204 protein-coding genes, 2 tRNA genes and 1 pseudogene (1 of these 207 only partly in view) are annotated in these 227919 nt (G+C 69.3%); 125 read left to right on the top strand and 82 right to left on the bottom strand.

The window, feature by feature from the left end; translation table 11 throughout:
- The first annotated feature begins 185 nt into the window (after positions 1–185).
- The 7 genes from QQX04_RS10165 (at position 186) to QQX04_RS10195 (ending at position 6936) form a co-directional block, all read left to right on the top strand.
- Positions 186–1304 carry a branched-chain amino acid aminotransferase gene (locus QQX04_RS10165; RefSeq protein ID WP_301128811.1) on the top strand — a complete coding sequence of 373 codons (1119 nt, stop codon included), beginning with the start codon at positions 186–188 and terminating at the stop codon, positions 1302–1304.
- Between the two features lie 262 nt (positions 1305–1566).
- Positions 1567–2016, top strand: a complete 450-nt coding sequence (locus tag QQX04_RS10170; protein WP_301128813.1) for an OsmC family protein — start codon at positions 1567–1569, stop codon at positions 2014–2016.
- Positions 2017–2196: 180 nt separating this feature from the next.
- Positions 2197–2502, top strand: coding sequence for an SHOCT domain-containing protein (locus QQX04_RS10175; protein ID WP_301128815.1), 306 nt, complete (start codon positions 2197–2199; stop codon positions 2500–2502).
- Positions 2503–2631: 129 nt separating this feature from the next.
- The gene (locus QQX04_RS10180; RefSeq protein WP_301128817.1) at positions 2632–3342 is read left to right on the top strand and encodes a response regulator; all 711 of its coding nucleotides are present in this window, start codon (positions 2632–2634) and stop codon (positions 3340–3342) included.
- Positions 3339–4490 (top strand): HAMP domain-containing sensor histidine kinase, encoded by a 1152-nt coding sequence (locus QQX04_RS10185; RefSeq protein WP_301128819.1) that lies wholly within the window; start codon positions 3339–3341, stop codon positions 4488–4490. The genes QQX04_RS10180 and QQX04_RS10185 overlap by 4 nt, the downstream gene beginning before the upstream one ends.
- Before the next feature lie 118 nt (positions 4491–4608).
- Positions 4609–5052 carry a YbhB/YbcL family Raf kinase inhibitor-like protein gene (locus tag QQX04_RS10190; protein WP_301128821.1) on the top strand — a complete coding sequence of 148 codons (444 nt, stop codon included), beginning with the start codon at positions 4609–4611 and terminating at the stop codon, positions 5050–5052.
- A gap of 72 nt (positions 5053–5124) precedes the next feature.
- Complete coding sequence (locus tag QQX04_RS10195; RefSeq protein WP_301128822.1) at positions 5125–6936, top strand: AMP-dependent synthetase/ligase; 1812 nt, start codon at positions 5125–5127, stop codon at positions 6934–6936.
- Between the two features lie 108 nt (positions 6937–7044).
- On the opposite strand, the gene QQX04_RS10200 is transcribed toward QQX04_RS10195, so the two are convergent.
- Positions 7045–7677: a TetR/AcrR family transcriptional regulator gene (locus QQX04_RS10200; RefSeq protein ID WP_301128823.1), complete on the bottom strand. Its 633-nt coding sequence runs from the start codon at positions 7675–7677 to the stop codon at positions 7045–7047.
- On the opposite strand from QQX04_RS10200, the gene QQX04_RS10205 reads away from it, so the two are divergent.
- From QQX04_RS10205 to QQX04_RS10230, 6 genes are all read left to right on the top strand, one after another.
- A complete protein-coding gene (locus tag QQX04_RS10205; RefSeq protein ID WP_301128830.1) occupies positions 7676–9193 on the top strand; it encodes a DHA2 family efflux MFS transporter permease subunit in 1518 nt (505 codons plus the stop codon). The genes QQX04_RS10200 and QQX04_RS10205 overlap by 2 nt on opposite strands.
- A 148-nt stretch (positions 9194–9341) precedes the next feature.
- Positions 9342–10316 carry an ATP-binding cassette domain-containing protein gene (locus QQX04_RS10210; RefSeq protein WP_301128832.1) on the top strand — a complete coding sequence of 325 codons (975 nt, stop codon included), beginning with the start codon at positions 9342–9344 and terminating at the stop codon, positions 10314–10316.
- Positions 10313–11191 carry an ABC transporter permease gene (locus tag QQX04_RS10215; RefSeq protein WP_301128834.1) on the top strand — a complete coding sequence of 293 codons (879 nt, stop codon included), beginning with the start codon at positions 10313–10315 and terminating at the stop codon, positions 11189–11191. The genes QQX04_RS10210 and QQX04_RS10215 overlap by 4 nt, the downstream gene beginning before the upstream one ends.
- Positions 11191–12159: an alpha/beta fold hydrolase gene (locus QQX04_RS10220; protein ID WP_301128836.1), complete on the top strand. Its 969-nt coding sequence runs from the start codon at positions 11191–11193 to the stop codon at positions 12157–12159. Before QQX04_RS10215 ends, QQX04_RS10220 begins: the two co-directional genes overlap by 1 nt.
- 41 nt (positions 12160–12200) lie before the next feature.
- Positions 12201–12695 carry a hypothetical protein gene (locus QQX04_RS10225; RefSeq protein ID WP_301128838.1) on the top strand — a complete coding sequence of 165 codons (495 nt, stop codon included), beginning with the start codon at positions 12201–12203 and terminating at the stop codon, positions 12693–12695.
- 85 nt (positions 12696–12780) lie between these two features.
- Entirely contained in the window at positions 12781–13641 is an 861-nt protein-coding gene (locus QQX04_RS10230; RefSeq protein WP_301128839.1) for an alpha/beta fold hydrolase, read from the top strand.
- On the opposite strand, the gene QQX04_RS10235 is transcribed toward QQX04_RS10230, so the two are convergent.
- Together QQX04_RS10235 and QQX04_RS10240 are read right to left on the bottom strand one after the other, a co-directional pair.
- Positions 13575–14861, bottom strand: a complete 1287-nt coding sequence (locus QQX04_RS10235; protein ID WP_301128841.1) for an MFS transporter — start codon at positions 14859–14861, stop codon at positions 13575–13577. The two genes, QQX04_RS10230 and QQX04_RS10235, sit on opposite strands and share 67 nt — an antisense overlap.
- Entirely contained in the window at positions 14858–15235 is a 378-nt protein-coding gene (locus QQX04_RS10240; protein WP_301128842.1) for an ArsR/SmtB family transcription factor, read from the bottom strand. Before QQX04_RS10240 ends, QQX04_RS10235 begins: the two co-directional genes overlap by 4 nt.
- 123 nt (positions 15236–15358) lie before the next feature.
- On the opposite strand from QQX04_RS10240, the gene QQX04_RS10245 reads away from it, so the two are divergent.
- The gene (locus tag QQX04_RS10245) at positions 15359–15760 is read left to right on the top strand and encodes a hypothetical protein (protein ID WP_301128844.1); all 402 of its coding nucleotides are present in this window, start codon (positions 15359–15361) and stop codon (positions 15758–15760) included.
- Positions 15761–15871: 111 nt separating this feature from the next.
- Positions 15872–16591: a M50 family metallopeptidase gene (locus QQX04_RS10250; protein ID WP_301128846.1), complete on the top strand. Its 720-nt coding sequence runs from the start codon at positions 15872–15874 to the stop codon at positions 16589–16591.
- On the opposite strand, the gene QQX04_RS10255 is transcribed toward QQX04_RS10250, so the two are convergent.
- Positions 16588–17001 carry a very short patch repair endonuclease gene (locus QQX04_RS10255; protein WP_301128848.1) on the bottom strand — a complete coding sequence of 138 codons (414 nt, stop codon included), beginning with the start codon at positions 16999–17001 and terminating at the stop codon, positions 16588–16590. The genes QQX04_RS10250 and QQX04_RS10255 overlap by 4 nt on opposite strands.
- Before the next feature lie 207 nt (positions 17002–17208).
- Between QQX04_RS10255 and QQX04_RS10260 the strand changes: the two genes are divergently transcribed.
- The 3 genes from QQX04_RS10260 to QQX04_RS10270 all read left to right on the top strand — a co-directional run bounded on the left by QQX04_RS10260 (position 17209) and on the right by QQX04_RS10270 (position 23327).
- Positions 17209–19437: a DUF262 domain-containing protein gene (locus tag QQX04_RS10260; protein ID WP_301128850.1), complete on the top strand. Its 2229-nt coding sequence runs from the start codon at positions 17209–17211 to the stop codon at positions 19435–19437.
- Between the two features lie 108 nt (positions 19438–19545).
- A complete protein-coding gene (locus tag QQX04_RS10265) occupies positions 19546–22245 on the top strand; it encodes a Z1 domain-containing protein (RefSeq protein ID WP_301128852.1) in 2700 nt (899 codons plus the stop codon).
- 2 nt (positions 22246–22247) lie between these two features.
- Positions 22248–23327, top strand: coding sequence for a PD-(D/E)XK motif protein (locus tag QQX04_RS10270; RefSeq protein ID WP_301128854.1), 1080 nt, complete (start codon positions 22248–22250; stop codon positions 23325–23327).
- Positions 23328–23332: 5 nt separating this feature from the next.
- On the opposite strand, the gene QQX04_RS10275 is transcribed toward QQX04_RS10270, so the two are convergent.
- Positions 23333–24730: a DNA cytosine methyltransferase gene (locus QQX04_RS10275; RefSeq protein WP_301128856.1), complete on the bottom strand. Its 1398-nt coding sequence runs from the start codon at positions 24728–24730 to the stop codon at positions 23333–23335.
- A gap of 189 nt (positions 24731–24919) precedes the next feature.
- Between QQX04_RS10275 and QQX04_RS10280 the strand changes: the two genes are divergently transcribed.
- Positions 24920–25567 (top strand): NADPH-dependent F420 reductase, encoded by a 648-nt coding sequence (locus QQX04_RS10280; protein ID WP_301128857.1) that lies wholly within the window; start codon positions 24920–24922, stop codon positions 25565–25567.
- Between the two features lie 235 nt (positions 25568–25802).
- Positions 25803–26246: a MarR family winged helix-turn-helix transcriptional regulator gene (locus QQX04_RS10285; RefSeq protein ID WP_301128875.1), complete on the top strand. Its 444-nt coding sequence runs from the start codon at positions 25803–25805 to the stop codon at positions 26244–26246.
- Positions 26247–26716: 470 nt separating this feature from the next.
- On the opposite strand, the gene QQX04_RS10290 is transcribed toward QQX04_RS10285, so the two are convergent.
- Complete coding sequence (locus QQX04_RS10290; protein WP_301128876.1) at positions 26717–27811, bottom strand: threonine ammonia-lyase; 1095 nt, start codon at positions 27809–27811, stop codon at positions 26717–26719.
- Between the two features lie 85 nt (positions 27812–27896).
- Between QQX04_RS10290 and QQX04_RS10295 the strand changes: the two genes are divergently transcribed.
- Complete coding sequence (locus QQX04_RS10295) at positions 27897–28862, top strand: LysR family transcriptional regulator (RefSeq protein ID WP_301128878.1); 966 nt, start codon at positions 27897–27899, stop codon at positions 28860–28862.
- A 1-nt stretch (position 28863) separates the two neighbouring features.
- Here the strand turns inward: QQX04_RS10295 and QQX04_RS10300 are convergent, their stop codons facing one another.
- Entirely contained in the window at positions 28864–29235 is a 372-nt protein-coding gene (locus QQX04_RS10300) for a hypothetical protein (RefSeq protein ID WP_301128880.1), read from the bottom strand.
- 146 nt (positions 29236–29381) lie between these two features.
- On the opposite strand from QQX04_RS10300, the gene QQX04_RS10305 reads away from it, so the two are divergent.
- Positions 29382–29987, top strand: a complete 606-nt coding sequence (locus QQX04_RS10305) for a hypothetical protein (protein WP_301128882.1) — start codon at positions 29382–29384, stop codon at positions 29985–29987.
- 129 nt (positions 29988–30116) lie between these two features.
- Complete coding sequence (locus QQX04_RS10310) at positions 30117–31232, top strand: branched-chain amino acid aminotransferase (RefSeq protein ID WP_301128884.1); 1116 nt, start codon at positions 30117–30119, stop codon at positions 31230–31232.
- Positions 31233–31286: 54 nt separating this feature from the next.
- On the opposite strand, the gene mltG is transcribed toward QQX04_RS10310, so the two are convergent.
- Entirely contained in the window at positions 31287–32282 is a 996-nt protein-coding gene (gene mltG, locus QQX04_RS10315; RefSeq protein ID WP_301128885.1) for an endolytic transglycosylase MltG, read from the bottom strand.
- Complete coding sequence (locus QQX04_RS10320) at positions 32279–32845, bottom strand: sigma-70 family RNA polymerase sigma factor (protein ID WP_301128887.1); 567 nt, start codon at positions 32843–32845, stop codon at positions 32279–32281. Before QQX04_RS10320 ends, mltG begins: the two co-directional genes overlap by 4 nt.
- Before the next feature lie 172 nt (positions 32846–33017).
- Between QQX04_RS10320 and QQX04_RS10325 the strand changes: the two genes are divergently transcribed.
- Positions 33018–33551, top strand: a complete 534-nt coding sequence (locus tag QQX04_RS10325; RefSeq protein ID WP_301128888.1) for a M48 family metallopeptidase — start codon at positions 33018–33020, stop codon at positions 33549–33551.
- A gap of 152 nt (positions 33552–33703) precedes the next feature.
- Here the strand turns inward: QQX04_RS10325 and QQX04_RS10330 are convergent, their stop codons facing one another.
- The 3 genes from QQX04_RS10330 to QQX04_RS10340 form a co-directional block, all read right to left on the bottom strand.
- Positions 33704–34966, bottom strand: coding sequence for a GNAT family N-acetyltransferase (locus QQX04_RS10330; RefSeq protein WP_301128890.1), 1263 nt, complete (start codon positions 34964–34966; stop codon positions 33704–33706).
- Between the two features lie 114 nt (positions 34967–35080).
- Positions 35081–36340 carry a GNAT family N-acetyltransferase gene (locus QQX04_RS10335; protein ID WP_301128892.1) on the bottom strand — a complete coding sequence of 420 codons (1260 nt, stop codon included), beginning with the start codon at positions 36338–36340 and terminating at the stop codon, positions 35081–35083.
- A 60-nt stretch (positions 36341–36400) separates the two neighbouring features.
- Positions 36401–36877 carry a CoA-binding protein gene (locus QQX04_RS10340; RefSeq protein ID WP_301128894.1) on the bottom strand — a complete coding sequence of 159 codons (477 nt, stop codon included), beginning with the start codon at positions 36875–36877 and terminating at the stop codon, positions 36401–36403.
- Positions 36878–37047: 170 nt separating this feature from the next.
- Between QQX04_RS10340 and QQX04_RS10345 the strand changes: the two genes are divergently transcribed.
- A complete protein-coding gene (locus QQX04_RS10345) occupies positions 37048–37548 on the top strand; it encodes a Dps family protein (protein WP_301128896.1) in 501 nt (166 codons plus the stop codon).
- Between the two features lie 301 nt (positions 37549–37849).
- Here the strand turns inward: QQX04_RS10345 and epsC are convergent, their stop codons facing one another.
- Both epsC and cysK read right to left on the bottom strand, forming a co-directional pair.
- Positions 37850–38485, bottom strand: a complete 636-nt coding sequence (epsC, locus tag QQX04_RS10350; RefSeq protein WP_301128898.1) for a serine O-acetyltransferase EpsC — start codon at positions 38483–38485, stop codon at positions 37850–37852.
- A 40-nt stretch (positions 38486–38525) separates the two neighbouring features.
- Complete coding sequence (gene cysK, locus QQX04_RS10355) at positions 38526–39461, bottom strand: cysteine synthase A (protein WP_301128900.1); 936 nt, start codon at positions 39459–39461, stop codon at positions 38526–38528.
- Between the two features lie 379 nt (positions 39462–39840).
- Between cysK and QQX04_RS10360 the strand changes: the two genes are divergently transcribed.
- The 3 genes from QQX04_RS10360 (at position 39841) to QQX04_RS10370 (ending at position 41964) form a co-directional block, all read left to right on the top strand.
- Entirely contained in the window at positions 39841–40335 is a 495-nt protein-coding gene (locus QQX04_RS10360; RefSeq protein ID WP_301128902.1) for an SRPBCC family protein, read from the top strand.
- Between the two features lie 201 nt (positions 40336–40536).
- Complete coding sequence (locus QQX04_RS10365; protein ID WP_301128904.1) at positions 40537–40956, top strand: DUF1761 domain-containing protein; 420 nt, start codon at positions 40537–40539, stop codon at positions 40954–40956.
- 57 nt (positions 40957–41013) lie between these two features.
- The gene (locus QQX04_RS10370; RefSeq protein ID WP_301128906.1) at positions 41014–41964 is read left to right on the top strand and encodes an aldo/keto reductase; all 951 of its coding nucleotides are present in this window, start codon (positions 41014–41016) and stop codon (positions 41962–41964) included.
- Positions 41965–42028: 64 nt separating this feature from the next.
- Here the strand turns inward: QQX04_RS10370 and QQX04_RS10375 are convergent.
- Positions 42029–42099 (bottom strand) — tRNA-Gly (locus QQX04_RS10375).
- Between the two features lie 96 nt (positions 42100–42195).
- On the opposite strand from QQX04_RS10375, the gene QQX04_RS10380 reads away from it, so the two are divergent.
- Positions 42196–42269, top strand: a tRNA-Pro gene (locus QQX04_RS10380).
- Between the two features lie 238 nt (positions 42270–42507).
- Here the strand turns inward: QQX04_RS10380 and QQX04_RS10385 are convergent.
- The gene (locus QQX04_RS10385) at positions 42508–42930 is read right to left on the bottom strand and encodes an SRPBCC family protein (RefSeq protein ID WP_301128907.1); all 423 of its coding nucleotides are present in this window, start codon (positions 42928–42930) and stop codon (positions 42508–42510) included.
- 9 nt (positions 42931–42939) lie between these two features.
- Positions 42940–43518: a TetR/AcrR family transcriptional regulator gene (locus QQX04_RS10390; protein ID WP_301128909.1), complete on the bottom strand. Its 579-nt coding sequence runs from the start codon at positions 43516–43518 to the stop codon at positions 42940–42942.
- A 54-nt stretch (positions 43519–43572) separates the two neighbouring features.
- Between QQX04_RS10390 and QQX04_RS10395 the strand changes: the two genes are divergently transcribed.
- Positions 43573–45198 (top strand): MFS transporter, encoded by a 1626-nt coding sequence (locus QQX04_RS10395; protein ID WP_301128916.1) that lies wholly within the window; start codon positions 43573–43575, stop codon positions 45196–45198.
- A gap of 27 nt (positions 45199–45225) precedes the next feature.
- Here the strand turns inward: QQX04_RS10395 and QQX04_RS10400 are convergent, their stop codons facing one another.
- Together QQX04_RS10400 and QQX04_RS10405 are read right to left on the bottom strand one after the other, a co-directional pair.
- Entirely contained in the window at positions 45226–46158 is a 933-nt protein-coding gene (locus QQX04_RS10400) for an aldo/keto reductase (RefSeq protein WP_301128918.1), read from the bottom strand.
- 73 nt (positions 46159–46231) lie between these two features.
- Positions 46232–47644: an SLC13 family permease gene (locus QQX04_RS10405; protein ID WP_301128919.1), complete on the bottom strand. Its 1413-nt coding sequence runs from the start codon at positions 47642–47644 to the stop codon at positions 46232–46234.
- A gap of 131 nt (positions 47645–47775) precedes the next feature.
- Here QQX04_RS10405 and QQX04_RS10410 point away from each other — a divergent pair, with 131 nt between their 5' ends.
- Together QQX04_RS10410 and QQX04_RS10415 are read left to right on the top strand one after the other, a co-directional pair.
- Complete coding sequence (locus QQX04_RS10410; RefSeq protein ID WP_301128921.1) at positions 47776–48615, top strand: alpha/beta fold hydrolase; 840 nt, start codon at positions 47776–47778, stop codon at positions 48613–48615.
- Complete coding sequence (locus QQX04_RS10415; protein WP_301128923.1) at positions 48596–49183, top strand: TetR/AcrR family transcriptional regulator; 588 nt, start codon at positions 48596–48598, stop codon at positions 49181–49183. Before QQX04_RS10410 ends, QQX04_RS10415 begins: the two co-directional genes overlap by 20 nt.
- Positions 49184–49218: 35 nt before the next feature.
- Here the strand turns inward: QQX04_RS10415 and QQX04_RS10420 are convergent, their stop codons facing one another.
- Both QQX04_RS10420 and QQX04_RS10425 read right to left on the bottom strand, forming a co-directional pair.
- Positions 49219–50820: a xylulokinase gene (locus QQX04_RS10420; protein WP_301128925.1), complete on the bottom strand. Its 1602-nt coding sequence runs from the start codon at positions 50818–50820 to the stop codon at positions 49219–49221.
- A gap of 162 nt (positions 50821–50982) precedes the next feature.
- Positions 50983–51372, bottom strand: a complete 390-nt coding sequence (locus QQX04_RS10425) for a DUF1304 domain-containing protein (protein ID WP_301128927.1) — start codon at positions 51370–51372, stop codon at positions 50983–50985.
- Between the two features lie 266 nt (positions 51373–51638).
- On the opposite strand from QQX04_RS10425, the gene QQX04_RS10430 reads away from it, so the two are divergent.
- From QQX04_RS10430 to tig, 3 genes are all read left to right on the top strand, one after another.
- On the top strand, positions 51639–54413 hold the full coding sequence (locus QQX04_RS10430) for a discoidin domain-containing protein (protein WP_301128929.1): 2775 nt from the start codon (positions 51639–51641) through the stop codon (positions 54411–54413).
- 79 nt (positions 54414–54492) lie between these two features.
- Positions 54493–55086, top strand: coding sequence for a cation efflux transmembrane domain-containing protein (locus QQX04_RS10435; RefSeq protein ID WP_301128931.1), 594 nt, complete (start codon positions 54493–54495; stop codon positions 55084–55086).
- Between the two features lie 137 nt (positions 55087–55223).
- Entirely contained in the window at positions 55224–56594 is a 1371-nt protein-coding gene (gene tig, locus QQX04_RS10440) for a trigger factor (protein ID WP_301128933.1), read from the top strand.
- A gap of 120 nt (positions 56595–56714) precedes the next feature.
- On the opposite strand, the gene QQX04_RS10445 is transcribed toward tig, so the two are convergent.
- Positions 56715–57056 carry a hypothetical protein gene (locus QQX04_RS10445; protein WP_301128935.1) on the bottom strand — a complete coding sequence of 114 codons (342 nt, stop codon included), beginning with the start codon at positions 57054–57056 and terminating at the stop codon, positions 56715–56717.
- A 189-nt stretch (positions 57057–57245) separates the two neighbouring features.
- A complete protein-coding gene (locus QQX04_RS10450) occupies positions 57246–57860 on the bottom strand; it encodes a DUF4190 domain-containing protein (protein WP_301128936.1) in 615 nt (204 codons plus the stop codon).
- Positions 57861–58159: 299 nt separating this feature from the next.
- Between QQX04_RS10450 and QQX04_RS10455 the strand changes: the two genes are divergently transcribed.
- The 3 genes from QQX04_RS10455 to clpX all read left to right on the top strand — a co-directional run bounded on the left by QQX04_RS10455 (position 58160) and on the right by clpX (position 60912).
- Complete coding sequence (locus QQX04_RS10455; RefSeq protein ID WP_301128938.1) at positions 58160–58774, top strand: ATP-dependent Clp protease proteolytic subunit; 615 nt, start codon at positions 58160–58162, stop codon at positions 58772–58774.
- Positions 58771–59490, top strand: coding sequence for an ATP-dependent Clp protease proteolytic subunit (locus tag QQX04_RS10460; RefSeq protein ID WP_436968479.1), 720 nt, complete (start codon positions 58771–58773; stop codon positions 59488–59490). The genes QQX04_RS10455 and QQX04_RS10460 overlap by 4 nt, the downstream gene beginning before the upstream one ends.
- A 159-nt stretch (positions 59491–59649) precedes the next feature.
- Positions 59650–60912 (top strand): ATP-dependent Clp protease ATP-binding subunit ClpX, encoded by a 1263-nt coding sequence (clpX, locus tag QQX04_RS10465; RefSeq protein WP_301128940.1) that lies wholly within the window; start codon positions 59650–59652, stop codon positions 60910–60912.
- 226 nt (positions 60913–61138) lie between these two features.
- Here clpX and QQX04_RS10470 read toward each other — a convergent pair whose 3' ends face one another.
- Positions 61139–61279, bottom strand: a complete 141-nt coding sequence (locus QQX04_RS10470) for a hypothetical protein (RefSeq protein WP_301128942.1) — start codon at positions 61277–61279, stop codon at positions 61139–61141.
- 226 nt (positions 61280–61505) lie between these two features.
- Between QQX04_RS10470 and QQX04_RS10475 the strand changes: the two genes are divergently transcribed.
- Positions 61506–62090 (top strand): endonuclease domain-containing protein, encoded by a 585-nt coding sequence (locus tag QQX04_RS10475; protein ID WP_301128944.1) that lies wholly within the window; start codon positions 61506–61508, stop codon positions 62088–62090.
- A gap of 97 nt (positions 62091–62187) precedes the next feature.
- Here the strand turns inward: QQX04_RS10475 and valS are convergent, their stop codons facing one another.
- Positions 62188–64935 carry a valine--tRNA ligase gene (gene valS / locus QQX04_RS10480; protein ID WP_301128946.1) on the bottom strand — a complete coding sequence of 916 codons (2748 nt, stop codon included), beginning with the start codon at positions 64933–64935 and terminating at the stop codon, positions 62188–62190.
- A 163-nt stretch (positions 64936–65098) separates the two neighbouring features.
- On the opposite strand from valS, the gene QQX04_RS10485 reads away from it, so the two are divergent.
- From QQX04_RS10485 to QQX04_RS10500, 4 genes are all read left to right on the top strand, one after another.
- Positions 65099–65515 (top strand): carboxymuconolactone decarboxylase family protein, encoded by a 417-nt coding sequence (locus tag QQX04_RS10485; protein WP_301128948.1) that lies wholly within the window; start codon positions 65099–65101, stop codon positions 65513–65515.
- Between the two features lie 110 nt (positions 65516–65625).
- Positions 65626–66021: a phage holin family protein gene (locus tag QQX04_RS10490; RefSeq protein WP_301128949.1), complete on the top strand. Its 396-nt coding sequence runs from the start codon at positions 65626–65628 to the stop codon at positions 66019–66021.
- Positions 66022–66187: 166 nt separating this feature from the next.
- Complete coding sequence (locus tag QQX04_RS10495; RefSeq protein ID WP_301128950.1) at positions 66188–67735, top strand: NAD(P)/FAD-dependent oxidoreductase; 1548 nt, start codon at positions 66188–66190, stop codon at positions 67733–67735.
- Between the two features lie 12 nt (positions 67736–67747).
- A complete protein-coding gene (locus QQX04_RS10500; RefSeq protein ID WP_301128952.1) occupies positions 67748–67891 on the top strand; it encodes a hypothetical protein in 144 nt (47 codons plus the stop codon).
- Between the two features lie 169 nt (positions 67892–68060).
- Here QQX04_RS10500 and QQX04_RS10505 read toward each other — a convergent pair whose 3' ends face one another.
- The gene (locus tag QQX04_RS10505) at positions 68061–68885 is read right to left on the bottom strand and encodes a DeoR/GlpR family DNA-binding transcription regulator (protein ID WP_301128954.1); all 825 of its coding nucleotides are present in this window, start codon (positions 68883–68885) and stop codon (positions 68061–68063) included.
- Between the two features lie 204 nt (positions 68886–69089).
- Between QQX04_RS10505 and QQX04_RS10510 the strand changes: the two genes are divergently transcribed.
- The 6 genes from QQX04_RS10510 (at position 69090) to QQX04_RS10535 (ending at position 75587) form a co-directional block, all read left to right on the top strand.
- The gene (locus tag QQX04_RS10510; protein WP_301128955.1) at positions 69090–70388 is read left to right on the top strand and encodes an ABC transporter substrate-binding protein; all 1299 of its coding nucleotides are present in this window, start codon (positions 69090–69092) and stop codon (positions 70386–70388) included.
- 84 nt (positions 70389–70472) lie between these two features.
- Positions 70473–71423: a carbohydrate ABC transporter permease gene (locus tag QQX04_RS10515; protein WP_301128957.1), complete on the top strand. Its 951-nt coding sequence runs from the start codon at positions 70473–70475 to the stop codon at positions 71421–71423.
- Between the two features lies 1 nt (position 71424).
- Positions 71425–72318: a carbohydrate ABC transporter permease gene (locus QQX04_RS10520; RefSeq protein WP_301128959.1), complete on the top strand. Its 894-nt coding sequence runs from the start codon at positions 71425–71427 to the stop codon at positions 72316–72318.
- Positions 72319–72361: 43 nt separating this feature from the next.
- Positions 72362–73222, top strand: a complete 861-nt coding sequence (locus tag QQX04_RS10525; RefSeq protein WP_301128961.1) for a ketose-bisphosphate aldolase — start codon at positions 72362–72364, stop codon at positions 73220–73222.
- 20 nt (positions 73223–73242) lie between these two features.
- Positions 73243–74571 carry an ADP-dependent glucokinase/phosphofructokinase gene (locus tag QQX04_RS10530; RefSeq protein ID WP_301128963.1) on the top strand — a complete coding sequence of 443 codons (1329 nt, stop codon included), beginning with the start codon at positions 73243–73245 and terminating at the stop codon, positions 74569–74571.
- Positions 74568–75587 carry a class I mannose-6-phosphate isomerase gene (locus tag QQX04_RS10535; protein WP_301128965.1) on the top strand — a complete coding sequence of 340 codons (1020 nt, stop codon included), beginning with the start codon at positions 74568–74570 and terminating at the stop codon, positions 75585–75587. The genes QQX04_RS10530 and QQX04_RS10535 overlap by 4 nt, the downstream gene beginning before the upstream one ends.
- Here QQX04_RS10535 and QQX04_RS10540 read toward each other — a convergent pair.
- Positions 75584–77224 (bottom strand): cation:proton antiporter domain-containing protein, encoded by a 1641-nt coding sequence (locus QQX04_RS10540; RefSeq protein WP_301128967.1) that lies wholly within the window; start codon positions 77222–77224, stop codon positions 75584–75586. The two genes, QQX04_RS10535 and QQX04_RS10540, sit on opposite strands and share 4 nt — an antisense overlap.
- A gap of 85 nt (positions 77225–77309) precedes the next feature.
- The gene (locus QQX04_RS10545) at positions 77310–78566 is read right to left on the bottom strand and encodes an alpha-amylase family protein (RefSeq protein ID WP_301128969.1); all 1257 of its coding nucleotides are present in this window, start codon (positions 78564–78566) and stop codon (positions 77310–77312) included.
- A gap of 70 nt (positions 78567–78636) precedes the next feature.
- On the opposite strand from QQX04_RS10545, the gene QQX04_RS10550 reads away from it, so the two are divergent.
- Complete coding sequence (locus QQX04_RS10550) at positions 78637–79248, top strand: TetR/AcrR family transcriptional regulator (RefSeq protein WP_301128970.1); 612 nt, start codon at positions 78637–78639, stop codon at positions 79246–79248.
- A gap of 28 nt (positions 79249–79276) precedes the next feature.
- Here QQX04_RS10550 and QQX04_RS10555 read toward each other — a convergent pair whose 3' ends face one another.
- Together QQX04_RS10555 and QQX04_RS10560 are read right to left on the bottom strand one after the other, a co-directional pair.
- Positions 79277–81016 carry an alpha/beta hydrolase gene (locus QQX04_RS10555; protein WP_301128972.1) on the bottom strand — a complete coding sequence of 580 codons (1740 nt, stop codon included), beginning with the start codon at positions 81014–81016 and terminating at the stop codon, positions 79277–79279.
- A 105-nt stretch (positions 81017–81121) separates the two neighbouring features.
- The gene (locus tag QQX04_RS10560) at positions 81122–82393 is read right to left on the bottom strand and encodes an arginine deiminase (protein WP_301128974.1); all 1272 of its coding nucleotides are present in this window, start codon (positions 82391–82393) and stop codon (positions 81122–81124) included.
- A 63-nt stretch (positions 82394–82456) separates the two neighbouring features.
- Here QQX04_RS10560 and QQX04_RS10565 point away from each other — a divergent pair, with 63 nt between their 5' ends.
- A complete protein-coding gene (locus QQX04_RS10565; RefSeq protein ID WP_301128976.1) occupies positions 82457–83584 on the top strand; it encodes a LacI family DNA-binding transcriptional regulator in 1128 nt (375 codons plus the stop codon).
- A gap of 129 nt (positions 83585–83713) precedes the next feature.
- Here the strand turns inward: QQX04_RS10565 and QQX04_RS10570 are convergent, their stop codons facing one another.
- Positions 83714–83890 (bottom strand): DUF8730 family Cys-rich protein, encoded by a 177-nt coding sequence (locus tag QQX04_RS10570; RefSeq protein ID WP_301128978.1) that lies wholly within the window; start codon positions 83888–83890, stop codon positions 83714–83716.
- Positions 83891–84182: 292 nt separating this feature from the next.
- Here QQX04_RS10570 and QQX04_RS10575 point away from each other — a divergent pair, with 292 nt between their 5' ends.
- The 3 genes from QQX04_RS10575 to glpK all read left to right on the top strand — a co-directional run bounded on the left by QQX04_RS10575 (position 84183) and on the right by glpK (position 87947).
- Positions 84183–84491, top strand: coding sequence for a hypothetical protein (locus QQX04_RS10575; protein WP_301128979.1), 309 nt, complete (start codon positions 84183–84185; stop codon positions 84489–84491).
- 99 nt (positions 84492–84590) lie between these two features.
- Positions 84591–86327 (top strand): glycerol-3-phosphate dehydrogenase/oxidase, encoded by a 1737-nt coding sequence (locus QQX04_RS10580; protein WP_301128981.1) that lies wholly within the window; start codon positions 84591–84593, stop codon positions 86325–86327.
- Positions 86328–86435: 108 nt separating this feature from the next.
- Positions 86436–87947 carry a glycerol kinase GlpK gene (glpK, locus tag QQX04_RS10585; protein WP_301129296.1) on the top strand — a complete coding sequence of 504 codons (1512 nt, stop codon included), beginning with the start codon at positions 86436–86438 and terminating at the stop codon, positions 87945–87947.
- A gap of 56 nt (positions 87948–88003) precedes the next feature.
- On the opposite strand, the gene QQX04_RS10590 is transcribed toward glpK, so the two are convergent.
- Positions 88004–88234 carry a TM2 domain-containing protein gene (locus tag QQX04_RS10590; RefSeq protein ID WP_301128983.1) on the bottom strand — a complete coding sequence of 77 codons (231 nt, stop codon included), beginning with the start codon at positions 88232–88234 and terminating at the stop codon, positions 88004–88006.
- Between the two features lie 125 nt (positions 88235–88359).
- The gene (locus QQX04_RS10595) at positions 88360–89787 is read right to left on the bottom strand and encodes an MFS transporter (protein ID WP_301128985.1); all 1428 of its coding nucleotides are present in this window, start codon (positions 89785–89787) and stop codon (positions 88360–88362) included.
- 102 nt (positions 89788–89889) lie between these two features.
- Here QQX04_RS10595 and QQX04_RS10600 point away from each other — a divergent pair, with 102 nt between their 5' ends.
- Complete coding sequence (locus QQX04_RS10600; RefSeq protein ID WP_301128987.1) at positions 89890–91686, top strand: CLIPPER-2 domain-containing protein; 1797 nt, start codon at positions 89890–89892, stop codon at positions 91684–91686.
- Positions 91687–91747: 61 nt separating this feature from the next.
- Here the strand turns inward: QQX04_RS10600 and QQX04_RS10605 are convergent, their stop codons facing one another.
- The 3 genes from QQX04_RS10605 to QQX04_RS10615 all read right to left on the bottom strand — a co-directional run bounded on the left by QQX04_RS10605 (position 91748) and on the right by QQX04_RS10615 (position 93494).
- Positions 91748–91987, bottom strand: a complete 240-nt coding sequence (locus tag QQX04_RS10605) for a thioredoxin family protein (RefSeq protein WP_301128989.1) — start codon at positions 91985–91987, stop codon at positions 91748–91750.
- Positions 91988–92061: 74 nt separating this feature from the next.
- Positions 92062–93117 carry a permease gene (locus tag QQX04_RS10610; protein WP_301128991.1) on the bottom strand — a complete coding sequence of 352 codons (1056 nt, stop codon included), beginning with the start codon at positions 93115–93117 and terminating at the stop codon, positions 92062–92064.
- The gene (locus tag QQX04_RS10615) at positions 93114–93494 is read right to left on the bottom strand and encodes an ArsR/SmtB family transcription factor (protein WP_301128993.1); all 381 of its coding nucleotides are present in this window, start codon (positions 93492–93494) and stop codon (positions 93114–93116) included. Before QQX04_RS10615 ends, QQX04_RS10610 begins: the two co-directional genes overlap by 4 nt.
- Before the next feature lie 257 nt (positions 93495–93751).
- Between QQX04_RS10615 and QQX04_RS10620 the strand changes: the two genes are divergently transcribed.
- The 3 genes from QQX04_RS10620 to QQX04_RS10630 all read left to right on the top strand — a co-directional run bounded on the left by QQX04_RS10620 (position 93752) and on the right by QQX04_RS10630 (position 99651).
- Entirely contained in the window at positions 93752–95767 is a 2016-nt protein-coding gene (locus tag QQX04_RS10620) for an ATP-dependent helicase (RefSeq protein ID WP_301128994.1), read from the top strand.
- 127 nt (positions 95768–95894) lie between these two features.
- Entirely contained in the window at positions 95895–96830 is a 936-nt protein-coding gene (locus tag QQX04_RS10625) for a 5'-nucleotidase (RefSeq protein WP_301128996.1), read from the top strand.
- A gap of 253 nt (positions 96831–97083) precedes the next feature.
- Positions 97084–99651 (top strand): LPXTG cell wall anchor domain-containing protein, encoded by a 2568-nt coding sequence (locus QQX04_RS10630; RefSeq protein WP_301128998.1) that lies wholly within the window; start codon positions 97084–97086, stop codon positions 99649–99651.
- On the opposite strand, the gene QQX04_RS10635 is transcribed toward QQX04_RS10630, so the two are convergent.
- The gene (locus tag QQX04_RS10635; protein ID WP_301129000.1) at positions 99630–99857 is read right to left on the bottom strand and encodes a hypothetical protein; all 228 of its coding nucleotides are present in this window, start codon (positions 99855–99857) and stop codon (positions 99630–99632) included. The two genes, QQX04_RS10630 and QQX04_RS10635, sit on opposite strands and share 22 nt — an antisense overlap.
- Before the next feature lie 169 nt (positions 99858–100026).
- Here QQX04_RS10635 and QQX04_RS10640 point away from each other — a divergent pair, with 169 nt between their 5' ends.
- Positions 100027–101310: a DUF2254 domain-containing protein gene (locus tag QQX04_RS10640; protein ID WP_301129002.1), complete on the top strand. Its 1284-nt coding sequence runs from the start codon at positions 100027–100029 to the stop codon at positions 101308–101310.
- A gap of 75 nt (positions 101311–101385) precedes the next feature.
- A complete protein-coding gene (locus QQX04_RS10645; RefSeq protein ID WP_301129004.1) occupies positions 101386–102912 on the top strand; it encodes a GGDEF domain-containing protein in 1527 nt (508 codons plus the stop codon).
- Here QQX04_RS10645 and QQX04_RS10650 read toward each other — a convergent pair.
- The 4 genes from QQX04_RS10650 to QQX04_RS10665 form a co-directional block, all read right to left on the bottom strand.
- Entirely contained in the window at positions 102870–103130 is a 261-nt protein-coding gene (locus tag QQX04_RS10650; RefSeq protein WP_301129006.1) for a hypothetical protein, read from the bottom strand. The genes QQX04_RS10645 and QQX04_RS10650 overlap by 43 nt on opposite strands.
- Positions 103131–103166: 36 nt before the next feature.
- A complete protein-coding gene (locus tag QQX04_RS10655) occupies positions 103167–103415 on the bottom strand; it encodes a hypothetical protein (protein ID WP_301129008.1) in 249 nt (82 codons plus the stop codon).
- 156 nt (positions 103416–103571) lie between these two features.
- Positions 103572–105680 (bottom strand): alpha/beta fold hydrolase, encoded by a 2109-nt coding sequence (locus tag QQX04_RS10660; RefSeq protein WP_301129010.1) that lies wholly within the window; start codon positions 105678–105680, stop codon positions 103572–103574.
- A gap of 75 nt (positions 105681–105755) precedes the next feature.
- On the bottom strand, positions 105756–106367 hold the full coding sequence (locus QQX04_RS10665; protein ID WP_301129011.1) for a TetR/AcrR family transcriptional regulator: 612 nt from the start codon (positions 106365–106367) through the stop codon (positions 105756–105758).
- A gap of 240 nt (positions 106368–106607) precedes the next feature.
- Between QQX04_RS10665 and QQX04_RS10670 the strand changes: the two genes are divergently transcribed.
- Entirely contained in the window at positions 106608–107195 is a 588-nt protein-coding gene (locus tag QQX04_RS10670) for a hypothetical protein (protein ID WP_301129012.1), read from the top strand.
- Positions 107196–107232: 37 nt separating this feature from the next.
- Here the strand turns inward: QQX04_RS10670 and QQX04_RS10675 are convergent, their stop codons facing one another.
- A complete protein-coding gene (locus QQX04_RS10675) occupies positions 107233–107715 on the bottom strand; it encodes a hypothetical protein (RefSeq protein ID WP_301129014.1) in 483 nt (160 codons plus the stop codon).
- 251 nt (positions 107716–107966) lie between these two features.
- On the opposite strand from QQX04_RS10675, the gene QQX04_RS10680 reads away from it, so the two are divergent.
- Positions 107967–109148, top strand: coding sequence for a DUF2510 domain-containing protein (locus QQX04_RS10680; RefSeq protein ID WP_301129016.1), 1182 nt, complete (start codon positions 107967–107969; stop codon positions 109146–109148).
- Between the two features lie 37 nt (positions 109149–109185).
- Here the strand turns inward: QQX04_RS10680 and QQX04_RS10685 are convergent, their stop codons facing one another.
- Positions 109186–110817 carry an Ig-like domain-containing domain gene (locus QQX04_RS10685; RefSeq protein WP_301129017.1) on the bottom strand — a complete coding sequence of 544 codons (1632 nt, stop codon included), beginning with the start codon at positions 110815–110817 and terminating at the stop codon, positions 109186–109188.
- A gap of 253 nt (positions 110818–111070) precedes the next feature.
- Between QQX04_RS10685 and QQX04_RS10690 the strand changes: the two genes are divergently transcribed.
- Entirely contained in the window at positions 111071–113011 is a 1941-nt protein-coding gene (locus QQX04_RS10690; RefSeq protein ID WP_301129019.1) for a glycoside hydrolase family 6 protein, read from the top strand.
- Here the strand turns inward: QQX04_RS10690 and QQX04_RS10695 are convergent.
- Together QQX04_RS10695 and QQX04_RS10700 are read right to left on the bottom strand one after the other, a co-directional pair.
- On the bottom strand, positions 113008–113862 hold the full coding sequence (locus QQX04_RS10695) for a Sir2 family NAD-dependent protein deacetylase (protein WP_301129021.1): 855 nt from the start codon (positions 113860–113862) through the stop codon (positions 113008–113010). The two genes, QQX04_RS10690 and QQX04_RS10695, sit on opposite strands and share 4 nt — an antisense overlap.
- Positions 113863–113935: 73 nt before the next feature.
- Positions 113936–114139 carry a hypothetical protein gene (locus QQX04_RS10700; protein WP_301129027.1) on the bottom strand — a complete coding sequence of 68 codons (204 nt, stop codon included), beginning with the start codon at positions 114137–114139 and terminating at the stop codon, positions 113936–113938.
- Between the two features lie 498 nt (positions 114140–114637).
- On the opposite strand from QQX04_RS10700, the gene QQX04_RS10705 reads away from it, so the two are divergent.
- Positions 114638–116422, top strand: a complete 1785-nt coding sequence (locus QQX04_RS10705) for a restriction endonuclease subunit S domain-containing protein (RefSeq protein WP_301129029.1) — start codon at positions 114638–114640, stop codon at positions 116420–116422.
- 3 nt (positions 116423–116425) lie between these two features.
- Here QQX04_RS10705 and QQX04_RS10710 read toward each other — a convergent pair whose 3' ends face one another.
- The 3 genes from QQX04_RS10710 to QQX04_RS10720 are packed head-to-tail and all read right to left on the bottom strand — an operon-like array spanning position 116426 to position 120447.
- Entirely contained in the window at positions 116426–117166 is a 741-nt protein-coding gene (locus QQX04_RS10710) for a protein NO VEIN domain-containing protein (RefSeq protein ID WP_301129031.1), read from the bottom strand.
- The gene (locus QQX04_RS10715) at positions 117147–119045 is read right to left on the bottom strand and encodes a DEAD/DEAH box helicase (protein ID WP_301129033.1); all 1899 of its coding nucleotides are present in this window, start codon (positions 119043–119045) and stop codon (positions 117147–117149) included. Before QQX04_RS10715 ends, QQX04_RS10710 begins: the two co-directional genes overlap by 20 nt.
- Entirely contained in the window at positions 119038–120447 is a 1410-nt protein-coding gene (locus QQX04_RS10720; protein ID WP_301129035.1) for a hypothetical protein, read from the bottom strand. Before QQX04_RS10720 ends, QQX04_RS10715 begins: the two co-directional genes overlap by 8 nt.
- 249 nt (positions 120448–120696) lie before the next feature.
- Here QQX04_RS10720 and QQX04_RS10725 point away from each other — a divergent pair, with 249 nt between their 5' ends.
- Complete coding sequence (locus QQX04_RS10725; RefSeq protein WP_301129037.1) at positions 120697–123915, top strand: P-loop NTPase; 3219 nt, start codon at positions 120697–120699, stop codon at positions 123913–123915.
- Positions 123912–124697 carry a hypothetical protein gene (locus QQX04_RS10730; RefSeq protein WP_301129039.1) on the top strand — a complete coding sequence of 262 codons (786 nt, stop codon included), beginning with the start codon at positions 123912–123914 and terminating at the stop codon, positions 124695–124697. Before QQX04_RS10725 ends, QQX04_RS10730 begins: the two co-directional genes overlap by 4 nt.
- A gap of 214 nt (positions 124698–124911) precedes the next feature.
- Here the strand turns inward: QQX04_RS10730 and QQX04_RS10735 are convergent, their stop codons facing one another.
- The 3 genes from QQX04_RS10735 to QQX04_RS10745 all read right to left on the bottom strand — a co-directional run bounded on the left by QQX04_RS10735 (position 124912) and on the right by QQX04_RS10745 (position 129014).
- Positions 124912–126177, bottom strand: a complete 1266-nt coding sequence (locus tag QQX04_RS10735; RefSeq protein WP_301129040.1) for a hypothetical protein — start codon at positions 126175–126177, stop codon at positions 124912–124914.
- 672 nt (positions 126178–126849) lie between these two features.
- On the bottom strand, positions 126850–127455 hold the full coding sequence (locus QQX04_RS10740) for a hypothetical protein (protein ID WP_301129042.1): 606 nt from the start codon (positions 127453–127455) through the stop codon (positions 126850–126852).
- A 203-nt stretch (positions 127456–127658) separates the two neighbouring features.
- Positions 127659–129014: an APC family permease gene (locus QQX04_RS10745; protein ID WP_301129044.1), complete on the bottom strand. Its 1356-nt coding sequence runs from the start codon at positions 129012–129014 to the stop codon at positions 127659–127661.
- Positions 129015–129186: 172 nt separating this feature from the next.
- Between QQX04_RS10745 and QQX04_RS10750 the strand changes: the two genes are divergently transcribed.
- The 3 genes from QQX04_RS10750 (at position 129187) to QQX04_RS10760 (ending at position 131766) form a co-directional block, all read left to right on the top strand.
- A complete protein-coding gene (locus QQX04_RS10750) occupies positions 129187–129858 on the top strand; it encodes a hypothetical protein (RefSeq protein WP_301129046.1) in 672 nt (223 codons plus the stop codon).
- Between the two features lie 163 nt (positions 129859–130021).
- Positions 130022–131029: a hypothetical protein gene (locus tag QQX04_RS10755; protein WP_301129048.1), complete on the top strand. Its 1008-nt coding sequence runs from the start codon at positions 130022–130024 to the stop codon at positions 131027–131029.
- A 38-nt stretch (positions 131030–131067) separates the two neighbouring features.
- Positions 131068–131766, top strand: a complete 699-nt coding sequence (locus tag QQX04_RS10760; protein WP_301129050.1) for a hypothetical protein — start codon at positions 131068–131070, stop codon at positions 131764–131766.
- A 6-nt stretch (positions 131767–131772) separates the two neighbouring features.
- On the opposite strand, the gene QQX04_RS10765 is transcribed toward QQX04_RS10760, so the two are convergent.
- The 3 genes from QQX04_RS10765 to QQX04_RS10775 form a co-directional block, all read right to left on the bottom strand.
- Positions 131773–132378 carry a hypothetical protein gene (locus QQX04_RS10765; RefSeq protein ID WP_301129052.1) on the bottom strand — a complete coding sequence of 202 codons (606 nt, stop codon included), beginning with the start codon at positions 132376–132378 and terminating at the stop codon, positions 131773–131775.
- A gap of 278 nt (positions 132379–132656) precedes the next feature.
- Complete coding sequence (locus QQX04_RS10770; protein WP_301129054.1) at positions 132657–133277, bottom strand: DUF6318 family protein; 621 nt, start codon at positions 133275–133277, stop codon at positions 132657–132659.
- 67 nt (positions 133278–133344) lie between these two features.
- Complete coding sequence (locus QQX04_RS10775) at positions 133345–134064, bottom strand: hypothetical protein (RefSeq protein ID WP_301129055.1); 720 nt, start codon at positions 134062–134064, stop codon at positions 133345–133347.
- A gap of 312 nt (positions 134065–134376) precedes the next feature.
- Here QQX04_RS10775 and QQX04_RS10780 point away from each other — a divergent pair, with 312 nt between their 5' ends.
- The 11 genes from QQX04_RS10780 to QQX04_RS10830 all read left to right on the top strand — a co-directional run bounded on the left by QQX04_RS10780 (position 134377) and on the right by QQX04_RS10830 (position 143327).
- Entirely contained in the window at positions 134377–134595 is a 219-nt protein-coding gene (locus tag QQX04_RS10780) for a HypC/HybG/HupF family hydrogenase formation chaperone (RefSeq protein WP_301129057.1), read from the top strand.
- A gap of 189 nt (positions 134596–134784) precedes the next feature.
- Complete coding sequence (locus tag QQX04_RS10785; protein WP_301129059.1) at positions 134785–135558, top strand: hypothetical protein; 774 nt, start codon at positions 134785–134787, stop codon at positions 135556–135558.
- Positions 135559–135698: 140 nt separating this feature from the next.
- The gene (locus QQX04_RS10790; protein WP_301129061.1) at positions 135699–136412 is read left to right on the top strand and encodes a hypothetical protein; all 714 of its coding nucleotides are present in this window, start codon (positions 135699–135701) and stop codon (positions 136410–136412) included.
- A 90-nt stretch (positions 136413–136502) separates the two neighbouring features.
- Positions 136503–137687: a 4Fe-4S dicluster domain-containing protein gene (locus QQX04_RS10795; protein ID WP_301129063.1), complete on the top strand. Its 1185-nt coding sequence runs from the start codon at positions 136503–136505 to the stop codon at positions 137685–137687.
- A 9-nt stretch (positions 137688–137696) separates the two neighbouring features.
- Positions 137697–138557: an FAD/NAD(P)-binding protein gene (locus tag QQX04_RS10800; RefSeq protein ID WP_301129065.1), complete on the top strand. Its 861-nt coding sequence runs from the start codon at positions 137697–137699 to the stop codon at positions 138555–138557.
- Positions 138558–138559: 2 nt separating this feature from the next.
- Positions 138560–139471: an NADH-quinone oxidoreductase subunit B family protein gene (locus tag QQX04_RS10805; RefSeq protein WP_301129067.1), complete on the top strand. Its 912-nt coding sequence runs from the start codon at positions 138560–138562 to the stop codon at positions 139469–139471.
- Positions 139468–140811 (top strand): Ni/Fe hydrogenase subunit alpha, encoded by a 1344-nt coding sequence (locus QQX04_RS10810; RefSeq protein WP_301129068.1) that lies wholly within the window; start codon positions 139468–139470, stop codon positions 140809–140811. Before QQX04_RS10805 ends, QQX04_RS10810 begins: the two co-directional genes overlap by 4 nt.
- On the top strand, positions 140808–141326 hold the full coding sequence (locus QQX04_RS10815) for a hydrogenase maturation protease (protein WP_301129070.1): 519 nt from the start codon (positions 140808–140810) through the stop codon (positions 141324–141326). The genes QQX04_RS10810 and QQX04_RS10815 overlap by 4 nt, the downstream gene beginning before the upstream one ends.
- The gene (locus QQX04_RS10820; RefSeq protein ID WP_301129071.1) at positions 141317–141592 is read left to right on the top strand and encodes a HypC/HybG/HupF family hydrogenase formation chaperone; all 276 of its coding nucleotides are present in this window, start codon (positions 141317–141319) and stop codon (positions 141590–141592) included. Before QQX04_RS10815 ends, QQX04_RS10820 begins: the two co-directional genes overlap by 10 nt.
- Positions 141589–142530 carry a DMT family transporter gene (locus QQX04_RS10825; RefSeq protein WP_301129073.1) on the top strand — a complete coding sequence of 314 codons (942 nt, stop codon included), beginning with the start codon at positions 141589–141591 and terminating at the stop codon, positions 142528–142530. The genes QQX04_RS10820 and QQX04_RS10825 overlap by 4 nt, the downstream gene beginning before the upstream one ends.
- Entirely contained in the window at positions 142527–143327 is an 801-nt protein-coding gene (locus QQX04_RS10830) for a DUF6390 family protein (protein WP_301129075.1), read from the top strand. Before QQX04_RS10825 ends, QQX04_RS10830 begins: the two co-directional genes overlap by 4 nt.
- A gap of 14 nt (positions 143328–143341) precedes the next feature.
- On the opposite strand, the gene QQX04_RS10835 is transcribed toward QQX04_RS10830, so the two are convergent.
- The gene (locus QQX04_RS10835) at positions 143342–146329 is read right to left on the bottom strand and encodes an AAA family ATPase (protein WP_301129077.1); all 2988 of its coding nucleotides are present in this window, start codon (positions 146327–146329) and stop codon (positions 143342–143344) included.
- Positions 146326–147510, bottom strand: coding sequence for an exonuclease SbcCD subunit D (locus QQX04_RS10840; protein ID WP_301129079.1), 1185 nt, complete (start codon positions 147508–147510; stop codon positions 146326–146328). Before QQX04_RS10840 ends, QQX04_RS10835 begins: the two co-directional genes overlap by 4 nt.
- 149 nt (positions 147511–147659) lie before the next feature.
- On the opposite strand from QQX04_RS10840, the gene QQX04_RS10845 reads away from it, so the two are divergent.
- The 3 genes from QQX04_RS10845 to QQX04_RS10855 all read left to right on the top strand — a co-directional run bounded on the left by QQX04_RS10845 (position 147660) and on the right by QQX04_RS10855 (position 150384).
- Entirely contained in the window at positions 147660–148259 is a 600-nt protein-coding gene (locus QQX04_RS10845) for a hypothetical protein (RefSeq protein ID WP_301129081.1), read from the top strand.
- 66 nt (positions 148260–148325) lie between these two features.
- Positions 148326–148961 (top strand): DUF6226 family protein, encoded by a 636-nt coding sequence (locus QQX04_RS10850; RefSeq protein ID WP_301129082.1) that lies wholly within the window; start codon positions 148326–148328, stop codon positions 148959–148961.
- A 208-nt stretch (positions 148962–149169) separates the two neighbouring features.
- Positions 149170–150384, top strand: a complete 1215-nt coding sequence (locus QQX04_RS10855) for a cobalamin-independent methionine synthase II family protein (protein ID WP_301129084.1) — start codon at positions 149170–149172, stop codon at positions 150382–150384.
- 261 nt (positions 150385–150645) lie between these two features.
- Here the strand turns inward: QQX04_RS10855 and QQX04_RS10860 are convergent, their stop codons facing one another.
- Positions 150646–156813 carry a Kelch repeat-containing protein gene (locus QQX04_RS10860; protein WP_301129085.1) on the bottom strand — a complete coding sequence of 2056 codons (6168 nt, stop codon included), beginning with the start codon at positions 156811–156813 and terminating at the stop codon, positions 150646–150648.
- A gap of 464 nt (positions 156814–157277) precedes the next feature.
- On the bottom strand, positions 157278–158609 hold the full coding sequence (locus tag QQX04_RS10865; RefSeq protein ID WP_301129086.1) for an MFS transporter: 1332 nt from the start codon (positions 158607–158609) through the stop codon (positions 157278–157280).
- A 309-nt stretch (positions 158610–158918) separates the two neighbouring features.
- Here QQX04_RS10865 and QQX04_RS10870 point away from each other — a divergent pair, with 309 nt between their 5' ends.
- Positions 158919–159155, top strand: coding sequence for a hypothetical protein (locus QQX04_RS10870; RefSeq protein WP_301129088.1), 237 nt, complete (start codon positions 158919–158921; stop codon positions 159153–159155).
- A 66-nt stretch (positions 159156–159221) separates the two neighbouring features.
- Positions 159222–159731: an aminoacyl-tRNA deacylase gene (locus QQX04_RS10875; RefSeq protein ID WP_301129089.1), complete on the top strand. Its 510-nt coding sequence runs from the start codon at positions 159222–159224 to the stop codon at positions 159729–159731.
- A 42-nt stretch (positions 159732–159773) separates the two neighbouring features.
- On the opposite strand, the gene QQX04_RS10880 is transcribed toward QQX04_RS10875, so the two are convergent.
- The 6 genes from QQX04_RS10880 to QQX04_RS10905 all read right to left on the bottom strand — a co-directional run bounded on the left by QQX04_RS10880 (position 159774) and on the right by QQX04_RS10905 (position 164884).
- Positions 159774–160376 carry a dienelactone hydrolase family protein gene (locus QQX04_RS10880; RefSeq protein ID WP_301129091.1) on the bottom strand — a complete coding sequence of 201 codons (603 nt, stop codon included), beginning with the start codon at positions 160374–160376 and terminating at the stop codon, positions 159774–159776.
- Positions 160377–160603: 227 nt separating this feature from the next.
- Positions 160604–161371, bottom strand: coding sequence for an anti-sigma factor (locus QQX04_RS10885; RefSeq protein ID WP_301129093.1), 768 nt, complete (start codon positions 161369–161371; stop codon positions 160604–160606).
- Positions 161368–162027 carry a sigma-70 family RNA polymerase sigma factor gene (locus QQX04_RS10890; RefSeq protein ID WP_301129095.1) on the bottom strand — a complete coding sequence of 220 codons (660 nt, stop codon included), beginning with the start codon at positions 162025–162027 and terminating at the stop codon, positions 161368–161370. Before QQX04_RS10890 ends, QQX04_RS10885 begins: the two co-directional genes overlap by 4 nt.
- A gap of 26 nt (positions 162028–162053) precedes the next feature.
- Entirely contained in the window at positions 162054–162329 is a 276-nt protein-coding gene (locus QQX04_RS10895) for a hypothetical protein (RefSeq protein ID WP_301129097.1), read from the bottom strand.
- Positions 162330–162425: 96 nt separating this feature from the next.
- Positions 162426–164108 carry a cytochrome c biogenesis protein CcdA gene (locus QQX04_RS10900; RefSeq protein ID WP_301129099.1) on the bottom strand — a complete coding sequence of 561 codons (1683 nt, stop codon included), beginning with the start codon at positions 164106–164108 and terminating at the stop codon, positions 162426–162428.
- Positions 164105–164884 carry a DUF1353 domain-containing protein gene (locus tag QQX04_RS10905; protein WP_301129101.1) on the bottom strand — a complete coding sequence of 260 codons (780 nt, stop codon included), beginning with the start codon at positions 164882–164884 and terminating at the stop codon, positions 164105–164107. The genes QQX04_RS10900 and QQX04_RS10905 overlap by 4 nt, the downstream gene beginning before the upstream one ends.
- 225 nt (positions 164885–165109) lie before the next feature.
- Between QQX04_RS10905 and QQX04_RS10910 the strand changes: the two genes are divergently transcribed.
- From QQX04_RS10910 to QQX04_RS10920, 3 genes are all read left to right on the top strand, one after another.
- Positions 165110–165937 (top strand): patatin-like phospholipase family protein, encoded by an 828-nt coding sequence (locus tag QQX04_RS10910; RefSeq protein ID WP_301129102.1) that lies wholly within the window; start codon positions 165110–165112, stop codon positions 165935–165937.
- Positions 165934–167484 (top strand): 1-acyl-sn-glycerol-3-phosphate acyltransferase, encoded by a 1551-nt coding sequence (locus QQX04_RS10915; RefSeq protein WP_301129104.1) that lies wholly within the window; start codon positions 165934–165936, stop codon positions 167482–167484. The genes QQX04_RS10910 and QQX04_RS10915 overlap by 4 nt, the downstream gene beginning before the upstream one ends.
- A gap of 205 nt (positions 167485–167689) precedes the next feature.
- A complete protein-coding gene (locus QQX04_RS10920) occupies positions 167690–168286 on the top strand; it encodes a helix-turn-helix domain-containing protein (RefSeq protein WP_301129106.1) in 597 nt (198 codons plus the stop codon).
- A 45-nt stretch (positions 168287–168331) separates the two neighbouring features.
- On the opposite strand, the gene QQX04_RS10925 is transcribed toward QQX04_RS10920, so the two are convergent.
- The 4 genes from QQX04_RS10925 to QQX04_RS10940 all read right to left on the bottom strand — a co-directional run bounded on the left by QQX04_RS10925 (position 168332) and on the right by QQX04_RS10940 (position 174458).
- On the bottom strand, positions 168332–168739 hold the full coding sequence (locus QQX04_RS10925; RefSeq protein ID WP_301129107.1) for a VOC family protein: 408 nt from the start codon (positions 168737–168739) through the stop codon (positions 168332–168334).
- A 113-nt stretch (positions 168740–168852) separates the two neighbouring features.
- Positions 168853–170493 (bottom strand): DUF885 domain-containing protein, encoded by a 1641-nt coding sequence (locus tag QQX04_RS10930; RefSeq protein ID WP_301129108.1) that lies wholly within the window; start codon positions 170491–170493, stop codon positions 168853–168855.
- Between the two features lie 75 nt (positions 170494–170568).
- Positions 170569–172434 (bottom strand): MFS transporter, encoded by a 1866-nt coding sequence (locus tag QQX04_RS10935; RefSeq protein ID WP_301129110.1) that lies wholly within the window; start codon positions 172432–172434, stop codon positions 170569–170571.
- A gap of 284 nt (positions 172435–172718) precedes the next feature.
- Positions 172719–174458: an MFS transporter gene (locus QQX04_RS10940; protein ID WP_301129112.1), complete on the bottom strand. Its 1740-nt coding sequence runs from the start codon at positions 174456–174458 to the stop codon at positions 172719–172721.
- A 536-nt stretch (positions 174459–174994) separates the two neighbouring features.
- Here QQX04_RS10940 and ileS point away from each other — a divergent pair.
- From ileS to QQX04_RS10970, 6 genes are all read left to right on the top strand, one after another.
- Positions 174995–178162 carry an isoleucine--tRNA ligase gene (gene ileS / locus QQX04_RS10945; protein ID WP_301129114.1) on the top strand — a complete coding sequence of 1056 codons (3168 nt, stop codon included), beginning with the start codon at positions 174995–174997 and terminating at the stop codon, positions 178160–178162.
- Positions 178163–178169: 7 nt separating this feature from the next.
- Positions 178170–179072: a pyridoxal-phosphate dependent enzyme gene (locus QQX04_RS10950; protein ID WP_301129116.1), complete on the top strand. Its 903-nt coding sequence runs from the start codon at positions 178170–178172 to the stop codon at positions 179070–179072.
- A gap of 143 nt (positions 179073–179215) precedes the next feature.
- Positions 179216–180805 carry an MFS transporter gene (locus QQX04_RS10955; RefSeq protein WP_301129118.1) on the top strand — a complete coding sequence of 530 codons (1590 nt, stop codon included), beginning with the start codon at positions 179216–179218 and terminating at the stop codon, positions 180803–180805.
- Positions 180806–180814: 9 nt separating this feature from the next.
- Complete coding sequence (locus QQX04_RS10960) at positions 180815–182062, top strand: sensor histidine kinase (RefSeq protein WP_301129119.1); 1248 nt, start codon at positions 180815–180817, stop codon at positions 182060–182062.
- Positions 182059–182685, top strand: coding sequence for a response regulator (locus tag QQX04_RS10965; protein ID WP_301129121.1), 627 nt, complete (start codon positions 182059–182061; stop codon positions 182683–182685). The genes QQX04_RS10960 and QQX04_RS10965 overlap by 4 nt, the downstream gene beginning before the upstream one ends.
- A 63-nt stretch (positions 182686–182748) precedes the next feature.
- Complete coding sequence (locus QQX04_RS10970; protein ID WP_301129123.1) at positions 182749–183573, top strand: sulfurtransferase; 825 nt, start codon at positions 182749–182751, stop codon at positions 183571–183573.
- A 22-nt stretch (positions 183574–183595) separates the two neighbouring features.
- Here the strand turns inward: QQX04_RS10970 and QQX04_RS10975 are convergent, their stop codons facing one another.
- Positions 183596–184495 (bottom strand): aminotransferase class IV, encoded by a 900-nt coding sequence (locus QQX04_RS10975; RefSeq protein ID WP_301129125.1) that lies wholly within the window; start codon positions 184493–184495, stop codon positions 183596–183598.
- A 142-nt stretch (positions 184496–184637) separates the two neighbouring features.
- On the opposite strand from QQX04_RS10975, the gene QQX04_RS10980 reads away from it, so the two are divergent.
- A complete protein-coding gene (locus QQX04_RS10980; protein ID WP_301129126.1) occupies positions 184638–185207 on the top strand; it encodes a hypothetical protein in 570 nt (189 codons plus the stop codon).
- Between the two features lie 62 nt (positions 185208–185269).
- On the opposite strand, the gene QQX04_RS10985 is transcribed toward QQX04_RS10980, so the two are convergent.
- The 3 genes and pseudogenes from QQX04_RS10985 to QQX04_RS10995 form a co-directional block, all read right to left on the bottom strand.
- Entirely contained in the window at positions 185270–186028 is a 759-nt protein-coding gene (locus QQX04_RS10985) for a hypothetical protein (RefSeq protein WP_301129309.1), read from the bottom strand.
- Between the two features lie 66 nt (positions 186029–186094).
- Positions 186095–186265 (bottom strand): annotated as a pseudogene (locus QQX04_RS10990) (DUF2510 domain-containing protein); the annotation flags it as partial.
- Positions 186204–186776 (bottom strand): DUF2510 domain-containing protein, encoded by a 573-nt coding sequence (locus tag QQX04_RS10995; protein WP_301129128.1) that lies wholly within the window; start codon positions 186774–186776, stop codon positions 186204–186206. The pseudogene QQX04_RS10990 and the gene QQX04_RS10995, both read right to left, overlap by 62 nt.
- Positions 186777–186911: 135 nt before the next feature.
- Between QQX04_RS10995 and QQX04_RS11000 the strand changes: the two genes are divergently transcribed.
- From QQX04_RS11000 to QQX04_RS11010, 3 genes are read left to right on the top strand one after another with little or no spacing between them, the layout of a single operon-like run.
- On the top strand, positions 186912–188309 hold the full coding sequence (locus tag QQX04_RS11000) for a bifunctional folylpolyglutamate synthase/dihydrofolate synthase (protein WP_301129129.1): 1398 nt from the start codon (positions 186912–186914) through the stop codon (positions 188307–188309).
- Positions 188306–188752, top strand: a complete 447-nt coding sequence (locus QQX04_RS11005; RefSeq protein ID WP_301129131.1) for a DUF4233 domain-containing protein — start codon at positions 188306–188308, stop codon at positions 188750–188752. The genes QQX04_RS11000 and QQX04_RS11005 overlap by 4 nt, the downstream gene beginning before the upstream one ends.
- Complete coding sequence (locus QQX04_RS11010; RefSeq protein WP_301129133.1) at positions 188749–189228, top strand: hypothetical protein; 480 nt, start codon at positions 188749–188751, stop codon at positions 189226–189228. The genes QQX04_RS11005 and QQX04_RS11010 overlap by 4 nt, the downstream gene beginning before the upstream one ends.
- Positions 189229–189292: 64 nt before the next feature.
- On the opposite strand, the gene QQX04_RS11015 is transcribed toward QQX04_RS11010, so the two are convergent.
- Positions 189293–189799 carry an adenine phosphoribosyltransferase gene (locus QQX04_RS11015; protein ID WP_301129135.1) on the bottom strand — a complete coding sequence of 169 codons (507 nt, stop codon included), beginning with the start codon at positions 189797–189799 and terminating at the stop codon, positions 189293–189295.
- Between the two features lie 56 nt (positions 189800–189855).
- Here QQX04_RS11015 and ndk point away from each other — a divergent pair, with 56 nt between their 5' ends.
- Entirely contained in the window at positions 189856–190272 is a 417-nt protein-coding gene (ndk, locus tag QQX04_RS11020; protein WP_301129137.1) for a nucleoside-diphosphate kinase, read from the top strand.
- Between the two features lie 29 nt (positions 190273–190301).
- Here the strand turns inward: ndk and QQX04_RS11025 are convergent, their stop codons facing one another.
- From QQX04_RS11025 to QQX04_RS11050, 6 genes are all read right to left on the bottom strand, one after another.
- Positions 190302–190904, bottom strand: coding sequence for a flavin reductase family protein (locus QQX04_RS11025; RefSeq protein ID WP_301129139.1), 603 nt, complete (start codon positions 190902–190904; stop codon positions 190302–190304).
- Positions 190905–190915: 11 nt separating this feature from the next.
- A complete protein-coding gene (locus tag QQX04_RS11030) occupies positions 190916–192034 on the bottom strand; it encodes an acyl-CoA dehydrogenase family protein (protein WP_301129141.1) in 1119 nt (372 codons plus the stop codon).
- Between the two features lie 27 nt (positions 192035–192061).
- Positions 192062–193858 (bottom strand): adenine deaminase C-terminal domain-containing protein, encoded by a 1797-nt coding sequence (locus tag QQX04_RS11035; protein ID WP_301129146.1) that lies wholly within the window; start codon positions 193856–193858, stop codon positions 192062–192064.
- Positions 193855–194964, bottom strand: coding sequence for an adenosine deaminase (gene add, locus QQX04_RS11040; RefSeq protein ID WP_301129148.1), 1110 nt, complete (start codon positions 194962–194964; stop codon positions 193855–193857). The genes QQX04_RS11035 and add overlap by 4 nt, the downstream gene beginning before the upstream one ends.
- A gap of 154 nt (positions 194965–195118) precedes the next feature.
- Positions 195119–195850, bottom strand: a complete 732-nt coding sequence (locus tag QQX04_RS11045) for a GntR family transcriptional regulator (RefSeq protein WP_301129149.1) — start codon at positions 195848–195850, stop codon at positions 195119–195121.
- Positions 195851–195877: 27 nt separating this feature from the next.
- Positions 195878–196369, bottom strand: coding sequence for a PCC domain-containing protein (locus QQX04_RS11050; protein WP_301129151.1), 492 nt, complete (start codon positions 196367–196369; stop codon positions 195878–195880).
- Between the two features lie 235 nt (positions 196370–196604).
- Here QQX04_RS11050 and QQX04_RS11055 point away from each other — a divergent pair, with 235 nt between their 5' ends.
- From QQX04_RS11055 to QQX04_RS11075, 5 genes are read left to right on the top strand one after another with little or no spacing between them, the layout of a single operon-like run.
- Complete coding sequence (locus QQX04_RS11055; protein WP_301129153.1) at positions 196605–197807, top strand: metal-dependent hydrolase family protein; 1203 nt, start codon at positions 196605–196607, stop codon at positions 197805–197807.
- Between the two features lie 31 nt (positions 197808–197838).
- Positions 197839–199455, top strand: a complete 1617-nt coding sequence (locus QQX04_RS11060; RefSeq protein ID WP_301129155.1) for an ABC transporter substrate-binding protein — start codon at positions 197839–197841, stop codon at positions 199453–199455.
- 16 nt (positions 199456–199471) lie between these two features.
- Positions 199472–200506 carry an ABC transporter permease gene (locus tag QQX04_RS11065; RefSeq protein WP_301129157.1) on the top strand — a complete coding sequence of 345 codons (1035 nt, stop codon included), beginning with the start codon at positions 199472–199474 and terminating at the stop codon, positions 200504–200506.
- On the top strand, positions 200503–201300 hold the full coding sequence (locus QQX04_RS11070) for an ABC transporter permease (protein ID WP_301129159.1): 798 nt from the start codon (positions 200503–200505) through the stop codon (positions 201298–201300). The genes QQX04_RS11065 and QQX04_RS11070 overlap by 4 nt, the downstream gene beginning before the upstream one ends.
- Positions 201297–202925, top strand: a complete 1629-nt coding sequence (locus QQX04_RS11075; RefSeq protein WP_301129161.1) for a dipeptide ABC transporter ATP-binding protein — start codon at positions 201297–201299, stop codon at positions 202923–202925. The genes QQX04_RS11070 and QQX04_RS11075 overlap by 4 nt, the downstream gene beginning before the upstream one ends.
- A gap of 37 nt (positions 202926–202962) precedes the next feature.
- Here the strand turns inward: QQX04_RS11075 and QQX04_RS11080 are convergent, their stop codons facing one another.
- Entirely contained in the window at positions 202963–205080 is a 2118-nt protein-coding gene (locus QQX04_RS11080) for an acyltransferase family protein (RefSeq protein WP_301129162.1), read from the bottom strand.
- A 132-nt stretch (positions 205081–205212) separates the two neighbouring features.
- Here QQX04_RS11080 and smc point away from each other — a divergent pair, with 132 nt between their 5' ends.
- Positions 205213–208824 (top strand): chromosome segregation protein SMC, encoded by a 3612-nt coding sequence (gene smc, locus QQX04_RS11085; RefSeq protein WP_301129164.1) that lies wholly within the window; start codon positions 205213–205215, stop codon positions 208822–208824.
- Between the two features lie 4 nt (positions 208825–208828).
- Here smc and QQX04_RS11090 read toward each other — a convergent pair whose 3' ends face one another.
- Positions 208829–210217: a hypothetical protein gene (locus QQX04_RS11090; protein ID WP_301129165.1), complete on the bottom strand. Its 1389-nt coding sequence runs from the start codon at positions 210215–210217 to the stop codon at positions 208829–208831.
- 142 nt (positions 210218–210359) lie between these two features.
- On the opposite strand from QQX04_RS11090, the gene QQX04_RS11095 reads away from it, so the two are divergent.
- The 11 genes from QQX04_RS11095 (at position 210360) to QQX04_RS11145 (ending at position 222692) form a co-directional block, all read left to right on the top strand.
- A complete protein-coding gene (locus tag QQX04_RS11095) occupies positions 210360–210776 on the top strand; it encodes a hypothetical protein (RefSeq protein WP_301129167.1) in 417 nt (138 codons plus the stop codon).
- A 36-nt stretch (positions 210777–210812) separates the two neighbouring features.
- Positions 210813–211913, top strand: a complete 1101-nt coding sequence (ftsY, locus tag QQX04_RS11100; protein ID WP_301129168.1) for a signal recognition particle-docking protein FtsY — start codon at positions 210813–210815, stop codon at positions 211911–211913.
- Between the two features lie 235 nt (positions 211914–212148).
- Complete coding sequence (locus tag QQX04_RS11105) at positions 212149–213402, top strand: ammonium transporter (protein ID WP_301129170.1); 1254 nt, start codon at positions 212149–212151, stop codon at positions 213400–213402.
- A 3-nt stretch (positions 213403–213405) separates the two neighbouring features.
- Entirely contained in the window at positions 213406–213744 is a 339-nt protein-coding gene (locus tag QQX04_RS11110) for a P-II family nitrogen regulator (protein WP_042215355.1), read from the top strand.
- 16 nt (positions 213745–213760) lie between these two features.
- Complete coding sequence (locus QQX04_RS11115; protein WP_301129172.1) at positions 213761–215554, top strand: [protein-PII] uridylyltransferase family protein; 1794 nt, start codon at positions 213761–213763, stop codon at positions 215552–215554.
- Between the two features lie 35 nt (positions 215555–215589).
- The gene (ffh, locus tag QQX04_RS11120) at positions 215590–217188 is read left to right on the top strand and encodes a signal recognition particle protein (RefSeq protein WP_301129173.1); all 1599 of its coding nucleotides are present in this window, start codon (positions 215590–215592) and stop codon (positions 217186–217188) included.
- A gap of 4 nt (positions 217189–217192) precedes the next feature.
- Positions 217193–218305, top strand: a complete 1113-nt coding sequence (locus QQX04_RS11125) for an amidohydrolase family protein (protein WP_301129175.1) — start codon at positions 217193–217195, stop codon at positions 218303–218305.
- 123 nt (positions 218306–218428) lie between these two features.
- Positions 218429–219802 carry a ferredoxin reductase family protein gene (locus QQX04_RS11130; RefSeq protein ID WP_301129177.1) on the top strand — a complete coding sequence of 458 codons (1374 nt, stop codon included), beginning with the start codon at positions 218429–218431 and terminating at the stop codon, positions 219800–219802.
- A gap of 40 nt (positions 219803–219842) precedes the next feature.
- Positions 219843–220319, top strand: a complete 477-nt coding sequence (locus tag QQX04_RS11135) for an FMN-binding protein (protein ID WP_301129178.1) — start codon at positions 219843–219845, stop codon at positions 220317–220319.
- A 4-nt stretch (positions 220320–220323) separates the two neighbouring features.
- Positions 220324–221154, top strand: coding sequence for an FAD:protein FMN transferase (locus tag QQX04_RS11140; protein WP_301129180.1), 831 nt, complete (start codon positions 220324–220326; stop codon positions 221152–221154).
- 110 nt (positions 221155–221264) lie between these two features.
- Positions 221265–222692 carry a ferredoxin reductase family protein gene (locus QQX04_RS11145; RefSeq protein WP_301129182.1) on the top strand — a complete coding sequence of 476 codons (1428 nt, stop codon included), beginning with the start codon at positions 221265–221267 and terminating at the stop codon, positions 222690–222692.
- On the opposite strand, the gene QQX04_RS11150 is transcribed toward QQX04_RS11145, so the two are convergent.
- Positions 222659–223132 (bottom strand): hypothetical protein, encoded by a 474-nt coding sequence (locus QQX04_RS11150; RefSeq protein WP_301129184.1) that lies wholly within the window; start codon positions 223130–223132, stop codon positions 222659–222661. The genes QQX04_RS11145 and QQX04_RS11150 overlap by 34 nt on opposite strands.
- A gap of 28 nt (positions 223133–223160) precedes the next feature.
- Here QQX04_RS11150 and QQX04_RS11155 point away from each other — a divergent pair, with 28 nt between their 5' ends.
- The 9 genes from QQX04_RS11155 to rplS all read left to right on the top strand — a co-directional run.
- A complete protein-coding gene (locus tag QQX04_RS11155; RefSeq protein WP_301129186.1) occupies positions 223161–223394 on the top strand; it encodes an FMN-binding protein in 234 nt (77 codons plus the stop codon).
- Positions 223395–223479: 85 nt separating this feature from the next.
- Positions 223480–224040, top strand: coding sequence for an FMN-binding protein (locus tag QQX04_RS11160; RefSeq protein ID WP_301129187.1), 561 nt, complete (start codon positions 223480–223482; stop codon positions 224038–224040).
- The gene (locus tag QQX04_RS11165) at positions 224040–224795 is read left to right on the top strand and encodes an FAD:protein FMN transferase (protein WP_301129298.1); all 756 of its coding nucleotides are present in this window, start codon (positions 224040–224042) and stop codon (positions 224793–224795) included. The genes QQX04_RS11160 and QQX04_RS11165 overlap by 1 nt, the downstream gene beginning before the upstream one ends.
- A gap of 179 nt (positions 224796–224974) precedes the next feature.
- Entirely contained in the window at positions 224975–225442 is a 468-nt protein-coding gene (gene rpsP / locus QQX04_RS11170; RefSeq protein ID WP_301129189.1) for a 30S ribosomal protein S16, read from the top strand.
- A gap of 3 nt (positions 225443–225445) precedes the next feature.
- The gene (locus QQX04_RS11175; RefSeq protein WP_301129191.1) at positions 225446–225676 is read left to right on the top strand and encodes a KH domain-containing protein; all 231 of its coding nucleotides are present in this window, start codon (positions 225446–225448) and stop codon (positions 225674–225676) included.
- A gap of 4 nt (positions 225677–225680) precedes the next feature.
- Positions 225681–226214, top strand: coding sequence for a hypothetical protein (locus tag QQX04_RS11180; RefSeq protein WP_301129192.1), 534 nt, complete (start codon positions 225681–225683; stop codon positions 226212–226214).
- A gap of 65 nt (positions 226215–226279) precedes the next feature.
- Complete coding sequence (gene rimM / locus QQX04_RS11185; RefSeq protein WP_301129194.1) at positions 226280–226819, top strand: ribosome maturation factor RimM; 540 nt, start codon at positions 226280–226282, stop codon at positions 226817–226819.
- A gap of 1 nt (position 226820) precedes the next feature.
- Positions 226821–227543, top strand: a complete 723-nt coding sequence (gene trmD, locus QQX04_RS11190; protein WP_301129196.1) for a tRNA (guanosine(37)-N1)-methyltransferase TrmD — start codon at positions 226821–226823, stop codon at positions 227541–227543.
- A gap of 178 nt (positions 227544–227721) precedes the next feature.
- Positions 227722–227919, top strand: the 5' portion of a protein-coding gene (gene rplS / locus QQX04_RS11195; protein WP_301129198.1) for a 50S ribosomal protein L19. 150 nt of this gene lie beyond the right edge of the window; the window shows 198 of its 348 coding nt (coding positions 1–198); the start codon lies at positions 227722–227724; its stop codon lies off the right edge, out of view.

A 227919-nucleotide genomic window follows, 5' to 3' on the forward strand; every position in this document is an offset into this window, starting at 1 on the left:
GGGCGCGTGGCGCGGCCCCCCGGGGGCCCGCGGGGGGGGGGCCGCCCCCCCCCCCCCCCCCCCCCCCCGACGCGTTCACCTCACCAAGAGCCACTTCCGGCTCCACCGCGTGACCTCCCGGCAACCTGCCGCGAGTAGATTCACCCCCAGACCCCGCCATCGACACGACAAGGAAGGACCTCACGATGACCACGTCTTCATCGGCCACAGACGCATCGACCGCGGAGGCCTTCCGTGTCGTCGCCAACCCGAACCCTGCCACTGAGGCCGAGCGGGCAGAGAAGCTGTCGAGCCTCAAGTTCGGCGTGAACTTCACCGACCACATGGCCCGCATGACGTGGTCCATGGACGAGGGCTGGACGGACCGCCGCATCGAGCCGTACGCGCCGCTGCAGCTGGACCCCGCGTCGTCGGTCCTTCACTACGCGTCGGAGATCTTCGAGGGCCTCAAGGCGTACAAGTGGGCCGACGGCACCATCCGCACCTTCCGCCCTCAGGCCAACGCCGAGCGCTTCCAGCGGTCCGCCTGGCGCATGGCGCTTCCGGAGCTCCCCACCGAGGACTTCATGGCCTCGATCCGCGCGCTCGTGGAGCTCGAGAAGGACTGGGTCCCCACGATCCCCGAGTCCTCGCTGTACTTGCGCCCGTTCCTGATCGGCACCGACGTGTTCCTCGGGCTGCGTCAGCCCATGACCGTCGACTACCTGCTGATCGCGTCGCCGTCGGGCCCGTACTTCTCCGGCGGAGTGAAGCCCGTGTCCATCTGGGTCGAGCAGGAGTATCACCGCGCAGGCCCCGGAGGCACCGGTGCCGCCAAGTGCGGTGGCAACTACGCGTCGTCCCTGCGCCCCCAGATCGAGGCGGGCAAGCGCGGCTACGACCAGGTGCTCTACCTGGACGCGAAGACCGACACGGTGCTCGAGGAGCTGGGCGGCATGAACGTGTTCGTCGTCATGAAGGACGGCACCGTCGTGACCCCGGTCCTCACGGGCAACCTGCTCGAGGGCGTGACCCGCGCGTCGATCATCCAGCTGCTCGAGGACGACCACCTGAAGGTCGTCGAGCGCGACATCACCATCAAGGAGCTGCGCGACGGCGTCGCCTCGGGCGACGTGGCCGAGGTGTTCGCGTGCGGCACCGCCGCCGTCGTCACGCCGATCGGCAAGATGGGCTCCACCGACTTCGAGCAGCAGGTGGGCGACGGCCAGCCCGGCCCGGTCACCCTCAAGGTCCGCCAGACCCTCACCGACATCCAGTACGGCCGCGCGGAGGACACGTACGGCTGGATGGAGACGATCTGCTGACGCGTCTGCAGTGACGTGACAGGCCCGTCGGCCGCGCCCTCCGGGGTAGCGGAAGGCGGGCCTTTCGCCTGGGTGACGGCACGCCGTGCAGCCGACGACGTGGTCTCCTGCCTGGTATCGCACCCCATCGGGACCTTGGTCCCCCAGGCGCGCCAGAAGTCGCTCCATGATTCGAGAAGGTCCCCGCTGAGCCCGACGGCGCCGCGGGAGCCGTCACGGCCAGCATGAACGGCCCGCGCGGGATCCTCAAAGGAGCGGAACCTTGCTCAGTTTCGAAGCGACAGCAGTCTCCACCTCGGACACCGGCCTTGCGGTCAGGGCACGTGATTTCGAGTGGGTGGTGGACGAGCCCGCAGCGCTCGGAGGCGGCGACCTCGGACCCAACCCCGTCGAGTACACGCTCGGCTCGCTGCTCGGGTGCCTCAACGTCGTCGTCCATCTCGTGGCGAAGGAGCGGGGCGTCACCCTCTCGTCGTTCTCAGCGAAGGCGACAGGCGAGCTGGACCCTGCCCGCTTCATGGGCAAGTCCATGGAGGCGCGCGCCGGCTACCAGTCCATCCACGTGACCATCGAGGTGACGGGGGACGCGACCGACGAGGAGCTCGCCGAGATCGCTCGCATCTCCGAGGCGCGCTGCCCGGTCTCGGACAACATCGCACACGAGACGCCTGTCTCGATCAGCATCGTCAAGCAGGTCGCTGTGGAGGTCTGACCTCCTTCTCAGGGCCACGGGGAGCCCGTTCGGTGCCGCCAGCAGGGCCGCCGTACGGGCTCCCCGCACGCTCCCCGTCGACCTTCATCGAATCTTCATGGTTCCTGTGCTGAATCTATGAGGTCGTCGTCCCACTCTGGAGGGGTCGGCGGATCACGGAGGTTCGCGGGAAGGAGCGTCATGTGGGACGACTGGGGCCACGGCTACGGCCATGGCATGAGCGACGGGTTCGACTTCGGATGGCTCTGGGCGATCCTCCTGATCGTGCTGCTCGCGGGGCTCGTCTACGTGGCCGTCAGGCTTGCGACCCGTGACCGGATCCTTGGACAGGGTGGGGACGGCCAGGCGGCCGGTTCCACGCCGCCCGCGACGCAGCCGGCGCCGCCGCAGTCGTCAGCTCGCCAGATCCTTGAGGACAGGCTCGCCCGAGGCGAGATCGACGCCGCGGAGTTCCGAGAGAGGGTCACCGCGCTCGAAGAGGCCTGACGGACACGGTCCGCGCCGCCAGCCGAGCGGCAGGGAGCAGGCGTCCCCAGGCCGTCGGGGTCGCGGCTCGAGGGCGGTGCGGGCGGGCTCGACCTGAGGAGAAGCATGGTGAGCAGCGACAATGGGGCTATGACCGCCGTGCAGCCCCGCGCGCTCGTCGTCGAGGACGAGCCCGCGCTTGCCGACCTCGTCGCCGGCTATCTGGAGAAGGACGGCTTCGAGGTGGCCGTGGCGCACGACGGCGAGTCGGCGCTTCACCGCGCACGGGAGCTCGATCCCGACGCCGTGGTGCTCGATCTGGGCCTGCCCGGCATCGACGGGATCGAGGTGTGCCGACAGCTGCGGACGTTCTCCGACTGCTACGTGGTGATGCTGACGGCGCGCGCGGAGGAGGTGGACACCCTCGTGGGGCTGTCCGTCGGCGCGGATGACTACATGACCAAGCCGTTCAGCCCCCGCGTGCTCGTCGCGCGGCTGCGGGCGATGCTTCGCCGCCCTCGGGTGGCGCCAGCCTCCACCGAGTCTGAGGTCGAGCCCACGCTTGTCGTGGGCGATCTTGAGGTCGACGTCCCGGCGCGCGAGGCGTGTCTCGCCGGAGAGCCGATCCCCCTCACACGGACCGAGTTCGACGTGCTCGCCGCGCTCGCATCCCGGCCGACGCGCGTGCTCACCCGCGCGATGCTGCTCGAGATCGTGTGGGGCGGCGACTGGGTGGGGGACGAGCACCTGGTGGACGTCCACATCCGCCACCTCAGGCTCAAGCTCGGCGACTCCGCCGAGCGGCAGCGGTATGTGCGTACGGTGCGCGGCGTGGGCTATCGGATCGGGGTCGGATCATGAGCGGCACAGGTCCGGTACCGTCCGCGCGGAGTCCTCGCGGCGTCGGTCTCGTGTGGCTGCTGATGGGCGCCTTCGGTCTCGTGGTGCTCGTGGTCGCCGTCACGGCGTGGCTCGTGGCAGGAAGCATCGGCCCGCAGGTGTTCGAGCGCAACCTCATGGGGGAGATGCGCCGTCATGGGGGCATGGGTGGTGTGGCTGCTGAGCAGCTCCAGCAGGCCGAGCTCGCGTATCGAAGCTCCGCCGGTGCGGCGATGGGCGTGGCGCTCGCGGTCGCGGCGCTCGTGGCGGCCGCCGTCAGCGTGGTCCTGGCCCGTCGGATGGCGAGGTCTCTCGGCGAGCTGAGCGGTGCCGCGCATCAGGTGGCCGACGGCCGTTTCGGGGCGCGCGTCGGGTCGCCTCAGATGGGTCGGGAGTTCGATGAGCTCGCAGACTCGTTCAACCAGATGTCCGGCAGGCTTGAGGAGAGCGAGCAGCTGCGGCAACGCATGATCGGCGATGTGGCGCACGAGCTCCGTACGCCGGTGGCGACCATCACGGGCTACCTCGAAGCGCTTGAGGATGGCGTGGCCGAGCTGACCCCCGAGACCGTCGCGATGCTGCGGGCCCAGGGGGCGCGCCTCACGAGGCTCAGCGAGGACCTCTCGGCGGTCTCCAGGGCCGAGAGCGGCGCGGCGTCGATGGCGCTGACGCGCATGGCGCCGGGGGATCTGCTGAGGCTTGCGCATCTCGCGGCGCGGGAGCGTGCCTCTGAGGCGGGCGTGGCGCTCGAGCTGCACGCGAGCGGCGACCTGTCGGACGTGAACGTGGACCCCGACCGCATGGCACAGGTCCTCGGCAACCTCGTGGACAACGCGCTCCGGCACACGCCTGCCGGCGGAACCGTGTCGCTGATCGCCCGCGCGGGGCAGGCGGGAGTGGAGCTCGTGGTGAGCGACACGGGCGCCGGGATCTCGCCCGAACACCTGCCGCACGTGTTCGAACGGTTCTACCGGGCCGACGCCGCGCGAGACCGCGCAAGCGGGGGCTCGGGCGTCGGCCTCGCGATCGTGAGGGCGCTCGTGGCGGCGCATGGCGGGACAGTGTCAGTCGACAGCGCTGGCGTCGGCCGGGGCGCGACATTCGTCGTGACCCTGCCTGCGGCGCGTTGAGCCGGGTCCGCCTGTGGTGCGGACCCTCGGTGCGCTCCCGGCTACTTTACGGTCGCACATCAGCGCTGGTCCGTGCATGATGGAAGGGCTGAGGGTGTGACCCTGAGAGGAGCCCATCGTGCAGTTGAAGGACCTGGCGCTGAGCAGCCCAGACATCCCGGACGGAGAGCGGATCGACGACAGGTTCGCCGGTCAGGTGGGGTCCGAGACCCCGCGGATGACGGTGACGGGGGTGCCTGAGGAGGCGGTCGAGCTCGCACTGGTCTGCCACGACCCGGATGCGCCGCTGCCGCATGGCTTCACGCACTGGACGCTGTACGGTCTGCCGCCGTTCGACGGCGAGGTGGTGGAGGAGATCGGCCGCCCTGGCCTCAACGACGACGAGAGCTTCGGGTACGTCGGTCCCTTCCCGCCGTTCGGGCACGGCACGCATCACTACTACTTCTGGGTGTACGCCCTGAGTCGGAAGGTGGTGGGGGAGCCGACGCGGGAGGAGTTCCTGCGCGACTACGCCGACGCCGTGATCGAGCAGGCGAGGATCGTCGCGACGTACTCACGGTAGGGGTCCGGTGCGTGGCCTCCGGCAAAGGTTCGCATTAACTCAAGTTACGGTTCCGTAGGTTATCGTGGAGGCATGCAGAGCAGCATGACGTCTCCCAGCCTCGCCACCGTCGCCGAGAGCATGAACCTGACCGCCTTGCTTCGTTCTCGAGCCGAGGCGGATCCAGCAGCGCCCTTCGCCGAGATCAAGACCGAGGCCGACGAATGGTCTCCCGTCTCGATCGGTGAGTTCCAACAGCGTGTCCGCGCGGTGGCCAAGGGGCTCATCGCCTCCGGCGTCGGCGTCGGCGACCGCGTCGGCATCATGGGTGACACGAGCCTCGAGTGGTCGGTCATGGACTTCGCGGTGCTCGCCGCAGGCGGTGTCTCGGTCCCGATCTACCCGTCGTCCTCCGCCAAGCAGTGCGAGTGGATCGTCCAGGACGCGGGCATCGATGTGGTCGCCGCCCAGACCGAGGAACAGCGGGCGATGCTCGCCGACCTCGAGGAGGCGCCCACGGCCGTCGCGCTCACGCCCGAGGGTCTGGACGAGGTCGCCGCAGGGGGCGCAGCGGTCTCCGATGCCGACCTCGACGCGCGCACGGCCGACGTGGTGCTCGCCGACCTCGCCACGATCATCTACACGTCCGGCACCACCGGCCGGCCCAAGGGTGCCATGCTCACGCACGGCAACTTCGTGGTCCACTGCGAGAACATCGAGAAGGACCCGGGCTTCGGCGCCTTCGTGCAGGGCGATACTCGCGTGCTGCTGTTCCTGCCGCTCGCGCACGTGTTCGCGCGCCTCGCCATGGTCCTCGCCCTGTCGTCCGGCGCAGTGATCGGGTACACCCCGAACCACAAGACGCTCGCCGCCGACCTCGGATCGTTCCGCCCCACCTGGATGCCGCTCGTGCCGCGTGTCCTCGAGACCATCTACAACCGCGCCGACGCGGCGCAGACCGGGCTGAAGAAGAAGATCTTCCGCTGGTCCGCCTGGGTGGCGCGCAAGGTGTCCATGGCCGAGGAGACGGGCGGCCACGGGATCGTGCTCAAGGCCCAGTACGCGGTCGCGAACGCGCTCGTGCTGAAGAAGATCCGCCACCTCATGGGTGGCCAGCTGGGCTACGTGCTCGCCGGCGGCGCGAAGCTCACGCCGCAGATCGGCCACTTCTTCCGCGGACTCGGGGTCACCGTGATGCAGGGCTACGGCCTCACCGAGACCACCGCCGCCCACATGGGCACGCCGAGCACCGACCAGATCATGGGCACGGTCGGCCATCCGATCGCGGGCTGCGAGATCAAGGTGGCCGACGACGGCGAGATCCTCGCGCGCGGCGTCAACCTGTTCGCGGGCTACTGGAACGCGCCCGACGCGACGGCCGCCGTCCTGCACGACGGCTGGTTCGCCACGGGTGACCTCGGAGAGATCCACGACGGTGCCCTCACCATCACGGGGCGCAAGAAGGAGATCCTCGTTCTGTCCTCGGGCAAGAACATCCAGCCCGCAGTGCTGGAGGACTCGCTGCGCTCCCACCCGGCGATCCAGGACTCCGTGGTGATCGGCGACGGCAGGCATTTTGTGTCTGCGGTCGTCGCGCTCGACCCGATCCTGCTTCCCGCCTGGCTCAAGGCGCACGACCTGCCGGACATGTGCGTCGAGGACGCCTCGCGTCACGAGCGGGTGCGCGAGCTGATCGGCCGCGCGATCGCCGCCGCGAACGAGCATGTGTCGCGCGCCGAGGCGATCCGCGAGTTCCGCATCCTGCCCCGCGAGTTCACCGAGGCGCGCGAGGAGCTCACCGCGTCGCTCAAGGTGCGCCGCGCGAACGTCATGGCGCACTTCTCCGAGGTGATCGACTCGATCTACACGTCGGGCAAGGGCGGGTCCGCGGCGCCGCAGTCGTAGGGTCCCTGCGCGGCGCGGGAGAGCGTCAGTGCGCCAGTGTCCAGCACACCTCGGGGCTAGCGGCGGCCGACGGCGCATGCGCCTTCCTTGCGGAGCCGACGCCCCCAGCTAGCGCCGGCCGACGTCGGGGAGCGTGGGCACGCTTGCCATGAGGGCGATCGCCTCGTCGGCCTCGTCGCCCCACATGCAGCCCAGCAGTTCGCGCGCGTCCGCGTCGCTCTCAGCGACGTCGAACATGCGCATGCCCATGCCTGTGTTGATGAGCATGCCGGTGGCGAGGAAGTGGCTGGCCTGCTCGGGGCCGAGTCCTGCCTCGTCGCGCGCGATCCTGTAGATCTCCAGGTAGCGCTCGCGGATGATGGGGCCGATCCTGGGGTCGTGCCCCAGGGTGAAGGCGTGCATGAGCGTCAGCAGGATCCCGCGGTCGGCGGTGAGGCCCACGTAGGCGCGGCCCAGCACCTCGAGCCGTTGCGGGATCGGCGAGTCTGCGGGGAGCGTGGCGATCGCGGCCCTGAACGTCTCCATGACGCGCGCGCACGCGCGCTCGGTCACGGCGACGAAGAGCTCCTGCTTGGAGCCGAACATGCGAACCACGTACGCCTGCGAGACGCCTGCGCCGTGGGCGACGGCGTCGGTGGTGCCGCCCGCGAGGCCTCGTTCGCCGAACACTGCGGTGGCGGAGGCGAGGATCTGCTCCCGGCGGTTCTCGGAGGAGCTTCGGCGCTCAGTTTCGGCAGACATGTTGACAGGTTATCAGTTGATTACTACGGTGAGGCTATGTAGTTATCAGCCGATTACAACCAACCCCGGAAGGCTCGACATGGACACCACCCGGAAGATCCCCCTGTGGATCGCGATCGTCGCCGTCTCGGTGCCGGTCTTCATGGCGTCGCTCGACAACCTCGTCGTCACCAACGCCCTGCCCGTCATGCAGGCAGACCTCGGCGCGACCATCGAGGAGCTGCAGTGGTTCCTCAACGCGTACTCGCTCGCCTTCGCGAGCCTCATCCTCATGGCGGTCGCGCTCGGCGACAGGCTCGGACGCAAGAAGGTGTTCCTCGCGGGCATCGCGCTCTTCACCGCAGCGTCCGTGGCCTGCGCCGTCGCGACCACCCCTGAGGCGCTCATCATCGCCCGCGTCGTCCAAGGAGCGGGAGGCGCCGCCGTGCTCCCGCTGTCTCTCGCGCTCCTCGCCGGCGCGGTGCCCGACAGGCTCCGTCCGGTCGCGATCGGCATCTGGGGCGGCGTGGGCGGCCTGGGCGTCGCGCTCGGCCCGCTGATCGGCGGCGCCGTCGTCGAGGGCATGAGCTGGCACGCCATCTTCTGGCTCAACGTGCCGATCGGCATCGCCGCTCTCGCTCTCGGTTGGTGGTCGCTTCGCGAGTCTCACGGCGCGCGTGCCCGCCTCGACGTCGTCGGCCTGGTGCTCGCCGTGACCTCGGTGTTCGCGCTCGTGTTCGGCATCGTCCGCGGCAACGACGCGGGGTGGACCAGCACCGAGGTGCTGCTCGGTCTCGTCGGCGGTGCCGTGCTGCTCGTCGCGTTCCTGGTGTGGGAGGCGCGGGTCCGCGAGCCGCTCATGCCGCTCGGCCTGTTCCGCGATCGCAGCTTCTCCGCGGCCAACGCCGTCGCGGTGCTGTTCAGCATCGGCATCTTCGGTGCGGTCTTCATCCTGATCCAGTTCATGCAGGTGGTGCAGGGCGAGTCGCCGCTCTCCGCCGGCGTGAAGACCATGCCGTGGACCATGGCGCCGCTCGTGGTCGCGCCCCTCACGGGGCTGATCGCGCCGCGCGTCGGCACGCGGGCGTTGATCGTCACCGGGACGACGCTCCAGGCGGTCGGCCTCGCATGGTTCGCCCTGGTCCTGGCCCCCGACGTCGCCTACGCGACGATGATCCCCGCGTTCATCGCGGCCGGCGTCGGCATGGGACTGGTGTTCGCCCCGTCGGCCACCGCGGTGCTCGCGCACATGGCTCCCCAGAACCACGCGAAGGCATCCGGCACCAACTCGACGCTCCGCGAGATCGGGGTGGCGCTCGGCGTCGCGATCCTGACCGCCGTCTTCACGGGCGCGGGCGGAGACTTCACCCCGACCGAGTACACGGACGCCGCGATCCCTGCGCTGTGGACAGGAGTCGCCTTCCTGCTTCTGGCCACGGTCGCAGGGCTCGCGCTTCCGGCGGGCAGGGGAGTGGGTGGCGCCGACGCTGTGGTCGAGGAGCCGGAGCCGGCGTACGTCCCCGCGCGCGTCTCCTGAACCGTCGCAGGCGATGGCTCCCGAGGCCGGCACCCTGCTCGTCATGCCCGCGCCCAGAGCGTCGGCCCGGTTCGCCCTCCCCACTGTCACCCCCGCGTCGTACTCTGAGATGGCTGCGCTGCCCGGAGGTGCGGCACGGGGGTGACATATGTCCGAGCTTGCGATCGAGACCGCGGGTCTCACGAAGATCTACGGTCAGCAGCGCGCTGTCGACGATGTCGACCTGGCGATCCCGCGCGGGGGTGTGCACGGTTTCCTCGGCCCCAACGGGGCGGGGAAGACCACCACGATCCGCATGCTCGCCACGCTGATCCGGCCCGACGCGGGTACCGCTCGCGTGCTCGGGCACGACGTCGTGCAGCACGGGGACGCCGTCCGCGACCGCGTGGCGCTCACGGGTCAGTTCGCGTCGGTGGATGAGGACCTCTCGGGACGCGAGAACCTGCGCCTGCTCGCCAAGCTGTACGGCTTCCGAGGTGCGGCGGCCACCGCCAGGGCTGACGAGCTGCTCGGTGCCTTCGGGCTCGAGGGCGCGGCGGACAGGCAGGTGAAGAAGTTCTCGGGCGGCATGCGGCGCCGCATCGACATCGCCGCCTCGCTCGTCGTCACGCCGGAGCTGCTGTTCCTCGACGAGCCGACCACAGGGCTCGACCCGCGCAGCCGCATCGAGGTGTGGGACATCGTGCGAGCGCTCGTCGCGCACGGCACCACCGTCATGCTCACGACGCAGTACCTGGACGAGGCGGATCAGCTCGCCGACCGGATCTCCGTGATCGACGCGGGCAGGATCATCGCGGAGGGCGCGCCCAGCGAGCTCAAGGCCTCGGTCGGCTCGGGCTCGCTTCACGTGCGGGTCATGCATCGCGCCGACCTGGCGGCCGTGCAGGGCATCTTGGCGCGCGAGCTCGGAGTCGAGGTGGAGACGACGTCCGACCCGCACGGTCTCGCGGTGCCGCTCGAGGATCGCTCGCGGGTCACGAGCGCGCTCGCCGCGATCGAGGCGGCCGAGCTCGAGCTCGCGCAGTTCTCGCTCGGACAGCCGACGCTCGACGAGGTGTTCCTGCACCTCACCGGGCATGCCGCCGACAGTCCCGACGGCTCGGACGAGGAGGTGGCGGCATGAGCACCGACACCCGCACCCAGCCCGACGCCCCTGAGCCCGCAGGCGCTGCGTCGGCGCAGACGGCGCCCGCGGTCTCCGCGATCGCTGAGGCGCTCACCAGCGGCACCAGGCCCGCGCGCCCCACGCCGCTGTCCACCTCGCTGACGTTCGGGTGGCGCTCGCTGCTCAAGATCAAGCACCTGCCTGAGCAGCTCTTCGACGTGACCGTCTTCCCGGTGATGATGACCCTGCTGTTCACGTACCTGTTCGGCGGCGCGCTTGAGGGCTCGGTGCAGGCGTACATCGCCTTCCTCGCGCCCGGCGTGCTCGTGCAGTCGGTCCTGTTCATCACCATGTACACCGGCACCACGCTGCGCACCGACATCGACCGAGGCGTCTTCGACCGGTTCCGTTCGCTGCCCATCTGGCGGCCGTCCGCACTCGTCGGCATGCTCCTGGGCGACGCCGTGCGCTTCGCCGTCGCCTCAGGCATTACAGCAGCGGTCTGCCTGGCGATCGGGTGGCGCCCCGGGGGCGGGGTGATCGGGGTGCTCGCGGGCATCGGCCTCGTGCTCGTCTTCGCCTTCGGACTCGGTTGGATCTGGACCTTCCTGTCCATGATCCTGCGCACGCCCGGAGCGATCATGGGCGTCGCGTCGTTCGTCCTCATGCCGCTGCTGTTCGGCTCGAACATCTTCGTCGACCCGTCCACGATGCCCGGCTGGCTCCAGGCCTGGGTCGAGGTCAACCCCGTGTCCCACCTGGTCACGGCCGTGCGCGAGCTCATGGACGGACTCCCGACCGGGCCTGAGGTCGCCTGGTCGCTCATGTGGTCTGCAGGGCTCGTCGCCGTCTTCGGCTCGCTCACCATGTGGCGGTACCGCGACCCCAGCTGATGTCCTCCGTGCGCCTGTTCCGAGCCCCGCCGTCCCGCCGAGACGACGAGGGTTACCGCGCGGCGGAGCGGGCCGTCTGGACGCTGCGCGGCCTCGAGCCCCAGGAGCGGTGGGTTGAGGTGCCGGAGCTCGGGATCCGTGTGCGCGCGATGGTGCACGGTCAGGGGCGCCCCGTGGTCTTCGTGCACGGCAACCCGACCGCGGGGGGAGTGTTCGTCCCGCTCGTGGCCGCGCTCGACGGCGTGCAAGCGATCGTCGTGGACCGGCCCGGATGCGGGCTCAGCGACCCGCTCGACTACTCGCAGATGAGTGCACGCGAGCTCCGGGATGCGATCGAGGCCTACCTCGTAGCCGTGATCGATCAACTCGCGGGCGGTCGCGCGGACCTGGTGGGCAACTCTGCAGGTGGCATGGCCGTACTCGCCTTCGCCGCGAGGCGGCCCGAGCGGGTGAGGTCGATCGTGATCGAGGGGGTGCCCTCGGTCGAGGGGATGCGCCTCTCGTGGCCCATGCGTGCCGTCACCCTGCCGCCGGTGACCGCGGCGGTGCAACGTCACCGTGTCACCGAGCGGGACCTGCGGGCGTCGTTCCGCACCATGGGCCATGGCGGGATCATCGACACTCCGCGCCTGCCCAAGATCGACCTCGAGTGGCGGGTAGCCGTCGCGCGCCTGACCGACACGTTCCCGAACGACCTCGCGCTCCTCGAACGTGCGGCGACCGTGCGCGGACCCCGACGACATTGGGCTGCGGAGCTGCTTGAGCTCGCTGCGGTCAAGGCCCCTGCGCTGTGGCTCGTCGGGGACCAGGACCCGTTCCTTCCGCGCGCGGGAGTGGAGCCGTGGGTCGCTCGGATGCGGGACGCGACGCTGCACATGCTGATCGGCTGCGGGCATCAGCCGTGGCTCGACGATCCCGACTGGCATGCGGAGGCCATCGGCGCGTGGTGGCGGTCGCTCGACGCCTGACCGCGCGAGGCTGTCGCGTCCTCCCGTCGTAGGCTCTCCCCGTGCCCCTGGAGAACCTGCTGCTGCGCGTCGACCGCTTCGCCGGCGGACGAGACGCCCACATCGTCGTCCCCGAGGAGGCGCGCACGCATCCGCGCACGCGCCGTGCGTTCAGGTGGGTCATGTGGTTGCTCCTCGCGGAGCTGGTGCTCGGGGTCGCCGCGGTGATCGTGGCGCTCGTGCTGTACTCCGGTGGTCACGACGTGCCGTTCGCCGTGTGGATGCGCACCCTCGTCGTGCTCGCCATGACCGTGACGCTGTTCTACTTCGCGTGGCGCGCCTCGCTCGGCTGGCGGTGGGCCTACCAGCGGCTTCGCCTCTTCGCGCAGATCTTTCCCGTGATCACGCTCGTGCTGGCCGCGATCCCGAACCTCTATCCGACGTGGATGGTCACCGAGCAGATCCTGTTCAGCCTCATCATGATCGGCGTCGCAGACTTCCTCACCAGCGACCACATGCGGCAGGCCTACCGGAAGCCGGAGCCCGACGGCGACTGAACGTCGGGGCGTGGCTTCCCCGGCGGCAGACCCGAGGGGCGCGCGTTCGCCTGCATGCGTCGGTGCCATGTCCTACGGTGCTGTGATGGCGATGGAACGAAGGATCCTCGACGTCGACGGCCATTCCGTCGGCTGGTACGACACCGGCGAGACTGACGGTCCGGTGGTGCTGTGGCATCACGGGACGCCGAACATCGGAGAGCCGCCCGAGCCGCTGTTCGCGCTCGCGGACGAGCTGGGGGTGCGATTCCTCGGCCTTGACCGTCCCGGCTACGGCGGCTCGGACGACGTCGGCACGCGGTCTGTGTCGGACGTGGCCGCGCTGGCGGCCGCAGTGGCCGACGCCGCCGGCGTGGAACGCTTCGCGGTGATGGGGCAGTCGGGCGGTGGCCCCCACGCGCTCGCGTGCGCTTCGCTGCTGCCGGCGCGGGTCTTCGCGGCGGTGAGCATCGCGGGGCTTGCGCCGCTCGTCACCCCCGAGGGCGACCCGTCTGGCCTTGGCGACGACTGGTGGGAAGGGATGTACGGCGTCGGCGTCGAAGAGCTCGCGGCGGCGCTCAAGGGTGGCGAGGCGCTCGAGGAGCTGCTTGCCGCGGACGAGTGGGATCCCGAGATGTTCACGCCCAGGGACCATGAAGTGCTTCAAGGCGACTGGAAGTGGTTCCAGCGCATCGCTGCGGCAGGCACCGAGAAGGGGATCGGGGGCCTGGTGGCGGATGATCTCGCCTACGTCGCGCCGTGGGGCTTCTCGGTCACTGACATCCGCGTGCCCGCGCTGGTGGTGCAGGGCGGTGAGGACCGCGTCGTCCCGGCACAGCACGGCGGATGGCTTGCCAAGACGATTCCCGCGGCGGAGCTCTGGGAGCGCCCCGAGGACGGTCACCTCTCGGTGATGGAGTCCTCGTTCGATGCGTTGCGCTGGATCGCCGACATCGCGGAGGGCTGAGGCGCCGCACCGACCAGGCCTGCGCGTCGCACGTAGACGGCGGCGAGCGACGCAGCACCCAAAGCGAGTGCGGTGAGCACCGCCGCCGCGAGCGTCAGACTTCGCGCCCCCAGCCAGCCTGCCACCGGGTAGGTGACCAGGTAGCAGGCGTGCGAGAGCGCGAACTGCGCGGTGTAGACCAGGTTGCGATTGCCTGGCGTGGAGGCCTCGGCGAGCAGCCGTGCCGATGGCGTCGCCACGAGGGACGTGCCGACGCCCAGCGCCGTCCAGGTGCCGAGGAGCCAGAACCAGCCTTGGCCCGTCTCGACCGCCAGCGCGGTGACCGCGACGGAGGCGACGAGCGCGACGGACACGACAGCGGTGCCGAACCTCATCGTCGCCACGACGCCCAGCCTCTCGATCAGGCGCGGCACGAGGAACGCGACGACGAGCGAGCCCAGCCCGAACGCCGCTAGCGCCACGGCGACCGCAGCGTCGTCCCTCGCGAAGACGCCGCGCGCGTACACGACCGAGTTCACGAGCACGAGTGCAATTGCCGCCGCCACGACCACGTTGGTGAGCATGAGGAACCGCAGGCTCGGGGTGCGAGCGAAGACCTGGAGGCCGAGGGGTGCGCGCTGCCAATAGGTGAGGCGCTGCGGATCGCTCGGGTGAGCGGGCAGCCGCGAGACGAGTACCAGCACCGCAGAGCCGGCGAAGCCCGCGGCGGTGCCCAGGAAGAGGTTGCTGTAGCTCACGACCGTGAGGAGAGCGGCCGCGAGCATCGGGCTGAGCAGCGACTCCAGGTCGTACGCCAGGCGCGAGAGCGACAGGGCGCGCGTGTAGTCGCGCTCGGCCGGAAGGACCGCGGGGATCAGCGACTGGAAGGCCGGGGTGAACGTGGCCGAGGCTGACTGCAGCACGAACACGAGGAGGTAGATCTGCCAGGCCTCGGTCACGAACGGAAGGCTCAGAGCGATCGCGAGGCGGACCATGTCAGCGGTGACGAGCACGGTCTTCTTCGGCAGGCGGTCCACGAGCGCCGCGATGAGAGGCGCGACAACGACGTAGGCGACCATCTTGATGGTGAGCGCCGTGCCTAGGACGGCTCCTGCGTCGTCCCCAGCGATGTCGAAGGCCAGCAGGCCGAGAGCGACCGTCAGGAGGCCCGTGCCGACGAGCGCGACGACCTGGGCGGAGAAGAGCCGCGCGTAGGTGGCGTTGCGGAGGACCTGGATCACCCGCGTGGCTCCTCGGCCCGGGCGGGTGACGCGGCCGCATGGTGGGCGGGGGAGTCGCTCACTGCGTGCTCGGCCTGGTGAAGTGCGTCGGCGACGAGGCGGCGCGCGTGCTCATCGGCGAGCCTGTAGAAGACGCGGGTCCCCTCGTGGCGCGTGAGCACGATCCGGGCGAGCCTGAGCTTCGCGAGGTGCTGCGAGACCGCGGCGGGGGACTTGCCGACCGACTCGGCGAGGTCGTTGACGGACAGCTCGCCGTGGTCCAGGGCGAGGATGATGCGGACCCGCGTGGCGTCGGCGAGCATCGCGAAGACCTCGACGGCGAGCTCGACGCGAGGGTCGTCGCTCATGGCCGCCGATTGCATATCTGCATTCATACGCAGATTCTCGCATAGCTTGCCGCTGAGCCTCCCGGACGGGGCAGGACCTCGATGGCCGTTCACGAGAACTTGGTGTGCTAGCGGTCAACGGGTGTCGCCAAACAGGTCCATCATGGAGGAGTGAGCAGTTCTGCAGCATCCGAAGAACGAACATACTTCTCCACGATCGAGGACGCGATTGCCGACTGGCAGCCGCCGCTCGACAACATCACGGCGATCCGTGACGCAGTACGCGGGCTCGGCTATGAGCACGTGTTCATCCCCGCCTCACGCGAGTTCATCGGGCTTGAGGCGCCCGCGGGTGGAGGGATCGTCGGGTACGTGATGCCCGACTTCGTTTCCCTTCAGCCGCTACAAGGAGAGAAGCGCATGGTGCCACTGCCCGTCGCGGGAAGCCCCGCCCCCAAGCCCGTCAAGAAGGCCAAGGCCAAGAAGACCTCCACAGCCGAGGAGCCGCCCAAGCTCTGCATGACCTGCTTCACTGTGCTCCCCGCCACGGGGATCTGCGCGTACTGCGAGTAGGGGCGCACGGGCGTCCCGCCGTCTGCCCCACATTCCTCTGAGCGTCGCGAATACCCGTCGCTACCGCCCCAGATGCCGATCAGCGACGACTCCGTCGCGTAGCGTCGTCCCGTGCGAGAGATCTGGGACCGCGTGTGGGCCGACGTCACCACGACCGTTGAGGCGTCGGCGACCTCGGCGCTGATCCCTCTCGCCGTTGTCGTCGTGGTGCTCGCGATGCCCGTGCTGTGGCACGTGGCCCGGCACATCGTGACGATCGCGCATGAGGCAGGGCACTCCGTGATCGCGGCCTTGACCGGGCGGCGCGTCAGCGGGATTCGACTGCACTCCGACACATCGGGCCTCACCACCTCAGTGGGGGAGGACAAGCGATTCCCGCTCGCCCTCGTGGCGTTCGCTGGCTATCCCGCGCCCGGGGTGCTTGGCCTCGGCGCAGCCGCGCTGATCGCCGCCGGCTACCCGCTCGCGCTGCTCTGGATCGTTGTGGCGATCCTGGTCGTCGTGCTCGTGCTGATCCGCAACTTCTACGGGTTCCTCGTGATGGTGCTCGCCCTCGCAGGCTCTGTGGCCGTCGCCTGGTTCGCGCCCACCGAATGGCGGGTGGGCGTCGCCTATGGCGTCGCGTGGCTGCTCATGCTCGGCGCGGTGCGTGCGGTCGTGGAGCTGTCCGTGTCGCGTCGCGGCGGGGGCGCGGCCGGGTCCGACGCGGACTCGCTCGCACGGCTCACGCGCGTGCCCGGAGGAGTGTGGGTGGCGCTGTTCTGGCTCGTGACCGTGGGGTGCGCTGCGGCCGGGGCTTGGCTGCTGCTGGGCGGGTTGCTCGGGGGTTAGTGGGCGCCATCGGCGGGTCGGTCGGGTTCGCGCTCAGCTCGACGCTCACGGACCGCTTCAACGACGGCTCGCGCGACATCTTCGGGGTCCTCGTGCTCCCAGAAGCGCAGCACCAGCCAGCCTGAGTCCGTGAGGAGCTGGTTGGTCTCTGCGTCGCGCTCGCGATTGCGCTCGAGCTTGGGTAGCCAGTAATCGCTGTTGGCCTTGGGGCTGGTCGCGTGCTCGGGGCAGGAATGCCAGAAGCAGCCGTCGATGAAGACCGCGACCTTGGTGGGACGGAACAGCAGGTCGGCGGTGCGCCGCAGCCCTTTGATCGGGGGAGCCGCGACACGGTATCTCAGACCTGCGGCATGAACGAGCCGACGGACTGCGAGCTCGGGCTTCGTGTCGCGCTTGACGTTGCCGCGCATGGCTCGAGCGACCCCACTGTTGGTCGCCCAACTCGCCTCAATGCCCACAAAAGGAAGATTCTAGGCTGATGCGAAAGTCGATTGATCGACGTGCCCTGCTGCAAGTGAAGCTCCGCCGCATTTTCGCTCCCAGTGTGTCGGCAGGAGAAGGTAGCCTCATTCCGAAATGCCGTTGATACGCCATCGCACGAATGCCAGGGGGATCCTGTGCCGGAATATGTGAGCGCGGCGAGCAAGGCTGCCGCCGTCGCACGGATGTACTACCTCGGGGGCGTGCCGCAACAGCCGCTGGGGCCTGGGAGCAAGGAGAAACGCTCTGCATTCGAAGCGCTCGGCTCCGCTGTTGGCCTGAGCCTTGAGGGTGTCGCGGGCAAGGTCGAGTGCGGAAGGCGGATCGCATCCGTCGTGCGTGTGCGGTGGGATGACTCCTGCTACTCGAACGGAGACACCGTGACGCTCATCGGCCTCAACCGACTTGTTGACGGTGTCGTCGACGTGAAGGTCGCGGACGGCAGCGTCGTTGAGGAGACGCTCGTGGCCGAACTGATGAAGCTGGCGCCCGAAGCACCGACCCGTACGAAGGAAGATATTGTGACTGCTGTCGAGCCCGAGGTGTTGCAGGCGATCGCCGAGTACGCCGCCGAACTGTCCAAGCGGGTAGCGAGCGTTCCGCATGGCGTCGAACCTGCAGCCGAACCTTTCGAGCAGACCGATGTGCCATTCGATGATGGCCCTTGGCGTGCGCGAATCACTGACATCCAAGGCTGGATGAACCTCCGAGAGGCCCTCGACACCTCTTCTCTCGAGGCCTTCGATGAGAGCCTCGCCTCTGCGCTGGCATTCGGTGATGGCATGCCCGCTGGTGAGGAGGCGGTCCTGGCGCGGCTCGAGGAGCGCCTTGAACGAGCCGTGGACCTGCGCGACCGATACCTCGAAGCGATGGAAGGTGCGGCGGAGACGGGCGCCTCCAACAAGACGGCCTCGCAGGAGTGGCTTGAATGGTGGTCCGAGTTCGACGAGGACGGAGAGGGAGAGTCCGCAGGCGCGATTCATGCGTCGGCGGATGTCTGGCCGATCTCCTACTTCGTCGACTACGCGACGGATGGCGACCTCGAGCTCAGCCCGGCGTACCAGCGTGCTGACGTCTGGCCGAACGCCGATGCGCAGATGCTCATCGAGTCGATTCTCCGCGGCATCCCGTTGCCTTCCGTGATCCTCGTCGAGCGAAGCGGAGACCAGCGGACGCAGTACGAGGTTGTTGACGGCAAGCAGCGCCTGACCTCAATTCTGCGGTTCACTGGCAACCATCCGCGGGCCCTCGAGCTGGTCGAGCAGAAGGAAGCCGAATGGGGCGTCGACGACCTCGTTGACATCTTCCAGAAGGACTATCCGAAGTTCAAGAAGCTCTGGAAGGCGCACGAGCCCTCGAGCCTGACCGCGCTTGCTGAAAAGGCGAACTACTTCCCATTCCCTCTGCGAAAGGGCGACGTCAAGCCGCTCTCCGGTGAGTTCACGAAGCTCCGTGGGAAGTATTACTCGGAGATTCAGAAGGAGACGATCACGGTCAGCGGCGGGGTCCACCCCGTCAAGTCGATCTTCACGAAGGGGGCCATCTACCAGGTCCCAGTGATCGTCTACAAGGACGCCAAGAAGGAGGCGATCCACGAGGTCTTCAGCCTCTACAACAAGCAGGGCAAGCATCTGAACGCTGAAGAGATCCGAAACGCGCTCTACCACCACCTGCCCATGATGCGCGGGCTGCTCATCACGGCCGGAGACGCGACAGACGTGGAGCGTGTTGCTCCATTCCTCCTGGAAGAGTGGGACGACCTTTCTTCCACTGGGGAGGTCTTGACCGCCTATGGGTTCCGTGATGCAGGCTACAAGCGCACCAAGATCCTCTCCTGGGTCGCCGCGACGCTGCTCGTAGAGGAGTCCCGGCCGGACTCCCGGAGCACGGCGGGGCAGATCAACCTCTTCCTGAAGACGATTGATGAGGATAGAAGGCACCCGCTCCGGAAGGACGAGTCTGTCCGAGACGCCATGCTCATGTTGGACCACGGCCTCGATGCGCATGCCTACATCAATGATGAGGTCTGGGCGCCGAAGTTCAAGCACTCGCTCGGCGGCGGCAAGTGGCAGGAGCTCCAGCTCGTCGCGACGCTGATCGCGCTTTCGGCCGCGACGGTGGTGGCCGGGGATGAACTCGTCGATCTGGTCGAGGAGCGCTCCGAGGCGCTCCGCACGGCCACGAGCGGCGACTCATGGAAGCGCCCGAGCAAGACGCAGTCGAAGGTGCAGTGGGAGTACACCGGGACGATCGTCAAGGCATTCCTCGAAGTGCTTGGAATCGACTATCGCGAAGCTGACGAGCGGCTTCGGCACCGCTTCGGTGTCTCCGGTCTCGCGGCGCTCGTAGCAGTCGCCGGCGAGTAGCCCGTGTCCTTGCATAGCCAGGAGACGCTTCGCCCCGGGTCGGAGGACGGGGCTCTCGGACCGCACCTGTGGTGGTCAGCGTATGAAGCCGTCCTCGCGGAGTCTGGCTTGAGCGAGACCAGCCGAGGCGTGATCGATGCCGACGCCGACTACATCGTCCACAAAGGGGTCCTCGGCGCCGGCCCCGCGGGTGATCGACGTTGGCCAGCCTCGCGGCAGCGCAACGGAGTAGTGATGGGCGCGGTCCAGTCCGGTAAGACAGCATCCATGATGGCGGTGGCCGCCAAGCTTCTCGACGCCGAAGTGGATGGCGTGGTCATCCTGGCGGGCACTCGCCGCGCGCTGTGGCTCCAGACTCTTGAGCGTCTCGCGGCGCAACTCGACACATTGGAGTCGCCGCTTCAGCGTCGAGAGCTCATCCCGTCGGTTCGAGCCGTCGAAACCGAGGGCTTCTCTGGCGGTCCTTCTGCGCTCTACAGCATGACGCCCCAAAAGGCGAAGCGTCTCGTCCAGAAACGCCGTCCGCTCATCGCGGTCGTGATGAAGAACACGACGCACCTCGAGCACATGGGACGGACGCTGCGCGATGTTCTGTACCCGGCGGCTGCAGAAGCGGCGAGGCCGTTCCATCTCGTAGTCATCGACGACGAGGCTGATGACTCCTCGATCGGAGAAGGGTCTAGCGCGTTCCTTGATATCGACGGGTCGTCGCATGAGAAGCAGGTGCCGCTTCGGATCACCGACCTTTGGCGCGGGCGGAACTCCCCGGGCGGCACAGTGAACGAGCACGTCTACGCCACGTACTTGGCGTACACGGCGACACCGCAGGCGAATTTCCTGCAGGATGCTTCCAATCCCCTTGCCCCGCGCGACTTCGTTGTGAGCCTGCGCACTCCTGGTGCGGAGGGTATGACCAAACCGCGGTCCAGCTCCTATCGCGTACCAGAGGGTCTTAAGGCCTGGTACACGGGCGGTGACGTCTACTACGAGAAGCTTGCAGCCATCCCTCTATGCCGTGCCATCGATCCGACGGAGACGAGTGAGGAGGAGCAGATAGCGGACGCCATGCGCGCCTATCTAGTGGCGAGCGCGATCCGGTTGCTCCGGAGCGAAGGTCGGCTCGGCCCCTTCTCCGCGCGCGGGCACGTGTTCGAATCTCGCGCAGAGGCGAAGGTCTCGACCGTGCCTCCCATGTCGATGCTGGTCCACCCGTCCGCCGCCATGAACGGACACTTCGACGCTGCCGCGAGAATTCTGCAGTGGTCACGTACCGGCGAGGCTGGACCGGGACCTATCCCCGACGCAGGTGAGCGCTCGCTCGAGGTCGAGGGCATCCGGATCGATATGGAGCAGCGCCCCGAGCGTTGGCTGGCGTGGCTCGAGGAGTACCGGCGCGCCTCTCTGGTCGTGGCGGACGTTGGGGAGCTCTCCGACCCGCCATTCGTTCCGGACGACGGCCTATGGCCGGAGGTCAGGAGTCTCGTGCTCGAGGAGCTCGTGCCCGGCACGAACGTCGCCGTCATCAACAGTGACCCTGACGCGGATGATCGCCCGAGGTATGACCCGGTCCGAGGAGAAGATGGCTGGTGCGCGGCGCCCAACCTCTCGACCGTCTTCGTGTCAGGCACGGTGATGTCGCGCGGTCTCACCCTTGAGGGGCTGACCACCACGCTGTTCACGCGGACGAGCAACGCGCCTCTCGCGGACACGCAGATGCAGATGCAGCGTTGGTTCGGTTACCGGGGGAGCTATATCGAGCTGTGCCGCGTCTTCGCGTCGGATGCTCAGGTGGAGCTCTTCAGGAGCTACCACGTGAACGATGAAGCGCTGCGCCGCGAGATACTCGCTGCCATGGAGGCCGAGGAGGGATCGGTGCCGGACATCGCCGTCCTCCAAGGGCACTCATTCAAGGCCACTGGCAAGGTGCCGAACGTACAAGGCCACAGGTTGAATCCGGGCCCGCGGCCATTCGTCCGCTACATGAATCCAGAAGGCCGTGACGACGAGAATCTACGACTGGTCGCCGACTTGTTCAGCGACCACGTGGTGCCGGTGCCTGCTCCTGATGGGCGGCAAGGGATGCTTCTGGAGCACACGTTCTCGGCGGTCGAGGTGGCCGAACTGCTTGAGAGCCTCAGGTACCAGCATCTTGGCCGCGGATCGGATGGGCCTGGTTCGTCCAGGTGGAAGTCCGCTGCTCGTCAAGCGGGGATCGCGGATGACGACCCGATCCAGCCGCTCTATCGGGCGCCTGCAGTCGCAGGTGCGATTGCACCGCAATCGGTCTCCCCATACGACCTGGCGGCATACCTCCGCTTCTGGGACGCGGTGGCGACACGTGACGTCTCGAGCCTCGTAGCGGTCGGAGCGAGACCTACCCCGTGGAATCTGCTCTCGCACTCTGCTCGCGAGCGCAATGTCCCGCGCTTCCACATCGGCCTTCGCTTCGGTTCTGGCGAGCCCATCCGGGAGGGGCCCCTTGCACTGCTCCCGGTTGAGGCGAGGCCGATGCAGAGGGAGGTGAAGGAGCTCACGGACGCGAGCGGTGTGAACGTGGGAGGCGAACTCGTGGCTACCTGGGGTGCCCGAAACATCACCGATACGGGTATCTTCGGTGACGAGTTCTTCGACATTCGTGCACAGGGACGCCAGCCGACGGAGGAAGACCTCGATGGCAGAGCCCCTGGTGCCGACGGACTCGTGCTGTTTCATCTCGTCGGCCGTGTCGGCGGAGGCCAATCGATCGCAGTCGGACTCTCGATTCCGTCGGGCGGACCCGACCATGTCGAAGCACGGGTGGGGAGGTAGCCATGGTCAACGAGGAGGCGCTCTCCGGCGCATTCGAGGATCTTAGGGACAGCATCATCGGGCTGACTTCGCCGGAGGACGCGTCGCGCCGCATCGTGTGGGCCGAGGGCACCAAGGCGATCGGTGTGGCACGTGATCACATGGGCCGCCTTGAGGTCTTCGTCGTCGGTGAACCACTGGCCGCAAGCATCGCCTCTGTCCGTGACGCTCTGGAGCATGACACGTGGTCGAGGGAGGACGGAACGGCGATCGCGGCCAACAGGTTGGTTCTTCCGGCTGCACCATTCTTCGACAGTGTTGCTGCATTCATCTGCGCCGAACTCATCGCGAACGGCGCAGTCACCGGTCCCCAGGAGGCGTTCTCACGTAGCGAGCATGTGATCGCTCTTGCGATCTCTCGCGGACGTGTGAGCAACCAGGCTCTGGTCGGACTCGTCGGCGAACTCTCTCTGCTTCTGGCCCTGCTGCGGGCGTCGCCCGCGGCTATGGCCGACTCGGTGCTGGATACCTGGAAGGGCTCGAAGCCGTCCTCTCGTGACTTCCAACTCGGGAATGTCGGGGTGGAGGTGAAGACTACGACGGGTGAGTCGTCGACGCATCATGTCCAAGGTCTCCACCAAGTGACCGCCGGGGCATCAGTCGGCGGCGAACCGGAGTCCGCACTCTTTCTCCTGAGTGTCGGCATCTCCTGGCTTCCTGACGGAGCGGTCTCGGGACGCTCGATTCCCTCGATGGTTGACCAGATCCTCTCGAGGTTGTCTGGTGAGGAGTCGCGACAGCGGTTCAAACGACAACTTCGTGAGTATGGCGGCGATAGCGCACTTGGGTACGACCATGATGAGGACCGCGGCAAGACGGTCTACGCGCGCGGATTCATGCTTACGTTCGAGCGGCTGTATGACATGGCAGACCCTGCTGTCTTGATTCCTCAGTTGCACGACTTCGAACGCTTTACGCACTTCGATGTCCAGTCGATGAGCTTCAGGCTCATGCTCCCCGACAAGGTGACCGGTGACCGCAATCCTGTTGGCGGGATGGCTGCGGCGTCAAGGTCGCTGCTGGAGGCCGCCACCCTCCAGTGACGCGGCTACATGGGCCGGTAGGGCACTCGTAGCAGGTTCGGAGTCTTGATGTCATTCAACGGCGCCTCGCGTCCCTCGACTGCGGAGACGAGCGCATCCGGTAGATCATCCTTCTCAGCGAGCACGTGCTCCTTGAACACATGCCATGCTGCGCCCACAGCAACACCGTTTCCGGCTTGCTTGTAAGAAGCCTTGTCACTCTTGTTCGCGAAACGGAACTCGGGTGGAAGCCCCTGCAACCGCGCTGCCTCGCGTGGCGTGAGGCGGCGTTTGCGGGGCCCGTAGATCGATGTCTGCGTGATCGCGACGAGGGCGGGAAGGTAGGTCGGCGCCTTCGCGCGAATGCCGGATGGCCGGAAATGCATCACGGTATCCCAGAGCGATGTCGAGTCCTGTGCCTGCCATTCGAGCTTTCGACGCGACGGCGGGAACCCGTCGAACTCCGGGTGCCTCTCGCGCCACCCATCGATCAGCGATCGATTGTGCTCGTAGAAAGCTACGTTCTTACTGACAATCTCCTGCTTCCAGGTGGGGTACGCGCTGAACAGAACATCATCGAGGTCTGATTGCGGGTGCCAGTGATCGCTCCAGAGGGGGAAGCCGGGGAGCTTGGTGCCGTAGGCGTCGCGGAACGACGTCACGAGGTCGTCCCAGACGTCGACCCACTGCTCCTCAGCACTTGAAAGGGCGTAGTCCCCGAGATTCGGGATGGACTCGTCCTCATCCAGGATCCACTCTGCACGCCACTGATCCGGCGTCCAATCAGCCACTGGCGCACGCTTCACGTGAGGCTGAGGGTGCTTGCCTTCCCGCAACTCGCGCTCGACCTCCTCGGGCCCGATGTAGGTCCCAAGGATGAAGACCCGATCGCGGATCTGCGGCGTGCCACCCAACATCGGGTGGAGCAGGTGCGGCGAGAAGACGGTCGGCTTGTCGGAGACTCGGTATCCGAGCTCGCGCAACGTGCGAATGATCACTTCCCACTCGTGCTTGTGACGTGGCCCTGCGATGTTTCGGACGTTCTCGAGGAGCACCACTGCGGGCCGGCGCTGCTTCAGAATGCTCGCGATGTTCCAGAACAGCGTCCCGCGTGCTTCGTCCATTCCCCGCTGTCGTCCAGACTTGGAGAATGGCTGGCAGGGGAAACCCGCGGCAAGTACGTCGTGCTCCGGAACGTCCACCGTGCCGTCGTCGGGTGCCGCTTCCGTGATGTCGTGGTTGACGATCGGGCGATCGTTCTCGTCTAGTGGGTCGACCCAGTTCGCGCAGTAGGTGCGTCGTGCCGCGTCGTCGATCTCCGAGAGGAAGACACACTTCCCGCCCGCATGGTCCAGCATCGCGTGAAACCCGCCGATCCCCGCGAAGAGGTCCACGTACTTGAACGCGGGACGAGTTTTCTTCATGGCCGTAAGCTTAGCCGACTGTCGGGACTGAGAAGGAGCTGGATCGCCTCGGCCGGAAGAGCGTCCGTTGCGCGTTGCAGGTGCCTGGAGCATGGTTCAAGTGGAGCATCAAGGTGTGACACGGGAGTTGGAGGCGGACCGCGAATGCCAGCATGGAATGCCTGCCCCCTTCATCCCGTTGGCACCGGTATGACCACTCTCGGCATCATCGGTTCCGGCAACATCGGCTCGAACGTGGCGAAGGCCGCCATCGCGGCCGGCTACGACGTCGTGATTGCGAACTCTCGCGGTCCGGCAACGCTTGGCGACCTGGTCGCTGAGCTCGGCCCCAAGGCGACGGCTGGCACGCCTGAGCAGGCGGCAGAAGCGGGCGATCTGGTCCTGGTGGCGATACCGCTCGGCAAGATCGATCAGCTCCCCGCAGCTGAGCTCGCGGGCAAGGTCGTGATGGATGCGAACAACTACTACCCGCAGCGTGACGACCGCATCGCGGCGCTCGACGACAACTCGTCCACGACGACCGAGCTGCTGCAGGCTCAGCTCCCGAAGTCACACGTCGTGAAGGCCTTCAACCACATCAACGCCAAGGACATCCCGGCCGACGGCAAGCCCGCGGGGCACGCGGAGCGCAGGGCCATCGGCATCGCAGGTGAGGACTCGGCGGCGAAGGCGCTCGTCGTGTCGTTCATGGACGCGCTCGGGTACGACGCCGTCGATCTGGGCACCCTCGAGGAGTCGTGGCGCATCGAGCGCGACACTCCTACCTATGGCGTGCCGGTGACCCGCTCCCAGCTGGAGGCGATCCTCCCGTCAGTGGAGCGCGTCCAGCAGGTCTGACACGCCGCGGCGACATCCGGGCGTCGGCGGCGTTCCCCGCTAAAGTGGCATTTAGCAGGTAGGACGCTCGTTCCTCGGCGCGATTGCGCGGTGGAGCGGGCCTGGCTGCCCAAGGTGTGCGGCGTCGTCAGGCCCGCGATCACAAAAGCAAGGAACCCTGTCGACCCCACCTCGGCAGAGCGATAATCAGCAGGAAGCCTTGCAAGGTTACCTGCTGAAGTCGTACCGTGAACCCGTGACGACCGAACCCTCGCACCCCGACGGCGCGCTCGAGACGGCGCGCCGCCTCCGCCTCGCCTCAGCGCGCATCCGCCGCCTGACCCGCGAGGCGGGCGAGCCCGCGGGGGTCACTCGATCCCAGGAATCGGCGCTTCAAATCCTGCGCCGCGAAGGTCCGCTGACCACGGCCGCGCTCGCCAAGATCGAGCATGTGCGCCCTCAGTCCATGGGGGAGACGGTGCGGGCCCTGGCCGAGATCGGCATGGTCGTGAAGGACCCTGACCCGACCGACGGGCGACGCGAGCTGGTGAGCCTCACCCGCGTCGGACGGGCGGTCGTGGAACGGACGGGTGGCGCGAGAGACGCCGAGCTGGCCGACCGCATCTCGCGCCGTCTGGGTGCCGACGAGCGTGCGACGCTCGAGAGTGCCCTGGAGGCGCTGGAGCGCCTCGCAGACTAGAGGCGACGCGCTGCCCGTACCTTTCGATCACCCAGGTGTGCGGCTGCGCGGTCCTACCGTGGATGCGGTACCGCAGGTCACGCCTTCTGGGCGATGTGCGAGCAGGGTGGACCGAGCGACTCTTGTCATGCGCAACCACCCCGGATGTGCATCGACTGGAAGGAAGTCCCATGCGTGTTGTGAAGGTCGCCGCCGTGATCGGAGCTGTCGTCGCTGCTGCTGCAGGCGCTCGCGCCCTCGTCCACCGTACGGATCGAGACCACGCGGTCTGACTCCGTCCACGAGGCAGGCCGCCGGGCTGCAACCTTCTCCCGATGCCTCCCAGCGGCTTGCCTCACGGCGGGTGGTCCCGCCTATGAACGTGGTCGAATGATCGACCTCTCAGACTTGCGTGGGGCCTGCTGGCGTCAATGTGCGCCGCCGGTGGGCCCCATGCATGCCACGTGAGCTCCGCGCGTCGGGCCGGCTGGCTACAGCACCGCCGTGCGAGCCAGCAGCGCGATCTCGTCGTCGCTCGCGTTCCCACCCGTGCACGCGAAGGCGGCCACCGAGGTGTCCCCACGGCGTCGGTCGGCCAGCACGCCCGCGAGGCCGGACGCTCCGGCCCCTTCGCACAGCGTGTGCGCCGCGCCGGCCATGAGCGTGATCGCGTCGCGCATCTGGTCCTCGCTCAGCAGCAGGAAGTCGTCGAGGCCGCCGCGCAGCACGGACTGCGGCGCCGCGAAGCCCGATCCGGTCGCCAGCCCCGAGGCGAACGTCGAGATGGGACGTGTCACAAGCTCGCCGGAAGACCACGAGTCGAAGGCGGCCCGCGCGCCCTCCGCCTGCACGCCGACCACCCGAACGTGAGGCGCGAGGGCGTCGCGGACCAGCACGGCTCCAGCCGCGCCGGACCCGGATCCGATCGGCACGTAAAGCGTCTCGATCTCGGGGTGTGCGGTGAGAAGCTCCAGGTAGGCGGTGGCATGGCCGTGGATGATGGCCGGCTCCTCGCCGGGGTTCACGAAGTAGAGGCCTTCGCGCTCGGCAAGGGCCGCGGCCTCGGCAGCCGCGGCGGACATGTCGGCACCCGCGACGATTCCGCGGGCCCCGAGTGCGCGCACGGCGTCGACCTTCACCTGCGGCGCGGTCTCGGGCATCACGATGGTGGCCGAGACCCCGTTGAGGCGCGACGCGTACGCGAGTGACTGCGCGTGGTTACCCGTGGAGACGGTCACCAGCCCCCGCTGTCGCACCTTCTCGGGAAGCGTTGCGAGCAGGTTCAGCCCGCCCCGCACCTTGAAGGCGCCGGTGGGCTGCACGTTCTCGTGCTTCACCACGACGGTGCGGCCCGCCGCGTCGTCCAGGAGCGGGTACGACCATGAGGGGGTCTTGGGCAGGAAGGTGGCGAGCACGTCGGCCGCCTCGAGCACGCCCTCGAAGGAGAGTCCGTGATCGGAGGCGGCCGAGGTGCCGCGCTGGGCCGCCGAACCGGGGCGGCGCGTCGGCGCTGCCTGGCTCCCAGGGAGGGGAGAGGCGCTGCCAGGCGCGACCGCGTCGGCGTCGGGGCGAGCTGTGATCGTCATGCCACCCAGGGTGGCCCGGCGTGATCCATACGTCCAATGAATCTCATCTCGCGAAAAGATCGATGCCATCTATAGAATGAGGTGCATGCTCGATCTGACCCGCCTTCAGGCGCTCGTGGCGTTCGCGCGCACGGGGTCGGTCAGCGCCGCCGCCGAGGAGCTGCACTACTCGCAACCCACGGTCTCCCATCACCTCAAGCGGCTGGAGGCCGAGACGGGTGCAGTCCTGTTCCGGCGCGTCGGCCGCACCTTGGTCCTCACCGACGAGGGCCGGCGCCTCGCCAATCGAGGCGAGGAGATCCTCGGCCTCGTCGCCCGCGCAGGCAGCGAGCTCGCATCGGCCGTCTCCCTCCAGACCGGGCACGTCCGCGTCGCGATCTTCCCCTCTGGCATCGCCACCCTGGGGCCCCGCCTCGTCACCGAGATGCGCGAACGGCACCCAGGGCTCTCGCTTGAGGTGCGCGAGGCCGAGCCGCCCGAGGCCGAGGGCCTGCTGCTCGCCGACCAGGTGGACCTCGCGATCGCCTTCACCTACCCCCGCGAGCAGCTGTCCGACGCCGTCTCCTCCGAGGTGCTCGGCGAGGACCCGCTCTACCTGGTCACGCCACCTGCCAGGCCCGATTGCGCGACCGGCCACTCCGTCGCCGCACGCACTCCCTCTCACGAGCCCCTCGGCTCCCGCATCGCGATCGGCCGCCTCGCCGACTTCGCGGACGACGACTGGATGGCCGGCTGCGAACGATGCCGCGGCTACCTTGTCGCCACGTGCGAGGACGCAGGCTTCGAGCCGCACGTCCAGTTCGCATCCGACGACTTCGTCGCCATCCAGGCGCTGATCGCCGTCGGCCACGGCGTCTCGATGCTGCCCGGCCTCGCGCTCGCGGCCCACCGGCACCCCGACGTCGTCCTCACCCCGGTCGACGGCGCCTCCCGCACTCTGCGGCTCCTGTCGCTCGGCAAGCCGCCGCTGCCGCCCGCTCTCGACGCGACGAGCCAGGTGATCCGCGAGGTGGTGGCCGCCGTCGTCCCTGAGGCCGTCCCGGCGGACTGACTCAGTCGAAGTCGTCCGGGTTCGCCACCGCGCGCAGCACGAACGGCGCCGGTGGCGGATCCGGGTGATACACGCCCTCAGGTGCGTCGACGGTGTCGTAGATGCGCTGCGTCGCGATCGGGTTCGGCGCGCGAGTACCGCCTGCGGTGAGGGCGTAGGACACGGACAGGATGCCTCGGCACGGCCGACGCGCTCTCACCTGCTCGTCCAGCCACGCGATCGCATCAAGGACGTTCTCTCCGACGAGATCCCACGCCTCCATGGCGCTCGTCAGCCCCGGGCCAGTCCAGAGCTCCGCCCGGTAGCGCGTCGGACCGAGCGGTACTTCGATCGCGTTGCGCTCGTCCACCAGCTGTGCGTCGATGATCGCCATCACATCTCCCTCACTTTCGAAGTTTCGCACGGTGAGGCGCGCGAGGCGCGGGGAGCGGCGCAACTCTGAGGGCTTCGTGACCTGCGGGGCGCGATGCGGCGTCCGTGCGGTTGCCGACGTCCCACCTGGCAGGAAGGATGGCGCGCATGAAGGATCTCGGGGGACTCGACGACTCGGCGCGGCTCGCGCTCGCCCACGCGCTGATCGCGCGGCTCGACGGGGCACCGTTCGGCACCGTCCCCAAGCGCGAGCTCGATGTCGCCCTGTTCGCGGGGCTCGTCGACGCGGGCTACATCTCCGACGCCGACCCTGTGTTCGTCACCGCGCGGAAGCTCGAGATCACGCCGGGACGGGTGAAGTCCCTGCTCTACAGCTATCGGATGGCTCAGGACACGGGTCCGGGGTTCGAGCGGATGCTCGCGGCCGTGCGCATGGTCTCGATCGCGCGGGGAGGCGATGCCGTGCTCAACGTCGAGGACGCCTACTGGCGGGACGCGTTCGTTGCCCGCCTCAAGGAGGTGGGCGTCTTCACCGACCGCTCGTTCAACTCTGAGCGCGTCGTGCTCGATGCCGACCAGTTCCTCGACGCCTTCGACGACGCGTTCGGCAACGACGGCGCCGACGCGAAGGCGCGGATCGAGGCGCTCCTCGCCGAGGATGACCTGGAGGGTCGGGTCGCGTTCGTGCGCGGAGTGGCGCTGCGTGCGCTCGGAGAGATGGGGATGGCGGCCGCCAAGGCGTTGCTCGCGTGACGCGAGCGGTCGTGAGTCTCCTGCGGGGCGCGCTTGGGGCTGGGAAGCGGTCGTGGGTCTCCTGCCGGGCGCGCTCGCCGGGTCGAGGCGTCCGCGCGCGGAGTAGGGTGCCGACATGGAGTTGTGCCGATGACGTTCCCCGCGATGCCGACCGGCCGGATCCTCTCCGGCGACGCGTACCCCCTCACCCCGAACCCGCATCCCGCGACCGACTCGGAGCGTGCCGCGCTCATGGCCGATCCCGTGTTCGGCAAGGTCTTCACCGATCACATGGCGCGTGCCACGTGGAGCGGTGGGATGTGGAGCGACCGCGGCGTGATGCCGCTCGAGCCGATCCCCATGCACCCTGGTGCGGCGGTGCTGCACTACGCGCAGCAGGTCTTCGAGGGGCTCAAGGCGTACCGCCACCCGGACGGCTCGCTGCAGCTGTTCCGTCCCGCCATGAACGCCGAGCGCATGATCGACTCTGCGCTGCGGCTCGCGATGCCTCCGCTGCCCGTGGACGACTTCCTCGCCGCAGTCGCAGCGCTGGTGCAGGCCGACGCGCAGTGGGTGCCGCAGCAGGAGGGCGGCTCGCTCTACCTGCGCCCCTACCTGATGGCGACGGAGACGAGCCTGCTCGTCCAGCCGTCGGACACGTACGAGTTCGTCGTGACAGCCTCCCCGGTGGGTGCCTACATGGGAGGCGGCGGGGGAGTGTCGATCTGGGTGTCGCGCGGCTTCCACCGTGCGAACGAGGGCGGCACCGGAGACGCCAAGACGGGCGGCAACTATGCCGCGAGCATGCTCCCGCAGCAGCTCGCGAAGGAGAACGGCTGCAGCCAGGTGCTCTTCCTGGACGCCAAGGAGGACAGGTACGTCGAGGAGCTCGGCGGCATGAACCTCATGGTGGTCTTCGGTGACGGCTCCGTGGCGACGCCGCGCCTCACGGGCACGATCCTTCCTGGTATCACCCGTGATTCCGTGATGACGCTGCTGGCCGACGCCGGCCGTCCCGTCCGTGAGCGTGACATCGAGCTCGAGGAGATCCGGGAGGGCGTCGCGTCGGGCGCGATCGCCGAGGTGTTCGCCTGCGGCACCGCCGCGGTCGTCACGCCGATCGGCGAGCTGAAGTCCGACGACTTTGCGCTCACCGTCGGCGACGGAGAGGCAGGGCCGGTAGCCACCTGGGTTAAGAAGGAGCTCACCGACATCCAGTACGGGCGTGCTGAGGACCCGTACGGCTGGATGGTCCGCGTCGCATAACGAACGGCCGACGCAGGGGTTGTCCCCGCGCCGGCCGCCGAGTCACGCTGGGTTTCAGGGAATGCTCTCCCCGTTCTCCTGGAGCCACTCCTGCAACCTCATGACGTTCTCCACGTGCTCGTCATAGGTCTCCGCGAACTGGATCGCGCCCGTGGCGCGGTTCGTCGTGACGTAGTAGAGGTACTCCGAGTCAGCCGGGTGCAGTGCAGCCTCGATCGCCTCGTCCGAAGGCGTGGCGATGGGGCCTGGCGGCAGTCCCGCATAGAGGTAGGTGTTGTAGGGGCTGTCGACCGCACGCTCGCTGTCGGTGGTGAACGGGCCGTCGCTCTCGACCGCGTAGAGGACGGTGCTGTCGAGCTGGAGCTGCATGTCCATCTCGATGCGGTTGCTGAGGACGGCCGAGATCACGGCCATGTCCTGCGGGTCGTGCGTGGTCGTCTCGACCTCGATGATCGACGCAAGCGTCAGCACTTCGTTGGAGTCCTCGTCGGAGACGCCGAGCCGTTCCAGGTCAGAGGCTCGGCTTCCCACCATCAAGGTGGCCGCCTCGGTCAAGGAGGTGCCTGCGGGCAGTTGGTATCCCGCAGGGTCGATCCAGCCCTCGGCATCGTCCCCGGGCGCCGCCTGGTGGAGCGCTTGTGCTGCGACGGCGGGCGACACATCGAAGGCCTGCCCCAGCAGCGCCGCGACCGTGGCGAGCCTGTCGCCCGCGTACACCGTGACTTCCGCGTCGAGAGCGAGCGTGGGCGAGCCGTCATCCTCGATCGGCGCGGACGACGGGGTGGCGACCGCGTCGAGGGAGGCGCTCGCGGACGTGCTTGGCGAAGCGTCGGCCGGGGCAAGCTGCGTGCCGCCGGCTCCGAGCATGGAGGCGTAGACGGTGCCTCCGCCCAATCCTGCGACTGCGAGGGTCCCGATCGCGTAGGTGACGCCACGGTCGCGCCTGACCCGGCGCCTCACCGAGGTCACGTCTCGAGCGAGCGTCGTGTGCGAGAAGTGGTGGGCGGCGCTGCTCTGAAGCTCCGCCAACTCGTCGTGCAGTGTGCTCATGAGCGTCCTCCTGGGCGTGTGATGAGAGGTGTGGTCTCGCGCATCTCGGCGCCGGGTTCCAGGTCGGGTCTGGCCTCACGGAGCCGGCCGAGTCCGTCGGATACGTAGCGTTTGACTGTTCCTTCGGCGATCCCCAGCTCGGAGGAGATCCGGCCGACGGGCCAGTCCTCCAGGTGCCGCAGGACGACGCAGGCCCTCTCCCGCGGTGGGAGGAGCAGCAGGGCGGCCCGCAGGTCGAGGGCGGCGTTGGCGTGCGTCGTGGCGTCGGGGAACGATGCCCCGGGCGGCGCCTGTACCAGGTCGTTCACATCGTCGGCGGACCGCGCAGGGCGGACGCGCTCGCGGCGCTTGCCGTCGATGAATGCGGTGGTGATCGCGCGCTTCACGTACGCGTGGGCGGCATTGAGCTCGGTCGCGCGACGGCCCCGTCTGAACGTGCGGACGAGCGCGTCGTGCAGCAGGTCCTCCGCTTCCGCGCGGTCTCCGGTGAGCACGTAGGCATATCCGTACAAGCTTGCGCCGCGCTCGCGCACCAGCTGATCGAGCACCGCGCTCCAGCTCATGGGCGTGTCCTTGTCTGTTCCATGCCTGCTTGTACGCAGCAGTGCCCGGATCGGTTGGGTGCCGGACTCTTCGTCATCGTAGGCGCGCGCTTGCTCGACGGTCGGGCCACGTGCGGCCGAACGGTGGCCGACGTGCGGGCTCGTCAGTGCCCGGTCGTAGTCTGTTCCCACCATGCAGACAGACCCGCCTCCCTACACGCTGATCCGGAAGCAGATCAGGAGCGTCCGCATGACGGTGCGGCCGCCGGACGGGGAGGTGCGGGTGTCAGCGCCTCGCCACGTCGCGAAGCGCGAGATCGACAGGTTCGTCGCGTCGCGGGCCGAGTGGATTGCTGAGCATCAGGCACGGATCGCGGCGGCCCCGCCGCCTCTGGAGGCGGGGCCGGAGGCCGAGGAACTTCGGGCCGAGCTGCGCGCACGGGTGGAACCGATGCTCGCTGAGTGGGCGGAGCGCATGGGCCTGCTGCCGGTGCCTCCGTACATCATCAGGCGCATGACGTCCCGCTGGGGGACGTGCAACGTCAAGACGCGTCGCATCACCTTCGCGCTCGAGCTCGCGCGCAGGGACGACGAGAAGCTCGAGTACGTGGTGGTCCACGAGCTCGCCCATCTCATCGAGATCGGTCACAACCAGCGCTTCTACGCGGTGATGGACCGCCACCTTCCTGAGTGGCGGCGCATCCGGCGTGAGTTGAACGGCAAATAGGCCGTCGTCTCGCTCATCGCCCGGGGTTGTTGCCCCGCCGGCGCCTCACGACGCGTTCCTGACCTTCGTCCACCACGAAGATGCAGGAGTGCATCCTGTCACTGATGCGCTGGCAGCGGCAGCGTCTCGCCCCCTGAGCCTGGCCTGCCCCTTCAGAAGTCCCAGTTCGCCAGGGGCGCTACCGGGGACATCATCGCCACGGCGAGCTCGCGCGCCTGTCCGGCGGTGTGCTCCTGCACCAGCCCGGCGGCCGTGAGCGCCTCAAGGCTCGTGCCGCCCAGGTACACGGTCGAGAGGTGACGGGCGCCCATCGTAAGATCCGGCTTCGCACCTTCGGCGCGGGTGACGACTGCGTTCCCGTCGGTCACCACGATGCGCCAGAGCCCCGTGTTCTCGGGCACGTGCTTGTCGTGCAGGTCGAACACCACGTCGCAGTCGTGGAAGTACTCCCGGCTCTCGAGCGCCTTCTTCACGTCCAGCACGCGCACCCACAGGTTGTCGATCACCTTGGAGCGCGCACCGCGCGCGTCCTTCAGCTGGTAGAGCAGCGGGTCGTCGGTCGCGAGGTTCTCCGTGTACGTGGTGCCCACCAGGTCGAAGTCGGTGAGCGTCTCCCAGAGCTTGCGGGACGCGGCCGGCGTCAGCGCGCCGAACTCTCGCACCTGGCAGACGCCGTCATGGATCCCGACGCTTGAATCGGCGCGACGGCGGAAGAACGCGTACGCGACGGGCTCGCCCTGGTCCTCGACGAGCGCCAGACGCCACTTCTCCATGCCCTTGCGGTTGCCGATCGGGTCGGTGAAGCGGGCGTTGCGGCCGGAGCCGACCGGGTTGAGCACGGTGCCGGGGCGCGTGAGCTTGGCCTGGAGCCCCGACACGAGCTCGTCGTGCTCGTCGAAGTCGGCGCGCACCAGGCGCACCGTCAGGTCGTCGGCGCCCTCCACCTGCCACATGGCGGAACCGCGAGGGATCTCGGCCTTCACCGTCTGTGCGCCCATGCCGTAGCCGAAGCGCGAGTAGATGGCCGCCTCCATGGCGTAGAGCGCGCTGACGGCCTCGCCCCGCTCCTTGCAGCGAGAGAAGTGGTCGTGCATCATCGCGGTCATCAGGCCGCGGCGTCGGTGCGCGGGATGCACGCTGAGCCACGACAGTCCGGCAGTGGGAACGCGCCTGCCACCAGGGGTGATCATCTCCGTGCCGAAGCTCGCGTGCACGGCGGCGATCTCGCCCACCTCCCCTCGAGAGGGGTCGGTGACCTCGAGCGCACGGGCGCGCTCGACGGGGAGCGCGTCCACGTAGTCCTGACGGTCCTCGAGGAGCCACTCGCCGACGAAGGCCCACTGGACCACCTCGAAGAGTTCGTCCAGGCGGGCCTCGGGAACTGAGATGGGCTGGTATCCGGCTGACTTCTTCATGGGACCAGGGTCCCAGTTATCGGTGGACAAGTGAAATGGCGCGGCGTTTCGGACAGGTGGGAATAGGCTCCGCGCGGGTGGTCGGACGAGGGCTTCGCGCAGCGTCGTCCCTGGTCAGAAGGCGAGATTGCAGCCAGGAGCCTGGTCGCTCACCAAGGCACGCGAAGCGCGAAGAACTTGCCCGGCCGACGACTCCTCGACCCGCCCACCGTCGGCAAGCGAGGTCAGGCTGCGGCCGCCCAGGATCGCCTCGCCGAGTGCCGAGATGTCGAGCCGAATGTCATAGGGTGCATCAGTGCGCTCTACTGTTGGCGTGTAGTCAGCGTTTGCTCGCAGATGCCAGCGTCCCGCATTCGTCGGGATGAGTGCATCAGTGACCTCTATCACCGCGTCGATCGGCGCGGAGTAGGTGCGGGCGCCGAGTGCGGCCTCCACGTCGAGGATTCTCAGCCAGAGTCCGTCGCGGTGCTTCACTCCTGCGGCGCGGACGTCGGGCAGCAGCCCCGGCAGCACGTCGTCGCCTCCGAGCGCGACCTGACACGATGTCATGAGGTCCAGGTTCGTGACCGCGCTGAACAGCCTGTGCGTCGCGGCAGCATCCACCGCGCCCCACGGTTGCACGACCACCTCCCCGGCGGCGCCGGTGTCCTTCCAGTGGAGGGTCCGGCGGAACACCGCATAGGCGGCGGGGCCGTCGGCGTCCTCGACTATGGCGATCCGCGCGGGCTCGGCTCCCGAGAACTGGCCGAGGGGATCGGAGAAGACCTCCTCGATCACGGTGTCTCCCACGGAGACCGGGGTTCCGGGCCGAGACATCCGTGCCTGCACTGCCCGGATCACGGCGCCATGCACGTGCCGATCAGCCGTCTCCAGGCGCACCGAGAGCCCCTCCGAGCCTGGCACCTCGCGCAAACGCGGCGACCGCCTCAGGTCTGCCGACCGTTGCACCGTGGCGCACGAGTAGCCGAAGCGCGTGTAGATCACCGGCTCCGAGGCGAAGAGCACCGAGAACGCCTCACCGCGGGCGCGGGCTCGCGCGAAGTGGTCGCGGAGCATCGCCGAGAGGATCCCGCGGCGCCGATGGTTCGGGTGGACATTCACCCACGTGAGCCCCGCGGCGGGCAAAGCACCGCCGCCCGGCGTGCGCAGCTCCATCGGATGGGAGGAGCGCACCCCTGCGAGCTCGCCGACCCGCCCACGGGAGGCGTCGGTCACCTCGATGCCACGTGCGCGGTGCCACGGGAACATGCGGCGGAAGTCCTCGCGTCCGTCGGCGTCGACCCGCTGCGCGAAACCCCACGAGAAGACGGAGATCATCTCGTCGGCGCGTGACTCGTCGAACGAGACGACGCTGTAGCCCTCCGGGGAAGTCATGGGCTCATCCTCGCAAGAGGGGAGGAGGCCAGGGCGGAACGACTGGCCGTGTGGCGGGACTCAGTCCTCGAAGGCCTCGATGCGGTCCGCGAGACGGGCGTACTCCACCTTGAGGCAACGGTTCTGGATCACCGTGGCGCCTGCAAGCCGCGCGCGCTCGGCCGACTCGGCGTTGCGCACGCCCAGCTGCATCCACACCACGGGGGCGCCCACTTCGATCGCGTCGTCCACCACCGGTGGCACGTGCTCGGAACGACGGAAGACGTCGACGATGTCCACGTCCACCGGGATGTCCTCGAGCGCTGCGTAGAACGCGTGCCCACGGATCTCCGTGTCGCCGGCCACCGGGTTCACGAGGTAGACCTCGTAGTCGGTGTGCTCCATCAGCCAGACGGCGATGCGGTGGCTCGTGCGCGTCGGATCGGGGGAGGCGCCCACCACAGCGACGGTCCGGGCACGGGCGAGCAGCTCGACGAGCGACTCGTCGGCGGGCGCATCCGAGCCCTGAGGAAGCGGGCAGGCGGCTTCGATCGTCATGCGGGCGGAACCCTTTCGTCGCGCGGAACATTCCTTGCGCCATATAAGAACACGAGGCGGCATGCCGTGGCGAGGACCTTCGGCCAGTTCATGGAATTACCGGCGGGCTCATCCGGTTGCCACTAGAGACAGGGGGAGACTCCTCCTGTGATCGTGAAGGAGGTAGGAACATGGCGTCGACCACGCCCGTGAAGACCACCGAGAGCAGCCCGAGCATCGGCATCCGTCCTGAGGACCTGCGGGCGATCAACCAGGGCCTCACCCAGGTCCTGTCTGACACGTTCACGCTGTACGTCAAGACGCAGGGCTACCACTGGAACGTCACCGGGCCCCACTTCAGGTCGCTGCACCTCATGTTCGAGGAGCAGTACCAGGACCTCAACGCTGCAGCCGACGACCTCGCGGAGCGCATGCGTGCGCTCGGGTCCGGCGCACCGGGGTCGTTCACCGAGTTCATGGACCATGCGACGATCGCGGACAACGAGCCGCAGACCGACGCGATGGCGATGGTGACGACCCTCGCCGCCGACCACGAGACCGTGGCGCGTCTGGTGCGCCCGCTCGTCGACGTCGCGGAGGATGCCGGCGACGGCGCCACCGCGGACCTGTTGAACGCCCGTCTGGCCGCGCATGAGCAGGCGGCCTGGATGCTGAGGTCGTTCGCAGCCTAGGGACAGCTCCCGCGGCCACGGTGCCGCCAAGGGAAAAGCAACGGGCCCCCGCTTTCGCGGGGGCCCGTTCTCCTTAGCGCGGCTGAGGGGTTCGCGCCAGGTCTGGCGTCGTGTCCCGGACGGTGCCGCACCGGCACAGGGAAGTGGATCCCCCTTGTCGATGCGCTCTCGTCAGGAGCGACTGAAATCAGCATAAGACATAGTTGGCACTATGTGCACAGTGTTGTGAATAGTGCCACATCCGCCGCACGAGGGACGCTCGTCGCGTCGTTCTCGGCGCCGTCGAGCATGCGGTCTCGAGTCAGATGTAGTACATCGCAGGCTCGTGCACAGCCTGCTCATGCTCGTGCACGTGGGAGTCGCCCTCGTCGACGCATGAGGCGGCCGTGTGCACCTCGGTCGGCTTCGGGTTCTCCCGCACCTTGGCGGGGATGCCGACGGCGGTCGCGCCGTTCGGCACGTCCTTGACCACCACCGCATTCGCGCCGATGCGCGAGTCCGAGCCGACGTACACGGGGCCCAGGATCCGGGCCCCCGCGCCGATGACCACGCGGTCACCCACGGTCGGGTGGCGCTTGCCGTGGCTCATGGACGTGCCGCCCAGGTTGATGTTGTTGAACATCAGCACGTCGTCGCCGACCACGGCGGTCTCGCCGATGACGACGCCCATGCCGTGGTCGATGAAGACGCGCCGACCGAGCTGCGCGCCGGGGTGGATCTCGATGCCCGTCCACCGGCGGGCGAACTGGGACAGCAGACGCGCCGCGGAGCGGTGTCCGCGCAGCCACCACCGGTGCGCGATCCGGTGGTACCAGACCGCGTGAACGCCCTGGTAGGACACCCAGATGACGAACGACGACGGCGCGGCGGGATCGCGATCCTTCGCAGCGCGTACGTCCTCTGCCATGAGGGCGAACCCTCTCGGCCTCTCCGTCATCTGGGTGCTCCTTCCGGGGGTGGTGCAAGCAGGGTGGTGGTCAGTCCATCAGGTCCGAGTAGAGGACCGAGGACAGGTAGCGCTCACCGAACGACGGGATGATCGCGACGATCGTCTTGCCCGCGTTCTCAGGGCGCTTGCCGATCTCGATGGCCGCGTGGAGCGCGGCGCCCGAGGAGATGCCGACGAGCAGGCCGTCCTGGCGCGCAGCGGCACGCGCGGTCGCGATCGCGGTCTCCGCGTCGACGTCGAAGACCTCGTCGTAGATCTCGGTGTTGAGGATCGGCGGCACGAAGTTGGGGCCGATGCCCTGGATCTTGTGCGGGCCCGCCTGGCCGCCGTTGAGGATCGGCGACTCGGCCGGCTCGACCGCGACCATCTGGACCGACGGCTTCTTGGCCTTGAGCACCTCGCCGACGCCGGTGATGGTGCCACCGGTGCCGATTCCGGCGACGACGATGTCGACCTCGCCGTCCGTGTCGGCCCAGATCTCCTCAGCCGTGGTCTTGCGGTGGATCTCCGGGTTCGCCTCGTTCGCGAACTGCTTGGCGAGCACCGCGCCCGGGCGCTCCTCGATGATCTTGTCCGCAGCGTTCAGCGCACCCTGCATGCCCTCGGAACCCGGGGTCAGGATCAGCTCGGCGCCGAACGCACGCAGCAGCGCGCGGCGCTCCTTGGACATCGTCTCGGGCATCGCGATCACGACGTTGTAGCCGCGGGCCGCGCCGACCATCGCGAGCGCGATGCCGGTGTTGCCAGAGGTGGCCTCGACGAGCGTGCCGCCCGGCTTGAGCTCGCCGGACGCCTCGGCGGCGTCGACGATCGCGACGCCCAGGCGGTCCTTGACGGAGTTCGCGGGGTTGTAGAACTCGAGCTTGCCGAGGATCGTCGCGTCGACGCCCTCAGCGAGCTTGTTGACCCGCACAAGCGGGGTGTTGCCGATGAGCTTGGTCGCGTCGTCGTAGATGCGTGCCATGGGTATGTGTTCCTCACTGCAGTGGTTTTCCGGGGTGGGTAACGCTGATGCGTCGGTGCGGCATTCCTCAGGATGGCAGGGAAGCCGGGGGCGAGCACTGGCGGCGGCGCAGGTGACCCTCATGGAGGGTGCGGGGCGTTCGCCAGCGCTCTACAGACAGCAGCTGGCGCACGGCATGCAGCACATGCCGAGAGCACGGGGCGCGAGGGCAGGAGCGGACGTCGTCATGACGCTGCTCGCTCGGCTCATCTCGCGTGTCCTCCCTGTGCGATGGGGCAAGGCTAGCGTCCCGGACGTGCGGCGGGCAACAGGACGCTGTGCGGGGGCGCTCGCGTCGCCGCGTAGGCTGGTGCGGTCCATCAGTGAGGAAGGAACGTCAGTGGCAGCCGTCGCATACATCGAGGAGCACACCGCCGAGGCCGTGGTGCGCGCAGGCGCGCTCGAGCTCTGGAACCTGCTCCACGACCCCGTCGCGCTCGCGGAGGCCCGCGACGACATCACCGGGATCGAGGTCCTCGAGGGCGAGCCCGGCGAGGTCGGCTGCAGGACGCGCACCATGCTGAAGGTCGGACGCACCGACCTGATGCTGACCGAGGAGATCGTCAAGGCGGAGCGCCCGCGGCTGCTCGTGAAGGAGGCGCTGAACCCGCGCGTGAAGTCGGTCTCCACGTGGGAGATCGAGGAGGCCGACGGCGGCTGCAAGGTGACCGCCACATCGTACCTCGAGGCGCAGCTGGGCGCGCTCCAGCGGTTCCTGGTGAAGCAGCAGAGCCAGCGGCGTGAGCGTGAGGCGATCGATGCCCTGCGCGACCAGTGCGAGCAGCTGTCCGCCTACTTCGAGAAGCGTCGCGAGAACCTCGGCTTCGACATCTGACCCGGCTGTCCCGGCAGCCCCGGCTGTCCGCCGAGGCCAGCGGCCACTGCGTTGCGGGTCGCTCAGCGTCGCTTTCGCCCGCTCCCACTGCGTTGCGGGTCACTCAGCGCCGCTTTCGCCCGCTCCCACTGCGTTCCGGGTCGCTCAGCGCCATAATCCCCTCAGGCGCCCTACCCGGAACGGCGCCGGGGGAGCGCTGCCATGGAGTGGCTGACATTCAGTGGGATCAGCTGGTGGGGAGTGCTCGTCGCATTCCTCGCCTCGTTCGTCTTCGGGTGGATCTGGTACTCGCCCTTCGCCTTCTTCCCGGTGTGGAGTCGGCTCGGCAAGCTCGACGAGGAGAAGCTGCAGAACGCCAACATGGCGCCCGTCTTCGGCCAGATGATGGTGGGCAACCTGCTCGGCATCGTCGCGCTCGCGATGTTGATGGCGGGGCTCGGCGCGTCGGGCGTCGTCGCGGGCATGACGCTCGGCCTCGTGGTGGGCATCGCCTTCCGGACGGGCGCGCACCTGGTGCACAACGGCTTCGCGCAACGCCCGGGTGGGCTGACGCTGATCGATTCGGCTCATGACACGCTCGCGCTCGTCATCGCGGGAGCGGCGCTGGGCCTGTTCATGTGATCGGTGCGCCGGTCGCCCAGAGGAATGGCCGACGCCGGAGCGCGCGTTGACGGTTCCATGACTGTGAACATCGACTCTGCACAGACCCTCGGGTCGCTCGACCTCACCGGCGCACCGCTCTCGCTCGGTGGCAACGTCTTCGGATGGACTGCTGGCCGCGACGACTCCTTCGCGGTGCTCGACGGCTTCGTCGACGGCGGAGGTCGGCTCGTGGACACGGCCGACGCGTACTCGGCCTGGGTGCCCGGGCACGCCGGCGGTGAGTCGGAGGAGATGATCGGTCAGTGGCTCGCGGCGGGTGGCCGACGCGACGAGGTGCTGATCGCCACGAAGGTCTCGCAGCACCCCGAGTTCCAGGGCCTCTCGGGCGCGAACGTGCGGGCTGCGGCCGAGGCCTCGCTCACTCGTCTCGGCACCGACCGCATCGACCTGTACTACGCCCACTTCGACCACGACGACCCGATCGAGGAGACGGCCGCCGCGTTCTCCGCGCTCGTGGACGACGGCCTGGTCCGCGAGATCGCCATCTCCAACTTCTCGCCCGAGCGGATCGATGCGTGGTTCGCCGCGGCCGACGCCGAGGGCCTTCACAAGCCTGTCGCGCTTCAGCCGCACTACAACCTGATGGAGCGCGCGTTCGAGGGCGAGCTCCGCGCGGCCGCCGAGCGCCACGGCATGGGCGTGCTCCCGTACTGGGGGCTCGCGAAGGGGTTCCTCACAGGCAAGTACCGGGACGCCGACCACGACATCGACAGCCCCCGTGCGGGCCAGGCCGCCGAGTATCTGGACGATCGTGGACGACGAGTCCTTGCGGCGCTGGACCGCATCGCGATCGAGCATGAGGTCGAGGTGGCCGCCGTCGCGCTCGCGTGGCTGAAGGCGCAGCCCACGGTGGTCGCCCCCATCGCGTCCGCTCGCAACGCCGCGCAGCTCGAGACCCTGCTCGCCTCGATGCGACTCGAGCTGAACAAGGCCGACCTGCTTGCGCTGCACGAGGCGTCCCTGTGACGCGAGCCGCCTGAGACGACGAGGGCCCCGACACCTTCCGGTGCCGGGGCCCTCGTGCTCAGCGAGCGGGTGACGGGAATCGAACCCGCACCATCAGTTTGGAAGACTGAGGCTCTACCATTGAGCTACACCCGCAATGCTCTGACGTGGTCGGCTCGTGTCCGTCCACGACGTCAGCGCGTACTAGAGTAGCCGAGCCTGGCGGGTGTCGGGTACCGCGCCACGCGCGGACGGGGTGTAGCGCAGCTTGGTAGCGCATCTGCTTTGGGAGCAGAGGGTCGCAGGTTCAAATCCTGTCACCCCGACGGATGAGAGGAGTTCCGCGTGTTCGCGGGGCTCCTCTCGTGCGTTCTGATGTGGTGGTCAGGATTTGGGAGGAGCAGCCCCGGTGGGGCTGCGACGGCTCCTGTCACCCTGACTGGGGTGAGGAGCGCCGCGCGTGCGCGAGCGTTCCGAACGGAGGGAGGGGTCGCAGCGGCGTAGCCGCGAGCACCCCGACGGATGAGAGGAGTTCCGCGTGTTCGCGGGGCTCCTCTCGTGCGTTCAGGCCTGCTTCTCGAGGTGCGCGGTGAGCGAGGCGAGGTTGGTCTCGATGCTCTGTTGCACGTCGTCGGCGATGGCGGTGGCGTACTCGTCTCGGCGGGGTCCGTCGATGAGGCCGGTGATGATCAGTCGGCTGCCGTCCCCGTCGGGCTGGGCTTCGTGGCGGATCCGGAGGGTGGCGCCGTCGAGTGCGGTGTCGTCGGCGAACACGCGCCCGTCGATGATCTCGGTGACGGTGAAGGGGGCGGGGTCTCCGCCTTTGGCTTTGAGCCAGCCGGTGGCGCCGAGCGCGAAGGGCTCGTCGAGCCGCGCGTACTCCATGGTGACGGCCCATTCGTGGTGGGTGTCGATGTCGGCCCACCGCCTGTAGAACGCTTCGGGTGGGGCGCTGGAGCGGCCTTCGGTCCGTGCGATCTCGATCATGGGTTCACGCTACTGGGGGACGGGCCCGTGCTGCACGGCGCGAAGCAGCTCATGTTCGGTGGCGTCGCGGTCGGCGCCCATGCTGATGGCGCGCGCGGCGGCGCTCATCATGCCTGCGATGAGGTGCACGGCGAGCTCGGGTTGAGGGGCGCCGCATTCTCGGACTGCCTTGATGAGAGGTGCGGTCTGGGCATGGTGGAGGGCGTCGATCCGCTGCTGTGTCTCGGCGGGGAGGGTGGAGGGGTCCACGGAGTCGAACATCCGGTGCGAGGGACCCGTGGCGAGGTCGAGGCTGATCCTCAGGTAGGTGTCGATCCGGTCGCGGGGCGAGTCCTGGTGTGCGAGCGCTTCTTCGATGGTGGCGTTTGCGGTGACGAAGGCGTCCTCGACGATGGCGGCGACGAGCGCGGAGGTGGAGGGGAAGTACTGGTAGACGCTCGAGCGTGCGATTCCGGCCTGCTCGCCTACGGCTTTGGGGGTGACGGCGTCGATGCCGTGCTCGGCGAGCAGGGTGCGCCCGGCGGAGAGGAGGGCTGCGCGTCGGAGCGCGTGATGCTCGGCGACTGTGGCCGCTTCGATGCGTGGCATGGCTCGGCTCCCTCCGACGTTGCTTGCCGACACCTGTGTCGATAACATGCCGACATGAATGTCGATAAGGCTACCGCGGGCCTCCCGGAGGCCAACTCCCGTCGTCGTTGGTGGGCGCTCGCCGCCGTCGCGCTGGGCGTCTCGCTGATCATCATGGACGCGACGGTGGTCAACGTCGCCCTTCCAGTGGTGATCGAGGACATCGGCCTCACTGCGACCCAGGCCGAGTGGATGAACGCCGTCTACTCCCTGATGCTCGCGGCGCTGCTGCTCACCACCGGGCGCGCGGGAGACCTCTGGGGTCGACGGCGGCTTCTGCTGGTCGGCATGGTCGTGTTCATCCTCGCGAGCGTCGCGGCCGGGTCTGTCGACAGCGGCATCGCTCTCATCGCCGCGCGGCTGGTGCAGGGCGTCGGCGCCGCGATGATCCTCCCCGCCACGCTCTCCACCGTCAACGCGATCTTCTCCGGCCGTGAACGTGCCATCGCCTTCGCCGTGTGGGGCTCCACGATCGGGGGAATGGCTGCGGTCGGACCGCTCGTGGGCGGGTGGCTCACGACCGACGTGACGTGGCGGTGGGCCTTCTGGCTGAACATCCCCGTCGGCCTCGTGGTCCTCGCGCTGGTGCTGTGGGCTGTGCCCGAGACCCGTGACCCCGGAGAGCATCGCTCGCTCGACCTTCGCGGCGCCGCGCTCTCGACGCTGGGGATGGGCGCCATCGTCTTCGCACTCATCGAAGGCGGCCAGTACGGCTGGTGGCTTCAGGACTCCGGCGCGCTCTCGCCCGTCCCGGTCGCGATGGCGATCGGAATCCTCCTGATGGTGGTGTTCGTGCTGGATCAGCTGCGCCGACGCCGTGCAGGCGACTCGGTGCTCGTGGACCTCACGCTGCTGCGCCTGCGCTCCTTCCGCTACGGCTCGATCGCGGCGCTCGTGGTCGCGCTCGGCGAGTTCGGACTGCTCTTCACCCTCCCGCTGCTGCTGCAGAACGCGCTCGGCTACTCGGCGCTCGGCACAGGATGGCTCGTGCTGTTCCTCGCGATCGGCACCTTCCTCATCTCGGGAGCGACCCCGCAGCTCACGGCGCGCTTCGGCGCTCGCGCTGTGGTGCGCATCGGCCTGGCATGCGAGGCGATCGCCATCGGAGGGCTCGCGATCACGCTGTCGGCCTCGATCAGCGGCACCGCGATCGCGGCGTGGCTCTTCCTCTACGGCGCCGGTGTCGGGATGGCGACGGCGCAGCTCACCAACGTGATCCTGACCGACGTGCCGGTCGCCGAGTCCGGGCAGGCCTCGGGTCTTCAGAGCACCTTCCGTCAGCTCGGGTCCGCACTCGGCGTCGCGGTGCTCGGCACGCTCCTCGTCGTCAGCCTCGGGACCTCGACGGACTCTCACCTGGCGGACGCGGGCGTCCCTGCCGACGCGCGGACGCCGATCGTGGAGACGGTGAGGCATTCGGCGGGCGCCGCGATCCCCTCGCTTCAGGCCGACCCGAGCACGGAGATCGCGGGCGACGCGGCCGCCGATGCGATGATCACGGCCTCCCGGATCACCACCGGTGTGGCCGCGGGCATCATCCTCGTGGGACTGGCCGCCACCCTCGCACTCCCGGCGCCCGCCAGGCGGGACGAGGAGGACGGTGAGCGCGCCGATGCCGCGTCGACGGAGGCCGACGCCTGACCAGCGCCTGACCTCCGTCGAGTGCGGTCAGGGGACGATGTGCCCTGCCGCGCGGAACATCTCGTACCACTCTGCGCGGGACAGGTGGATGTCGGCGCCCTTCGCTGCGGCCTCGACGCGGGCGGGCGTCGTCGTCCCCAACACCACCTGCATGTGCGCGGGGTGACGGGTGAGCCACGCCACGGCGATCGCCTCGGCGGGCACCTCGTACTTCCAGGCGAGCCGGTCGATCACGGCGTTGAGCTCGGCGTAGTTCGGGTTGCCCAGGTAGGGGCCGTCGAAGAAGCGTGACTGGAAGGGCGACCAGGCCTGCAGTGTGATGTCGTGCAGGCGGCAGTAGTCGACCATCCCGTTGTCGCGGTCGATCGACTGGTCCTCGTCGCCCATGTTCGCGGCGAGGCCGCTCGCGATCGTGGGCGCATGCGTGACGGACAGCTGGATCTGGTTCGCCACGAGCGGCTGCTTCACCGAGCGGCGGAGCAGCTCGATCTGGCCGGGAGTGTGGTTGGAGACTCCGAAGTGCTTCACCTTGCCTGCCTTGTGCAGGTCGTCGAAGGCGCGCGCGACCTCGTCGGGCTCGACCAGCGCGTCGGGCCGGTGGAGCAGGAGGATGTCCAGGTAGTCGGTGCCGAGCGCCTCGAGCGAGCCTTCGGCCTGCTGCACGATGTGCTCGTAGGAGAAGTCGAAGTAAGGGCCGTCCTTGACGATGCCGCACTTGGTCTGGATGGTGAGGCGCTCGCGCTCCGATGACGTGAGCTGCATCGCCTCGGCGAAGCGGCGCTCGCACCCGTGCACGGAGGAGCCGTAGATGTCGGCGTGATCCAGGAAGTCGATGCCGGCGTCGAGTCCGGTGCGAACGAGCGTCCGGACCTCCTCGTCGGACTTGTCCTGGATGCGCATGAGGCCCAGGACGACCGCGGGGGCCGTGATCTCGGTGCCGGGCAGGGTGAATGTCTTCATCGACGTTCCTTCCGAAGGATCGGTGCTTCCCTCCTCACCCTAGGCCCGGAGGGGAGTGCTGGCGGACATGTGTCTAGACGAGCAGGGTGACGAGCACGCCGGTGGCGGCCAGACCGACCAGGCCGAGCGGCACGCCGGTCCTGACCATGTCCATGGTGGTGACCTTGCCGGTGGAGTAGGCGAGCGAGTTCGGGGGAGTGCTCACGGGCAGCGCCATGGCGAGAGAGCAGGCGAACGTGGTCATGAGCAGCGCGGGAAGGGCGCCGCCGACCTCCTGGAGCGCGGGCAGCTCCGCGCCCATCGCGGCGACGAGGGGGAGGAGCAGGGCAGCAGTGGCGGTGTTGGAGATGACGGTGCTCATGACCCACGCGACCAGCCCGACTGCGACGACGACGGCGAGGCCCGACATGGACTCGAACGGCACCATGTCGACGAGCGCTGCGCTGAGGCCCGTGTCGAACATCGCGTTGCCGAGCACCACGCCGCCCGCGACGAGCCACAGCACCTCCCAGTTGAGCTCGCGCAGGTCCACCGCGGTCATCACCCCGGTCAGGAGGAGGACGGCGATCGGCAGGATCGCGACGACGGACGCGGTGACTCCGTGCCAGCCGCTCGTCAGCCAGAGCAGCACGGTGAGGGCGAAGGTCGCGTAGACCACGTAGGCGCGGGGCGAGCGCCTCCATTCGGTGTCGATTCGCAGCGCCACGTGGGTGGTGCCGGAGCGGAAGCGCCAGCCGAGCATGGCCCAGGCGATGCCCAGCATGGCGATCACGAACGGCACCGCGAACAGCATCCAGCCGCCGAAGGTGATCGGGTCCACGCCGACGCGGTTGCCAGGTCCCAGGTAGTTGACGGCGAGGGCGTTGGGCGGTGTGCCGATGGGGGTCCCGATGCCGCCGATGTTCGCGCCGACGGGGATGGCGAGCACGAGCGCGCGGCGGGCGCTGTCCCCGGCGTCCATGCTCGCGATCACGGGGGCGGCGACGGCGAGCATCATGGCGGCTGTCGCGGTGTTGGACATGAACATGGAGAAGAGCGCGGTGATCGCCATGAGGGCGAGCACGACCATGGGGGTGCGGGTGCCGAAGGGCTTGAGGATGATCCGCGCGAGGTTCTTGTCGAGCTGGTACTTGGTGGCGGCCGCCGCGAGGAAGAACCCTCCGAGGAACAGGATGATCACGGGGTCGGCGAAGCCGGCGAGGATGTCGACGTAGCTGAGCACGGTGCCCTCGCCGTCGGCGACGGCCCACCAATGCGGCGTCTCGTCGGAGATGAGCATGAGCTGGCCGGCGATCACGGCGATCGAGGTGGCGTAGATGGGGAACGGCTCGAGCACCCAGGCGAGCACGGCGAACACGAAGATGGCGAGCAGTCTGTGCTGCGTCTCGTCGAGCCCTCCAGCGGCGGGGAGCAGCAGGATGGCGAGGGGGACGAGCGCGACCACGAGCACGCGCCAGGACGCGAACGGGTGGCGGCGTCGGCCCATGGTGGCCCCCTTCGTCGTCTCCCCCCTCCAGGTGTAGCGGATGGCCGGTCGGCTCGCATGTCGGGCCTGGTGCGGACCCGATTGCACGATTGGCTATTGACAATAGCCAAAAGGCTACGCAGGATAGCCGTATGAACGCAGGCGCCATCCCCGGAACCGTCCAGCACCTTGCCCGCCCTGAGGGGCGGATCGCCTACGACCGCATCGGCGAAGGCCCGCTCATGATCCTCGCGCCCGGCATGGGCGACCTCAGGCAGGCCTATCGGCTCGTCGCTCCCGCCCTCGCAGAGGCCGGCTGGACCGTCGTCACGACCGACCTGCGCGGCCACGGCGACAGCGACACAGGCTTCAGCGAGTACGGCGACGAGCCCACCGCTGACGACCTGGTCGCGCTCATCGAGCACCTCGGCGGCCCCGCGCTTGTCGTCGGCAACTCGATGTCCGCTGGCTCGGCCGTGATCGCGGCCGCCCGCAGGCCCGACCTCGTCTCCGGACTCGCCCTCCTCGGACCCTTCGTGCGCGACGGCGCCGTCAACCCCATGATGCGCGCCCTCATGCGCGTCATGCTCGCGCCGCCGTGGATCGCCGCCGTCTGGAAGGCCTACATGCCCAGCCTCTACGCGGGCGCCCGGCCGACGGACTTCGACGCCTACCGCGACACCGTTGCCGCCTCGCTCCGCAGGCCCGGATACCGTGCCGCCTTCAGCGCCACCTCGCGCACCAGCCATGCGCCTGCCGAGGCTGCGCTGCCGAAGGTTCAGGCGCCCACGCTCGTCATCATGGGGGAGCAGGACCCTGACTTCCCCGACGTTCGCGCGGAGGCCGAGTGGATCGCCTCCCAGGTCGGCGGGAAGACTGCCATGATCGCCGACGCCGGCCACTACCCTCAGTCCCAGCAGCCCGTCGCGACGCTTGCCGCGCTGCTGCCGTTCGCGGAGAAGGTGCGAGGCGATGCCGAGAGCAGGGCTTGACCGCGAGGCCGTGGTCCGCGAGGCCGTCGACGCGGTCGACGAGCTCGGAGCCGACGGGCTCACGCTCGCCCTTCTCGCGTCCCGCCTCGGAGTCAAGGCGCCTTCGCTGTACAAGCACGTGGAGGGGCTCGATCACCTGCGAGCCTCCGTCGGCGTCGCCTCCAAGCGGGAGCTCGCCACCCACCTGGAACGCGCCACCGTCGGGCACGCCGGCGCCGACGCGATCCGCGCGCTCGCGGACGCCTACCGCGCATGGGCCAAGGACCATCCCGGCCGCTACCCGATGACGGTGGTCGCACCCGCGGCAGACGACGCGGCGGACGTCGCCGAGTCGGAGCGCCTCTATCGCGTGGTCGCCGGTGCGTTGAGGGCCCTGCGGCTGGAGGAGGACGCTGAGGTCGACGCGATCCGTGCCCTGCGCGCGTGCCTGCACGGCTTCATCGGACTCGAGACGGCGGGCGGCTTCGGGCTGCCTGACGACGTCAATCGCAGTTACGCCCTGCTGGTCGACGATGCCATCGCCTCGCTCGAGCGCAGGGCGGCGAATGCAGCGACGCCCGCCGGCTGAGAGCCGACGGGCGTCTGCGTGAGTGCCGAACGGGGCTAGCTGATCGCCTCGGTCGCGGCGCGCTCGATCGCGAGCCCGGCGCGGTACTGCGCGAGCCACGCGTCGTACCCGGCCACGTCGTCGGCCGTGGGGGAGACGGTGTCGAGCGTCGCGTCGGCGAAGACCGCGTCGTTCAGGTAGTCGCCCAGGCTCGCGTCCGTGCCCTTGCGGAGGTACTCGGCCAGCACGGCGATGCCCCACGCGCCGCCCTCCGAGGCAGTGTCGCCCACCGAGACGGGGGCGTCGATCGCCGCGGCCAGCAGTCGCTGCGCCACGCCAGCGGTGCGGAACATGCCGCCGTGGGCGAACATCGAGTCGAGCTTCACGCCCTCGTCGTGCAGCACCTTCATGCCGATGCTGAGCGTGCCGAACGCCCCGTAGAGCTGGGTGCGCATGAAGTTCGCGAGCGTGAGGCGCGAGCCGGGCGTGCGGACGAACAGGGGGCGGCCCTCGGCCATGCCGGTGATCGGCTCGCCGGACAGGTAGTTGTAGGCCAGCAGCCCGCCGCCGTCGGCCTCCCCCTCGAGCGCGGCCGTGAAGAGCGTCTCGAACACGGCGTCGGCGCCGCCCTCGACCCCCATGGCGGTGGCGAACTCGGTGAATACGCCGGCCCAGGTGCCCAGCTCGCTCGCGCCGTTGTTGCAGTGGACCATCGCCACCAGGTCGCCTCCCGGCGTGGTGACGATGTCGAGCTCCTCGTGCACCGAGTCAAGCGGCTCCTCCAGCACGACCATCGCGAAGATCGACGTGCCCGCGGAGATGTTGCCCGTGCGCGGGGCGACCGCGTTCGTGGCGACCATGCCCGTGCCGGCGTCGCCCTCGGGCGGCGCCACCGGAGCGCCCGCCTTGAGCTCGCCCGTCGGGTCGAGCAGCGCCGCGCCCTCCTCGGTCAGCGTTCCGGCATCCTGGCCGGCCACGAGCACCTCAGGCAGAAGAGCGGTGACGTCGAGGCCGGGCTTGCCCTCCGCCGCCAGCTCCTTGAAGCGGGCCAGCATCGCGGCGTCGTAGTCGTGCGTGGCAGGGTCGATCGGGAACATGCCCGAGGCGTCGCCCACTCCCAGCACCTTGCGGCCCGTGAGCTTCCAGTGGACGTAGCCCGCGAGCGTCGTGATGAAGTCGAGCTCGGCGACGTGCGGCTCCTCATCGATGATCGCCTGGTAGACGTGCGACGCGGACCAGCGCAGCGGGAAGTTGAACCCGAGCTCCTCGGTGAGCTTCGCGGCAGCCGCCTCGGTGTTGGTGTTGCGCCAGGTGCGGAACGGCACCAGCAGCGAGCCCTCGGAGTCGAACGCGAGATAGCCGTGCATCATCGCGGAGAAGCCCAGTGCTCCGACGCTCGTCAGCGCGACGCCGTGCGCCTTCTGCACCTCCGCCTTGAGGTCCGCGATGCTCGCCTGAAGGCCCTCCCAGATCGCCTCCTCGGAGTACGTCCAGAGGCGGTCCACGAACTGGTTCTCCCATGCGTGGCTGCCCGTCGCGAGCACCTCGTGATCCGGGCCGATCAGGCAGGCCTTGATGCGCGTGCTGCCCAGCTCGATTCCCAGCGACGTCTGTCCCGCGGCGATCGCGGCGGCCGCGTCGATTCCCTGCTGCGCCATCGGTGTACCAACTCCCTTGTCAATGCGACCGCGACACTGCGACCGCTCCGATGTGAACGTTCGACATCACTCTAAGGCCTCATGTCCATGAGTGGGGACCCGGAGGTCCCAGGCGAGCACCGTCGCTGGACCTCGCTAGGCGAGCGCTGTCGCCGGACCTCGCTAGGCGAGCGCACCCGCAGTCACCAGTACCACCGCGAGCAGCGGCAGTGTGCCCTGGATCGCGGCAGCGCGCGCGTGCGAGCGCGAGCCGATCACAAGCACCGCCGCGGCGGCGGCCATCGAGCCCACCCCCGCGAGCACCAGCGCGGTGCCCGCCGCGGTGCTCCCCGCGGAGAGAAGGGCGATACCGATCGCCGTGACGAGCGCGAGGAACAGGTTGTAGAAGCCCTGATTGAACGCGAGCACCCGCGTGTGCTCCGCCTCCTCGTCGGAGCGGATCCCGAAGGTGGCGCGCGCTCGCGGCGTCATCCAGGCGATCGACTCCAGGAAGAAGATGTAGACGTGCAGCAGCGCCGCGAGCGCGGCGAGCACGAGTCCGACGGTGGTCATGGGGCTCCTCGGCGGGTCGGGGACCGGGCGGATCCGCCCACCTGCACGGTAGCGGGCGGCTCCGTGCATCGGCAGCACCAGGCCGGATGTGAGGGGTTGTGGGCTCGTCCACAACGGCGGGACGCCGCGCCACCCCCCGGGGTATCTTTCGGCCGTCGGGGCATGTGCGCCCCTGCAGTGAACCGGTTGCCTCCGTGCCCGCGTCGGCCCCGCCCCCGGGTTCGACGCGAGGTCGCGCGGCGCTGAGCTGAGGGAGAACCATCCGCATGTCCGCGTCCCCGACGTTGCGCCGCGCCTTCGCGGCGCGCCTCGCCGCCATCGTCGCGCTCGTCGCGCTCGTCGCGGGAGCGTCGCTCGCACCCGTCCCCGCGCAGGCTGCCGTCAACGCGCCCACGATCGCCGGATCGGGCTCCGAGGTGATGTGCGGCAGCGACCTCGCCAAGGGCGGCGTGACCGCGACCGCCTCCCACGGCGACGCGTGGGCTGCCGTCGACGGCAACGAGTGGAGCCGTTGGGACTCGGGCGTGACAGAGGAGCCGCCCGGATCCGGCAACTGGGTGGGCCGCGACGGCGAGTGGATCAGCGTCGACCTCGGGTCCGAGCGTGCGATCTGCGGCGTGAAGCCCTACTGGGAGGCCGCCTACGCTGCGGACTACGACGTGGAGGCCTCGCTCGACGGCGTCGACTGGACGTTGCTCGCCCAGGTACGCGGAGTCGACTCCGCCGGCGCCGAGCTGACCCGCTTCAGCGCCGTGAACGCGCGCTACCTCCGCCTCACCGCAGTCACCCGCGGCACCCAGTACGGCGTCTCGATCTGGGACATGGAGATCCTTGAGCCGCGACTCGTGGACCGCCCCACCACCTCGCTGCTCGGTGACCGCGTCGTCGTGCTCGACCCCACCATGGACGCCGCCGATATCCAGGCGATCCTCGACGACACCTTCACCAGCCAGGAGACGAACCAGTTCGGCGACGACCGTTGGCAGTTCGTGTTCCTCCCCGGCTCCTACACGGTCGACGCGCGCGTCGGCTTCTACACGTCGCTCGCCGGCGCAGGGCTCGACCCCACCGACGTGTCGATCGTGGGCGGAGACTGGGTGGACGCCGACTGGTTCGACATGAACGGCACCCAGAACTTCTGGCGCTCCGCCGAGAACCTCTCGTGGACCCCGACCGGCGGCACCGGACGCTGGGCGGTCTCCCAGGCGTCGTCCTTCCGTCGCGTGCACGTGGACGGCACGCTTGCACTCGACACCGGGCGCTACGGCTGGATCTCCGGAAGCTTCATCGCCGACACCGAGGTCACCGGCTACGTCACGTCCTACGCGGAGCAGCAGTCCTACACGCGAGACAGCAGCGTCGACGCCTGGGCCGGCGGCATCTGGAACACCGTCAGCTCAGGACTCAAGGGCGACTACGCCACCGGCACGGGACCGGGCGACACCCGCACCACCCTCGCCGCCGCGTCGGCCGCGTGGCCCACGCCTCCCGTGACCGCGCTGCCCACCACCGGGCCCATCGCGGAGAAGCCCTACCTGCACCTCACCGGCGCGGACATCGAAGCCGCTACCGACTGGGCCGTCCGCGTGCCCGACGTGCGAGACGGCACCGCCGGCACCACCTGGGTCTTCGGCAGCACGCCGGGCACCGACATCCCGCTCACCGACTTCTTCATCGCCCAGGAAGGCGCCACCGCCACGCAGATCAACGCTGCGCTCGCGGCCGGCCGCCACGTGCTCTTCGCGCCCGGCATCCACGAGCTCGACCGGACGCTCGAGGTCTCCCAGCCGGGAACGGTCCTCCTGGGGCTCGGCCTCGCCACGCTCGTTCCGACCGGGGGAGGGTCCGCGATCCACGTCGCCGACGTCGACGGCGTCCGCATCGCCGGACTGCTGCTCGACGCCGCACCCACCGGCTCACCCTCACTGCTCACCGTCGGCGACGCCGACGCGCACACCGACCACTCCCCAGACCCGATCGTCCTCAGCGACATCTACCTTCGCGTCGGAGGCGCCGGAGCGGGCATCGTGGACGACGCGCTCGTCATCGCCGCGAACGACACCATCGTCGATCACGTGTGGGCCTGGCGCGCCGACCACGGCACCGGCGTCGGCTGGACCGTCAACACCGCCGAGCATGGCCTGGTGGTCGACGGCGACGACGTCTCGATCTACGGCCTCTTCGTGGAGCACTTCCAGGGCTACAACGTGCTCTGGAACGGCGACGGTGGACGCACAGTGTTCTTCCAGAACGAGCTCCCGTACGACGTCCCCGACCAGGAGACCTGGCAGAACGGCAACAGACGGGGGTACGCCGCCTACAAGGTCGCGACGGACGTGACCACGCACGAGGCATGGGGCCTCGGCTCCTACAGCAACTTCACCGAGGACACGGAGGAGGACGAGATCACGGTCGACAACGCCTTCGAGGTGCCGCAGGTGGCAGGCGTCGCCATGCACCGCATGCTCACCGTCTCGCTCGGAGGAGAAGGCATCTTCGAGCACGTGATCAACGGCGTGGGCGACCGGCAGTTCTCCTCCGACACCGTCCCCACCTACCTCGAGGCCTATCCCACGGGTCCCGACGACCCGATCTTCACGCCCGTCGACCCTGCACCCGAGGCGCCCACGCCGGCCTCCGCCCCTGCGGCCCCGGCGTCGATCTCCGCGCCGTCGCTCGACCCGCACAGCGCGCCGGTGCCCGCAGGTGGCCGGATCGCGGTCTCCGGCGACGGATTCACGCCGGGGGAGGACGTCGTCGTCACCATCGACTCCAAGCCGGCCATCCTCGCCAGGGTCGTCGCGGGGCCCGACGGCGCCTTCCACGCCGACGTCCCCGTGCCCGACGATCTCTCCACCGGCGAGCACGTGCTGACTGCCACCGGAGTGCTCTCGGGACGCGCCGCGTCGCTCACGATCCAGGTGCAGGGCCTGCTCGCCGCGACCGGGGCGGGAGAGTTCGCTGCGACGACCGCGGCCGCGCTCGCGCTGCTCGCTGCCGGGCTCGGGCTGCTCGCCGCACGGCGACGCCTGGGCCGCTGAGCCGAACGCAGCCCGTCACAGCCCGTCGCAGCCCCAAGGTCCCGTGGGGGCGACCCGCAGCGCCTGCAAGTATGGAGCGATGAGCCTCACACCGCTCCGCCGCGCCGTCCTCGCAGTCGCCCTCATCAACCTGGGCTACGCGATCATCGAGTTCACGGTCGCCAGGCTCATCGGCTCCGTCTCGCTCATGGCCGACTCGATCGACTTCCTCGAGGACGCGATCCTCAACCTCCTGATCTTCTTCGCGGCCGCCTGGTCGCTCCAACGGCGCGCCAGGATCGGGCATGTGCTCGCGCTCGTCATCCTCGTGCCCGCCGCCGCGACGGTGGTCACCGCGGTCGTCAAGATCCTGGACCCCACCCGACCCGACACGATCCCCCTCACGGTCACCGCCCTTGGCGCGCTGCTGGCGAACCTCGTCGCCGCCTCGATACTCGTCCGGCACCGTCACCAGGGTGGCTCGCTCGCGCGTGCCGCCTGGCTCTCCGCCCGCAACGACGCGCTCGCCAACGTCGCCGTGATCGCAGCCGCGCTCGTCGCCCTGGCGTGGGTCTCGGGCTGGCCCGACATCATCGTCGGCCTGGGCATCGGCCTGCTCAACGCCGACGCCGGCGTGAAGGTGTGGCGCGCCGCCTCCGCCGAGCGCCTTGAAGCGAGGAAGGCCGAGGCCTGACGCCAGCCCGTCCGCCCACCGCGAACCCGGCCCCTCCGATTGGGGTCGAGCGCCCATCCCTTATAGGATGTTGTGGTTGCCCGCGCGCGGGCCTACCCGGCACCCGGGCCAAATCCCACCCAATCAGGAGTTTTTCTGTGACCAGCGCCCTCGAGAAGATCGACGACACGACCGTCAAGCTGACGGTCACCCTGACCGAGGAGGACCTCAAGCCCTCGCTCGACCACGCCTACAAGCACGTGGGCGAGCAGGTGACCATCCCCGGCTTCCGCAAGGGCAAGGTCCCGCCGCGCATCCTCGAGCAGCGCGTCGGCAAGGGCGCCATCATCGAGCACGCCGTCAACGACGGCCTGCCCGGCTGGTACTCCGCCGCGGTCGAGGAGCAGGGCATCCGCCCCTTCGGCCAGCCCGAGGTCGAGGTCACCAAGATCCCCGGCGCCGTCGAGGGCGACGAGGGCCTTGAGTTCACCGCCACCGTGGAGATCCGCCCCGAGGTCGACATCCCCGCCGCGGACACCCTGACCATCACCGTCGAGCCCATCGAGGTCTCCGACGAGGACGTCCAGGAGCGTCTCGACAACCTGCGCGAGCGCTTCGGCTCGCTCAAGACCGTCGACCGTCCCGCCGCCGACCGCGACTTCGTCACCATCGACCTCGCCGCCGTGGTCGACGGCAACGACGTCGACTCCGTGCAGGGCACCTCGTACCAGATCGGCGAGGGCAACATGCTCGAGGGCCTCGACGAGGCCATCACCGGCCTGTCCGCCGACGAGGAGACCACCTACGAGGGTCCGCTCGCCGCAGGCGACTTCGCCGGCCAGACCGCCACCATCACCGTCAAGGTCACCGCCGTCAAGGAGCGCGAGCTCCCCGAGGCCGACGACGACTTCGCTCAGCTCGCCTCCGAGTTCGACACCATCGAGGAGCTCAAGGCGGACCTGGTCGAGCAGACCAAGCGCATCAAGACCAACAACCAGGCCATGGAGGCCCGCGAGAAGCTGCTCGAGGCCCTCACCGAGGCCGTCGGCGAGTTCCCGCTCCCGCAGAAGGTCATCGAGGCCGAGGTGCACCAGCACCTCGAGAACGAGAACCGCCTCGAGGACGACGAGCACCGCGCCGAGGTCACCACCGAGGCCCACACCGCGCTGCGCACCCAGATCCTCCTCGACACCCTCGCGGACGACCTGGACATCCAGGTCGAGCAGCAGGAGCTGCTCGACTACCTGCTGAACGCCTCGCGTCAGTACGGCATGGACCCGGGCCAGTTCATCCAGCAGATCGAGCAGGCCGGCCAGATCCCCGCGATCGTCGCCGAGGTCGCGCGCTCCAAGGCCACCGCCTACGCGCTGCGCCGCGCCACCGTCGTCGACACCGCCGGTGCCGCCGTGGACCTGTCCGCTGTGATCGGCTCGCTCGAGGACGAGAACAAGGACGACTCGGAGATCAACGCCGAGGCCGCCGCCGCGATGGTCGCCGAGGCCGCCGGCGAGACCGCCGACGAGAAGTAACTCCTCATACGACGAAGGCCCCCGACCTCCACATGGAGGTCGGGGGCCTTTCTCGTGCCGTCGTGTGCGCGGTGGCGCGGGCTCCGGCCCGTGCCGTGCTTCGTGCCGCCGTGCGCGCCGTCAGGCTCTGAGCAGGATCATCGTGAGCGGGACGTACGCCGCGAGCCCGATCGCGGAGATCGCCAGCGCCGCGATCGCTGCGCCGCGCGAGTCAGCATGACCCGCCTTCGCCGCGCGCAGACCGACGACCGCCATGACGATCGCCGCGACGTGCACCAGGACCGAGACGTAGGGCAGGAAGAGCCCGCCGATCGACATCCACAGCGCCGCACGGTTCATCCCGGTACGGTCCGCCTTGCGGGCGGCCGCATGGCCCTCCTCTTCCGGCGCGTTGGCGGCCTGCCACGGCCCCATTCCGAACGGTCCGCGCTGATTGCGCTCGAACTGCAGGTGCTCTTCCACCGTCGTGCTCCTTGTCCGGACGCCCCCTGCGTCCCACCCGTCCGACGCTAGCCGACGGGCTGTGCCACCGCGTCAGCCGCGCGGAGGACAGCCCTGCGGCACGCATCCGCCAGCCGGATGGTCGTGCGCGCGGACGATTCTCGGTCGAACCGGGCAGGCTCGCCGAGGACCGTCTCAGAGCGCCCCGGCCTATGCCGCCATCCCGTAGGTGGTCTCGGCCGTGCACCAGTCCGCCGGGTTGCTGCCGCCGCACTCGTTCGCGATCCAGCCGATGAAGACGAAGAAGGCGATCGTCGCCAGGATGCCGAGCACCAGCAGCGCGTAGCCGATGATCAGGCCCGCAAGGCCCTGACCCCTGTTGTCGGCCTCGCCGCGCTTCGCGGCGCTCAGGCTCAGATGGCCGAACACGATGCCCGCGATCGCCGTGATGCCCGTCACCAGGCCCAGGAGGGACAGCACCAGCGAGGTGGTGCCCATCCAGTTCTTCTCACGTCCAGCGATGGGGCCGGCGGGCGCCGCATAGGGCTGTGCCGGGTAAGGCTGGGCGTACGGCTGCTGAGGCTGGCCCTGCGGCGGCTGCTGCGCGTACTGCTGCTGCGCATACTGCGGCTGGCCCGGCTGGGCGTACTGCTGTTGCGCGTAGGGCTGACCATACGGCTGTCCAGGCGCGGCGTATGGCTGCTGCGGCTGCTGCGGCGGCGTCGGCTCACCTGGCTGCCCCTGAGCCGGCTGCTCAGGCTGCGGCGGGGGAGCGGGCGCGTCCTCCGGTCGCTGCTGGAACGGGTCCTCGGGCGTCGAGCTCATGATGTCCTCCTCTGTCGAGACGTCCTCTGCTCTCGACGCTACCCACGCCACCCCGCGCCTGCATCGTCCTCCCGCCCGATCTGCGCGGCCCCGTCGTCAGGGAACGCCCCGACAGGGTTCCCCGACCGTCGGCAGACCCCTCCCGCCACAGCCGTCCTCCCAGGGAAGCGCGCCACAACGTCGGCCACTGCGTCGGGCCCGTGAGGCGTTCACCCCGTAGCGAAACGGCGTGATTTTCGGCATGAGGTGCCCCTCCGCGCCGTTAGGTTTGACGCAAGACGCGAGAAGGAAGGACCAGCGTGAACGAGATCACGGCACGCTCCGAAGGCACGGGGATGGCGCTCAACGACTCCATCTTCAACCGCCTGCTGCGAGAGCGGATCATCTGGCTGGGCGACGAGGTTCGCGATGACAACGCGAACGCCATCTGCGCCCAGATGATGCTCCTCGCGGCCGAGGACCCGGACAAGGACATCTACCTGTACATCAACAGCCCCGGCGGCTCCATCACCGCGGGCATGGCGATCTACGACACCATGCAGTACATCAAGCCCGACGTGGCGACCGTCGCCATGGGCATGGCCGCGTCCATGGGACAGTTCCTGCTGTCCTCCGGCGCGCCCGGCAAGCGATACGCGACGCCCCACGCCCGCGTCATGATGCACCAGCCCTCGGGTGGCATCTACGGCACGGCCACGGACATCCGCATCAACGCCGAGCTGATCATGCACATGAAGAAGACGCTCGCCTCGCTGACCGCCGAGCAGACCGGCAAGACGCTCGAGCAGATCAACAAGGACGCGGACCGCGACCGCTGGTTCACCGCCGACGAGGCGCTGGAGTACGGCTTCGTGGACAAGGTCATCAAGCACGCCGCTGAGGCGGGCGACAAGTCGCAGGGAGGCAAGGCGTGAGCAGCTCCGAGTACCAGGCCATCCAGGCCGCGGCACGCACCGCGGGAACCCTCGGCGGAGCCGCGGGCTTCGGAGGCGCGGCACCCGCCGGCCCCGACTCGCGCTACATCCTGCCCCAGTTCGAGGAGCGCACGGCCTACGGCTTCAAGCGACAGGACCCGTACGCGAAGCTGTTCGAGGACCGCATCGTGTTCCTCGGCGTCCAGATCGACGACGCGTCCGCTGACGACGTCATGGCGCAGCTCCTCGTGCTCGAGTCCCAGGACCCCGACCGCGACATCAAGATCTACATCAACTCGCCCGGTGGCTCGCAGACCGCGCTCACCGCGATCTACGACACCATGCAGTACGTGAAGCCGCACATCCAGACGGTGTGCCTCGGCCAGGCGGCCTCCGCCGCCGCGGTGCTGCTCGCAGCCGGACAGCCCGGACAGCGCCTCGCGCTGCCCAACGCTCGCGTGATGATCCACCAGCCGCGCATCGAGGGCGGCTCCCGTGCGCAGGCCTCGGACATCGAGATCTACGCCGAGGAGATCCTCCGCATGCGTGAGTGGCTCGAGAACACGCTCGCCCTCCACTCGGGTCAGACCCCCGAGAAGGTGCGCGAGGACATCGAGCGCGACACGTTCCTCTCGGCCGCGGAGGCCAAGGAGTACGGGCTCGTCGACGAGGTGCTGGAGTCGCGCAAGTCACAGGCGCTTGCAGCCAAGGCCTGACTGCCGATAATTCGGTAGAAGAGGGGGACCCCAGGGTGACAACTCTGGGGTCCCTTTCGTCCTTGCCGAAGCGTCGTCCCCACGGCGGCGCGTCGATCGGGTGCCTGTCACACCGGATAGGTAGCCTGGAGGACGATGGCACGGTTGGAAGGAGACCGTATGTCCCGCCCCACGGACACCGGCGACCTGCTCAAGTGCACCTTCTGCGGCAAGACGCAGAAGCAGGTGCGAAAGCTGATCGCGGGCCCCTCCGTCTACATCTGCGACGAATGCATCGGTCTGTGCAACGAGATCCTCGAAGAGGAGTTCGCTGAGCAGGTCGAAGCGGAGCTCACCGAGCTCCCGCGCCCGCGCGAGATCTACGACTTCCTCGAGCAGTACATCGTCGGGCAGACGCAGGCCAAGCGTGCGCTCTCCGTCGCCGTGTACAACCACTACAAGCGTGTGCGCGCCGCCGACACGAAGCCCAAGGGCGACGAGGACTCGGTGGACATCGCCAAGTCCAACGTGCTGTTCATCGGCCCCACCGGCACCGGTAAGACGTACCTCGCGCAGACCCTCGCGCGCATGCTCAACGTGCCGTTCGCCATCGCCGACGCCACCGCGCTCACCGAGGCGGGCTACGTGGGTGAGGATGTCGAGAACATCCTCCTCAAGCTGCTGCAGGCCGCCGACTATGACGTGGACAAGGCGCAGCGCGGCATCATCTACATCGACGAGATCGACAAGGTGGCCCGCAAGGCCGAGAACCCGTCGATCACCCGCGACGTGTCGGGCGAGGGCGTGCAGCAGGCGCTGCTCAAGATCCTCGAGGGCTCCGTGGCCTCCGTGCCGCCGCAGGGCGGGCGCAAGCACCCGCACCAGGAGTTCATCCAGATCGACACCACCAACGTGCTGTTCATCCTCGGAGGCGCCTTCGCGGGCCTTGAGGAGATCATCTCGTCGCGTGTCGGCCGCAAGGGCATCGGCTTCGGCGCGCAGCTGAAGGAGGCGGACAACTCCGACCTCTTCTCGGCCGTCACGCCGGGAGACCTGACCAAGTTCGGCCTCATCCCCGAGTTCATCGGGCGCATGCCGGTGGTCGCCACCGTCTCGCCGCTCGATGTCGAGGCGATGGTGAGCATCCTCACCCAGCCCAAGAACGCGCTCGTGAAGCAGTACCAGCGCATGTTCGAGATCGACGGCGTGGAGCTCGTGTTCGAGGAGGACGCGGTGCACGCGATCGCCGAGCAGGCGCTCGAGCGTGGCACCGGTGCTCGTGGACTGCGCGCGATCATGGAGGAGGTCCTCCAGGAGACGATGTTCGAGGTCCCCGGACGCGACGACATCGAGCGGGTCGTCGTGACCCGTGAGGTCGTCCTGGACCGCGTGGCCCCGGCATTCCTGGTCCGCCCGGCAGACGAGCACGAGGGCGCGGCCTAACCCTCGCCCCTCTCAAAGCGGGTACATGGTGGTCGCCCACCGGGTACATGGTTGGCTCTCACGGGGTGGGTTGTTGTCGCACTCCGGAAGCTCACTGTCGTCGTCTAGGCAAATGCACCAGAAGTTCGCGCATCGTCCCAAGGACGGCGTGGCGTCGCGTTCTCCACTGCCGGCGCCGCCACGACACATGTGGGTTCGCCCGGACGGGTATCACCGTTCTCATGACTCACCTGAGAGCGATGCCGAGCCCTACCCAGAGCCTCCTCGCCGCGATCCGCTCGGAGCCGCGCGCGTTCACGTTCAGGGAGCTCACCGGGATCGCCACTGCGCGACGAGTGCGGACCGCGATCCAGCGAGGCGTGATCACACGGATCCTTCCAGACGCCTACGTGGCTACAAGGTTCGCGGAGGACTTCCGGGCCAGGGCCGACGCTGTGCTCCTGTGGGCTGGTCCTGGCGCGGCGCTCGTGGGCGCGGCAGGTCTGCATGTGTGGGGATTCCTTGAACACCCACCGACCTCGATCGAGGTGATGGTGCCGCACCCCGACCATCCACGTGCACCTACATGGGTCCACGTCAGGAGGCGCGTGAGAATGCCCGAGACGGTCCGAGTACGGGGCTTCACGGTGCTGGATGCGGCCGACGCGATCGTGGCGGGGTACGGAAGCCTCGAGATCGGCGAACGTGCCGAGACGTTCTATCGGGCGGTACGAAGCCGCATCGTGTCGCCTGAGTCCCTGGCGGACGCCCTTGAGAGAACCCCGCGCGTGCGAAACCGTCGCGAACTGATGCTGAGAATCGCCGCCGCGGGTGCTGGCGTCGAGAGCTACCTGGAAGAGCACGGCCTCAGGAGGGTCTTCACCGAGCGGGAGTTCCCCCAGTTGCACCGGCAGCATCGAGTGCGGGTCGGCGCAGCCGTCTACCGGACCGACATGTTCGATCGCGCGACCCGAACAGCCGTAGAGCTGGATGGTGCGCAGTTCCACGGCTCGGCAAGGGCGCGGATGCGGGATCAGCAACGCGATGAAGCGCTCGCCAGCATCGGTGTTCTCACCTTGCGGTTCTCGTATCGGGACATCATCGACCGGCCCGAGTGGTGCAAGGACACGTTGAGGCGAGTCCTTGAGGACCGACAGCCAACACCGCGTGATGCTTCCGAGGAGGCCGACCTGGCCTAGCGATGACGAAGGCGGGTCCTCGTGAGAGGGACCCGCCTTCGTCATGTCGCCGACAACCACGTACCCGGTTGCCGACAACCAGGTACCCGGTGGGCTGTTAGTCCGCGAGGACCGCGTTCTCCGTGCGGACCACCGTGGTGTCCGCGATCTCATCAGGAGCGCCATCCTCCGGGCCCACGCCGTCCACGCCCGGCTCGAGCGCAGCGACCGAGTCGACGATCTGCATCTCGCGGACCTTGCCCGCAGACATCAGGTCGGCCTTCGCCGCGCGCACCAGCTCGACCTGAGCCTCGGGGACCAGCACGTCGACGGACACGATCTCCGTACGCTGCGCCACCTTCGCCTCAGACTTCACCTTGCGCAGCGCCGACAGCGCGGCACCGGCGGCCGGCAGGACGCCCGCGTCAGCGCCCTCGCCCGCAGCCGAGCTGAGGGGAGCGGACACCGGCCACGAGGCGTGGTGCACCGAGCCCTCGCGGAACCACGACCACACCTCCTCGGTCGCGAACGGCAGCACCGGAGCGAACAGGCGCAGGAACGTCTCAAGCGAGAGCGTGAGCGCCGCACGCGCCGACCCCGCCTCGGGCGAGCATCCCGCCGACGCGTCGATCGCCTCGCCCGGAGCGGCACCGTCGTACGCGCGCATCTTCACGAGCTCGAGGTAGTCGTCGCAGAACGTCCAGAACAGGGTCTCTGCGACCTCGAGGGCCTTGGTGTGGTCGTACTTCTCGTAGGCGGCGGTCGCCTGGTCCACGACGTCGGCCAGCGCGGCCAGCATCGCCTTGTCGAGCGGCTGGGTGACGGGCAGCGCCATCACGTCGTTGGATACCGCGACGCCCTCCTCGAGCGAGGAGTTCGCGGCCGTCGCGATGCCGGTCGCGCCGAGCACGAACTTGGAGGCGTTGAGGATCTTCATCGCGAGGCGACGACCGATCTTCATCTGGCCCTCGTCGAACGCCGCGTCGGTGCCCAGGCGGGCCGAGGCCGCCCAGTAGCGCACCGCGTCGGAGCCGTGCTGCTCGAGCAGGCCCATGGGGGTCACGACGTTGCCCTTGGACTTGGACATCTTCTTGCGGTCGGGGTCCAGGATCCATCCGGAGATCGCCGCGTGCTTCCACGGGAGCACGTCGCTCTCGAGGTGGGCGCGGACGACGGTGGAGAACAGCCAGGTGCGGATGATGTCCTGGCCCTGGGGGCGCAGGTCCATGGGGAAGACCTTGGCGAACAGCTCGGGGTCGTCGCGCCATCCGCCGACGATCTGCGGCGTGAGGGACGACGTGGCCCACGTGTCCATGACGTCCTTCTCGCCCATGAAGCCGCCGGGCACGCCGCGCTGCGACTCGTCGTATCCGGGCGCGGCCTCGGACGTCGGGTCGACGGGCAGGGTGTCCTCGGCGGGGACGATCGGCTGGTCCCACACGGGGTTGCCCTCGGCGTCGAGCGGGTACCAGACGGGGATCGGCACGCCGAAGAAGCGCTGGCGCGAGATCAGCCAGTCGCCGGTGAGGCCGTTGACCCAGTTCTCGTAGCGCTTGCCCATGTGCGAGGGCACGAAGTTCAGCTCCTCGCCGCGCGCGATCAGCTCGCCACGGAGCTTCTCGTCCTTGCCGCCGTTGGCGATGTACCACTGGCGGGAGGTGACGATCTCGAGCGGCTTGTCGCCCTTCTCGAAGAACTTCACGGGGTGCGTGATCGGCTTGGGCTCGCCCTCCATGATCCCGGCCTCGGCGAGCATCTCGACGACGCGGGCCTGGGCGGAGAAGACGGTCTTGCCGGCGAGCTCGGCGTACGCGGCCTTGCCCTCGGGGGAGTCGATCGCGGCGGGCGGCTCCGCGAGGAAGCGGCCGTCCCAGCCGATGCATGCGCGGGTGGGGAGCTGGAGCTCGCGCCACCACACGACGTCGGTCACGTCGCCGAAGGTGCAGATCATCGCGATTCCGGAGCCCTTGTCGGGCTGGGCGAGGCGGTGGGGCACGACGGGCACCTCGACGCCGAACAGCGGCGTGCGGACGTGCTTGCCGAACAGCGGCTGGTAGCGCTCGTCGTCGGGGTGGGCCACGAGGGCGACGCACGCGGGCAGGAGCTCGGGGCGCGTCGTCTCGATGTAGACGGACTCGTAGGAGCCGGTGGCCTCCTCGAGGTCGGCCGCGGGCTCGAAGGCGAGACGGTGGTACGCGCCGGGGCGCTCGCGGTCCTCGAGCTCGGCCTGCGCGACGGCGGTGCGGAACGTCACGTCCCACAGCGTCGGCGCCTCCGACTGGTAGGCCTCTCCGCGTGCGAGCGAGCGCAGGAACGCCTGCTGCGCGACGGCGATGGAGGAGGGGGAGATGGTCTGGTAGGTGCGCGACCAGTCGACGGACAGGCCGAGGTGACGCCACAGCGCCTCGAACTGCTTCTCGTCCTCCTCGGTGAGGCGCTCGCAGAGCTCGACGAAGTTCTTGCGCGAGATCGGCACCTGGTCGGCGGCCTTGATGGACTTGCCCTCGCCGCCCACGTGCGGGGGCTCGAAGCCCTCCTGGTACGGAAGCGACGGGTCGCAGCGCACGCCGTAGTAGTTCTGGACGCGACGTTCGGTGGGGAGGCCGTTGTCGTCCCAGCCCATCGGGTAGAACACCTCCATGCCGCGCATGCGCTGGAAGCGGGCGACGGTGTCGGTGTGCGTGTAGCTGAAGACGTGGCCCACGTGCAGCGACCCCGAGACGGTCGGGGGAGGGGTGTCGATCGAGTAGATCTGCTCGCGGGTCTTCGAGGAGTCGAAGCGGTACGTGCCGAGGGTCTCCCAGGCGGCGTTCCAGCGGTCCTCGAGCCCGTCGACGGTGGCCTTGTCAGGGATGCGCGACGTCATGGGGGCATTCTTCCAGAACGGTGGGGGAGCAGGCGAACACGCCCGACGCCGGGTGCCGGTCTGTCGCGTGGTTCGGGCCGACGTGGGTGCGGCTGGGGGCGGAATGTCCGGTGCGTGAGGTTCCTCCTGGCTTTTCTCAGATGCGGGTTGCTAGTGTTCCGGCGTGACCGAAGCGAGGCTGCGTTCAGAGTTCCTGCGCGTGATGGAGGAGTTCGACGGCGACGCGGGCGACGGGCTCAAGCCGGGCCTCAAGGCGATGATCAGGTTGCGTTGCAGCCACATCAATGGCGACGCCTACTCGGTGCGGATGCATTCGGAGGAGCTCGCCTCGCTGGGGGCGCGCCCGGATCTGATCGCGGCGCTCGCTCGCCCGGTGAAGCTGATGCGCGAGGATCTGGTGACGCCGGCGCAGGCGGCGGTGCTGCGCTTCGCGGAGATCCTCACGGACTATCCGCGTGGTCTCGAGGTGGAGGCGCGCGCGGAGCTGCGGCGTCACTTCTCCGCGAAGGCGGTCGGCGCGATCATCGAGGTGGTCGCGGTGACGAATGCCTGGAACAGGGTGACCCGCGGCTCGGAGTAGCCGCGAGGCCGCACCACTTGTCCTCGGCGGGGCTCCTGCCAGCGACGACGCAGGAAACCGGCGTCCCGTTCGCCGCGCGCTCGCGGTGCATCCGGCGTAGCGTCTGACTCATGGTGAGATTCATCCTGAATGCGGTCATCTACCTCGGTTCCGCTGCGCTCGGCCTGTTCGTCGCGTCGCTCGTGCTGGGGTCCGACTTCACGCTGCCTCCGGCGGCGCTTCTGCTGGCGACGGTGTTCTTCGCCGTGTTCCAGCTGATCCTGAGTCCGTTCATCTTCAAGATGACGCACAAGTATGCGTCGGCGTTGACGGGTGGCGTGGGCCTGGTGTCCACGTGGGTGGCGCTTCTTCTCACCAGCATGTTCGTCGGCGATTTCGACATCTCTGGCGGCATCAGCACGTGGCTTGCGGCGATCGTGATCGTCTGGCTGGTCACGGCGATCGCCACGTGGGTCCTTCCCATGTTCCTTCTCAAGGAGGCGGTCGAGAACCGCAAGGACAAGTAGCAGCCCAGTTCTGCGTCGGGCATGCCCCGGTGACCGACGCGCCCCTCGGTGGCGCGTCTCCCAGTGTCACCAGATCGGGACGTAGGTCCTAGGACCTATGCCCCAGGGGGTATATTTTCTTCGGAGCCGCAATGGCGCGGCCCGACAGCAGAAGAAGGTGATCCTCATGGCCCGCGTGGTCGTCCTCGGTGCCGGTGTCTCCGGCCACACCGCCGCCCTCTATCTCCGCAAGCGCCTCCCGCGTGAGCACGAGGTGATGGTGGTCTCCCCGAACTCGAACTACAACTGGATCCCGTCCAACATCTGGGTCGGCATCGGCAAGATGACCACCGACGACGTGGTGTTCCCCCTGGCGCCCATCTACGACAAGAAGGGCATCACCTTCGTGCAGGCCAAGGGCGTCGCCCTGTGGCCCGAAGGCGACGCGCACGTCGAGGACGGGTCCGACGGTGCCACCGCCTACGGCACCGTGGCCGACGCGTCGGGCGCCAAGGCGAGCGTCACCGGTGAACTGGGACTCGCGACGCCCGCCGTGGACGTCGAGCACACCGGCCCCGGCCGCGCAGGCGAGGTGGAGCGCATCCGCTACGACTACGTCGTCAACGCCACCGGACCCAAGCTCAACTTCGGTGCGACCGAGGGCCTCGGGCCCGACGCCGGCTACACGGTCTCCGTCTGCACGCCGAGCCACGCCACCCAGGCGCACAGCGAGCTCGACCAGCTGATCGCCGCCGCCAAGAAGGGCGAGAAGAAGAAGGTCGTCATCGGCGTCGGGCACGGCACCTGCACATGCGAGGGCGCCGCGTTCGAGTACACGTTCAACGTGGAGCACCAGCTCCGCGAGGCGGGCGTGCGCGACAACGTCGAGCTCACCTACCTGACCAACGAGAACGAGCTGGGCGACTTCGGCGTGGGCGGCATGCAGTTCGAGCAGAACGGCTTCCGCACCACCAGCCAGCTGTGGACCGAGTCGCTCTACCGCGAGCGCGGCGTGAAGGCCGTCACCGGGGCGGCGGTCACCAAGATCGAGCCCGGGGTCATCCACTACGACCAGCTCGACGGGTCCCACAACGAGATGCAGTACGACTTCGCGATGCTGCTGCCCCCGTTCAAGGGCAACGACTGGAAGGCGTACGACGCGACGGGCGCCGACATCACCGGCACCATCTTCGCGCCGTCGGGCTTCATGAAGGTCGACGCCGACTACACGCCCAAGAAGTACGAGGAGTGGACGGCCAAGGACTGGCCGCGCACCTATCAGAACCCCACGTACTCGAACATGTTCGCCGTGGGCATCGCGTTCGCCCCGCCGCACCAGATCTCGCAGCCGCGTGCCACGCCCGACGGCGTCGCCGTGGCCCCGAGCCCGCCCCGCACCGGCATGCCCTCGGGCACCATGGGCAAGGTCGTGGCGTTCACGATCGCGGACATGATCACCAAGGGCGCGACCGAGCCCACGCACTCCGCGTCGATGTCCGAGATGGCGGCCGCATGCGTCGCCTCTGCGGGCACCGGCCTCAAGACCGGCACGGCGGCAGCGATGACCATGAGCCCCGTCGTCCCCGACTGGGAGAAGTACCCCGAGACCGGCCGCAACCTCAAGGAGACGTTCGGCGAGATCGGCCTCGCGGGCCACTGGGTCAAGCGCATGCTGCACACCCTGTTCATCTACAAGGCCAAGGTGAAGCCGGGCTGGACCTGGATCCCGGAGTAAGGAGGACTCGACATGGACACGACCAACGAGAGGATCGCGGCCGCGCCGCTGCCCACCTCGGGCGAGCTCAAGCGCCGCCACAACCCGTTCCTGCAGTTCGCGCGCTTCATGCGCATCAACTGGACGATGTGGAGGCTTGCGCGCAAGCACCACTGATCGCCGGATCTCCGACAGTACGAACCATTCTCACCGGGACACGCCGACGTGTGGCCCGGGGGTCGGCGCCTCGCCCGGGGTGTCGGCCCTGAGGATGGTTCGTACTGCTGTGCGGGGCCGACGGTGTGGCGGGGCCGACGTGCGGGCCGGGCCCACGACGCCGGAAGCGTCAGGCGTGCAGGACCTGCACCCCTGCGGCGGAGAGCGCCGCGGCGAAGTCCTCCGGGGGAGCGGTCTCGGTGATGACGTAGTCCACCTCGTCGAGCGACGCGAAGTGCGCGAAGAGCTTGCGGTGGAACTTGGTGGAGTCGATGAGGATGGCCACCTTGTCGGCGTGGTCCATCATGTCGCGCATCACCTCGGCCTCGGCGATGTTGGAGGTGCAGAAGCCGCCCTCGAGCGTGGCGCCGCCGACGGCGATGAGGGCGAGGTCGGCGTGGACCTCGACCTCGCGGTCGCCTGAGCCGCTGAACGCGACCTTGCACACGGTGGCCTGCGAGCTCTCCCGCACCATGCCGCCGAAGACGTAGAGGTTGCGGTAGCTCTGCGGGTTGAGCTCACCGGACAGCAGCAGGTTGTTGGTGGCGATCGTGAGGTCGTGGTGCTCGCGCAGGCTGCGGGCGACCGCGAGCGTGGTGGTGCCGCCGTTGATGAGCACGGAGGAGCCGTCCTCGACGATCTGTGCCGTGAGCCGGCCGATGGTCTCCTTGGCGGCGGTCTGGACGCGCTTGCGGATGTCGAGGCCGGACTCCGGCTTGGGGAGCGCGTCGGGGCTGACGGCGCCTCCGTGGGTGCGGATGAGCACGCCGTCGGCGTCGAGCGCGTCGAGGTCGCGACGGATGGTGTCGACGGACACCTCGAACCGTTCGGCGAGCTCGGCGACCGTCACCTGGCCCGCTTCGGCCACGGCGGCCGCGAGTCGCGCCTTGCGGCCGGCCGGAAGGCGTCGTTTGAGCTCGTCGTTGCGGGTTGACCCCGTTGTCACCTGTGTCACGCCCCCATTTCTAGCATGAAACTGCAAGAAGATGCAGTGTGAGCGGTCTCAGCGGGCAATCGAAACGTTGCGATGCCGTTGTCATGCTTGATAAAGCCGAAGTTTGGGTTGACAGTCGCAAAAAACATGCACTAGCGTGCAGGAAGCCGCATAAGAGCGCATCCAGGCGCAGGGAAAGCGGCATGACTCGAAGGAGAGTTACAGATGAGCAACGGCGCTCGTATTCGTAGAAAGGGGCTGGCAGCCACGGCCGGCCTGGCAATCCTTGGCCTCACCGCAGCGTGCAGCTCCGGTGACGCCACCTCCGACAGCTCCGCGGACGCGGGGAGCGGCAGCGGCGAGGACGTCGTCCTCGAGTTCGCGCAGTGGTGGGAGCCCGAGCTCCCCGACGGCATGCTCCGCGGCCTCATGGACCAGTTCGAGGAGGAGAACCCCGGCATCACGGTCGAGCTCCTCTCCGGTCCGTACGCCTCCACCAAGGAGCAGGTCGTCGCGGGTGCCGCCTCCGGCACCATGTCCGACGTCGTGGGCCTCGACGGCGCGTGGGTCTCCGACTTCGTCAACCAGGGTGCGATCGCGGACCTCTCCGCGCTCATGACCGACGCCGGATACGACGAGTCCCAGCTGGCCGCGCAGGTCCAGCTGAACGGAGCCACGTACGAGATCCCGGTGGTCAACTTCGCGTACATGCTCTTCACGAACGACGCGATCCTGGCCGACGCAGGCGTCGACGTCCCGTCGACCCGCAGCGAGTTCGTGGACGCCGCCGAAGCGGTGACGACCGACGACGTGTCGGGATGGATCCTGCCGCTCTCGCTCGAGGCTCCCAACGGAGTCCAGAACGACGTCATGTCGTGGGTGTGGGCCTCCGGCGGCTCGATGCTCGCCGACGGCCAGCCCGACCTGACCAACGAAGCGGTCACCTCGGCGACCGAGTACATCAAGGAGCTCAACGACGCAGGCGTCATCGCCCCGGGAGCGGCCACGCTCAAGGAGCAGGACAAGGTCGAGGAGTTCACCAACGGCCGCGTCGCCATGATGATCTCGTCGCTCGCGCACATCAACACGATCCGCGAGTCGAACGCCGACCTCGAGTTCACGATCTCCGCGGTTCCCGCAGAGGACGGCTACAGCGGCGAGCGCGGCACCCCCTACGCCTCGTGGGGCATCGGCGTCGCCGAGAACTCGGAGCACAAGGCCGAGGCCTGGAAGCTCATCGACTTCCTCATGAGCGAGTCGGCCAACGCCGAGCTCGCCGACGCGGCCAACGCCTTCCCCGGCAACTCGACCGCGGTCCCGGAGTTCGTCAACAACGACGAGATCTTCCAGGAGGCGTTCGACGTCTGGCAGGCCGGCTACCCGGCCAACGAGTTCGTCGGACTCCCGGTAGCCGAGCAGCTCATGCGTGAGTACGGAGAGCAGCTCCAGCGAGTCCTCGCCGGTGAGATCGAGGTCTCCGAGGCCCTCGAGAACGCGCAGGCCGCCTGGATGGACGAGTTCTAACCCACCCCTTCCGGACTCATCCATCGGTCCGTGCCGGGCGCTCCCGGCGCCCGGCACGGACCCCACCCCAAGGAGCACTCCCTCATGACTGCCACGCTCACCCCTGAGGTGAAGGAGGAGCACCGCCCGGAGGAACCCCCGTCCTCCCGGGTGCGGCTCCGCCGCCTGTGGGACAGGCTGACGCCCTACGGCTTCCTGTCTCCCACGCTCGTGCTGCTGATCATCCTGATGGTCACGCCGATCGTCATGGTCATCGGCTACTCGCTGATGGACCGTGTGATCACCGCCCCGGAGTCCAACTTCGTCGGCTTCGAGAACTACATGCAGGTCCTCACGGACCCGGCCTTCGCGAACGCGGTGGGCAACACCATCTACTTCGCGGGCATCAGCGTCGTCGCGCACTTCGTCCTCGGCATCGCGTTCGCGCTGATGCTGAACTCGCCGATCCTCGGCCACAAGACCAAGGCGATCTTCCGCACCGTCTACATCCTGCCGTGGCTGTTCACCATCGCGATCGTCGCGGTCCTGTGGCGCATGCTTCTCAGCCCGAACGGCATCGTGAACTACCTGGTGGAGACGCTCGGATTCAGCGCGGGCAGCGTCGAATGGCTGTCCGACCCGAGCCTCGCGCTCCCCGCCGTGACGTTCATCAACATCTGGTCCGGCTACCCGTTCTTCATGGTCAGCCTCCTGGCGGGCCTCCAGGGCATCTCCCGCGACCTGTACGAGGCCGCGACGATCGACCGCGCCGGCCCCATCAAGCAGTTCCTGCACGTGACGATCCCGCAGCTCAAGCCGATCATCATCTCGATGGCGCTGCTGGACTTCATCTGGACCACGCAGCAGTTCGCGTTGATCTGGATGACCACAGGCGGCGGACCGATCGACCGCACAGAGATGGTCAGCACCTACACCTACAAGCTCGCGTTCTCCACGTACGACTTCTCCGTCGCGTCAGCGGCTGCGGTCGTGGTGCTCGTGCTGTCGATGGTGCTCGCCTTCTTCTACGTCCGCCACCAGAAGTCGAGGGACTGACATGACCGCCGTCACCGCCGCCGGCGCCTCGAGCGCCGCCACCGCCCCGACGCGGACGGACGTGGTCCGTCGCCAGCGTCGCAAGAAAATCGCGCTGATCGTCGCGCTCGTGCTCGGTGCGGGATTTCCCGCCCTGCCGATCGTGTGGATGGTCTCCAGCTCGTTCAAGACCAACGGCGAGATCTTCGAGTACCCGCCGCGGCTCATCACGGAGAACTTCTCGTTCGACGCGTACACCGCCATCCTCACGGACCCGGAGAAGCTGCGCTTCTTCTTCAACAGCTACTTCATCGCCGGTTCCGTCACGCTGCTGACGCTGCTCGTGGCGGTGCATGCCGCCTACGCATTCAGCCGCTTCGAGTTCCCCGGCAAGCGCATCATCAACGTGGTCGTCATCTCGGTGCAGGCCGTGCCGCCGATCACGCTGCTGATCCCGTACTTCGGCCTCGTGGTCGCGCTGGGGCTCTACAACACCTATCCCGGTCTGATCCTGACCTACATGGTGTTCACGCTGCCCTACGCGATCATCATGATGACCGGCTACTTCAACACTCTGCCGAAGGAGCTGGACGAGGCCGTCAAGGTCGACGGAGGACGCCCTTTCACAGCGCTGTGGAAGGTGCTCATCCCGGTCTCCGTGCCCGGCATGGTCTCCGTGGGCGTCTACACCTTCATGATCGCGTGGAACGAGTACCTGTTCGCTCTCACGCTGACCCGCACCAACGACATGCGGACCGTGCCGATCGGCATCCAGCTGCTCATGGGCCAGCACGCCTACGAGTGGAACCAGATGATGGCGATGAGCGTGCTCGGCTGCATCCCCGTGCTGATCCTCTTCCTGTTCTTCCAGCGGTACTTCATCGGCGGAATGTCCGCCGGCGCCGTCAAGGCGTGACCGCCGGACCCTGAACCCCACCCAACCCGAAAGGAACCCACCCATGCTCACCTCCGGCGACGCCATCCTTCAGGTGGCTCACCAGCACTCGTTCGCTGTGCCCGCGTTCAACATCTCCGACTGGAACATGTGCCGCGGCATCGTCGAGATCAGCGAGGAGAAGAACGCCCCGCTGCTCATCGCGATCCACCCCGACGAGCTGAGCCACACGACCGACGCGCTCATGCCCGCGATCAAGGAGCTGGCCCACCGCGCATCCGTGCCCGTGGCCATCCACTTCGACCACGGCGCGACCGTGGACCAGATGGTCTGGGCCGTGCAGTCCGGCTTCACCTCGGTGATGCTCGACGGTTCGATGCTCCCGTTCGACGAGAACGTGGCCCTCACCAAGGCGGCCGTGGACATCGCGCACGCCGTCGGCCTCTCGGTCGAGGGCGAGCTCGGCACGATCGGCAAGACCGACTCCGAGGCCGAGGACGGCGCGGACAACATCATCTACACGGTGCCTGAGGACGCGGTCCGCTTCGTGGAGCTGACGGGCGTCGACTCGCTCGCGGTCGCGATCGGCACGTCGCACGGCATCTACCCGTCGTGGATGAAGCCCGAGCTCAAGCTCGACCTGCTCAAGGAGCTGAAGAAGGCCGTGGACATCCCGCTGGTCCTCCACGGCGGCTCCAACAACCCCGACTCGGAGATCGGCGAGGCCGCCACGCTCGGCGTCAACAAGATCAACATCTCGTCGGACATCAAGGTCGCGTACCACGCCAAGATGCGCGAGGTCCTGGCCGATGAGTCGGTCCGCGAGCCCAACACGATCCAGCCGCCGGCGATCGAGGCCATGAAGGTCGAGGCGGCGCACAAGATCGACCTGTTCGGCGCCGCCGGCAAGGCCTCGCTGTACTGACGGATCGGAGGGCGGAGGACGTGATCCAGGGGATGGACGGGTGGGCAGAGGCCGCATCCGGGCCCATGGCGGCTGAGGGGCCGGTCGTGCAGACCGGCCCCGAGGTCGCGCCAGGGCCCGCGGCGGGGGCTGCGGTGCTCGGGCTCGGCGGCTGCCTCGACTATGAAGTCTCCTGGGACGCGACCGCGCTCGAGGACCTCGCACGGGAGCACGCTGTGGCTCTCGAGGACCTCGACCGCGGCGACGTCATCCGCTCCACACGCGAGCTGATCTGCTCCATCCTCGCGTTCCTCCGGGATGGTGTCGGGGGAGAGCGGGCAGTCGCCTCTCTCGACACCATCGAGGAGGTCTCCTCGCGGTTCCCTCGCAGGGTGACGGTCGGCGGCACGAACGTCCGTGCCGCGATCGCGATGAGCCGCATCGGAATCCCGAGCACCCTCCACCTGGTGAGCATCGACGACACCTTCCGGCGCCTCCTCCCGCCGGATGTCCTCCACGTCTGCTCGGGTGAGGGCGACAGCCTCAACCCCCACCTGATCGTGCAGTTCCCTCAGGGCGCTCGCGTGCAGGTGGGGGACGAGGTGATCGTCGCGCCGCGCGCGAACCGGCTCATCTACGTGTGCGACGAGCCCAACGTGCAGATGGAGATCGACGACGGCCTGGGCGACATGCTCGCCGACGCGCACGTCTTCCTGATCTCCGGCTTCAACGCGATGGTCTCCGAGGAGGCGTTGCGGGACCGTCTCGCCTCCATGGCCGACGCGATCACGCGCCTTCCCGACGACGCGCTCGTGGTCTTCGAGGACGCCGGCTATCACGTGCCGGCCTTGAGCGAGGTGCTGATCGACGGCCTCGCCGACAGCATCGACCTGTACGGCATGAACGAGGACGAGCTGCAGAGCCGTGTGGGCCGCGAGCTCGATCTTGAGGACCCGGCGGCGGTCGCGGACGCGCTCGCCGAGGTCGCCGCGCAGATCGCGGGCCCCACGCTGATGGTGCACACCTCGCAGTGGGCGCTCGCCTACGGGCCCGACGCGGCCCGCTACGCCGAGGCGCTCGACGGGGGCATCGCGCTCGCGGGCACCCGCTACCTGGTGGGCGACGCGCTCGACGCCGACGCCTACGCCCGCACGCTTGCCCTGCCGCGTCAGGAGGCAGGGGTGCGCTTCTCCGAGGGCATCGGGGCGCTGCTCGGGGACCGCGTGGTCTCTCGGGCGACGCGCGTGCTCGACACCTCCACGCCGACGACGATCGGGCTGGGCGACACCTTCGTGGGCGGCGTGGTCGCCGCCCTCGTGGCGCCGGGCAGGGTCGCACCTCACGACGGCGCGCCCGCGGTGGCGCGGTGACCGTCGGCGCGGGCGTCGCGGCGGCGACGGCGTACGCGCTTCCCGCCAATCAGCCCCCGGAACGTTTCTATCGGGGCGGCGAGCAGATCGCGCGGCTTCGCGGCGTGGGCAGGGCGCAGCCCCGCACGCCCGAGGACTGGGTCGGATCGGCGACCACGCTGTTCGGCGAGGCGTCGCTCGGGCGGACAGTTCTCCCCGGAGGGACGACGCTGGCGGCCGCGATCGAGGCCGACCCGGTCGGCTGGTTGGGCGAGCAGCATGTGCAGGCCTTCGGCGCCGATCCCGCGCTGCTCGTGAAGCTTCTGGACGCCGGGCAGCGGCTGCCGGTGCACGCCCACCCTGACGTCCCGTTCGCCCGGCAGCACCTGGGTCTCGGGCATGGGAAGACGGAGGCGTGGCTGTTCCTCGAGCCGGCCGACGTCGCCCTCGGCTTCTCCCGCGACATCGCCGCCGACGAGCTCGCCCGGTGGGTCGAGCATCAGGACGTCGACGCCATGCTGGGGGCCATGCACACGCTCCGCGCGCGGGCGGGCGACGCGGTGCTCGTCCCCGCGGGCACCCCGCACGCCATCGGTGAGGGCGCGCTGCTCGTCGAGCTCCAGGAGCCGACCGATCTGTCGATCCTCATGGAGTGGCGCGACTTCGCGATCGACGGCGCCACCGACGGGCACTTGGGCCTCGGCTTCGACACGGCGCTCGCGGCCGTGGAGCGCCACGGCATGACGGCTTCCCAGGTCGAGGCGCTACGGTCGGCGACCGCTGCCACGACGGGGGAGCTGCTGCCCGCTGCGGCGTCGTTCTTCCGTGCCGAGCGGACGCGGGGGAGTGCGACGTGGGACGCGGGCTACTCCGTGGTCGTGTGCACCTCTGGTGAGGCGACGATGACCTCGGAGACGGGCCGATCCCTCCGGATCGCCCGCGGCAGCACCATCCTCACCGCGCACGCGTGCGGCGTCTGGGATGTGAAGGCGCAGCCGGGGTTCGAGGCGATCCGCTGCCGCCCGCCTGCCTCCTAGGCGCTGGGCTCCTCGGGCTCGACCGCGGCGGCGACCATGAGGTCGGCGATCTCGTGCACGCCCACGTAGACCCGGTCCGCGCCCATCTCGGTGAGGTAGTCGACGTCCACCTGGTGGTGCCCGCGCGCGACGATCGTCGTGCCGGGAGAGAGGCGCCTGATCTTCGCGACCACGGCGCCCGCCTGGATCGGGTCGGGGATGCCGATCAGCGCGGTGTGCGCCTTCTCCACGCCCGCGGCGCGCAGCACCTTGGAGCGCACCGCGTTGCCCAGGATCGCGTCGTGACCCTCGGAGCGGATCTCGTTCACGTGGTCCTCGTCATCGGAGATGACCACGCAGGCCATGTCGCGCGCCCACAGGCCCGCGGCCATGCGTCGGCCGACGCGTCCGTAGGTGACGACGATCGCATGACCCTCGCCCACGTAGGCGATGGGTCCCGTCTCTCCTGAGGTGGCGTCGTCCGTCACCTTGGCGACGTAGGAGCGGGAGGCCCACGCGAACAGCGCGGGATTGATGACGATCGACAGGATCGCGCCCGCGAGGACCAGGTCCTGCGCATCGTCGGGGAGGATGTCGTACTGCCCGCCGAGCGTGACCAGGATGAAGGAGAACTCACCGATCTGCGCGAGCGAGGCGGCGATCACGAGGCTCATGGACTTGGAGTACTTGAGCAGCCGGACGAGCGCGTAGGCGCCGATGCTCTTGCCCACGACGATGGCCAGCACGGTCGCGATCAGCGCGTACGGGCGCTCGACCACGATGGCGGGGTCCACGAGCATGCCGACGGAGACGAAGAACAGGACTGCGAAGGTGTCGCGCAGCGGTTGCGAGTCCTCGGCGGCGCGGTGCGCGAGGTCGGACTCCTTGAGGATCGTGCCGGCGAAGAACGCGCCGAGCGCGAAGGACACGTCGAACAGCGCGGCGGCTCCCACGGCGACGCCGAGGCTCAGCGCGAGCACTCCCAGCGTGAAGAGCTCGCGCGAACCGGTGTCCGCGGTGCGCGCGAGGATCCACGGGATCGCGCGTCGCCCGAACAGCACCATCACGGCGACGAACGCCGCGACCTTCACCGCCGCGAGGCCCACCTCGCCGGCGAGCTCGGCAGGGGACGCCGCACCCTGCCCGACCACGGGGATGATCACGAGGGCTGCGACCATCGCGAGGTCCTCGACGATCAGCCAGCCGATCGCGATGTGACCCGCGCGGGTGTCGAGCAGTCCCCGGTCCTCGAGCGCGCGCAGCATGACGACCGTCGACGCGACCGAGAGCGCAAGCCCGAACAGCAGGCTGGGCCCCCAGCCCCACCCGAGCCAATGCCCGAGCAGCGTGCCGAGGACGGTGGCGAGGGTCATCTGCACCACGGCACCGGGGATCGCGACCTTCTTGACGCTGAGCAGGTCCTTGAGCGAGAAGTGGAGGCCGACGCCGAACATCAGCAGGATCACGCCGATCTCGGACAGCTGCGTCGCGATCTCCGCGTCGCCCACGAAGCCTGGCGTGTACGGGCCGATCAGAAGGCCTGCTGCGAGGTACCCGACGATCGGTGACAGCTTCGCCTTCTGTGCGACGAACCCCAGCATGAAGGCGGCGACCAGCCCCGCGGCGATGGTCAGCAGGAGCGGGGCGTGATGCAGCATCCCGTGATTCTACCTGGGGGGATATGAACGCCTCATGAACAAGGTGGCATCCTTTCCGGTGGTCGCGCTCTCCGCCGTGAGCGGCTCAGGCGCCGCGCACGGGATCCTGCCGCCACAGAACCGTGCCGGCCTCATCGCGGACAGTGACGCGCGGGGTCTCGGACAGGTCCACCTCGACGTCAAGCGAGGCGCTCGCGTCCGCGGCTGTCGCGCGGTACGTGTAGCGGGTGTTCTCGAGCGCGGTCGCCGAGGTGGTGGCGGTGGTGAGCCAGGGGTGACGGCGGCGCAGGCCGATCAGGTCCTGGTGAGCGCGCAGCACGTCGGCGCTCCACGGCTCCGCCTCCCGAGGGGCGTCCGGCCAGCGGGGCCGAACCGCGTCGTCCCCGCCGAGCCTGTCCTCCTTGACGCCGGTGAGCCCGACCTCGTCCCCGTAGTAGAGCGACGGGATGCCGCCGACGGTCAGCAGGATCGCCAGCGCGGTGACGGCCCCGTCCGGGCCCAGCGTGGTGGTGATCCGCGTGACGTCGTGGTTGCCGACGAAGGTCTGCGGGGTGAAGGCCTCGAGGAAGGCGGTGTGGCGCTGGAGCGTCCAGTCGAGCTCGAACATGTTGCGGTCGTGGAGGCTGGACCAGATCGCCTTCCACAGCTCGTACTGGGTCACCGTGTCGACGGTGGAGCGCCCGACGAAGTCGGCATAGTCGCCGTGGATCACCTCGCCGAGGAACCAGGCATCGGGGTGCGTGCGCCTGACGGAGGCGAGCGTGCGCTCCCAGAAGTCGGCGGGGACCGAGTAGGCGGCGTCGAGCCGCCAGCCATCGATGCCGCGGTCCAGCCAGTGGGTCATGACCGACGTCGCCCACTCGGCGGCCTCGTCGGAGGAGTGGCGCAGGCGCGCGAGCGAATCGTGGCCTTCGAAGACGCGCGGCGCGGGCCCGGCGGGGGAGTCCCAGTCGATGTCGATGAGGGCGGCTGCGTCGCTGTCGGGGCCGTCGGCGAGCGCGCGCGCCACGGCAGGGTGCGAGGCTGCGACGTGGCTGAAGACGCCGTCGAGCACCACCCGGATCCCGCGCGCGCGGCACGCGGCCACGAGCTCGTCGAAGTCCTCGTCGTCGCCCAGTCGAGGGTCGATCGTGAAGGGGTCCAGGGTGTCGTAGCCATGCGTCTCCGACTCGAAGATCGGACCGAGCAGCAGGCCGTTCGCGCCGAGCTCGAGGGCGTGGTCGAGCTGCGCGGTGAGGTCCCGCAGGCGGTGCGCGGGTGCGCGGTCGTCCTCGCGGATGGGGGCTCCGCAGAAGCCGAGGGGGTAGACATGCCACCAGATCGAGTGCATGGGCCAGTCCACGGCCACCTCCTAGTGAATAGGGATCAGTAACTGCTAGTGACTGTAGTTCAGTAACGCTAGGATGGGCAACATGGCACGTAGCGACCGTAGACCTCGCACCCGGCTCGACCCCGACTCGCGCCGCGCCGCGCTCCTCGACGCCGCGGCTCAGGCCTTCGCCGCCCGCCCCTACGACCAGGTCACCCTCGCCTCCATCGCCCAGGCCGCCGGCGCGTCGACCCCGCTCCTCTACCGGTACTTCCCGAGCAAGGAGGAGCTCTATGCCGCCGTCGTGCGGCTCGCGCTCGAGGACCTCGCGCAGCGCCAGCGTGCGGCGCTCCAGGCGCTGCCGGACGGAGTCCCCGCGCGCGACCGGCTGCGCGCCACCACCCTCGTCTACCTCGACCACATCGCCGACCACCCCGACGCCTGGGCCATGCCCTTGCGCCAGCCGGGCCTCGAGCCGGCCGCGGCCGTCGCGCTCCGCATCGACGCCCGTACCGCCGACGTCGCCCATCTCTCCGACCTGCTCGCACCCAGCGCGCACGCCCGCCACGACTACGCGCTGTGGGGCTACTTCGGATTCCTGGACGCCGCCTGCCTGCGGTGGGTGGAGAAGGGGTACCCCGAGGACGAGCGGTGGTCGCTCCTCGACTCCGCGCTCGGCGCGCTCGAGGGCGCCCTGGGGGACTGGGCGGCCTGACGGCGTGACGGTCGGGCGGGTGCCCGCGTCAGTCGCCGAGCAGCTGACGCTGGTCGAGCGCGCGCGCCTCGAGGAACTCCGCAAGCGCGTCGGTGTCCGCCTCGGTCCAGCCCTCGGGCTGGGTGATGCCCACCCACGCCCTGAGGTTCTCGGTATGCGAGTACATGTGGCCGTATCCGTCGGGCACGCTTCCTGAGCCCGGCATGTCCAGCAGCACCTGCCACATCGTGACGAGCGGGAACCAGTCCATGCGCGGGGACACGTCGGGCGCGCGGGCATCCCCCTCGAGCCAGGCCGGCTGACTCCAGGCGAGCGTCGGCGAGAACATCCCCACCGGGTCCGACCCGTGCTGGAGGTAGACCACGCGGGTCTCGCCCCACTCGCCCGTCGGCAGGCTCAGCGCGTCGGGCTGGGACATGAAGCGCACGGTCCGCCCATCGCCCACGACGGGCTGCCAGACCGTCGAACCCTCGTTGCGTGCCGCCACCAGCTCGGAATGCAGCGGGTTGACGAACGTCGGTCCACTCATGAGGGCGCCCGCGACCTCCTCGTTGAGGATGTCCACGGACCCGAGCACCGCCTCCACGCCGTACGAGCCGAGCGACAGCCCGTAGAGGTAGATGTCCGGCCGGTCGTCCTCCGGCAGGGTCGCCCAGAAGTCGTAGACGGTCCTGAACACGGTCTGCGACGTATCGCGCGTGATCTCCTGGTCCGCGAGGATCGAGATCCAGCTGGGCAGGTACGAGTACTGGACGCCCGCGATCGCGACGTCGCCCTTGAACAGGTAGTCGAGCGTGTCCACCGCGCGCGGGTCCAGGTAGCCGGTGCCCGTGACGGTCCCCAGCACGATCGCCTTCCTGTCGAATGCGCCGGTGCGGATCAGCTCCTCCAGCAGCAGGTTCGCGCGGTCGTCGAGCGAGTCGGCGGACCTGAGGCCCACGTAGGCGCGGATCGGCTCCATGGAGCCCGACCCCCAGTAGTCGTCGAGGTCCGACGCGGTGGGTCCGCTCGAGATGAACGAGCGGCCCTGGCGTCCCAGGTCCTCCCACGCGACAGCCGAGCCGGGGCCGCCCGAGCGCAGCTCGGACGTCGTCTGCTCCACGCCCGGCTTGTCCTGGCTGTCCACGAGCGAGAAGCCTGCGTTCGACGCGGCGAAGAAACCCTGCACGAGCAGGCCCGAGATCGCCAGGTAGAGGACCGTTCCGGTGACCGCGGTGCCGAGCGTGATCGCGAGGCGATGAGGCAACCAGCGGTCCAGCAGATGGAACGCAGCCCTGAACAGCAGGCGGATCGCCCGGGCGATGATCAGCAGGACCGCCGCGGTCAGCAGCCCGATGCCGACCACGAGGGGCCAGGCCGTGGGGTTCAGATCCGACATGCCGTACAGGTCGCGGATCTCGTTCTGCCAGCCGACCCACTGCCAGATCGCCAGCCCGGTGAGAACCGCGACCACGAGCATGAGGACGCCTCCCACGACCAACGCGGCGCGCCGGCGCAGGTTGGGGATCTCCAGGTAGTTCCAGACCGCATGCGCGGAGGCTCCCAGGGCGTAGCCGATGAGGAACGAGATCGCGGAGGCGACGCCCTGCACCGCAGGCAGACGCGGCAGGAGGGAGGGCAGGAGCGAGATGCTGATGAAGAAGGCGCCCACCACCAGGCCCACGCCGGAGAAGCTCGGCTCGAGAATCCGGGGAGGGCGGGTGCGCAGCACGCGCCGGTGCTGCGGCGCGTCGGTCGCCGCGGGAGGCGGGTCCACGGTGGTCGTCACGGGTCTCACCCCCTTCGGGCTCGACTCTATCCCGGGCGCCTTCGCTTTCGAGACGACCGCGTGGTCGGCCCAGGGTTCAGCCGGAGCGTGTCAGACGAGGGCGTGTCAGAAGGGGAGGGCGTCCCGGCTGAGCGGGCACGTCATGCAGTGGCCGCCGCCACGCCCGCGACCCAGCTCGGCGCCGACGATCTCAAGCACCTCGATGCCTGCCGCGCGCAGCAGGTCGTTCGTGTGGGTGTTGCGGTCGTATGCCACCACCACGCCCGGCTCGAGCGCGATGAGGTTGTTGCCGGAGTCCCACTGCTGACGCTCAGCCGCGTAGCGGTCGCCGCCCGTCTCGATCAGGTTGAGCCCGCCGAGTCCGAGCGCCTGCGCGACCACCTCCACGAAAGGCTTGTCCTCGCGCACCACGTCGAGCGCCATCGGCGGGTCGGCGGGGTAGAGGGAGAACGTCTCGATGTCGTCCACCACGTCGGGGAAGAGCGTCGCGACGTCCCGATCGGCGAACGTGAAGATGGTGTCCAGATGCATCGCCGACCTCATACGAGGCATCTTCGCGACGATCACCCGGTCCGCCGCGTCGGCCGCGAAGAGCTCGTAGGCGACCTGGGTGATCGCCTGACGGCTGGACCGTTCGGACATGCCGACCAGGACGACGCCGTTGCCGATCGGCATCACGTCGCCGCCTTCGAGCGAGGCGAGGCCGTGGTCGATCTCCGGGTCGCCCCACCACACGTTCACCTGGCCGGCGAAGCGCGGGTGCCGCTCGTACACCGCCTTCATGATGAGCGTCTCCGCATGGCGCGCCGGGTAGTAGAGCGGGTTGAGGGTGACGCCCTCATAGATCCAGCTGGTCGTGTCCCGCGTGTAGAGCGTGTTCGGCAGGGGCGGCACCAGGTAGTCGCGCATGCCCGACTCCTCGCGCACCAGCTGCACGGCCGGGGGAGTGAGGTCGCGCGGCAGGTCAGCGACGGCGAGGCCGCCGATGAGGTGCTGGGCGAGCGTCAGCGGGTCGAGCTCGTCCAGGAACGCCCGCACATCGGACTCGATGCCGACGCCCAGGTCGTCCCGAGTGAGCTTGCGATCCAGGAGCCATGCGCGCGCCGACGGATCGGCCATGGTCTCGCCGAGCAGGGTCACGAGATCGAGCACCTCGATATCCCGCGAGCGCATCAGCTCGACGAACTCGGCATGGTCGCGGATCGCGTTGTCCACCCACATCACGTCGTCGAACAGCAGGTCGGCCGAGTTGGTGGGTGTCAGGCGATGGTGGGCGAGACCGGGCGCGCAGGTCAGCACGCTGTTGAGGATGCCCACCTCGGAGTGCACTCCGAGGGGCGTCACCAGGTCGTTCTGTGTCAAGGCAGTGTCGGACACGGGGCCTCCCTCTGAGCCTGACGCTAGCACCGGGGCCTAGGCTGAGGCCTGTCGAGGGAACGCATGGCGCCTTCCCTGGAGCGCAAGGGGGAAGGCGAGGAGGCCATGGCGGAGAACCGACATGTGACATTGGCGGCGGTGGCGAAGGCGGCCGGCGTCGCCAAGTCGACGGCGTCGCACGTGTTCACTGGTAAGAGGGTGGTCGCGCCCGAGACCGCGGAGCGGGTGCGGCATGCGGCCGCAGCGATGGGCTACACCGGCCCGTCTCCGCTGGGGCGCGCGCTCGCGTCGGGCCGCACTCACCTGATCGCGGTGGTCACGCACGCGCTGCTCGAGGACCCGGACACGGACCCGCTGTCGCTCGCGATCCTGGACGGTCTGCAGCGCGAGTTCGCTGAGGCCGGCTACGGCACCGTGCTCATCCCGCCGATCACCGACGAGTCGTCCCGCGTGCTCGCGCACACGGTGCTGTACGACGGCGTGGTCTCGGTGCGGCGCATGGTCGGCTTCGAGGAGACCGACCCCTACCTCGCGTCGCGCAAGGTTCCGTGGATCGCTCTCGACGGGTACATGAACGAGGAGACCGCCGTCTACATGGACGACGCGAAGGCGACCGAGGAGCTCGCGCGCCGGGTGATCGCTGCCGGTCATGAGCGGATCGGAATCGCCGCCTACACGTTCGCGGTGGAGGAGCGGCCGGACGGGCTGACCACCTTCGAGGAGCTGTACGCGAGCGCGCCCAACAATGTGAAGCGGCGCCTTGACGGCTTCGTGAGGGCGGGCGTGGAGCCCGTGGGGGTGTTCCGCTGCGGTTCGGTGAACCGTGCGAGCGGTGCGGCGGCCGCGGAGGCGCTGCTGGGCCTGGAGGAGCCGCCCACGTGCATCCTCACGGTCGCGGATGTGCATGCGGCCGGCGTCATCGACCATGCGCGACGGCGCGGCCTGCGTGTGCCGGAGGACCTCTCGGTCACGGGCTTCGACGCGGTCTCGATCGCAGGTCTTGACGGTGACGAGATCTGCTCGGTCACGCAGGACGGCGTCCAGAAGGGACGGATCGTGGCGCGGCGCCTGCTCGCGATGCTGGCGGCGGAGGCGGTGCGCAGGGAGGGTGGCACTCCCAGTCCGCTGGGCGAGCCCGAGGAGCTCGAGCTGCCGCTCAGGTGGGGGACCACCGTCGCGACGCGGGAGTAGTCGCGACCCTCGCGGGCATGTGAGAGGCCTGGTGCGCGTGCGTTTGAAAGGTGAATTGCCGTACACGCGACGACGGGCCGGCCCCTGTGGAGCCGACCCGTCGCGTGAGTGGTGCTGAAGTCTGAGGGATCAGCGGCCGAACATGCGGCCGAAGATGCCGTTCGCCGAGGCGCCATTGCCGGCGGCCGCGGAGTCGCACGAGCAACGCTGCGCGGTGGGGACGCCTGCGAGCGCCTGCTCGATGTGGTTGCCGCAGCCGGTCCAGGTGGTCTTGCCGCAGCGCGGGCAGGTGGCGGGAGAGCACATGTGTGCGTTCCTTTCGTCGGTGGTCTTGACGTGTCGAATATACCCTAGGGGGTATACGTTCGCAACTGTGGACAGATTCCTTCCGAGCGTACGTCGCGCCCGTGTGCGCATGTGAGCTGTGTGACATGTCCGACGACTGCTCATCTCCCATGACCGGACGAAATCCTCCGAAACCCTGGAATCGCCGCGCCCCACCGGCTAGCCTGCACTAGGTGCCTCCTGCAGGAGCGCGCCATCCGGGGGGAGGCCGACGGCAGCGTCGGCCCCAGATGAGGGCTGGGGAGTGACGGCGATGACGGAGACGCTTGTGCGCGCACGCGCCGCACGTGCCTTCGCCACCATGCTCGTCACAGGTGCGATCGCGATCGCGCCGGTCGCGGCGCTCGCCCACGAACCCTCCAAGGACGTCGTCGGTCCCAGCCCCGCCAGCGCCGCGACCCTCGGGGGCGCGGTCGAGGATGAGCGCGACGCCGATACCAGCACCGCGGTCGAGGAGACAGATCCCTTCGCGGCCGACGGCTACCTCGACGAGCTCCTGATCGGGTCCGCGGCCGCCGTCGCGGTGCTGCTGCTTGGAGCCTTCCTCATGCGGCGGGCCTGAGAGGCAGAAGGTCCACGCCCGGCACTCGGTGGCCGCGAACCATTGCGCATCGGCCCCGCCTCTGCGCACCATGTCCGCATGGCCCCGAATCGTCGACGCATGTCCAGGACCCGTCCCGAGGTTGCAGCGCTGCGAGATCGCCCGTCGACCGACGTGCTCGTCATCGGTGGCGGCATCAACGGGACGGCGATCGCGCGCGACCTCGCGCTGAACGGCGTCGACGTGACGCTCGTGGACCGGGGAGACATCGCGTCGGCCACGTCGGCCGCGAGCTCCCGCATGGTCCACGGCGGGCTGCGGTACCTGGAGAACGGCGAGTTCCGACTCGTCCGCGAGGGAGTGGAGGAGCGCAACCGCCTGCTCGCGAACGCCCCTCACCATGTGCGGCCGCTTCCCACGACCATCCCGCTGCGCACGGTCTTCACGGGCATCGCTCAGGCGCCGCTTCGCTTCCTCACCGGCCGGGAGGTGGGGCCGCCCAAGGCGCGCGGGGCACTGCTGGTGAAGGCGGGTCTGTGGCTCTACGACGCGTACTCGCACGCAGGGCGCGGGGCGGACGGCACGTCGGTGCCCAGGCATCGCTTCGTCGGGCCGCGCCGCACGTTCCAGGAGCTGCCCGACCTGCATCCTGAGACGATCGCGACCGCCACCTACTTCGACGCGATGGTGTCGCGCCCCGAGCGGTACGCGCTCGAGCTTGCGGACGACGCTGTCGAGACCGGGCGCGCGAGGGTCGCCACCTACGTCTCAGCGGTCGGTCATGAGGACGGCCAGGTCGTGCTGCGTGACGAGATCTCGGGTGCGGAGCTCCGCACGGGGGCCAAGGTCGTCGTCAACGCGTGCGGCCCGTGGACCGACCTCGCGAACGGCGTGCTGGGCGGAGAGACCGCGTACATGGGCGGCACCAAGGGCTCCCACATCGTGGTCGACAGCCCCGACCTCCTGCACGCGTGCCGCGGCAGGGAGATCTTCTTCGAGAACTCCGACGGCCGCATCGTCCTCGTCTACCCCATGCACGGCAAGGTGATCCTCGGCACCACCGACATCCCCGCCGACCCGCGCGAGCCCGCGCGCTGCACCGAGGAGGAGGTCGACTACTTCCTCGAGCTCGCCGCGCGCGTCTTCCCCGACGTCCCCGTCACCAAGGACCAGATCGTCTTCCGGTACGCCGGCATCCGGCCCCTTCCCGCGGCCGACGCGACCGAGCCCGGTCGTATCAGCCGCGACTACCGCCTCGAGGAGCGGGCGCTTCCCGGTGCGGAGGACGTGCCCGTGCTGTCCGTGGTGGGCGGCAAGTGGACCACGCACCGCGCGCTCGGCGAGCGGGTCGCCGACGACGTGCTCGACAGGCTCGGCATGGAGCGCACCGCCACGACCGTCGACCTCAAGGTGGGCGGCGCTCGCGGGCTCCCGCAGCTCGACGACCAGGCTGACTGGATCGCCACGTACCTCGCAGGGGTGAGCCCTGGACGAGGTGAGGCGCTGCTTGCGCGCTACGGCACGCGGGCCGCGGGCACAGTGGTTGCGGAGACGTGCGACATCACGCAGTTCGCCCGTCTGACGACGCTGCCCGACTACTCCATCGGTGAGATCTCATGGCTCGCTACCCGGGAGCATGTGGTCAGGCTCGAGGACCTGGTGCTGCGGCGCACCACTCTCGCCTTCGAGGGCAGGCTCAGCATCGCCGTCCTGCGCGAGCTCGCCGACGTGGTCGGGGACGCGCTCGGGTGGAGCGCCAGGCGGCGACGCGAGGAGGTCGACTCGACGGTCGCCCTCATGGCCGACGCGCACGGCGTGGACCTGAGCCGCAAGGTCGACACCTCCCGGGGGCGGTGAGCCGGTGGGCGCGCGCGCATCGTCCCTGGTCGCTAGTCTGAATCCACGGTCGACGGCGGTCGCATGAGCTCGCCGTCCACGCACGACGACGCGGCAACGGGGGCTCGGATGGATCGGTACGTGATCGCGATCGACCAGGGCACCACGTCCACGCGCGCCATCGTCTTCGACCACGCGGGCACGATCGTCTCCACCGGTCAGCTGGAGCATCGCCAGCACACGCCCAGGCCTGGCTGGGTCGAGCACGATCCGCTCGAGATCTGGGCGAACACTCGGCGAGTGGTCGCCGAGGCGCTGGCCAAGGCCGACATCACGCGTCAGGAGCTCGTCGCCGTCGGCATCACGAACCAACGTGAGACGACCGTCGTCTGGGACAAGCGCACGGGCGAGCCGATCTGTCCGGCGATCGTGTGGCATGACACGCGTACCCAGCCCCTGGTGGACCGTCTCGCGGAGGAGGGCGGCGTCGGCCGGTATCGCGAGGTGACCGGGCTGCCGCTCGCCACGTACTTCTCCGCGACCAAGCTGCTGTGGATCCTGGACAACGTGCCCGGTGCGCGCGACAAGGCCGACGCGGGGCACCTGCTGTTCGGCACCGTCGACTCGTGGCTCGTGTGGAACCTCACGGGCGGCGTCCACGGAGGGCTCCACCTCACCGACGTGACCAACGCGTCCCGCACCCTCCTCATGGATCTGGAGACGCTCGACTGGTCGGACGAGATCGTCGACGAGCTGGGGATCCCGCGCACGATGCTGCCCGAGATCAGGTCGTCATCCGAGATCTACGGGTACGTGGGAGGTCATTCGCTGCTGCGGGAGGTGCCGATCGCCGGCATCCTCGGCGACCAGCAGGCGGCGACGTTCGGGCAGGCGGCCTTCGAGGAGGGCGAGTCCAAGAGCACGTACGGGACCGGCAACTTCATCCTGGTCGGCACCGGCACCGAGCGGGTGCTCTCCGAGCATGGTCTGTTGACGACGGTCGCGTACCAGCTGGGCGAGGATCCGCCCAGGTATGCGCTCGAGGGGTCGGTCGCGGTGACGGGCGCGCTCGTGCAGTGGGTGCGCGACAACCTGGGCATGATCGGCTCCGCGAAGGAGATCGAGGAGCACGCGCTCTCCGTCCCTGACAACGGCGGCGCCTACATCGTCCCCGCGTTCGCCGGGCTGTTCGCGCCGTACTGGCGGCCCGACGCGCGCGGCGTGATCGTGGGGCTCACCAGCTACGTGACCCGCGGCCACCTGGCGCGGGCCGTCCTGGAGGCGACCGCGTATCAGACGCGCGACGTCCTCGAGGCGGTCGAGGCGGACATGGGGGCGCACGTCCACACGCTCGCGGTGGACGGCGGCATGACTGTCAACGAGCTGCTCATGCAGTTCCAGTCCGACGTGCTGGGCATCGACGTGGTGCGTCCGGTCGTCTCCGAGACGACGGCCCTGGGCGCTGCGTACGCGGCCGGCCTCGCCGTCGGCTACTGGAAGTCGCTCGACGAGCTGCGCGCCAACTGGCAGGAGGACGCCCGCTGGGAACCGGAGATGTCGCGGACCGAGGCCAACCGGCTGCACCGGCAATGGCGCAAGGCCGTCGAGCGCGCGCTCGGCTGGGTGGACGACGCCGATTGAGCGTCGGCCCCGCGGTCAGACGAGTGGGTGACGCGGGCTGAGCGTCGACCCCGCGGTCAGTAGATGCCGACGGCGCGCTGGGCGTTGACCATGCGGACCTGGCTGGGGATCGTGAACAGGTCGATCAGCCACATGATGCCGAACAGGCCGGCGGTGAACAGGTAGAGGATCCCGCGGCCGATCTTGCCCATGTAGAACTGGTGGATTCCGAAGAGTCCCAGGAAGAACCAGAGCAGGTAGGTCACGCCCGTGCTCTTCGGGGGGAGTGCGGGTGCCGGGTAGCTCATGGTCGTCTCCTTGCGTGTGGTCCTGAACTGAGTCGATCGTACGTCCGCGCCTCTGCGCGTGGCCTCCCTCTGCGGGACGAGCGGCACCCCTGAATCCGTCAGGGTGTGCGCGCGGAAGGGCCTCTTCACTCGCTCGCGCGCGGGGGCCGTTCCGGCGAGGTCTGCTCGGAGGCGGCGGGGTTCCTGATCCCGATCCAGCTCACCAGGCCGCCGGCGGCGAGGAGTGCCGCCGTCACCACGGCGGTCCTGTGGAAGCCCGCGAGGTCGAGGCTTCCGCCGACGATGGTGCCGATCAGCGCCACGGTGATGAGTCCTGCGATGCGGCTGACCGCGTTGTTCACGGCCGACGCGATCCCCGAGCGGGACGGGTCGACGGCGCCCAGGATGGCGCTCGTCAGCGGGGAGACGGTGAGCGCAAGTCCCACGCCGAAGACGAGCACTCCGGGCAGCACCTGGGTCCAGTAGTCGAAGTCCTCCGCGAGCATCAGCATCAGCAGTGCGCCCACGGCCATGACGAGCGGGCCGACCGTCATGAACAGCCGAGGGCCATGCCGCCCGGCGAGGGCGCCGACGCGTGAGGAGGTCGCCATCAGGATGAGCGTGATGGGCAGGCTCGCGAGCCCGGCGGCGGTTGCGGGGAGGCCCGCTCCCTCCTGAAGGTAGACGCCGAGCGCGAAGCCGTTGAGGCTCAAGGCGCCGTAGACGAGGAACGTCGCGCCGTTGCCCCACGCGACGTTGCCCGTGCGGAACAGAGGCAGCGGCAGCATCGGGTCGGGGACGCGCGTCTGGCGCACCAGGAACATCGCCAGCAGGGCGACGCCGGTGGTGCCGAGCGCGAGGATGCGGGGGTCGGTCCAGCCCAGGTTCGGCTGCTCGATCAGCGCGGCCACCACGCCTCCCAGGCCGAGCGCGGCGAGCGCCGCGGAGATCAGGTCCACGTGCGCGTCGGGCCTGCGGACGTCGCGTGCGTCGTCCTGACGGGACAGGCGTGCAAGCAGCCAGAGCGTGACTGCGATGGGGACGACGTTGATGAGGAACGCGAGTCTCCAGCTGGCGAGGTCCACGAACAGGCCGCCGATCAGCGGTCCCACCACCATCGCGGCCGACGTCGCGCCGGTCCAGGTGCCGATCGCGCGCCCCTGCGCGGGGCCGCGGAAGTGGGTCATGATCAGCGCGAGGCTCGAGGGTACGAGCAGCGCCCCTGCCGCGCCCTGGGCGAACCGCGCGGCGATCAGGATGGGCGCGGACGGTGCGAGGGCGATGATGACCGAGGTGACTCCGAAGCCGATCAGACCCGCTCGCAGCACGCGCAGACGCCCGAAGCTGTCGGAGATCGAGCCTGCGACCAGGATCAGCGAGCCGAGCGTCAGCATGTAGGCGTCGACGGTCCACTGCTGGGTGGTGATGCCGCCGCCGAGCTCCTCGACGATCGCGGGCAGTGCCACCGTGACGACGGTGCCGTCCAGAAATGACACGAAGGAGCCGAGCACTGCGATCCACAGCACCAATGACTGTGTGGTCGTGCGGAGTGGAGGCGTGGGGGCTGCGGCCATAGTCGCCAGGGTAAGGGTGGGTGGGGGAGGTGTCCGCGCGTCGGGATTGAAAGTGAGAGAATTTATCCACTAACCTTGCGGGAGTTCACCTGAGGAGTCCCCATGTCACGTGCGCCCAAGCGCCCCCTGCCCGTCCGTCGGCTCGCTGCACTGGCTGCCGTCACTGGCGTCGCCTTGAGCGTCGCCCTGGTGACGGCGCCCGCCGCCCACGCAGCGGACCCCGACGTGGTGTCGTACACCGCTGGCATCGCGACCGAGGTGCACGATGCGACGACAGGCGCGGTACTCGCCCCGGGTGAGATCGAGGCCGGTGATCGCATCGACTACGAGATCCAGGTAGCCAACACGGGCAACGTGTGGCTCGACGGACTTGAGATCTGCGCCCCTCCGGGCCTTCCCTTCAGTGGGATGAGCTGGACCTTCGCGCAGGTCGAGCCCGGCGGGGACCTGACCGGCAGCGGCCTGTATCCGATGGAGTACCGCTCCGCAGAGGAGTACTCCAACTGGCCGCCGCACGTGATCACGGACGAGGACATGGCGCGCGGCTGGGTGCAGCTCGACGCCATCTACGTCTACGCGTCAGAGAGCCGTTCCAGGTTCGACCCTCTCTGCGCCGATCCCCAGAGCCCGGACGCGCCGGGCGAGTGGGTATCAGCGGCGCCGGTGGTGCTGCGCGACCTCGCGACCGATCTGAACCTCACAGTCGACATGACCCTGCGGGACAGCCACCCCGACGGCCTGGGTCAGGTGCGGGAGAAGGTGGACATCACCTGGACCGTGACCAATCCGTCGGAAACTGAGCAGTCGGTCACGATCGACGGCGCGACCGTCTCTGGCAACGCGCCCGGGCCAGGGACCGCGTTCGATGGCGTGACGCTGGCCCCCGGCGAGTCCGCGGACCGCAGCATGACGTTCGCGATCACCGCGGCGATGGAGGCATCCGGGTCGATCGCCGCCGAGGTGTCGCTCGACTACTTGGGCGACATCGACGGGCTCTCGCGCTCGACGGCCACCGCGCAGGCTGCCCCGATCGCCACGGCAGAGGTGCCGGACAACGCGCTCGACCTCGACCTTGACGTCGCCTATGCCGACGCGAATGGAGACGGCCACCCGTCGATCGGCGAGACTGCGACCGTCACCGTGACGGTGACGAACGTGGGCCGCAACACCCTCACCGATGTCGAGGTGGTGGATGGGTCAGCGGCCGATGTGGCCGGGATGCCGTTCCTCTGGCCCTACGACGCCCCGGTAGGCGGTGTCGAGTCCTGGCAGTTCACGCACGTCATCACCGCTCAGGACTTCGCGCGAGGCTCGATCCTGTTCGCGGCCGAGGTCAGCGCGAACGAGGTGCTCAGCACGCCGACCGATGCCTCCGCCTCGCTGAGCCCGATCACCTTCGTCGCGTACGAGGATGATCTGGCGCCGGACGCCCAAGGCGGCATCGAGATCTGCTCGCCGGCGGGCGAGTCGGTCACGGAGGCCTCGCCAGGTGACTCGATCGTCGTCGTGCCTGAGGCATGCGGCTACGCGGGCTCCGCGGACGGCGTCGCGGTCGTGATGTTCTCGGAGCCCACCACGCTCGCCACCGACGCGTTCGCGGCATCCGTCCCCGGCGACGCCGTGCTCGGCGAGCACCGCATCGCGCTCTATGGCGCGGACGGCGCGTTGGTGGGATGGAAGGCGCTCGCGATCGTCCCGCAGGCAGAGTCGGAGCCGGCGCCTGAGCCAGACTCGGGGGAGGAGGCCGCCGCTGAGGAGCTGCCCGCCGAGTCTTCGGGTGAGCTCGCGGCGACCGGTGCCGACGAGCGCGTGCTCGCGTGGGAGCTCGGTGGGGCGGCAGCGCTCCTGGCGGCAGGCGTCGGGCTGGTGCTCATGCGACGGCCGATCAAGGGGGAGTGAGGTCACGACCGTCCCGGGCATGCCTTCTCGCGCCCTTCGGGGCGCACGAGGGGCGCGAGGGTCAGGCCAGGGGTGCGAGAAGCTCCTGCACCTGGTCGGCCGTGGGGACGCGCCCTGACAGCACGAGCTTCTCGTCGACCACGAGGCCGGGGGTGCGCATGACGCCGTAGCCGACGATCGACGCGTCGTCCGTCACCTTCTCGTAGGTCGCGTCGATGCCGAGCGCGCTCGCGGCCTCGCGGGTGGCCTTCTCGAGGTTGGCGCAGTTCTGGCATCCGTGGCCGAGGATCTTGATGTTCATGATGCTGTCCTTTCGAGTACATGGTGGTCGTGTGCGGGGTGCGTGGTGGTCGCGCTCGGGGTGGCTGAGCGGCGCTAGGTCGGGATGACGGCGTTGAACAGGTAGCCGACGGCGATGATGCCGACGGTGACGACGCCGATGAACAGCCCGATCAACTGTGGCTTGAGCACGCGGCGCAGCAGGATCATCTCGGGCAGGCTGAGCGCGACGGTCGCCATCATGAAGGCGAGCAGCGTGCCCATCGGCAGGCCTTTGTCGAACAGCGCCTCGACCATCGGCAGGATGCCCGCGGCGTTCGAGTAGAGCGGCACGCCCATCAGCACGGCGAGCGGGACGGCGAACCAGACGTCGGGCCCCGCGTGGTCGGCGAACCACTGCTCCGGCGCCCATCCGTGGATCGCGGCGCCGATGCCGATGCCGACGAGCAGGTACGGCCAGATCTTCTTGAGGATGTCCTTGACCTCCTCGATGCCGATCTGGATGCGGTCGTTCCAGGTGAGCGACATGCCGGGGTCGACGGTCTGGCCGCCGAGCTTCGTCTCGAACACGAACGGCTCGATCCAGCGCTCAGGACGCATGCGCCCGAGGATGAAGCCCGCGACGATCGCGATGGTGAGGCCCGCGACGACGTAGAGCAGCGTCGGCCCCCAGCCGAAGAGCCCGAGCAGCAGGGCGATCGCGACCTCGTTCACCAACGGGCTCGCGATCAGGAAGCTCATGGTGACGCCCACAGGCACGCCCGCCGCGACGAAACCGATGAACGCCGGCACCGCGGAGCACGAGCAGAACGGCGTGATGACTCCGAGCGACGCGGCGACGACGTTGCCGACGCCCTCGCGCTTGCCGCCCAGGATGGCCCGCGTGCGCTCGACCGACATGAAGGAGCGCAGCACCGTGACCAGGAAGATGATCCCGGTCAGCAGCAGCAGGATCTTGACGGTGTCATAGAAGAAGAAGTGGACACCCGAGCCGAGCCTCGTCTCCAGATCCAGGCCGACGACGTCGCCGATCAGCCAGTCCCAGAACGGCAGATTGACGCTGTAGAGGGCCCACCACGTGACCGCGGCCGCGCCGAGTCCGACCCAGCGCTGCGTGGGCCTGGCCTTGTGGACGCGGTCGATGACGGTCATGGCTGCACCTCGGCGGGTGCGGCGGGGGAGAAGGCTCCGGGGAGGGCGGCGGCAAGGCGTGCCGACGCGTCGGCCGCGAGCGAGTAGTCGATCCAGCGGCCGCGGCGTGCGGTGGTGACCAGGCCCGCGTCGCGCAGGATGCGGAGGTGGTAGCTGAGCAGGGTGTTCGAGACGTCCACGTGCTCCTGCAGGTCGCATACGCAGCGGGTGCCGGCGGAGAGGCGGTCCAGGACCGTCCAGCGGACGGGGTCGGCGATCGCCTGCAGAAGGTCGACGGAGGGAGCCGGGTCGCGGACGACCTCCTCGGCAGGTGCGGCGCACGGAGCCGCCTGCTCCGCGGGGCGGGGCAGGATCTCGAGCGACGACAGTTGAGTCATATTTGAATCGTCCGCCTGCGATCGGGCCCGGGTCGGGGACCTTGGTCCCCACGCGCGCCCCGCTCGGCCCGAGTGCAGCCTCCGCGCGAGCCTCACGGTGCAGGTGCGCCTGCCTCCGCCCACCCGCGCTCGCGCCTGCCCAAGCGCGCTGGCATCGCACCAGTGCTGAAACCGGCACCGTCTTCGGCACTCATGCGATGCCAGGGCGCTCGCGGTGGTGAGCGGCGCTGTCCGTGGGCGCTCGTAGACTCGTCCGCATGGCTGAGCAGACGGGGACCGACGAGCTGCTGGGCTCGCTCAACCCCGGCCAGCGTGAGGCGGCGGTGACGGGCGCGAGTCACAACCTGGTGCTCGCAGGCGCAGGCACTGGCAAGACGACCACGATCGTCGCTCGCATCCGGCACCTGATCAGGAACGGCACCGCCCCGCATCGGATCCTCGCGATCACCTTCACCCGCCGCGCCGCCGCGGAGATCCGCGCGCGCGTGCAGGGCGAGACTTCCGCCATGGAGGGCGTCGGCGCCATGACCTTCCACGCGTGGGCCATGCGGGAGGTGCGCGCGAACCCCGACGTGTTCGGGTACGACGGCTGGAGCGTGCTCGACTCGGACGATCAGGCGCAGGTGATGCGCGGCGTTCTGGGCCGAGGCAAGCGCGTGGAGGGGCTCAAGGCGGCGCAGATCATCGACGTCGTCTCGTTCGCCCGCAACACGCGCATCACCCTCGCGGAGGCGATCCGCGCCAAGTTCCCGGACCAGACGATCGACCCCAAGGCGATCGGCGCCGTCGTCCGTGCGTACGAGGAGCGGAAGAAGGAGCGCCGCTACCTCAACTATGACGACCTGCTCATGATCTTCGCGGCCCGGCTCGCAGATCCGGCGGTGGCCGAGTGGGTGGGCAGCCACTACGACGAGATCCTGATCGACGAGATGCAGGACACGAACCCGCTGCAGTGGACCATCATCGACCCGCTGGTGCCGCACGCGCGGTACTACTGCGTGGGGGACGACGCGCAGTCCATCTACGGGTTCCGCGGGGCGGACTTCGCATCCATCCACTCGTTCTCGGAGCGTGTGCCGGGCGCGCGGATCATGCGGCTCGAGGACAACTATCGCTCCACCCAGCAGATTCTCGACCTGTCGAACTGGCTGCTCGAGGCGAGCGAGCTCGACTATCAGAAGCGGCTGCGCGCGGTGCGGGGGAGCGGCCCCAAGCCGGAGCTGCACAGCTTCGAGACGCCTCAGGACGAGGCGGGTTGGATCGCGGGCGAGCTGCGCCGTGCGCACGAGGACGGGTTGCCGTGGTCCACGCACCTGATCCTGGTGCGGTCCAACTACTCGGGCCGCGCGATCGAGTCGATGCTGGTCGAGAACGACATCCCCTACGTGTTCTTCGGCGGCACCAAGCTGCTGGAGAGCGCGCATGTGCGCGACGTGCTCTCCGCGCTGAGGGTCGTGGCCAACCCGGACGACGAGGTGGCGTGGCTTCGGCTGCTCACCCTGGTCCCGCGCGTGGGGGATAGGACGGCGGTCCGGGCGTTCGACGCTTTGCTCGCCGCACGCGAGGAGGGCCTCTCGGCCCGAGAGTCTCGTGCCCGCGCGCTCGGCAGCATGCCCGAGTGGCTGCGTGCTGGGCTCGACGCGATCGAGGACGCCGCCGATCGGGTGGACGACGCCGTCGGCCGGGCGGCCGCGATGCTCACGCCGGTGCTCGCGCACAAGTACCGCAACGAGAACTGGGACGCGCGCCAACGCGACCTGGCGCATGTGGAGCGCCTCGCGGCGAGCCGCAGCTCGATCCTGGAGTTCATCGAGGAGTACCTGCTCTCGCCCGTGTTCACGTCGGAGCTGACCGCGGATCAGAAGGACGACGACCACGTGGTGCTGTCCACCGTGCACTCGGCCAAGGGGCTCGAGAGCGACTGGGCGTTCTGCGCGGGCGTCAGTCCGGGCGCGTATCCGTCGTCCCGTGCGCTCGGCGACGTGGATGCTGTCGAGGAGGAGCGGCGAGTGCTCTACGTGGCGCTCACTCGCGCGCGTGACCGGCTGTGCGTCACTCGCGCCCTGTTCCACACGCCGGTGCGTGCCTGGGTCGGCGGCCCGTACGCGATGGATGTGATCGAGGACGCGTACTTCCTGTCCACGCTTCCCGACGGGCTCATGGCGGAGACGGTGCACGTGCCGCAGCGGCCGCCCAAGCCGGTCGCGCCACCTGGACTCTCGGGGCCTCCCGAGATCGATCTGGGCGTGGATCTAGGAGACCTGGGCGACTGACGCGCCACGCCGTTGTCGGCACTCGCGCCGCGCCCCGGTTCGACGTCCGCGCCCTCACGAGGGGTGATGCGGGTGGTCCACGAGACGGATAGAGTCGTGTCTCCGCCGCATTCGAGAAGGGGACCGCATGCCCGCGTACGACCTCCACGATCGACTCGTCGTGGGAGTGGCGTCGAGCGCGCTGTTCGATCTCACGGAGTCCGACGCCTACTTCAGGGCGCACGGGCAGGCCGCGTATGCGGAATACCAGGAGCGTCACATCGACGACCTGCTGGAGCCCGGGCCTGCGATGCCGTTCATCGCGCGCCTGCTGCAGCTCAACGACCTGCGGCCCGGCGACCCGGTGGTCGAGGTGATCGTGCTGTCCCGCAACGACGCGACGACGGGCCTGCGGGTGATGCGGTCGATCGAGCGGTACGGGCTGTCGGTGACGCGTGCGTTCTTCACGCAGGGCGGTTCGCCGCTGGATTACATCCCGGCGCTGGGCATGAGCCTGTTCCTCACGCAGAACCGGGACGACGTCCTGGCTGCGGTCCGTGCGGGCAGCCCGGCGGGTCACGTGCTTCCGAGCACGGCGGCGTACGAGCTGGACGACAAGGGCTTGCGAATCGCGTTCGACTTCGACGCAGTGCTCGCGACCGATGAGTCGGAGCGCGTGTTCCAGTCCGCCGGCATCGAGCGGTTCGTGGAGCACGAGGTGGCCAAGCGGGACGTGGCGCACGCGCCGGGCCTGCTGAAGCCGCTCGTGTCCGACCTCAACCGGATCCAGCAGCTCGAGAAGGACCGTCAGCGCGAGGACCCCAGCTACGAGCCGCGCGTCCGCATCGCGCTCGTGACGGCCCGCGCCGCGCCCGCACATGAGCGCGCGGTGAACTCCCTCAAGGAGTGGGGGATCACGGTCAACGACGCGTTCTTCCTGGGTGGGATCGAGAAGGCGAAGGTGCTCGAGGTCATGCGCCCGCACCTGTTCTTCGACGACCAGCACGGGCACCTGAGCGGCGCGCTCGAGCATGTGGCTGGCGTCCACGTGCCGTACGGCGTCGCGAACGAGACGCTGTTCTGACCGCGCGGCGCTGAGGCGGGCGAGGGCGGCTGCGCGCCCGGACGTCGCCCCCGCACCGCCCTGGCGCTCACCCTGCCAATGCGCGCCCCGCCGCCCGCCCGCGCCCTCCGTTCTCGCTTGTGAGGTTGACACCTGCATCCCAACCCCAACAAGATACTGACCGGTACGCAAGTACGTGCCGAGAGTGTCGTCCCCGCTGCGTCGTTCGCGTGCGTCCGGGGTTCTATGAGGGGGAACTTCTGCCATGCGCCCATTGACCGCCACCCATCCGCGCACGCTGATGCATGCACTTCTGGTGCTGCTGCTCGCGCTGGCCATGCTCGCGATGCCGGTGCACGCGCACGCGGCCAGCGACGAGTTCGCCGCCAACGAGGTGGGGCTCGACGACGGCTACGTGACGCTCACCTGGACCGGCTGGGAGCTTTCGACTGACGGCGGGAGCATCGGTGAGCTCGACCCAGGGGATGTGCTGACCTACTCGTTCGAGGTCGCCATGGTCGATCCGAACGCTTCGCCGGTCACCAGTCTGATGATGCAGAGGGATCCGTTCAGCGCCGCGATCCTCTCCGCCTCGGGCACTGAGTCCGCACCCCTGGTCGGCTCCGGCGTCACCTACCAGGGCTCCATCGATCTGCCTGTGGACGAGATGATGATCACGACCGCAGGCGAGGGCCCGTACAACGCCCTTCTCCTGCTGACCTACCGCGTGGCGACGGACACCGATGTCGCGTCAGGCCTCTGGCGCCTGGTGGACTACGGGACGCTGGAGGGTCCTGCGGAGCGCCCCACGTACGACGGTGTGATCCGCGTCTCGAATGTGGCTCAGCTCGACGAGCGCGAGGGCGTGGTCGGTGACGGCCTCGCCGCTCCCGGTGACCGCGTCCGCTACGAGATCCGTTCACTCGGGGGCACCGGCGACTTCCTCCGCTTCGGCTCGATCGACCCTGCCACCGGCGTCGACGTGTACTACGAGCGGGGCGGTCCCAACTCAGTGCGCGTCTACGCGGACGAGGCGATGGCTCATCTGCTCTACACCGAGTGGCGCACCGTGACGGAGGCGGACCTGGTCGCGGGCGCGGTGGTGCGCGAGCCGTGGGAGGTCGACACGGTCTTGATGCGGGAGTCGGGCGGGCTGCCGGTTCAGAGCTCGCGCACGATCGAGTTCGCGCCTGTGGCCACCGAGGCGGGCAGCATCGCGCTCGGCGACCTTCAGCTCACTGCCACCGTGGTCGACGCGTCGGGAGTCCCCGTCGACCCGGCCGACGCTGAGCCAGGCGACTTCCTCCGCTACGGCATCGACCACACCAACGCAGGCGACGTCACTCTGAACTACCGCGAGATCACGGTGACTGACAGCGCCGGCCCGGTGCTGACGGACGTGGACGACGCGCTAGGCCAGGCTGCGGGCGGTGGCCTCGGAGGCGCGGCCGCCTTCTCGAGCGCTGACGCGTACGCCCACGTGCGGCCGCTCACCGAGGACGACCTGGCGCGGGGCTACGTGCAGGCGGAGGCGTCGGTGGCCGTGGGGTTCGACGCGACTCACCTGGCCGATCCCGCAACCGCACAGGCGCTGATCGCCTTCGCTGAGCTCACGCCGGAGGCCACCTGGACGGTGGACGGCGAGCTCGTGGATTCGAACGGTGACGGCGTCGGCCAGGCGGGGGAGCAGGTCCAGCTCACCTACGCGCTCGCGAACGACCCGGCGTCGCTGCAGGCGGTGACTGTCGCCTCGGTCGACGAATCGGGGGACATCGCGCCTCTCGGCACTGGCGCCGACGGCCGCGCCCTGGCGATCGGCGAGGCGGCGCAGTGGAGTCGCACCGTGACGATCACGCCTGCCATGGAAGCTGCCGGCAGCCTCGACTACGCGACGACGGCGCACCTCGTCGGCGCTGTGGACGGGCTCTCGTATCCGGTGGGCGCCGCCGCGGTGGAGATGCCGGAGATCGGCGAGTACGTGGCGCCGACGCTCGACTTCGCCGTGACGGCCGACTTCGTGGACGCCGATGGCGACGGGTCGCCGAGCATCGGTGAGACCGCGACCTTCCTGGCGACGCTTCAGAACATCGGCGGCCACGCGCTGCGCGACATCGTGCTGGCCGACGCTACGACGTCCGATCTGGCGGGGATCCTGCCCGGCGACGTCGCTCTCGCGCCCGACGGCGTGCTCACGTGGACGGTGCAGCATCGGCTCACTGCCGAGGACTTCGCGCGAGGCTCCGTGACGTACGGCGCCGTGCTCGATGCACGGGGGATGGCTCAGGCGGCTGCGTCGGCCACCCTCTCGGGCGTCTCCTTCGCGGCCTTTGAGGAGGACCTGCTGCCTGAGCTCGAGGGCGTCATCGTGCTGTGCATGGACGGGGAGCCCGTCACGGAGCTCGCACGCGGCGAGGGCTTCGGCGTGAGCCTCGACGAGTGCGGGGCTCCCGTCGGCCAGGGCGCGACCGCCTACCTCTTCTCCACGCCGGTCCGGCTGGGGGATGCTGCGCTCACCCTCACCGTCCCGCAGGCGACGGAGCCGGGCGCGCACAGGGTCGCCGTGTACGGGTTCGACGGTCGGCTCGTCGGCTGGGCTCCGCTCACTGTGCTTGGCCCGGTGGACGACTCGGGCGAGCTGGGCACCGGCGGTTCCTCGTCCGAGGACGGGGCCGCCTCCGGTGAGGGGACGAGCGACGGCACCGCTGCCTCGGAGGGGGCCCTCGCCTCCACCGGAGTCCAGGAGAGCGTCCTCGCGACGTGGGCAGTGGCAGCCGCCTGTGTGCTCGCGGGCGCGTCGGTCCTGGTGCTCCGGCGGCGACGTCAGGCAGCGGTGCCGAAGTAGGAGACCGAGCTGGGATGCTCGCGGGAGAGGCGCCGGGAGCGCCTCGCGAAGGGGAGGGTCGCGAGCATCCCGAGCACGGCGGCGAGTGCGCGACCGACGGCACGGAACGGTGCGGTGAGGAGGAGCACTATCGCTCCCACCGCCGCGACGATGTTCAGCACCCCGAAGAGGATCGCGGGGCGCGGCGGATACGGACTGGTGGGCACGGCGGCACTGTTCATGTTCCCTCCCCAGGGCGCAGTGGTCTGCCGATCTCAGCATCTGCCGGAGCGGTAAACCGTCGGTAAACGACCTCGTTGCCGTACCGTGAGGCGCATCGGCCCGTGTCGTCGCGCCCCGGCGGCGTCCACGGCGGCCGCGCTGTCGGGAGGTCTCATGGATGCGGTCGGATGGCGGACCTTCCTGAGGCGTCTTCCTGAGCGGATCTGGTTCCGCCTGGCGCTCGTGACGGCGCTCGCGCTCCTGCTGGTCGCGGTCGCGTGGGGCTTTGCGGATCTGCTCCCGGATGCGTTCGCGATCGACTTCGGGCAGGGCGCGGTCTCGGGGATCCTGCAGATCCTTGCCACGTCGATGCTGGCGGTGACGACGTTCTCGCTCACCGCGATGATCTCGGCGTATGCGGCGGCGGCGCGCGGCACGACGCCGCGCGCGACCCAGCTGCTGATCTCCGACCCGACCTCTCAGAACGCGCTGTCCACGTTCCTGGGGACGTTCGTGTTCGCGATCGTGGGCCTGGTCGCGTTGAGCGCGAACGGTTTCGGCGAGAAGGGCCGCACCGTCCTGTTCCTGGGCACGCTGATCGTGATCGCGGTGGTTGTGGGGACGCTGCTGCGCTGGATCCACCACCTCACCAGGTTCGGGAGGGTGCCTGACGTCATCGACCGCGTGGAGAACGCCGCGACCGACACGATGCGTGACTATGCGCGCGAACCTCACCTCGGTGGCGTCGCCCCTGTCGCGGTGCCCGACGGTGCGCTCACCGTGCGTGCGGAGGCGGCCGGGTATGTGACGGGCGTGGACGTGGCGGCGCTCGAGGCCGCGGCCGACGCGGTGGGCGTCTCCATCCACGTGGACGCCTTGCCGGGGTCGTTCGTCGGTCGCGGGAGCGCGCTCGCCAGGGTGTCAGGCGCGCAGTCGGTGCGTCGCGACGGCTCCGACGACGCCGAGAGCCTGCGGGACCAGGTGTGTGCGGCGTTCCTCATCGAGAAGCATCGGACCTATGAGCAGGATCCGCGGCTGGGCCTGGTGGCGCTCGCGGAGATCGGGTCGCGTGCCCTCTCGCCGTCCACCAACGATCCCGGGACCGCGGTGGAGGTGCTGGGGGCGATCGAGCGTGTGCTCACCGAGCTGCTCGTCGGTGAACCGGTGGACGAGCCGAGGTTCCGGCGCGTGCACGTCCCTGCGGTAGTGCTCGACGATCTGCTCGAGGACGCCTTCCGGCCGCTCGCGCGCGACGGGGCGCCGCTGGTCGAGGTGGGCCTGAGGATCCAGAAGGTGCTCGGTCATCTGGTGGAGATCGCGCCGAGCGCTGAGGACCGTGACGCGCTGATGGGCATGTGCGCCCGTGCGGCGGAGCGTTCGGTGGCGGGCCTGGACAATGGGGCTGATGTGCGGGCCGTGCAGGCCGCGGCCGACGAGGTGTTCCGGCTGGGCGCGTAGCCCGCCAGTTCCTTACGCGCGCGCGTCGGCGTCCGATAGGCATTCCACAGTCTCAGTCCTGAGAGGAATGCCAGCATGACGGTGCGACGCGCGGTGGAGAGTGTGCGCGCCTCCGCGCGCAGGGTGGCTCTCACCCGCCCTGGCGGCGCTTTCGGAAGCGCGGGGCGCGGCATCTGCACGCTCGCGGTGCTCTCGAGCCTTGTCGTGCTGCCCGATCTGCTGCGCCAGGGAACAGTTTCGCTGCTGGTCGGCTCTGCCGGGCTCGTGCTCGTGCTGGTCGCGGCGCTCGGCCTGCGCCGACGCTGGCTTCCCGAGCCTGCGGCTGACCTGCTGGATGCCGCTGGCTTCGTGATGCTGACCACCGCGCTCACCCTGCCCTGGGAGGCTCCTCTGGCGATGTCCACCTCCCTGTGGCATCGCTCGCTCGGCGGCTCCCGCGTCGGCGTCGCCGTGCGCACTCTGCTCTATACCGGCGTGCTCCTGGTCGCGGACTATGCCCGGGCCGACGCCGTCACGTGGATCGACTCGATTCCCGCGTTGAGTGCCGTGCCGGTGTGGGTGGCGATGGGGGTGACCTCCCGTCGGCTGGGGCTCATGCTCAAGGAGCACGACGCGATCGCGGCGGTGTCGTCGATCGAGGTGCGGTTCGGAGCCTCCATGGTCGGCGAGTTGGACGAGGACGAGCTTCAGTCCCGGGAGCAGGCGCATTGGCGTGCCTTGGCGGCCGAGGTGCCGCACCTGCTGGTGGTGCAGGTGGAGCGCCTGGAGGGGCGCTGGGTGGCGACGGACAGCGTGCCGGAGGCGAGGGACGGCCAGTGCGTGATGCTCGAGTCCTGGCGACCCGAGGTCAGTCCTGACGTGTCGGCGATCGACGGCGACCCGTCGGTGTTCGAGGTTGAGGGTCGTCGTTGGCGCGAGGTGCCGCTCGCTGACCCGTCGCCGGTGCGCCGCCTTCTGGTGGGCATGTCGCCGGACGTCTCCGAACGGCATGCGAGGGCGGTTGTCGTCGCGATCGCGCGGTCGGAGCTGATCGTCCAGCATGCGCGCGACCATCTGGAGATCCGCAGGCTCGCACGCACGGACCAGCTCACCGGGCTTGCCAGCAGGCTCGCGTTCTTCGAGGCGCTGCACGAGCATGAGGGCTCGGAGGAGCGCGTGAGCGTGATGTTCTTCGACCTCGACCGCTTCAAGGAGGTCAATGACGCCTGGGGGCACGACGCCGGCGACGAGGTCCTCCGTGCGGCCGCGCATCGCATTCGCGAGGCCTGCGGCGAGGCGGTGCAGTGTGCGCGGCTCGGCGGGGATGAGTTCGCGGCGCTGTTCGTCGGCGCTGACGACGAGCGGCTCGAGACGGTCACGGACATGGTTGCCGCGCTCCTCAAGGCTCCGATCGCAACGCAGCGGGGCATCGCGTCGGTGGGGGTGAGCTGCGGCTATGCGTCCACGTCCGACGGCGAGGTGCTCGCGCTGCTGCCGTCGGCCGATGCGCGCATGTACTCCATGAAGGGGGTGCGCGGCGGGCTGCGCTCGCTCAGGCACGAGGAGTCTGCCGGAGCGCCTCAGGCGGGCGAGGCGGTGCCGCCGCCAAGCGCCTTGGGGTGACTCCAGGCGCGCACGCGGTCGAGCACGAGACGGCCGGCCTTGGTGAGGCGGTCCAGCAGCTCCGACTGGCGCGGCGAGGTGCTCACTCCGCCGGCGGTGCGGCGGTGGTGGTCGTCGCGCTCAGCCTGGAAGCCGTAGGCGAGCATCGCCACGAGCGCGTAGTTCGGGTCGGCGGGGACGGTGCGGGTGCGGACGAAGCCGTCGTCTGACAGGTACATGATGGGGACTCTCTCGTCGTGCGGTGGTGGTCGGGATCAGGCCGGGAACGGGGTGCCGCTGAAGCGGTCGGGGCGTGAGGTGCGCAGGTGGCTCCAGGCGTGGCGGAGCGATGCGCTCCAGCGCTGGAAGGGCGCGGGGCGGAAGCGGGTGCCGCGGGACTCCCTCCGCTGCTCGCGCCTGTCGAGCCGGTCCTCGAAGGCCTGGGCCCACATCAGCGGAAGCGCGAAATGCGGGTCCGGTGCCGGCGTGCGGGACGGTGCTGCGTCGTCGGGGTAGGTGAACATGGCGGGGACTCCTGTTCGTTTCGGGACGACGTCTCTGTCGCCCTTGTTCGGTCGATCGACCGAACTTGTTCCAGCATGCGACTGAGATGGTGATCCGTCAACAGGGGCGGGAAAGTCGACGTGCTAGCAGGGGGCTTCTCGCGTCATCCGAGGCGGCTACAGCGCGGCCCCGATGAGAGCCGCGGCCTTCGCGGCCCCGTCGGTCTCCACTTCGGCATAGTCGACCGGAGTCGACAGCAGGTCCAGCAGCGCCTGCGCCAGCGCCCCCGGATCCAGCTCGTCGTAGTCCATGCGGCGGCCCGCCCGGTAGCGCCGCAGGCGCGCGGCCACGTGATGGTTCTGCTCGAAGTGCTCCCGCAGCGGCACGTAGATGAACGGCACCTTCGCGGCCGTGAGCTCCATGGTCGTCGTGAGTCCACCCTGAACCACGGCGAGGTCGCAGGCGGCGAGCCAGCGGTAGAGCCCGTGCACGTACGCGTGATACTCCACGCCGGGCACCTGAGGCATCGTGGACGGGTCGATGCATGGTCCCGTCACGACGATCATGCGCAGCTCGGGCAGCACGCGACGTGCGGCCGGTGCCGCGGTGACCACGCGCCGGATCAGGCTCGTGCCAGCGCCCGAGCCGCCCACGCAGACGAGGCACACCTTCTCGCGCGGATCGAAGCCGACCTGAGCGCGTAGGCGCTCGCGGTCGCCGAGCGCGCGCGGATCGAACCCGGTGATGTAGCCGGAGAAGTCGAAGTGCTCCCGGGTCCAGTCGCGCATCGTCGGGAGTCCCGGGGCGAGCGGGTCGGTTGGCACGTCGTCCGGTCCTCCCACGAACACCGACACGTCCCGCAGGTCGGGGTAGGTGGCGATGTGCTCCACCATCTGAGTGTTCAGGTCTCGGGCGACCTTCGCCTGCCATTCGCCTCCGCTCGGCATCCCGTAGTCGCCGATGAAGTCGGTCATCCATGCGATCGGGGCGCGCTTGAGGTGGGGGTTCTCGAACAGATGGTTGTCCAGCTGCCAGGCCTCGTCGGCGACGACAAGGTCGTAGCGCTCGGCTGTGAGCACCTCGTCGAGGATGTGGAAGTTGTGCACCTGCACCGCATCCATCTGGCGTGCCGCGTCGAGCACGTTCAGCGTGTGGTCGTCGCACGCGGCGTCGATGATCGCCGCCTCGGACCCCAGCAGCCGTGACGCGGGGTGGATGCGTTCGCCAGCCTCCTCGAGCACGCGCGTCACAGGGTGCTCGGCGAGCCAGTCGACCACCACGTCGGGATGTGCGGCACGCAGCTCCTCGGCGATCACGACGTCGCGTCGGGCATGCCCCAGGCCGATTGGTGAGGACAGGTACAGCACTCGTTTCGGCGCCGACGCGGGCGCGGCATAGGCGGTGGTGGCGGCTTCGCCGAGGGGAGTGCTGGGGACGCGCGGGCCCAGGTCCCAGGCCTCGTTCAGGAAGTCGTGGGCCAGGTGGTTGAAGAGGATCGGATAGCGCGCCAGCACCGGATGGTCGGCACCCTCGACGGTGTGCAGGCGTGCGGCAGGCATGAGATCGCTCAGGTAGACGGATCCGGCGTGGTTCGTGTTGGTGTCCTTGTCGCCATGGATGAGCAGCGTCGGCACCTGGCAGGACGCGAGGCGCGCGTACCAGTCGTCCACGTCGAGGTCCCAGCAGTCGGTGATGGCGCTCCACGCGGCCTCGGGACCCATCTCGAGCGCCCACGCGATCCCGTCCTCCTGGAGCTTGGTCGCGTGCGGATCCGAGTTGATCGTGGGGATGAACCACTCGACGAAGTCGCGGAAGTTCCGTTGCCACCAGTCATGGTTGAACTTGGACCAGCCGACGGGCGGCTCCTCTCCGTCGGGATCCCACGGGGGTGCGAGGCGGCCTTCCGGGTCGGGGTTGCGCGGATGCCCTGCGGCGAGGGCGACCACGCCGTCGACCCGCTCGGGGTGGAAGGTTGCGAGCAGAAGGCCCAAGGTGCCGCCCGCCGAGTATCCGAGCACGCCTGCGCGGTCGGTGCCGGTGGCGTCGAGCACAGCCACGGCGTCGTGCATGCGATTCATCTGCGTGTACCGGCCGGTGTCGCGAGGCTTGGAGGAGCGGCCGGTGCCCGCCGCGTCGTAGATGACGACGCGGAAGTGGCGGGAGAGGTACGGCACCTGCGCCTTCCACATCCGTGAGTCCACGAGCTCCCAGGTGGGGGCGAGGAGGACGGTGGGGGCATCGCGGTCGTAGACCTCGTAGGCGAGGTCCGCTCCGGCGCGAGGCACGGTTCCTGAGTATGTCGGCTCTACTGGACGCATGGCGGGGACTCCTTGCGTGCGGGTGGTTTCCGGGGCCGCTCCCTAGCCGGTGGGTGCGGGGGTGAGGCCGGCGCGTCTCTCGGCGTCGGCGATGAGGGTCCCGACTGCGCGCAGGGCTCCTCGGATGGGGTGGGCGTCGTTCTCGTGGCCCAGCAGGATGGACTGCTCGGCGCCGAGGAACACGTTGCCGGCGAGCGCCGCGAGCTGCGGCGCGGTGAAGGGCCCCAGGTCCAGCCCGCGGTCGAGCCTGTAGGCGAAGGCCGAGGTGAGAACCTTGATCCATTCGCCCAGCAGGACGTTCAGCCGCGCGGCGAGCTCGGGGCGCGAGTATCCGGCGGCGATCAGCTCGTTGAGGATGCGCACGTAGCCGGACTTGAGGTCCTGGTCCAGGTAGTCGCAGGCGCGGTCCCATTGAACCGAGAGGGGCTCGTCGCCCGCGTAGAGCGCTGCCTGACGCGCGATGAGGCGCTCGTTCTCGGCCTCGAGCAGCGCGAGGACCAGCTTCTCCTTGGACCCGAAGTGGTAGTGGATCTGGCTGAGGGGGACGCCCGCGAGCTCGGCGACCTTCCTGGTGGACAGCGCCGCATATCCATCGGCGAGCACGCAGTCGCGCGTCGCCTCAAGGATCATGTGCCTGGTGTCTGCTGCGGGCAACGGCGCCTCCGTGTCGTGGCCGACGGCGGTGTCGGCTGGCGGTTTCGGTCGCTCGACCGATACGTCTGACCGTAGGCGGGAGCGCAAGGGGTGTCAATCCTTCGCGCAGGGTACGTGGCTGTCGCGCGCGACCACTATGTACCCGCTTGGGTGATTCGAGTCGTGTCCCGGACTGCAGATCGGCCGCGAAGCCCGGATGTTGAGGGTTGTGCTGTGACCGATGTCACTTAGAGTGCTGTCATGGGGATCGAGAAGACGCGTCGTGAGGTGATCAGGCTCCGGACGGAGTTCAAGCAGGAGCCGCGTCAGGGTGCGCTTCGATTGGCCCAGCAGCTCTCGTGGTACTCGATGGAGCTGGCGCTCGCCAAGGAGTACGAGAAGTCGAACGCGGCATGGACCGAGGCCTTCGACGTGGCCCGCTACACGCTCCGCGACGGCGGCCCCACGCAGTATGAGCGCACCGAGCTGATCCGCATCGGCGTCGGCACGGCGCGCTCGCGGTTGATCGTGGGCGAGGACGAGGGTGCGCTCAAGGTGCTCGAGCAGACGGAGGCGCAGTACGACGCGCTGGTCGCCGAGGCCACTGACCCCGAGATCATGCTCGCCCTGCGTGGTCCCATCCTGAGCGCGCGTGCCGCAGTGCATCACGACCGTGGCGAGCGTGACGAGGAGATCGCGGACCTGTGCGAGTCGGTCCTTGAGATGCTCGCCGGCTACGAGGCGAACCCGCGGATCGTCGAGTCGATGCTCCGCGAGCCGCTGCGCACGCTGCACGAGCTGCTCTCGGCCGACGAGGCCGAGCCCGAGCCCGAGGCCGACGCGGCCTGAGCAGCAGCCTCCGCCCGGCGCGTCGACCTCGGGGCGTCTAGGCGCCCAGCGCCTCCTCGAGCAGAAGCTCGAGCTTCGCGAGCTCCCGCGCGGACCCGGCGAGCATGAGCATCGACTTCACATCCGACCCGAACAGGGTCTGCAGCGTCTGCAGGGTGATGCCGTCCTGACCCGTCGTCCCGACCACGTAGGTGACGCCTGAGGCCGACGCTGTTGCGGGGGAGAGACGGGTGCCCTGCCAATGCGGGTCGCTTCCGTCCTCGATTCCCAGCGTCAGCGCGTCGAAGTGGGGGAAGACCACCACGTCGGCGCTCGTCATGTCGTCGGCCGCGGTGATCAGCTGCGCCTCGTCGCTCACGACGGTCATCGTGAGGCCGAGCCTCGCGCACACGTCGCCAGTCGCGTCGACCAGCTGCCTTGGCCCGGCGACGGGATCGGTGAACCCGATCGCCACATGCCGTGCCTGTGCAGGCGCCTGGGTTGCCACCTCGGGCGCGTGCTTCTTCGTCCACCAGCTCATGAAACCCCCTTGATCAGGCCCGCGACGCGCTGAGGGAAGCGCCGCCGTGCCCGATATGCACCCTATGCCTTCATTTGTGCCGGGAGGTGCAGGTCGGGCGGCGTAGCCGGCGAGAAGTGGATAAATCCACATCGTGATCGACCGCGCACCGTCCTTTCCTGCCCGTGCGGAGAACCTGCGAAAACGTCCTCTGACCAGGCACGAGCGCGCCACGCGGGCTAGCGTGAAGACAGAAGGTGTCAGGAGGTCTCATGCCGGGAGGCGACGGACAGGTGAGGCGGCCCAAGCTGCCCCAGGCGGGCTGGCTGCCCGATCCCAGCGTGATCGGGGTCGAACGCTACTGGGACGGCCGCGCCTGGACCTCGCGCACCCGCGATGCTGAGACTGGGCTCGACTGTGTGGATCCGCTCTGGACGGAGTTCGGCGAGATGGAGTCGACGCGGGAGGAGCGTCGACCCCGGCGCGAGCGTCGTGTGGCCCCTGTGCTCCCGGGCGTGGAGTCCCCGCGTCGGCTGCCTGGCAGGGTCGGCGAGGGCTGGTACGCGGGCTTCGCCGTCTTCGGTGTGATCGTCATGCTGACCGTCTCGTATCTCGCCGTCGTGTCCGGGACGGTCCGCTGGTCGGCCTACGCGGGCGGCGCGGTGCCCGAGGGCCCCGCGATCGACTACCCCGTGTTCGGCAGCGACGCCAGAAGCGTCTACCTGGCGCGCAGCCTCATCGCGCAGGAGGACACGGTGGACGTCGGCTGGCTCACCGCGACTGGGGAGACTGCACGGGAGATCCTGGATGACGCGATGCTCGAGGTCGCCGCGCAGAACCCGTACGTGTATATCGACCCGACCGGCTGGTCCTTCACCGACGACGCCACCCAGATCATCCCCAGCTACCGCTACGGCGACGCCGAGGCGGAGAACCGACGCTCGCAGACAGCTGCCGTTGTCGAACGCATCGTCACCTCCACCGAGGTGCAGGAGGCCGACGGCGATGTCGCCGTGCTCCGCGCCCTCCACGACGCGCTGATCGAGACCGCGGAGTTCGATCAGGCCGCCTTCGACGCTCGCCGCAACTCGCTCACGACCTCCACCTATGCGGCCGTCACGCAGTCGCAGGAGGCGTACGGGGCGCTTGTCGCGGGTCGCGCCGTCGGGGAGGGCTATGCCAAGGCGTTCCAGGCGCTGGCCGACGCCGCCGGCTATCGCAGCGTCGTCATCACCGGCACGGCCGCCGACGGGCAGGACGTGCTCCCGCACGCCTGGAACCGTGTCTACGTGGGCGGATCCTGGTTGGTCGTCGACGCCGCCTGGGATGACGGCGGGGCCGACGGGTCGGCGTACGACTACTTCCTCGTCGCCAGCAACGACCCGAAGCTCGACAGCCGCGCCATCGACGCCGACTGGATCGTCGACGGCATGATGTGGGGCTTCGGGATGTAGCGGGTCCCCATGGGCATCTAGTGCCTCGTGGGCGCGGTCAGCTACGGCGGGCGCGGATCGCGATCGTCGCGGCACCCAGCGCGATGAGCACGGCCGCCGCGAGGAGCCCCACTGTCGCATCGGACGGGCCGGTAGCGGCGAGCTCGTCTGACGCGGAGGCCGTGCCGGAATCGGTGGCGCTGTCGTCGTCCGTGTCCGACGCCGGGGTGGCGCTGACGGAGGGGGAGGCGCTGACGGACGGGGAGGCGCTCGGCGAAGGCTCGGGACTTGCGTCGTCCACCGGAACTGCACTTGTGGTGAAGGTCCACGCCAAGGTGCTGGCGAGCCCCGGGAACGGGCTCGACGGGACGGCTGCGTCGTCCACCGCTCCCTGCGAGATGAGCACGAAGTACTCGGTTCCGAGGTCAAGGTCGAACGCGGGCGTGAAGCTGATCGTGTCGTTCGTCACGAACGTGGTCGAGACGCTGACGTCCGAGGACATGTCGAACGCAGTGACCATGGTGAAGTCGGATTCGCGGTGGATGGTGATCGTGCCCGAACTGGGCGTGATGGTGCGGTCGAATGTCACTGACAGGGTGCCGCCCACGGGCACCGAGGTGGAGTCGTCGGCGGGGCTGAGCCTGACGATGGCGGGCGGTGTGGTCGCCCCGGTGGTGAAGCTCCAGTCGGCGAGCGTCGTGAAGCCGGCGAAGTCTGTCGGGGTGGGCTCGGTGTCCGTGAGAGCGCCCTCGTCCACAAGGATCGAGTGGTGGGTGAACTCGTCGAGGGCCGTCGTCGGGTCGACGATGATGGCGCTGCCCGAGATCGACACGCGCGAGGAGCCGACGGCCAGCTGCTCCACCATGGTCGGGGCGCCGGTGTTGCCGCCGATGCTGACGTTGTCGAACGCGATGTCGTCGCCGGTGGCGTCGGTGCCGCTGAGGCTCATCGTGATGCGGAGGTCGAGCGTGGTGCCCGTTCCGTTGAGGGCGCGGGCGAAATTGTTGGCCGTCGCGTTGAGCTGTTCACCGGTGTCGGTCGCCTCGAAGGTGCCGTCCTGGACCGGCGGGGTGAACTCCAGCACCGGCCGATAGCCGCCACCGTCGATCTGGGCCTCGACACGCACGGAGTCGTTCTGGTCGGGGGCGAGGGCGGACGCGAAGTCGGCGGAGAACCAGAGGAGCGTCAACCCGGAGATGTCGATGCCGGTCCACTCGACCGCGACGGGGTTCGTTCCGCTGAAGGCGACCCCAGTCGCCTCGAGGAAGCCTCCGGTGAAGCCCGAGTAGCTGACGCGGTCGCCCGGAGTGTCCCCGCCGAAGTCGCCCCCGCCGGCGCCATCATTCACTCCGAAGATCGGGTCTGGGGCGAAGAACGGTTCGGCATCGGCGAAGAACGCGCCCTGCGTGACCGTCAGCAGCGACGCGTCGTCCAAGGGGTCTGTGAACGCGATGGTCGGGTTCGTCTCGTAGATCGTGACGTTGCCCGTCCCCGCCTGGATCGGGGCGCCGAAGCCCATGAGGAGGTCGTCGTCGACCGACGCTCCGGTGGCGCCGTTGGCGGGGGAGAGGGCGACGTCGTCCGGGAAGTCGATCGAAGCGCTCGCCGTGGTGGCGGCGACGCCAGTCGCGGCGAAGGCTGCAGCGGTGAGAGCGGTGGCGGTGATTCGGGCAGGACGGCGCAAGCGCATGACGGTGTTCCCCCTGTGGATGCCGGAACGCGGGGTCGTTCCAGGCACTTCGCGCAACCCTAGGGCAGTGTGGCACTGGGTGCAAGGGTGAGCGCGGCCACGGAGGCGACGATCATGCCTGGTCGGAAGGCGAAGCGGAGCCGTGGTTCCGATTCTGCGACCGTGCGACGTGGGTCACCCCGCCCTGGTGCGCGAGCGGCTTCGCTGGCAGGGTAGGAACGTTCTCAGGCCAGAGAAGGGGGATGCTGTGGCGATGAGGTCAAGTGGGCTGGCGCGCGGGCTGGCTGTGGTTCTTGCGGGAGCGCTCGTGCTCGCGGCGTGCACCGGGGACGACTACGTGCTGCCGACCGACTCGGCGACGATCCCCGCGCCCGATCGCGAGGCCCGTGAGCATGCGGCCGACGGCGTGCACGTGAACAACCCGTTCGCGGGCGCCACCATGTACGTCAACAGCATGTGGTCGGACCAGGTGCAGGGGACCGCGAACGCGACGTCGGACTCCGACCTTGCCGACGCGATGATCCAGGTGTCCTCCCAGCCGACGGGCGTGTGGATGGACAGGATCTCCGCGATCGAGGGCAATGCCGACGGTCCCGGACTTCGCTTCCACCTTGACGACGCGCTGGCCCAGCGGGACGGCGACACCCCCATCACCGTGACCGTCGTGGTCTACGACCTGCCGGGGCGGGACTGCTTCGCGCTCGCGTCGAACGGCGAGCTTCCCGCCACGGACGAGGGGCTGGAGCGGTATCAGAGCGAGTACATCGACGTGCTCGCCTCGATTTTCGCCGAGCCCCAGTACGAGGGGCTTCGCATCGTCACCGTGATCGAGCCCGACTCGCTGCCGAACCTGGTGACCAACGCGTCGGCCCCGAATTGTCAGGCCGCCGACCCGTACTACCGGGCCGGCGTGGCCTACGCGCTCGACGCGTTCGCCGCGATCCCGAACGTCTACGCCTACCTTGACGCCGCGCACTCGGGATGGCTGGGCTGGGATACGAACTCGGGGCCGTCGGTGCAGCTGTTCGCGGACGTGGTGCGGTCCACGGAGGCCGGCTTCGACTCGGTCGACGGGTTCGTCACCAACACCGCCAACTACACCCCCACCGAGGAGGTGTACCTGCCGAACGCGTCGCTGCAGGTGGGCGGCCCGGAGATCCGATCGGGCAGCTTCTACGAGTGGAACCGCGACTTCGACGAGGCCGACTGGACCGCCGACCTGTACTCGCGGGCCGTGGGTGCAGGGTTCCCCGACACGATCGGCATGATCATCGACACGTCTCGGAACGGCTGGGGTGGGGACGCGCGGCCGACGGCGGTGGTCGACGCCTCCTCCGCCGACGCCTACGTCTCATCGAACAAGCTGGACCAACGCACCCACCGCGGGGCGTGGTGCAACCAGTCGGGTGCGGGACTCGGGCTGCGGCCGCAGGCCCTGCCCTCCGGCTACCCCGACTCGCACCTCGACGCGTACCTGTGGGTCAAGCCGCCGGGCGAGTCCGACGGGTCCGCCAGCGAGATCCCCAACGACGAGGGCAAGAGCTTCGACCCGATGTGTGACCCCTCGTATGTGAGCGACCGGCTCGCAGGCCAGGCGACGGGTGCGCTCGCCGACGCGCCGCTCTCGGGCAAGTGGTTCGCGTCGCAGTTCACCGAGCTGGTCGCGAACGCGTACCCGGCCGTGGGGGAGGAGAACCCGCCGGCGCGGGAGGACGCTTCGGCGATGCTGCCCGTGGGCGAGGTGGCTGCCGGTTCCGGTGGGGACGGGTCGGGCGGCTCGGCCGATGCGGGCTCTGGTGGCGCTTCGGGTGGCGGTGGCGCCGGTGGGTCGGGCTCGGGTGGGTCCGGTGGGGCCGACGGTGGTGTGGGCTCGGGTCAGGTGCTCGCCGAGTTCGAGGGCGAGCAGTGCTCGGTCGTGGCAGTCTCGCCCAACCAGTGGGACGGCGGCTTCCAGGCCGACGTGACGGTGACCGCCAAGCAGCCCATGAACGGATGGACGGTCACGTTGGTGCTTCCCGCCGGATCTTCGACCGACGGACTGTGGAACGGCGACGCCTCCGGCACGAGCGGGACCGTGACCGTGCGCGACGCGGGCTGGAACGGCGCCCTAGCCGTCGGTGCGACCGGTGCATTTGGGTTCACGGCGAGCGGGTCGCCGTCGGGGCTTGCCGTGACGGGGTGCGCGCGGGGCTAGCGGCCGGACTGTGTGAGCGCGGCTGCGAGGGCGTCGAGCGTCTCGCTGGTGCCCGCGTCGATCTTGACGGCGGCGCGTCGGTCGCCCTTGGTGGGTCCGCGGTTGATGATCACGATGGGCACACCTCGCCGATGTGCGCGCTCCACGAGGCGGACGCCCGAGTTGACGGCGAGCGAGGAGCCGGCGACGAGTAGCGCGTCGGCTTCGTCCACGATGGCCTCGGCGGCGTAGGTCTGGGGCTTGGGCACGTACTCGCCGAAGAAGACGACGTCGGGCTTGAGGGTGCCGCCGCAGACCGTGCAGTCGGGGACGGTGAGGGTCTGCCAGGTGCTGGGGAGCACGTCGCCGTCGGGGCCGAGCTCGACCTCCTCGGGGACCGCGAGGACGGGGTTGTCGCGCTCGAGGCGCTCGGCGATGTCGTGTCGCGAGAACTGCGTGCCGCAGACGAGGCAGGTGACGGTGCGCATGTTGCCGTGCAGCTCGACGACGCGCTGCGATCCGGCGCGCAGGTGAAGGCCGTCAACGTTCTGCGTCACGAGGCCGGTGACGATGCTGGCATCTTCGAGCGCGGCGAGGGCGGCGTGTCCGGGGTTGGGCTGCGTGGCGGCGAACGCCTTCCAGCCAAGGTGCGATCCGACCCAGTAGCGGCGGCGCATCGCCTCATCGCCGACGAAGTCGTGCACGGTCATGGGGGTTCGTCGTGGCGAGTTGGCGCCGCGATAGTCGGGGATGCCCGAGTCAGTGGAGAGCCCGGCGCCCGTGAGCGCGGCGATGGTGCGTTCGGCGAGGAGGTCGAGAGCGCGCGCGAGGGCTTCCGTCTGCTCGGGGAGCTCGGTGTCCTCGATCGTCACGCGCCACCTCCGGGGTCATGGGCTGGTCCATTGATGGTCGCATGCCTAGGAAGTAAAGCGTGTCGCGTGATCCCTAGGACCACTTCCACGTGGTGGAACGCCGCGCGATCTCGTAGATTCCCTCAACCTCATCGGGGGAGAGGACCGCAGGTCGCTTCTTGAACCAGCGGGGGAGATCCATCCTGTCGAGCACCATGACGTCTTCTGGCATCTGCCTGTAGGTGACCTCCGGGATGAATGAGCCCGTGAGCACGACGACGCAAGAGCGGACTGACACCTCGCGGCCTAAACCCCGACTGTCACCAGTTCGTTCACCACGCCCAAACGGGGGGCAGGACACGTCGATATCGACGAAGACGATGCCCCTCACGACTAGCCTCCTACGTTGCTTCATGAGCGGCGCTGCAGCGATGCGCGAGATTGACGACTGGCGGCCCGTGAGCGAGAGGCAGGGCGGATCCCGCACCGCGTTGCGGGGCGTGACGTTCGCCCCCACTTGCGGCTGTTCCCAGACGGACCGATCACGCCTGATCGTAGATCCACCATACCCACGTCGCAAGCATGCGAAAGCCGTAAGACACCTGATAATGTGCCCTTCGAAAGACTGGATCGACACAACGCGTAGGACCCTACTGTTGCTCATGACCTATCGAGGATTCGCGAGCACACCGGCTTGGCAATCCATGCGGCCAGAACGAGCATGCGCAAGCCCAGCTGAAGCCGTAGGTCCAGGAGGGTGCAAACCGTGTCAGCGGTATGCGAGAGAATCAGACCCGTGACCGCGGATCTGGAACCCACGCTGGATTGGCTGCGGTCAATTCCCGGCTCACCGCTGTCCGAAAAGTTGGTGCCAGGCGCATCCGCCGATGAGCGACGGATGCTCGCCGCACTCGGCGGCCTGGTCTCGTCGATTGTCCCCCCACGTGATCGGCAGAAGTGGCCCCCAGATGTCACGGCCTGGCTGGAAGCAGGCCCCCGCGCTGACGATGGCGTGCGCGACGCGACACTCGAAGCAATACGCGAGGATCCCGACCAAGCCCTCGCATCGCTTTATGCACTACTTGTCTCGGGCAAGAACCGTCGACCACTCGGAACATTCTTCACGCCGCGTACAGAGGCAGACCTCATGCTGCAGATGTGGGTCGAGAACGAGCCCACCCCTCATTCCGTCGTGGACGTCGGAGCGGGCGTGGGGGTCTTCACTGCACTCGCGGCGACACAGTGGCCCCAAGCGCAGGTCTTCGCGGTTGACATCAACCCAGTGACGCTCGGCCTCCTGGCGCTTCGTTCGTGGATCGCAGGGATGGAACTTCGTGACACCGATGCGCGGGGACCAGGGATACGTACCGTTCGTGCTGACTACACCAGGTGGATTGGCAACCTCCCGAAGACCCCTGGGCCGCGCCTCATTCTCGGAAATCCGCCGTACACGCGAGCACAACTACTTTCGGCTGAGGACCGCGAGCGGCTGACGCGCGACGCCGAGGGGCTGTGCGGCTCTCGTGCAAGTTTGTCGGCGCTGATTACCGCCATTTCGATAAAGCATCTGGCGGCCGACGACGGCTTGTGCCTGTTGCTCCCGGCACAGTGGTTGGAGTCGCAGTACGCGGCAAGACTCCGAGCCCGCCTCTCGCAGCTCAATCGCCGGCGGATCGAACTGTGCCTCATCGACGGGAGGCTATTCGCCGACGCGCAGGTCGACGCCGTAGTACTGCAGGTCGGTCCTGAACGAGCCAGCGAGTCGGAGTTTCTTGTCTCAACATGGACCAGAGATGACCCTGCCCCGACGCGGGCTCCGGTCGACCGCTCGATTCTGGCCGATGCGATCTCGTGGCGTGGGCTGTTCGCTTCAGTTGCAGAGGAGAGTCCTCAGCCCACCGAGATCGCCGCCGTCCCTGCGGTGAATCCAACGCCAACTGGAGACACCGGCACTCCACTATCGAACTTCTGTAAGCTGCGGCGCGGCACAGCTACGGGTGCAAACGACTTCTTCGTGCTATCAGAGGAGGAAGTCGCGCTCCACGACATCCACGACTGGACAGTCCCACTTGTGCGAAGGCTCTTCAAGTTCACCGATGAGGTAACGACCAACAGCCTGCCTGCCCTCGGGGACGCCGAGAAGCGTTGGCTCCTCGTGGCGCAGGAAAAGGACCGGCAACAGGGCCGGACGCTCGACAGGTACCTCTCGCAGGGGGAGGACGCCGGAGTCGACCAGACCTATCTGTGTCGGACGAGGCCAGGCAAATGGTTTGACCTCGGCCACGACCTCGTAGTTCCGGATGTCATCATTGGCCCAATGACACGCGGACGCGTGCGGTTTGTCGTGAACGAGGCCGCGGCAGCCATCGTGAACAACCTCTACGGCTGGACATGGCACGAGGGTGTGTCGGATGAGGATCGTCTTGCGATCCTTGAGTGGTTGAGGAGTCCTGACGGGCAACAGGCGATCGATGCGGCAGCGCGCACGCAAGGAATCGGACTCAAGAAGCTGGAGCCAAAGGCGCTCGCGAAGCTGCCGATCCCTCTCGCGATCGCTCGCTCGCCTTACCTCGAATTGTGAGTTCTACACGCAAGACGGCGTGCCTTCTATGAGCATCGAACACGGCACGCGGACCAGAGCCTCAGTCCAGCGGCCTCGGTGGTCCTGAGGGAGGTACGGGGCGAGGGCGCTCGCGCGGCACCACCCAACTATGTCGATTAGTTCCCCACGCCGCTCGCACGCTACCAGCGCCCATTCGGAGGGGTTCCGGCAGCCCACGTCGTACTCATTCCTCGACAGGTAGAACTGAAACACGCCACCCGAGACCTGAGACGTAGTCTTGACTTCGAGGCGTCGAGCGGTTCCCCGGAGCGTTGGCGCGGCGATGTCATACCCCAGGGTGTCGTCAAAAAGACTGACCTGGATGATCTCAGCCTGGAGGTCAGGACGCCCGACCACCAGGAGTTCAGCGCGGCAGGCTGCTACCACCGCAGCCTCACCCGCAGAACCCAGTAGCGCGCGATCGGATTGCTGCTCCTTCACTTGCAGGAGCCGACGAAGTTCGCGAAGGGCGCTGGCGTCATCGAGGGCCACCAACGCCGACAGTTCGCTCGTTCCCCGGACACCAGCTGCGCCGGCAAAAGCAAGCTCTGCGTCGACAAGCAGCGCAAGGCCCACGCGAAGATCCTCGGCTCGGTGCTCACCCTGACTGATGACAAGCGGAAGACTGAGCTCAAGCGAGGCGGCATCACTTCCAGCGGGGTTCAGAATCCTCGCGACCCGGATCGCTGCAGACAGCTGATGATCACTCAGCGAGTTCATCATGGGGACCTCGGCGAGCTCGCTGCCGGAGATGTTCCATCACTTCCGCCAGATCGAGCATGTCGTCAATTACATCTCCCGTATCGTCGTCATCAGGCAACGCCATCTGTGTGAGAGCGGGGTCGTTGAGCATGAGCGCGAGACGTCGAGTCTTGTCTTCGACGCGCGAGTTCACGCGGTCGTCGATTGTGCTGGAAGCGGTGAGTATTGTGACGCGTGTTTCGGTGTCTTCCGGCAATCCAAGGCGGTGGATACGATCGAGCGACTGCAGGTACTGGCCCGCGTTGAAGGTTCGATCGATGTAAATGGCGTCGTGGCACCAGTGGTGGAGGCTGATCCCTTCGGACATGGCAGCAGGGTTCGCCAAGAGCACCCAACACTCGGGATCGTTGCGGAAGCGGTCAATCTCTCGCTCTCGGGTTCTGACCCCTGGCTCCGCGTCGTCGCTGCTCGGAATTGCGCCATACACAAGCGCTGGGCTTAGGCCGGCCAGCATCATTTCGAGGTCCAGCAGATTGTCCGGGAAGTTAGACCAGACGAGAGTCTTGCGACCAAGTCTGACATTGTTCTCAACGATGCGAAGTGCGCGTTCAAACTTGGCAGGAACCTCGTGGTCTGCATATCGGTCGATCATCCCCGCAACTCGCGAACCAGCAGGAATCGCGAGCGACGGGTAGCGGTACTCGCGCGGCACGCCGGAGTTGGCTGCGAGCAGACGCGGGCTACATGCCGCCTGCAGCAGGTACATCGTCACCTCGCCCATCTGCGACAACATAGCTGCGTCTCGTCGGCCGAGGTCGAGGCTGCCGACGTACCGGTTGACGAGTGCATCGTAGATTTGCTGTTGGAGTCCCCCCATAGGCACTGGTTCGAGAACGATTCGGGGGTCGCGGAGTCCCAACTCGTTCTTCGTTGTCCGCACGTACAACGGGGCGACTGCTCCGTTGAGCCCATGCATGTCTGCATCGCTCGGGTCAGAGCGCAGTGCCGCAGGCGGCACTGCGCGACGGACGATGCCGCCTGGCCATGCGATGTCGAGAACTGCAAGAAGGTCACGCGGCTGGTTGGGAGCCGGAGTGCCCGTAAGGACGTCTCGCCGAGACGCGAATGGTGCGATCGACAGGATCGCGCGCCCCCACTCGCCTGCCGCCCCGCGCTTGGCTCGGTGAGCCTCGTCGACCACCAAGTGGGTACGGTGCCGGAGCATCATCGCCAGCAGAAGCGACGCTGATGCCGTGACCCTCTGGTAGTTGACCAGAATCACGTCAGTGTCCGGCAACGCGCCACCTCGCCACCGGCCCACTGAGAGCGGTGGATCCAGCACAGTCTCTGCGTCCTCTTCCCATGCGTTGAAGGCCGAGAGGGGCGCGATGACAAGTAGTTTCGTCGCGCGCCCCTCCCGCCTTTCACGTGCGTGGAGCGCATAGGTCACAGTGGTCTTTCCTGCGCCCGGCACTGAGAAGTTTGCGCCGTGATCAAGTTGCGCAAGACGCTCGAAGTCTCGAATCTGGAACTGTCTGAGATTGCGTACAACCTGCCGTCCCGGGTCGTGATCGTCGACCCCCACTTCGGTTTGGTCGGAGCGCTCGCTGAACGCAGCTGCGAACCCACGCTGATCGCTGATACTTCGCGCGAGCAACGCTCGCACTGCCTCGTCCGCCGCGAGGCCGACTCCGAGTTCAGCCAGAAGTCCGCGCAGGGCGATCCTCTCGCGAAGCAGCCGTGCAGGCTCCACGCGAAGCGAAGCACCCGATGCAGGCGTGGTGTCCGCCAGCAGCAGTGCAATGCGGTACCAGCGTTCGCGGTCAAGCTCGCTCGCGGTCGCCATGACGAACCCGCCCGCGGGTTCGAGTCTGAGCGAGAGCGCGGGGGTGTCAGTCATCCGACGAGGGAGCCGAAGGTGCCGACTCAGCGGCCTCGGACACCTTGTCGAGGAGACTCGCGATCTCCTCGATCAACAACACCACAGCTTCTCGGTGGGGGGCGAACTCGTCTAGCTCGCCCACCTCATCGAGGCCGTCGAGCGCCTCGCGAAGACCATCTCGCGCCTGGGAAAGAGCATAAGTCGGGCGTTGTAGTTTGCTCCCCGCTAGCGCGCGCTGCTTCGAGGCTGCGAGACCCCGCGAGACGCTCGCGTGTAAGGCATCGCGCACATCCGCGACAGGCGTGGACCCTCCATCACCGAGTGAGACATGCTCAGCATCGGGCCGAGTGGCGGCGACTGCTATATTTAGCAGGCCTTTCACTGCCACAACCTCGGAATTGACGGGCCCGTTCGCCTCATCGCCGAGCAGGTCTAGGCCCTCTGGGATGTCGCCCGCGGACGCGGCTTCGGCTACCGGCGAGGCTGCAACGGAGGCGATCGCGGCTCCGATGCCACCGGCTTCGACGAGATCTTCCATCACGTCGCTCTCGACCCACTCGCCGTAGGCGTGCCTCAACTTGTGCACCGAGTCATAGCCGAGCACGTAAGCGATGAGCCAGCTTGCGATCGCAACGTCGCCAGACGGGCGTCCATCCTTCTGGTCTACCTCGCGCACCTTTCGCAGGAGTTCGATCCAGTTCTGGGTCTGGTCCTTCTCCGTGATGAACTCCGTCAGGGGCAGCACCGGATCCGTCAACCGCCGAGCACGTTCCATCAGATCGAGGACAGCCCGCATGTCGGTCACGCGCTGTGCTCGCATTCTCAGGTGCCGCGCGATCGCCGCGTCGGTAAGGCCTGCGTCCTCGTGGAGCTTCTTCAGCATCATGAGTTCGCTGACGAGGTTGTAACTGTCCTTGTGCTCCACCTGCTTCTGAAGAACGCTCTCCAGTTCCAGCTCCTGCGGCTCAATAATGTCAGCAGGAAGTACAGCGACGCGCAGAGTTGAATTCGTGATCTTTCCCTCGGCACGGAGTTCCCGAAGGAGAACACATCGTGTGTTCCCGTTGATCAGCTTTCCTTTGCGCGTGATGAGGCCTGGCTGATCCTGACCGTCGATCAGGCTTGCCTTGAGGTCTTCCGCGTACCGGTGCGCCTTCCGAACAAGCTCCGCGACGACGTTCTGCGCGGCGCTGGAGTAGGGGTCGGTCTTCACGATCGAGGCCTGCGCATGCTCGGCGAGCGCTGGCGCGATCCGGAAGCTGTCGGGGTTCAACGTCGGAAGGTCTAGCGGCACCTCGACGACCTCAAGAAGTGTACTCGCTCCCCGGAGGGGGACCCTCATCGTGTCGCGTGCGCCGGCCTGCGCCTGATACTGCGCAAGAGCCTGCGTTATCGTCTGCTCTCTGTTTGCATCAGTCATCGGAATTCCTGCCTTCCCCCAGTTTGGTGTCCAGAACGAACATATATCCAACGTCTGACAGAGCCCCGGAGCATTGCCTGCGTGGCTGAATTCAGGCCTGCACCAGGTGAGAGGCTCTGCAATAGCCGACGGTCACATTGGCGCCTAACCGCTGACAAGCCGTGGCGATTCGCACCGGGTTCCCCAGTTCGACTCAGTAATGTGGGCATCAGTTCCCCCGCGGCGAGCAAGACATCGAGGAGCACCCAAGTGCCACAACTGTCACCCGACCTCCGTGATCTAGCTGCGCACCTCGCTGCCGGGCCAGCATTCCTGATCCTCGGTGGCGACGGCGCAACAACACTGGAGAAGGAGGCCCGTTCGTACGCGTGGAACGGCGTCTACACCTCGGCTACGGATCGCGCCGTCGAAGATGCCTTTCGGACAGACTCGCGCGCAACGTCATCGCTCGGAGCGATGGGTCGGGCTCCTTCGCGAAGCAAGACGGACCTTGAGGTGCGCTACCTGTTCGGTGGCCATCACCTTCCAGAGTCCGAGCGGCCGCCGCAGACGCCTGCCGAAGAGGCAACGGCGCGACTGCTGAGCAACCAGGAACTCGCACGACTAGCAACGGAGACTGTGACGCCGCGAGGCACGGTGTTGGTCGAAGGGTGGAAGCCTGGCGGCGTCCTCGACCCAATCGATCTAGTTCCCGCTCTCGCATCGCTCGGGAGTGGACAAGCACACCTATTCTCGGCTGAGCCGTGGGCAGACCACGCGCTGGTCCGGTCATTTGCTGATAGCGGCCAACTGGTCCTGCATCAAGAGTCGCTCAGTTCAGCTATTCGGAAGATCGTGGAGGCGGGCGCTTCGCGGGATGCGGTCGACGCCTCCACGGCAGCATCCCAGCACGTGATCGCGCTCGACGATGGCTACGCGGACGTCGACATCCACACGTGGAATCAGATCCGAAGGTCTGCTCGCCCAGTCGACCTTGCACTTCTCACTCCTCCAGTATTCAGTTCCGGCGCTGCCCGCTACCAGGAGTTCAGGAACTTCATCGGAGCGACCGAGGGGGTGCCCCGCTGGCGGGGCATCGCAGCAGGCATGAACCTCAAGCGCGACTACGAGGCGGACCTCCTCGGCAAGGTCCGTTCTGAGTTGCACGACCGGGACTTGCCCTCTCCGATCGTGCTCGCCGGTCAGACTGCTACAGGCAAGACGACCGCCCTTGCTGCACTCGCGATGGAGTTGTCTCGCAGCGGCGAAGCGGCTGTACTTCACCAATCGAGGCGCAGCGTCCGTCCTTCCGTTGACGATGTCGAGATGTACGCGGCGTGGGCGCAGGAACACGGCGCGAAGGCAACCGTATTCGTGTGGGACGGAATGCTGGAGGCGGACGAATACGAGGGGTTCTCCAGGCAGCTGCACGCGCGCGGGCGTCGCGTTCTCGTTGTCGGATCTTCCTACCGGCAGAAGAGTCACTCATCCTTTGTCGTTGGCGCGCCTGCTGCGTTGAGCGATGGAGAGACCGAGAGGATGCTCGCACTACTTGCCAGCCTAGGGATCGAGGTGAGGCAACCGAGCCGCGCGCTCGACATCAGCTTCCTCGCCTTCCTCTACCGCACGTTGCCTGACACTGAACGCCAGCTCCGGACTGGTCTCGCCAGCGAAATGCGCTCCGCAGAGCGGGGGATGGCACGACTCGCTCGGCAGCGCGGCGAGCAGGCGACATCTGATCAGCGCCTGACGGCAATGCAGGCCGCGTTCCTCGAAGCGGGCGTGTCACTGGAGGATCTATTGCCCTCCACAGACGAGGACGAAACCCTCGCTGATCAGAGTTTTGCGAATCGTGCCCCGATCCGACGGGTGACAACACTGGTTCTCGTGGCCGGCCGACACGGAATTCCCGTGCCGATCGATCTCGCACTTCGCATACTTGGCCGGGAAGGGTTTCAGAGCGTAAGGGATGCCCTGAGTTCCTCAGACATCGTCCGCGAGATCGAAGAGGACGACGGAGACTACTACCTCGCCACGCGTTCCCACCTGGAAGCCGAGTTGCTTGCCCAGCATGAGATTCCGCTCGACGTAGAGATCGACGTCGTCATCGAGGTCATCCAGAATGTACGGGTCTCGGAGGGGTTCACAGGCGGGCCTGACGAGGTCGAGTTCCTCGTCAAGCTTCTCGAACGGGTTGGACCGAACTCGGAAAGGAAGGCGAGGTACGAGAAGTACTTCGGAGATGTCTCGGACGCGATCCGGCAGCGGCGAATGGACCTCGGGCGGATCCACCCGAGGCTTGCGCTTCAGGAATCCGACTTCGCACGACACTACGTACAGTGGCAACAGCGGGCTGGCCAGGGATCTCTGGAGGAGCGCGTCGCGAGCCTTGAATACAACCGCGAACTGCTTGATGAGGTTCTCGCAGACCAGTCCACGCGCGGGCTGCTTCGACTGTCCTTGTCCGTCGAACTCGCATCAACGCTCGGCGCGATCATTCACGAGTTCTCGGAGGAAGGCGCTAGCGAGTCTACTCTGAGCATGGCCGCACGCCTGGACGACGTGCTGAAGGCCGTTCTCGACGCGCGCGCGGTTGATGCTGGAAACACCTACCCCGTCGATGTCTTGGCTTGGGCAACACGCGACGCAGTCCAAGCCGGCGTACTCACGCCGGAAGAACGAGTTGATCGGATGGCGAGCGCCATCGCAGCGATCGAGTCGCTCGACCGTAGCTCTCTCAGCACGAACCAACTGGCTGAAATAGACAGACGAGCACACATGCTCAACAAGTTGCTTGGAAACGACTCGGCTGCTTGGGAGTATCTCCAGAGCCTCGAACGAAATACCGATCCAGCGGCAGCCTACTTCCTTGCCCAATTTGCGGCATCGGAGGGACCCGCCGGAGAAGCCGAGGCGCTTGGTTTTCTCCGGACCGCGCCACCGAGTACGAGACGGGACTGGCGTTGCGCGCAGCTCCTGATCGACCTCACGTGGAAGGACATTACTGGTAGCCGTTTGCTGTCCGGAGAGCGGATGCCTCTGTACCTCTCGCCGCAAGCGATTGGAAGAGTCACGCAAATGGGTGCAGATCTCGATGGCGCTGACCTACCGGACGCGTACCGCTTGCAGTTCATCCGCGCGATCGCGGCGTTCGTGAGCGAGGAGTTCGGAGAGTCGCGTCGGCTATTCAACCAGGTCCAAGACAACACCCGGCAACTCGCGAGGCGGCTCCACACCGTGTACCTCATCGCGGGCGAGTCGGGACAACCGACGGTCTTCACGGGTCGGGTGGAAACCGCAGATTCGCGCTATGGCCAACTCTGGGTCAATGAATTGGCTACGAGGGTTCGCTTCGAGCCGAGACTCTTCAACGCCTCGGGTACATTCGCGCGCAATCAGCAGTTGGGCGGGTTCCACGTAGGTTTCAAGCTCGCGAGCGGCCCCGTAGCTGAACCGCGCAAGATGTACCGAGACGCGCACAGAGCATGAGTAACCCACTCCTCGACATCGAACGTGCGCGTCGAACGGCCACCGGTACCGGGTTCTCGTTCGATCGTGTGCCGAGCCTCGATCCCACGTGCGATTCGCAACATGAGTTCAATGATCTGGTTTCCAGTTACTACGTATTCTTCCGTGAACACCTAGGACCGGACGTTCGCTTCCTTCGCGGAGTCAGCGACACCCAAGCGATACGCGAATTCGATGGGCTTATCAACGGTCTGCGCACAGCTGCTCAGCACGCCGCCGACGAGCGCGCCCGTCGAACCGCTCAGAGGTTTCTGGATGCTCACGCGGGCTGGCCAGATCGCGCTCAGGCGCTGGCAGGCCGACTGAACGAGGCACTCGCGAGCCTCGCCCGCATCGCCGTAACGGCCATGAGGAGCCACGAACTCTCGAAGCAATGGACAGCCAACGCTGCGCTCAACCTGTCGACGATCTTCGATGCCGTTTCAGCGGATCTCGGGCTCAGTTTCCGTGCAGGTCAGAAGGGGTACATGATCCGTCAGTTGGAAGGCAGGGTCAAGTTTGAGCGACTCTCAGGAGAAATTTCCGAGATTGCCAAGGATTACTGCATGCAGGAAATCGTTTCTACCCACGATCCGTTGCCTGTGCCGTACTACGAAGTTCTAGACGCGCTGCGACTGATCGGCAGTCCTTACGCGCAAGCAGCGGTCTTGATTGCCTATTCAGTCGCGGCAGCGGCACCACAACTCCATGGCGATGAGTTCCTGGAACGTGTACAAGCAGCGTGGATAGCCACCACGGCATAGGGCCTACTGATCGAGTTGTGTGGGGTTGGGCTTAACCAGTCTCGTCGCACTACCCGATACGCACACCAACTGGCACCAACTACGTCGTCTTGACCCAGTGACATGAGGACGGGATCGTTGCGTGACTTCAAGTCGGCTGTGTACCGAAGGCCAACATCTGCCGCGAAGCGCGGGGCTGGTTTCGCACAGGTTGTCCGGTCGGCTCCCTCGGCTCTCAGTTCCCGGGGAACCCCTCAGCGAGTGCGAGACGTGTGAGCGTCGCAACAGGAACACTGATATTGCCTACGGCCGCGATCGCGACACGACTCTCTCGGTCCGATGCCAACATGTCGAGGACGTAGGTCGGTATCACTTCGCGCCGCGCGAGCCACTCCCGCACTTCCGGGTCGGGGTCTTCTGCGAGCCGCCGAAGGGTGCTGATGGGTGCTGCCGGGTTGAGCGCCACGTGGATTCGGGCGATACGGTCGGAATCACGCGCCAGCGCGTCGATAATCTCCGCTGGCATTGAAGGGTTCGCACCAAGTGCTGCGCGAACGCTCCCAGTTTCCTCCCGCCAAAAGTCCATCAGGACATCGATCGGTGTCGATGGATTGGCGGCAATGAAACTGGAGTACCAAGAGGTATCTTGGGCCGCAAGATCGCGAAGCGCCAACGGGGGGGTCGAGGGATTCCTTGCCGCTTTCCAGGCGGGTTGCTCCCGCGCACGCATGTCTGGCTCTCCCAGTTGGCTGAGAAAATCGGCTAGAGCGCTGCCGGGCGTGGCGGTGTTCTCTGCCGCTGCAGCCTGGACCGCAGGGCGTCCGTCCTGCAAGAGCTTCGCTAGGACCTCGGGCGGGGTCCGAGGTGCGGCGGCCGCGACCCTCCTAATATCCGGCGATTCGTTGGTGGCGAACATCACAAGGATCTCGACCGGCGAACTTGGGTTGCGGGCAAGCGCAAGCCACGGGTGGCTACCGAGGTCCATGCTCAAGTTTTCGAGGTGGCGAAGCGACGCCCACGACCCGCTCTTGAAGTTCATGAGCGTCTCAGCAAGGTCCAACAATGTGCCTGGGGACGTGTTGGGGTTCTCAATGAGAGCTGCGCGCACATTGCCGCTGGGATCCGATTCGAGTGTCCTGAGAGTCTCGGAGGATGTGTTGGCGTTTGACGCTACCCGGGCCCGAATATCGTCGTCAGCGTCGCTCGCGAGTCGCGCGAGAAGGGCTTGCGGTGCACTTGGGTTCGAGGCGATGGGGCGCAGGTTCTCTGCCTCCATTGCGAACGCCTCCAGGTCACTCTGGAGCATCCCCGGATGCGAGCGCGCGATCGATCGCGTCATGAAGTCCGGATCTCTGCCGAGCAACCTGATCACGCCGGGCGGGGTCGACGAGTTTCCAGCAACGTCACATCGAACGTCGTCCGAGGGGTCGGTCGCGAGCCATTCGAGGATTGCGGAGGGAGTGTTGGGATGTTCCGCCAGCGCCTCGCGCATGCTCTTCATCGTGCACTCTCTCCTTCGCTGGAACGCGAACCCGATCCCACGTGTACGCCTCATCGGCAACCTACTCGATCGCACCGCTGAACAACCGACTCGACATCGTCAAGCGCAGGATCTCTAGTGCCGCCCAGACGCGAGGGTGCCGTCCGGGCTCCGCGCGGCTATGACCTACAGCCAGACGATCCGCAACGCTTGGCCGATTCTGTGGCACCGTTCTCGCCGCGAGTTGCGTCGCGCCGTGCTCAGTACGTCACCAACGGTGAGCTGGCGACCAGATCGCCAACCGCCGCAAGCTCACCACGAGCCAGTCGTGCCTCTTCACGACTTCGCTCGGAGCCGCTACCACAGCGCTTCCCTCGCCGGCGAGTCGGGCAGGCGGTGTCGGCGCGACAGCAGAGCCAGCCGACCGAGTCCACGCCAGCGGCCACTCAGGATAAGAAAATTAGGCTAGTTCAACCTATTGGTGCGAACACCCAGTCGAGTTCGAACGCCTTCTCGCGCCACCAGTCCAGGTCAGCCTTGGTGATCATCTTCGTCTCTCTTTAGTCAGGCACGGCCCACGAAGTCCGGGCCCGAGGATTGTCGCGAGGTCGTGTGACACGCATGGGAACGTCTCTAACAGTCCGTCGGCGAGCGCGACTGCGCGGGAGCACTTCTGGTCATTGGCTCCCGCCGTTACTCTCCCTCCTCCCAAGGCACCCCATACACGTCCGTCTCCGTTCCGTTCCCTTGGATCGCGTTCATGACGTACTCGTCGTCGTAGGGGTAGGCGACCCACGAGTTCGTGATCATGCCTTCGTCGTCGTAGGTGTCGACCGCGATTCCGATGAGTGCGAACGGGTGGCCGCCGCCGTTGGTGCCGTGCCAGATCCATAGGCTTCCGGACTCGGAACCGTCCGCGTCGACCCACTGCTGAACGGTGTCGATCTCTGCGTCGGCTTCGCCGAACAGGGTGTAGAACCAGGCGCTTCTGATGCCGACGGCGCCGAACACGTCGTCGTCCATCTTGGCGTCGTCTGTCGCGTAGGTGGCGAGCAGGTCGGCGACTTGGGCGGGTGTGCCATACGAGTCGTGGTTGGCGAGGATCTCCTCCACGGCGGCCTTGTTCTCCATCGTGAGCGCGTATCGCCCGTCGATCGCGTCGATCTGCGCCTGCAGCGCGTCCCTCTCGGCGGTCACGTCTGCGAGCTGCTGTTCCAGGTCTGCCGAGCCGGAACTGCATCCCGCGAGCAGTACTGCCGCCATCAGGGCGACCGGTGCTGCCTTCTTTCCTCCAGCCATGACGCACCTCCATTCCTAGCCACGGTCCGGAGGTGTCCGGCTTCACGGGCGGAAGGGGCTTGCTCTCAAGCGTCTTGGCTTGCCTTTTCAGCGTATGCCCGGCGCCCGTGGCCTGCTGGGTACTTGAGTCCAAGGTCCTCGAGGCGGTCAGCTGTCGTGCAGATCGGTGGCGCCCGGCCGGGGCACGGCTCGCCCGCGGGGACTCAGCCGTGCTGGTGGTGGGCGCTATCGGCGTCGTCGTGCTGAGAGTCCTCGCCCGTACCGTCGTCCGGGTGCGTCCGCAGGTACCAGCCCTCCAATGCGAAGACCACGACCACGGCTCCCACGCCTGCGACGACGAGCCACGGCTGTTCCGCTCCGCGTGCGATGAGAAATGCGGAGAGCACTCCCACGTCGGCGATGATCGCCGCCACGAGCACCCAGGCCTTCGCGTCGACGTCCTTGCGGATGCGGGTGAGGACGCCCCATTGGATGACGACGTCCATCACCAGGTAGAAGAGGATCCCGACGGCGGCGATCTGCGACAGGTCCAGCGTCACCGCGAGCACCGCCGCCACGACGCCCAGGTAGACGAGCAGGTGCTGGCGCACCGAGCCCGGCATGCCGAAGTGCGCGTGGGGGATCATCTCCATGTCGGTGACCATGGTCAGCATTCGCGACACCGCGAACATCGACGCGACAAGTCCAGTGAGGCACGCGACTACAGCGACCACGACGGTCGCGATCACTCCGAACTCGCCCAGTGCGGGCCGGGACGCCTCCGCGAGCGAGTAGTCCTGCGCCTCGACGATCTCCTCGACCGTCAGCGACCAGCCGGTGCCCGTGCCGACCACGAGGTACACGCCCGCGCAGATGGTCAGCGAGATCACGATGGCGCGGCCGATGTTGCGGCCCGGATCCTTGAGCTCAGCGCCGTCGTTCGTGATCGTGGTGAAGCCCTTGTAGGCAAGCACGCCCAGCCCCGTGGCGGCCGCGAACCCCAGGATGCTCGAGCCTGCCGTGAGGCCCTCGGAGCCGGCCTCGTAGCTGCCGCCCGACGCTGCGACAGCCGCGATCGAGAGCAGCCCCAGACCGCCGATCTTGATGATCGCGCCGCCGGTCTGGAACCAGCCGATGTTCTCATTTGTGGCCAGGTTGATCGCCACCGCCACGACGACGGCGACCAGCGCCAACCCGGACACCAGCCAGCGCGAGCCCCACCCGAACGGCTCCAACAAGTACGTGCCGAACGTGCGGGCCATCAGCGTCTGGTTCAGCACCATCGACAACGCCATCAGCATCGCGCTGCCCGCGGTGACAGCCGAACGTCCGTATGCCTGGTGGAGGATCATCGCGACACCACCTGACGAGGGATCCTTGCGGCTCACCTTGATGTACGCGTACGAGCCCAGCCCTGCCACGAGCGCTGCCGCGACGAGCGCCAGGGGGAACAGCGGGCCAGCGAGGTCCGCCACCTGCCCTGTCAGGGCGAAGATCCCCGCCCCAACCATGACGCCGGTGCCCATGGCGACCGCGCCGCGCAGCGACAGCGAGCCTTCGCGATAGTTCGAGTCAGCCATCAGTTCAGCCTCTCAGCTTTGTACCGTCATGGCGCAACTCCGGACTTGCCCCGGGGGCCTCCGTGGGGTTATGCCTTGTTCCGGCACGCTTTTACCTGGAACAATGCGCTGGAGCAGACGTCGTTTCGCGACGTGCTGCATGGTGCGAGTGACCCGGGTTCAAGGGGGAGAAATGGCGGACGCGACGAGGTCGAGCAGTGGTCAGAAGTGGGTGGCAATCACTGCTCTAGCTACGGTCGTGCTCGCGCTTCTGGCCTTTCTCCAATGGGGGTGGCCAAGGAATGCTGCTTCGGCTGGCAGCCCAGAGACGGTGGTGACGGTCACCGCGACTCCGCCTGATGTGGTTTCGGTCGAATCCTCTGAGCCCCAAGCGACACAGGTGGCCGAGCCGGCCACACGGGCCAGCGACGCTGTTCCCGCACTGTATCCATTGGCTCTTGCAGATCTCGATAGCGACAACTTCATCGAGCATCCGTACCGTGTGAGCGGGAGCGCGGCCACGATTGCCGGAACCGAGTACCCCGCGAGTTACTCGTGGCAGTTCTACAACTGCGGCGGTTGCACGGCAATCACGGAGTTCAAGGTCCCCGCGGGCTACGCAACGTTGTCCGGTGTTGTTGGGCTGACTGACGACAGTCGTCACGACGACGTGATCGATGGCTCGATCTACGTGGCGATCTACGGCGGGGCCGGCAACACAGTTCTTCCCCGAACTCGAATCGAGTATCCCGACTCGATCCCAGTCTCTATCGACCTTGAAGACAACTTTCGGCTCCGTATCGAAGTGACTGAAGGCGATAACTATGAGGTGCCTTGCCTATGTGGCTTCACTTTCGAGCCTTGAGTTCGGCTGCCACCGAGGAAGATCGCGGCGACCCGCCCCCGCGACGAGGCGTCGGTTCGTGCGTCACACTGCTCCGGTAGTCTCGCTCGCAGCAGCGTCGGCACCGTCCGACGCGCGGCCCGTCAGGGGGTGGCGGTGCCAGAACTGATCTAAGGGAAACAGCATGTCCGACCAGACTCCGGCCAATTGGGTCACCGACCCGACCGACCCGACCGGCGCCCGCCGCCGCTACTGGGACGGGTCCCAGTGGACCGACTGGGTGATGCTCCCCGGTCAGGAGCAGCCGACCCAGTTGTCAGTCGCCGACGCGCAGGCCGCAGCGGCCAACCACGCGGCCGCGCCGCAGGCCACGACCCCGGACCCGGCTGCCGCGCAGCCCGCCGACGCGCACATGCAGTCCTCTCCCACCGAGCGCATCGAGTACACCTCGACGCCCGACGCGCAGTCGATCCCATACACGACGGTTCCCGACTCCACCATGAGCCAGTCAGGCTATGCGGCCCAGCCGGCGGAGCCGAAGAAGAGCCGCACCGGCCTGATCCTCGGCATCGTGGGTGGCGTGGTCGCACTGCTGATCCTCGGCGGGGTGCTCGCCGGCATCGCAGCGAACCGTGCGACCAGCGCCCTCGAGGACGCCGCGCAGGAGGTCGTTGACGAGTGGGAGGACGCCGTCGACGACCTCGCCACGGCCGAGCCCTTCCAGACCGAGGACTCCACCACCGAGGAAGAGCCCGCGGACGACTCGGACGACTCCAACGCGCCCGCCGACGGCACCGTGGTCAGCCCGCAGGAGGTGGCAGCGATGTCCCGCGGCGACTACACCGCCTACGCCGCCTCGGTGCAGACCGCCATGTCCGAGCAGGAGTGGGACGGCATGTTCTACCTCGTCGACGGCGACACGGCTGGCGACCTGTACGTCGGCATGCTCAACACGATCGGCAGTGACTCCTTCACCGACGACGAGGCGCTCGACCTCGCCTACGCCGCATGCCAGGGGATGACCGACGAGACGATGGCCGACGCCACCACCTACGGCGAGTTCATCAACGACGTGCTCACCGACCAGGGCTACGACATCTTTGAGGACGTGGACGCGCTCATGGCGACCTCGTTCGCATACGTGCTCTGCCCGGAGTGGACGGACACGATCCTCGACATGGGCAACCTCTAATCGGTCCCTGGCAGAAGCGCTGACTAGGCACGGGAGAGATGGCGACGCAGACAGCAATGCCGTTGATCCTCGGCCTGGTGGTCGCGCTCGCGCTCATCGTCGCGGCGATCCCGCTGCGACGCGTGAGGCGCTCGCTCGGCGTCGGGTCGGCCGCGATCGGCGGCCTGATGCTCGGCGTGCTCGGCACGGTCGCGATCATCCCGCTGTTCCTGCCGTCGACGGGCGCGATCTGGGCAAACGGCCTGTCCGACGACGACGCCGGCTTCCGGGCCGAGGTGCCGCACAGCCGCTACTCGGTTGCGGGCGACAACTACTACTTCCGCTACTCGGGCACCTTTGACGAGCTCACGGGTGATCTCGCTGAGACGTATCCCGAAGGTGGCGTGGGTGACGACGGCGTGTGGCGTGTGCGGCTGGACGACGTGACGTACCGCGTCGCGCCGGAGGCCGAGTACGGACCTGATGTGTTCGGCCTGGAGGCGCAGATCGCGCACGCGAGCGATGGCGGCGATTCTGACGCGGTGCGGATCCCGTTCCCGGTCCACGAGTTCGGTGCGTCGAACCTGTTCTGGGAGTACCCGGTGACCGTCGAGTGGAGCGTCGAGCAGTGGGAAGCGTTCTACGGCGCGCCCGCGACGGTGGCGGAGGGGCTGCCTGCGTTCGTGATCCCGACGGATGGCGACGGCTCCGCGATCGTGGTGGTGGACGGGTCGTCGGCGACGGTGTCCCGCGACTGACCAGAACTAGCCGTCAAGGCAGGTGCCGTTGAGGTCGCAGTCGACGAGCGCGCTGTGGGGCGAGCGGACGGTGAGCGTCACCGGGTTCGACGTCGTGGTGAGGGTGCCGTCGATGTCGACCCAGCTGCCACCGTTGACGGAGTATGAGCCGGCCCAGGTGGTCTGAAGCGTGAGGTCGACGGCGCCGTCGACGTAGAGGTACGTGTGGCTGATCGTGTCGTCGGGGTATGGCTTGCCTGGGTCAGCGGTGGTGGTCGTCTCGCCGTCACCCCAGTTCCACGTGAACGTGGACGGTGTGGCGCGGATCCGGACGGGCGTGCCGAGGAGCACCTCTTCGATGACGACGGGTGTGGGGTCGACGAACGCGATCGTGGGGACTGTTGAGTACACCCAGTCCTGATCGGGCTGGATGGTGAGGTCGGGTACGCCGGGCTTCAGCTGCGCCCACTCGGTCCGGACCTGCTGCGCGATCGTCGCGGTCTGCGGAGTGATGGGGGAGCACATGACCCAGTCGATGACTTCCCAATCGCTCCACGGATCGGTCGCCGAGGTACGTGTGCGCTGAAGGGTGGTCAGGCTCTCGGTGGTGTCGTCAGGGCAGCCGAGGTACACGGGTGCGACCTTGGTGCAGCCAACGTGGCGTTGATCCTCTGGGATGCTCGACGCACAGGACACGACGGTGACCTGGCTGAGCGGTGCGGCGTCCTTGCGGGAAGTCTGCGCATCCGTTTGTGCTTCTTTCGGTTTGCCGCCGCTCAAGCCGGCTTCAAACTGCGAGTTCTGTTCGTCTGCGTGCGATTTGATGCGGTCTTCGTCTGAGGTGCCTCCTGCGCCGGCAGGCGCAGCGACCGCAAGAACTAGGACGAGAGCCGAGGCGATTGATCTGGTGATCACTCGCGCTCCACGCCTGAGCCGTTCACCATCCAATGGCCGTCGCGATAGACGAGCTGCATCGTCCACGCGACCTTGCCCTCTTCCGATGCGACGTGCTCTGTCCCGGACGCGTCGGTGACGGTCACCTCGTTCAAGAGGCCATGGATGCCCACGTAGGCGTAGCCGTCTCCGGGCATGTTGTGCTCGGTCTGGTCGGCGGCTATCTCGATCTGCCCGCCGCTTGTCTGCTCGCCAGCGGCAAGCGAAGCCTCAATGTCGCCGGCCTGGCCCGCGCAGTACTCGCACTCGTCTGTGCCGAGCGCCCGAATGATGCTCGTGTCCCCAGACGAGTAGGCCCTTCCCAGCTCCTCAAGGAAGAACGCAGCAGTCGTCGCCGCACCCGTCACGTTCTCGAACGTCGCCCCCTCCGGCAGCAGTGCCAGCAGCTCCTCATCGCTCAGCTCACCCGCCGCCTCGGCACTCGGCGTCGCCGACCCGCTCGGCTCCGCACTCGGCGACGCAATCACCTTGCTCGTCGGTGTCTCTGTCACGATCGCCGCGCCGTCGGTGATGCAGCCTGCGAGCAAGATGGCGCCGCATGCGATGAGGCTTGCTGGTCCGAGTAGTGCCCTCGTCATGCGGCGACACTAACTGCGCGGCCGACAACCCTGTCGGCCACCCGACCCATCTGGGGAAAACGGAGCCCTATCCGTCGACTGGGAGCGGCGAGAGCAGGCAGTCCTGGAACTGTGCGGCGCTGGTGTCGAAGGGGTGCTCGTCGTTGGCGGCGTCGTCGGCGTAGTCCTCGCCGCTGTACCCGGTCTCGACGAGTCCGGCGCGCACTAGGCAGGCGGCCATGATGTCGGTCTCGTCTTCGTGGTCGGGGTTCCGCTCGACTCGGTAGTACAGGTAGTAGACGTCGGCGGCCTCGTCGCCCCAGGCGGCCTGGTGGCAGGCGGAGACGATCGCGTAGTGGTCCTCGTTGCTCATCCCCGCGGGCGGTTGCTCGGCGAAGGCGCCGGCGCCGTAGAAGGTGACGTCGGTGAAGCCCTGCTCTGCCAGGCATGTCTGGAGCGCGTCGCGGAGCTCGTCGGCCTCGTCCTCGGTGATCTGGCCGTCCTCGAGGATCTCGCGCTGCAGGTCGGACGTGGACCCCAGGTACGCCTCGGTGAACTCGGCCTCCCACGGCGTCTCGAACTCGGGCACCTCGGCCTCGTCGTCGAGCAGCGAGATCGAGATCCCCGCGACGGATGCGGTCGGCTCCGGAGAGGGAGTGGAGACGTCGGCGCGATCCGAGATGGGCGTCGCGTCGTCGTCAGTGAAGCGGTCCGACGGGGTGGGGGAGACGCTGGTGGCGTCGGGCATGTCGCCTGGTACTGGAGTGCAGCCGACGAGCATGGCCACAACGGCGGCGACGAGCGCCACGGATGTCCTGCGCAATACGTATCCCCCTGGAACGTGTGAGACGTCTGTCAGCCCCCCAGCCGACACGAAGTGTCTACAGTTCAAACGAAGCAGCCGACGGAAAGGTTGCCCCCGAATTGAGAATGTTCCACGGGAGCCGCACGCTCGCCGCCGCCGACGCCGCACGCGAGCCTCCGCCCGCACCGCTCACGAACCACCGCGCGCCCATCTTTTGACGCGCGCAAACCGCAGTCCTAGCGTCGAGGAAGAGCGCATGTCATCGGCGACGTGCATCCGGCATGGCGCCCGCTCTCGCAGGGGAAGAAGCAGCTCATGGAACACGGGACTGTGGTGCAGGTCATCGAGGTGCACCGTGACGGTCGGGCCGTCGTCGAGATCGACGGCAAGCGGCAGGAGGTGCTGGAGATGACGGTGTCGGATGACGACATCACGCCAGGCGACTGGGTGATCGTCCGCGCCGGATTCGTGCTGGAGAGGCTCACGGACGACGAGATCGCCGAACTCAAGAAGCAGCACAAGCAGGTCGTCTAGGCCTGTCAGAAGCGGGGTTCCGCCACGGCCGACGCGCGGGCGTCAGCGCTCCCGCGTCGGCCACTCCGGGGGCGGAGCGTGCGCCGATGCCGTCAATCTGTGCGTGGCGTGTGACGAGCGTCACACCGAGGCCCTATGCTTCATGGAAGCAGTAGCGACGACACGCAGTGCCGGTCTGAGGGGGCCAACGTGATTCAGGTGAGCGGAAGCAGCGATCCGGCGGCATGGCGCGCCGCCGTGGATGCGCATCCGACGGATCCGTCCATGAGGCTCGGCCTGGCACGCACGCTCGTGTCCCAGTCCGCCAAGGTGACCTGCGCAGGCGGCGATGGGGCGGAGCTTCTCGCGGAGTGCGCCTTCACCCTGTGCGGGATCGGCGACCTGGAAGGTCTGACCGACGGCGAGGCGATGCTGTTCGCCGGCACCGCCGCAGGTTGCGCGAGCGGACTTCTCTCGGCAGGTCGTCCGCGGCTCGCGCTCGGCGTCCTCACTCCCGCCGCCCACCTGCTCGACGCGCGCTCCGACCTGGCGGGCACCATCACGCCGCAGGCCAAGCCCGCGCTCCCCGGAGCGGATCCCGCGGCCGAGGTGGACCGCGCCGCCCGAGCCAAGGCGCTCGTCGAAGAGGCGCGCACTGACGAGTCGAACCGACGCTTCCCGAACTACGCGCCCCGCAACCCCGAGGACGTCGCCCCCGGCGAGGTCTTCGAGACGCCGTGGCCGCTCCCACCCGTCTCGTGGCACTACCTGCGCGCCTCGATCGGCGTCGCCATGGGGTGCAGCCGCGCCGCCGTCGGCGAGAAGGACAAGGCGCTCGAGGACCTGAGCGAGGCCATGCTGGTCGCCTTCGCCGGCGCCCCCTACGACTACGCCCGCACGGTCAGCCTCTCCGCGACCATCGGCCGCCGCATGGAGCAGATCATGCGCACCGGCAAGCCCCAGGGGCGGCCCGCTTCGCGCTGACTCCCTGCATATCAGGGCATATACCGTCACAAACGGACTTGGACGCGACAATTCGGGTGTGGCGTATTTCACGCGCCTGCCCTAATGTTGGCACTCTGAGACACGTCCGGGGGCGGGGTGTCTCCTGGAGGGTGGGTCCAATGCAGTACAGCAGAGGTCTGCGCAGCCCTGCGGCCTGGAGGGCCGCACTGGAGCGCCAGCCGACCGACATCGCAGTCCGACTCGGGCTCGCGCAAGCGTTGATCGCGTACGCCATGCAGGCCGTCGCGGACGGCGAGGACGAGCTTGCGCTGCTGGGCGAATGCGCCGAGACTCTCGCGCTCATCGACGAGGCCGACGACCTGGATGGGTGCGACACCCTCCTCTACGCCTCGACCGCAGGTCGCTGCGCGTCGGCGCTGACGGAGGCCGGTCGCCCGCGCCTCGCGCTCAGCGTGCTGGCCCCGGCGGTCCACGCGCTCGACAGCTGGGCCGACCGTGCGAGCATCGTCGGCTGCCCGTGCAAGTTCGCTGCGGAGCCCACCTTCAAGGACGACGGCGTGACGGGCCACGCGCCCCGGCCGGACTTCCAGCCGGTCAGCTGGGAGGACACCGCCCCGGGCGAGCTGTTCGAGCGGCCTTGGCCGCTGCCCGCGGTCTCGTGGCACTACCTGCGGGCCACCCTCGGCGCCGCGAAGGGGCTCGCGCTGGTGTGCATCGGCAGCATCGAGCCTGCGATCGACGCGCTCAGCGAGGCGGCGCTCCTCGCGCTCGAGGGTGCGCCCTTCGACTACACGCGCACCGCCGACCTGTCGGTGCTGATCGGTGGACGGCTCTCGGCGCTGCTCGAGGACCCGATCTCCGAGATCGAGTAGCCCACCTCACCAGGCACGATCCTTATCCCCGGGTCCTTGGTCCCGGGTGTCGAATAGCGACAGTCCTAGCCTCGCAGTGAGAGGCATGTCATGGGCGACATCCGGATCCTTCAGCCATCCGGCCTCGACTCCCTCATCGGTGTGCTGCACGAGCGCGGCTACCGGGTTGTCGGGCCGACCCTCCGGGGCGATGCGATCGTCACCGGCGAGATCCGTGCGGCCTCAGACCTCCCGCAGGGCGTCGGCGACCTGCAGGACGCCAAGACCTACCGCCTCCACGAGCGCGGGGATCAGGCCTACTTCGGCTTCGCCGCCCCCGCCCAGTCGAGCAAGCCGGTCTTCTTCCCCGCGGAGGAGGTCGTCTGGCGCGGCCGACGCGACCACGACAACGACGGCCACTTCACCGTGGAGCGCGATGCCGTCGACGAGCCGCCTGTCGCCCTGCTGGGCGTGAGGTCGTGCGACCTGAGGGCCGTCCAGATCCACGACCAGGTCCTCGCGGGCCGCAGCCACATCGACGCGCACTACGTGGGCCGACGCGACGGCACGTTCGTGGTCGCCGTCGCCTGCTCGGACCCCGCGGCGAGCTGCTTCTGCGCCTCCATGGGCACGGGCCCTCGTCCCGCGGAGAACGACCCGCAGACGGGCGCGCCGTCGTACGACCTGCTGCTCACCGAGGTCCTCGCCGACGGCGACCACCGCTTCATCCTGGAGGTCGGCACGGACAGGGGAGCGGACGTCGTCGCCGCGCTCGCCGCCTCCGGCGCCCCCGTCACCCGCGGGACCGACGCCGACCAGGCCGACGCGATCGCCGTCACCGACGCCGCAGCCGCGTTGCAGACCCGCGTCGTGGACACCGCACACGTGCACGACGTGCTGCGCGCCTCCGCCGAATCGCCCCGCTGGGAGGACGTCGCGAGCCGCTGCCTGGCCTGCACCAACTGCACGCTCGTATGTCCCACCTGCTTCTGCACCACAGTGCAGGACGTCTCCGACCTCACCGGCGACAGCGCCGAGAGGCATCGCGTCTGGGACTCGTGCTTCTCCGAGAGCTTCAGCTACATCCACGGCGGGCCCACCCGGGAGTCCACGAAGGCCCGCTACCGCCAATGGATCACCCACAAGCTGTCGTCGTGGGAGGACCAGTTCGGCATGCTCGGCTGCGTGGGATGCGGCCGCTGCATCACGTGGTGCCCTGCGGGCATCGACATCACGGAGGAGGCCGCCGCGCTCGGACGCATGAGCGGCCTCGCCACCCCAGCCGCCACCACCTAGGGAGCGGGCATGAGCACCGCTGCAGCCGAGACGCGGATCGCCGGAGCCGACGACCCGATGGTGCCGCGCCGCTACGCGATCACCCGCGTCAGGCAGGACACCCGCGACACGTTCACCCTGCTGCTCGACCCCGTCGACGGCGACCCGCTCACCTTCAAGGCCGGCCAGTTCACCATGCTCCACGCGTTCGGGGTGGGGGAGGTGCCCATCTCCATCTCGGGCGACCCACGGAATCCGGCGCCGCTCGAGCACACGATCCGCAATGTCGGCGCCGTGACGCGGGCGTTGGTCAACGCGCACCCCGGCACAGAGATCGGGGTGCGAGGCCCCTTCGGCACCTCGTGGGACGCGGCCGACGCGGCGGGCCACGACGTCGTCTTCGTCACCGGCGGTATCGGGCTGGCACCATTGCGCCCCGCGATCCTGGACGTGCTCGCCGAGCGTGACCGCTACGGCAAGGTCCTGCTCCTGTACGGCTCCCGCACCCCGGACGACATCCTCTACGGCGACGAGATGCGCCGCTGGGCCGACCTCAATGACGTCAACGTGCAGATGACGGTGGACAACGCGCCGTACGGATACCAGGGCAAGGTTGGCTTCGTCACCGAGCTCATCACGCGCGCAGGCTTCGACCCGCGCCGCGCGTGGGCCTTCGTATGCGGGCCCGAGGTGATGATGCGCTCCGCCGCGTCCGCGCTTGCGGGCCGCGGGCTCCCCGCGCACCGCATCCGTCTGTCCATGGAGCGCTCCATGAAGTGCGGCATCGGCCTGTGCGGCCACTGCCAGCTGCGCGACCTGTTCATCTGCGTGGACGGTCCCGTGCTCGACTACGCGCGGCTCGAGCCGCTCATGAACGTGAGGGAGCTCTGATCATGACCGCCACCGCACCGCACGGCCTGGCCGAGCCACACGGCGTCACCGAAGAGCAAGCCCAAACGCACTCCCACGCGCACGGCGAGGAGGTGCCCCCTGCGTCGGCCCGACCCAAGCTCGCCGTGTGGAAGTTCGCGTCCTGCGACGGCTGCCAGTTGAGCCTGCTGAACTGCGAGGACGAGCTGCTCAGCATCGCCGAGGCCGTCCACATCGCCTACTTCCCCGAGGCGACCCGCGCCGTGGTGGAAGGGCCATACGCGCTCTCGCTCGTGGAAGGCTCGATCACCACGCCCGACGACGTGCGCCGCATCCACGAGATCCGCGCCCAGTCCGGGGTGCTCGTGACGATCGGCGCGTGCGCGACCGCGGGCGGCATCCAGGCGCTGCGCAACTGGGCCGACGTGGACGAGTACCGCTCCGTCGTCTACGCCCACCCCGAGTACCTGCGCACGCTCGATACCTCCACGCCGATCGCGAGCCACGTGGATGTCGACTACGAGCTGCGTGGCTGCCCGGTGGACAAGAAGCAGCTGATCGAGGTGCTCGCTGCGTTCTTGAACGGCCGCAAGCCGCGCATCCCCACCTACTCGGTGTGCGTCGAATGCAAGCTCAAGGGCAATGTGTGCGTGCCCGTCGCCACCGGCCAGCCCTGCCTGGGCCCCGTGACGCAGGCGGGCTGCGGCGCGCTCTGCCCCTCGTACGGGCGTGGCTGCTACGGATGCTTCGGCCCGCAGGACAGCGCCAACACCGAGTCCCTGACCAGGCAGCTGGTCGAGCTCGGCATGCCGGCCGACGACATCGTCCGCGTCTACCGCACCTTCAACGCAGGCGCGCCCGCCTTCGCCGCCGCGTCCGACGCCGTGGCGGCCGACGCGCGCGATCGCGCCGCGCAGGAGAGGGGGCCGGAATGACCCACCAGCTGAAGGACGGCGGCCAGGTCCTCAACGTCGGCATGCTCGCCCGCGTCGAGGGCGAAGGCGGCATGCACATCGAGATCAAGGACCGCCAGGTCGTGGACGTGAAGCTCAACATCTTCGAGCCGCCACGCTTCTACGAGGGCTTCCTGCGCGGCCGCAAGTACACCGAGCCGCCCGACATCACCGCGCGCATCTGCGGCATCTGCCCGGTCGCGTACCAGTCGGCGTCCACCGAGGCGATGGAGACCATCTGCCGGATCGAGACGACGCCCGAGATCCAGCTGATGCGCCGCCTGCTCTACTGCGGCGAGTGGATCGAGTCCCACGCCCTGCACATCTTCATGCTTCACGCACCCGACTTCCTGGGCTACGAGTCAGTGCTCGAGATGGCCAAGGACTACCCGGACGTCGTGCAGATGGCGCTGCGCCTCAAGAAGGCGGGCAACGACCTCATGGAGCTGGTGGGCGGTCGTGCCATCCACCCCGTCAACGTGAAGGTCGGAGGCTTCTACAGGATGCCGACCGTCGCCGAGCTCGAAGCCCTCCGTCCCGATCTGGCCAGGGGCGTTGAGGACTCGCTCGCGGCGGTCGAGCTCGTCGCCGGGTTCGACTTCCCGGACATGGAGCAGGACTACACCTACGTGTCTTTGCGGCACCCCGACTGGTATCCGCTTGAACGCGGCACCGAGATCGTCGCCACCTCCGGCGTCCGCTTCCCGGTCGCCGAGATCCCGCAGCACATCGAGGAGTTCCATGTGGAGCACTCGAACGCCCTGCACGCACGGTTCGACGGCGCCACCTACTTCGTGGGTCCGCTCGCCCGGTACAGCCTCAACTTCGACCAGCTCACGCCCCGCTGCCAGGAGGCCGCGGTCAAGGCCGAGCTGGGGGAGACGTGCCGCAACCCCTTCAAGTCCATCATCGTCCGCACGATCGAGCTCGCCTACGCCTTCGAGGAGGCCGTGCGGATCATCGACCAGTGGCGCGACGGGCATCCACCTTCCGTGCCCGTCGCGCCACGAGCCGGCGAGGGCGTCGGCGCCTCCGAGGCGCCCCGCGGCACTATCTGGCACCGCTACAGGATCGACGACGACGGGGTCATCCAGGACGCGCAGATCGTCCCGCCCACCTCCCAGAACCAGGCGAGCATCGAGGCCGACCTTCGGCTCGCCGCGCAGCAGTGGGTGGACCTCGACGACCACTCCTTGACGCACCGGTGCGAGGAGGCGATCCGCAACTACGACCCCTGCATCTCGTGCGCGACCCACTTCCTCGACCTGCGCGTCGTCCGCGACGGCGCAGGGAAGCCCGCCGACGCCGGAGCCGGGTCATGAACGCCGCGCGGGAGGCCTCGCTCGTGATCGGCCTCGGGCAGCCCGACCGCGGGGACGACGCCGTCGGCCCCGTCGTCGCCGCACGGCTGCGCGACCTGGTGGGGGACAGCGTCGTCGTGCTCACCCGCGAGGACCCGACCGCGCTCGTGCAGACGTGGGACGGCTACCGCGTCGCCGTCGTCATCGATTCCGTCCTCACCGGCGCCGAACCCGGCACCCTCACCATCCGCCAGGCAGGCGCCGCCGCCGAACCCCTGCCCACCCACGCCTTCACCGCCGCAGGCAGGGGAGGAAGCCACGCCTTCGGAGTCGCCGGCGCCGTCGAGCTGTCCCGCACGCTCGGCACCCTCCCCGAACAGCTCGCCATCGTCGGCGTCGAGGCCGCCAGCTTCGATCACGGCCCCATGACCGACCCCGTGATCGCCGCCATCGACGACGCCGTCGCCACCGTCGTGGCCACACTCGCCCGCGGCATCAGCGCCCTCACCGAGAGCGAGGCCGGCTCATGTGCCTAGGGAGCATCGGACAGATCGTCGCCGTGCACGACGGGGGAGAGGCCCTCGTCGACGCCGACGGCCGACGCCAGCGCGCCCTCAACCTCACCCCCGGCCAGGTGCCGCTCGTCGCCGGCGACTGGGTGGTCGTCCACTCCGGCTTCGTCCTCGGCACCCTCACCGAACCTGAGGCGCTCGACGCCCTCAGCATCCGCGCCCACCACGACCCGCCGCGTCACGGCCTCGCACCCGTGCCCGACCCCATGCCCCAGGAGGTGCAGCCATGAACCCCACCCGCACCCGCGGCCTCGCGCTCGCGGCCGCCACGGCCTGCATCTCAGGCGTCGCCATCTGGGTGAACTCGAACGGCGTCGCGGCCTACGGCGACGCCGCCGCCTACACCACCGCGAAGAACACGATGGCGGCAGCGATCATCGCGGCTGTGTTCGTCGCCGCCCGGAGCCTGAGCGGCGCAACGTCCGTGTCGGTCACGCGCCCGTCGAGGTCCTCCCACTGGTGGAGCCTCGCCTACGTCGCCGTGCTCGGCGGCGCCGTGCCGTTCGTGCTGTTCTTCCAGGGTCTCGCCTCGACCACCTCCACCCAGGCGTCGTTCGTGCACAAGACCCTGATCGTGTGGGTCGCGATCCTCGCCGTGCCACTGCTCAAGGAGAGGCTGACGTGGTGGCACGGCGTCGCGGTCGCGCTCCTGCTCGTCGGCCAGTGGGGGCTCGCGGGTGACGTCGCGCTCGTCGCCGATCCGGGCACGCTGATGATCCTTGGCGCGACGCTCCTGTGGGCCGTCGAGGTGGTCGTCGCGCGCCGCCTGCTCGCCGACGTGACCCCCTGGACCGTGTCGCTCGTCCGCATGGTGGGAGGGTCGCTCGCCCTGCTCGGCTGGGCCGCCGCCACCGGATCGCTTGCGGCCGTCGTCCCGCACGGTGCCGCGCAGTGGGGGTGGGTGGCGCTCACGGGCCTGCTGCTCGCCGGCTACGTGCTCACCTGGCATCAGGCACTGTGGCGCGCGCCCGCCGTGGACGTCACCGCCGTGCTCGTGCTCGGCGCGATCGTGACCGCCGCGCTCGCGGGCGCGTTCGACGGCACATCTCTCGCCGCCCAGGCGCCGTGGCTCGCGCTTCTCGCCGTGGGCGGGGGACTGATGTGGGTGGCGCCCCGTCGCTCCGAGGCGGAGCGCCGGTCGGCCCACAGGAGCCACGTCGGCACATGACCGCGACCGCGGCCCCGACCGCCGTCGACGCCCCCGAGCTCGACGGCGCGATCCTCTTCGGCCGCTACGCCTTTCCCCCGAACGAGCGCGGCTACTGCGGGCCCGATCGTGCCGACGAGCTGCTCGAACGGGTCAGCGTCGGCGCGTCTGGTCGAGCCCTTGAGGAGGTGGCCCGCGGGTTCGACGGGGCCTGGCCCTACCTCGAGGTCATCGGCGAATCCTTGGGCCGCGCGCCGCTGGACCCGCTCGTGGTCCGCACCTACTGGCTCGGGGGCCCACTGCTCGTCCGCTGCGGCGGGCGACGGTTCGCGAGCTCGCTCGAGTCGAGATTCCGGCCGCGTCTGACGCGACTCGACTTCGAGCGGCTCGCGGACGCGGTCGCCCACGGCGCCACGCCTCACCACAGCTTCCACGTGTTCGGCGTCTACCCGTGGGTGGGACTGCTACGCGGGGGGACGGTCGACGCGCCGCTCGAAGTGCTCGACCGCTGCCGCATCAGCTGGGGCCGGGTGATGAACGTGTCGGGGGAGACGGCGCATGTCGAGACCCGGCGCCTCACGTGGGATGGCCGACGTCTAGTGCTGGGGTCCGCGCGGGTCGAGCCGATGCGGCTGCGCCGAGGGGAGCTCGTTCTCTCCAGGGCGATCGAGGCGGGCGACTGGGTGTCCCTGCACTGGGACTGGGTGTGCGACAGGCTGACGCGCACCGACCTTGCCGATCTCCAGCGTTCCACCGCGAGGGAGCTCGCGGCGGTCGAATCCTGCGCCTACGCGGCGCCCGCGACCGTGCTCGCGTGAGCGGGAAAGCCGCTCTACTCGGGTGACGGCTTTGACACGACCCGGCTGGAGCCGTCCGCCGACTTCCTGACCTCGAGTTTCGCAGGGATGGCCTCCTTCATCGCCTCGACGTGGGAGATGAGGCCGACGGTGCGGCCCTGATCGCGTAGGTCTTCGAGCGTGGCCATCGCGATCTCGAGCGTGTCCTCGTCGAGCGAGCCGAAGCCTTCGTCGATGAACAGCGTGTCGAGCTGGATGCCACCCGCCTCTGCCGAGACGGTCTCGGCGAGGCCGAGTGCGAGCGAGAGCGACGCGAGGAACGTCTCGCCTCCGGAGAGCGAGCGGGTGGAGCGCGACCTGCCGGTGTGCGCATCGGCGATCGTGAGGGACAGGCCCGTCTCCTTGTTGCGGTACTGCGCCGCGTCGTCGTGCTCGAGCCGGTACTGGCCCGAGGACATGGTCTCGAGCCGTGCGTTGGCTGCGGCGACGATGCGTTCCAGCTTGGACGCGAGCACGAACGACTCGAGGCGGAGCCTGCGGTCGTTCGGCGCCTTCCCCTCGAGCGAGTCGGCGAGCGTCAGGACCACGTCGCGCTCCGCGCGGGCCGCCTCGGTGGAGGCGCCGAGCGTCGCGTACTCGTCGCGCAACGCAGTGAGCTGCTGCGCCTTGCTCGCGGCGGCGGTCGCAGCCTCGACGGCGGCGTCGCGGGCGCTGGCCGCCTCGCGTGCGGTGGACTCAAGAGACTCCAGGTCTGCGGGCTCGTCGGGCAGCTCGCGCGCGGAGAGCTCCTGCACCACGGCCTTCGCGGAGGCGAGGCTCTCGCGATGCGCCTCGACGGTCCGCTCGAGCTCCGCAAGGTCATCCGCGCCTATCTCGGCTTCGGCAGCCTCGTCGACCGACTCGAAGCCGGCCTCCGCGAGGGCATCGCGTAGCGCCAAGCCGGCCCGTTCGGCGGCGGAGGCGGCGTCGGCCGCGGCTCGCGCGGCCGACGCGAGCCGAGTCACGAGCGCGTGCGCCTGGTCGAGGGCGTCCGCATACTCGGCGACCGACTCGTAGCCGTCGGGGCGCTGCGCGGCCAACTGCTCGGCGCCGTCGAGCTCCGTCTTCGCGGTGGTCTCGGTCTGCCGTGCGAGGGTGACTGCGGCGTCTCGCGACTCGATCTCGGTGGTGAGCGCGCGTCGCCGCGCGTCGATCTCCTCAAGCGCGGCCGTCAGCGCGGCGCGCTCCCCGGAAGCGGCGGCTGCGAGGGTGTGCTCGCGTTGGGCACTCTCGAGCGAAGCGGCGGCCTGCTCCGCGGTCGTGTCTCCGGCCTGCTCCCGTGCGGTCGCGAGTCGGCCCTCGACCTCGACTCGGGCGGCGCGTGCGCGATCGAGCGCGGCGTTCTCTGCCTGCACGCGCGCATACGCCGCGTCGACCTGCTCGTCTGTCACGTGGTCGTCGGTGGGCGTGGCGGGCGAGGGGTGCGTGGTCGACCCGCAGACGGGGCAGGGGTCCCCCTCGGAAAGGTCCTGCGCCAGATGGGCGGCCTGGGACGCGAGGCGGCTGCGCACGAGCGCGGCATGCGTGGTCGTGGCGGTGGCGAGGTTCTCGGCCGCGGCGGCCTCACGCGACTGCGCGGGACCGTGCTCCTCGTCGATCGCGGCGAGGCGCCCGTGCGCCGCCACGACCGCCTTCGCCCGGTCGACGGCGGCAGCGAGGTCCTCAAGCCTGACTGCCGTGGCGCTCACGCTGTCGAGCTTCTCCCGCAGGTCCTTCTCCTCGGCGGGGAGAGCCTCAAGCGCAGTCTTCGCTTCGAGCTGGAGCGCGATCGTCTTCGCGAGCGATTCGGCCGCCGACACGACCTTGGCGTGAAGGGTCCCGAGCGAACGTTCCGCCTTGAGCGACTCGTCGAGCGCGCCCCGCAGGCGCACGATCTCCGAGGCGCGCGCGTCGAGGGTCTCGAGCGATGCCTCGGCGATGTCGCTGTCCGGGAGCGCGAGGGTGGCCGAAGGGTCGACTCGGGCTTCAGCGCGCGCGTCGGTGAGCGTCGTCCACGCGGCTTCGACGGCGCGTTCGGCGACTGCGAGCGACTTCCGCGGTCCGGCGACGGGCGCGGCGCGGCGTGCCTGAGTGAGCTGCCGCTCGCGGACGGTGTGCGCGCCGGCATCGGCCTCGAGGTCGCTCAGCGTGGCGCGTGCACGCGCGAGACGGGCGCGCGCCTCCTCCTGTGTGCGCGCCTCGGCAAGGGCGGCTGCCGACTCGTCGGCCGTCTTGGTGGCCTTCGCTCGCGTGGCTGCGGCCGACTCGGAGGCGGCCTCGAGCACCTCCGTCTGGTTCGTGAAGAACTCCTCGCGGCCGCCCGCCGAGGGCGTCTCCGCGTCGACGAGCGTGGCGGCGCGTGCCACCAGCGCGTCGAGCCCCGTGTCAGCGGCCTCGACCTTGGCGCTCGCCGCACGCGCGAGCTCTCGGACGTGCACCTCGAGGTCCTCGAACCGCTGGGTGCCGAACAGCGACCTCAGCAGCGCGCGTCGTTCCGTCGTCTCCGCCTTGAGGAACTCGGCGAAGCGCCCTTGCGCGAGAAGAATGACCTGCAGGAACTGGTCACCCGTGAGGGGGACGGTCGTCGCGATGTGCTCCGCGACCTCGCGCGGCATGGTGGCGATCGGCTCAGGCTCGCCGTCGCCGAGCACGTAGAGCGACGCCGACGCCTTCTCCATCGTGGTTCCGCCGCCACGCTTCTTGGCGCGCGGGAACGCGGGGGAACGGACCACGCGGTAGCGGATGCCGTGAAGCTCGTAGTCGAGGCTGACGACCGTCGGATCGTCGTCGGCGCAGAAGTGGCTCCGCACGGACTTGTCGGTGCCGTCGTAGCGGGGCACCTTGTCGTACAGCGCGAAGCAGATCGCGTCGAGGATGGTGCTCTTGCCGGCGCCGGTCCGGCCCGAGATGACGAAGAGGCCCTCCGCGTCGAACTGCGTGAAGTCGATGGACTGGGCGGAACGGAACGGCCCGAAGCCCTCCATCTCGAGGCTGAGGATCCTCACCGCGCCGACTCCTTGGCGTCCATGGCGTCGAGCGCGGCGTGCAGCACCGCACGCTCGGCCTCCGTGGGGCCCTGCCCGTTGCGGACGAACGCGAGGAACTCGTCGACCACCTCCGCGTCCGACCGTCCTTCGACGCGCGCCGCGTACGACGCCTCGCCCACGTCCTGCCGGTGCGCGGGCCGGTGAGTGAGCGTCACCGCATGCGGGTAACGCGTCTGCAGGCGTCGCATCGCCTCGCGCGGCAGCTGGTCATCGGTCAGCACGACGTCCACCCAGGCGTCCACTGCGTCGGGGTGCGCGTCCTCGGCGAGCAGCTCGTCGAGCGTCCCCTCGATCCTGACCGCCGGACGCGGCGTGGGCAGGTCGAGCCACTCGACCTGGCCGAGCCCCGCCTCACCCAGCTCGACGAGCCACGCGCCCTTCGCGCTCGACCTCTCGCCGAAGCTGAACCGCAGCGGGGCGCCGCTGTAGCGCACCCGCTCCGTCAACGTCTGCCGACCGTGGATGTGGCCCAGCGCCACGTAGTCGACGCCGTCGAACACCTCAAGAGGCGCGATGTTCAGCCCGCCACGCGTGATGTCGCGCTCCTCGGCTCGGCCGCTGTCCTCCGTGGTCGGTTCCACCCCGGAGGCGAAGCAATGGCTCGCGACCACGGTGCGCAGGACCGCCGCACCCTCCCGGCGACGGGACGCGTCGGCTCTCACCTGGTCCATCGCGAACCTGAGCGCCTGCTCATGGGTGCTGCCAGTGAAGTCCTCGAAGGCGGATCGAAGGAACTCGGGATGGAGGTACGGAAGCCCGTAGACGGCCACCGGACCGTGAGCATCGGCGAACATCACGGGTTCCGCCAGGCGAGCGACGTCGGCCTTCACATGCACGCCGCCGAACGACGCGAACTCGGCCATGTGGCCCAGCCTCGCAGGCCCGTCATGGTTGCCCGACGTGAGCACGACCTGCGCGCCCGCCTCCCGGATCGCCGCGACCGCACGGTTGAGCATGCCGAACGCCTCCGCCTTGGGGGTCGACGAGTCGAACACGTCGCCCGCCACGATCACCGCGTCCACGGACCGCTCGCGCACCAGGTCGGCCAACGCGGCCAGCACGCTCTCCAGATGCGCATCGGTGCTGTGGCCGTGGAACGTGCGTCCCAGATGCCAGTCGGAGGTGTGGAGCAGCCGCATGTGACGAGGCTATCGGGCGGGTCGGACACGCGAGCAGCGCCCTCACCAGTGGTGGCAGGTGAGCATCATGTGACAGAAGTGGCGCGGTTGACGAAACTTTGTGGTCAGGTGACCATGAAGGGAACGGGGGAGATATCGGGGGATATCGGATGAACAGGGTCGTGCTCATGGTCGCCGTGCCGCTGACGGCCGCGCTCGGACTTCAGCTGGTGCCGAGCGACGTCGAGGAGCCGCCGGCGCCACGCGTCATCAACGGCTCATGCGGGAGCGATCTTCACCTGGACATCACCTATCCCGTGATCGTGGAGGAGCCCGCCACGCTGTACGTGCAGATCACGGACACGGCCGGCTACACGTACACGATCCCGCTGATCGACAACGATGGTGACCCCCAGGGTTTCCACCCGACGATCCCCGCCGACCAGCTTCCCGACGGCGGGTACGACGTGGTCCTCTCGGCGGCCGGGAACGATGTCTACGTGGGCATGTTCGACCAAGGGGAGGTGTGCGGCGGCTCCGGGCTGCCGACGGTGACGCCCAGCCCGCTGCCGACGGTCTCGCCGGAGCCGTCCGGGTCGCCGAGCGTGGAACCCTCGACGCTGCCCGGCCGCGTCCCCGGTTCCACTCCCAGCCCAGATCCCTCAGGATCAGCGCTCCCGGAGGCTACGGTCTCACCCGACCCGGACACAGACGCCGGAGAGGCCGGCGCAGCGGACGCGGTCCCGGGCAGTCCCAGCTACGTGGGGTGACCGCCCACGTCGCGGACGACGTGCCGCCTCCTTGCCGCGCCGTCGGCCCAGGGCTAGCGTCGACCCGTGTACACCAGGCCTGACGTCAGCTTTCCCGAGTTCCGGGACGACGCAGGCGCCGTCATCCCCTACGGCGACCGGTGGGGCGTGGACGGGCCTCCCGAGGACTCGTACAGCGTGGTGCACCACGGTGAGCGCTTCCAGGTCGCGTGGACTCTGGCCCGCGCCCTCGTGGATCACCTGGTGACCACCTACGACGTCGACGTGATCGAAGATGCCTCTCTCGCCGACGGGCGGGCCTCCGACGAGAACCTGCCCGACGTTCGCGGGCCGCTCCCAGGCGCGCCGGCCGCGGTGAGGCGGCTGGTGCCCCGCGGGCAGGGCGCGCCGCTCACGGTGGTCGAGTCCGACCTCCCCGGCGTGGTCATGCTCGCCGGCGTCACGCTGAGTGCGGCTGCGCCCACGTGCGGCTGCGACGCGTGCGACGACAGGGTCGAGGACATGGCCGACGAGCTCGAGGAGTTCGCCTTCGCGGTGGCGCAGGGCACCCCGTGGGAGATGGTCGCCGACGGGGGAGTGCGTGCCGGGTTCGGTACGGGCAGCAGCTGGGGGACGCAGACGTTCGCGCAACGCCGCGAGCTGCGGGCGTTGATCCGGGAGGCGCCGGCGTTCGCGCCGTGGCCCCTGCGTCGCGACGCCTGAACGCACGCGAACTCGTGGACAGGTGTTGGCCCACCGTCGCCCCATCAGGCAGAATGAGCCGCGCAGCGCATCAAACGAAGCCTCGGATCCGCCGCATGCGGCTCGACCAGCCGCGTGACAGAGTGGAAGTTGCCTGCGACAGCCCGTCGATCCCGCGTCGACGGCCGCCCGATGTGGGGCGCTGCCGTCGCCGCACCCGAGGAGAACCATGAGCAAGCTCATCCAGACCACCACGGCCGGTTCGCTGCCGCGCACCAAGAAGCTCGCCGAGGCGAACGCCGTCCGTCCCGTGTCCGAGGACGGCTTCACTTATCAGACGAGCGACGAGTTCGACGCGCTCCTCCAGGACGCCGTCACGGACGTCGTGAAGCAGCAGGTCGAGGCAGGCATCGACATCGTCGGCGACGGCGAGTTCGGCAAGGCCATGTCGCCCGGTCACGACTTCGGCGCCTGGTGGTCGTACTCGTTCCAGCGCACCGGCGGCCTGGCGCTGCCCGACAAGGATGCGCCGATGCCCGAGCCCGTGCGCTCGAGCCCGGGGAACGTGCGTCTCACGTCCATGAACGACCGCCGCGACTGGACCCGCTTCGCCGAGGCCTACTTCGACCCGACGTCGGGTGTCCTTCTCGGCGACGTCCCCTACTGGCCCGAGGTGACCGGCCCGCTCACGTACCGCGGCCACGACCTCGTCTCCGCGGACGTGCGCCACCTCCGCGCCGCCCTCGATGCGAACGGCCTGCAGGACGGGTTCATCACAGCGCTCGCGCCCGGCTCCGCCGCCCGCATCGGCAACACGTTCTACAAGACCGAGGAGGAGCACATCTGGGCCTGGGCCGAGGTGCTCAAGGAGGAGTACAAGGCGATCGTCGACGCCGGCTTCACCCTCCAGATCGACGACCCCTCGCTCGCCGAGTCGTGGGACCAGATCAACCCCGAGCCGTCGGTCTCCGACTACCGCGCCTTCATCCAGACCCGCATCGACGCGATCAACCACGCGATCGAGGGGCTCCCCGAGGACAAGGTGCGCCTGCACCTGTGCTGGGGCTCCTGGCATGGCCCGCACACCACGGACCTCGAGTTCGCGCACATCGCCGACAAGATGCTCGAGGTGAATGCGGGCGAGTACTCGTTCGAGGCCGCCAACGCGCGCCACGAGCACGAGTGGAAGGTGTGGAAGGACGTCCAGCTCCCCGAGGGCAAGAAGATCGTCCCCGGCATCGTGGGCCACTCCACCAACGTCGTGGAGCACCCCGACCTCGTCGCGGAGCGCATCGTGCGTTTCGCTGAGCTGGTCGGTCCCGAGAACGTGATCGCCGCCACCGACTGCGGCCTCGGCGGCCGCGTCCACGGGCAGATCGCGTGGGCGAAGCTCGAGTCGCTCGGCGAGGGCGCACGCCGCGCCTCGGACCTGCTGAACGGCTGAGCCTCCCCGCGTCACACGCCTCGCGAACGGCCCGGTGTCCCCTTGGGGATGCCGGGCCGTCGTGCTCCCCCTGTACAGCACCGAACCGCCGCACCGCTGAGGGACGGATGCGGCGGCCGGGCCATGGACAGGGCATAGGGGGGCGACCCTGTCCACATCTCTCGGCTCAGGCGGCTCGCGCCGCCCTGCCTTGCCTATGTCGGAGCCGCCGGTCGGCTGCTCGTCCTGTGTGTGGACCCGGCTCTATGCCGGGCCCGAGTCCTATGCGCCGGCCTCGTACCTGAACACCGAGTGGATGGCGCTGAACGACGCGCCTCCGGTGACTCCGCCGCCGACCACGTGCACCTCGCCGCCGACCGTCGCCACGGCTCCGCCGTGGCGGGGGATCGGGATCGACAGCAGCGGACGCCACGAGCCGGTAGCGGGGTCGAACTCCTCCACCGCGGAGAAGGCCTCTCCGTCGACGGTGACCTCGCCGCCGATCGCCTGGAGCTTGCCGCCGGCCGTGCCGAGGCTCAGCGTGCGGCGACCCGTGATCATGTCAGGGCCGTCGGTCCACGCGCCGGTGCTCGGGTCGAACACCTCCATCGAGCTGACGGTCTCGTCGAACGTGGTGCCGCTCGCTTCGCGGATGCGACCGCCGACCACGTAGACGAGTCCTCCGATCGCGGCCATCGCGGCGTTGTCACGTCGCTGCGTCAGAGGTGCGACCGTGGACCAGGTGTCGTTGGACGGGTCGTAGACCTCGACCGTGTCGATCGACGCGCCGGTGCCGTCCATGCCTCCTGCCACGTAGATCAGACCGCCCGTCGTCGCCGCGTTGACACCGCCGCGAGCGGTCGGCATGTCAGCGAGCGCCGACCAGGTGTCGATCGCCGGGTCGTAGACCCACGACTCGTCCACGGCGCCGGAGAACGGAAGGGTCGAGCCTCCGAACACGTAGACCTTGCCGCCGAGCGCGACCACCGCCGGGTTCTCGACTGCTGAGCCCGGCTTCGGGGAGACCTCGCTCCAGACGTCGGCCACCGTGTCGTAGGCGTACACGTTGTTCTGGTGGCCGGAGGTGGTCTTGCCGCCCACGACGTACATGGTGTCGTTGACCGCTGCGCCACCCGCATCCAGCAGGTTGGTCGGCAGGCCCTCCTCGGAGGTCCAGCAGCCGATGTCCTGGGGAACCAGGACCGTGACCACGCCGCCGCCGAACTCGCCGACGAAGAACGTGCCGTCAGGTCCGTTGGTGATCGGCAGCGGGTCGTTGAAGCCGGTGAGCATCGTGCTGCCTGCGGTCACGGTGCGCCCGTCCTCGGACAGGGTGAGCCGGGTGATCGAGTCGCTGATCGAGTAGTTCGTGACCAGCAGGTCTCCGTCGAGCGCCCCGCAGAAGGCGTCGCCGTGGTACTCGATGATGCCGTCAGAGGACCTGTTGTTGCCGAAGCTGTAGATCGGCTCCGTGAAGTTCTCGAGCGGCGCCACGCCCTGATGCGTGCCGTCCTTGAAGATGCACTCGTCCCGGTACGGGTTCGGGTGACCGTAGTAGTTGCCCTCCTCAAGCAGGTTGAGGAGGTCGGGCTGAGTACCGGGGTTGTACAGCGGCACGTCGCCTGCGGCGATGAAGTCGGTGCACTGCACGGTGGGCGAGCTCGGGTAGGTGCCCGTCACGCCGAGTCCGTTGTCCGGCCCGTAGAGGTAGCCGTTCGAATGCGGGACGAAGTCGTACGTGTTCCGCAGCCCCGTGGAGAAGGCGGACACGTCGCACGTCTCTGGGATCTCGAACAGCGCCGGGTCGCTGCGGTCCGTGAAGTCCTCGGCGAGCGGAGTCGCGCACTCGCCGGAGAATCCTGTCGCGTTCACGTCCGCCACGAGCAGGGCCGCGGACAGCGGCTGCTCGGCACGGAGCCCGAACTCGGACTCCGCCCCGTTGGCGCCGCCGGCACCCGTGTTTCCGCCCATCGCGATGTACAGCCTGCCGTCGAGCCCGAAGTGGATCGAGTTGATCGCGTGGTTCGCCTGAGCTCGTGGCAATCCGGTGATGACGTCCTCGACCGTGGTGAATCCAGGCCCGGAGAGCCGTGTCACGGTGGACGAGTTCGCGGCTCCGTCATTGATGGACGGAGACGAGTGCGAGGCCCACAGGATCACGTTCTCCGGCGTCGAGGCCGGATCCGTGGTGATGCCGAGCGTGAGCCCCGCTCCGAGCGTGTCGATGACCTCGTCGTCGATCACGTTCCAGTTCGCGTCGTACGTGAGCGCGTGGATCGTGCCGAAGAGCTCCGTCACGTAGAGCCGGTCGTCAGGGCCCCACACCATCGCCGTCGGCAGCGAGATGTCGTGGAACGAGCGGTCGAAGGCGACCGATCCTGCCGAGACGGTCTCGTCGGCCTCGGCGACCGCGAAGTCGGCGAAGCGGTAGGTGAGGGGGGCAGCCGCGTTGCGGTGCGACGCGAGGATGCCTCCGAAGGACCGGGTGCCGATCCGCGGGTCGATGCCCGCGGCGTCGAAGCTGAAGTACTCCGGCGGCACGTAGAACTCGGACATGAGCTGCAGCCCGCCCGAACCGATCCTGTAGGCGGCCTGGATCGTGCGCGTGTACGGGTCGATCGTGAGCTGCAGGTAGACCTGCTGTCCCACGGCGGCCGGCTGGAAGGCCTCGACCTGCTGGTCACGGCTTCCGGCGTTCTCCTCGAGGAACTCGATCATGGTGCCGTTCGGCTTGGACTGCACCGTCACCTTGACGTAGTCGTCCTGGGAGATGCCGAACCAGAGGCCGGCCTGCTCGTAGCTGCCGGTGCCGGCGGGCACCCCGTCGATCGTGGTCGACAGGATCGTGATCTGGCTCGGGGCGTCGATGCCGACTCCGAGCGCGTTGTCGAGCGAGTTCGACGACTGGTAGGTGAGCCCCGACGTGGTGGTCACCTCGAGGTCGCCCGCGAGCTGGTCCACGAAGAGGTTCTCGGGCATGTAGCCCACGCCGCGCGACGTCGGCTGCACGTAGGTGAAACCGGTGCCGAAGCCGACGCTGTCCACCACGCCGCCCCACTCCTCGCTGAAGTCGAGGCCGTAGGGGGTGTCGACCAGGTACTCGGTGCAGTCGAGCGGGTAGCAGAGGTCCACTGCGTTGTGCACGCTGAACGTGGAGGTGAGGACGCTTGAGGTGCCGTCCACGAACGTGATGCGCGCGGTGAGCGTGTGCGGTCCCTCCTCCATGCTGCGCGTGTCCCACGGGTCAGCGGCCGACGTGCTGCCGCCGGCCAGGTCGAACGGCGCCTTGCCTTCGTTGCGGGTCGCGCCGCTGGTCATGGTCGGGTCGTCCATCCAGAACGACACCGAGCTGACGAGGGTGTCCGGAGACGTGAAGACGTAGATGTCGCCGGAGGTGTTGGCGCCTTCGAGCGGGATCGGGTCGGAGCGGTCAGCGCTGGTCGACAGGAGGATGTCGTATCCGCCCGTCGACGGGTCGCCGCCGTCGTTGTCCACCGTGAGAGTGACGGTCACGAACGTGAAGGTGCCGTCCTCAAGGGCGAGCTCGGCAGTGATCGTGTGCTCGCCGTTCGGCACGGTGGTCGAGTCCCAGGCGACGGCCTCGCTGCCGACTGCGCCGGCGAGGTCGAAGGGGGCGCCGGTCTCCGAGTGGTACGGAGCGGACTCGGTGCTGGGGTCGTCGATCCAGAAGGACACCATCGTGACGAAGTCGTCGGGTGTGGTGAAGGCGAACACGTCACCCGAGACGGTGGCGCCGTCGAGCGGGACGGGGTCCACGCGGTCTGAGGACGTGGAGTAGACGATGTCGTAGACGCTCGGGTTCGGATCTCCGCCCTCGTTGTCCACGGTGAACTCTGCCTCGACGATCGCGAAGCCGCCGCTCGACAGGTTGATCTGCGCGGTGATGGTGTGCGAGCCGTTCAGCAGTGTCGTGGAGTCCCATGCGACTGCGGTCGAGCCGTTGCCCACGGATCCCGCGAAGTCGTACGGGGCCTTGCCCTCGGTCTTGAACGGGCTGCCCGTCATGGTCGGGTCGTCGAGCCAGAAGACGACGCTCGACACGTCGTCGTCCGGTGCCGTGAAGATGTACGCGTCGCCGGTGACGGTCGCGCCCACGAGGGACGTGTCGCCCGAGCGGTCCGCCGACGTGGAGAGGCGGACGTCGTATCCGCCGGTGCCGGGGTCCACGACATCGGAGTTGTCGACCGTGAACGCGGCCTGCAGCACGGTGGAGCCGCCGCCGGTGAGCGTCACGAGTGCGGTCACCGTGTGGGGGCCATCGGCCACTGTCGCCGTGTTCCACGCGGTCGCGGCCGAGCTGCTGCCGCCTGCGAGGTCGTAGGGTGCGGCGCCCTCGGTCTTGTCCGGGCTGCCGCTCATCGTGGGATCGTCGATCCAGAACTCCACTCCGGACACCCCGGTGTCGGGTCCGGTGAAGACGTACGCGGCGCCGGACAGGGTGGACCCGTCGAGGGCGATCGCTGCTGCACGGTTCGAGCTCTCGCTGACGAGCAGCGAGTAGTCGTCCTCGGTCGGCTCGGTGATCCCGTTCGCCGTCGTGAACGTCGCCGTGACGACCGACGCGCTGGTGTCGTCGAGCGTGATCAGCACGGTCATGGTGTGCGTGCCGTCGAAGACCTCGGTCGAGTCCCACGCGCTGGCGGCCGATACGGGTCCGCCCTGATAGTCGAACGGCGCCTTGCCCTCGGACTTGTCGGGCGAGCCTGACATCGACGGGTCGTCGAGCCAGAACTGCACGGTGTCGACGTCGGTGTCGGGCGTCGTGAAGATGAACGCGTCACCGGTCACGGTGGCGCCATCGAGCGGTACCGATGCCGAGCGGTCGGCGAGGGTGCTCAACTCGATCCCGTAGGTGCTCGTGGTCGGCGCAGGCGTGCCCGTGCCGGACAGCGCGACGACCGTCGGCGAGTCGACGCCGTCGTGGGTGAGCGTGAGGTCCGCAGACGCGGCGCCTTCGGTGGTCGGGGTGAACGAGACCTCGATGTCGACGCTCGACAGCGCCGGAACCTCGAGACCCGCGGTGGCGTCGGTGCCGAACGGCGTGGTGATGTCCACGCCGGTCACCGTGACGGGAACCGACTCGTCATTGGTCAGGGTGACGGTATCGGTGGCGGTCGTCCCGACCTCCACGTCGCCGAAGTCGATGCCTGAGGCGGAGACGCTCGGCGCCAGGGCGAGCGTCAGCGGCGCGATCGGCGCCGGGGGAGCGGACCCGATCGACGCCTCGGTGGACGGGCTCGGAGAGGCGCTCGGGCTCGCCGACGCCGTCGGCTCGCCGCTGGCCGTCGGTTCCGCGCTCGCGGTCGGCTCGCCGCTCGCCGTCGGGCTGGCCGACGGCGACGACGTGGGATCGGATCCGGCCCCGGCCCCCGAGCCCGCGGAAGACCCTTCCCCTCCGCCGGAGTCCGGATCCGACCCGTCCGTGCCCGAGCCCGCGCCTGCGGGCTCCTCAGCGGCGGGCGCAGGAAGCGCCGTCCCTGAGGTGGGGACGGAGATGGTGGCGACGTCGCCGTCGGTGGCGAACGTCAGGAGACCGGACAGCTCTCCCTCCGCCGTGGGCGTGTAGACCGCATCCACGGTGGTGGTCGAGCCGCCGGCGACGGTCAGCGGCAGTGAGGCGTCGATGGTGACGCCCTCAGGAACGTCGTAGCCGGAGATGGTCACGGAGCCGGCGCCTACGACGGCGAGCGTGAGCGGCGTCGTGGCGGACTCGCCCACCGCGGCGTCGGGCAGCCACAGGTTGGCGGGGGTGACGGAGAGCATGGGCCCGTCGAGCGGCAGCGCCTCGATGCCGGCCAGCGTCGGCGCTCCGGCGCGGGGGGTGAACTCGATGTCGATCGTCCCGTCGGAGGTGACGGGCACGGTGAGCGTGACGCCTGCGTCGGCGCCTGCAGCGGCGTAGATGTCCCAGTACGAGGCGAGCGGCGTGCCCTCGACGGTGACGTCGAACACGCGGCCGCCGATCACCTGCGCGGCAGGGTCGAGCTCGGCGAAGTGCAGGGAGACGGCGTAGTCGCCCTCGGCGGCGGGCAGGTGCCATGCCATGGACTCGCCAGCAGCCTCGTCGACCCGCCCGGTGGTGAACAGCGCTGCAGGCGCGCTCGAACCGGCGGGAGCGCTGACGGCTTCCGTGGTCTGGGCCGTCACGGCGCTCGCGTCCGGGGCGTTGGACATCTCGGACGGCAGGTCACCGGTGTCCGCGAGCCAGTCCGAGCCGCCGTCGGTGGCGCTGAGCAGCGGGCCCCCGACGTTGATGCGGATCGCGGACGCCGGATCGGCGGCGAGCGCCGGTGCCCCGAAGCCGAGCGCCAGCGCCGCGAGCGCGGCGACGACGGGCATGCGTCGTGAGCGGAGCTTCGCGAGCCTCGGACCTGCGACCCCCGTCGGCTGGTCCTGAATGGTGGCGTACGTGTGAGCGCTGTAGTTCATATCGGCTCCCCCCGGTGAACTACTACGACCTCGGGGAGTGCAAGCACCCAGCGCCCCTCAGTCACGGCGACCCCGCGACGGCACCCGTCCACCCCTGTGAACCACGGCAATGCCGTCGACCCTCCCAGTCGGAGTCGTCGATACGGCGAAGGTACACCGGAGAAATCGGACGCGCGAGGGTGATTCGGTAAATCGGGTGACGCGTCACCCAATCAACGGGGCTGTGCGACGCCGACGGCCGGGCTCGCGACAGCGGGGCGCCCGCGCCCGGTTCCCGCGGCATCCCTCCCGGTAGATCGCCGTATGGAGACGACGCCCGAGGCGCACCGAGCGTGCGGTCTCAGACCCGCTCGGAGGCCGCGAAAAAAAGTGCGAGAAAAGTTCCGAGGACCGGCCTCCTCAGGCCCGGAAAGCGCCGTTGAGCGAGGCCGCGGCTGTGTCCGGCCCGAGCGTCGACCAGGTTCTCAGTCCACCGGGACCGTCGTCTCGCGCGGCCGTCTGCGAGCCCGCATCCGCTCGAGCAGGTGCCATGGGCGTGACGTCAGCACCACCAGGAGGGCTCCCGCGACGAGCGCGGCCGAGGCCCACGGCAGCACGCCTGCGGAGGCCGAGCCGAGCAGCGTCGCACCGATGATCGGACCGCCCGCATTGCCTGCGTTGTAGGCCGAGTTGTACGCCGCGACAGCCACGTCCGTGCGGCCGGGCGCGTGGCGCATCGCCCAGTTCATCATCGCGGCCACGATGATCGACCAGCAGAAGCCCTGCAGCATCACCATCGCCGCCGCTATCGCAGGCACCGAGCCCGCCTGGCCGAGCCCCAGGTACACCGCCAGCAGCATCGTGAGGCCCACCACGAGCGACCGCACGGGGAAGCGATCCAGGAACCGCCCGATCGCGACCATCGCGACCACTCCGAGCGCGCCGCCGATCGCGAGCAGCAGCGGGATCGCAGTCGCGGAGAAGCGGGGCACCTGCAGCAGGTAGGGCGTGATGTAGGTCCACAGGACCGCGAGCGACCCCACGGTGAGCGCCGCGATCGCGAGCACCCGTACGAACGCGGGCCAGGACGGGAGCTCGCCCCTCGCAGTCGAGCCCTCGCTGCCCTTGAAGGTGGGGAGCAGGACAGCGATCGCGATGGCGACCACCGCCGACACCGCGGTCATCGCCATGTAGGAGGTCCGCCAGCCGGCCGCCTGCGCGAGCCACGTCAGCGCAGGCAGGCCCGCCACGCCGGCGACAGAGGAGCCGATCATCACCCGCGCGACCATGCGCCCGCGCACGCGCACGGGGAACATGCCTGCGGCGGCGGGGGTCACGACGGCCCAGAACATCGCGTGCGCGGCGGCGCCCAACACGCGACCTACGACGAGCTCGCCGAACGTGTCCGCAGTGGCGGACAGCGCCATCGCGACGGTGAAGAGCGTGCCCGCCCCCGTGAGGGTCCAGCGGTACGGGACCCTCGACGCCGCAAGCGCGAGCGGCACCGAGGTGAGGATGACCACGAAGGCACCCACGGAGATCAGGAGGCCGACGGTGGCCTCCGACTCGCCGAGGCTCTCCGCGACCACGGCGTTGAGACCGAGCGGGGCGATCTCGTTGGACACGTAGAGGAACATCGAGACGGCGAGCGCCGCGAGCGCGGCATAGGCGCGACGGGGCGCGACCGAGGGGGCCTCGCTCGGAGGGCTTCCCACGAGGGTCGGGGGCAGCGCGAGCCCCTCTCCGGCACCGGGCGCGGGGGAGGCGACGACCTCGACGTGCGGCTCGGGCTCGAGGGGGTCCCGGGCGTCGGTCATGGCACTCCTGTCGGTTCGTCGTGGCGGGTCTCATCGTCCCACGCGCAGACACGCCATGAACTCTTCGTGAAGTGCACAGAGAACCGCGCAAAACGGACTAGCATGGAAAGCGCTCCTGCTATCCGAGTCATGTGATGGCAAAGTTCGCGAAATGTCCTGGGGGGGCATAGCGTTGGACTAGATGGCATTCAGGAGCGTTCTAGTTTCTTAGGGGGAACAGTGACAACGCCTCACTTGGCGTCCGTAGCCATCCGACCGCTCAGGCGGCCGTCGGCCCGATCTCGCGGGGCCGCGCAGACCGCCGAGCCGGTGCGCCTGCCCATCTACGTGCTTGGAGAGATCCTCGCCGTGGCGCTCCTGGTGTTCCTGGGCTACACCGCAGTGACCGACAACTGGCTGTCCACCGGAATCGGCCAGTTCTCCGACTGGTACACCGAGGCGGTCGCGCCGCACCTCGATCCGCCGCTCACGGTGCACCGCCCCGCCGAGCTCGGACCGATCGGCTTCGCCGAGGAATGGGGCCAGGTCAGCCCGTTCTCGTCGTGACGCCCGAGCGAGGGCGCGCCACGTCCACGAGAGGAATCGACCGGACCCGTGTCGCGTTCAGAGCACATGACCGACGAGACTGAGCAGCCCGCCCCGTACACCCGCGCCACCGAGGCGCTCGCGTCCGCAGGGGTCGTGCACACCGTGGTCCGCCACGGTCCCGTGTCCTCCCTCGAGGAGGCTGCGGCGGCCCGAGGTCTTCTGCCCCGGCAGGTCCTCAAGACCATCGTCGTGCGCCGCGGCGACGGCGACTTCCTTCTGGTGCTCGTCCCCGGTGACCGGCAGATCTCGTGGCCCAAGCTCCGCTCGCTTCTCGGCGTGAGCCGCCTGTCCATGCCAGATGCGGAGACCGCTCGCGAGGCGACCGGATACGAGCGCGGCACCATCACCCCGTTCGGGGCATTCGGTCCTGAGGAGGGGCGCAGCTGGCCCGTGATCGCGGACTCCCGCATCGTCGAGCGCGCGGAGCCAGTGTCCATCGGCGGCGGCGCGCACGGCGTGTCCGCGACGCTTGATGCCGACGCGTTGATCTCCGCGACCCGCGCGCAGGTGGCCGACGTCACCGACGAGGCGTAGCGAGCGCTCGGCGTGGAGGTCCGCAGGACCTGCCCGCCGGCTCTACAGGACGCGCGCGGCGGCGGAGTGGTCCAGGGGCTGACCCACGGCGTCCAGCCACTCCTCGACGCGCTGCTCGAACAGGTCGGCGGCGTCGGCGTCGTAGTCCCGGAGCGAACGGTCCACGAACATGTGCCGCTGGCCGGGGTAGCGGAAGACTCGAGCGTGGGGCGCCCGGAACGTGAGGGCGCCGAGAGCCTGCTCGTCCACCCACTCGTCAGGATCCGCCAGGTGCACCTGCAGAGGGACCTGGTGCCGCCAGTCGCCGCCGAGCGCGAGCGGCGGTAGCGCGCCGCCCATCAGCAGGCAGCCGCGGATACGGGGGAGGTCCTGCGCGAGCAGCTGCGCCTGCGCGGCGCCCAACGAGAAGCCGATGACGATGCTCGCGTGACGATGCTCCCGTGCCGCACGGCGTGCCACGTCGGCGAGCGCGTCGTGCCCGATGTCCTGCGCGTGCTGGATCCCCTCGTCCAGCCGGTCGAATATGAGGCCCGCATACGCGTCGGGGGTGTGGACCACGTGTCCGTTCGCGCGCAACCGCTCCGCGAACGACGTCAGCCCTTCGGTGAGGCCGTGCGCGTGGTGGAAGAGCAGGATCTCCGCCATAGCCTCAGTCTCACGCGAACGCCGTTCCCGCGCGACTCGAGAGTGGCGGGCCGCAACGGGCCGTCAGCGAGCGGTGAGAGGGGTGGGGTGGGAGAGCCGCCCGCACACGGGCGCCATTGACCGTGTGCGGACTGGTCCTCCTGTCACCCTTGCGGGTGCCCCCTTGAACGAGTACGACGTTAGTGGAGCGAAACGTTTCACGTCGCGTGCCGTAATGAGATCGTGACCTACATTCCCGCAATTGCGAGCACGTCCGACGTGGGCTGGGACGAACCGCCCATGGGCTCGACCGTGACGGCGATGCTGGACACGTCGGCAAGGCTCGCGTGCATCATCGTCATCACCTCGCCGTCCTTGTCCGGCATGAACGTCGGGCCCGCCATCGTGGAGCCGTCGTCCATCAGCAGCCACAGCTGGTACTCCATGCCATCCGACGGCATCGGGGTCTCCGCGCCCATCAGGGCGACGCTCTCCATCCGCTCCGAGACCACCACATGCGTGGCGCCCAGATCCAGATCCATCGAGTGGGCATCGGGCGCCGACGCGACCATCATCACGTCGCGCTCCATGGCCGACGTGTCGGCGGGCTCGGCGCCGGGCAGCAGCAGTGCGACGCCCACCGCAGCGACCGCCACGGTGGCGGCGGCGGCAGTCAGAGGCGCCCACACACGACGGCGCGGCCGCGCCGTCGCCGGAGCGTCTTGACCGGACTCGCGCGCGACCGCGGGCGCGTCGGTCTCCTCAGGCTCAGCAGGGGTCGGCGTGAGCTGCGGGGTACGCGAGATCTGCTCCATGACGCGCGCCTTCAGCACGGGCGGCGGGTCGATCGCCTCCGCATCGGCGAGCGTCGCCGTCACCTCGCGCAGCGAGGCGACCTCGGCGCGGCAGTCCTCGCACTCGCTCAGGTGATCCTCGAACGCCGCGCGCTCGATGTCCGACACCGCGTCCACGACGTAGGCGCCGAGCAGCGCGTGCACGCTCTGGTCGTCGCTCATCGGTCCACCTCCCACAGATCACGAAGCCTGAGCAGTCCGTCTCGGATCCGCGCCTTGGCGGTTCCGAGCGGGATGTCGAGCGCCTCCGCCACCTCGCGGTGGGTGAAGCCTCGGTAGTAGGCGAGGTCGAGCGCCTCGCGCTGACGGTCGGTGAGGTGGGCGAGTCCGGCCCTGACGCGGGCGGACTCCCACTCGCGCTGCATCGAGTCGACGACCGACTCCTGCTCCTCCGGCAAGGACTCGGGGACCGCGCCGTGCGTCCGCAGCCGGGTGGCGTGGGCCTGTTCGGAACGGACGCGATCGACGGCGCGGCGATGCGCGATCGTGAGGATCCACGAGCGCGCCGAGCCCGCCTCGGGCCTGAAGCGCGCGGCTCTGTGCCACACGTCCACCAGGACCTCCTGAGCGACGTCCTCCGCCATCTCGCGATCGCGCACGATGCGGACCGCCAGGCCGAGCACAGATCCGGCGACCGCGGAGTAGAGGGCGTCGTACGCGTCCTCATCGCCCAGGCCCACGCGGGTCAGCAGCGAGTCGAGCGCGTCCCTCTCGCGTCGGCCGCGAGCGGGAGAGCCGTCACCGGGCGCGGCCGCGGCGGCGCGGGCGTCGGGGTCGTCCCCGTCGCCTCGCACCGCACGCAGATGCCGTTCGCCCATCGCTGCTCCCTCAGCCTCCGCTCCGGTCAGGAGTCGGAGTCCTCCTCCATCATCGCGTCCTCGGAGGGATCGGCGCTCATGCTGTCGTCGTGCATCTCGTCCTCCTCCATCGCGTCGTCCTCCATGGAGTCCTCCTCCATCGAGTCCTCCTCCATCATCTCGTCGTCCTCCATCATCATGTCCTCGCTGGTGGACGGCGACATGGAGTCCTCGGGCTCGGCCGGGTCCCCGCAGCCGGCGAGCATGCCTGCCGCGAGGAGCGCGACTGCGGGTCCGGCGATCATCCTGGGTGCGAGCTTCATGGTTCCCTCCCTGTGCTCGTGAGAGCGACGGTCGCCGCTCGTGAGGTGTTCGGGGCGGCGTGACGGGCGGATGGGTGCCGGGTACCCGCCGGGCGATCATCCGAAGGTGAAGGCGTACGCCTCGAGGCCCTCGGAGAACTCGAGCATCACGATCGCCTCCGCGGGCTCACCCGAGACGAGCGTGTACAGGTCCGACGTGCCGTCGACCTCCACCTCTGTCGTCTCGTCGGAGCCGAGCACCGTCACCTTCACGGTGCCGGTGCCCGCGAGCACCAGGTGGACGTCGGCCGCGTAGTAGTGCAGGAACAGGCGTGCGTCGGGCCCCGCCTTGGCGTACTCGTCCTCGATCGTCCAACGGCCGTTGAAGGAGAAGTGGTCGATGTCCGGCGTCGCGGTGCCCGCGAAGGACTTCTCCTCGCCCACGGTGTACTCGCCGTTGTTGGCGTATGCGATCCGCTTGTCTCCCAGGTACGACTCCTGGGTGCGGCCCGAGGTGTGGTTGCCCGCGTCGGCGTCCACGAAGTCGCCGTCGGGCATGCCGAGCAGCTCCTGGATGAGCGCCTCGGTCTCCGCGTAGCGGCCCTCGCCGTAGTGGACCTGGCGCACCACGCCCTCCTGGTCGATCAGGTAGTGCGCGGGCCAGAACCGCTGGTCCCACAGCCGCCACGTCTCGAAGTCGTTGTCGATCGCGACGGGATAGTCGATGCCGTAGCGCTCCGTCGCGTCCTGCACGTTGCCCACGACCTTCTCGAACGCGAACTCGGGGGAGTGGACGCCGACGATCTCGAAGCCGAGGTCCTTGTACTTCTCGTACCACTCGGTCAGGTACGGGAAGGTGCGCTGGCAGTTGATGCACGAGTAGGTCCAGAAGTCGACGAGCACCACCTTGCCGTCCAGGTCAGGCGCCTGCGCGTCGGCCGTGTTGAGCCAGGTCTCGATGCCCTCGTAGCCGCGCTCGGGGCCGCAGTTGAGGAGCTCCTCGCCGCCCGTCTCCTCGCACGCGTCGAACGTCATCGCATCGCCCGACGCGGCCACCGCCTCCTCGCGCCCGGACAGGTCGTCGAGCTCGTCCCGCACGGCATCGTCGTTCTCGATCCGCTCCTGGATGGTCGCGAGGAACCCGGGGACGGCTCGCTGCAGCGGCTCCGCGATGTTGGTCGCGATGACGAGCGCGGTCAGCATCAGCACCACGCCGGAGGCGATGCGGATGCCCTTGAGGCGTGTGCGCACCGCCTTCACGCGCGAGCCGATGGCCTGACCTGCGAGCCCGAAGGCGAGCAGCGGGATCGCGATCCCGGCGGAGAAGGCGAGGGTCAGCGTCACCAGGCCCCAGCTCACACCGTTGGTCGCGGCGAGCACGGTGATCGCCGCGAGGATCGGGCCCGCGCAGGGCACGAACACGAGGCCCAGGGCGAGCCCCATCACGTAGCCGTTGCCGTCGCGGCTGAGCTGAGGGATCCGCGTGTTCTGGAAGGGGCGCTCGAGCACGTGACCGACCGCCGGGACCGCGAGCCCCAGGCCGACGATCGCGAGGACCACGATCCCGATCCAGCGCAGCAGGTCGTCGGGGAGGCCCAGGCTGGACAGCAGGATCCCGCCGATCAGCGTGAACACGGCGAAGCTCGTGACGAGGCCCGCGACCACGACGATCGGCCGACGCCGCGACGCCGCACCGTCCTGGATCGCACTCGTGAGGATCGCCGGCAGGACGGGCAGCACGCAGGGACTGATGGCCGTGATGACGCCGGACACGAGTCCGACGATGAGGAGAGTGATCATGTCTGGTGTTCGGAGGCACCTTCGCGAGGGACGGGAGGCTCCGGGTGAGGGGAGCGCAACGGGACGGGAGTGAAGGAGATCGGGCGCACCTTCGGGCGGGCGATCGTGGCGCGCGGTCCGCTCGCCTGGGAGATCGCCCATTCGACCAACGACACGACGGCGGTCCCGATTCCGAGCGCGAGCAGGATCATCCCGGGGTACTGCGCCGTCCACACCGCGGACCTGTCCCGCCCCCACAGCGCTCCGACGAGGAAGGGCGCCCCGAGCAGGGCCCCGCCCCACCACGACGGCATCAGCAGCGCTCCCGCGATGATCGATGCCCAGGACAGCAGCAGGGTCGCCACCATCGCCATCACCTGCGCGTGGTGGCCGTGCACGAGCCAGCGGCCCATGACCGCTCCCATCCACAGCAGCGAGGCCCTGAAGCGAGGTACGCCCTCCTCGACGAGCGACGTGCGGAAGCGTCGGTCCACCTGCTGCCGGTGCATGCGCCAGCCCGTGCAGCGCAGCGCCGAGCCCTCGAGGTCCTCAGGGATCTCGCGGCTCAGATGGTCGTGGATGATCGCGGGCCTGGTCTGAAGCCCGAACGGGCTGAGGATCGCCCACGCCACGCGCGGCACGGAGGCGAGGTCGGTGCGCATGCCCGCAGGCGCGATCCAGGTGTCACCCGGCGTGCCGTCGGGCCCGTCCGGGTCCCTGTAGACGACGTCGGAGAGCAGGGTCCATTCGCATTCGCCCGACTGCTCGAGTCGCGCGCTTCCGCTGAGGAACGGCATCACTACCCCCTCGATAGTGGTCGCTGCGCTGCGATGGGCCCGTATCCGGTGCCGACGCTCCGTTTGTGACGAGGCTACGCGCTCTCGCGGGCGCCTGTCACGGGTCGCGCAGAGCTAAGTGCCTGGTGTGGAGCGCACCGGTGCGGCCCCGACTGCAGGGAGGGATGCGGTGAAGTGGCGCGCCGACGGATGACAGAGGCACGTGTGCGTGGAAGAGTCGAGGGCATGACCATCGGCTTCGTGCTCGGCGGCGGCGGCGTGCGCGGCGCCGTCGAGATCGGCATGCTCCAGGCGCTGTTCGAGGCCCAGGTGAAGCCCGACCTCATCGTCGGCACGTCGATCGGAGCGATCAACGGCGCGGCCGTCGCCGCCGACCCGACCGACGCCGTCGTCGAGCGTCTCGCTGAGGCATGGGGGTCGCCGGCGGCATCCGCGGTGTACGGCGACTCGTGGATGCGCCAGCTGCAGCGGCTCGCCACCTCGAGGATCCACCTCAACGACCCTGAACCGCTTCGCGAGCTGATCGCCGCGACGGTCGGGCACGGCGCGACCTTCGAGGACATGAAGGTTCCCCTCGCGGTGTGCGCCGCGAGCATCGAACGCGCGGCGGAGCAATGGTTCGACTCGGGCCCCCTGGTCGACGCCGTGCTCGCCTCCGCCTCGGTTCCCGCGGCGCTGCCACCCACGCTGATCGACGGCGAGCACTACGTGGACGGCGGCCTCGTCAACTCCATCCCGCTCGGCGAGGCCATCGCACGAGGCGCCACCGAGATCTACGTGCTGCAGGTGGGCCGCATCGAGGAGCCGCTGACCGCGCCCCGCAAGCCCTCCGACGTCGCACGCGTGTCCTTCGAGATCGCCCGACGGCATCGCTTCGCGCGAGAGCGGGCACAGGTGCCGGATGGCGTGATCGTCCACGTCCTGCCGTATGGCGGCCCGCACGCGCTCGACTCCAAGCCCGGCTCGTATCGCCGCATGGATGCCACCCATGCGCGCATCGCCGCCGCCTACGAGGCGTCGGCCGCCTACCTCGCGTTGAGAGGAGACGCATGAGCAAGCTGCGCGGTCTGCGCCTGCCCCCGATCTGGGTTCGACGAGCGGTCATCGCGCCGCTCGTCGTGTTCGTCGCGCTCGCGGTGATGCCCGTCAGCCTGCTCCTCCTCGCCGCCGTGGCGGGAATCGTCAGCTGGGCGCTGCCGGGGCGTCTGCGAGTCACCCGCATCTTCGCGATGGCGGTCTTCTACCTGATGTGGGACGCGTTCGCGCTCATCTGCCTGTTCCTGCTGTGGGTCGGTTCCGGCTTCGGGCTGTTCCTCAAGCGTCCTGGCTTCCAGGCGGCGCACTACACGTTGACGAGCCGCCTGCTCGCTCTCCTCTTCTGGCAGGTGCGGTGGACGCTGCGGCTCGACATCGTGCACGAGGATGCGGACCTCGACGAGGTGGCCAAGGGGCTTCCCGCGATCGTCGTGAGCCGGCATGCGGGCCCGGGTGACTCGTTCGTCATCGTGGAGGCGCTGCTGAACCGTTACTCGCGGGACCCCATGATCGTGCTCAAGGACACCATGCAGTGGGACCCGGCGATCGACGTCCTGCTGCATCGGATCCCGTCGCGTTTCGTGACGCCGCGCAGGTATCGCCGTTCGGATGCGCCCGGCGGTTCGGAGGCGGTCGGGCAGCTGGCCGCAGGCATGGACGACGACGACGCCGTGCTGATCTTCCCGGAGGGGGCCAACGCGACGCCCAAGCGCAGGGCGGCACGCATCGCATCGCTGCGCGCGGCGGGTCACGACGCGCTGGCGGACCGGGCTGAGGCGATGCCTCACGTGATGCCTCCTCACGTCGGGGGAGTGATGGCGGCGATGGAGGCATGCCCGCGCGCAGCCGTCATCGTCGTCGCGCACACGGGACTCGAGCGGCTCTCGACGATCAGGGACGTGTGGCGAGAGCTCCCTGTGGACAAGAGGATCACCATGAAGGGCTGGACTGCGATGCCCGAGGAGATCCCCCAGGATGCGGAGGAGCGCACCACATGGCTCTTCGACTGGTGGGCGCGCGTGGATGCGTGGATCGACGGCAAGGAGGTCGCCGTGTCGGCGGCCGCGAGCGAGGGCAGGCTGACGCCCGGACGGATGAGGCTCCTGGACAGGCAGGCGCGCATCGACTGGGCGCTCGTGGGCGTGCAGGCGCTGCTCTTCCTCGGGGTGGGCTTCTGGCCGCCCCAGTGGAGCCCCGATGTGCCGGGCGCGCCGCTGTGGGGGCTGGCGGTGGTGCTTGTGGGCGCCGTGGGGCTGGCCGTGTCGGGGTTCCATCTGGGCAGGGCGCTCACGCCCTTGCCGACGCCGAACGGCACCGGTCTGGTGGCGAAGGGCCTGTACCGGTGGGCGAGGCACCCGTTGTACACCGCGGTCGTGATGATCTGCGCGGGTGTCGCGGTGGCGCGCGGCGAGGTGGTCGTGTGGGGCTTCGTGGTGCTCCTGGCGCTCTTCTTCGAGTTCAAGACGAGGCTCGAGGAGTCATATCTGCTTCGCACGTACGACGGGTATGCGGACTACGCCGCTCGCACGGGCAAGTTCCTTCCGTGGCTCGGCAGGCGTCGCTGACCGAGCCTGGAATCCACAGTTCCCGAAAATGGGAATGGTGAACCGGTTCGACGTTTCATTCGCGAGAACGTAAACAAACGGGCGTGAGGATTCTGCGGAGTGAGAATCGTCTCAGGCGTATTCGGGTGAAAACGGTGCAGAACAGGCGTCATTGGGTGTCTTGAGTGATGGTCTTCGCTCTTCTTAGACAGTAGAATGATTCGCCATGGACCCTCGTCGCTCCCGCCTCCTGCTGCACCCCGTGCGCATCCGCGTCTCCTTGGTGCTCTCCCAGTCCGAGATGAACGTCAAGCAGCTCGCGAAGGTGCTCGACGACGTCCCCCAGGCCTCCCTCTACCGGGCGGTCTCGGAGCTGCTCGAGGGCGGCATCATCGAGGTCACTCGCGAGGAGCGCCGCGGCGGCGCGATCGAGCGCTACTTCCGGGCGATCGAGGAGGAGTCCCTCATCTCCCGTCAGGACATCGGCTCGCTCTCGCCCGCCGAGTTCGTCGCAGGCATCGAGGGCCTCAACCGCATGCTCGCGGCCGACGCCTCGCGCTACATCGCGGACGAGCAGTCCAGCTGGGTCGACGACTTCACGATCGTCGACCGCATGGTCGCCCACCTCGACGCGCAGGAGGCCCAGGAGATCGAGGAGCAGCTCCGCGCCGTCCTCGCGCGTCTGGCCGCCGCCTCAGAGCCGCGGCCCGGCACCACCCCGCACGTGCTGAACCTCACCGTGTTCCCCTATCGGGGCAGCGAGCACGAGGAGGACACCGCGGCGAGCGAGGGCGAGCTCGAGTCCGCCTCCGTCGGCGCGTAGCCGTTCACCTTCCGTGCCGCTCGCGGCCAGCGGCGGCACCGTGGGCTAGGCGCCCGGGAGGTCCGTCATGTCGGCCTCGGTGAGGCAGATCCAGTTGCCTGCAGGATCCTTGATCCACGCGGAGGCGGGCATGCCCTCCACGCCTCGCGCCACGCCCCGCTCGTCGGTCCATTCGAGCGGCTCGGGCTTGACCCCGGCGGCGTCCAGGGCGTCCACCGCCGCGTCGACATCGCTGACGGTGAGCGTGAGCACGGTGTGCGTGGCAGGCACGTGGTCGTCCTTGAGGTAGACGAAGGCTGCGGTGTCGCCCGCGAAGCGCAGCGCGAACGCGTCCTCGACGCCGATCGTGTCGGGTCCGAGCACGTCGAGACCGAGCGTGGTGCCGTAGAACGCGAGAGCGTCGTCGATCGAGTTCGTGGAGAACGTCGCGACGGCCTTGGCTTCCTTGAACATGGGGGACTCCGATCCGGGCACCGCGGCGTGCCGACCGCCGGCAGCCGCACGGTCCCCCTCCAGTGTGCTCCCTCACCCCAGGCGGCGCTGGGCGAGGGAGCACACCGCGAGAGTCAGTCCTCGAGCACCTGAGCGCGCAGGGTGGTCAGGGGGACCGAGCCGTAGCGCAGCACCCGGTCGTGGAAGTCGCGGATGTCGAAGTCCTCGGCCTTCTCCGCCTCGGCGCGGATCGCCTGGATCTCCAGGCGTCCCACCATGTACGAGAGGGCCTGACCCGGCCACGCGATGTAGCGGTCGATCTCCTGCGCCACGTGGGCGGCGTCGATCGGGGAGTGGTCCACCATGTACTGGATGGCCTGGTCCCGGGTCCAGCCGAGCGCGTGCATGCCCGTGTCGACCACCAGGCGGCACGCGCGCATCGAGTCGTTGAGCAGCATGCCGACGCGAGCCATGGGCGTCGAGTACAGGCCCATCTCGTCGGACAGGCGCTCCGAGTAGAGCGCCCAGCCCTCGACGTAGGCGGTGTTGTGGAACTCGCGCTGGACCTTGTGCAGGTTCTCGTCCTCGGCGGCGAGCGCGATCTGCAGGTGGTGGCCAGGGATCGCCTCGTGGAAGGTGAGTCCCTCGAGCTCGTACGTGGACCAGGCCGACGGGTCGGAGGTCTTCACGTAGAACGCGGGCTGCTTGCCCGTCTCAGGGTCCGGGCCGGAGTAGTAGCCCATGGGGCCGAAGTCGGTCGGGTTCGCGGTGCACTTGGACTTCGGCAGCGCGCCGAACCACTCCTTGGAGGCCTCCTCCGCGCGGGCGAGCGCCTTGGTCGCATCGGCGATCAGCGTCTCCGCGGAGTCGTAGCGCAGCGACGGATCGTCGCGCAGGCGTGCATAGATCTCCTGCACGTCGTCGGAGCCGACGAGCGGGCCGGCGAGCTCGCGGTACTCCTCCTCGAGTCGTGCGACCTGGTCGAGCCCGAGCTGGTGGAGCTCCTCAGGGGACTTGTCGAGCAGCAGGTTCGCCCAGATCTGGTCCTTGTACAGGTCGAGGCCGCCTTCGAGGTGCACCACGCCAGGCTTGTCGTCCGGCCGACCGCGCTCGGCGAGCACGAGCATCCGGGTCCGGTACTGCGCGAGGCCCGGACGCACGTGGACGCGGACCACCTCCTGGAGACGTTCCTTCCAGGCGGCGGCCTCCGCCTCGTCGAACGACGTGGGCGCGGCCTGGGCGCACAGGCGCTCGTCAGGGCCGGCAGGGGTGGCGAGGTAGTCCTCGACCTGCTCCGCCGTCATGCGCAGGTGGCTCGCGAGCGTGACGCGGCCCGCGTCCGCGGCGGCGTCGGCCACGTCCATGAGCTGCTCGAACATGGCGGGCATGGTCTCGAGCTTGGTCAGGTAGTTCTCGCCGTCCTCGGCGGTGTTGAGCGGGAAGCCCGTGATGAAGGAGAACATCAGCTCGAGCAGGCCCACGCGGGGGTTCATGAAGTCGAGCTCGGGTCCGTAGTCGTAGCCGAGCGCCGCGGCGCGTGCGCTTGTGGCCACGACGTCGCGGAGAGCGCGCGCGGCCGGGTCGCCCTCGACGTCGACCTCCTCGGCCGCCTTGGCGAGCGCGAGGAACTTCGACTGGAATCCGGCGCGCGCCTCGGGGGACAGGTCATCCCACTCAGCCAGGTGGTCGAGCTTGCCGTCCCACATCTGCGAGATGGGGCTGCTCGACTTGGCGAGCGCGTAGAAATCGTCTGCGATCTGCTCCAGTGCTGTCATGCCCATGACGCTACAACGGTTCGCCGGGTGGGTGCGTCGATGGTGGACAGGTCCCCAGCGTGCGTCGGGGCCGCCTCACTCCTCGGTGCGGTACGGGTCGAGCGCCTGAAGCGCTGCGACCTGCTCCTCGGGCGTGAGGACGCCCTCGTGGGGTCCGTCCGCCTCCACCAGGACGGCCTCAGAGGAGGCGACGTGCTCCTCGGCGGCGGCATGGATCGCCTCGATCCTCGCGAGCTCCTGCTCGGCGGCAACCTGCGCGGCCCTTGCCACCTCGGCGGCACGCTGCGCGGCGAGGACGGCCGCCTGCTTCGATCCCGGCTTCGGGCGCCGCCGCAGGGGACGCGCCTCGTGGGCGAGCAGTGCGTTGACGCGGGGGCGCGCCCACGCGGTCGCCATGCGGGACCGTCCCTCGGCGCCGCTCTGCTGCGCGGCGTTCTGGCCGACGGCCCAGGCGGCCGCGATGGGTCGATGCGCGTGGGACTCGGTGCGGCGCGACCACTCGCCGCGCCTCTGCCGCAGCTCCTCACGCTGCTGGAGCGCCATGCGGACCTGGCGGGGCACCTCGAGCCTGCGGACCACCTTGGGGTCCACGGTGGCGACGACGACCGCCGCGATGACGGTCAGGCCGAGCGACACGAGCGGCAGGACCGACAGCCCGTACGCGGAGACCAGCGCTGCGCCCACGAGAGGGCCGAGCGCCGCGCCGATGTTGGCGGTGACCATGTAGAGCGATGAGCCGATGTCGGTGCGCCACGGCGTGTGGCGCATTGCCCAGTTGAGGAGTCCGGTCACGAGCACGGCCCATCCCGCGGACACGACGATCTGCCCGAGCAGCGCCGCCCACGGCTGCCCGATGGCATAGAGCACCCACGAGGCACCGACGCCGAGCACGCCGAGCCCCACCGTCTGCACGGCGTGCTTGGCAAGGAACGAGCCGATCATCAGGGTGGATGCGACGCCGACGAGGCCGCCGAGCGCGAACAGCAGCGGCACGACGGACGAGGGGACGCCGGCGGCGTCGGTGTAGAACGAGACGATGTAGGTCCAGGTGATGGCCATGCCCACCTGCATCGCGAGGGTGACGCCGAGCACGCGGATGAAGTGCTTGAGCGAGGGCACGTCACCGATGGTGTGCTTGGTCGGACGCTCCTCCTTGTCCTCCGGTGAGTCGTCCATGCCGGTGTCGATGCGGCCGGGAAGCACGAAGGCAAGTGCGATCGCGAGCGCCAGTCCGAGCACGGCGAGGCCCCAGTAGGCGACGTGCCATCCGACCGTGTCGCCCGCGAGCGTGACGAGCGGCGTGCCGATGACGCCCGCGGCGGCGCTGCCGACGAGGACCCGCGTCACGGTCATGGCACGCAGGTGTGGGGCGAAGAGGCTTGCGGCTGTGGGCGCGACGATGCCCCAGAAGAGTCCGTGCGCGATCGCGGTGACGACGCGGCCCGCGGCGAGCTGGGCGAACGAGCCTGCGGTCGCCGCGATGGTGACGCCGACGGTCCAGACGGCGAACGTCGCCGTCAGGGTCGTGCGGGCGGCGAACCGCGACGAGAGCATCGTGAGCGGCACTGCGGAGACGACCACGGTGAGCGCGAACGCCGTGGCGAGCAGGCCGACCTGCGCCACCTGGATGCCGAGCCCCGCAGCGATGGCCGGGGTCAGGGCGACGACGGAGCCCTCGTTGACGCCGGCCGCGAAGGCGGCGACGGCGAGCACCCACAGCGCCGCCTTCGCGCGCCGCGGGGACAGCGTGAGCGACTCGAGCGAGCGGACCCCGGGCTGCGGCTCGTCGACGACGATCGACTCGACCGCGCCGATGACCGGGATCGCTACGGTCGTGGGCTCAGGGTCGTATCGCTCCGGCGGCGCGGGGTGCGCGGGCGCGTCGGACTGCAGGAGCTCGTCGAGCGCCGGCATCTCCAGCGTGCGGGTCGAGGCGGACAACGGCGGTTTTCCAATGCTGTCGTGAGGTGGTCGGGGCAAGTCTGTGGGCCCCGGCGAGGGGGCGGAAGAGGGGGGAGTGTGGGCGTCGTCTCAGAGCCGGATTGCGGGGGTCCGGAACCCGGAGAACGACGCACTTGAGTGTACGGTTCCTGGCCCCCGGATGTCGACGGGATGGGGACCTCCGGTGACGCACTGCACACCCGCTGCCCGTGCGTCGGCCGTGGGGCTCTTTTCAGGGGTCTTCCAGGGGGAACCGCGTCACCGTGCCCGAGGCTGAGCGTGCGTCAGCCGTCCTCGCGATAGGGGTCGAGCGCCTGCAGCTGCGCGACGTGCATATCGGCGGCTGCGCGGGCCGTGTCGGCGGCGTATCGGGTGGCGCGAGCCATCCCGTCCGAGGTGCCCCTGCTGACGGCCTTCGCACCGCGTCCGACGCTGCGCGCACCGGTCTCGACGCCGCGCGCCGTGGACCGGCTCGCCGCGACCGCTCCGCGTGTCAGGGAGCGGGCTCCCGTGCCTGCATGGCGGGCCGCCGCCTGGCCCACGGACCAGGCCGCCGCGATCGGTCGGGGGCCGTCGGGGCGGGTCCGGCGGCGCCACTCCTCGCGGCGGGAGCGAAGGTCCTCGCGCCGCTGCAGGGCCACGCGGACCTGGCGCGAGACCGCGAGACGGCGGCGCACCTTGGGGTCCACGGTGCCGACGATGATCCCGGCGACGATAGTGAGCGCAAGCGATACGAGGGGGAGAAACGCGAGGCCGAGCGTCGCGAGGGCGGCGCCGCCGAGCAACGGTCCGACGGCTGCGCCCGAGTTCGCGGTCATCATGTAGGTGCTGGCGCCCACGTCGGTGCGCCACGGCGTATGCCGCATGGCCCAGTTGAGCAGGGCGGCGACGAGCACCGCCCAGCCGGCTGCCTGGAAGATCTGCCCCGCGACGGCGCCCCAGGAGGTGCCGGTGGCGAGCAGCACCCAGGCGCCGGCGATCCCGAGGATCCCGAGTCCGACGCTCTGCACCGCGCGGCGCGCGAGGAACGGTCCGATGGCCAAGGTGGCGGCGACACCCACGATGCCTCCCAGCGCGAACAGCACAGGGATGCTCGGCGTCGGCATGCCAGCGACGTCCGCGTAGAACGACGCGATGTAGGTCCAGGTGGCCGTCATCGCGACCTGCGCGGTGAATGTCGCGGTCAGGACGCGGATGAAGTGGGGAAGCGAGGGAACGTCGCCGCGGGTGTGCTGCACGGGCGCGTCCTCGTCCTCGAGGTCCTCGCCGCGCGGCGGTGACGGCAGGGTGAGCGCGAGCGCCACCGCAAGGAGGACTCCGATCGCCGTGAACCCCCAGTAGGGCGCCTGCCAGCCGATCTGCTCCCCGGCCACGGTGATCAGCGGCGTGCCGATGACGCCCGCCGCTGCGCCTCCGACCATGATCCGCGTCACGGTCATGGCGCGCAGATGCGGTGCGAACAGGTTCGCGGCGGTAGGCGCCACGAGCGCCCAGAACAGCGCATGCGCGGCCGCGGAGACGACGCGACCTCCCGCGAGCTGACCGAAGGAGCCGGCGGACGCGGCGATTCCGACCCCCACGGTCCACACCGCGAGCGTGGCCGTCAGGGTCGCGCGGGGCGAGAAACGAGAGCTCAGCAGGGTCAGAGGCACGGCCGCGACCACCACGGTGAGCGCGAACGCCGTCGCGAGGATGCCCACCTGAGCCACGGAGACGCCCAGGCCGGATGCGATCGCGGGGCTCAGCGCCACGATCGACGCCTCGTTCGCACCGGTCGCGAAGGCGCCCGCTGCGAGGACCGTCAGCGCGATCTTCGCCCGGCGCGGGGACAGCGTGAGGGATGCGGTGGAGCGCAGCCCGGGCTCGGGCTCGTCCATGACGAACGCCTCGGTGCCGCCCGCGACAGGGATCGCCGCGGTCGTGGGCTCCGGCTCGTGCGCGTCCGTGTGGGCGTGCGGCGGCTCCTCACGGTCGAGGACGTGATCGAGCGCAGGAAGCTCGAGGGTGCGGGTGTGCGAGGACACGGGGATTTCCTCTTCAAGGGTCGCGGGGCTGGGGCAGAACGCCGCATCCGCGTCCGGCGGGGCGGCGTGTGAAGGGCAGCGCCGCCCGGCTGGATCTCAGGGATCCTCGGTCATGGTGAACCGGTGCTTCCAGCGTATTGTTCCCACGCCGCCCGTGTCGAGCATCGGTGACGGGTGTCACAGGCCCTGACCTGGGGCTTCGCTGCGGCGCAGTGCGGCTCGGGGCACCCGTTACACTGGACGCACCAGCGTCGACCCGGCCATCACCGGCGAGCTTGCGGAAGAAACCCGGCCTCAGCGTCGGGCGGTAGAACCGCACGGGCAGCCCGTCACAGCGTCCGTCCCGTGGAAGCGGGGCATGAGCGGCCGCGATCCGCCTGCAGGGCAGGGGAGAGCGGCAAGCGAGGTGGTACCGCGCGAGCGGGCCGGTGAGAGCCGGCCGTGAGCGTCCTCGCAGGAGCCCGGCAGGGCCCCGAGTCGACGCACCACCATCGGCGCCTCGCGCGAGGCGCCTCACGCGAAGGAAAGCCCCTCACATGGCCGACGCCCGCTATCCGCTTCACCGTCCCGACGCCGAGGTCCCGGCCTCGCCGAGCTTCCCCTCCATCGAGGAGGACGTGCTCGCGTACTGGAAGGAGGACGGCACCTTCCAGGCGTCGATCGACAATCGTGCGGACGCGGAGGAGTTCGTCTTCTACGACGGCCCGCCCTTCGCGAACGGCCTGCCGCACTACGGCCACCTGCTCACGGGCTACGTGAAGGACGTGGTGCCGCGCTTCGAGACGATGCGGGGCAAGAAGGTCGAGCGCCGCTTCGGCTGGGACACCCACGGCCTGCCTGCGGAGCTCGAGGCCGAGCGCATCCTGGGCATCACCGACAAGTCGCAGATCGAGGAGATGGGCATCGCGGCGTTCAACGACGCGTGCAAGACCTCCGTGCTGAAGTACACGAAGGAGTGGGAGGAGTACGTCACCCGCCAGGCCCGCTGGGTCGACTTCGAGAACGACTACAAGACGCTCGACGTGACGTTCATGGAGTCCGTCATCTGGGCGTTCAAGTCGCTGTACGACAAGGGCCTCGCCTACGAGGGCTTCCGCGTGCTGCCGTACTGCTGGCGCGACGAGACGCCGCTGTCCAACCACGAGCTGCGCATGGACGACGACGTGTACGCGATGCGCCAGGACCCGGCGCTGACGGTGACGTTCCCCCTGGTCGACGGCCCCGGCGACCTTGCCGGCGCCGAGCTCGTCGTCTGGACCACGACGCCGTGGACGCTCCCCAGCAACCTGGCTGCCGCCGTCGGCGCCGACATCGATTACGTCGTGGTGCGTCCCGTCGAGGGCGCTTTCGCCGGCCGCAAGCTCGTCTTCGCCGCGTCTCGCGTGGGCGCCTACGCCCGTGAGCTCGGCGAGGACTACGAGACCCTCGCGACGGTCAAGGGTGCCGAGTTCGACGGCCTCCAGTACACGCCGCCGTTCCCGCACTTCGTGGGCAACGACAACGCGCACCGCGCCTGGGTCGCGGACTTCGTCTCCACCGAGGACGGCACCGGCCTGGTGCACCTGGCCCCTTACGGTGAGGACGACCTCGCGCTGCTGGGCGCCAAGGGTGTGCACCCGGTCGAGACGGTGGACGCGAAGGGCCGCTTCACCGCGCTCGTCCCCGAGTACCAGGGTGTTCAGGTCTTCGAGGCGAACAAGCAGATCATCGCCGACCTCAAGGAGGCGGGCGTCGTCGTCCGTCACGAGACCTACGACCACAGCTACCCGCACTGCTGGCGCTGCCGCAACCCCCTGATCTACAAGCCCGTGAGCTCATGGTTCATCCGTGTGACCGAGTTCCGCGACCGCATGGTGGGCCTCAACGAGGACATCACCTGGGTGCCCGAGCACATCAAGCACGGCCAGTTCGGCAAGTGGCTCGAGGGTGCGCGCGACTGGTCCGTCAGCCGCAACCGCTACTTCGGCACGCCCATCCCCGTGTGGGTGTCCGACGACCCCGAGCACCCGCGCATGGACGTGTACGGCTCGCTCGAGGAGCTCGAGGCCGACTTCGGGCGCCTGCCGCTCGACGAGAACGGCGAGCCGAACCTGCACCGCCCGTACATCGACGACCTCACGCGCCCCAACCCGGACGACCCGACGGGCAAGGCGACCATGCGCCGCATCCCCGACGTGCTCGACGTGTGGTTCGACTCCGGCTCCATGCCCTTCGCGCAGGTGCACTACCCGTTCGAGAACCGCGAGTGGTTCGACAGCCACAACCCGGCCGACTTCATCGTCGAGTACATCGGGCAGACCCGCGGCTGGTTCTACGTGATGCACACGCTCGCGTCGGCCCTGTTCGACCGGCCCGCGTTCACCACCTGCATCTCGCACGGCATCGTGCTGGGTGACGACGGCACCAAGATGTCCAAGTCGCGCCGCAACTACCCGGACGTGAACGAGGTCTTCCACCGCGACGGCTCCGACGCGATGCGCTGGTTCCTCATGGGCTCGCCCATCCTGCGCGGCGGCAACCTGATCGTCACCGAGCAGGGCATCCGCGAGGGCGTCCGCCAGGTGATGCTGCCGCTGTGGTCCACGTACTACTTCTTCACGCTGTACGCGGGCGCCGCGAACGGCGGGGCAGGCGTGCTCGGCAAGGCCGTGGCCGACGACCGGGTCGCCTCGCTGCCCGTCATGGACCGGTACATGCTCGCCAAGACGGCCGAGCTCGTCGACGGCGTCACCGAGCAGATGGATCTGTTCGACGTGCCGGGCGCCTCCGACGCGCTCGCGCAGTACATGGATCTGCTCACCAACTGGTACGTCCGCACCCAGCGCGACCGCTTCTGGGAGGAGGACGCCGACGCCTTCGACACCCTCTACACGGTCCTCGAGACGGTCTCCCGCCTCGCGGCGCCGCTGCTTCCGCTCACCACGGAGGAGGTGTGGCGCGGACTGACCGGCGAGCGCTCGGTGCACCTCACCGACTACCCGGTGGCTCCCGCCGCGTGGCACGACGACACGCTCGGCCACGTCATGGACCAGGTCCGCGAGGTCGTCTCCTCCGCGCACGCGCTGCGCAAGAAGGAGCAGATCCGCGTCCGTCAGCCGCTGCCCGCGCTCGAGGTCGCCGTCGCCGACCCGACGGCGCTCGAGCCGTACGCCGCGCTGATCGCGTCCGAGCTCAACGTCAAGGCCGTGACGCTCGTGACCGAGGCCGCGTTCACCGAGGCGAACCCCGTGGAGCGGCGCCTCACCGTCAACGCCCGCGCGGCCGGCCCGCGCATCGGCAAGGACGTGCAGGCCGCGATCAAGGGCTCCAAGACCGGCGACTGGTCAGACGCGTCCGGCCAGGTCGTCTCGGGCGGCATCGCGCTCGTCGAGGGCGAGTACGAGCTCGTCACCGTGATCGGCGGCGAGGGGGACGACGCGCTCGTCGCCTCGGTGCTGCCGGGCGGCGGCTTCGTCGCGCTCGACACAGAACTCACGCCCGAGCTCGAGGCCGAGGGCTACGCCCGCGACCTCATCCGCGCGATCCAGGACGAGCGCAAGGCCGCCGGCCTCAACGTCGGCGACCGCATCGCGCTCACCCTCACGGTGCCCGCCGAGCGGGCCGCGGCCGTCGAGACCCACCGCGACCTGATCGCGGGCGAGGTGCTCGCCACGTCGGTGTCCGTGACCGAGGGCGAGCAGGCCATCGCAGTCGCGAAGGCCTGACACGCGCATGACGGACGACGCTGGGGTCGCCTTCCCGACCCTCTCCGAGATCGTCGGGGACACCCCCGTCGTCCGTCTGCAGCGCCTCGCGCCCGAAGGGACGACGGTGCTCGCCAAGCTGGAGGGCAACAACCCCGCCGGCTCGGTGAAGGACAGGCCTGCATTCTCGATGATCGCTGCCGCGGAGCGCGATGGACGGATCGTGCCCGGCGACCTGATCGTCGAGGCGACCAGCGGCAACACCGGCATCGCGCTCGCGGCCGCCGCCGCGGTGCTCGGCTACCGCTTCGTGCTCGTGATCCCCGAGGGCTCCTCGCGTGAACGGCTCGACACGATGCGCGCCTACGGTGCCGAGGTCGTGGAGACCCCGCGCGAGCAAGGCATGGAGCATGCGCGTGACGTCGCCGAGCAGATCGAGCGCGAACGCGGCGCGGTGCGCCTCGACCAGTTCTCCAACCCCGCGAATCCTGCCTCGCACGTCGACGCGACGGCGCGCGAGATCTGGGAGCAGACGCACGGGCGCGTGACGCACGTGGTCTGCACCATGGGGACGACGGGCACCGTCACCGGAGTCTCGCGTGGCATGGCGGCGCTCGCGCCGCACGTGAAGGTCTACGGAGTCCAGCCCGCGCCAGGCGCCTCGATCCCAGGCATCCGTGCCTGGCCGCAGGAGTACCTGCCCGCGATCTTCGACGACACGTATCTCGCCGGGGTGCGCGAGGTCTCGGGCGAGCGCGCCATCGAGACCGCGCGAGAGCTCGCCCGGCAGGAAGGCCTGTTGCTGGGCCTCAGCGCGGGTGGTGCGGCCGCCGTCGCTCTCGAGCTCGCCTCCGAGAACCCCGGCTCCGTGGTGCTGTTCGTCGCCCCCGACAGGGGAGACAGGTACCTGTCCACAGGAGTGTTCGGCTGAACCCAGCCGATCCGCGTGTCCGCCAGATGGCGGACGTGCATGCGCCCATCGGCCGACTGCCGCACGAAGCGCCGTCCTCCTAGCGTCGAATCATCGGATTCACGTAGGCGGGCAACGCCCCGCCGCAGACGGAGGTCGGGCCCATGTCTTCCCCCACCCACGCCGCCTCGAGGCCGCGGCTGCTGCTCGTCGGGCTCATCGTCGCGGTATCGATGACCACGATCGACCAGACGATCGTCTCCTTGGCCGCGCCCACCATCCAGGACAGCCTCAGCGTCGACTCGGACGCGCTCACCTGGATGGTCAACGCCTACCTGCTGGCCACCGCCGCCGCGTTCCCCGCCGCAGGAAGGCTTGCCGACCTCAGGGGCTACCGACCCACGATGCTCGTCGGAGTCGCCGTGTTCGGCGGCGCATCGATCGCGTGCGCGTTGACGCCGTCCGGCGCGTCGGCCGCAGCCTTTATGATCGCCGCGCGTGCCGTCCAGGGGATCGGCGCCGCCGTCATGTTCGCCGCGGCCGTGGGCCTCGTGGTCGCGACGAGCAGCACCGAGCGTCGCGCATCGTCCATGGCACTGTTCTTCGGCTTCACCGGTGCGATGACAGCCCTGGGGCCTGTGCTGGGCTCGTTTCTCATCGAGTGGTCCTGGCGCGCGATCTTCCTCATCAACGTGCCGCTCGCTGTCGCTTCCGCGGTGATCGTCGCGACGCTCGCGCCCAGAGGGCGGACACGGCGCGAACCGTTCGACGCCGCAGGGGCGGTACTCGCCGCGCTCGCGATGGGATGCGTGGTGCTCGCCCTCCAACGGGGCGGCGACTGGGGCTGGACGTCCACCAGGATCCTCGTGTGCGTGGGGGTCGGCGTCGCCGCGGCGGCGGGCTTCGTCGCGGTCGAACGCGTCGTCGCGAGGCCGCTCGTGTCGCTCGCGCTCTTTCGGTCGCGCGCCTTCTCGCTCGCGGCGGTCGCGAGCCTCCTGGGCGCCGCGGTGTTCATCCCGCTCATGCTCTTCCTGTCGGTCTACGGGCAGCTCGCGCTCGGACGCGACCTGCTGTCCACGAGCGAGCTGCTCGGCGAGTTCTTCCTGGGATTCCTGCTCGCTGCGCAACTGGGCGCGCGACTGTTCGAACGGCGAGGGCTGCGGCCCGTCCTCGCCCTCTCGGGCGCGCTCGGGTCGGCGGGGTTCGTCTGGTCGGCGCACGGCGCAGGCGTGCAGGGAGGAATCAGCCCGATGATGCTGCTCCTCTCAGGGGCTGCCGTCGGGTTCATGTTCTCGCCGTCGGCGACCGCCATGGTCAACCATGCGCGAGGCGCGACCTATGGTGAGGTCACCGCGCTCTCCCAGACGATGAAGAACCTCGGTGGCGCGATCGGCATGGCGGCGCTCACCTCACTCAGCACCCGGATCCTCACCTCCGAGCTCACCACGGCGCTCACGCCGCTCGGGGCCGGCGACGACCAGATCGACAGCATCGCGTCGGCGGTGACGGGGATGACCGCCGACGTCGAGGGGCTCGCCCCGGGCGTGCCTCCGGAGGTGCGGCTGCAGATCCTCGAGACCGTCAGGGACTCGTACGCCACCGCCACCGCGGGAGTGCTCCTCGCCATGGCCGCAACGATGTCCGTCCTGCTTCTCCTCGCGTTCGCATACCCGCGTCGACAACCGGGCCGACTTCACGCGCCCGTGGACGGTGATCCGCTCGAGTCCCCTCGATCCGTGCGCAGTTCGTCCTAGGGTGAGCACGTGAGGACCCTGCAGGAACAGCCTGCCCAGGAGTGGTCGGTCGAGAGCGCCCACCACGCACGTCGTCGCCTCCGGATGCAGTGGGCCGTGTTCTTCCTGGTGACCGCCCTCCTCGTCTCAGCGGTCATCGCGCTCACCGAGCACGACGAGGCGTGGCGGGCACCCGTCGCCATCGTCGCGCTCTGGATCCCCCTCATCTCGTTCCGTCTCCTCACCTCGTGGTGGTTCACGGTCTCCGACATGACGCGGGAGCCGTGGCGCGGTTGGGCCCACGCCGCCATCGCCACGGCCTCCATGGCAGTCGCCACGATCGCTGACTCCGAGTCGCTGATCGCCCTGTTCTACGTGGTGCCCACCCTCTACATCGCGCAGACGTACAGGAGCGCGCTCGCCTCGACGGTCCTGCTCCATGGAGCGGTCGCCGGGGCAGCGATCGCCACCGATGCGGTGTTCGGCGGCGACACCCGCCTGATCGTGCTCGGAGCGCTCGGCAGCATCGCCTTCTCCGCCGCCTTCGGCTGGCCCGTCGAGGCGATCGGCATCGCGGCCTACCGCAACGCCCAGCTCGCCGCGCGGCTCGACAGCCAGCAGCAGGAGATCGCCAGGCTCTCACGCGACCAAGGCGTCGCCACCGAACGCGAGCGGGTGGCACGCGAGCTCCACGACACCGTGACACAGGGACTCGTGTCGATCCTCGCGCTCAGCAGGGCCGCACGGGAAGCGATCCAGGACGACCCGCGCGCCGCAGACGCCCACCTGGATCGCATCGGGCTCCTCGCCCGCGACAGCCTCGACGAGTCACGCCGGGTGGTCGCCGCCGTGCAGCCGGGCCTGCTCGACGGCGCGAGCCTCCACGAGGCGGTCGCCCGCGCCGTCGAGTCCTTCGCGGACCGCACCGGAGTCGAGGGCGTCGCCGCGCTCGACGCGGACATGCCGCCGCTGCCTCCCGCCACCTCGACCGCTCTGCTCCGGGTGTGCCAGCAGGCGCTCGCGAACGCCGAGCATCACGCCTGCCCGTCCCGCGTGGAGGTCAGCATCAGACAGTCCGACGGCGCGGTGAGGCTGACGGTGACGGACGACGGCGTCGGCTTCGATGCGACGGCGCCTCGTCCCGCTCCGGGGCGGGGCCGAGGCCTGCCAGACATGGCGTCGAGGGTCGAGGACCTGGGCGGCGCATTCCTGGTCGTCTCCCAGCCCGGGAGCGGCACCACGGTCACCGCGTCGATCGATCTGAAGGAGGCGCGGTGATCTCAGTGGTGCTCGCCGACGACCACGCGATGGTCCGTGAGGGAGTCAAGGCCGTGCTGGCACGCTTCGACGATCTCCGGATCGTGGGTGAGGCGTCCGACGGGGAGGCCGCGATCGCGCTGGTCGCCGCGCACGATCCCGACGTCGCGGTCCTCGACCTCCGCATGGCCGGCATGGGCGGGGTGGAGGCGACCAGACGCATCGTCGCGGAGCACGGGCGCACCAGAGTCCTGGTCCTCACCACGTACGACGCCGACGCCGACATCATCGCGGCGATCGAGGCGGGAGCCCAGGGGTACGTCCTCAAGGACATCGAGCCAGCCGGGCTGGCCGAGGCGATCAGAGACACCGCTGCGAGGCGCTCGGTCCTCGATCCGCGCGCCGCTATCGCGATGGCAGCGACGTTGCGGGGCGACGCGCCGCCAGTCCTCTCCGCACGCGAGGCGACGGTCTTGACCGGCGCCGCGCAGGGCCTTACGAACGGTCAGATCGCGAGGCGCATGGGAATCGGCGAGGCCACGGTCAAGACCTACCTCGCGCGCACCTTCGAGAAGCTCGGTGCTCGCGACCGCACGTCCGCTGTCGCGGCGGCGCTCGCGAAGGGGCTGATCGAGCTGCCGTAGCGGGCGCTGCCCGTCCGCGGCCCGCGATAGTCTCGCCAGCGGATCACACGGAAGGGGACATCCATGAACGTGCTGGTGACAGTGGAGGAGCTCGCAGCGGAGCTGGCGGGGGAGAACCCGCCCAAGGTGCTCGACGCGCGGTGGGCGCTCACGCAGCCCGACGGTCGCGACGAGTTCGCGGAGGGGCATGTTCCCGGCGCCGTCTATGTCGACATGGAGACCGAGCTCGCCACCCACGGCGAGCCGTCCGAGGGCCGCCACCCCATGCCCACGCGCGAGAGCCTTGAGGAGTCCGCGCGCGCATGGGGCCTGGACGACGGCGACCGCGTCGTCGTCATGGATGGCGGACCGTCGTTCGGGGCGGCCCGTGCATGGTGGCTGCTTCGACACGCCGACGTGGACGTGCGGATCCTGGACGGGGGCTACGCCGCCTGGGTCGCCGCAGGTCAGACCGTGGAGGCCGGCGCGACGACCCCGGAGCCCGGCTCGATCTCGCTCGGCTGGGGAGTGATGGGCGTCATCGAGGCCGACGAGGCCGGCGACTACGACGGCCTCCTCCTCGACGCCCGCGCAGGCGAGAGGTACCGCGGCGAGACCGAGCCGATGGATCCCAAGGCCGGTCACATCCCCGGAGCGGTCAACGCGCCCACCACTGAGAACGCCCAGCCTGACGGGCGGTTCCTCGACGCCGACGCGCTCGCGACCCGCTTCGCCGCGATCGGCGCGGAGTCAGGGACGACCGCGGTCTACTGCGGGTCCGGCGTGACCGCCGCGCACCAGATCGCCGCGATGGAGATCGCAGGCATCACCGATGTGGCGCTCTACCCGGGTTCCTGGTCGGCATGGTCGAATCAGGACCGTCCGGTCGCGGTGGGCCCGAACCCCTGACCTCGACGCCGCCGCGCGGCGGCTACTGCGCGTCCGCCAGCATCCGTCCGATCGCTGATGCGGTCAGATGGGAGTCGACCGCGAGGTGACGTCCGTCGAGAGTGTGGAGCGGGCGCAGCAGGAAGGCGGAGTCGGTGAGCCACACGGCCTCAGCCTCCGCCAACTCCTCGACCGTGATGTCGCGGTACTCGCACTTCAGGCCGAGCGCCTCGAATGCATCGAAGGCTGACCGCTGGGCGGTGCCGTGCAGGAGGCCTCCCTCGATGGCGGGGGTCGTCACGGTGTCGCCGTTGCGGATCAGCACAGTTGAACGCGGTGCCTCGAGCACGTAGCCGTCGGAGGTCGTGAAGACGACCTCCTCTGCGCCCTTCTTCGCGGCGTGACGCAGCGCCGCCATGTTCACCGAATAGGACAGGGTCTTGGCGCCCACCGTCAGCCACGGTGCCTCCTGGCCGATACCGAGGGGGTACCCCCGGGTGAGCGTCACCGCGGACGTGCCAGCCATCCGCGGCCCGGTCGGGTCCGGGAACTCGTAGGCGAGCGCGAACCCCAGCGGCGCGCCGGGAGGGGTCGACGACGCGGCCTCAAGCCCGCGCGTGTAGACCAGCTTGCACAGCACAGTCACGGGGATGTGGCTGAGCGAGGCGAGCAGCTCGGCGACGGCGAGCTCGACCGCCTTGCGCCACGAGTCGAGGTCGGGTGCGGGCATGTCCATCAGCCGCGCCGACTGGGCGAGCCGCTCCAGGTGAGGTTCAAGGTCGTGCATCCGGCCGTGATGGACGCCCACCGACTCGAAGATGCCGTCGCCGCGGGTGAGACCCAGGTCGGTGGCGGAGGCGAGAGGCGTGGCGGGGTCGATCACCCGAGGTTCGACGGCGGGCATGCCGAGCGCGGGGGACTCGCAGAGGACAAGCGTGCTCATGGTGCTCCCTTCGGTTCCTGCCACGCTAGCGGGGCCAGGCTCTGTGAGCGAACGCCCGGGTTCTCGGCGCGCGTTCCTCCTCCCACGTCTGGGCGCGCTCGTGCGGCCGTGGAAGGATGGGAGTGGCACAAGGAGGCGGACCATGGGGGCAGCGGCCGGTTGGCGCATCGTCAAGGGGCGTGCGCGCTACTGGGACGGCGAGCAGTGGGTCGGAGGCGACTTCGATCCCGCGACGGTGTCCCCGCAGCTTCTCGCCGAGTCCGCGGGCGTGGCCTCGCCCTCGGTGGAGCGTGCGGTGCGTATGTCTGCGTCTCCGAGCATCGCCACGTCGACCTCGATGCCCGCGCCGTCGGTGGGCCCCGCGCAGGCTGCGCCGGCACCCTCGTCGGGCTCCGGCATCCCCGCACCGCCCGGCTCGAAGGCTGCCGCTCAAGCCCAGGCGAAGGCCACCGCTGAGGCGTGGGCGAACGACCTCATGCACGGGCGCCTGCCTGGATCCATGGATCCTTCCGCGCCGCGCGCTGCGCCCGCGCAGGCATCGGCGCCCGCAGCCGGATCGACGCCGATCGGAGCGCCGACGCCCCAGCCCGTGAAGCGTCCGCAGACGTCTCAGCGCAAGGGCATCAGCATCGGCCGCATCGTCGGCCTCATCATCGCGGGCTGGTTCCTGTTCAATTTCCTTGGGAGCATCTTCACCGACGTCCTCCCCTAGGGCGTGAACCCCGTGCATGCGGCGACGGCGCCGGTAACATCCCCAGACTGCTCGTCACGTCCTCAGGAGAGGCATCGCCCTTCGGCGAGGCCGTCCGACGCGCTGTAACGGAGCTCGTAGCCGCCATCGGTGACCACCGCGACGCACCAGCCCTGTGGCCCAAATCCCGATTCGTCCAGGAACTGCACTCCCTCCGAGGCGGGCAGTTCGATCGTCTCGCTGAACTCAGGGTTCGGGTAGAGATGAGCGAATGCCGGGTTGATCAGGTAGGTGTCGTCCTCCTGCCACACGACCGGGGGTCCCCAGATTTCGCGCTGTTTGTAGTCGCTCGAGATGCCTGCGAACCACCGCTCGATCACGTCCGCGAGTGCAAGCACATCGGACTCGGCCGCGGCACGCAGGTCCGCTGAGTCCGCGTCCAAGGTGGGTTCGGGCGTAGCTTCGGACAGGAGGCAGCGGCCCTCGACGGGCCCCGACGTCGGCCGGAACTCGACCGCGGTGCCGTTGTCCGCCTGAACCCAGAGGCACCACTGCTCACCATCGCGGCTGAAGTCCCCGAGCACGACGCCTTCGGAGGCCTCTCCCAGGTCGAATGCGGTCTCGGCGTCCTCAAGGACATAGCGGTCGCCGCGCTGCACCACGTCGACGGCGGTCGAATCGGGGTTCTCGGAGAGATAGCTCGATACAAGGGTTCCCAGCATGGCTGCATCCACGTGGGCGGACGTATCGGATTCGAGGCCTCTGAGGTTCGTGACGAGCGCATACGACAGCGCGATGCCGCTGGCCACGACCAGCAGGACCGCGGCGACGACGATGCCCACGATCGCCTGCCATGAGAGTCCTTGGCGGGTCGGAGAGTCACTCTCCGGAGTTGGTGACGCGGGTGCGGGCATCGGGCCGACCGATGGCGTCCAAGCCGTCCCGTCCCAGTACCTGAGCTGGTGCGGTGCGGACGGATCCGGGTACCACCCCGCCTGAGGTGTGCTCAACGTCTCCTCATCCCCTTGCCGCGCAGCGGCCATCCGCGAGCCCCGTGTCGGAGTCGTAGGCGACGGCATGCCCGTCCTCGGTCTCAAGCCACAGGCACCAGTGCGTCGTGCTGTCCATCGTGAAGTCTCCGAGCGTCACGCCCTCGGAGGCGGACGCGAGCGTGTAGGAGTGCTCGCCGTCCTTGAGGAGATAGCGGCCCTCGACCTGAACGATGTCGAGTCCGGTCGAGTCGGGGGAGTTGATCAGGTATCCGCTGATCTCAGTCGCGAGGCCCATCGCGTCGGCGCGGACGGCCGCATCCGAGGCCCGCTCCCGTTGGGTGAGGAACGCCGGGATGGCGATCGCGGCCAGGAGGCTGAGGATGCCCACGAGCGCCGCCACGACGATCAAGGCGATGACGGCCGGGTGAAGGCCCTTGCGCGTCGACGTGACCACGGCGCCGCCCTGCTGGGGCACTCCAGGGGAAGCGCTCGGGACGGGTGCGACGTGCGTCGTCCACGCCGTCCCATCCCAGTACCTGAGCTGCTGCGGTGCGGACGGATCCGGATACCAGTCGGCGGGCGGGCTCGTCTCGGTCATGGTTCCCCCTTCGCACCGCACCCCCGGCGGCGGGCCCAGACTAGCGTCGCTGAGGCTTCGCCAAGAGGCACCCGGCGCCGTGTCTCGCGCAGGTGTCAGGGTCACCGGGTCCGTGTTCATGGGACACTTGTGCCCATGACGGACCTGGACCTCGGCGGCCTGTCGCTGGACGAAGCCGAACGTGAGATCTACGCCCACATCCTCTCCCGCAACCCGGAGCACGACTTCGAGCCGACGCTCGACCGTGTGCGCGCCGCCTGTGAGGCGCTCGGGGACCCGCAGAGGATGTTCCGCGTGGTGCATCTCACTGGCACGAACGGCAAGACCTCGACCGCGCGCATGGCGGAGTCGCTCATCCGTGAGCATGGGCTCCGCACCGGACTCTTCACGTCTCCGCATCTCACCTCGGTGCGTGAGCGCATCCAGATCGACGGGGAGCCGATCTCGCAGGAGGACTTCGTCCGCCTGTGGCAGGACGTGGCGCCCATCATCCACCTGGTCGACGCACGCTCGGCCCAGGAGGGTGGTCCGCGCTTGAGCTTCTTCGAGGTGCTCGTGGTGCTCTCCTACGCGGCCTTCGCCGACTCGCCCGTGGACGTCGCGGTGATCGAGGTCGGGATGGGTGGCGTCTGGGACGCCACGAACGTGGCCGACGCCGACGTCGCCGTGATCGGGCCCGTCGCCATGGACCACGCCGAATGGCTGGGCGACAGCCTCGTCGACATCGCTGCAGAGAAGTCGGGGATCATCAAGGACGGCTCCGTCGCGGTGATCGCCGAGCAGTCCGAGCCCGTCGTGCCCGTCCTCAGGGAGGCCGTGCTGGAGCGTGAGGCGCAGGCGCTGTGGGAGGACGAGCAGATCGAGGTCGTCGACCGTCAGCCCGGCGTGGGCGGCCAGCTCGTCACCCTCCGCACCCCTGCCGCGACCTACGCGGAGATCTTCGTGCCGCTCTACGGCGCCCACCAGGCGCACAACGCCCTGCTGGCCCTGGCAGCGACCGAGTCACTCTTGGCCGACGGGGGAGAGCCGCGCGCGCTCGATGGCGCGGTGGTCGAGGCGGGCTTCGCCGCCGTGGCCTCGCCCGGCCGCATCGAGGCCGTCCGCACCTCCCCGATGATCCTCGTGGACGCCGCGCACAACCCGCACGGGATCGATGCCCTCGTCGACGCCCTCGAAGAGTCGTTCCACTTCGAGGCGCTGGTCGGCGTCGTCGGAGTGCTGCGGGACAAGGACGCGGAAGGGATCCTGGCCGGGCTGGAGCCCGCCCTGGACCACGTGGTCGTCACCGCGTCGTCGTCGCCCCGCGCGGTCCCGGCCGACGAGCTCGGTGAGATGGCCGTCGACATCTTCGGCGAGGACAGGGTCACCGTCGAGAGGTCGCTGCCCGACGCGATCGACGCCGCCGTGCAGCGCGCCGAACGGGACCACGACATGGGCGCGGGTGTGCTCGTGGTCGGATCCGTCACGCTGATCGCCGACGCGCGCGTCCTGCTGGACGCGGACAAGCGCAAGGGTGCGGGCCAGGCTCGATGACTGAGACCCAGCCGCGGCCACAGCGCCCCGCGATCCTCGTCTTCACGCAGGCGGTGCTGGCCCTCCAGGCCTTCACCGCGCTGTTCGCCGCCCTCACGGTCTTCGGCCTCGCGCGCGGCGAGGCCCTCTCGGAGCACCCGTACTCGCTCATCCTCTCGATGATCGTCGGCGGCTTCGTGCTCATGCTCCTGCTGCTGCTCGCGGCGGGCGTCCAGCAGCGTCGCTGGGGCCGGTGGCTAGGGTGGGTCCTGCAGGTCCCGATGCTCGTCGCCGGACTCGTCGTGCCCGCCATCGCGGTCATGGGAGCCGTGTTCGTGGCACTGTGGATCATGGCGCTCAGGCTCGGGGGGAAGATCGACCGGGAGCGGGCAGAGCGCGACGAGGCCGCGGCAGCGGCCGAGACGGACGACGGCGTCGGCGCCGCGGAAGGGGATCACGCATGAGCCTGTCACGGCTGCTGTGGACGCTCGGGGGGCTGCTCGCCGTCGGGATGATCGGCATGAGCATGATGTTCTGGGCGCTCGAGCGGACCGTGCTGCTCACGTTCGCCGACGGTGCAGGGTCGGAGCCGCCGTTCAGGATCTACATGATCCTCTTCATCGGGCTGTCCGCGATGAGCCTGTCCGGCTTCTACGCGCTCCTCCACTGGAGCCGCTATCTGCGTGAGAACCCTGAGACGACGCAGGCGCCGGTATGGCTGCTCGCGGTCGTGGGAGCGCTCGCGGTCGCGGCGCTCGTCACCGCCGTGGCCACGCATGCGGCCTACATCCGCTCGCTCGACGTGGTGCCCGTGGACCCGAACCAGGGCTACGTGGCGTTCCAGGTGGTCATGGGCACCCTGATCGGTGTCGCACTCGTCCTCACCGGCGCGCGCTGGGCGCCCGGCTACAAGCACGTCCCGGCGCCCGCGAGCGCGTGACGCTCAGCGCGCGGGCGTGGATCGGCGTGAGGAGCTCTCAGCCGCGCACCCCGCTGGGCGACGGTCAGACGACGACCGCTGAGGCGACCTCGTAGTCGGACAGCACCTCACGGCCGGGCAGGTCGCCGATCTCCATGAGGAAGCTGAACCGCACGCTCGCCGCCCCCGCGCGCTCGAGCATGTCCGCGACGGCGCGTGCCGTGCCGCCCGTGGCGAGCACGTCGTCCACCACGAGCACGTGCTTGCCGTCGATGCCGTTCGGGTTGATCACGAGCTCGGACGCGCCGTACTCGATGGTGGCGTCGGCCTCCAGGAGCTCGCCGGGGAGCTTGCCCTTCTTGCGGACCATCGTCATGCCCACATCGAGCGTCTGCGCGACCACGGGGGCGAAGATGAAGCCGCGCGCGTCGACTCCCGCGACGATGTCGACCTTCGCGCCTCGCGGGGGCATGAGCGAGATGCAGGCCTCCCGGAACCGCTCGGGGCTCGCGAGGATCGGCGCGATGTCGTAGAACAGGATCCCCTCGACGGGGAAGTCGGGGTACGTGTCGAAGTCCTCGAGCGTGATCATGGCATCCATCCTGGCACGCCCACGCGCATCCGTTCCCACGCGATAGGGTCGCAGTCATGGAGCGCACTCTGATCCTGGTCAAGCCCGACGGCGTCCACCGCGGCCTCTCGGGAGAGATCCTTCGCCGCATCGAGGCGAAGGGCTACAGGCTCGTCGCAGTCGAGCTGCGGCAGGCCACCCCTGAGATCCTGGGCAAGCATTACGAGGAGCACGCCGGCAAGCCGTTCTACGAGGCGCTGGTGGAGTTCATGCTGTCCGGGCCCACGCTGGCCGTGGTCGCCGAGGGCCAGCGGGTCATCGAAGGCTTCCGGTCGCTTGCCGGCGCCACCGACCCGACCTCGGCAGCGCCCGGCACGATCCGCGGAGACCTGGGCCGCGACTGGGGCCTCAAGGTCATGCAGAACCTCGTGCACGGCTCGGACTCGCCCGAGTCGGCCGCACGCGAGATCGGGATCTGGTTCCCCGAGCTCTGACTCGCGGCGCTCGAGCAGCGTCGTGAGGCTCAGCCCTCCATGAGGCGGTAGCCGCTCGACCAGTACAGCAGCGGCGCCGCCGCCTGCCGGGGTTCCCCGATCGCTGTGACCCGTGCGATGACGAGCGTGTGGTCGCCTGCCTCGATCTCCGACTCGATCCTGCACTCGAACCACGTGAGCGAGCCGTCGATCACCGGAGCGCCGCCCGGGCTGGCAGTCCAGGAGATGCCCGCCCACTTGTCGGTGCCCGAGCGTGCGAAGGCGTTCGACTCTGCACGCTGGTCCTCGGCCAGCACGGAGACCGCGATGCGGTCAGCGGCGCGCAGCCTCGGGTAGGTGGAGGACGTCGCCATGACGCTGAGCGCGATGAGCGGCGGCTCGAGCGAGACCGAGAAGAAGCTCTGGCACGTGAACCCGGCGGGAGCACCGTCGTCCATCCCGCTCACCACGGTGACGCCGGAGGCGAAGAGTCCGAGCGCCGCCTTCAGGTCGGCAGGGTCGAGCGCGGGCGCCTCGTCGGCGGCGGAGGCGTCCACGCGGGCGTGAGCGTCCACGGCCTCGGGCTCATGGTCGAAGACGTCCATGAGGACGCCCGCGATGTGCGCGGCGAGAACGTCGTCCCTGGGGGTCATGGCGGGCGCCGTCACGCCTCGTCCAGGAACCAGCCGCCGACCATCTCCTGGCTGAAGGGCACCGAGTAGGCCATGAGTGCTCCGGCCTGCGCGTCGCGGGCGATGCGCTGCACCGGCGACTTGGTGAGGTAGCCGCCGCCTCCCGCGACGCGGACCATCAGCGCAGCGGCCTTCTTCGCGACCTCGTTGGCAAGCATCTTGGACGTGGTCGCCGCCTGCAGCCATCCCTCGTCGCCCTGGTCGGCGAGCCATGCGGCGCGCTCCGCGAGGGCGCTGGCGGCCTGCAGCTCCGCCCAGACCATCCCGGTCTCCATGCGGACCCACTGCGCCTGCGCCAGGGTCGACGAGGCGCCGGGCTTGGCCTTCGTCGCGCCCGCCCGCAGCTGGTGCAGGGCCGCCTCGGCGATGCCGATCGAGATGAAGGCGAAGCCGACCGTGATGAGGTTCGCGTACGTCGGCGCGGGCGGCGCGCACATGCGTGAACGCTGCAGCGTCGTGCCCGCGAACGCGACCCCGCGCGAGCGCGTGGCGCGCATGCCGCTCGTCTCGTCGATCGGCGGGAAGGACACCGTGTCGTCGATCGTGACGCCGAAGAAGCCGGGCGCGCCGTCCACACGGGAGTTGAGCAGCAGGTGCTGCGCGACCTCGGAGCCCGAGATGAACATCTTCCGGCCCGTGAAGGACCAGTCGTCCCCGTCGGGCGTCGCGTCCGTCTGTGAGGTGAGGAAGAGGTTGCCGCCGCCGGGCTCGGAGAGGGCGTTCGCGAAGCGCGAGCCGGCCTTGAGCTCGGAGGCGAAGAACGCGGCCGACTCGTCGTTCGACATGGTGACGAGCGCGTGGGCGGCGCCCAGGTGCATGAGCCACAGCGTCGCGGCCGACGGGTGGGCCTGCGCGAGGCGCCGGACGACGGCGACGAGGGTCGCGTAGGACAGCGCCTCGCCGCCCTGCTCGCGGGGGAGGAAGGCGGCGTCGAGCCCGGTCGCGTGGAGGCGCTGCAGGTGCTCGATCGGGATGCGAGCGTCGATGTCGTCCTGTGCGACGGTCGCGGCGAGCTCGGGCGTGATCGTGTCGACGAGGTCGACCCAGTGCTGCTCGGCGGCGGGGACGGCGGTGGGGCTCGGGACGGTCATGGGGGACTCCTTGCGTGGCGGGGGTGGTCAGTCGGGAAGCGGTGCGGTGCCGGGGGTGTCGGGCAGCACCAGGTCGAGGAAGGTCTGCGAGCCTACGTCGATCAGGCCCAGCTCCGTGAGCCCGATGTCGGGGACGACGAAGAGCCCGACGAAGGACAGGATCATGAAGGGTGCGCGGATCGGGCAGCCGAGCGCGGCGGCCGCGGCATGGGCCTCGCGGAGCAGGTCGAGCGTCTGCTCGTACGGCGCGTCGCTCATGACGCCGCCGACGGGCAGCGGCACGCGGGCGAGCACCTCGCCGTCGGCGACGGCCACGAAGCCGCCGCCCATGGACTCGAGCTCGCGGACGGCATGCAGCAGCTCGTCGTCGGCGGTGCCGACGGCGGCGATGTTCATGTTCATGCAGTTCATGCTCACCGCGAGCGCGCCACGCGTGAGGCCGAAGCCTCGCACGAAGCCGATGCCTCGGTCGCCGCTCGCGTGATGGCGGTCCATGATGACGACCTTCAGCATGTCCTGGTCGACGTCGGCCTGCACCGCGCCGTCGCGGACGGGGAGCGTCGTGGTGATCGCCCGCTTGAAGTAGCCGTGGTGGAGCTCCATGGCGCGCACGTCCACGCTGTCCCGTCCGTCCTCGACGCGCACCGCGAAGGTGGCGGGCGTGAGGTCGTCGGGCAGGTGCAGGGTGTCACGTGTCCACTCGGGGAGCGCGTCCTCGTTGCTGAACAGCGGCGCGCCGTCCTGGGCGACGACCGTGCCTGCGCTGATCACGTGCGAGGGCCGCACGTCCGCGAGGTCGGGGATGACGAGAAGATCTGCGAGGCGTGACGGTGCGAGCACGCCGACCACCTGGTCGAGCCGGTAGTAGTGCGCGGGCTGCGTCGTCGCCATCCTGTAGGCGAGCTGAGGGTCCACGCCGAGCGCGATCGCACGCCGGATGTGGTGGTCGATGTGGCCTTCGTCGACCAGGTCGGTGACCTGCTTGTCGTCGGCGCAGAAGCACAGGCTCCTCAGGGCGGGCGCGACCTTGTCCAGGTCGGCGAAGATCGTCGCGGTGTTGTCGCTCAGCGAGGACGCCATGACCGTGATCATCGCGCCGAGCCTGGTGCGTTCGAGCACCTCGTCGACCGTCACCGAGTTGTGGTCGTCGCTGACGCCGGCGGCGAGGTAGCCCCACAGCGACTCGTGCGTCTGCGCGGCGGTGTGGCCCGTGATGCGGCGTCCCTGGACCAGAGCCTCCCTGTAGCGCGCGGTCGAGACCTCCGAGTAGTCGAAGGGGTTGGCCTCGCCGAGGGTGACGGCCGCGTCCTCCGCGAGGCGCGCGAGCACCGTCGACTCGGGCACGCGCTGGCCGCCCCGCTCGAGCGTGTCCGAGGTGGGCGCGGTGGGGGAGACCTGGTGGAGGATCCTGAGCGGGGTGCCCGTGTCGAGCAGCGGCGCCAGGCCGTCCTCGCCCCAGATGTTCGCCGCCGCATTCGGGTCGGTGAGGACCGTGGTCGTGCCGCGCGGCACGCTGACGCGAGCCAGCTCGCCGGGGGTCAGGTTCGTGTACTCGATGTGCAGGTGCGCATCGATGAAGCCGGGCACCACGAAGGACCCGGAGGCGTCGATCTCCTCCGCCGCGGTGGGGAAATGCCCCCACGGGGTGAGGGTGGCGATGTGGCGGCCCACGACGATGACGTCCCGCTCGAGCCACTCCTCGGTGCCGGGAGACTGGACGCGTCCCCCTCGGACGATCAGGTCGGCGCGCTCCTGTCCCGACGCGACGGCGCGGAGCGCGACCAGCTCGTCCGTGGTCGGGTACAGGTCGGCCTTGAGGGTCATCGCAGCGCGGCCGCCGTCGAGTCGAGCTCGCCATGCAGGGACGCCTTGAGGTCGTCGTCCGCGAAGCTCGCGTCGATGGACCGCGCGGCGAAGCCGACCATGTCCTCGGCTCCCCAGCCGTAGGCCTGCGCGGCGGCGGCCCAGTCGTGGACGAGCGTCGTGCCGAGCGGCTCAGGGTCGTCGGTGTTGAGGGTCACCTTGACGCCCGCGTCGAGCAGCGCCTGGATGGGGTGGGTGTCCCAGCCGGAGTAGACGCCCAACGTGAGGTTCGAGCGGGGGCAGATGCCGAGCGGGATGCCGTCCGCCGCGAGGCGCTCGACGAGGCGGGGGTCCTCGATGGCGCGCACGCCGTGGTCGATCCGCTCGGCGTGGAGCAGGTCGAGCGCGTCCCAGACGCCTTCGGGCCCGGAGGATTCGCCGGCGTGGACGGTGCGACGCAGCCCTGCGGCCTTGGCGAGCCTGAACGCCTCGGTGAACTTGGGCCCGGTACGGCCCGCGACCTTCTCGTCGCCGTCGACGGACAGGGCGACGACGCGCGAGGGGCGGTGGTCGACCAGGTGCTCGACGATCTCACGGGCCTCGTCGGCGCTCTGGGTGCGCAGCAGGGACCAGGCGATGTTGACGGAGCACAGGCCGTCCTGCTCCGCCTCCTCGAACCCGGAGCTCACTGCGTCGAGCAGGGCCGTCTCGCGTCCGCGCCACCTGCTCCAGTGCGTGGGGTTGATGATGACGTCCGTGTACCGCGTCCCGGAGACGGACTGGCGGGCGGCGAAGACGTAGGCGATGCGGGCCGCCTGCTCGGGAGTGCGCACCAGGCCGCACTGCCAGTCGAGGAAGCGGAGGAAGCCGCTGAGCCCGCCGGTGCCGACGCCTGCGCCACCTCCCGTGGTCTCCTCCGGCATCGCGAACTCGTGGTGGGTGGAGACGTCGAAGAGCGTCGCCGCAGGTCCGGGGAGCGTCTCGCCGTTCTCCTTCGCGAGGTGCAGGAGGTCGGCGAGCGCGATCCCTCCCTCGAGATGCACGTGCACCTCGGCCTTGGGAAGGGTGCGGACGAGCTCCTCGTCGATGCGGGGGAGGGCCGGGGACGAGGCGGAAGGGGCTGACATGGTGACCACCGTACCTTCAATGTGACACTTGTTGACAAGCGGGTCACGAATGATTTTCACAGACGTAACTTCGGCGAAATCTACGCACGACCTCCGGCTCTAATGATCATCTGTATAGAACGCGTCGAGGAACTAGTAGACAAGTCGGGCGGGGCTAGGCCCACGGCGGACGGGCGGTCCTCACCATCGAGTAGTGCACCAGGGTGGGGTCGTGATACTCCATCGAGTGCAGCAGCCGCTTGCCGCTCGCGCCGATCCCGACGAACTCGAACGTCATCACCGGCTCGCCGGCCTCGCGCTCGAAGAGCGATGCCATGGCCTCGTCCAGCGTCGCGAGCCCCGGCGTCGTGACCTCCCAGACGATGGCCTCGCCGTGGATGCGGGCGATCGCGTCGAAGATCGACTCGGCAGGATCGAGCTCCATGGGACCGGGCAGCGGCAGCGAGTTGTGCGCGATCATCGCGACCTTGCCGTCGGCTCGCCACCGCTTCCGAGTGGATGCGATGAGCGTGTCCTCGGAGAGCTCCATGAGCGCGGCGATGCGGCCCGGGATCGGCATCGTCTCTGAGGACAGCGCCTCGACCTCCGCCTCGTATCCCAAGCGGTGCAGAAGGTCGGTGTGCTCGAACTGCTCCTCGAGTCGGACGCTCATCCGCAGCGCGATCGGGTCCACCGTGGTCACGGTGCCTTGGCGACGACGCACGATTCCCTGGCGCTCGAGCCCGGACAGCGCATTGCGCAGCTGCTGCCGCGTGCAGCCGAGCCTCGAGGTCAGCTCGAGCTCGCCGGGCAGGGGGGATCGTGTCTCGGCGGCCTCGCGCACCAGGCGGAGCAGCTGACGCTGGATGGGCTCCACGTTCGGCGCGGAGAAGGGCAGATAGCTCACGTCGTCACTCGCAGTCGTCCGGTGCGGTCAGGCTAGCGTGCCTGGCAGAGGGGTGGAAGGGGCGTCGAAGGCCCACGCGGGGACGCCTCGCGTCGCCTCGGTGGCGATGCGTCGCGTCTTGGGGGAGAGGACCTCGTCCAGCACGACCTCGACCACGTACTGGGCCTCGCCCTGGAGCAGGTGCCCCGCGTAGGCGGCTCCACCCTCTGTCCGCACTCCCGCGGACACGTGCACGTGGACCGACATGGTGCCGTCGTCCTGGGTGGCGACCGTGCCCGAGCCGATTCCCTCGAGGAAGGTGACGTCGACGTGGTCGGTCAGCGGCTCGTCCGGGTCGGGGCCGGGCTCCCCGTGCGTCGCGATGAGCCGCACGTGACGGAACGCGCCGGTGCAGCTGACGATGACGGCCTGCGAGATCCCGTGCGCGCGGCAGGCCGACTCGATGCTGCCGAGGACGTCGTCCCCGGGCTCGAGTGCAAGGGCGAGCCGCCTTCCGACGGACAAAAGGGCAGTTCTCATGCGGTTTCGGATCCTCCGGACGCTGTCGTGGATTTGTCACTTATCGACAAGATCCTTGTGGCAATCCTAGAGGTGGGAACGTTTCCAACGCGGTTCGTGCGTGATTCGTCGCGTTTCGAAAGTGTTAACTCTGTGTCACTTTCTTCACTTGTTGACATTTGCACGTGTCTAGGGGCGCTAGCGTGTCTGCCTGACGGCGACGTCTCCCCCACCCCCTCACGATGCGGAGCCCTGCATGAGCACGACCCAGCGCACCCTCACGGGCATCGGCCTGTGGGACGGCACCACCGACCGCGGCACGTCCACGGTGACGTGGGACGGCGACCGGATCGTCAGCGTCGAGCCCGCCGCGCAGGGTGCCGAGTCCGAGCTCAGCCTGATCCCCGGCATGATCGACACCCACGTGCACCTCGACTCCAACGCAGGCTCCGGCCACGCGGACTGGGGCACCTGGCCGCTCATCACGCCGGCCTCCGAGAAGTCGCTCCACGTGGTCGCCCACGCAGCGAACGCCGCCCGCGCCGGCATCACCACGCTCCGCGACCTCGCCGGCTCCGAGGTGCAGCTCGCGGCGTCCCGCGGTCTCGACGACCACCTCGTGCCCGGGCCCCGCCTGCGTGTGCACGGCACCGTCGGCATGACCGCCGGCCACGGCGACCTCTTCACGCCTCCGCACTACCCGCACCGTCCTCCGGTCGCGGACTCGCCCGACGAATGCCGCAAGCTCGTCCGCCAGTGGGCGCGCCAGGGCGCGCATGGCATCAAGATCCACGTGTCCGGGGGCGTGCTCTCCCAGGGAGACGGAGTCGGCTGGCGCAACCAGACCGACGCCGAGATCGCGACGACCGTCGATGAGGCCCACGCGCTCGGCATGATCGTCGCCGCACACGCCCACTCGGTCGAAGGTGTCGACAGGGCGCTCGCGCACGGCGTCGACTCGATCGAGCACGGCACCGGCATCCTGCCCCGGCACTGGGACGAGCTCATCGAGCGCAACATCCCCATCGCGCCCACGCTGCTCATCAACGACCGCATCGCCGCCCGCGAGATCCCCGTCACGGACGAGGCTGCGGAGAAGGCGAAGGGGGTCGTCGCCGAGCGCGACGACCGCTTCCGAGGCGCAGCAGAGGCGGGCGTCCGGTTCGTGCTCGGCACCGACGCCAACGGCGTCATGGTGCGCTTCGGCGACCAGCATGAGGAGCTCCGCCACATGCAGTCCCTGTTCGGCTGGACCGCCGAGCGGACCCTCGTCTCCGCCACCTCCGACGCCGCCGATGCGATCGGCATGCCCGACCTGGGCCGCGTCACCTCAGGTTCCCGCGCCGACATGCTCGTCGTGCGCGGACGGCCGTGGGAGTCCCTCGAGGACCTCACCGCCGACTCGATCGTCGCCGTGATCGTCCGCGGCGAACTGCTCTTCGGCGCACTGCCGGAGTGACTCCCCCCACCCCCATCCAAGGAGAACGCCAGTGACGAACTTCCCCCGCCCCCGCCGGCGGCTTCTGGCCGCCCCCGCGGCCGCTGTCGCCGCAGCGACGCTGCTCGCCGCCTGCTCCGGTGGCACCGAGGCCGAGGAGACGACCGACGCCTCAGGCACCCCGGCCGCCGCCCAGGACGTCGTGTTCGCCCTCAAGGAGGACCCGACCTGCCTCGACCCGCAGCAGACGTCGATGACCACGTCCCTCAACATCGGACGCCAGCTCACCGACTCGCTGCTCGACCAGGACCCCGAGACCGGCGACATCGTCCCGTGGCTCGCGACCGACTGGTCCGTGAACGACGACGCCACCGCGTACACGTTCACCCTGGCTGAGGGAGTCACGTTCTCCGACGGCACCCCGCTCACCTCCGACGTCGTCGCCGCGAACTTCGACGCGATCAACGAGCTCGGAGACGCCGCCTCGCTCGCGAGCGCCTACCTGGCCGGCTACACCGGCACCGACGTGACGTCCGAGACCGAGTTCACGGTCAGCTTCTCCGAGCCGAACGTGCAGTTCGCCCAGGGTGCGACCACGATGAGCCTCGGCATCCTCTCGGCCGACTCCGCCGCGGCCACCGCCGAGGAGCGCTGCCTCGCCGTCGTCGGCACCGGCCCGTTCGTCCTCGACGACTACACCGTCAACGACTCGGTCACCATCGTCAAGCGCGAGGGCTACGACTGGGGCTCCGAGCTCCGTGGCCACACCGGCGACGCCTACCTCGACTCTGTCACGTTCCCGATCATCACCGAGGCCTCGGTCCGCACCGGCGGCCTCGAGTCCGGCGAGTACGACCTGATCCAGGACGTGCCGTACATCGATGAGGCCCGCTTCACCAACGATGAGTACCGGCTCTACGCGGCCGCGAACCCCGGCGTGCCCAACTCGTTCGTGATCAACACCGCGCACGGGCTCATGGGTGAGACCGCCGTCCGTCAGGCGATCACCAAGTCGCTCGACCGAGATCAGATCAACCTGCTGACCGGTTCCGCGAGCGGCCAGGCGCCCACCAGCGTCCTCACCTCGTCCACCCCGGGCTACACCGACCTGGGTGACACCCTCGCCTACGACCCCGAGGGCGCGGCCGCGCTGCTCGAGGCCGACGGCTGGGAGCTGGGCGCCGACGGCATCTACGAGCGTGGCGGCGAGACCCTCACGTTCACCGTCACGGCGTTCTACGCCCAGGACGTGCTGGAGGCCGCACAGATGCAGCTCGCCGACAACGGCATCGACATGCAGATCAACATGGTCGCCGTCGGTGACTTCTTCGGCGCGATCGCCACGGGCGACTACGACGCGCTCGGTGCGGGACTCACCCGCACCGACCCCGACGCCCTGAGGGTGATGCTCTCGGCAGAGTCGACCGGCCGCTGGGGCATCGTCGATGACGCAGAGCTCGAGGCGCTCCTCCAGGAGCAGGCCGCGACCGTGGACACCGCCGCCCGTCAGGCGATCGTCGACGAGATCCAGCAGATCGTCGCCGAGCAGGCCTACGTCATCCCGACCCTCGAGACCGTGCAGCTGCACGCCTCGGCCGCGGCCGTCGACGGTCTGACCTTCGACTCGGCTGCGCGCTTCAACCTCTACGACGCCATGGTCGTCGGCTAACAGAAGGGCCATCGACGTGAGATCAGCAGGAAGGCTCCACCGGGCGGGACCGGTCCTACGGTTCGTCGCACCCAAGGTGCTCCAGGCCCTGTTCGTGGTGTGGGCCACCTACACGGTGACCTTCCTGCTGATCCACGCGCTCCCTGGCGACCCGGTGCTCGCCGCGCTCGCGGTGCGCGCCGGGGACGCCGCGACCACGGACCCGGAGGTCCTCGATGCCCTTCGGGCCCAGTACGGGCTCGACGGGTCGATCCTCCACCAGTACGTCTCCCACTTCCTCGCACTCTTCCGCGGGGACCTGGGCGTCTCCATGGCCACGGGCTACGACGTGTCCGACATGGTCGCGCGGGCGTTGCCCAAGACGGTGGCCGTCGCGGCGCTCGCGCTCGTGCTCGGCTTCGTCGGCGCCCTCGCGTTCACGATCGCCGCCTACCTGGCCCGCCCTCAGTGGCTGCGAGGCGCGATCTCCCAGATCCCTCCGCTCGGCATCGCGATACCCGCGTTCCTCACCGGAGTCGTCCTCATCAGCGTGTTCGCCTTCCAGCTCGGCTGGTTCCCGGCCTCCGGGGCCGACGGCTTCGCGTCCACCGTGCTCCCCGCGATCACGCTCTCGCTTCCGACCGGCGCGATCTTCTACCAGGTGTTCTCCGCGGCCGTCTTCGAGGCGGGCGAGGCGGGCTTCGTGCGCACCGCACGGGCGAAGGGCCTCAGCCAGCCCGTCGTCATCGGCCGTCACATCCTCCGCAACGCGGTACTCCCCGCGATCACCATCATCGGCCTGCAGATCGGCTACCTCGCAGGAGGCACCGCGGTCGTCGAGACCGTGTTCTCCCGCGACGGGATCGGCCGCATCACGGTCGACGCCGTGCTCGCGCGGGACATCAATGTCGTCACCGGAGTCGTGATGGTCGTCGCCGTCATCTATGCCGTCACCACCATGATCGTCGATCTCCTGTACGGGGTCCTCGATCCCCGCATCCGCACCCGGGTCGCGGCGAAACCGCGCACGCGCTCCCACGCGGCGACTCCCGCAGGAGGTGATGACGCATGAGACGTCTTCTGAACCCCGTGACGCTGTTGTCCGCGCTCGTGCTCGTCGTCACCCTCATCGCCGTGATCTGGCCCGGGCTGCTCGCCCCGTACGATCCCTTCGACTCGGTGGGCGACGCCCGCCTCGAGGCGCCGAGCGCCGCGCATCTCTTCGGTACCGATGCTCTCGCGAGGGACGTGTTCTCCCGAGTCGTCTACGGCGCCAGGCTCTCGCTCCTGGCCGCCGTGCTCGCCACCACAGCAGGCGCGGTGCTGGGAGGCCTCGTCGGCCTGATCTCCGGCACCGCCGGCGGACGCGTCGACTTCGCGATCATGCGTGTCATCGATGTCATGCTCGCCATCCCCGGCATCCTGCTCGCCCTCATCGTCGTCGCCTCCCTCGGCTTCGGCGCGGTGTCCATCGCGATCGGCGTCGGACTGGGCGCCACCGGCTCGTTCGCCCGAGTCATGCGCGCCCAGGTGATGCGCATCAGGAACGAGGAGTACATCGAGGCGGCGCGCACCATGGGTCTGCGCCGACCGACCATCCTGTTCCGGCACGTGATGCCCAACGCGTCCCAGCCGATCGTCGCGATGGCATCGACCGAGCTCGCGCTCGCGATCCTCGCGGTCTCCGCGCTCAGCTTCCTGGGCTTCGGAGCCCAGCCGCCTACCCCCGAGTGGGGATCGCTCGTGTCCGACGGGCGCCAGTTCATCGCGACTGCGCCGTGGCTGAGCATCATGCCGGGCTCGGTGATCCTCGTCGTCGTTCTCGCCGTCAACGGGCTCGCCCGCAACCTGGGAGGCAACCGATGAGCGCCGCACCCGTCCTCCGCGTCACGAATCTCCACGTCACCTACGGCTCCGGATCCGCGCGCCACCACGCTGTCCGCGGCGTCGACCTCGAGCTCGGCGCGGGCCGCATCCTCGCTGTCGTCGGCGAGTCAGGATCAGGAAAGAGCACCGTCGCCAACGCCGTCCTGGGACTCCTTCCCGACGGCGCGCGTCTCACCGAGGGCGTCGTCGAGGTCGAGGGCGTCCACCTCACCGCGATGCGTGAGCGCGCCCTCCGACGAGTGCGGGGCGACATCGTGGGCTATGTGCCGCAGGACCCGTCTCGCAGCCTCAACCCTGTGCTCCGGATCGGGGAGCAGATCGCGGAGGCGCTGCGCCGACACACGGACCTGAACCGCGCCGACGCCGCCGCGCGCGCGGTGGAGATCCTCGACGAGGTCGGCATCCCCGACCCTGAGCTCCGTGCACGCCAGTACCCGCACGAGCTGTCCGGAGGACTGCGTCAGCGCGTGCTGATCGGCATCGCGTGGGCGTGCACCCCGCAGCTGGTCGTCGCCGACGAGCCGACGAGCGCGCTCGACGTGACGGTGCAGAGGCATGTGCTGGACCGTATGGAGGAGCTGCGCGCCGCACACGGCACCGCGGTGCTCCTCATCACGCACGACCTTGCGGTCGCCGCCGACCGCGCGGACGACATCGTCGTGATGCAGCACGGCCAGATCGTGGAGTCCGGGAAGGCGGCCGAGGTGCTGTCCAACCCTCAGCACGAGTACACACGCGCGCTCGTAGGTGCGGCGCCGGGCCTCCACTCCGCACGCATGCTCCCGCGCGTCGAGCCCGCGGCGGTGACCGCAGGCACCTCGGACGCGCCGCTCCTCACCGTCCGCGGCCTCCAGAAGACCTACCCGGGCGACGGGGGAGCGGGCGCGGTGCACGCTGTGAAGGGCGTCGACCTCGACATCCGTCGACGCGAGACGTTCGCGATCGTGGGGGAGTCCGGATCAGGCAAGTCCACGACCGCACGCATGATCGCGCGGATCATCGACTCCGACTCGGGCGAGATCCGCTTCGACGGTGAGGACCTCACTGCCATGGAGGGCGAGCGGCTCCGACGGTTCCGCCAGTACATCCAGGTGGTGTTCCAGAACCCCGTCGGCTCGCTGGATCCGCGCATGACCGTCGAGCGGCTCGTCACAGAGCCGCTCCGCGCGCAGCGCTTCCTGTCGCGCCGCGAGCGTGCGGCGACCGCACGCGAGCTGCTCGACCAGGTGCGACTCGGTCCGGAGCACCTCGAGCGCCGTCCGGCGCAGCTGTCAGGAGGGCAGGCGCAGCGCGTCGCTATCGCGCGGGCACTCGCCGTCCGACCCGAGCTGCTGGTGCTCGACGAGCCCGTCTCGGCGCTCGACGTCTCGGTGCAGGAGCAGGTGCTTCAGCTGCTCGTGGATCTTCAGGCCGAGCACGGCCTCACCTACCTGTTCATCTCGCACGACCTCGCGGTGGTGCGACAGATCTCGGACAGCATCGCGGTGATGTCGAAGGGTGAGGTCCTGGAGCGCGGGCCGGCCGCCGAGGTGCTCTCGGATCCGAGGTCCGAGTACACCCGCGAACTGCTCGCGGCCATCCCGGGGCAGGTCACGGCCTCCTAGGGCCGCGGCCCCTCTCCACGGCGGCTGCGAACCCGCGCTACGCGGCTCCCGGAGCGGGGATCCCCAGCGCGGCGGCGCCCGCGCGGAGCCTCTCCGCGGTGACTCCCGCCGTCGAGAGCGCGTACGTGTTCGTGATGTGTGCGCCGTCGCGGTAGACCACCACGTCGCCGATGATCGGCGCGCACATGTCCTGCGGGCAGATCACGTCCGTCACGTCGACGAACGTGGCGCTCTCCACGGCCTCGGCTGCCGCCCGCTGAGCGGGCGACGCAGAGCTGGCGAGCGCGTCCTCACGAGGGAATGCGCACGCAGTGGCGTCGTCGGGGTTGTCGGCGAGGCACGTCACGATGTCGTACCCGTTCGGGGCACGCGGGTTGTCGCTCAGGGCGACCACGCCGATGCCCGCCTCGGCCAGGGTCTCCCACCGCTGCTCGAGGCCGGCGAGACCGTCGTCGTCCCGCTCCTTGTCCTCGTCGTAGTGCTCGGGAAGCACGCCCCAGGCGGAGCCTTGCGAGGTGATGACGGCGTCCGGCGGGTCCGCGAGAAGGGTCGCGAGCATCGCGTCGTTCCACTCGACGCACGGCTCCCAGACGACGCCGTCGCGGATGCGAGCCGCATCCGAGAACGGGCAGGCGCTCTTGGAGTACATCGTGATCTCCCAGCCGTTGATGCGGCCGACCTCGTCCAGGACGTCGTACCACTGCCCGAGCTTGGAGTCGCCGATCGCGGCGAGGCGCACGGATGAGCCCTCCTCGCCGATGACGCATGGCTTGACCTGTGACTCGGTGGGGCCGGACACGCAGTCAGCAGAGACGTACGACGGGGTATCGCTGCTGATCGCCGAGAGGTCCTGCCAGATCCGGTCATAGGTGATCCGCGGAGCACCCGCGGGGCTCGAGGCGGGATCGGTGCCCAGCGCGGAGGCGCCCAGCGGCACCGAGCCCTCGACGCTCGTCGTGCTGGCGGACGCGGGAGCTCCGACCCGTGCGGTGGACGCCACCACGAGACCCGCGGAGACGGCGAGCAGAGAGCACGCGGCTCCCACCGCGAGCGGCGTGAACGCGTCCTTCGACAGGCGCGGCGAGAACCGGGCGGGGTTCTCGATCAGCCGCTGCGTGATCCACGCGAGCAGCACCGCCAGCAGCACTGCAGCCACGCCCCAACGCACGCGGGTCAGCCCGAGCCCGTCGCGGGCCGCGACCAGGAGGGGCCAGTGCCACAGGTACAGGGAGTAGGAGATGCCTCCGATCCAGACGAACGGCTTCCACGACAGCGCGCGCGACGCGAGGGAGGGGCCGAAGCCCGCGACGATGACGGCGCCGGTGCCGAGCACGGGGGCGAGGGTCGCGACTCCTGGCCATCCCACCGCCTCCTCGAGGAAGAAACCGGACCAGACGATCGCCGCGAGACCCGCGAGGCCGAGGGTGTGGCCCAGCCAGACCGGGATGCGTGCGAGGTAGGGCGCGAGCACCGCGATGAGGCCGCCGATGGCGAGCTCCCACAGGCGGGTGGTGGTGACGAAGTAGCCGCGCGGATCCTGCGCGATGCCGAGCTGGATCGCCCACCAGAACGACGGCACGGCGATCAGGACCAGCCCGACAGCCATGGCTCCGCGCAGGTGTGCGCGGGTGCGCTTGGCGATCCACAGCGCGGCGAGGAGCACCAGCGGCCACACGACGTAGAACTGCTCCTCCACTGCGAGCGACCAGTAGTGGAGGACGGGCGAGGCGCCCATGTCCTGCGCGCCGTAGTCGATGGAGCGTGCAGCGAAGAGCCAGTTGACGACCGACAGCGCCGCGCCGACGATGTCGTAGCCGAACGCACGGACCGTGGAGGCGGGCAGCAGCCAAGCGGTGATGGCAGCGGCGAAGACCAGGACGGTGGCAGCAGCGGGCAGCAGACGCCTCGCGCGGCGCGCGTAGAAGCGGGCGAGCGACACACGTCCGTCGCGCTCCGACTCTCTGACCAGCAGGCCGGTGATGAGGAAGCCCGAGATGACGAAGAACACGTCCACGCCGACGAAGCCGCCAGGCAGCTGCGTGATGCCGGCGTGGTAGATCAGGACCATGCCGACGGCGACGGCGCGAAGGCCCTCGATATCGAGTCTGAGCGCGCTCCGGGCAGGCTTCGCGGAGGTCAGATGTGGGCTGCGCATGCGGCGCAGTTTAACCGGCGGAGGCGGGGCATCCTTCAATCGCGGCGCTGGAGAGGGTGCAGTGTGCGCAACCTCGCTCCGCGCCCGTGAGGCACCCAGGCGTGAGCGCCTGAGTCCCCTAGACTCCCCAGCATGCATTTGAAGACGCTGACGCTGCGCGGGTTCAAGTCCTTCGCGTCGGCGACGACCCTCGAGTTCGAGCCGGGCGTGACCTGTGTGGTCGGCCCGAACGGCTCGGGCAAGTCCAACGTGGTCGACGCGCTGGCCTGGGTCATGGGCGAGCAGGGCGCCAAGACCCTGCGCGGCGGCAAGATGGACGACGTCATCTTCGCCGGTACGTCGGGCCGCGCGCCGCTGGGCCGCGCCGAGGTGTCGCTCACGATCGACAACGCCGACGGCGCGCTTCCGATCGACTACTCCGAGGTCACGATCTCCCGCACGCTCTTCCGCTCGGGCGGATCCGAGTATGCGATCAACGGCACCGCCTGCAGGCTTCTCGACATCCAGGATCTGCTCTCCGACTCGGGCCTCGGCCGCGAGATGCACGTGATCGTGGGCCAGGGCCAGCTCGACGCGGTGCTGCGCGCCACCCCCGAGGATCGGCGGCACTTCATCGAGGAGGCCGCGGGCATCCTCAAGCACCGCCGCCGCAAGGACAAGGCGCTGCGCAAGCTCGACGCGATGCAGGCGAACCTCACACGCGTGCAGGACCTCACCTCGGAGATCCGCCGGCAGCTCGGACCTCTCGGCAAGCAGGCCGAGGTGGCGCGCCAGGCGCAGACCATCCAGGTGCAGGTGCGCGATGCGCGCTCCCGCCTGCTCGCAGACGACATCGCCCGCCTGTCGAGCCAGCTCGAGCAGGACAAGGCCGACGAGACGGCGCTGCTGGAGCGTCGAGCCTCGGTTGAGAAGGCGCTCCAGGAGGCGCGCGACTCGCTCGCCGGGCTCGAGCGCGCGGCGGCGGAGGCGACGCCCGCGCTCACCAAGGCGAACGACATCTTCTATCGCCTCAGCGCCATCCGCGAGCGTCTGCGCAACCTCCAGTCGCTCGCCGACGAGCGGCTCCGCATGCTCGGCACCCAGGTGGACGCCGCGCCTCCCACCGACCTCGTCGACCTGGACGAGCAGGTGGAGCGTGCGAAGGCGGCGCGTGCCGAGCTCGACGCTGAGGTGCAGGCGGCCGCTGCCGAGCTGGAGGCCGCTGAGAAGACGCGCAAGGAGGCCGAGGACGTCGCGTATGCGTCGGAGAGGCACCACGCGACCCTGCTGCGCTCGATCGCCGACCGTCGCGAGGGCGTGGCGCGCGTCGCGGGCCAGGTGGCCGTGAAGCGCTCCCGCGTGGAGGCCGTCGAGGACGAGATCGGTCGTCTGCAGGAGCAGCTCGCCGCGGCCGAGAAGCGCGCCCACGAGGCCACCACGGAGTTCAAGGCGCTCGAGACCACGGTCACCTCCGTCGAGGAGGGCGAGGAGGACCTCGACGAGCAGCACGAGGTCGCCACCGAGGAGTGGGACGCCGCCAAGCAGGCGCTGTCCGAGCTCAAGGACGCCCTCAACGTGGCCATGCGCGAGCGTGACACGTGGGCCGCCAAGGCCGAGGCGCTCGAGATGTCGCTCGTCCGCAAGGACGGCGCCGGTGCGCTGCTCGCGTCCGATCGCAGCGCGATCCGAGGCACCGTCGCGGCGCTCGTCGAGGTCGAGCCGGGCTCCGAGGACGCGATCGCCGCAGCCCTGGGCCGTCTGGCCGACGCGATCGCCGTGGACGCGGTCGAGGACGCAGTGGATGCGATCCGCTGGCTTCGCGACGAGGACGCCGGACGTGCGTGGTTCCTCATCGGCGACCGCGACGCCGCCGCGACGAACCCGGACGTCGCGCTGCCCGAGGGCGCCGCGTGGGCCTCCGACGTCGTGTCCGGTCCCGACGGCATCGTGCACACGGTGCGGTCCTTCCTGTCCGGCGTGGTCGTGGTCGACGACCTCGCGACCGCGCGCGCCGTCGTGCGCGACCACAGGGGCGTCGTCGCGGTGACGCGTCGCGGCGACCTGCTCGGCACGCAGAACGCATCGGGCGGCGCAGGGGAGGCCCCGAGCGTCCTCCACATGCAGGCCGCCCTGGACGACGCGAAGGAGAAGCGGGACGCGGCCGCGCGTCGTGTCGAGTCGACGAGCTTCGAGCTCCGTGCGGCCGAGGAGGCGGAGCAGACCACCCATTCCCGGTACCAGACGACGCTCGACCGCCTCAACGAGTCCGACGCGCGCCTGTCCGCAGTCGCCGAGCAGCTCGGTCACCTCAACGCGTCCGCGCGTGCGGCGCGCGCCGAGGCCGAGCGGCTCCAGGTGCAGCTGGATGAGGCGGCCCAGCGCATGCAGACGGATCAGGACGCCCTGAGCGAGCTGACGGAGCGGCTCGCGGCCGCCCAGGCCGAGCCCGAGCAGTTCGAGGCCGACGTCGCGGAGGCGCAGGAGACGCGCGCCGCCGATGCACGCGCCGCCACCGCCGCGCGTGCCAAGGAGACCGAGGCGCGCCTCGCGCTGCGCACCAGCGAGGAGCGTGCGCGCGCTCTTGCCGCACGCGCGGAGAGCCTCGAGAAGGCGGCGGAGGCCGAGCGGGACGCACGTGCCCGCGCCGCGGAGGCCGCGGCGAGGCGAGAGCGGCAGGCGGTCGCGGCACGCGAGGTGCTCGCTGGCGCCCACGAGGCCCTGCAGGCGATCGACGTGTCGGTGCAGCGCGCCGACGACGCGCGTGCCGAGGCGGAGGAGGCGCGGTCGGAGCGCTCGGGTGAGCTGAGCAAGCTCCGCCGCACCGTGGACGAGTACACCCAGGAGCACTCGCGCCTGACCGACGACGCCCACAAGGACGAGGTGGCGCGCGCCCAGATGCGCGTGAGGCTCGAGCAGCTCGAGCAGCGCGCGGTCGACGAGCTCAGCGTGGACCCCGCACAGCTCGTCGAGGAGTTCGGGCCCCACCTGCCCGTGCCGATCCTTGGCGCGGCGGGCGACGAGGCGCGCGAGAAGGCGGCGCAGGCCGCCGAGGAGGCGGGGGAGGCGCTCCCTGAGGACTTCGCGCCGACGGAGCCGTTCGTGCGCGAGGTGCAGGAGAAGCGCCTTCGTCAGGCCGAGCGGGCGATGGGCCAGCTGGGCCGCGTGAACCCGCTCGCGCTCGAGGAGTTCGCGGCGCTCGAGGAGCGCCACACGTTCCTCCAGGAGCAGCTCGCCGACATCAAGTCGTCGCGCGAGGACCTGCTCGAGATCGTCAAGGAGATCGACGAGCGGGTCGAGCAGATCTTCACCCAGGCCTTCGAGGACACTGCGACGCAGTTCGCGCGCATCTTCCCCCGCCTGTTCCCTGGTGGCGAGGGACGCCTCGTGCTCACCGACCCCAAGCACATGCTCGAGACCGGCATCGAGGTCGAGGCCAGGCCCGCGGGCAAGAAGGTGAAGCGGCTGTCGCTGCTCTCGGGCGGCGAGCGTTCCCTGACGGCGGTCGCGCTGCTGGTCGCGATCTTCAAGGCCCGCCCCAGCCCCTTCTACGTGATGGATGAGGTCGAGGCGGCGCTCGATGATGTGAACCTCGGTCGCCTGCTCGAGATCTTCACCGAGCTGCAGGAGGACTCGCAGCTCATCGTCATCACGCACCAGAAGCGGACCATGGAGATCGCCGACGCCCTGTACGGAGTCACCATGCGAGGCGACGGCGTCACGACCGTGATCTCGCAGCGTCTCCGCGACGAGGGCGACGCCGCATAGGACGTCAGGACGCCGCGGTCACCCGCAGGTCGTAGTCGGCCGCCGCGCCTCCGAAGTAGGTGGTGACGGCGATCAGCAGCCGGCCCTCCGGGAACACGCGGTCGAGCGCAGGGTCGGTCTCGGCGAGCGACGAGGCGTCGGGAGCGCTGTCGGCCCACGCGACCCGTCGCGGCTCCCCGTCGACGAACTGCACCACCTCGAGCACCAGGTCCTGGTCGCCGAGCGTCGCCACCTCCATCAGCAGCCGCTGCTGCTCGGGGTTGTCGAGGCACAGGTACTGCACCTCGCCCTCGAGCGTCAGCGCCTCTCCGACGGCGATTCCGGGTGCGACCTCGCACTCGGCCTCCGTGACGTCCGCGATGACGGTGCTGACCTCGCCGGTGCGCATGACCGAGCCCGCGGGCCCCGCGTAGAGCCTGACGGCGCCGGGGTCCTCCCCGAACCACGCCGAGACCGACACCAGGTAGGAGCCCTCCTCGAGGTCGATCGTGAGCTCGGGGTCGTAGCCGAAGGCGTCGTCGTTGCTCCTGAGTACGCGCGCGGCGCCGTCCTCGTCGAACCGCGCGATGCTCAGCAGCAGATCCGGTCCGCCCTCGTCTGGCAGCGCGTCGCCGAGCGACTCGGCGCCGGCGACAAGGAACGTCGGCTCCGTGAGGTCGAGGCAGAAGTAGGGGACCTCTCCGTCCGCCTCCACCTCGCCCGCATCGGTCACCAGCGGCACGGAGTCGCCGCACTGCGTCTGCGAGGGTCCCGTGATCGCCTCGGTGTCCTCCAGCTCCGGCGCCGCGGGAAGCGCGGAGCCGTACACGAGGTACGGCGGCGGGTCGGAGCCGTCGAGCGCGGTCACGTAGCCGACGTAGGCGCCGGGGCTGACGATCGCGGTCACCATCGGGTCGAGCCCGAGCGTGCTGTCGGCGGATCCGAGCGCCATGCCGTCGACGGTCTCGAGCCTCAGCGCGAGATCCTCACCCTCCTGGAGGGCGGCGGCGCCCACGGTCAGCTCGGAGCGCTCCGTCACGATCAGGCACACAGGGCCGTCCGGCTGGACCGCCTGTCCGTCGAGCGCCAGCACCTGCGCCTCGACCGGCCCACAGTCCTGCGCAGGCGAGGAGGAGGGCTCGGATGCGGCGTCGTCCCCTCCCAGGCCGGTCAGCGCCCAGCCTGCGAAGCCGGCAGCGGCGATCAGGAGCGCCGCCGCGCCGACGTAGACTATGGTGCGGACGCGAGACGACGATGCCCCGGCGTCGTCGTGGGCTCCAGCCGAGCTGTCAGCCGCGTCGTCGCCTCGGCCCTCCGGTCGCGCAGCGCCCGGACCCTGCTGAGCGAGCTCCTCACCTGTGCCAGCCCCGTCGGGCCGGTCGTCGCGCGAGTCAGGGGCGTCCGGGTCCGTCATGGGGGGAGCGTAACCCGCTCCTCACGCGTTGACGTCCGTGGAGGGCCCGGAATGTCCTAGCTCGTCCCGGTTTGCCTGAACGTCCGGTTCGGGTGATCCTGTAGCCCGCAACACCCTGGAATCGAGAGGACTCGACTGCACTGTGATCTCCTTCAGCGACATGGAAGGCGCACTGATCCCCGCGATCGTGCTCTCGGTGATCATCATCCTGGCCGCCGCGCTCTCCGAGGGGCGCGGTCTGTACCTGCTCACGATCCTGCTCGGCGGGCGGGACCGCGCCGAGCTGCGCCAGACGATGCTCGGCGATGACGTGCCTCGCGAGGTCAGCGACTGGAACCTCGTCGGCCGGCTCGACTCGCCGACCCGCGAGGAGGACGGTGAGCACGTGCCCGGCCTCCGCGACGTGGTCGCTCTCAAGGACCGCCTGCCCGAGGTGCGCGAGCACCTTCCCGAGCTCAAGGGCCACCTTCCCCAGGTCAGCTTCACCGAGCTCCCCGGCATCCGGGGGCTCCGTGAGCCCGCCGAGATCGAGCCGGTGGGCGAGCCCGCGAGCCGCTGACGTCCCGACCCCTCGACCGTCTGACACACTGACTCCGTGGACGTCTCGTGGATTCCTGGAAGCGCTGATCTTGTCGTCGTGATCGTCGCCGTGGCGGCGGTCGCAGGTGGAGCCTTCGCGGCGCTGCGTCGGGGCAAGGGGCCCGACGAGCGTGCAGGAGGGCCGTCGGCCCCCACGGAGAGGCCCGCGGCCCCTGAGGCCCCCGCCAAGGCGAAGCCCGCCGGGCCGGAGGACCCCGGATCGCGGCTGGCGCGACTCCGCTCACGGCTGTCGGGCGGGCTCGGCAGCTCGCTGCTGTCGATCTTCTCGCGCGGCTCGCTGAGCGCGGAGGACTGGGAGGAGCTCGAGGAGACGCTGCTCGCGGCGGACGTGGGCGCAGCCTCGACGGACATCCTTCTCGAGGACCTCAAGGCGCGCCTCAAGGCGAGCCCCGACGCGGAGCCGATCTCGCTCCTGCGCGAGGCGCTTCTCGACGTGGTGGACCCGACCCTCGACCGCTCTCTCGCCCTGGAGCCGCAGGATGGCGTGCCTGCGACCGCCGTCGTCGTCGGCGTCAACGGCGTCGGCAAGACCACCACCGTGGGCAAGCTCGCGCGCGTCCTCGTCGCGGAGGGCAGCAGCGTCGTGCTCGGCGCCGCCGACACGTTCCGTGCCGCCGCAGCGGATCAGCTCGAGACCTGGGGCTCCCGCGTCGGCGTGCCCGTGGTGCGCTCCGATCGCGAGGGCGCCGACCCTGCCTCGGTCGCCTTCGAGGCCGCGCAGAAGGGCAAGGACGACGGCGCTGACGTCGTGCTCGTGGACACCGCGGGCCGTCTGCAGAACAAGGCCGGGCTCATGGATGAGCTCGGCAAGATCGTGCGCGTCGTGTCCAAGGTGAGCCCTCCGAGCGAGGTGCTGCTCGTGCTCGACGCCACCACGGGCCAGAACGGTCTCACGCAGGCGCGGGTGTTCGGCGAGGTCGCGCCCCTCACGGGCATCGTCCTGACCAAGCTCGACGGCACGGCCCGCGGCGGGATCGTCGTCGCTGTCCAGCGGGAGCTCGGCGTGCCCGTGAAGTTCATCGGCCTGGGTGAGGGCGAGGACGATCTCGCGCCGTTCGACGCGGAGCAGTTCGTCGATGGGCTGCTCGGCCGCTAGCGCCGGCCGCCTCGGCACGCGGTGCCTCGAGCCGGAGCTCGGAAGCGGCGGGTTCCCTCCGTTTGGGGGAGTGGACACGACAGTCATCTCATCTGGCGGAACCGGCAACACACCTTTTACGCGGTCGCGCTTCATGTAACAGCCCTGAAACACAGGTGCAGTTCAGGTGTAACAGAACTGCGGAAGGGTCTCTCTTGACTAGCCGAAGGGTTAGCGAAAGGGAGAAGCAGAAACAATGGATAGCCCAAACGTTGCGTGGCTCCTGACTTCAGCCTCGCTCGTGCTGCTGATGACGCCTGGTCTGGCGTTCTTCTACGGCGGCATGTCGCGCAAGAAGTCGGTCCTGAACATGATGATGATGTCCTTCAGCTCCATCGGAGTTGTCGGCGTGCTGTGGGTCCTCGTCGGATTCTCGGTCTCCGCCGGTGACACCGTGGGTGGCTGGTTCGGCAACCCCGGCTCGGACTTCGGCATGCAGTCGATCTTCCAGTCCGGCGTTGACGCCACCGAGCTCGATGGCTCCGAGTTCGACCTGATCCTCGCGGCCTTCGGCGCCACCTTCGCGATCATCACGGTCGCGCTGATCTCGGGTGCCGTCGCCGACCGCATGAAGTTCTCCGCCTGGCTGGTCTTCTCCGCCCTGTGGGCCGTGCTGGTCTACTCCCCGGTCTCGCACTGGGTCTGGGGCGGCGGCCTCCTCTCGTCGGACTACCTGTTCGCCGACATGACCGCTCCGCAGGACATCGCGGGTGGAACAGTGGTCCATATCAATGCCGGTATCGCAGCGCTCGTCCTCGCGCTGCTGCTCGGCACGCGCAAGGGCTTCGGCAAGGAGCCGATGCGTCCGCACAACCTCACCCTGGTGATGCTCGGTGCCGCCCTCCTGTGGTTCGGCTGGTTCGGGTTCAACGCCGGTTCGTGGTGGGAGGCTGACGTCTTCGCCGCTCAGATCTGGCTCAACACCCTCGTCGCCACCTGCGCCGGTATGCTCGGCTGGCTCCTCACGGAGAAGATCCGCGACGGCAAGCCCACCTCGCTGGGTGCCGCCTCGGGTGTCGTCGCCGGTCTCGTCGCGATCACCCCCGCCGGTCTGTCGGTCTCGCCGCTCGGCGCGATCGTCCTCGGTACCATCGCCGGTATCCTCTCGGCCCTCGCGGTCGGCCTGAAGTACAAGCTCGGCTACGACGACTCGCTCGACGTCGTCGGCGTCCACCTGGTCTCCGGCCTCTGGGGCACCATCGCCGTCGGCCTCTTCGCCACGGACGTCAACGCCTTCGGTGACGCTGGTCTGTTCTACGGTGGCGGCGCAAGCCTCCTCGTGTCGCAGATCATCGCCGCGGCCATCGTCATGGTGTACTCGGGTGTGATGACCCTGATCATCGGTCTGGCCATCAAGTACACGATCGGTCTGCGCGTGCCGGAGGAGGTCGAGGTCTCTGGCATCGACCTCGCCGAGCACGGTGAGACCGCTTACGAGGAGGCTGTGTAAACCATGAAGCTCGTGACCGCAATCATCCAGCCGCACCGCGTCGACGAGGTCCGCGCAGCCCTTGAGGCTGCCGGCGTCAAGGGCGTGACCGTCTCGGAGGCAGCCGGCTACGGCCGCCAGAAGGGACACACCGAGGTCTACCGCGGTGCTGAGTACACCGTCGACCTGGTCCCCAAGACCCGTCTTGAGGTCCTCGTCGACGACGCCGACGCCGCCACCGTGACCGAGGCGATCGTCTCGGCCGCGCAGACCGGCAAGATCGGTGACGGCAAGGTCTGGGTCGTCCCGGTGGACGACGTGGCCCGTGTCCGCACCGGCGAGCACGGCGCGGACGCTCTGTAAGGAGCACGTTCGAACTATGCCGAGCCGGAACGGCCAGTTCCACGAAGGCTCGGACGCTGAGGTCCCGCATCCCGAGGGGGTGCGGGACCTCAAGCGTCTGAGGCGTGACCTGGCTGAGACTCTGTACCGGGAGGGGGCGCCCGGGAAGCATCGACGCAGGACCTTGTCCGACCTCGTCGTCCAGGCGCTCGCCGCGCACTGGGACGAGGCATCTGGGGGAATCGTCGAAGGGGCCGCCCTGGGGGCCGTCGGATCGTTGGGCCGCGGGGACGCGGGCCCGTTCTCCGACCTGGACGTCGTGCTCATCCACGACGGCAGGACCCTCAAGTCGACCGAGGTCGCGGACCTCGCGCAGCGCCTCTGGTACCCGATCTGGGACGCCGGGCTCGAGCTCGACTACTCGTCGAGATCGCTCACCGAGGTGCGCCAGGTCGCGTCGAAGGACCTCGCTGCGGCCTCCGGGCTGCTGGACCTGCGCCCGATCGCGGGCGACAAGGAGCTTGCCAAGCAGGCTCGCGCGCTGATCTATCAGGACTGGCGCGCTGCGGCTCGCAAGCGGCTGCCCGAGCTGCTGGCGGCTTCGCGCGCACGGGCGGAGCGCCACGGCGAGCTCGCCTACCTGATCGAGCCGAACCTCAAGGAGTCGCGCGGAGGCCTGCGCGACCTCGTCAGCCTCACGGGCCTGTCCGCCACGTGGCTGACCGACCGCCCGCATGGCGCGGTGGACGACGCAGGCGCGCATGTGATGGACGTGCGCGACGCGATCCAGATGCACCTGGGGCGTACACAGAACGTGCTTGGACGCCACATCGGTGAGGAGGTGGCCGAGGCGATGGGCTTCGGCGACCCCGACGACCTGCTCGCCTCGCTGGCCGAGGCCGGACGCGAGATCGCGTACGCGCTCGACATGACGGAGCGCGGCGCGCGGCGCTCGCTCGAGCGCTCCGGGGTCGGCTCGCGTGCCTTCCTCGCGCGGCGCCGGGCGCGTGCCCCGCGCCACACGGTGGTCGCCGAGGGGCTGATCGACGTCGACGGAGAGCTTGCCCTCGCGCCGGGGCACGACGCGGCCAAGGACGCGTTGCTGCCGTTGCGTGCCGCGGCCACCGCAGCCACGACCGGTCTCACGATCACGCCCACGCTTCTCGAGACGCTGCAACGGTGCCCCGACCTGCCGGTACCGTGGCCGCCCGAGGCGCGCGAGTACCTCCGGGAGCTCCTCCGAGGATCCGCGCACCTGATCGCCGTCTGGGAGGCGATCGATCTGGCGGGGCTCGTCGTGCGTGCGCTTCCCGAGTGGGAGGGGGTGCGCAACCGACCGCAGCGCAGCCCCATCCACCGCTTCACGGTGGACCGGCACATGGTGGAGTCTGTGGTGCTCGCCGCCAAGGCACGCCGCTACGAGGTGGACCACGACCTGTTGAGGCTCACGCTGCTGGTCCACGACATCGGCAAGCGTCCTGGCGCGACCGACCACTCCGTGGACGGCGCCGCGCTCATCCCCGGCATCGCGGCACGGATGGGTCTCGAGGAGGGGATCGCCGCGGACATGGAGCTGCTGGTCCGCCAGCACCTCACTCTCGCCGACCTCGCGACCACGGCCGATCCGGACGACCCGGAGACGGTCGAACGGCTCCTGGTCGCGGTGGATGGTCGTCTCGACCTGCTCGACACCCTGCGCGCGCTCACTGAATGCGATGCCAAGGCCGCCGGTCCCAAGGCATGGACACAGTGGCGGGAGCAGCTCGTCCAGACCCTGTACGTCAAGGCGCGCGCTGTGCTGATCGAGAAGGGCGGTCCCACCGGCGGGTAGGCTGGTGCGCCTGAGACACGCCTGAAGGGACACCTGTGTTCGCCAACCTCTCCGACCGCCTCACTGAGACCTTCAAGAGCCTGCGCGGCAAGGGCAGGCTCTCGGAGGCGGACATCGACGGCACCATCCGGGAGATCCGTCGCGCCCTGCTCGACGCCGACGTCGCCGTGCCCGTGGTGCGCGCCTTCACGGCCGCGATCCGTGAGCGCGCGCTCGGCGCCGAGGTGTCGCAGGCGCTCAACCCCGGCCAGCAGGTCGTCAAGATCGTTCACGAGGAGCTCATCGAGGTCCTCGGAGGTGAGCAGCGCCCGCTGCGGTTCGCCAAGCACGGCCCGACCGTGATCATGCTCGCCGGTCTCCAGGGTGCGGGAAAGACGACCTTCGCCGGCAAGCTCGCGGCCCACCTCAAGTCCCAGGGCCAGACGCCGCTGCTCGTGGCGGCAGACCTGCAGCGCCCGAACGCCGTCACTCAGCTGAAGGTCGTCGGAGAGCGTGCAGGTGTGCCCGTGTTCGCGCCGGAGGCGGGCGTCACCCGCGAGGATGAGCGTCCGCGCGGCAACCCCGTCAAGGTCGCGAAGAAGGGCCTCAAGGAGGCTCAGGACAAGCAGCACACGGTCGTCATCGTCGACACCGCCGGACGCCTGGGCGTGGACGCCGAGCTCATGAAGCAGGCGGCGGACATCCGCAAGGCTGTCGACCCCGACGAGGTCCTGTTCGTCATCGACGCGATGATCGGTCAGGACGCCGTCGCCACCGCGCAGGCGTTCCAGGAGGGCGTGGACTTCACCGGCGTCGTCCTGTCGAAGCTCGACGGTGACGCTCGCGGTGGTGCCGCGCTGTCCGTCGCGCAGGTCACGGGTCGCCCGATCATGTTCGCGTCCGTGGGCGAGAAGCTCGAGGACATCGAGGTCTTCCACCCCGACCGCATGGCGTCGCGCATCCTCGACATGGGCGACATCATGACGCTCATCGAGCAGGCCGAGCAGAAGTTCGACCAGGCCGAGGCCGAGCGCATGGCCGGCAAGATGCAGCGCGGCGAGGACTTCACGTTCACCGACTTCCTCGCGCAGATGCAGCAGCTCAAGAACATGGGCTCCATGAAGAAGATGCTCGGCATGCTGCCGGGCATGGGGGCCATGCGCGATCAGATCGAGAACCTCGATGAGAAGGAGCTCGTCCGCACCGAGGCGATCATCCAGTCCATGACGCCGCTCGAGCGCGACAACCCGAAGGTGCTGAACGGCTCCCGCCGGTCCCGCATCGCGGCGGGCTCGGGCATGACGGTCGCGGACGTGAACTCGCTGGTCAAGCGGTTCGAGGATGCGCAGCGCATGATGAAGGCGATGGCCAAGGGCGGCGGCATGCCCGGCATGGGCGGCGCGCCCGGCGCCTTCGGCGGGCTCCCCGGCGGCAAGAAGTCCAAGGGCAAGCAGGCACCGCAGCGCAAGGTCAAGGGCAAGTCCGGCAACCCCGCGAAGCGTGCACAGCAGGAGCAGGCGGCGCGTTCACGGGCCGCGGGGGAGAAGCCTGCGGCGCCCGCGGGCTCGGCCTTCGGTCTCGGCGGCGGCCAGCAGCAGCCGAACGTGGACCCGAACGAGATCCCGGCAGACCTCGCGAAGTACCTCAAGAGGTAGCCGCGTGGCTCCCGTCGTCCCCGACGCCGCTCTCGGCGTCACGCACCTGACCGGCCCCGTGCTGGTCGGGGACGACGAGGTGCGCGACGAGGGCTGGGTGGTCGACGGACGCATGACCTACGCGCCGCCCGTGGACAGGCCCGTCGACGCGGTGCTCGACGGCGTCGTCGTTCCCGGCCTGGTGGACGTGCACTGCCACGTGGGGCTCGACAGCGGGGGAGCGGTCGACCGCGAGCTCGCCCTCAAGCAGGCGCACCAGGACCGTGACGCGGGCACGCTGCTCATCCGTGACGCAGGCTCCCCGACGGACACCGAGTTCGTCCACGGCGTGCTCGACGCCCCCAGGCTCATCAGGGCGGGGCGCTTCATCGCCCGCCCCAAGCGCTACCTGCGCCACTACGCGCGCGAGATCGAGGTGGACGACCTGCCGCGAGTCATGGCGGAGGAGGCCCGCAAGGGTGACGGCTGGGTGAAGATCATCGCGGACTGGATCGACCGGGACGCCGGCGACCTGACGCCGCTGTGGCCCGCGAAGGTGCTCAAGCAGGGCATCAGGGCGGCGCACGACGAGGGCGCCAGGGTGACCGCCCACACGTTCGCCACCGAGTCTCTCGACGCCCTGATCGACGGAGGCATCGACTGCCTCGAGCACGGCACCGGCATGACGCAGGAGCACATGGAGACGGCGGCCGAGCTGGGGATCCCCGTCGTGCCCACGCTGCTGCAGGTCGAGAACTTCCCCGGTTTCGCCGCGCAGGGCGCGGAGCGCTTCCCCGTGTACTCGGCGCGCATGTCCCGCATGTACGCGCGACGCAAGGAGCAGGTGCAGGCGCTGCACGCGGCAGGCGTCCAGCTCCTCGTCGGCACGGACGCGGGCGGCACGATCGGGCACGGGGTGCTGCCGGACGAGGCCGCGCTGATCGTCGACGCAGGCATCCCTGCCGCCGACGTCGTCGCCGCCGCCTCGTGGCGGGCGCGAGCGTTCCTGGGAGTGCCGTCGCTCGGTGAGGGCGCGTCGGCCGACCTCGTCGTGTATCCCACGGATCCACGCATCGACATCGCTGCGCTGAGATCTCCGGCGCACGTCATGCTGCGCGGCGTGCGGGTCGCGCCGTAGCGCCCCACTCCTGAGGGACGTCTGAGGGTGGGCGCCTGGATCTTGCGGGAACAGAACCCCGCACAGGAGAGTTGATCCGACAACCGCACGGCACCCGCGCCCGGCGCGGAAGGGGAGAGAACCATGTCGGCCACCACTGCACGGCCCACGACCGCGCACCATCGCGTCCGTGCCTCGGCACGGCGGGGCTGGTGGGCCGACGGACTCGAGGCGGCGATCTGGTTCGCCGCGGCGATCGGCGTCGCGCTCATGCTGCACGCGGGCGGCCTCCTCGTCACCGCGCCGATCGACTACCTGTACACGGCGGGTCGCGCATTCGGCATCGTCGCGACCGTCCTGATGCTCGCGCAGGTGCTGCTCGTCTCGCGTGCGCCGTGGGTCGAAGGGGCGCTCGGGCACGACCGTGCGGCCTCGCTGCACTCGCGCGCGGGCAAGTGGGCGATCATCCTCATGCTCACCCACGCGGCGGTGATCGTCTCCATGACCGGCTACTACGACGGCAGGTCGCCCTTCGCCGAGTCGCTCGCGCTGTTCTCTCAGGCCTGGTACCTCGCGGCCGCGCAGATCGCTCTCGTGCTCTTCCTGGTGGTTCTTGCGCTCTCGCTCGCGATCGTGCGCAACCGGTGGCGCTACGAGCGGTGGCACACCGTCCACCTCATCGTCTACCTCGCGGTGGCGGCGGCGGTGCCGCATCAGTTCCTCGAGGGCTCCACCTTCCGCGGCGGGGACCCCGCCACCTGGTACTGGCTCGCGCTCTACGTGGTCGCGTTCGGCTCGCTGCTCGGCTACCGCGTGCTGCGGCCGCTCGTGCGGCTGCGTCGCCACGACCCGCGGGTCGCCGCGGTGCGCACGCTCCCGGACGGATCGACCGACATCCTCGTGTCCGGCCGCGGTCTCGAGGCGCTCCGCGCCCAGCCCGGCCAGTTCCTGCTGTGGCGCTTCATGGACTCGCGGCGCTGGCGCGAGGCGCACCCGTTCTCGCTGTCCGCGGCTCCCAGGGACGACGCGCTTCGCCTCACCGTCAAGCCATCCGGCGACTTCTCGGGGGAGCTGTCCGAGCTGAAGGTCGGCACGCGCGTGATGCTCGAGGGCCCGCTCGGAGTGTTCACCGACCGCTCCCGGTGCCGACGCGGAACTGTCCTCGTCGCCGCGGGCATCGGCGTCACGCCCGTGAGATCCATGCTGGAGGCCATGCCTGCCGACGAGCCGTGCACGGTGATCGTGCGCATCCGCTCGGGCGAGGAGGCGCCGCTGCTCGACGAGGTGCGGGACCTGGCCGCGGGCATCGGCGCAGAGCTGCACGTCCTTGAGGGTCCGCGCGGCGCCTCGTGGGCTCCGGCGGGAACGGACGTGTCGTTGTCCGCGCTGGTGCGCGACCTGCACGATCGTGACGTCTTCGTGTGCGGTCCCGTGCCCTGGGCCGACCAGGTCGAGCGGGACGCCAGGGCCGCAGGGGTCGCCGCCGAGGCGATCCATCGCGAGAGGTTCGGATGGTGAGCGCAGGAATGACCGACGTGACAGCACAGGAGGCAGGCGCATGAGGGCCAGCAGGACCGCAGTCGTCGTGGCGGGCTCCGCGGCGATCCTCGGCGTGGGCTATGCCACGGCGCCCAAGGATCTCCCGACGCTCGATCTGGCGGAGCCAGGGGACTCGGGATCAGGGGACGCCGGCTCCGGCGAGGCCACCGACCCGGGCGATACCGCGGATGCTGGCGGTGGCGGTTCCGCAGGCAGCGGCAGCGGGACCTTCGACGGTCCCGTCGTCACCAACATCCGTGGCGACTTCCAGGCGCGCATCGTCGTCGAGGGAGGCACGGTGGTGAGCGTCGAGGCGCTTGCCGCGGGCACGAGCGCGGCCGAGTCGCAGATCATCAACTCCGAGGCGATCCCCGCCCTGACGCAGAGGGTGCTCGAGGCGCAGGACTGGGACGTCGACGCCTACTCGGGCGCCTCCTACACGTCCCCTGGCTTCCTCGAGTCGGTGCAGGGGGCCTTCGAGGAGGCAGGGCTGTGAACCGGTGAGCTCCTCCGTCGACGACGAGCTCGTGTGGACCATCCATGTGATGGCGATGCCGTTCACGGTCCGCATGCGCGGCGTCCCCGACCGCGACGTCGCGGAGCGCGCGGTCCGTGCCTTCGCGGACGACCTCGCCGACGCGGACCTGCTCTTCTCCCTCTGGCGGCCCGACACCCCCATGGCGCAGGTCGCGCTCGGGACGGGCTCGGTCGAGGACGCGCCGCGGGAGATCCGCGAGGTCCTTGCGCTCGCGGAGGAGTGGCGGGCGCACACCGGAGGGGCCTTCGATGCGCGGCTGCGCCGACGCGCCGCTGCCCGGCTGCCCGTGGAGTACCCGGAGGGGGCGCCGGATCCCACCGGAATCGTGAAGACATGGGCCGTCGCGCGCGCGCTCGCTCACCTCGAAGAGGCCGCAGCGCGCTCATGGATGGTCGACGCCGCGGGTGACGTGTGCGTCGGCGGCGAGGGCGTCTGGACCGTCGGCATCGCGGACCCCACGCTCGTCGGAGACCCGCACGGCTCCCGACCCGTGGGCGCGGTCGGGCTCGGCCACCCCGCTCGGGCGATGGCGACCTCGGGCGTCGCTCAAGCGCGGGACCACGTGTGGGATCCGGAGACAGGCGAGCCCGCGCGCCACTATCTGCAGGTCACTGTCGTCGGCGACGACCTGATCGCCTGCGATGCGTGGGCCACCGCGATCGTCGCCGGCGGGCCTCGGACGCTCGCATCAGCCGTCGAGCACGGCGTCGCGGCGCTCGCGATCACGGCGGAGCGGTCGGGCGGCGGCTTCGAGGCTGTGGTGACTCCTGCCTGGCCCGACGAGGACGCATAGTCGCGGATCCTCGGCTTCCTCCCGCCTTGCTCTGAGGGCGCTCTCAGATTGGCGCGGAACGATCGTGTCATGAGGCCGGTCAGGAGGGCTGCCGGCATGAAGGGATCCTCATGACCGTCACCGCGCAGTCGCCGCGAGCCGGAGCCGCCACGCAGGAGCGCCGGCAGCCGCTCGCCGTACCCGGCGCCGCGATGCTCGACCTCCCCACCCCCGCGTCGGCCGACCGCCGCAGCCGCGGCGCCGACCTTCTACAGGCATCGGTGTGGCTCGCCGCGGTCGCAGGGATCGCGTTCATGATCCAGTCCGGCGCGTTCCTCGATGCCGGCGTCTGGGGCTGGCTCTCGATGATCTCGCGCGCGCTCGGCATCGTCGCGGCCGTCATGATGCTCGCGCAGCTGCTGCTCGCCTCCCGCGCGCCGTGGATCGACCGCGTGATCGGGCACGACAAGGCGATCATGCTCCACACGGAGTATGGGGTGACCTCGGTGGTCGTCATGCTTCTGCACGTCGGGACGGTGGCCGTCGTCGATGCGCAGCTCGCCGGGTCGAACCCTGCCTCCCAGCTGCTCGCGTACTGGAGCTACGACTGGTTCATGGCCTGGGCCCTCGTCTCGCTTGCCGCGATCCTCGTGGTCCTCGTCACCTCCTTCGCGTCGGCCCGGGCCAGGATCCCGTACCACCGCTGGCATGCTGTCCACCTGCTGAGCTACGTCGGCATCGCGCTCGCCGTGCCGCACCAGTTCCTGCAGGGCGCGACGTTCCGGAGCATGGGCGTCGCCTGGTACTTCTGGTTCGTGCTGTGGGCAGGCGCCGGCTCGGCCTTCCTCCTCTGGCGCGTCGTGAAGCCGATCCTGGTGAACAGGCGCCAACGTCTGCGGGTCGACGCGGTGCGCCGGGAGAGCGACGGGTCGGTCACGATCACGCTCGGGGGCGCGGCGATCCCGAGGATGGGCGCCCAGGCGGGCCAGTTCATCAACGTCGCCTTCGGACGTGCTGCCTTCCTGAAGGAGATGCACCCGTACTCGCTGTCGGCGGCTCCCGGCGAGACGCTCCGCATCACCGTGAAGCCGTTGGGCGATGCCTCCTCCGCACTCGTGGACCTGACCCCCGGCACGGCCGCCTGGATCGAGGGTCCGCTCGGGATCTTCACCCATGAGCAGCGCACCGGCCGCGACCTGCTCCTGGTGGGCGCGGGCATCGGGGTCACGCCGCTGCGTTCCCTGCTCGAGGACGCTCCCGCCTACGGAGCCATCTCGGTGGTGGTGCGTGGACGCTCGCGCGAGGAGGTGCCGCTGATCGACGAGATCGAGCACCTGTCGGCCCTGCGAGGCGCACGCTATGCGGCGCTGCTGGGCGGCCGCGGCAGCACCTGGGGCACCAAGGCACGTCCCGTCACCCTCGTCGGCGCCGTCGCGCGCCCGGGCGACACGGACCTGTACATCTGCGGCCCCGTCGCCTGGGGGCGCCAGGTCGAGGCCGACGCCCGCGCGGCGGGCATCCCTGCTCACGCGATCCATCGCGAGGAGTTCGCCTGGTAGGGCGAGAAGGAGACCCCCATGAAGACTTCACGCGCTTTCGCCGTCGGCGGTGCCGCGGCCGCGATGCTCGCCACCGGGTGGACCCTGGCGCCGCGCGCCACGACCCCCACGCTCTCCGCCACCTCCCGGACCGACGCGTCCCTCAGCCTGGTAGAGGAGGCCTCCGCGCTCTCACGGACGGCCGCTCCGGAGGCCTCGACCTCCGCCGCGCCCTCCCTGACCGCCTCCCCGACGCCATCGGCGTCCTTGACCAGCGCCGCAGAGCCATCCGCGGTCAGCACGCCCAAGCCGACGACGACCAAGACGAGCACGCCGAAGCCGACGACGACGAAGACGAGCACGCCGAAGCCGACGACGACGAAGACGAGCACGCCGAAGCCGACGACGACGAAGACGAGCACGCCCAAGCCGGCGCCCGCCAAGCCCAGCGGGACCTTCACCGGCGGCGCGGTTCAGACCAGGTACGGCGTGTATCAGGTGTCCATCACCGTCGCCGACGGCAAGGTCACGAACGTCGCGATGGTGCAGAACGGGCTCTCCGATGAGGAGTCCATGCAGATCAAGTCGAAGGCGATCCCCACTCTCATCAGCCAGGTGCTCAGCTCCCAGAGCCCCAAGGTCAGCTACGTCTCCGGGGCGAGCTACACGTCCCAGGGATTCGCCTCCTCGGTGTCCAGCGCATTCACGAAGGCGGGACTGTGAGCCCTGCCCGACTGACGATCCGACAGACGCGCGGCCCCCGCGCCGCCGCACACGACCTCCCCCTCGCAGGGAGAAGGAGCATCACATGAAGACCTCACGAGCATTCGCCGTCGGAGGTGCCGCCGCCGCGATCCTCACCGCAGGCTGGGCGCTCACGCCGAAGGACGCGGAGGCGACCTCGTTCTCCGCCTCCTCCAGCACGGGGGCGGCCTCCGACCAGTCCTCGTCCGCGACGGACGGCTCCGCCTCGGACTCCGCGGACGCCTCGGAAGGCGACGCGTCGTCCAGCGCGGAGGCCTCCGCTGAAGCTTCCGCGACGACCGAGTCGTCGACCTCGGACATGGCCGCCGACGGCGCGGCCGACTCGAACGACGGCACCTACACCGGCAGCGCCGTCCAGACGCGCTACGGCGTCTACCAGGTGGAGATCACTGTCGCCGGCGGTCAGGTCACCGACGTCGCGCTTGTCCAGGAGGGCGCGAACGACCGCGAGTCTCAGCAGATCAAGTCGCGCTCGCTGCCGCAGCTGATCCAGGAGGTCCTCTCCACCCAGAGCTCCGACATCTCCTACATCTCGGGTGCGAGCTACACGTCCGACGGGTTCGCGCGCTCCGTCGCCGACGCGTTCGACCAGGCGGGCCTGTGATGATCGCTGCGGCGCACGCGATGGCCATGGAGTTCACGCTCCACGTGGACGACGGCGTGGACCGCGCGGCGCTCGCGAGCACCATGAGCCACGTGGAGAGCGACCTTCGCTGGGCCGACGCCGTGTTCTCCACCTTCTCGGAGACGTCGTGGATCTCGCGGCTCTCACGGGGCGAGACCACCGTGGCGGACTGCCCTCCCGCGGTCGAGCAGGTGCTCGACCTGTGCGCGCACTACAAGGGCGCGACTCGCGGAGCGTTCGACGCCCTCAGCCCCGACGGAGCCATCGACCCCACAGGGATCGTCAAGACGTGGGCCATGGAGCGGGTGCGCTGGAGGCTCGACGACCTTCCCGCCGCGGGCTGGCTGTGGGGATGCGCGGGCGACGCCGTCGTCTCCGGGATCGGGCCCGACGAAGGACGGACCTGGCGCGTCGGCATCGCGCACCCGGAGCACAGGTTCCAGTCGGTGGGCGCGGTGACGCTCGGGGGAGAGCACACCGCGATCGCGACCTCCGGGACGACGGTGCACGGAGGGCACATCTGGGCTCCAGGAGGCGAGGCGCCGGCATACGTCCAGGCGAGCGTGGTCGGCACCGACCTCGTCGAGTGCGACGCATGGGCGACCGCTATCGTGGCAGGCGGCGAGCCGGTCGCGCTCGCCGCCCAGGAGCACGGGATGGACGTGCTCGCGCTGCGCATGGTCGACGGCAGGATCGTCGCGGAACGCTCGCCCGGCTGGGACTGGGCCGCCTGAGCGGGCCCACCGCGGCACCGAGGTGCGCGGTCGCGTCCCCGCGTATCCATCTGGCATACTTGGTCGCTGGCATGCGTGGCCCTCTACCCGCGCACGCTATTCGTCTTGTCAGGCAGGACCCTCGTGATTCCCCGAGGCGACTGACCCGGCTCACACCGAATGAAGAAGGAGCACACAGCATGGCTGTGAAGATTCGCCTCAAGCGCTTCGGCAAGAAGCGCTCCCCGTTCTACCGCGTGGTCGTCATGGACTCGCGCACCAAGCGCGATGGCCGTGCCATCGAGGAGATCGGCAAGTACCACCCCACCGAGGAGCCCTCGGTCATCGAGATCGACTCGGAGCGCGCCCAGTACTGGCTCTCCGTCGGCGCCCAGCCGACCGAGCAGGTCGCGGCCCTCCTGAAGCTCACCGGCGACTGGGGCACCTTCAAGGGCGAGAAGGGTGCCAAGAGCACCGTCAAGGTCGCCGAGGGCAAGGCCTCCGCCGAGGACGCCATCAAGGCGCACGCGGACGCCGCGGAGAAGGCCAAGGCCGACGCCGCCGCCAAGAAGGAGGAGGCCGCCAAGGCCGCCGCCGCTGAGGCAGAGGCCGCTGAGGCCCCCGCCGAGGAGGCCGCTCCCGAGGCCGCCGAGTCCGAGGAGAAGTAAGCGATGGTCCTCGACGCCCTGGAGTTCCTTGTCCGCAGCATCGTCCGCAACCCGGACGACGTGCGCGTCACCGAGCGCTCGGGGCGTCGAGGCACCACCCTCAACGTGGTCGTCCACCCGGACGACCTTCCCCGCGTGATCGGCCGTCGTGGCCGCACCGCGCAGGCGATCCGCACCGTGGTCGACGCGGTGTCGCGCGACGACGTGCGGGTCAACATCGTCGACGTCGCCTGACCGGGTGGCCTTCGACCTCACTCTTCATGCGCAGCGGCCCTCGCCCGCGCGCCTGATCCTTCCGGCCGTCGGCTCCGCCTTCATGGCGGGCCTGACGGTCGTGACCATCTCCGACGCCCTCGCAGGCTCCGCCTCGGGCGTCGGCATCGGCCTCACGCTCGTGATGATGACCGCCACCGCGTGGCTCGTCCGAGACCTGCTCAAGCTGCTGGGCGTCGTACCGGCGGCCCGCATCGAGCTCTCAGACGACTCGCTGTCCGTCCGTTCCGCGATGTTCGGTCTCAACGGGCGGCGACGCACACTCGCGCTCGGCCAGACGATCCGCATGGATGTGCTCAGGCAGCCGTCGCTCTTCCTCGGGGCCACCGGTCTCTACCGGCTGTCCCAGCAGGACGTCCAGGTCACGATCGTGGCCCCGGGCATGGTGCGGGACGAGGACCTTGAGGCTCTCCTCGAGAGGCTCGCGGAGTCCGGAACGCGAGTCGACCTGATCGAGCACCGCTCCCGACGCGAGGGCGGACCCGGACCGTCGCGCTGACCGCAGGCCCTCGTCGGTCTCGCGCACAGTCCTTCCCTTCCCGTCACGGCCCTAGGCTTGATCCCATGGATGTCACCGTCGCCCGCATCGGGAAGGCCCACGGACTCAAGGGCGAGGTGTCGGTCGAGCTGCGTACCGACATCCCCGAGCAGCGCCTCGTCGCAGGCGCGGCGTTCGCGACCGATCCGGTCGAGGCGGGGCCGCTCACCGTGGTGCGCACGCGGGTGCAGGCGGGACGTTGGTACGTGCAGTTCGACGAGATCCGGGACCGCGACGCTGCCGAGGCCGCGCGCGGGGTCTCGCTCGTCGTGGACGCCGACGAGGACGACGAGGAGGACGCGTGGTTCGTCCACGAGCTCGTCGGCCTCACCGCCGTGCGGGAGGACGGTGCGGAGATCGGGCGCGTCGTCGACCTCCAGCCCATGCCGGCCCAGGACCTGCTGGTCGTGAAGCAGCCGGGTGGGCACCGCGCCCTGATCCCGTTCGTCGCCGACTTCGTGGTGGAGGTCGATGTGGAGGGCGGACGCGTCGTCCTGGATCCGCCCCACGGTCTGCTCGCGGGCGAGGAGCCCGAGAGCACCGGCGAGACGGCCGGGGAGGGCTGACATGCGCGTCGACGTCGTGACGATCTTCCCCGAGTTCTTCCAGGTGCTCGACGTGTCCCTCCTCGGCAAGGCGCGCCAGGCGGAGCTCGTGGAGACCCATGTGCACCAGCTGCGCGACTGGGCGGCGTTCAAGGCCGACGGCACCCCCGACGCGCACCGCACGGTGGACGATGCGCCGTTCGGCGGGGGCGCGGGCATGGTGATGAAGCCCGATGTCTGGGGCAAGGCGCTCGACGAGGTGCTGCAGCCCGGCGGCGTCCTCGTGATCCCGAGCCCTGCAGGCGTTCCGTTCACCCAGGCGCTCGCCGCCGACCTCTCCACGGAGCCGCAGCTCGTGTTCGCGTGCGGCCGCTACGAGGGCATCGATGCCCGCGTCGCCGAGCACTACGCGTCGGTCGGCTATCGAGTGCTCGAGGTGAGCCTGGGCGACTACGTCCTCAACGGGGGAGAGGTCGCGGCCTTCGCCATGATCGAGGCCGTCACGCGGCTGATCCCCGGGTTCATGGGCAACGCCGAGTCGATCGTCGAGGAGTCGCACTCCGATGGCCTGCTCGAGTATCCGTCGTACACGCGGCCGGCCTCGTGGCGCGGGCACGACGTCCCGCCGGTGCTGCTCAGCGGACATCACGGCAAGGTCGCGCAGTGGCGTCGCGAGCAGCAGCTCGCCCGCACCCGCGAGCGGCGGCCGGATCTGCTCGCCGCTGACGAGCAGGACACGCCCTGACGCATCGCCCCATGCGTGGTCGCATCCGTCGGGATGTGGCAGAATAGTGCGTCGGCGCGTCCGGCGCTCTCGCCTGCCACAGGGGGCGGAGCAACGGTCCGGTACGCGGCACCAACCTTACGTAGCCTTCGGGCAGAACCGCATGGTGACCTGTGGCATGTGCGAGGAGTAGAACGTCATGCAGAAGCTTGACTCGGTCGTCTCGGGCCAGATCCGCGACGACATCCCGGACTTCCGCGCCGGTGACACCGTCAACGTCCACGTGAAGGTCGTCGAGGGCAACCGCTCGCGTGTCCAGGTCTTCAAGGGCGTCGTGATCGCGCGTCACGGCAAGGGCATCGGCGAGACCTTCACGGTCCGCAAGATCTCGTTCGGT

The organism is Demequina zhanjiangensis (genome assembly GCF_030418315.1).
In the GTDB taxonomy this organism is placed as follows: domain Bacteria; phylum Actinomycetota; class Actinomycetes; order Actinomycetales; family Demequinaceae; genus Demequina; species Demequina zhanjiangensis.

Coding starts and splice junctions, on each gene's coding strand:
- QQX04_RS10395 (WP_301128916.1), top strand. CDS start 43,573: ATGAATGTCGATAAGGCTACCGCGGGCCTCCCGGAGGCCAACTCCCGT.
- QQX04_RS10570 (WP_301128978.1), bottom strand. CDS start 83,890: ATGTGCTCTCCCGCCACCTGCCCGCGCTGCGGCAAGACCACCTGGACC.
- QQX04_RS10510 (WP_301128955.1), top strand. CDS start 69,090: ATGAGCAACGGCGCTCGTATTCGTAGAAAGGGGCTGGCAGCCACGGCC.
- QQX04_RS10690 (WP_301129019.1), top strand. CDS start 111,071: ATGAGGTCAAGTGGGCTGGCGCGCGGGCTGGCTGTGGTTCTTGCGGGA.
- ileS (WP_301129114.1), top strand. CDS start 174,995: ATGGCCGACGCCCGCTATCCGCTTCACCGTCCCGACGCCGAGGTCCCG.
- QQX04_RS10370 (WP_301128906.1), top strand. CDS start 41,014: ATGACTGTGAACATCGACTCTGCACAGACCCTCGGGTCGCTCGACCTC.
- QQX04_RS10740 (WP_301129042.1), bottom strand. CDS start 127,455: ATGGCTGGAGGAAAGAAGGCAGCACCGGTCGCCCTGATGGCGGCAGTA.
- QQX04_RS10230 (WP_301128839.1), top strand. CDS start 12,781: ATGGCGATGGAACGAAGGATCCTCGACGTCGACGGCCATTCCGTCGGC.
- QQX04_RS10595 (WP_301128985.1), bottom strand. CDS start 89,787: ATGGCCGCAGCCCCCACGCCTCCACTCCGCACGACCACACAGTCATTG.
- QQX04_RS10980 (WP_301129126.1), top strand. CDS start 184,638: ATGGGGGCAGCGGCCGGTTGGCGCATCGTCAAGGGGCGTGCGCGCTAC.
- QQX04_RS10220 (WP_301128836.1), top strand. CDS start 11,191: ATGTCCTCCGTGCGCCTGTTCCGAGCCCCGCCGTCCCGCCGAGACGAC.
- QQX04_RS10950 (WP_301129116.1), top strand. CDS start 178,170: ATGACGGACGACGCTGGGGTCGCCTTCCCGACCCTCTCCGAGATCGTC.
- QQX04_RS10925 (WP_301129107.1), bottom strand. CDS start 168,739: ATGTTCAAGGAAGCCAAGGCCGTCGCGACGTTCTCCACGAACTCGATC.
- QQX04_RS10920 (WP_301129106.1), top strand. CDS start 167,690: ATGGACCCTCGTCGCTCCCGCCTCCTGCTGCACCCCGTGCGCATCCGC.
- QQX04_RS10490 (WP_301128949.1), top strand. CDS start 65,626: ATGGTGAGATTCATCCTGAATGCGGTCATCTACCTCGGTTCCGCTGCG.
- QQX04_RS10640 (WP_301129002.1), top strand. CDS start 100,027: ATGGATGCGGTCGGATGGCGGACCTTCCTGAGGCGTCTTCCTGAGCGG.
- QQX04_RS10855 (WP_301129084.1), top strand. CDS start 149,170: ATGAGCAAGCTCATCCAGACCACCACGGCCGGTTCGCTGCCGCGCACC.
- QQX04_RS10800 (WP_301129065.1), top strand. CDS start 137,697: ATGAGCACCGCTGCAGCCGAGACGCGGATCGCCGGAGCCGACGACCCG.
- QQX04_RS10550 (WP_301128970.1), top strand. CDS start 78,637: ATGGCACGTAGCGACCGTAGACCTCGCACCCGGCTCGACCCCGACTCG.
- QQX04_RS10185 (WP_301128819.1), top strand. CDS start 3,339: ATGAGCGGCACAGGTCCGGTACCGTCCGCGCGGAGTCCTCGCGGCGTC.
- QQX04_RS11105 (WP_301129170.1), top strand. CDS start 212,149: ATGGATAGCCCAAACGTTGCGTGGCTCCTGACTTCAGCCTCGCTCGTG.
- QQX04_RS10330 (WP_301128890.1), bottom strand. CDS start 34,966: ATGAAGAAGTCAGCCGGATACCAGCCCATCTCAGTTCCCGAGGCCCGC.
- QQX04_RS10475 (WP_301128944.1), top strand. CDS start 61,506: ATGCCCGAGACGGTCCGAGTACGGGGCTTCACGGTGCTGGATGCGGCC.
- epsC (WP_301128898.1), bottom strand. CDS start 38,485: ATGACGGAGAGGCCGAGAGGGTTCGCCCTCATGGCAGAGGACGTACGC.
- QQX04_RS10255 (WP_301128848.1), bottom strand. CDS start 17,001: ATGCGCGGCAACGTCAAGCGCGACACGAAGCCCGAGCTCGCAGTCCGT.
- QQX04_RS10895 (WP_301129097.1), bottom strand. CDS start 162,329: ATGAAGCTCGCACCCAGGATGATCGCCGGACCCGCAGTCGCGCTCCTC.
- QQX04_RS10750 (WP_301129046.1), top strand. CDS start 129,187: ATGGCGGACGCGACGAGGTCGAGCAGTGGTCAGAAGTGGGTGGCAATC.
- QQX04_RS10955 (WP_301129118.1), top strand. CDS start 179,216: ATGTCTTCCCCCACCCACGCCGCCTCGAGGCCGCGGCTGCTGCTCGTC.
- QQX04_RS11175 (WP_301129191.1), top strand. CDS start 225,446: ATGGTCCTCGACGCCCTGGAGTTCCTTGTCCGCAGCATCGTCCGCAAC.
- QQX04_RS10625 (WP_301128996.1), top strand. CDS start 95,895: ATGCCCGCGTACGACCTCCACGATCGACTCGTCGTGGGAGTGGCGTCG.
- QQX04_RS10620 (WP_301128994.1), top strand. CDS start 93,752: ATGGCTGAGCAGACGGGGACCGACGAGCTGCTGGGCTCGCTCAACCCC.
- QQX04_RS10275 (WP_301128856.1), bottom strand. CDS start 24,730: ATGAAGAAAACTCGTCCCGCGTTCAAGTACGTGGACCTCTTCGCGGGG.
- QQX04_RS10770 (WP_301129054.1), bottom strand. CDS start 133,277: ATGACGAGGGCACTACTCGGACCAGCAAGCCTCATCGCATGCGGCGCC.
- ndk (WP_301129137.1), top strand. CDS start 189,856: ATGGAGCGCACTCTGATCCTGGTCAAGCCCGACGGCGTCCACCGCGGC.
- trmD (WP_301129196.1), top strand. CDS start 226,821: ATGCGCGTCGACGTCGTGACGATCTTCCCCGAGTTCTTCCAGGTGCTC.
- QQX04_RS10400 (WP_301128918.1), bottom strand. CDS start 46,158: ATGAAGACATTCACCCTGCCCGGCACCGAGATCACGGCCCCCGCGGTC.
- QQX04_RS10575 (WP_301128979.1), top strand. CDS start 84,183: ATGACGGAGACGCTTGTGCGCGCACGCGCCGCACGTGCCTTCGCCACC.
- QQX04_RS11165 (WP_301129298.1), top strand. CDS start 224,040: ATGATCGCTGCGGCGCACGCGATGGCCATGGAGTTCACGCTCCACGTG.
- QQX04_RS10795 (WP_301129063.1), top strand. CDS start 136,503: ATGGGCGACATCCGGATCCTTCAGCCATCCGGCCTCGACTCCCTCATC.
- QQX04_RS10975 (WP_301129125.1), bottom strand. CDS start 184,495: ATGAGCACGCTTGTCCTCTGCGAGTCCCCCGCGCTCGGCATGCCCGCC.
- QQX04_RS10415 (WP_301128923.1), top strand. CDS start 48,596: ATGCCGAGAGCAGGGCTTGACCGCGAGGCCGTGGTCCGCGAGGCCGTC.
- QQX04_RS10900 (WP_301129099.1), bottom strand. CDS start 164,108: ATGATCACTCTCCTCATCGTCGGACTCGTGTCCGGCGTCATCACGGCC.
- QQX04_RS10755 (WP_301129048.1), top strand. CDS start 130,022: ATGTCCGACCAGACTCCGGCCAATTGGGTCACCGACCCGACCGACCCG.
- QQX04_RS10860 (WP_301129085.1), bottom strand. CDS start 156,813: ATGAACTACAGCGCTCACACGTACGCCACCATTCAGGACCAGCCGACG.
- QQX04_RS10345 (WP_301128896.1), top strand. CDS start 37,048: ATGGCGTCGACCACGCCCGTGAAGACCACCGAGAGCAGCCCGAGCATC.
- QQX04_RS10305 (WP_301128882.1), top strand. CDS start 29,382: ATGAAGGATCTCGGGGGACTCGACGACTCGGCGCGGCTCGCGCTCGCC.
- QQX04_RS10520 (WP_301128959.1), top strand. CDS start 71,425: ATGACCGCCGTCACCGCCGCCGGCGCCTCGAGCGCCGCCACCGCCCCG.
- QQX04_RS10790 (WP_301129061.1), top strand. CDS start 135,699: ATGCAGTACAGCAGAGGTCTGCGCAGCCCTGCGGCCTGGAGGGCCGCA.
- QQX04_RS10655 (WP_301129008.1), bottom strand. CDS start 103,415: ATGTTCACCTACCCCGACGACGCAGCACCGTCCCGCACGCCGGCACCG.
- QQX04_RS10605 (WP_301128989.1), bottom strand. CDS start 91,987: ATGAACATCAAGATCCTCGGCCACGGATGCCAGAACTGCGCCAACCTC.
- QQX04_RS10710 (WP_301129031.1), bottom strand. CDS start 117,166: ATGATGAACTCGCTGAGTGATCATCAGCTGTCTGCAGCGATCCGGGTC.
- QQX04_RS10805 (WP_301129067.1), top strand. CDS start 138,560: ATGACCGCCACCGCACCGCACGGCCTGGCCGAGCCACACGGCGTCACC.
- QQX04_RS11090 (WP_301129165.1), bottom strand. CDS start 210,217: ATGACGGACCCGGACGCCCCTGACTCGCGCGACGACCGGCCCGACGGG.
- QQX04_RS10650 (WP_301129006.1), bottom strand. CDS start 103,130: ATGTACCTGTCAGACGACGGCTTCGTCCGCACCCGCACCGTCCCCGCC.
- QQX04_RS11000 (WP_301129129.1), top strand. CDS start 186,912: ATGACGGACCTGGACCTCGGCGGCCTGTCGCTGGACGAAGCCGAACGT.
- QQX04_RS11145 (WP_301129182.1), top strand. CDS start 221,265: ATGACCGTCACCGCGCAGTCGCCGCGAGCCGGAGCCGCCACGCAGGAG.
- QQX04_RS10845 (WP_301129081.1), top strand. CDS start 147,660: ATGAACAGGGTCGTGCTCATGGTCGCCGTGCCGCTGACGGCCGCGCTC.
- QQX04_RS10615 (WP_301128993.1), bottom strand. CDS start 93,494: ATGACTCAACTGTCGTCGCTCGAGATCCTGCCCCGCCCCGCGGAGCAG.
- QQX04_RS10890 (WP_301129095.1), bottom strand. CDS start 162,027: ATGGGCGAACGGCATCTGCGTGCGGTGCGAGGCGACGGGGACGACCCC.
- QQX04_RS10410 (WP_301128921.1), top strand. CDS start 47,776: ATGAACGCAGGCGCCATCCCCGGAACCGTCCAGCACCTTGCCCGCCCT.
- QQX04_RS10425 (WP_301128927.1), bottom strand. CDS start 51,372: ATGACCACCGTCGGACTCGTGCTCGCCGCGCTCGCGGCGCTGCTGCAC.
- QQX04_RS10240 (WP_301128842.1), bottom strand. CDS start 15,235: ATGAATGCAGATATGCAATCGGCGGCCATGAGCGACGACCCTCGCGTC.
- QQX04_RS10320 (WP_301128887.1), bottom strand. CDS start 32,845: ATGAGCTGGAGCGCGGTGCTCGATCAGCTGGTGCGCGAGCGCGGCGCA.
- QQX04_RS10565 (WP_301128976.1), top strand. CDS start 82,457: ATGGCGCCTTCCCTGGAGCGCAAGGGGGAAGGCGAGGAGGCCATGGCG.
- QQX04_RS10590 (WP_301128983.1), bottom strand. CDS start 88,234: ATGAGCTACCCGGCACCCGCACTCCCCCCGAAGAGCACGGGCGTGACC.
- QQX04_RS10515 (WP_301128957.1), top strand. CDS start 70,473: ATGACTGCCACGCTCACCCCTGAGGTGAAGGAGGAGCACCGCCCGGAG.
- QQX04_RS10780 (WP_301129057.1), top strand. CDS start 134,377: ATGGAACACGGGACTGTGGTGCAGGTCATCGAGGTGCACCGTGACGGT.
- QQX04_RS10165 (WP_301128811.1), top strand. CDS start 186: ATGACCACGTCTTCATCGGCCACAGACGCATCGACCGCGGAGGCCTTC.
- QQX04_RS10175 (WP_301128815.1), top strand. CDS start 2,197: ATGTGGGACGACTGGGGCCACGGCTACGGCCATGGCATGAGCGACGGG.
- QQX04_RS10745 (WP_301129044.1), bottom strand. CDS start 129,014: ATGGCTGACTCGAACTATCGCGAAGGCTCGCTGTCGCTGCGCGGCGCG.
- QQX04_RS11080 (WP_301129162.1), bottom strand. CDS start 205,080: ATGCGCAGCCCACATCTGACCTCCGCGAAGCCTGCCCGGAGCGCGCTC.
- QQX04_RS10905 (WP_301129101.1), bottom strand. CDS start 164,884: ATGCCGTTCCTCAGCGGAAGCGCGCGACTCGAGCAGTCGGGCGAATGC.
- QQX04_RS10450 (WP_301128936.1), bottom strand. CDS start 57,860: ATGAGCTCGACGCCCGAGGACCCGTTCCAGCAGCGACCGGAGGACGCG.
- mltG (WP_301128885.1), bottom strand. CDS start 32,282: ATGAGCACACTGCACGACGAGTTGGCGGAGCTTCAGAGCAGCGCCGCC.
- QQX04_RS10310 (WP_301128884.1), top strand. CDS start 30,117: ATGACGTTCCCCGCGATGCCGACCGGCCGGATCCTCTCCGGCGACGCG.
- rimM (WP_301129194.1), top strand. CDS start 226,280: ATGGATGTCACCGTCGCCCGCATCGGGAAGGCCCACGGACTCAAGGGC.
- QQX04_RS10180 (WP_301128817.1), top strand. CDS start 2,632: ATGACCGCCGTGCAGCCCCGCGCGCTCGTCGTCGAGGACGAGCCCGCG.
- QQX04_RS10195 (WP_301128822.1), top strand. CDS start 5,125: ATGCAGAGCAGCATGACGTCTCCCAGCCTCGCCACCGTCGCCGAGAGC.
- QQX04_RS10420 (WP_301128925.1), bottom strand. CDS start 50,820: ATGGCGCAGCAGGGAATCGACGCGGCCGCCGCGATCGCCGCGGGACAG.
- QQX04_RS10820 (WP_301129071.1), top strand. CDS start 141,317: ATGTGCCTAGGGAGCATCGGACAGATCGTCGCCGTGCACGACGGGGGA.
- QQX04_RS10430 (WP_301128929.1), top strand. CDS start 51,639: ATGTCCGCGTCCCCGACGTTGCGCCGCGCCTTCGCGGCGCGCCTCGCC.
- QQX04_RS10720 (WP_301129035.1), bottom strand. CDS start 120,447: ATGACTGATGCAAACAGAGAGCAGACGATAACGCAGGCTCTTGCGCAG.
- QQX04_RS11130 (WP_301129177.1), top strand. CDS start 218,429: ATGTCGGCCACCACTGCACGGCCCACGACCGCGCACCATCGCGTCCGT.
- QQX04_RS10880 (WP_301129091.1), bottom strand. CDS start 160,376: ATGGCGGAGATCCTGCTCTTCCACCACGCGCACGGCCTCACCGAAGGG.
- QQX04_RS10730 (WP_301129039.1), top strand. CDS start 123,912: ATGAGTAACCCACTCCTCGACATCGAACGTGCGCGTCGAACGGCCACC.
- QQX04_RS10500 (WP_301128952.1), top strand. CDS start 67,748: ATGGACACGACCAACGAGAGGATCGCGGCCGCGCCGCTGCCCACCTCG.
- QQX04_RS11025 (WP_301129139.1), bottom strand. CDS start 190,904: ATGACCCCCAGGGACGACGTTCTCGCCGCGCACATCGCGGGCGTCCTC.
- QQX04_RS10280 (WP_301128857.1), top strand. CDS start 24,920: ATGACCACTCTCGGCATCATCGGTTCCGGCAACATCGGCTCGAACGTG.
- QQX04_RS10670 (WP_301129012.1), top strand. CDS start 106,608: ATGGGGATCGAGAAGACGCGTCGTGAGGTGATCAGGCTCCGGACGGAG.
- add (WP_301129148.1), bottom strand. CDS start 194,964: ATGTCAGCCCCTTCCGCCTCGTCCCCGGCCCTCCCCCGCATCGACGAG.
- QQX04_RS11010 (WP_301129133.1), top strand. CDS start 188,749: ATGAGCCTGTCACGGCTGCTGTGGACGCTCGGGGGGCTGCTCGCCGTC.
- rpsP (WP_301129189.1), top strand. CDS start 224,975: ATGGCTGTGAAGATTCGCCTCAAGCGCTTCGGCAAGAAGCGCTCCCCG.
- QQX04_RS10875 (WP_301129089.1), top strand. CDS start 159,222: ATGACCGACGAGACTGAGCAGCCCGCCCCGTACACCCGCGCCACCGAG.
- QQX04_RS10270 (WP_301128854.1), top strand. CDS start 22,248: ATGGTCAACGAGGAGGCGCTCTCCGGCGCATTCGAGGATCTTAGGGAC.
- QQX04_RS11055 (WP_301129153.1), top strand. CDS start 196,605: ATGAGCACGACCCAGCGCACCCTCACGGGCATCGGCCTGTGGGACGGC.
- QQX04_RS10995 (WP_301129128.1), bottom strand. CDS start 186,776: ATGACCGAGACGAGCCCGCCCGCCGACTGGTATCCGGATCCGTCCGCA.
- QQX04_RS11035 (WP_301129146.1), bottom strand. CDS start 193,858: ATGACCCTCAAGGCCGACCTGTACCCGACCACGGACGAGCTGGTCGCG.
- QQX04_RS11115 (WP_301129172.1), top strand. CDS start 213,761: ATGCCGAGCCGGAACGGCCAGTTCCACGAAGGCTCGGACGCTGAGGTC.
- QQX04_RS11030 (WP_301129141.1), bottom strand. CDS start 192,034: ATGACCGTCCCGAGCCCCACCGCCGTCCCCGCCGCCGAGCAGCACTGG.
- QQX04_RS10815 (WP_301129070.1), top strand. CDS start 140,808: ATGAACGCCGCGCGGGAGGCCTCGCTCGTGATCGGCCTCGGGCAGCCC.
- QQX04_RS10910 (WP_301129102.1), top strand. CDS start 165,110: ATGACCATCGGCTTCGTGCTCGGCGGCGGCGGCGTGCGCGGCGCCGTC.
- QQX04_RS10210 (WP_301128832.1), top strand. CDS start 9,342: ATGTCCGAGCTTGCGATCGAGACCGCGGGTCTCACGAAGATCTACGGT.
- QQX04_RS10205 (WP_301128830.1), top strand. CDS start 7,676: ATGTTGACAGGTTATCAGTTGATTACTACGGTGAGGCTATGTAGTTAT.
- QQX04_RS10825 (WP_301129073.1), top strand. CDS start 141,589: ATGAACCCCACCCGCACCCGCGGCCTCGCGCTCGCGGCCGCCACGGCC.
- cysK (WP_301128900.1), bottom strand. CDS start 39,461: ATGGCACGCATCTACGACGACGCGACCAAGCTCATCGGCAACACCCCG.
- QQX04_RS11075 (WP_301129161.1), top strand. CDS start 201,297: ATGAGCGCCGCACCCGTCCTCCGCGTCACGAATCTCCACGTCACCTAC.
- QQX04_RS11050 (WP_301129151.1), bottom strand. CDS start 196,369: ATGAGAACTGCCCTTTTGTCCGTCGGAAGGCGGCTCGCCCTTGCACTC.
- valS (WP_301128946.1), bottom strand. CDS start 64,935: ATGACGTCGCGCATCCCTGACAAGGCCACCGTCGACGGGCTCGAGGAC.
- QQX04_RS10600 (WP_301128987.1), top strand. CDS start 89,890: ATGTCACGTGCGCCCAAGCGCCCCCTGCCCGTCCGTCGGCTCGCTGCA.
- QQX04_RS11005 (WP_301129131.1), top strand. CDS start 188,306: ATGACTGAGACCCAGCCGCGGCCACAGCGCCCCGCGATCCTCGTCTTC.
- QQX04_RS10680 (WP_301129016.1), top strand. CDS start 107,967: ATGCCGGGAGGCGACGGACAGGTGAGGCGGCCCAAGCTGCCCCAGGCG.
- QQX04_RS10645 (WP_301129004.1), top strand. CDS start 101,386: ATGACGGTGCGACGCGCGGTGGAGAGTGTGCGCGCCTCCGCGCGCAGG.
- QQX04_RS10405 (WP_301128919.1), bottom strand. CDS start 47,644: ATGGGCCGACGCCGCCACCCGTTCGCGTCCTGGCGCGTGCTCGTGGTC.
- QQX04_RS10865 (WP_301129086.1), bottom strand. CDS start 158,609: ATGACCGACGCCCGGGACCCCCTCGAGCCCGAGCCGCACGTCGAGGTC.
- clpX (WP_301128940.1), top strand. CDS start 59,650: ATGTCCCGCCCCACGGACACCGGCGACCTGCTCAAGTGCACCTTCTGC.
- QQX04_RS10435 (WP_301128931.1), top strand. CDS start 54,493: ATGAGCCTCACACCGCTCCGCCGCGCCGTCCTCGCAGTCGCCCTCATC.
- QQX04_RS10340 (WP_301128894.1), bottom strand. CDS start 36,877: ATGACGATCGAAGCCGCCTGCCCGCTTCCTCAGGGCTCGGATGCGCCC.
- QQX04_RS10810 (WP_301129068.1), top strand. CDS start 139,468: ATGACCCACCAGCTGAAGGACGGCGGCCAGGTCCTCAACGTCGGCATG.
- QQX04_RS10325 (WP_301128888.1), top strand. CDS start 33,018: ATGCAGACAGACCCGCCTCCCTACACGCTGATCCGGAAGCAGATCAGG.
- QQX04_RS11135 (WP_301129178.1), top strand. CDS start 219,843: ATGAGGGCCAGCAGGACCGCAGTCGTCGTGGCGGGCTCCGCGGCGATC.
- QQX04_RS10760 (WP_301129050.1), top strand. CDS start 131,068: ATGGCGACGCAGACAGCAATGCCGTTGATCCTCGGCCTGGTGGTCGCG.
- QQX04_RS10685 (WP_301129017.1), bottom strand. CDS start 110,817: ATGCGCTTGCGCCGTCCTGCCCGAATCACCGCCACCGCTCTCACCGCT.
- QQX04_RS10200 (WP_301128823.1), bottom strand. CDS start 7,677: ATGTCTGCCGAAACTGAGCGCCGAAGCTCCTCCGAGAACCGCCGGGAG.
- QQX04_RS10840 (WP_301129079.1), bottom strand. CDS start 147,510: ATGCGGCTGCTCCACACCTCCGACTGGCATCTGGGACGCACGTTCCAC.
- QQX04_RS10715 (WP_301129033.1), bottom strand. CDS start 119,045: ATGACTGACACCCCCGCGCTCTCGCTCAGACTCGAACCCGCGGGCGGG.
- QQX04_RS10525 (WP_301128961.1), top strand. CDS start 72,362: ATGCTCACCTCCGGCGACGCCATCCTTCAGGTGGCTCACCAGCACTCG.
- QQX04_RS10885 (WP_301129093.1), bottom strand. CDS start 161,371: ATGAGCGACGACCAGAGCGTGCACGCGCTGCTCGGCGCCTACGTCGTG.
- QQX04_RS10580 (WP_301128981.1), top strand. CDS start 84,591: ATGTCCAGGACCCGTCCCGAGGTTGCAGCGCTGCGAGATCGCCCGTCG.
- QQX04_RS11110 (WP_042215355.1), top strand. CDS start 213,406: ATGAAGCTCGTGACCGCAATCATCCAGCCGCACCGCGTCGACGAGGTC.
- QQX04_RS10540 (WP_301128967.1), bottom strand. CDS start 77,224: ATGCTGCATCACGCCCCGCTCCTGCTGACCATCGCCGCGGGGCTGGTC.
- QQX04_RS11015 (WP_301129135.1), bottom strand. CDS start 189,799: ATGATCACGCTCGAGGACTTCGACACGTACCCCGACTTCCCCGTCGAG.
- QQX04_RS10295 (WP_301128878.1), top strand. CDS start 27,897: ATGCTCGATCTGACCCGCCTTCAGGCGCTCGTGGCGTTCGCGCGCACG.
- QQX04_RS10385 (WP_301128907.1), bottom strand. CDS start 42,930: ATGATCGAGATCGCACGGACCGAAGGCCGCTCCAGCGCCCCACCCGAA.
- QQX04_RS10675 (WP_301129014.1), bottom strand. CDS start 107,715: ATGAGCTGGTGGACGAAGAAGCACGCGCCCGAGGTGGCAACCCAGGCG.
- QQX04_RS10300 (WP_301128880.1), bottom strand. CDS start 29,235: ATGGCGATCATCGACGCACAGCTGGTGGACGAGCGCAACGCGATCGAA.
- QQX04_RS10390 (WP_301128909.1), bottom strand. CDS start 43,518: ATGCCACGCATCGAAGCGGCCACAGTCGCCGAGCATCACGCGCTCCGA.
- QQX04_RS10290 (WP_301128876.1), bottom strand. CDS start 27,811: ATGACGATCACAGCTCGCCCCGACGCCGACGCGGTCGCGCCTGGCAGC.
- QQX04_RS10830 (WP_301129075.1), top strand. CDS start 142,527: ATGACCGCGACCGCGGCCCCGACCGCCGTCGACGCCCCCGAGCTCGAC.
- QQX04_RS10365 (WP_301128904.1), top strand. CDS start 40,537: ATGGAGTGGCTGACATTCAGTGGGATCAGCTGGTGGGGAGTGCTCGTC.
- QQX04_RS10610 (WP_301128991.1), bottom strand. CDS start 93,117: ATGACCGTCATCGACCGCGTCCACAAGGCCAGGCCCACGCAGCGCTGG.
- QQX04_RS11160 (WP_301129187.1), top strand. CDS start 223,480: ATGAAGACCTCACGAGCATTCGCCGTCGGAGGTGCCGCCGCCGCGATC.
- QQX04_RS10930 (WP_301129108.1), bottom strand. CDS start 170,493: ATGACAGCACTGGAGCAGATCGCAGACGATTTCTACGCGCTCGCCAAG.
- QQX04_RS10215 (WP_301128834.1), top strand. CDS start 10,313: ATGAGCACCGACACCCGCACCCAGCCCGACGCCCCTGAGCCCGCAGGC.
- smc (WP_301129164.1), top strand. CDS start 205,213: ATGCATTTGAAGACGCTGACGCTGCGCGGGTTCAAGTCCTTCGCGTCG.
- glpK (WP_301129296.1), top strand. CDS start 86,436: ATGGATCGGTACGTGATCGCGATCGACCAGGGCACCACGTCCACGCGC.
- QQX04_RS11070 (WP_301129159.1), top strand. CDS start 200,503: ATGAGACGTCTTCTGAACCCCGTGACGCTGTTGTCCGCGCTCGTGCTC.
- QQX04_RS10970 (WP_301129123.1), top strand. CDS start 182,749: ATGAACGTGCTGGTGACAGTGGAGGAGCTCGCAGCGGAGCTGGCGGGG.
- QQX04_RS10495 (WP_301128950.1), top strand. CDS start 66,188: ATGGCCCGCGTGGTCGTCCTCGGTGCCGGTGTCTCCGGCCACACCGCC.
- QQX04_RS10735 (WP_301129040.1), bottom strand. CDS start 126,177: ATGAAGAGCATGCGCGAGGCGCTGGCGGAACATCCCAACACTCCCTCC.
- QQX04_RS10915 (WP_301129104.1), top strand. CDS start 165,934: ATGAGCAAGCTGCGCGGTCTGCGCCTGCCCCCGATCTGGGTTCGACGA.
- QQX04_RS10335 (WP_301128892.1), bottom strand. CDS start 36,340: ATGACTTCCCCGGAGGGCTACAGCGTCGTCTCGTTCGACGAGTCACGC.